Below are 229,668 nucleotides of genomic sequence, written 5' to 3' on the forward strand. Positions count from 1 at the left end.
CGTTGGCGATGGTCGCCGTGCTGCCGGCGGCGTAGGTGGTTTCACCAATGCTGAAATTCACCACGCTGACCGGGCCGTCGACGCTGCTCGTGCCAGTGAGGACGCTGCCGGTCACGGCGGTGTCTTCAGCGGTAGTCACGGTTTCGCTGAGGTCGGTGAAGCTGTCGTCGACCGGGGTGACGTTGATGGTCAGGGTCGAGGTGACGTTGCTGCCCGAGCCGTCGGTGACGGTGTAGCTCACGGTTGGCACTGTGCCGTTGTAGTTGGCGGCCGGGGTGAAGGTGTAAGCACCGTTCGCCGCGATCACCAGGGTGCCGACGTTGGCGATGGTTGCCGTGCTGCCGGCGGTGAAAGTGCCAGCAACACCGTCGATGGTGAAATTAACCACGCTGACTGGACCATCGACGCTGCTCGTGCCGGTGAGGACGCTGCCGGTGAGGGCCGCATCTTCTAGGGTCGAGACCGTTTCGTTGGCGTCGGTAAAGTTGTCGTCGACCGGCGTGACGCTGATGGTCAGGGTCGAGGTGACGTTGCTGCCGGAGCCGTCGGTGACGGTGTAGCTCACGGTTGGCACCGTGCCGTTGTAATTTTCGGCCGGCGTGAAGGTGTAGACGCCGTTGGCGCCGATCACCAGGCTACCGACGTTGGCGATGGTTGCCGTGCTGCCGGCGGTGAAAGTGCCAGCAACACCGTCGATGGTGAAATTAACCACGCTGACTGGACCATCGACGCTGCTCGTACCAGTGAGGACGCTGCCGGTGAGGGCCGCATCTTCTAGGGTCGAGACCGTTTCGTTGGCGTCGGTAAAGTTGTCGTCGACCGGGGTGACGCTGATGGTCAGGGTCGAGGTGACATTGCTGCCCGAGCCGTCGGTGACGGTGTAGCTCACCGTCGGCACGTTGCCGTTGTAATTTTCGGCCGGCGTGAAGGTATAAGCGCCGTTGGCGCCGATCACCAAGGTGCCGACGTTGGCGATGGTTGCGGTGCTGCCAGCGGCGTAGGTGGTTTCACCGATGGTGAAATTCACCACGCTGACCGGACCGTCAACGCTCGAGGTGCCGGTCAACACACTGCCGGTGACGGCGGTGTCTTCGGCGGTAGTCACGCTTTCGCTGAGGTCGCTGAAGCTGTCGTCGACCGGGGTGACGTTGATGGTCAGGGTCGAGGTGACATTGCTGCCGGAACCGTCGGTGACGGTGTAGCTCACCGTCGGCACGCTGCCGTTGTAATTTTCGGCAGGCGTGAAGGTGTAAGTCCCGTTCGCCGCGATCACCAGGCTGCCGACGTTGGCGATGGTCGCCGTGCTGCCGGCGGCGTAGGTGGTTTCACCGATGGTGAAGTTCACCACGCTGACCGGGCCGTCGACGCTGCTCGTGCCGGTGAGGACGCTGCCGGTCACGGCGGTGTCTTCAGCGGTACTCACGGTTTCGCTGAGGTCGGTGAAGTTGTCGTCGACCGGGGTGACGCTGATGGTCAGGGTCGAGGTGACGTTGCTGCCCGAGCCGTCGGTGACGGTGTAGCTCACCGTCGGCACGCTGCCGTTGTAGTTGGCGTCCGGCGTGAAGGTGTAGGCGCCGTTGGCGCCGATCACCAGGGTGCCGACGTTAGCGATGGTCGCCGTGCTGCCGGCGGCGTAGGTGGTTTCACCGATGGTGAAATTCACCACGCTGACCGGACCATCGACGCTGCTCGTGCCGGTGAGGACGCTGCCGGTGACGGCGGTGTCTTCGGCGGTGGTCACGCTTTCGCTGAGGTCGGTGAAGCTGTCATCGACCGGGGTGACGCTGATGGTCAGGGTCGAGGTGACGTTGCTGCCGGAGCCGTCGGTGACGGTGTAGCTCACGGTTGGCACCGTGCCGTTGTAGTTGGCGGCCGGGGTGAAGGTGTAAGTCCCGTTGGCGCCGATCGCCAGGGTACCGACGTTAGCGATGGTCGCGGTTTGGCCGGCGGTGAACGTGCCAGCAACACCGTCGATGGTGAAATTCACCACGCTGACCGGGCCGTCGACGCTCGAGGTACCGGTCAACACGCTGCCGGTGACGGCGGTGTCTTCGGCGGTGGTCACGCTTTCGCTGAGGTCGGTAAAGTTGTCGTCGACCGGCGTGACGCTGATGGTCAGGGTCGAGGTGACATTGCTGCCCGAGCCGTCGGTGACGGTGTAGCTCACCGTCGGCACGTTGCCGTTGTAATTTTCGGCCGGCGTAAAGGTGTAAGTCCCGTTCGCCGCGATCACCAGGCTGCCGACGTTGGCGATGGTCGCCGTGCTGCCGGCGGCGTAGGTGGTTTCACCGATGGTGAAGTTCACCACGCTGACCGGACCGTCGACGCTCGAGGTGCCACTGAGGACGCTGCCGGTGAGGGCGGTGTCTTCTGCGGTGCTCACGCTTTCGCTGAGGTCGGTGAAGCTGTCGTCGACCGGGGTGACGCTGATGGTCAGGGTCGAGGTGACGTTGCTGCCGGAACCGTCGGTGACGGTGTAGCTCACCGTTGGCACGCTGCCGTTGTAGTTGGCGGCCGGGGTAAAGGTGTAAGCCCCGTTGGCGCCGATGACCAGGCTGCCGACGTTGGCGATGGTCGCCGTGCTGCCAGCGGCGTAGGTGGTTTCACCAATGGTGAAATTCACCACGCTGACCGGCCCGTCAACGCTCGAGGTACCGGTCAACACACTGCCGGTGACGGCGGTGTCTTCGTTGGTGCTCACGCTTTCGCTGAGGTCGGTGAAACTGTCATCGACCGGGGTGACGTTGATGGTCAGGGTCGAGGTGACGTTGCTGCCGGAACCGTCGGTGACGGTGTAGCTCACGGTTGGCACCGTGCCGTTGTAATTTTCGGCCGGGGTGAAGGTGTAAGTCCCGTTGGCACCGATCACCAGGCTGCCGACGTTGGCGATGGTCGCCGTGCTGCCAGCGGCGTAGGTGGTTTCACCAATGGTGAAATTCACCACGCTGACCGGGCCGTCAACGCTCGAGGTGCCGGTGAGGACGCTGCCGGTGACGGCGGTGTCTTCGTTGGTGGTCACGCTTTCGCTGAGGTCGGTGAAGCTGTCGTCGACCGGGGTGACGTTGATGGTCAGGGTCGAGGTGACGTTGCTGCCGGAGCCGTCGGTGACGGTGTAGCTCACGGTCGGCACGCTGCCGTTGTAGTTAGCGGCCGGGGTGAAGGTATAGGTGCCGTTCACCGCGATCACCAGGCTGCCGACGTTGGCGATGGTCGCCGTGCTGCCAGCGGCGTAGGTGGTTTCACCAATGGTGAAATTCACCACGCTGACCGGGCCGTCAACGCTCGAAGTGCCACTGAGGACGCTGCCAGTGACGGCGGTGTCTTCGGCGGTGCTCACGCTTTCGCTGAGGTCGCTGAAGCTGTCGTCGACCGGGGTGACGCTGATATTCAGGGTCGAGGTGGAACCGTCGGTCACGGTGTAGCTGACCGTCGGCACCGTGCCGTTGTAATTCTCGGCCGGGGTAAAGGTGTAAGCCCCGTTCGCCCCGATCGCCAGGGTACCGACGTTGGCGATGGTCGCCGTCTGGCCGGCGGTGAAAGTGCCATTGACGCCGTCAATGGTGAAAGTAACCACGCTCAGAACGTTGTCGATGTCGCTGTCGTTGCTCAGCACGTTGCCGATCACTGCGGTGTCTTCAGCAGTGACTTGGGTGTCGGCAGTCAAAACGCTCGGGTCATCGACCGCCGTCACGGTGAGACCCAGTGTGCTGCTGGAGCCGGTGTTGGTGGTGTACGTAACTTGCGGTACAGCACCGTTGTAGTTGGCGTCCGGAGTAAAGGTGTAGTCGCCATTGGCACCGATGGTCAACGTACCGACACCGACGATGGTCGCTGTCTGGCCTGCGGTGAAACTGCCGGTCACGCCAGCGATGGTGAAGCCGGTGACGCTGAGCGGCGTCTCGGCATCGCTATCGTTGGTCAGTACATTACCCGTTGCGACGCTGTCTTCGGCCAGAGTGCCAGTATCAGCGGTCATTACGCTCGAGGCGTTGACGGACGTGATGGTTGTGGTGGTCTGGTTGCCGGTATCGAGCGTAGTGGGGGTAGCAGTGAAATCAGGACCATTGGTTGCGAAGCCGATGGTCGGATCGACGCGGGCAGCGGTGGCGTCGAGCATCACGGAGCTGTGACCACCACCGGCGGCACCGCCAGAACTTGCGACAGCCGGGCCGGCAGCGGTGGCTTCAAGGTCTTTTGTCGGGTCGGCACCGGCAGCAATGGCCTGTTGCAGCTCTTCTACCGAAGGCGCGGCTTGCGCGGTGGCGGCTGCCAGATCAGTGCTGGAGTCTGGAGCGTCGGCGCTCCACTGAGTGTCACGGCCCAGATCGAGGGTGCGGCCATCGGCCAGCTCCAGGGATACGGCACCGGAAAGGCCGGTGTCGATCTGGTCACCGGCGAACAACTTGTCGCCTTCAACGAGAACTCGGCGGATGCCCTCTGGGGACACCACGAAAACTTGACCGACAATGCTTTTGACGATGGCAACAACACTGCTCATTGAAGACTCTCCGGGGTGTCCGTTCAGTTGACTTCCATGGACCTGATGGCGTCTGTCGGCGCCGACCAGTCTGGACGTACATTGCAAAATAGATGCACAAATTTGACGCATGAATTCGTCAATTTATTGGCTATATTTTTTCGCTATTAACTTTATGCCAAACTATTGACCTTCTTGGAGCCATCCTAAACAATCGTCCCAATAATGTCACATTGATATTTAAGCTGTGACTCGTCCTCGGTATGTGATCCAGTTCCACTTTTTGAACTTTCCGACATACGGTCATTCCGCTTGCCATCTTCCGACGCAGCGCGTTCTTTTGCTGTGATTCAAGACAAGAAGTCCTGGGAAATTCCTACAATGCGTTCGCCTTTGTTCATGGCTGTACCTTTCGCCCTCGCCGCGTCTTTCGTCCAGGCACAGTCCTTGCCAAACGCCATGCAACAAGCGCTGGATGTCCATCCGGAGGTCCAGGCAGGCGTCAACAGTCGATTGGCTGCGGATTATCAGTTGAAGGCTGCGAAAGGTGGATACCTGCCACGGGTCGACCTGCTGGGCGGTTATGGTCGTGAGGGCACCGACAGCGTGACCACACGAACGGACGGCAGCAACAATCACTGGGAAACCCTGAATCGCAGTGAGTCAAGTTTACGTCTGACCCAAATGGTTTTTGACGGTTTTGCGACGTCCAGCGAAGTAGGGCGTCAACAAGCCACTGTCAACTCCCGCGCCTACTCGCTGCTGAGTACTTCCGAGCGTACTGGGCTGACCGTGGCCCAGGTCTATCTCGACGTGCTGACCCGCCGCGAATTCGTACGTCTGGCCGAGGACAACCTCAAGAGCCACCAGCGCATTTACGACCAGATCCAACTGCGCACCCAGCGTGGCGTCGGCAGTGGCGCCGACCTTGATCAGGCGGAGGCGCGGATGGCCCAGGCGCGAAACAACCTGATCACCGAGCAGACCAACCTGGCTGACGCCGAAACCAACTACCTCTCCGCTGTTGGCCAGATGCCCGATCAACTGGAACGCCCGGCGAGTTTCCTGGCATTGATGCCGGCCAACCTGAATGAAGCCCGTGCGCAGATGCTGGAAAACAGCCCGATCCTGCGCTCGGCCGAATCCGATATCGCCGCTGCCGAGAAGCAATACGACACGGCCAAGTCGACGTTCTACCCGCGCTTCGATGCTGAGTTGGGTCGCACCGCGGACAACGACATTGATGGTCAGAACGGCCACAACAATGAATGGCAAGCCATGCTGCGCATGCGCTTCAATCTGTATGCCGGCGGCAGCAACAAGGCCGATCTGGAATCCAAGTCCTACCTGTCGAACCAGGCGCTGGATATCCGTAACAACGCCCTGCGCCAATTGAATGAAGAGCTGGGCCTGGCCTGGAACGCCCTGAACAACGCCAACGCGCAAGTGCCGATCGCCCAGCAATACGTCGACCACAGCACCGCCGTGCGTACCGCTTACCAGCGTCAGTTCAGCCTTGGCGAGCGCACCCTGCTGGATTTGCTAGACAGCGAGAACGAGCTGTTCACCTCTTCGCGCCGTCTGGTGGAGATCAAGAACATTCAGTTATTTACTCAATACCGAATCAAGGCGACCATGGGCGAGTTGCTCAAGAGCCAGGGAGTGGTCGCACCATTGGCATCCGTTGTGCAGAACGACGTGAAGCCCAAGGTCCAATTGCCCGGTATGAATTGAGCAGGACCTTCATTGTTCAATTGTTAGCCAAGAGTGCCGAGCGTGGAATCAGAAGTCAGTCGGGTTCAACTCATTCATGATCCGCGCGCGTTGCATGACGATCCGCTACTGGATGGTCTGCTCGCTCTTTGCATGCTGCACCAGAAGCCTGCCAGCGCGGCAATGCTCACCACCGGCCTGCCGCTGCCCGAGCAACGCTTGAGTGTCGACTTGCTGCCTCGCGCGGCAGCTCGCGCGGGGCTGCAAGGTCGGGTGCTGCAACGCAAGCTGGAAGATATTCCGGCGATTGCCATGCCGGCATTGCTGCTGCTCAAGGACGGTCGCAGTGCCGTCCTGCTCGGTTGGCAAGGCGAAGATCAGGTGCGGGTGCTGCTCAGCGAAAGCGATGGCGGTGAATCTCTGGTCAGCCGCGAGTTGCTGGCCGACGACTACACCGGCAAAGTCTTTTTCGCCCAGCCGCAGCACAAGTTCGACGTCAATCACGGCACGCTGATTCCGCGTGCGCGCTCGTGGTTCCGCGACACCCTCAAGCGTTCGCGCTGGTTGTACGCCGACGCCATCGCCGCCAGTTTTCTGATCAACATCATTGCCATGGCCGCGCCGTTGTTCGTGATGAACGTCTACGACCGTGTCGTGCCGAACCAGGCCGAAGCGACGCTCTGGGTGCTGGCATTCGGCATCTCGGGCGCCTACCTGTTCGACCTGATCCTGAAAAGCCTGCGCAGCCTGTGCCTGGATCTGGCCGGCAAGAAAACCGACCTGATTATCTCGGCCACGCTGTTCGAGCGCATCGTCGGCATGGCCATGAAATACCGGCCGGCGCGGGTCGGCAGCTTTGCCCAGAACATCCATGAGTTCCAGAGCCTGCGGGACTTCCTCGCCTCGCTGACACTGACCAGCCTGATTGACCTGCCGTTCACGATTCTGATCTTTATCGTCATCGCGATCCTTGGCGGGCATCTTGTGTGGATACCGGTGCTGGCGTTCCCGATCGCCCTGGCCATCGGCTATGCCTTGCAGAAACCCCTGGTGGCGACCATGGAACGGACCATGGCGCTGGGGGCCGAGCGTCAGTCGAGCCTGATCGAGACCCTGGCCGGCCTGGATGCGGTGAAGGTCAACAACGCCGAAAGCGAACGCCAGTATCAGTGGGAGCAGACCATCGGCACCCTCAGTCGCCTTGAGTTGCGGGTGAAAATGCTCTCCGGCCTGGCGATGAATATCACCTTGCTGATCCAGCAACTGGCCGGCGTGATCATGATCGTCTTCGGCGTGTACCAGATCATCGACGGTCACCTGAGCATGGGCGGCCTGATTGCCTGCTACATGCTCAGTGGTCGTGCGCTCAGCCCGCTGGCGTCGCTGTCCGGGCTGCTGACTCGTTATCAGCAGGCGCGGGTGACCATGACCTCGGTCGACCAGATGATGGAGCTGCCCCAGGAGCGCAATTTCGAAGAGCGTCCGCTCAGCCGCAAGGTGCTGCAGGGCGGCATTGAGTGCCGCCAGCTCAACTTCACCTACCCGCAACAGCAGAACCTGGCGCTGAAGAACATCAATCTGTCGATCAGTCCCGGCGAGAAGGTCGGCATCATTGGTCGAAGCGGTTCGGGCAAGAGCTCGCTGGCGAAGTTGCTGGTGGGGCTGTATCAGCCGGATGACGGCGCGTTATTGGTCGATGGTGTGGATATCCGCCAGATCGACGTCAGCGAGCTGCGCTACAACATCGGCTACGTGCCCCAGGACATTCAGTTGCTCGCCGGCACCTTGCGCGACAACCTGGTTTCCGGCGCGCGGTATGTCGAGGACGAACTGGTGCTGCAAGCCGCAGAACTGGCTGGCGTCCACGAGTATGCGCGCCTGCATCCGCAGGGTTATGAGCTGCAAGTCGGCGAGCGCGGGCAGAACCTCTCCGGCGGTCAACGGCAAAACGTCGCCCTGGCCCGTGCATTGCTGCTCAATCCGCCGATCCTGCTGCTCGACGAGCCGACCAGCGCCATGGACAACACCGGTGAAGAGCGCCTCAAGCAGCGCCTGGCAGCGGTGATCGAAAACAAGACCATGGTGCTGGTAACGCACCGGGCATCGCTGTTGTCGCTGGTGGATCGCCTGATCGTGGTCGACCGCGGGCAGATACTCGCCGACGGCCCGAAAGCCGCAGTGATGGAAGCGTTGAAGAAGGGGCAGATCAGTGTTGCTTAAGTCGGTTAAGGGTTCGATCCTTCGCTACTTCAAAGGCTCTGCTTCACTTCAGGGGCAGCCGCTGCCGGAGGTCAACAAGGCGCTGATCGAGGATGCGCCCCGCGTGGTGCGGCTGACGATCTGGGCGATCATCGCGTTCTTTGTGTTCCTGATGCTCTGGGCCAACTTCGCGGTGATCGACGAGGTGACCAAGGGCGACGGCAAGGCGATTCCATCGTCGAAGATCCAGAAGATCCAGAACCTTGAAGGCGGTATCGTTGCCGAGCTGTTCGTCAAGGAAGGTCAGATTGTCGAAGCCGGCGCACCGCTGATTCGCCTGGACGACACGCGATTTGCTTCGAACGTCGGTGAAACCGAGGCCGATCGGTTGTCGATGCTGCTGCGGGTCGAGCGCCTGAGCGCCGAGGTCGAAGAGCGTCCGCTGAACTTCCCCGAGGATGTGCTCAAGGCCGTGCCGGGTCAGGCAAAGAGTGAAGAGTCGCTCTATATCAGTCGTCGCCAACAGTTGCACGATGAGATTGGTGGCTTGCAGGAGCAGCTGATCCAGCGCCAGCAAGAGCTGCGCGAATTCACCTCCAAACAGGCGCAGTATCGCCAGCAATTGGGCTTCCAGCGTCAGGAAATCAGCATGTCCGAGCCGTTGGTGGCCCAAGGCGCGGTATCACCGGTGGAAGTCCTGCGCCTCAGGCGTGCCGAAGCGGAGACCCGTGGTCAGCTCGACGCCACCACGCTGGCAATTCCACGAGCCGAATCGGCAATCAAGGAAGTGCAGCGCAAGGTCGATGAAACCCGTGGCAAGTTCCGTAGCGAAGCCCTGACCCAACTCAATGAAGCACGCACCGACCTGAACAAGGCCCAGGCCACCGGCAAGGCCCTGGAAGACCGGGTCAGCCGGACGCTGGTCACTTCGCCAGTGCGGGGCATCGTCAACAAGTTGCTGGTCAATACCATCGGCGGGGTTATCCAGCCGGGCAGCGACCTGGTGGAAATCGTACCGCTGGACGACACCTTGCTGGTCGAGGCGAAGATCCGCCCGCAGGACATCGCGTTCCTGCACCCGGGGCAGGAAGCGACGGTGAAATTTACCGCCTATGACTACACCATCTACGGCGGGATGAAGGCCAAACTGGAGCAGATCGGTGCCGATACCATCACCGATGAAGACAAGAAGACCACCTACTACCTCATCAAGCTGCGCACCGACCGCAGCCACCTGGGCACCGATGAAAAGCCGTTGCTGATCATTCCGGGGATGGTGGCTTCCGTGGACATCATCACTGGCAAGAAGACCGTGCTGAGCTACCTGCTCAAGCCGATCATCCGTGCGCGGGCCGAGGCGCTGCACGAGCGGTAATCCACCTTCGGGGCCACTGGCCCCATCGCGAGCAAGCTCGCTCCCACAATGGATCTGTATTGAAACGCAATTTTGTGTTTCCACTGACCCCTGTGGGAGCGAGCTTGCTCGCGATAGCGTCCGCCAAAACACCAAAATCCTGTCAGAAAGTGACAAATAACGTCACACCACGATTCCTCCATTCCCTTCGCAATCGCCATATCGTTATTCGTTAACGGTATTTAAATTTCAATTCTTATATCTATAAAGTGAATCTCCTGCGTACCTGTCGACCAATCGGCGCGCCGCACGACACGAACCAACACGGGACCTCCGTGAGTTTCTGATCGACGCGCGCGCCTTTGAGCGTGCCGTGCGTGGGAGTGATTTATGTCTGCAGCTTCAGCTTCGCCAAGCATCGCGCCACAATTCTTTGAAGTCCGCCCGTTCAGCGGAGCGGTGGGCGTCGAGATCATCGGTCTCGACCTGTCCCGCCCGATCAATGATCAGGACTTCGCCCGTATTCACCGCGCGCACCTGGATCATCACGTGGTGGTGTTCCGCGACCAGCGCATAACCCCTGAGCAACAGATCGATTTCAGCCGTCGTTTTGGCGTGTTGCAGATCCATGTGCTCAAGCAGTTCCTGCTGGCAGGGCATCCGGAAATCCTGATCGTCTCCAACATCGTCGAAAACGGCCAGAACATCGGCCTGGGTGACGCCGGCAAGTTCTGGCATTCCGATCTCTCCTACAAAGAACTGCCGAGCCTGGGCTCGATGCTGCATGCCCAGGAGCTGCCGTCAGAAGGCGGTGACACATTGTTCGCCGACATGCACAAAGCCTGGGACAACCTGCCGCTTGCATTGCGCAACGCCGTTGAAGGGCGCTCGGCAGCGCACTCCTACACCGCGCGTTACAGCGAGACCAAATTCGAAGGCAACTGGCGCCCGACCCTGACCCCGGAGCAACTCGCCCAGGTCGCCGAAGTCGTCCACCCGGTCGTGCGTACCCACCCGGAAAACGGTCGCAAGGCGTTGTTCGTCAGCGAGGGGTTCACCACCCGCATCGTTGGCCTGCCGGAAGACGAGAGCCAGCAACTGCTGACCGAGCTCTACGCCCACAGCGCGCTGCCGCAAAACATCTACCGCCATCAATGGCAGCCCCATGACCTGGTGTTCTGGGACAACCGTTCGCTGATCCACCTCGCCGCCGGATGCCCCAGCCATCTGCGCCGCAAGCTGTATCGCACCACCATCCAGGGCGACGCGCCTTTCTGATTTGTCGGAGATCTGACCATGTCCAAACGTCTTCCATTCGCACCGCTGGCCGCAGCCATCGGTCTGGGTTTCAGCCTGATTGCCGGCAGCCTGGTGGCGCCAAACGTGGCCCACGCCGAAGGTGAAATCCGCATTGCCGAACAGTTCGGCATTGTTTACTTGCTGCTGAACGTGGTGCGCGATCAGAACCTGATCGAGAAGTACGGCAAGCAGGAAGGCATCGACATCAAGGTCGACTGGACCCAGCTCTCCGGCGGTGCAGCGGTCAACGACGCGTTGCTGTCGGGCTCAATCGACATTGCCGGCGCTGGTGTCGGCCCGCTGCTGACCATCTGGGATCGCACCCACGGCAAGCAGAACGTCAAGGCCGTGGCTTCCCTGGGCAACTTCCCGTACTACCTGGTGAGCAATAATCCCAAGGTCAAAACCATTGCCGACTTCACCGAGAAAGACCGAATCGCAGTGCCGGCGGTGGGCGTGTCGGTGCAGTCGCGCTTCCTGCAATACGCGGCGGCCAAACAGTGGGGTGACAAAGAGTTCAATCGCCTCGACAAGTACACCATCGCGGTTCCGCATCCCGATGCGACAGCGGCGCTGGTGGCTGGCGGCACCGAGCTGAGCGGGCACTTCTCCAACCCGCCGTTCCAGGATCAGGAACTGGCCAATCCCAACGTGCACGTGGTGCTGAACACTTATGACCTGCTCGGGCCGAACTCGCCGACGGTGCTGTTCGCTACCGAGAAATTCCGCAATGAAAACCCGAAAACCTACAAAGCGTTTATTGACGCTTTGACCGAAGCGGCGCAATTCGCGCAGAACGACAAGGGCGCGGCAGCCGACACTTACATCCGCGTCACCAAGGCCAAGATCGACCGCGCCGCGTTGCTGAAAATTATCGACAACCCGCAGTTCGAGTTCAGCGTCACGCCGAAAAATACCTACCCGTTGGCCGAGTTCCTGTACCGCGTTGGCGCGATCAAAAACAAACCGGATTCGTGGAAGGATTACTTCTTCCAGGACACCAAACCACTGCAAGGGAGCTGACCGAAATGAACGCTCCTTTGCAAGGCCACACGGTCAGCAAACCGATCGCGGCAGCCCAGGCGCTGCTGTCGGTCGATAACGTCAGCCTCGAATACCGCACACCGCAGCGCGTGGTGCGGGCGACCCATCAAGTCAGTTTCGAGATCGATCCGGCGGACCGCTTTGTCCTGCTCGGCCCGTCCGGATGCGGCAAGTCGACGTTGCTCAAGGCCGCCGCCGGCTTCATCCAGCCAGTGGAAGGCGAGATCCGTCTGCAAGGCCAGCGCGTCGATGCGCCGGGGCCTGACCGGATCGTGGTGTTCCAGGAGTTCGATCAACTGCCGCCGTGGAAAACCGTCAAACAGAACGTGATGTTTCCGCTTCTGGCTTCGAAAACCCTCAAGCTCAGGGAGGCCGAAGAGCGAGCGCTGCACTATCTGGAAAAAGTCGGCCTGGCGGCGTTTGCCGATGCCTATCCGCACACCTTGTCCGGTGGCATGAAGGCTCGGGTCGCCATCGCCCGGGCGCTGGCGATGCAGCCGAAAATCCTGTTGATGGACGAACCCTTTGCCGCGCTCGATGCCCTGACCCGACGCAAGATGCAGGAAGAATTGCTGCTGCTCTGGGAGGAGGTGCGTTTCACGCTGCTGTTCGTCACGCACTCTATCGAAGAGGCGCTGGTGGTGGGCAATCGAATTCTGTTGCTGTCACCCCATCCGGGACGGGTGAGGGCGGAAGTCCACAGCCACCAATACGATTTGCACAGCCTCGGCGGTGTGGCGTTTCAGGAGTCGGCGCGACGTATTCATCGGCTGTTGTTCGACGAAGGTGATGCGGCGAACGCTGAGCATGAGCTGGATTTCGCCGACATCCGCATCGCTTATTGAGCCAGTTGAAAGGAGGGCCCGATGAGCCATTTATCATCCCCGCGTGAAGAGTTCGAAACGGTTTTGCAGCCACTGACCAGCGTGCCGCTGGAACGGGAGTTACCCCTCGGCCAGCGTCTATGGCAGCAAGGTTGGCTGCGCAAAAGCCTGATCCTGATTTTGCTCGCGGTGCTTTGGGAAGCTGTTGCCAGGTATCAAAACAACGACCTGCTGCTGCCGAGTTTTGTGCAAACCGCTCAAGCGCTTTACGACGGCCTGCTCAGCGGCGAGTTGCTGGGCAAGGTGTGGATTTCTTTGGTGGTGTTGCTCAAGGGCTACCTGATCGGCATCGTCCTGGCGTTTGCCCTGACCACGCTGGCGGTGTCGACGCAATTCGGTCGTGATCTGCTCAGTACCCTGACCTCGATGTTCAATCCCTTGCCGGCCATCGCCCTGCTGCCGTTGGCGCTGCTCTGGTTTGGATTAGGCCAGAACAGCCTGATTTTCGTGCTGGTGCATTCGGTGCTCTGGGCGCTGGCGCTGAACACCTACGCTGGCTTCCTCGGCGTCTCGGAAACCCTGCGCATGGCCGGGCGCAACTACGGCCTCAAGGGCATGCGCTTCGTGCTGTTCATCCTGATTCCGGCGGCACTGCCGTCAATCCTCGCCGGGCTGAAAATCGGCTGGGCGTTTGCCTGGCGTACGCTGATTGCCGCCGAGTTGGTGTTTGGCGCAACCAGCGGCAAGGGTGGGTTGGGGTGGTACATCTTTCAGAATCGCAATGAGCTGTACACGGACAAGGTGTTTGCCGGGTTGGCGGTGGTGATCCTGATTGGGTTGCTGGTGGAGAATCTGGTGTTTGATTCGTTGGAGCGGGTGACGGTCAGGCGGTGGGGGATGGTGCGGTAGGGGGACGAACTTCCCTACGTTGAAGCAATTTGACGACGATAAACGTAGCTCATCAACTGTTCCTTACTTCTTGCGCAGGCCTCATAACATCTTCGTAACTGGGCGGTGCTGGTGATAATTGAGCCTGGTAAATGGGGAGCGATGCTTCTATTTTCACGATGTGTGGGGCCGGTGGTTTCGAGTTGGAATTCGACTGGGTTGGGTCTGGTGGTTTCGAGTTGAATCTCGACTGGGTACCCGACGACACTGTTTTAGTGTGATCTTTCACCACCATAGGAATGGAACGCTTTGTACCTGAGGAAGCAGTTCCGATTGAAGCGTAATCGGGAACGTTGTTAGTTCCCCATGTTGCTGTTCCGTGAAACTCACCTCCTGAATTTTTACCTACCCTTCCGACCCTGGGTATCGGTTGTAAAACCGGGGCGCCGGCCGTCACGAGATCTGCCAGTTCACCTGTGTTCTCTGGTCTCAATCCCCCTAATTTTTGTACAACTTGCGCCTGCTTTATGGAAAGTCCTCGCGAACCGGTGACGTTAGGACCGCCAAAAAGGAAATCAAAGACCCTCCCTGCAACTTTAGAAAAAGAGTTATGCCCCGTCGGATCCACCCGATTCACCGGATCCCCCACGCAATACATATACGCATTCAACCCGCCCCCACGAAATGGACTCCAACTGTCCGGACTGTGAAAACGCATCAATCGTGGGTTGTAGGCGCGGTAGCCATTGCCCAGCAAGTACCAGCCAATGTTGGCTTCACGCAGTTGGCCATTGAACCCTAGTCGTGTCTCGATTTTCTGCTGCGCGGACTGCTCACCGTAAGCTGAGTAGGCGATGGTCTGGGACTGGCCATCGACGATTTCGCCAATGATGGATTGGCTGCGGTCGGTTGCCAGCAGTACTAAGCGTGGCCGGCTGCGGTTGTCTTGATCAGCAGGTTGGCTCATGCCGGGATCTTCGCGGAAACGGGGCAGGCTTTGAGTTTTACTCGCTTGAGCCGGGTTTGCGAACTATCAGAACTGATAGTGGTGTGAGTTATTTCTATGGGTTAGCGCGAATGGATGTGGTGACGGTTCCACCGCTTTCGCGAGCAGGCTCGCGAAGAGGTCGGTGCTGCCAACACATGATTCGGCAGTTTGTTTGCTAGCATTGCGTCTGAATCAGTCCAGATCAAACACGAGTGCTCACGATGCAGCTCCCAGACATGAACCTGTTGGTCGCCCTCGACGCCCTGCTCGACGAGGGCAGTGTGGTGGGCGCGGCGCGGCGGATGAACCTCAGCCCGGCGGCCATGAGCCGGACGTTGACGCGCATTCGCGAGGCCATTGGCGATCCGATCCTGGTGCGTGCCGGCCGTGGCCTGGTACCGACCCCCAAGGCACTGGAGTTACGCGAACAGGTTCGCAGCGTGGTGGAACAGGCCGGTTTGCTGTTTCGTTCGGCCGATGCGGTGGAACTGAGTTCGCTACGGCGGCGGTTCAGTATTCGGGCCAACGACTTTTTTGTCGGCGTCTACGGCGGCAAGCTGTTCGACACCCTTGACCGGCAGGCACCGCACTGTGAGTTGCGTTTCGTCCCGGAAGGCGATGGCGATGATGAGGCGTTGCGCGAAGGGCGGATCGATCTGAGCGTCAGCAACACCCGGCCGTTGACCCCGGAAGTGAAGATTCAGAACCTGTTTTCCACCCACTTCGTTGGTCTGGTGCGCGAGGATCATCCGCTGTTGGACGGTGAGATCACCGCGGAGCGTTACGCGGGGTTCTCGCATATCAGCATGTCCCGGCGCGGCATTGCCCGGGGGCCGATTGATACCGCGCTCAACGCCTTGGGGCTGGAGCGGCGGGTGGCGGTGATCGCGCCGAGCTTTCATGCGGCGATGTTTGCCTTGCCCGATTCCGACCTGATTCTGCCGGTGCCCAAGGAAGCCTTGCTGAGTGTGCGGCGGCTCGGACTGAAGCTGCGCTCCTTCGACTTGCCGATCCCGTTGCCGACCCTGATGCTGACCCAGTCCTGGCATCCGCGTTTCGACAAGGATCCGGCCCACCGTTGGCTGCGGGAAACGCTCAAGGCGTGTTGCGATGAGACGTGGCTGGCTGCGCAGCCGGACTGAGGTCGAGCGCAATTTCCCCCTGTGGGAGCGGGCTTGCTCGCGAATGCGATTTGTCATTCAACATTGATACCGACTGACCCAACGCCTTCGCGAGTAAGCCCGCTCCCACAAGGGCTTTGCATTGTTGCGTCTAGCGCACTTATAACCTGCCAATAAGTTGATTTTCGTCAAGCATCACGCTTCCTAGAATGCTTCGGTCTTTCCACGCCGGAGCTTGCAGTACATGACTTCCCTTACGGTCACGGCACCTGTTGCTGCGGCCAGCACGGCAGCCGCTCCACCCGTCTTCGGCCCGCGGATCATCATCGGCCTCGTTGGCGTATTGCTGGCAGTGCTGGTGTCGGGCCTGAACGAGATGGTGACCAAAGTCGCCCTGGCCGACATCCGTGGTGCGTTGGCCATCGGCTACGACGAGGGCACCTGGCTGGTCGCCTGTTACACCGCGACTTCGGTGGCGGCCATGGCTTTTGCGCCATGGTGTGCGGTGACGTTCTCGTTGCGGCGTTTCACCCTGTGCGCCATCAGCCTGTTCACCCTATTGGGTGCGCTGTGCCCCATCGCCCCGAATTACGAAAGCCTGTTGTTGCTACGCACCTTGCAAGGCCTGGCGGGCGGTGCATTGCCACCCATGCTGATGACCGTGGCCCTGCGCTTTCTGCCGGCCAATGTGAAGTTGTATGGCCTGGCCGGTTATGCCCTGACGGCGACGTTCGGCCCGGGTCTGGGCACGCCGCTGGCGGGGTTGTGGACCGAGTATGTCGGCTGGCAATGGACCTTCTGGCAAATCATCGCGCCTTGCCTGATTGCCATGGCCGCAGTGGCGTATGGCTTACCCCAGGACCCCCTGCGCCTGGAGCGCTTCAAGTCCTTCAACTGGCGTGGTGTGCTGCTGGGCTTTCCCGCCATCTGCATGCTGGTGATCGGCATCCTGCAGGGCAATCGCCTGGACTGGTTCGAGTCGAACCTGATCTGCGGATTGCTCGGCGGCGGGCTGTTGTTGCTGGTGCTGTTTTTGACCGGCGAGTGGTCGCAACCGATTCCGTTTTTCAAGATGCAGATGCTCGGCATCCGTAACCTGTCTTTCGCCCTGCTGACCCTGGCGGGCGTGCTGGTGGTGTTGCAGGCGGTGATCATTATTCCGTCCAGCTACCTGGCGCAGGTCCAGGGTTATCGCCCGGTGCAGACCGCGCCGATCATGCTGCTGGCGGCGCTGCCGCAATTGATTGCGCTGCCGTTGGTGGCGGCGCTGTGCAACTTTCGCTGGGTCGATTGCCGCTGGGTGTTGGGCATTGGCCTGGGCATGCTGACGCTGTCGTGCGTCGGCGGCTCGCAATTGACGTCCGCGTGGATTCGTGACGATTTCTATGTGCTGCAATGGCTGCAGATTTTCGGTCAGCCCATGGCGGTGTTGCCGTTGCTGATGCTGTCCACCGGCAGCATCAACCCGATGGAAGGGCCGTTCGCATCGGCCTGGTTCAACACCGTCAAAGGCCTGTCGGCGGTCATCGCCACCGGGGTGATCGAGGCGTTGACCACGGCACGCCTGCATTTCCACTCGACCATGCTGGTCGACCGTCTCGGCAACTCACCGCTGGCGGAGCGCGACAGCGCAAGTCTCGCTCATCGTCTGCATGAACAAGCGGTGGTGCTCACTTCCTCCGACCTTTACCTGTGCATGGCCGGTATCGCCGTGACCTTGATCCTGCTGATTTTCTGGCTGCCGACGCGGATTTATCCACCGCGCGCACCGACCTGATTGCTCCACTGAAACAGAAGGTTTTTATGAACACTCAAGCAAAGCAGAAAGTCGCGGTTGCCATTACCGCCGCATTGGCCGTCAGTGTGCTGCTGTACCTGGCGATGCCCGGCCTGTTCGGCAAGCGTACCCAACAGAACACCAACGATGCGTATGTCTCGGCGGATTTCACCCTGGTAGTGCCGCGAGTCGCCGGGTTTATCAAGCAAGTGCTGGTTGAGGACAACCAGCAGGTCAAGGCCGGGCAGTTGCTGGCACTGATCGATGACCGGGATCTACGCGCCGCCGCCGATGCCGCCGATGCCGAAACGCTGGTGGCCAGGGCGCAACTGCAAAACGCCCGGGCGACCCTCGAGCGCCAGGTGTCGGTGATTGCCCAGGCGCAATCCTCGGTGGTTTCGGCCAAGGCGGAAATGGCGTTTGCCGAGCATGAATTGAACCGCTACAAGCACCTCGCCGGGGTGGGTGCCGGCACGGTGCAGAATGCGCAACAGGCGCAAACGCGCATCGATCAGGCCTCCGCGCGACTGGCTAATGCCACGGCGGTACTGGCGGCGGAGCGCAAGCAAGTGGAGATACTTACGGCCCAGCGCGACGCAGCCGAAGGTGGCCTGAAACGGGCGCAAGCGAAGCTGGAAATGGCCAGCTACGAGTTGTCCTATACAAGGATCGTCGCGCCGCAGGACGGCATGGTCGGCGAGCGCGCGGTGCGGGTCGGCGCCTACGTCACACCGGGCAGTAAAATCCTCGCAGTGGTGCCGTTGGCACAGGCTTATGTGATGGCCAATTTCCAGGAAACCCAACTGACGGATGTGCAGCCTGGGCAGGCTGTGCAAGTGCGCGTCGACAGCCTGGGCGGTGCGGCACTGAACGGTCGTGTCGAAAGCATTGCACCGGCCACCGGGGTGACATTCGCCGCGGTCAAACCGGACAACGCCACCGGCAACTTCACCAAGGTGGTACAGCGGATACCGGTGAAAATCGTGCTGGAGCCGGGACAGTCGCTGGCCGAGCGCTTGCGGGTGGGGATGTCGGTGGAGGCGAGCATCGATACCGGCACTGGTGTCTCGCGTGAGGTGACTCAGCGATGAAAACCTGTGTTGACGGTGCGGACGCCATCGCGAGCAAGCTCGCTCCCACAAGGTTTATGCGCGATGTACAAGATTTTCGCATCACAGAAAGTCCATTGTGGGAGCGGGCTTGCTCGCGAAGGGGCCAACTGTCGCAACTTACCTTGAGTGCCTTGCTCGCTATGAGCCTCAGCGCCTGCACCGTCGGCCCGGACTTTCACAAACCTCAGCCCACACAAATCACCGAGTGGTCGAAACCATCAAAGGCAGCCACCAGCCAAGTACTCGCCGAAACGATGAAGGAGCGCTGGTGGGAGGTGTTCAACGACCCGAAACTCTCGGCCCTCACGCAACGCGCCCTGACCGACAACCTCGACCTGAAGCTGGCCGGCAGCCGTTTGCAGCAAAGCCGTGCCGTTCGCCAGGTGATCACCGCCAACCGCTATCCGAATACCGCCGCCACGGGAAGTTACACCCGAAAACGTAATAGTGGTGAAGGCCTGAGCGACCCGTCAGGGCACAACGGCCAGTCCGCATTCAACCTGTGGGATGCCGGCTTTTCCGCGTCCTGGGAGCTGGACCTCTGGGGCCGCGTGCGGCGGGAAACCGAAGCGGCCGACGCCAACCTGGAAGTCGCCGAGAACGACCGACGCGGTGTGCTGCTCTCAGTGCTGGCCGAAACCGCCCAGGACTACATTCAGCTGCGCGGTGTACAGAACACCCGGCTCGTCACCGAACAGAACCTCAACGTTGCCCGCCATAGCCTGAAGCTCTCGCAATTGCGCCTGGCCGACGGTGTCGCGACGGATCTGGATGTCGCCGAAGCCGCCGCGCAGGTGGCGGCCATCGAATCACGCTTGCCCGCACTGGAGCAGCGCCAGTGGCAACTGATCAACGCCTTGAGTCTGTTGATGGGCGAACCGCCCCAGGCATTGGCGGCGGAGTTATCCACAGACGCACCGGTGCCACAAACGCCGCGCCAGGTCGCCATTGGCTTGCCCTCGCAACTGGCTGAACGCAGGCCGGACATTCGCCAGGCCGAAGCACGGCTGCATGCCGCCACGGCCAGCATTGGCGTGGCCAAGGGCGATTTCTATCCGCGGATTACCCTGTCGGGCAATGTCGGTTCGCAAGCCATGCAGTTGAGTGATTTTGGTTCGTGGGGCTCGCGAGCGTTCGGCATCGGCCCGCAATTCAGCCTGCCGCTGTTCGACGGCGGGCGCTTGCGCGGCGTGCTGAATTTGCGCGAAGCCCAGCAACAGGAAGCGGCCATCGCCTACCAGCAAACCGTGCTGCGCGCTTGGCATGAAATCGATGACCAGTTGACCGCCTACAACGCCAGCCAGTTGCGCCGCGACAGCCTCGCCGAAGCGGTGCGGCAGAACCAGATCGCCTTGCAAACAGCGCAACAGCAATATGTCGAAGGGGTGGTGGACTTCGTCAATGTGCTCACCGTGCAAGGTGCACTACTGGCGACCCAGGAGCAATGGGTCGAGAGTTCGACCGGCGTGTCGCTGGCGATGGTCGGGTTGTACAAGGCCCTCGGCGGCGGATGGGAGTCGGTGTATCCGTTGGCGGCGCAGACTGAGTAAGCGTCTGAGTTCAAGGTTTCGACGACAAGTCCGCCATGCCCTTGAGCAACTCGATCGGCAGTGGAAAGACGATGGTCGAGCTCTTGTCTCCGGCAATCGAACTCAGGGTCTGCATGTAACGCAGCTGCATGGCCCCCGGTTGGCGGCCCAGCATTTCGGCGGCTTGCATGAGTTTTTCCGAGGCCTGCAATTCGCCTTCGGCGTGGATCACCTTGGCTCGCCGTTCCCGTTCGGCTTCGGCCTGCTTGGCGATGGCGCGGATCATCGATTCGTTGAGGTCCACGTGCTTGATCTCGACGTTGGCGACCTTGATGCCCCAGGCGTCGGTCTGGGCGTCGAGCACTTGCTGGATGTCCAGGTTCAAGCGTTCGCGTTCGGCCAGCAGTTCGTCCAGTTCGTGTTTACCCAGCACCGCCCGCAGCGTGGTTTGCGCCAATTGGCTGGTGGCCATCAGAAAGTCTTCGACCTGGATGATCGCCTTTTGCGGATCGAGCACGCGGAAATACAGCACTGCGTTGACCTTGACCGACACGTTGTCGCGGGTAATCACGTCTTGCGGCGGCACGTCCAGCACCACGGTGCGCAAATCGACCCTTACCATTTGCTGAACCACCGGAATCAGCAGGATCAGGCCAGGGCCCTTGACCTGCCAGAAGCGCCCGAGCTGGAACACCACGCCGCGCTCGTATTCGCGCAGGATGCGGAACGTCGCCCCTGCCAGTGCGATGATCAACAATAGCAGCGCGACAAGACCCAATTGCAAACCCATGACTATTCTCCGCCCGGCGCCGCGTCAGCCGCGGCCACTTGCAGCAGCAAACCCTTGCGCCCCACCACCCGCACCCGCTGCCCGGGTTGCAGCGGCGTCGCGCTAAGCACTTGCCATCGTTCTCCCTGCAGATGAATCCAGCCGCCATAGGCGTTACCGGTCTGCAATGACGTCACCGCCGTCACGCTGCCGAGCAGCCCGGCATCACCGCTGACGATTTCGCGCGGTCGTGTCTTCATGGCGTGAATCACCAGGTAGATCAGCAACAGCGCGCTGACCAGGCCCAGGCCGATCATCAACGGCACGGGCACTTCGGTATTGGACAGGATCACCGCGCCGATCACGAACATCACGATGCCACCCAGGCCGATCACGCCGTAATTGGGCAGGGCGGCCTCGGCGATCAGGAACGCTAGGCCGAAGGTGATCAGCCAGATCCCGATGGGGTTGGGCACCAGCAACACAACTGTGTCGGTGGCGCAGGCCGATCCGCTCAACGCCAAGAGCAACGCAACTGCACAGCACCGCATGTTCACTTGACCCTCCGGGAGAGTCGTGGAGTGGCTCTGAATACAGTTTAGTTGAGCCTCGGCCGGTATGAATTTTGCTCAATTACCGTCGGCAGCCGATGAGCGGATTTCCCACCGGAACGCGCTGACGGGCCTAGACTTTTACTACGCAAGCCAAGCTTTAATCATCGTCCGCAAGCGATCATGGCGGACACCGAGGTGCATCATGCGTATGGCAAGAACCGTGCAGCGAAGCCTGGAAAAGGCTCAATGCGAATACGACATCGTCAGCCACCCACACTCGGCCAGCAGCCTTGAAACGGCGCGGGTCGCAGGTATTCCTGCCGAACGGGTGGCCAAATCGGTGATCCTCGACGATCACCATGGGCATTACCTGATGGCCGTGCTGCCCGCCAGCCGTCACCTTGACCTGAGCAAAGTCCGCAGCAGCGGTGAGTGGCAGGTTTCCCGCGAAAGCAACCTCGCGCACCTGTTCGATGATTGCGAGCGCGGTGCAGTACCGGCGCTGGGTGAGTCCTATGGGTTGGAGGTGGTCATCGATCCGCTGCTGACCCGGCAAAAAGACATCTATCTGGAGGCTGGAAACCACGTCAACCTGGTGCGCATGGACATGCCCGAGTTTCTGAAAATGGTGCCGCATGCCGAGGTGCGGGAATTGAGTCATTGAGTTTTGTTTCGTCAATGCTGACGTCATCACGGGCAAGCCCGCTCCTACAGATTTATCGCATTTCCTGTGGGAGCGAGCTTGCTCGCGATGACCGCGCAGCGGTCCTTGAATTGGTCCCCAGGAGTTCGACATGGAAAGCCCGACCCACAACCTTCCTTCGCTGTTCAAGCAACTCGGCCTGCCGGACGACGCCGAAAGCATCGATAAATTCATCGCCACCCATTCACCGCTCAAACCGGAGCTGCACCTTGCGGATGCGTTTTTCTGGAGCCCGAGCCAGGCGGAACTTCTGCGGGAGGAGATTCTCGATGACGCGGATTGGGCCGAGGTGGTGGATCAACTGGATGTGATGTTGAGGAAGGGGCGCGGGGTGTGAATCGTCATCGTCCGGGCGGCCACTGCCGGGATGTATGGACCAGGGCGAGTATCCAGATGGCGTCCAGTCCCTGCTCATAAACAATGCGGTAACTCTGATGTGGCGTCAGCTCGCGAGTGCCTGAAATGATCCCGGCAGGGCCGATTTCCGGGTATTTGGCAAGCCGGGATAGCGCATTGCTGAACCGGTTGTCCATGTCGATGGCTGCTTTTGGGTTAACGGCATGCAGGTAATCCCAAATGTCTGCACGGTCCTGTGCTGCTTCTTTCGTCCATATTATTTTCATTCCTGTAGCTCGGCCCGCCTGCGCCTGGCAGCGAACTCTGCCTCAATTTCATCATTTGTCAGCCCGTCGCCGGCGCGCATCGAAGCGCGTGCGGTGTCGACCTTACGCTGCAGGAATGCTTCGTACTCGCGAGCCTCCCGTTGGGTTTGAACAAACTGACGCATCATTTCCCGGACGATTTGCGAGGCGGGGCGATGAGCGGCTTCTGCCTCTGCCATGAACTGCTCGCGCAGTTCAGACTCAAGTTTCATTGTAAAAACGGCTTGTTTCGACATGGCTGCCTTCTCGGTTGTCGTGCTGACAAAGTATATACATCTTAAGTACGGTGGCTTGTTCACCCCATATGGCTTCGCGACGGATGGAAGCCAATATGTTTCAAAACTTGACGAAAAATCCCTTCCAATGCGATATTGATAGTTAGCAAACTAACAGTGTGTGTTTTCCCTCGTGCCGAATAACCTCGACATCCTCCAGATGAACATCAGCAGTGCCATGGTGGTGGCCGCCAGGCACTGGCGCAAAATCTGCCAGACCACGTTGGCCAACTATGGAATCTCCGAAGCCTGCGCCGTTCCGTTGTTGATGATCGGGCGGCTGGGCGAGGGTGTGCGTCAGGTAACGGTGGCCCAGGCGGCAGGGATGGAGAGCCCGTCGCTGGTGCGCTTGCTCGATCAGTTGTGCCATGGCGGCTACGTCTGCCGCACCGAAGATGCACAGGACCGCCGCGCCAAATGCCTGAGCCTGACCGAAACCGGTCGGGAGCTGGTGCAGGCGGTCGAAGTGGAACTGGTGCGCTTGCGCCACGAAGTCCTTGAAGGCATTGACCAGAGTGATCTGGAAGCTACGCTGCGGGTACTGAGAGCATTTGAAGCGGCCACGCCGCCATCGGTGGCCAACTCTTGAGCGGATTTTTCTCTGGCATGCCCCCGGCGCGGGACTGGTTCTACGGAGTCCGCACCTTCGCCGCATCGATGATCGCGCTGTACATCGCCCTGCTCATGCAAATGCCGCGTCCGTATTGGGCGATGGCTACGGTGTACATCGTTTCCAGTCCGTTTCTCGGTCCTACCAGTTCCAAGGCGCTGTACCGGGCGGTCGGCACCTTTATCGGCGCAGCTGCGGCGGTTTTGTTCGTGCCGATGTTCGTGCAGAGCCCCTACGTGCTGGTGGTGGTGATTGCGCTGTGGACCGGGACGCTGCTGTTTCTGTCCCTGCATTTGCGCACGGCCAACAACTACGCCTTGATGCTCGCCGGTTACACCTTGCCGCTGATCGCCCTGCCGGTGGTGAACAACCCGCTGGGGGTGTGGGACGTGGCCGAAGCGCGGACCGAAGAAATCTTTCTGGGCATCGCCGTGGCGGCAGTGGTCGGTGCCATGTTCTGGCCCCGGCGCCTGGCGCCGGTGTTCAATGATTCGGTGAGCAAATGGTTTACCGATGCATCGACCTACAGCCTGCGCTTCCTCAGCCGCAACGTGCAGCCTGAAGAGGTCAGCGCGTTGCGGGCATCGATGGTTGCTACCTTCAACTCCCTGGAGTTGATGATCGGCCAGTTGCCCCACGAAGGCTCGCGTCCGCAGACGGTGCGCAACACCAAGGAATTGCGCGGACGGATGATTCACCTGCTGCCAGTGATCGATGCCCTCGACGATGCGCTTTACGCCCTGGAACGGCGCACCCCCGAGCTTGTGGACAAGTTCGCGCCATTGCTGACGGCCACCACCGAATGGCTCGAGCACAAGGATGCCGACCTCGACCGCTGGCAGGCACTGAAGGATAAACTCGAGGCCCTGCAACCGGCTCCCGAAGCGCTGGATGACCGCAAGCAACTGCTGTTCTCCAATGCCATTTACCGTCTCGGCGAGTGGATCGATTTGTGGCAGGACTGCCGCAGCCTGCAGTACGCCATCCAGTGCGAAAGCCAGGACAACTGGCGCGCGGTGTATCGGCATTGGCGACTGGGGCGGCTGTCCCCGTTTCTGGATCGCGGCCTGATGTTTTATTCCGCTGCCTCCACCGTCACCGCGATAATCGTCGCTTCGGTGCTGTGGATTCTGCTCGGCTGGACCGATGGCGGCAGCGCAGTGATCTTGGCGGCGGTGGCGTGTAGTTTCTTTGCCTCGATGGACGACCCCGCGCCGCAGATTTACCGGTTCTTTTTCTGGACGGCGATGTCGGTGGTGTTCGCCAGCCTTTATCTGTTTCTGGTGCTGCCCAACCTGCATGACTTTCCGATGCTGGTACTGGCGTTTGCCGTGCCGTTCATTTGTGTCGGCACCCTGACGGTCAAGCCGCAGTTTTACCTGGGCATGCTGCTGACCCTGGTCAACACCTCGTCCTTCATCAGCATTCAGGGCGCTTACGACGCGGACTTCCTCAGTTTCGCCAACTCCAACCTGGCCGGCCCCATGGGGTTGCTGTTCGCGTTCATCTGGACCCTGATCGCCCGGCCGTTCGGTGCCGAACTGGCAGCCAAGCGCCTGACGCGTTTCAGCTGGCGTGACATTGTCGGCCTTGCCGAGCCGGCCACGTTGTCTGAGCATCGGCTTCTGGGCATACGGATGCTCGATCGGCTGATGCAGCACCTGCCGCGCCTGGCCATGACCGGCCAGGACTCCGGCGTGGCGCTGCGGGAAGTGCGGGTGGCGCTGAATCTGTTGGACCTGCTCGCTTATACGCCGCGGGTCCTTGGTGTGCCGCAGGTGCTGCTGCGCCAGGTGGTGGGCGAGGTTGGCGAGTACTTCAAGGCCTGTCTCAAGGCCGGTGAGCGGTTGCAGGCACCGAGCCCGTTGCTGATGACCCTCGACCGCACGCGTCGCGCCCTCAGCGGTGCCGGCGATGATGAAACCCGTCGGCATCTGCTGCACGCCCTGAGCGGCTTGCGCCTGGCACTGTTGCCCGGCGTCGAATTCGTCGGTTCCGCCGAGCCCGAAGAACCGCTTCCCCATGGCATTGATGGAGCGCCCTTATGATCGGTGACCTGGATCTGAGCGGGGTATTCCTGCCCACGCTGCTGGTGCTGATGGGCATTACGTATGTGTTGTACCTGTTGGTGCACGGGGTGCTGACGCGCCTGCACTTTTACCGTCTGGTCTGGCACCGGGCATTGTTCAACGTGGCCCTCTACGCCTTGCTGCTTGGCGCCGTGGACTCACTCAGTCGATACCTGATGACATGAAAAAACCGTTTCTAACCCTGGGTCGCGTGGTGTTGACCCTGCTGATCGTGAGCTTCGCCGTGGTCGTGGTCTGGCGCATGGTGATGTATTACATGTTCGCGCCCTGGACCCGCGATGGGCACATCCGCGCCGACATCGTGCAAATCGCGCCGGATGTCTCCGGGCTGATCCAGCAAGTGGAGGTGCGCGACAACCAGTTGGTCAAGCGCGGCCAGGTGCTGTTCAGCATTGATCCGGACCGCTTCAAGCTGGCCCTGCGCCAGGCGAAAGCGGCCGTCGCCGACCGCGAGGAAACCCTGGCCCAGGCCCAGCGCGAGGCCAAGCGGAACAAGGGTCTTGGCAACCTGGTGCCGGGTGAGCAACTGGAAGAAAGCCAGTCGAAAGTGGCTCGCGCCCAAGTGGCCTTGATGGAAGCCCAGGTGGCGGTGGACAGCGCGCAGCTCAACCTCGACCGCTCGGTGATCCGCAGCCCGGTGGACGGCTACGTCAACGACCGTGCGCCACGGGCCCAGGAGTTCGTCAGCGCCGGGCGTCCGGTGTTGTCGGTGGTCGACAGCAATTCGTTCCACATCGACGGCTATTTCGAAGAAACCAAACTGAACGGCATCCATATCGGCCAGAGCGTCGACATCCGGGTGATCGGCGACAATGCACGCCTGCGCGGGCATGTGGAGAGCATCGTCGCCGGTATCGAAGACCGCGACCGCACCAGCGGCAATAACCTGCTGCCCAACGTCAACCCGGCCTTCAGCTGGGTGCGGCTGGCCCAGCGAATTCCGGTGCGGATCGCCTTCGATGACGTGCCGGATGATTTCCGTATGATCGCCGGGCGCACCGCCACGGTATCGATCATCGACGATCAGCAACGGGAGCCAGCGCAATGAGCAAGGCCTCGGGTTTGGCGGTCGCCGGATTGGGTTTGCTGCTGTCGGCGTGTCAGATGGTCGGGCCGGATTATCATCTGCCCGAAGAGGCGGCTGTCCATCGTCCAGACTTCCAGGGCGATCTGGCGGTCGACGGCAAAACGGTGGTTTCCGCACCGGTGCCGGCCGATTGGTGGCGCCTGTACAAGGACCCGCGGCTCGACCAGTTGGTGCAGCAGGCCATGGCCTCCAACACCGATTTGCGTGTGGCGGCGGCTAGCCTGTCGCGGTCTCGTGCGCAGGTCGATGAGGCAGAAGCGGCGGGCGGCTGGAGCGGCGGCGTGCAGATGGGCGCCCAGCGCTTGCAGGAGTCTGGCCAGGCATTCCTGCTGCCGGAAAAAGTGCCGGTGGCCAACATCGGCGATATCGGCATCAGCGCGTCGTACCAGTTCGACCTGTTCGGCACTTTGCAACGCGGTATCGAAGCGGCCAAGGCCAATGCCGATGCGACACAGGCAGCTGCCGATACTGCACGCATCACCGTGGTGGCCGACGTGGTTCGCGCCTACACCCAGGTGTGTGCAGCCAATGAAGAGCGGGAAATCGCCCAGCACTCCCTCGACCTGCAAGCCCAGAGCACCACGCTGATCCAGCGCCTGCGCGATGCCGGGCGTGGCGACGAAACCCAGGTCACCCGCTCGCAGACCCAATTCAAATCCCTGCGCGCCGACATGCCGCGCTATGAAGCGTCGCGCCAGGCCGGGCTGTACCGCTTGTCGATGTTGCTGGCCAAGCCGGTGGACCAACTGCCGGCCGGCACCGCCACCTGCGACGAGCTGCCAAAAATCGCGCAACTGGTACCCGTGGGCGATGGCGCCGCGTTGCTCAAGCGTCGTCCCGATGTACGGCAGGCCGAGCGGCGACTGGCGGCCGCGACGGCCGGTATCGGCGTTGCCACGGGCGAGCTGTACCCGAACATCAGCATCGGCGCGACCATCGGTACCGTCGGTATCCTGGACGATCTCGGCGACCCGTCTACCAATCGCTGGGGCTTCGGTCCGTCGCTGACCTGGAACGTGCCGACCAACGGCGCCCGGGCGCGCATCCGCGAAGCCGAAGCGGTGACCCAGGCGACCCTGGCGCATTTCGACGGGGTGGTACTCAATGCCATTCGCGAGACCCAGACCGGTCTTGCCCAGTACACGGCATTGCTGCAACGCCGCGATGCACTGGCCGATGCCGAGCAATCGGCAAAACTGGCGGCCGACCAGACCCACCGCTTCTTCCAGGCCGGCCGCGCCTCGTTCCTGGCCGACCTGCAAGCCACCCGCACCTACATCGACGTCACGGCGCAGCTGGCGGCCGCTAACACCCAGGTTGCCGCCAGCCAGATCGATTTGTTCCTCGCCTTGGGCGGCGGTTGGGAAAGCGGACGAACGCAAGCGTCGAACTCCGGCAAACCCTGAGGCCGTTGCTATGCTTTGAAGTGTTGGAGGGGCGCCCGGTGCAAAAGCGCCCTTTCTTCGCACAAGGCTCGCGCAGGTCAGGGGGAAACCAATAATGAAAAACCCTTATGCTCTCGGCTTCTGGTGCGCCATCGTGGCGTTGGTGCTGCTGTCGGCCACCTATTTCTACGGCATCATGCTGGCCCACCAGATCGACAAGGCTATGGCGTTCCTCGACAGTGCCGCCGCGCTGATTGCCGTGATGTCCATTGCGGTGGTGGCCTGGGCCTCGGTCCAGAATCAACGCATCAAGAAAAGACAACTCGAACAGGGCAAGACCCTGGTACTGATCTGGGACACCAAGGTGGCGTTGCGTCGTGTCGAAACGGTGTTCGACCGCTATTTCTGGGGCAGTTACTGGCAACCGGGGCGCACCTTTCAGGAAGTCATGGGCGAATTGACCGGCACGCCGCTGGAAAAAAGCCTCGAGAGCCTGAAAAAACAGTGCCTGGCGCTGGACCGGCAGGTGGCTGACGACGGTCGGCACTGGCTCAGCAATGCCCGCGAACTGGCCGATGTCGCCACGGCCATGGCCCGCGAACGCTATCAACTGGACGTCTGCGACCCGCGCGCGGAAGTGACGGGCGGGGCGGTGATCAACCGTGACTTCGAAGTGCTGGTGTACACCTGGACTGCGCGGCTCAAAAGCTTTGATCATCAGCTGGATGAGATTGAAGTCCAGTATTCCTGAGATATCGATATTGGCTGTACCTACGCCTTCGCGAGCAAGCCCGCTCCCACATTGGAATGCATTCTCATGTGGGAGCGGGCTTGCTCGCGAAGGCGATTGCATAGGCACAAATAATCCCCAACCCTGTCAACAACCCCAAGACACTCTTTCACCTTTAATCATTGGGCCGTACGTCGCCCCTGATGCTAATCTCCATTCCACTTTCAGCACTGTCGAGCCACAACCCGTCATGGGTTCAGGGAAGACGACCTCACTTTCAACAACGGACACTGAACGGGTCATACATGAATAAATCAGCAGGCGTGCTACTGGGAATTGTTGTCGCCATCGGTGCCATCAGCGCAGGCGGGGCCTGGTTCACCAGCACCAGGATCGAAGGTGTGCTGAACACCTCGATAGCCGATGCCAACAAGGAACTGCAGGCGGCGATGGTTGGTTCCAACGGCACGGCGTCGCTGGAGCTGGTGTCGCTGGAGCGTCATGTGTTCAGCAGCACCGCGCACTATCGCCTCAAGGGCGAAGGCGAAATGTTCGGCGAAGCGCCGGTTGAGTTGCTGTTTGTCGATCACATCGAACACGGCCCGTTGCCGTTCTCGCGCCTGATGTCGCTCAAGTGGCTGCCGGTCCTGGCGACCAGTCACTACGAGCTGGAAAAGACTCCGTTCACCGAGAAGTGGTTTGCCGCCGCCAAGGACAAGTCCCCGCTGACCGGCGTGGTCAATATCGGCTATGACAACGCTACCAATGGCACCTTCGAGTTGCAGCCGCTGGAAATGGCACTGGATGACAAGTCGAGCATGAAGTTCTCCGGCTTGAAAATGGACGTCGACGCCAGCGCCAAGGCGCAGAAGGTCAAGGCCAACGGCTACATGGACAGCCTGAAGGTGACCACCGTGTCCGAAGACCAGACGCCGGTGCAGGTTGAATTCAATGGCCTGACCCTGGCCAGCAACCTGACAAAAAGTACCTACGGTTTCTACACCGGCGAAAACGTCGTTGAACTGGCCAGCGGCAAATCGACTTTTGGCGTCAAGCAGTCGGTGCTGGACTTCAAGAAATTCGAGATGAAAAACCTGACTGAAGAAAAGGGCAGCAACGCCTCAGGGCGTGCCGATTACAAGGTTGGCGAAGTGTCCCTGAACGGCAAGACCATTGGTTCCGGTTCGCTGGCCATGAGCCTGAAGAACCTCGACATTCCGGCGACCCTGTCGTTGATGCAGATTTACCAGAGCAAACTGCAGCCGTATGAAAGGGCGGTGGCCGAAGCAACGGCGGCCGGTCTGCCGGCACCGGAGCTGAAACTGACCGAAGCCGAAGAGGCGCTGCTCAAGTCCAGCCTGGAAAAACTGCTGGCGGCCGGACCACAAGTGGCCCTGGAAAACCTGTCGTTCAACACCGCCAATGGTGAGAGCCGCGCCAACATGGTGCTCGACCTGACCAAGCCACAAGCTATCGACCTGCCGACCGATCAGTTGGTCAGACAGCTGATCGCGCTGCTGGACTTCAAGCTGCAAGTGTCCAAACCCATGCTGATCGATGTGCTCACCGTGCAATCGCAAATCGACGGTCAGACCGACGCCAAGCTGATTGCCGATCAGGCCACCGCCACCGCGGACATGTTCAGCAGCATGGCGGTCGGCAGCCAACTGGCAAAACTGGACGGCAATAACATCGTCACTAACCTGCGTTACGCCAACAATCAGGTGGACTTCAACGGCCAGAAAATGACCGTCGAAGAGTTTGCCGGTTTTGTGATGAGCAAGTTTGCGGATGCTGGCGCCACCGAATAACGGCGGCCGTTTACCCCGCAACGCCCGGCCTCTGCATCGCGCAGGCGCCGGGCGTTTTGCTGTCTGGCAACTCTAGGGAACGTCACGGATCAGGCGCCATGCCTCTTCCCATGGCAGTGGTTGTTTCATCCGCTCGGCGAGCATCGCCATTGCCCGGTCCATCTCGCAGGCTACCGCCGCCGACACCACGCCGTTTTTTCCGAACAGGCCTATGAACGGCGGGTTGTAAGGGTCGCCCTTGAACTCGACTTCGTCCCAGGCCTCGGAGTGGCCGAGGTAGTCATAGGTTTTACCGAAATGCCAGGTCCAGAAAAACGGCACGTCGAGGTAATGCTCGTCACCGCCCAGCATATTGGCCGCGGCGATCCGCGCCTGTTGTTGGGCCAGTCGCCAGTGTTCGATGCGCAGGTATTGGTTGTTCAGCGGGAACGTTGCGATATCGCCAGCCGCCCAGAGACCGTCGGCCACGCGCATTGCGCCATCGACATGCAGCGAGTGATCCTGCTCCTTCGGTAACCCGGTAAAGGCCGCCGTGGCTGGCGTCACGCCGATGCCGACCAGCACCAGATCGGCCGCCAGGCGTTGGTCGTTGTCCAGGCGCACGGCTTCGACCTTGTCCGTCCCTTCGATCTGTACCGCATTGCCCTGGGTATGAAACACGACGCCATGGGCTTCATGTCGTGCGCGAATGGCCTTGCCGACCGTGTCGCCGAACTGTTTGGCAAGCGGCACCTCGTGGCGGGCCAATACGGTCACGTGCAGGCCAAGCTGGCGCAGGGACGAGGCGGATTCCATGGCAATAAAGCTGTCGCCGATGATCACCACCCGCTGGCCGGCGCTGGCGCTGTCCAGAATCTGCTGCGCATGGGCTTTGGAGCGCAGGACGAACACTTGCGGCAGGTCGGCGCCGGGCAGCGTCAGCGGGTTGGGCACGCCGCCGGTGGCCAGCAGCGCGGCGTCGTATGTCAGTGATTGGCCGTCAGTCAGCCGCAGCGTCCGGTTTTGCGCGTCCAGGCTTGCCACTTCGCCTCGCAGGCGCTCGATCCGCTGCTCGCGGTAAAAATCCTCATCGCGTAGCGGCGGGACTTCGTGCAGCGGTATCTCCCCGGCGATCACGTATTTGCTTAGCGCCGTGCGGTCGTATCCGGCATCGGCTTCGCGGTCGATCAACAGTAACCGGCCGCCGAAACCTTTCTCGCGCAAACATGCCGCCGCCGCCGTGCCTGCCGCGCCAGCCCCGACAATGATGAAGGTTCGTGGATCGTCGGCCGGTGGCGCGTGGGCGTCCGGCATCGGCTGGTCGCCGACCCAGATGTCGCCGTCACGGACTTCAAGGGGATAGCGCTTGAGGCTGTCCAGGGCTGGGGGTTCGCACAGCCCGCCATCCTCGACCCGAAACTGCGCCTTGTGCCATGGACACGTCAGGCGCCCGTGGCATATCGCGCCGTCCGCCAGCGGGGCTCCGGCATGCGGGCATTCGGCCTGATAAGCGCGCAGTTGTTCGCCGGCCCGCAACAGCAGAATCTTGCTGTCCTGGACCTGCACTTCCAGACCCCGGTCTTCGGGTACATTGGCGACACGCGCAACGCGATGCAGAGTCATGATTGCTCTCCAGGCAGACGTTTCACTTATGAGTCTGGTACTTATCGCGAGGTTCAGCCAATTGCCCCTGCCACGGCGTGAACGGTCCGGCTATAGTTTGCACGCCGACGACGGCCCAACACGTACAAGGTGCTCCGGTATGCCCCGATTGACCTCAATGAAACCTTGGCTTGCGGCCTTGGCAGTCGCCCTTTGCGTGCAGTTCCCGGCGCAGGCCCAGGAACGTTTCACCCTGAACATTCCTGGAGTCTCCGATGACCGCCTGTTCACGTCGGCCGCCGCCAGCGACTCCGCGGGCTGTGGCGGGCATAACATTTCCCCGGCATTGAACTGGAACGCCGGCCCGGCAGCCACCCAAAGCTACGCCATCGTCATGCACGACCCTGACGGCCAGCAGGGCCAGGGCATCGATCAGTGGGTGCATTACGGCATCAAGGCCGGCACCCACCAGATCCCGGCCGGCGCCGGGAGCAAACCCGGCCTCGAGGGCGTCGCCGGTACCAACAGCAAGGCAACCACCGGCTATGTCGGCCCTTGCCCGCCCGTTGGCGACAGCGCGCACCACTACATCATCCAGATCTACGCCCTGGACCTGCCCCCGGACGCCTTGCCCGCCGGCCTGACCCGTGCGCAGCTGCTGGAAAAAATCAAAGGCCACGTCCTGAAAAACAGTAGCGTGGTGCGGCGCTATCACCGCTAAAGGCTGATCGCCCCAGCGGATTTGCAGAAAACTGAAGTGCGCGGCATTCCGGGGATTTGGCATCCACCCCCGAAAGCGCGCACTATCAGGCTATAGCCGATGCGTTGGAGGATGCCGTGGCAAAAAAGATCGACCGCATCGCCCAAATGCTCAACTGCCCGCAAAAGGGTGAAGAACTGCGGCGAGCGATTACCGAGAGTCGCAAGGATTTTCTGCTGAATCAGCCGGAAAAGGATGTTGTTGAAGACGACGACCTTGAAGAGGAGTTTTTCGAGGACGACGAGGACGATGATGAGTACGACGAATTCGACTGGACTACAGAATGAAAAAAACCGCTTCGGCGGTTTTTTTGTGGGCCAGGACAGCACCGGTCGGAGACTCGTTGACCCCCATGCTGAAAATGGCACACTATCAGGTACTTTTTTACGTACCTTTGGAGCCGCCATGGAGCAGCTACTTGCAAGTCGTTCGGTCAGCATCACCGAGCTCAAGCGCAGCCCGAGTACTGTAATCGAGCAAGCCGGTTCCGAGCCTGTTGCCGTGCTCAACCACAACCGTCCAGCCGCCTATCTTTTACCGCACGCGGCCTATCAACAGCTGCTGGATCGGCTGCACGCTGCCGAACTTCGTGAAGCCATTGTGGCGAGCCGCAACGATCCGCGTCCGGCCGTCGCTGCCGATACAATGTTTGCCGAGCTTGATGCGCTGATTGATGAGGTAGAAGCAGAGCAACACCGTCCATGAGGCAAGTGCTTTTCTCTGCATTGGCACGGGACGATCTGCTGCAAGTCGCTCGTTTTATCGCCCTGGACAATCCTGAACGGGCCCGGACGTTTGTGGGCGAGCTACGCATGCAGTGCGCGCGATTAATCGAACAACCGAATCTGGGTGTTTCAAGAGACGATTGCGCCAAGGGATTGCGAATGCTTCCCCATGGCCGATATCTGATCTTCTACTGTTTGGCGGACGACGAGATCAAGGTCGAACGCGTGCTGCATAGCGCGAGAGACATTGGCCGGCTGTTTGAAAAAAACAGCATTGATCATTAGGCGCGAAGCTTGCAATCACCCACAAAAAAGCCCCAGACCCATAAGGCCCGAGGCTTTCTTGTAACAGCGGTATGGTGCACCAGGCGGGATTCGAACCCACGACCCCTGCCTTCGGAGGGCAGTACTCTATCCAGCTGAGCTACTGGTGCAGCGGGCGCCATGATACTCATATGCGTTGAAGGCGTCCATGCTGCTGAATCGCCTGTGTTTTTTGAAGCTGTAACGCGCGGTTGCTACGTTGATCAGAAAAAATGGGCAAAAGCGTCGTTTTCGTTCTTTTTTTCGAACAGGCTATTGTCCTTTACCCCCTTTGATCCTAGGATTCGTTTGAGATTTCAAACGCTCTTGTCTGGGTGCTGAACCGCACGAGTTCAATCAGTGCGCTATTTATGTGCTTCAGCCCGGTGAATGATTTCCCTGACGGCAGCCTATCGAGGCGCCTTTCTACAATCATAATTTGCTCCGCATTCTTTGCGGTGCTGTTAAGGAAAGCCGACATGCAGCTTAAAGACACCCAGTTGTTCCGCCAGCAAGCCTTCATCGATGGCGCGTGGGTCGATGCGGACAATGGTCAGACGATCAAGGTCAACAACCCGGCAACGGGCGAAATTCTGGGCACCGTGCCGAAAATGGGCGCTGCCGAAACCCGCCGTGCGATCGAAGCTGCTGACAAAGCGCTGCCGGCCTGGCGTGCACTGACCGCCAAAGAACGTGCGACCAAGCTGCGTCGCTGGTACGAGCTGATCATCGAGAACCAGGAAGACCTGGCGCGCCTGATGACCCTGGAACAAGGCAAGCCATTGGCCGAAGCCAAGGGCGAAATCGTTTACGCCGCTTCCTTTATCGAGTGGTTCGCCGAAGAAGCCAAGCGCATCTACGGTGACGTGATTCCGGGCCACCAGCCAGACAAGCGCCTGATCGTGATCAAGCAGCCAATCGGCGTGACCGCTGCGATCACCCCGTGGAACTTCCCGGCCGCGATGATCACCCGTAAAGCCGGTCCAGCCCTGGCCGCCGGTTGCACCATGGTGCTCAAACCTGCTTCGCAAACTCCGTTCTCTGCATTCGCCCTGGCCGAACTGGCCCAGCGTGCCGGAATCCCGGCTGGCGTGTTCAGCGTTGTTTCCGGCAGCGCCGGCGACATCGGCAGCGAGCTGACCAGCAACCCGATCGTGCGCAAGCTGTCCTTCACCGGTTCGACCGAAATCGGTCGTCAACTGATGTCGGAATGCGCCAAGGACATCAAGAAAGTGTCCCTGGAGCTGGGTGGCAACGCGCCGTTCATCGTGTTCGACGACGCGGACCTGGATAAGGCCGTCGAAGGCGCGATCATTTCCAAGTATCGCAACAACGGTCAGACCTGCGTCTGCGCCAACCGCCTGTACATTCAGGATTCGGTCTACGACGCGTTCGCCGAGAAGCTGAAAGTGGCTGTTGCCAAGCTCAAGATCGGCAACGGTCTGGAAGACGGCACTACCACTGGCCCGCTGATCGACGAAAAAGCCGTGGCCAAGGTGCAAGAGCACATCGCTGACGCCGTTTCCAAAGGCGCCACCGTGCTGTCCGGCGGCAAGTCGATGGAAGGCAACTTCTTCGAGCCGACCATCCTGACCAACGTGCCGAATAACGCTGCCGTGGCCAAGGAAGAAACCTTCGGTCCATTGGCTCCGCTGTTCCGCTTCAAAGACGAAGCCGACGTGATTGCGATGTCCAACGACACCGAGTTCGGTCTGGCCTCGTACTTCTATGCTCGTGATCTGGGCCGTGTGTTCCGTGTGGCTGAAGCCTTGGAATACGGCATGGTCGGCGTCAACACCGGGTTGATCTCCAACGAAGTCGCGCCGTTCGGCGGCATCAAGGCCTCGGGCCTGGGCCGTGAAGGCTCCAAGTACGGCATCGAAGATTACCTGGAAATCAAATACCTCTGCCTGGGCATCTAACCCCGGAAGAGCATTGCTTCAAGCGCAAAGGGCACGAGAGCGCTGTCCCTTTGCGCCGCTTCAAACCGGAATTTTCTCGGTGGCCGGGAACGCAGTGGCAGTCGATCATCGCATGCTGCCGCCGTTGCTCCCCGTCGCTTTATCCTTGAACCACGCCGCCCGATGAGCGGTGAATGAGGAATGTATGAGCAAGACTAACGCTTCTTTGATGGCCCGCCGTACCGCTGCTGTTCCACGTGGTGTTGGCCAGATTCACCCGATCTTCGCCGATTCCGCGAAGAACGCGACCGTAACCGACGTTGAAGGTCGTGAATTCATCGACTTCGCCGGCGGTATCGCCGTACTGAACACCGGCCACGTGCACCCGAAAGTCATCGCCGCCGTGACCGAGCAGTTGAACAAGCTGACCCACACCTGCTTCCAGGTACTGGCCTACGAGCCGTACGTGGAAGTGTGCGAAAAAATCAACGCCAAGGTCCCAGGTGATTTCGACAAGAAAACCCTGCTGGTGACCACCGGCTCCGAAGCCGTGGAAAACTCCATCAAGATCGCCCGTGCCGCCACTGGCCGTGCCGGCGTGATCGCCTTCACCGGCGCCTACCACGGTCGCACCATGATGACCCTGGGCCTGACCGGTAAAGTCGTGCCTTACTCGGCCGGCATGGGCCTGATGCCAGGCGGCATCTTCCGCGCGCTGTACCCGAACGAACTGCACGGCGTGAGCATCGACGATTCGATCGCTTCCATCGAACGCATCTTCAAGAACGACGCCGAGCCGAAAGACATCGCTGCGATCATCATCGAGCCGGTTCAGGGCGAAGGTGGTTTCTACGTCGCGCCGAAAGAATTCATGAAGCGTCTGCGTGCCCTGTGCGACCAGCACGGCATCCTGCTGATCGCTGACGAAGTACAGACTGGCGCTGGCCGTACCGGCACATTCTTCGCGATGGAACAGATGGGCGTTGCTGCCGACCTGACCACCTTCGCCAAATCCATCGCTGGCGGCTTCCCGCTGGCCGGTGTGTGCGGCAAGGCCGAATACATGGACGCCATTGCTCCAGGCGGCCTGGGCGGCACCTACGCCGGTAGCCCGATCGCTTGCGCCGCGGCCCTGGCCGTGATGGAAGTGTTCGAAGAAGAACACCTGCTGGATCGTTGCAAGGCTGTTGGCGAGCGTCTGGTAACCGGCCTGAAGGCCATCCAGGCCAAGTACCCGGTGATCGGTGAAGTCCGTGCCCTGGGCGCGATGATCGCGGTCGAGCTGTTCGAAAACGGCGACAGCCACAAGCCGAACGCTGCAGCCGTGGCGTCCGTTGTGGCCAAGGCTCGCGACAAGGGTCTGATCCTGCTGTCCTGCGGCACCTACGGTAACGTTCTGCGCGTCCTGGTACCGCTGACCTCGCCGGACGAGCAACTGGACAAAGGTCTGGCGATCATCGAAGAGTGCTTCTCCGAACTCTGATCCCCTGTGTGACCTGATCCACAAAAAACCCGCTTCGGCGGGTTTTTTCATGCCCCTTGAAACACATCCCGCCCATTAGCGCTGTATCGGATGGCCAGCATTGGCTAAGGTTTGCGCATTGCCAGGGAGAGCTGTATGACAACCGTCATTTTACCCGCCGTTCCAAGAGTCCTGATCGCCGAGGCCGACCCCTGGTCCCGGGATTTGCTTAAGGAAGTGTTGTTGAACGTACGCTGCGATGCGCGGCTGGATTTGTGCGCCGATGGTCAGCAAGCGCTGGAGCTATTGGCTGCCAACCCCTATGACCTGGTGATCGCCGACTGGGAGTTGCCCGGCGTCGATGGCCTGAATGTCCTGCGCAGCATCCGCCAGCGCAAACGCAATCCGCCCATGCCGTTCATTCTGATGAGCAGTCGCAACGACAGTGCCAGCGTGCGCGAGGCCTTGCCGCTGGCGCCGGCCGCGTACCTGACCAAACCCCTGAATATGGAAAGCCTGACCCATCGGTTGCAGGGGCTGCTGCTGAACGCTGGCGAAGAAGTCTCGTGCGAAGTGCCGTCGCTGGCACCGGGCATGACGTTGTCGGTGTTTCTGGAGCGTCGACGGGAATTGGCTGACGGTGCGCCGCTGATGACCGACGTGCAAGTGGCGGTCAAACGCAGCCTCAATCCCAATGGCCTCGATTTGACGGTGCTGGAAGACGAAATCCGCACCGATCCGCAGGTTACCGCTGTGCTGATCGCCGCTGCCAACAGCGCGGCCCAGCACCACGGCACCGCTGTGCAAACCCTGTCCCAGGCGCTGCATCGCCTGGGCACCGGGCAGAGCATGAACCTGATTCTCGGGTTGGCGCTCAAGCGCAGTGCCCGGCTCAGCGATCCGCAATTGGCCGACTATGCCGAGCGTTACTGGGATCTGTCCCTGCACACCGCCGAATACGCGAGAACCCTGGCGCGCTTGCTCGATCTGGATCAGGAGCGCTGCTATTGCGCCGGCATGTTGCATCGTCTCGGCGATCTGGCGTTGCTGCGGTGTTTGCAGGAATGGAAACAGGCCGGTGGCGAACTGGACGAGCAGGAGGAAGTGGGCGAAGCGCTGGTTGAATTTGGCGCGGCCTATGGCTCGGCCCTGCGCACGCGCTGGCGTCTGCCACTGGAGTTGCGCGAACTGATTGCGGCGGCCTATCAGCTCGGTGGCGGGGTTTACTCGCGCGAAGCACTGGTGATGAACATGGCGGCGCAGATGGCGCGCTTGACCGAGCATGAGGGCATCGAGGCGCTGGCGAAGAGCCGGACGGCGAGGTTGCTCAAGATCGGCCTGCCGGAGTTGATGCGTTTGCGCAAAAAGTAAGCACACCACCAACCCCTGTGGGAGCGAGCTTTTGTGGCGAGGGGGCTTGCCCCCGTTGGGCTGCGAAGCAGTCCTGCATTTGGTGTTCCAGCATTGTCAGGACAACCGCATTCGCTGGTTTACGGCTGCTGCGCAACCGAACGGGGGCAAGCCCCCTCGCCACAGGTATCCGGTGGTGCCAACGAAATCTCAGCCCGTCACAATCCGGTTCTTTCCCTCGCGCTTGGCCTGGTACATCGCGGCATCTGCCCGGGAAAACAGGTTTTCCACGTTTTCGTCCGCGGCGGTCAGGCTGGTCAGGCCCTGGCTGACGGTGATGCCGAACATCTGGCCCTCATGGTTGAAACTCAATTGCTGAATCTGCCGTTGCAGGCGTTCAGCCACTTGCAGGGCCATTTGCGGTGTACAGCCGGGAAACACCGCTGCAAACTCCTCACCGCCAATACGCCCGAACAGGTCGCCACGACGCAACGCTGCGCGGCCGCTTTCGGCAATGCGCTGCAACACGTTGTCGCCTTCCTGGTGACCGTAGGTGTCGTTGATCGTCTTGAAGTTATCAATGTCCAGCATCAGAAACGACAGCGGCTCGCCCTGTTGCCGGGTGTGTGCGAACGCGCGGTGGGCGCATTCGAAGAAATGACGGCGGTTGCTGCTCTGGGTCAGCGCATCGATGGTAGCCAGGCGATGCAGCTCGGTTTCCATCTGCTTCTTGTCGGTGATGTCTTCGGCGATGCCGACGATGATCACCGGTTGCCCCGGCTCGGGCTGGCGGTTGATGTAGCATTTGTCGCTTAGCCAGCGCACCTGGCCCTCGGCGGCGATGACTCGATACTCGCGGTCTTCGACGGCGCCTTTGTCCAGTACTTCGGCAAGGCTGCGTTCGGCATAGTCCAGGTCGTCAGGGTGAATGCTGTCGCACCATTGATTGCAGTCGGCCAGCAGTAGATCGGCCGAACGGCCAAAGATCCGTTCATAGGCGGGGCTGACGTAAAGCACCTTGCGGGTTTCCCAATCGAATGCCCACAGCACTGCATTGACGCTCATCAGCAAGGTGCTGAACAACTGTTCGCGTTCGCTCAGGCGTGCGACTTCGCGTTGGGCGTGCATCAGCGCTATCAGGGGCTGCGCGGCCTCGGGCCAATGGGACGGAGATGAGTCTTGCAGGTTTTTTGGGGCCATCGACACAAATCTCAAAGGGCATGCCGCGCGTTCGATAGCGGCCAACACCAAGCCTGCCGGGAATGGCGAAGTGTCTTTGAGATAGGGCTTTTTAGATGAAGTTCCCGCCTTGTGTGGCGAGGGAGCCTGCTCCCGCCGGGCGGTAGGGGAGACGGATTTTTGCAGTCACAAATCAATGTGGGAGCGGGCTTGCTCGCGAAGGCGGTGGGCCAGTCAATGAAGATGTCGACTGACTCACCGCCTTCGCGAGCAAGCCCGCTCCCACAGGTTTTTTCAGACGGCGGCAGGGCGCAGGGAGTAGGTCTTCAACTGATCGGCGAAGTCGCGCAGGGATTGAATCCCGCTGGCTTCGGCTTCGTGTACCCAGTCCTTGATGGCCGCCAGCATGTCGTGGCCATTTGAGCTGGTCTTGACCCAGATCTGCTGCAGAGCCAGGCGTTTCTCGTAAATTATCTTCAGTGCCTGGCTGTGCTCGAGCATGTTCTGGATGCGTACATGGTGTTTGTCATCCAGCAGACTGGTCTCCCGCGAAAGCAGGCGTTTGGCCCGGTGGAACTGGTGACGTACCGAGTGATCGACCTTTTCCAGCTCTTGCTTGACCAGCGGGCCGATCACCAATTTGCGGTACTGGGCCATGATCTGGAAGCGGTTGTTGAGGATCGCCATGGCGGTGTCCATGTCCAGGTTGCCCTTGCCTTCGACGCGGTGGGCAATCGGCGCAACCCGTTGAACCTTGGCCAGGCGCAGGAAGCTGAAGACTTGAATCCACGCCCAGCCCAGGTCGAATTCCCACTTCTTCACCGACAGTTTTGCCGAGTTAGGGTAGGTGTGATGGTTGTTATGCAGCTCTTCGCCGCCAATCAGGATGCCCCAAGGCACCAGATTGGTCGCCGCATCGCGGCATTCGAAGTTGCGGTAGCCGATGGCATGGCCCAGGCCATTGACTACGCCGGCGGCCCACACCGGGATCCACATCATCTGGATGGCCCAGATGGTGATGCCGATGGTGCCGAACAGCAGCAGGTCGATAACGCCCATGATCGCGATGCCCAGCAGCGGGAAGCGGCTGTAGAGGTTGCGCTCGATCCAGTCTTCGGGGCAGTTCTTGCCGTAGATGCGCAGCGTCTCGGGGTTTTCCGCTTCGGCGCGGTACAGCTCGGCGCCTTTGCGCAGCACTGTGGACAAACCCTTGATGACCGGGCTGTGCGGGTCATCGACGGTTTCGCATTTGGCGTGATGCTTGCGGTGGATGGCGGTCCACTCGCGGGTGTTCTGCGCCGTGGTCAGCCACAGCCAGAAACGGAAGAAATGCTTCAGGCCGGCATTCAGCTCCAGGGAGCGATGGGCCGAGTAACGATGCAGATAGACCGTGACGGCGATGATCGTGACGTGGGTCATCAGCAGGGTGACTGCTACCAGCGACCAGGGCGACAAGCCAAGAAAACCTTCGTACCACATAGGCTGTAGGGCCCTCGATAAAGAAAAAACAGCCGTTGCATTATCACTAAGCCCACACAGAAAACCAGTCACCCTTTCAGATAAGAGTGGCTGGATGTGTCTTTAAACTATAATTCCAACCTTTTTGTAGGGACATGGATCGCCGGATGTCTGCCACCTATCGCGATGCCTTGTGTGCAGCGCTGCTCTATCTGCTGCTTTCTGTGGCTTGGCTGCAGATCAGTGGCTATTTATTAAACAGTTTCTTCGATAGCTCTGCCGAGCGATTGCGATGGCAACTGATCAACGGTTATGTCTGGGTGCTGTTCAGTGCCGGGATGATCTTCATTGCTCGGGCGCGGCTGCTGCGGTGTCTGGGTATCGGCGCCAAACTGCGTGAGCGCGATGCCGACCGCATGCGCTTGCGCCAGGCGGCAGCCGTGTTCGACTGCACCCGCGAAGGCGTGCTGGTCACCAATCGGGAAGGTCTGATCGTCCATGTGAACCGGGCATTCATGGAAATCACCGGTTACGGGTGTGAGGACGTGCTGGGGCAGCGGCCCAACCTGTTCAAGTCCGGGCGACACTCTCCTGAGTTCTATCAGGTGATGTTTGCCACGCTCGCCAGTGTCGGGGAGTGGAGTGGAGAAATCTGGAACCGGCGCAAAAGCGGCGAGATTTACCCGCAATGGCAAACGATCCGCCTGATCCACGACGACTACGGCCAGCCGAGCCAATATGTGGCGGTGTTTTCCGACATCAGCGCAATCAAGAATTCAGAACACGAACTGATGCACCTGGCGCACCACGATCCGCTGACCGATCTGCCGAACCGCCTGCTGTTCATCGATCGCGCCGAACAGGCCCTGGCCTCGGCACAGGTCCATAAGCGTGGCTGCGCGCTGCTGATGGTCGATCTCGATCACTTCAAGATGATCAACGACAGCCTCGGGCATACCATTGGCGACCAGTTGCTCAAGGCTGTGGCCGAGCGCCTGGGGGCCATGTTCGGTCCGGGCGTCACCCTGGCGCGGTTGGGCGGGGATGAGTTCGCCATACTTGCCGAAAGCTGTCCGCAACTGATTCAGGCCGCTGCGTTGGCCCAGCGGATCATCGATGGTCTTAAAGACCCGTTCCTTATTGATGGGCACCTGCTGTCCATAAACACCAGCATCGGCATCAGCCTGTTCCCCAGCGATGCGCTGAGCGTCGAGCAACTGCTGCGCAATGGCGACTCTGCACTGTTCAAGGCCAAGAGCGCGGGGCGCAATGATTATGCCCTGTACACCGAAGAGCTGACGGCCCACGCCCAGCAACGGCTCGAGATCGCCTTCGAATTGCGCCGCGCCCTGGACCGACAAGAGCTGCGGGTCTATTACCAGCCGGTTCACGACCTCAAGAGCCGTCGCCTGATCGGCGTCGAGGCGCTGGTGCGTTGGCAGCACTCGCAGCGGGGCCTGGTGTCGCCGGCGGAATTCATTCCGGTCGCCGAACGAACCGGTCTGATTGCAGAAATCGACACCTGGGTCATGGCGCAGGCGTGTCGGCAGATGTGCCAGTGGCAGCAGGACGGGGTGGTGCTGTCGTTCGTCGCGGTCAACGTTTCTTCGCGTCTGTTCGCCCGTCGTGAGCTGTATCAGCAGGTGGCGCAGGTCCTGCGCGAAACCGGGCTGGAGCCGGCGTTTCTCGAGCTGGAAGTCACTGAAAGCGCGGTGATGGAAGACCCGGAAGTCGCGCTGGAGCAGATGCATCGCCTGCGCGAGCTGGGTGTGCGCCTGGCCATCGACGACTTCGGCACGGGTTACTCATCGCTGCTGCGGCTCAAGCGTCTGCCGGTGCAGAAGTTGAAAATCGACCAGGGCTTCGTCGCCGGGTTGCCGTGGGATGAGGATGATGCGGCGATCTCGCGGGTGATCATTGCGCTGGCCCAGAGCATGGGCATGCAGGTCCATGCCGAGGGGATCGAGCAGGCTGAGCAGGCGGAATTTCTGCTCGAGCACGATTGCGATCTGGGTCAGGGCTACTGGTTCGGGCGGCCGGTACCGGCGGAGCAGCTTGACTGGATGCATGAGCCGGTGATCGTGTAGGAGCAAAACCTGTGGGAGCGAGCTTGCTCGCGATAGCGGAATATCAGTCGACATTTCTGGTGGCTGACACTCCCTCATCGCGAGCAAGCTCGCTCCCACAGGTTTTTTTGGTGTGCCTGAAAGAGGGTGATTCACCTCAAGCTCTTGTCTCCACAGTTAATCTCTTCTGGTTATATAAACATTCTTAAATAGTCTTTTTAAGAATATCTACACCTCTCTAGTATTGCTCTCAAGCCGCAAGCAGTGCCGACACTGCGAGGCAACCTCTCAGTTGAAGGAGCAGCAATATGAGCGCATCCCTGCGTAGCGTCGACGGTCAAGACGAAGCCACCATCCTGCGTGAAATCCAGAGTGCCCTGCGCGATCTGCGCTTTGGCGCCGTGGAAATCACTGTGCACAACGCCCAGGTGGTGCAGATCGAACGCAAAGAAAAATTCCGTTTGCAGCAGCCGGGCAACAAGTCGGGCTGAGGCGAATCAGGCAACGCGATATCCCATAAGAAAAAGCCAACAAACCAAGAATTCCAGGAGCTTTCACCATGTCGTCGATTCGTCATTTCGCTTTGGCCGCCCTGGCCAGCGCCCTTTTTGCCGGTTCCGCCGTTGCCAAGGACTATGAGCTGCTCAACGTGTCATACGACCCGACCCGCGAGCTGTATCAGGACTACAACGCCGAATTCATCAAGTTCTGGCAAAAGGACCACGCCGGTGACTCCGTGAAAATCCAGCAATCCCACGGCGGTTCGGGCAAGCAGGGTCGGGCGGTGATCGATGGCCTGCGTGCCGACGTCGTGACCCTGGCCCTGGCCGGCGATATCGACGAAATCGCCAAGCTTGGCAAGTCCCTGCCGGCGGACTGGCAAAAACGCCTGCCGGACGCCAGCACGCCTTACACCTCGACCATCGTGTTCCTGGTGCGCAAGGGCAACCCTAAAGGCATCAAGGACTGGGGCGACCTGGTCAAGAATGATGTCTCGGTGATCACACCGAATCCGAAGACCTCCGGCGGTGCGCGCTGGAACTTCCTCGCGGCCTGGGCCTATGGCCTGAAAGCCAATGGCGGCGACGAAGCCAAGGCCAAGGAATACGTGCAAACCCTGTTCAAGCACGTGCCAGTGCTGGATACCGGCGCCCGCGGCTCGACCATTACCTTCGTCAACAACGGTCAGGGCGACGTATTGCTGGCCTGGGAAAACGAAGCCTTCCTGGCCCTGAAAGAAGAGGGTGGTGCCGACAAGTTCGACATCGTCGTGCCTTCGCTGTCGATCCTCGCTGAGCCGCCGGTGGCGGTAGTCGACAAAAATGCCGAGAAAAAGGGCAACGGGCAGATCGCCGAAGCCTACCTCAAGTACCTGTACAGCCCGGCCGGCCAGGAAATCGCGGCGAAGAACTTCTATCGTCCACGTGACAAGGACGTGGCCGCCAAATACGCCCAGCAGTTCCCGAAACTGGAGCTGGTGAGCATCGACAAGGATTTCGGCGGCTGGAAAGTCGCACAGCCGAAATTCTTCAATGATGGGGGCGTGTTCGACCAGATCTACCAGGCGCAGTAATCTGACTCAAGCCACGCAACGAGCCTGATGCCTGGGCTCGTAACTGTGGGAGCGGGCTTGCTCGCGAAGGCGGTGTGTCAGGCGACGTAAATGTTGACTGATATGGCCTCTTCGCGAGCAAGCCCGCTCCCACATTGATGCGTTTAGCGGATCGCTTTTTAACCAAGGACTTTTATGTCGCGTCGTATCTCCCCCGTCATACCCGGCTTCGGGCTGACGCTGGGCTACACCTTGGTGTACCTCAGCCTGATTGTGCTCATACCACTGGCGGCAATGTTCGTGCATGCCGCTCAACTCACCTGGGATCAGTTCTGGGCAATCATCTCGGCGCCACGGGTGCTGGCCGCGTTGAAGCTCAGCTTCGGCACCGCCCTGTGTGCCGCGATCATCAACGGCATCATCGGCACGCTGCTGGCCTGGGTATTAGTGCGCTATACCTTCCCAGGGCGAAAAGTGATCGATGCAATGATCGACTTGCCGTTCGCATTGCCCACGGCGGTGGCCGGTATTGCGCTGACGGCGTTGTACACCCCTACCGGTCTGGTCGGTCAGTTTGCGGCGGATCTGGGTTTCAAGATCGCCTACACCCCTCTGGGCATCACCCTTGCCCTCACTTTTGTGACACTTCCATTCGTAGTACGTACCGTACAGCCAGTATTGGCGGATATTCCTCGTGAAGTCGAGGAAGCGGCGGCGTGCCTGGGTGCAAAACCCTTGCAGGTTTTCCGCCATATCCTGCTGCCGGCACTGCTTCCGGCATGGCTTACCGGTTTCGCTTTGGCCTTTGCCCGCGGGGTCGGCGAGTACGGTTCGGTGATTTTCATCGCGGGCAACATGCCGATGAAAACCGAGATTCTGCCGCTGCTGATCATGGTCAAGCTCGACCAATACGATTACACCGGTGCTACCTCCATTGGTGTACTGATGCTGGTGGTTTCCTTCGTCCTGTTGCTGCTGATCAACTTGTTGCAGCGGCGCATCGAAACCCCATAAGGAGGCGCACCCATGTCCCAATCGTCTATTGCTGCCGCTTCCTCGAACGCTGCCCGCCGTGGCAGTGCGACCTCGCGGCGAATCCTGATCGGCCTTGGCTGGCTGATTTTTGCGCTGTTCCTGTTGCTGCCGCTGTTCATCGTGGTGTCCCAAGGCCTGAAGCTCGGCCTCGGTGCGTTCTTCACCGCGATCTTTGAGCCGGACGCGCTGTCGGCCCTGAAACTCACGGTCATCGCCGTGTTGATTTCGGTGCCGCTGAACCTGGTGTTTGGTGTCAGTGCCGCGTGGTGCGTGAGCAAGTACTCGTTCCGTGGCAAGAGCATGCTGGTGACACTGATCGACCTGCCGTTCTCGGTGTCGCCGGTGATCGCTGGTCTGGTCTATGTGCTGATGTTCGGCGCCCAAGGCCTGTTCGGTCCATGGTTGCAGGACCACGACATCCAGATCGTCTTCGCCCTGCCGGGCATCGTGCTGGCGACGATCTTCGTCACCGTGCCGTTCGTGGCCCGTGAACTGATCCCGCTGATGCAGGAGCAAGGTACCCAGGAAGAGGAGGCCGCGCGCCTGCTCGGGGCCAACGGCTGGCAGATGTTCTGGCACGTCACCGTGCCCAACATCAAATGGGGCCTGATCTACGGCGTGGTGTTGTGTACCGCGCGGGCCATGGGGGAGTTCGGTGCGGTGTCGGTGGTTTCCGGGCACATTCGCGGGGTGACCAACACCCTGCCGTTGCACGTTGAGATCCTCTACAACGAATACAACCACGTGGCCGCGTTCGCCGTGGCGAGCCTGTTGCTGATCCTGGCGCTCTTCATCCTGCTGCTCAAGCAGTGGAGCGAAAACCGTATTAACCGCCTGCGCGCCAGCGCCGCGGAGGAATAATTCATGTCGATCGAAGTGCGTAATGTCAGCAAGAACTTCCACGCGTTCAAGGCGCTGGACAACATCAGCCTGGATATCCAGAGCGGCGAGCTCGTCGCGTTGCTCGGTCCGTCGGGCTGCGGCAAGACCACGCTGCTGCGGATCATCGCCGGCCTGGAAACTCCGGACCAGGGCAACATCGTGTTCCACGGTGAAGACGTTTCCGGGCATGACGTGCGTGATCGCAACGTCGGTTTCGTGTTCCAGCACTACGCCTTGTTCCGCCACATGACGGTGTTCGACAACGTCGCGTTCGGCCTGCGCATGAAGCCGAAGAACCAGCGCCCGAGCGAAAGCCAGATCGCAACCAAAGTCCACGAACTGCTGAACATGGTGCAACTGGACTGGCTGTCGGATCGCTATCCGGAACAACTCTCCGGCGGACAGCGTCAGCGCATTGCCCTGGCCCGAGCGCTGGCGGTGGAGCCAAAAGTGCTGCTGCTCGACGAACCTTTCGGCGCCCTCGACGCCAAGGTCCGTAAAGAGCTGCGTCGCTGGTTGGCGCGCCTGCACGAAGACATCAACCTGACCTCGGTGTTCGTCACCCACGACCAGGAAGAAGCGATGGAAGTCGCCGACCGTATCGTGGTGATGAACAAGGGTGTGATCGAGCAGATCGGCTCACCGGGCGACGTCTACGAAAACCCGGCCAGCGATTTCGTCTATCACTTCCTCGGTGATTCGAACCGTCTGCACCTGGGCGAAGACAGGCACGTGCTGTTCCGCCCGCACGAGGTGTCGCTGTCACGCCATGAACTGGAAGACCACCACGCGGCGGAAGTGCGGGACATTCGTCCGCTGGGCGCGACAACGCGGGTGACGCTTAAGGTTGAAGGGCAGAGCGATCTGATCGAGGCCGAAGTGGTCAAGGATCACGACAGTCTGGTTGGTTTGGCAAAAGGCGAGACGCTGTTCTTCAAGCCGAAGGTCTGGCAGAAGGTCGCCAACATCTAAAGCAAAAGCTTCGCGAGCAAGCCCGCTCCCACAGGGGGTCTATGTGCACCATAGATCCTCTGTGGGAGCGGGCTTGCTCGCGATTACGATCTAGACAGCAGCACGCTTCGGATTGACCCGCACACCTCCCGCCCGCGCCTCGATCTGCTCTTTCAGGTCATGCCGCATCCCCAGCATGAACGCCAGTTCGGCCACCACAAACAACGGCCCGACAATCAACCCCGTCACATCATCGACGAACGCCGGTTTGCGCCCTTCGTAGTGATGGCCGACAAACTGAATCGCCCAACCGATCACGAACATCGCTACGCCGCTGCCCAGCCAGACCAGCGTGCTTTGCTGCGCCAGCGCATGACCGGCCCACACGGACAGCCCGAGCAACACGGTCATCAACACGCCCAGGCGCAACTCCAGGCGCAGGTAAAACCACGCCGATGCCAGCGAGACGAGTACCGCCGGTGACATCCACACGCCGCCCAGCGACCACTCCGGCCGGGACAGCAACACCGCGACGGCCACCACGATCAGCGGAATGCCGATAAAGTGCGAGGCGATGTTGCGCGGGTCACGGTGGTAGGCAGCGTATTGACTGAGGTGGTCGACGAGGCTTTTCATTGTTGTTCTCCTGTAGGGTGATTGATCATGCCCCGGGGCCATTTCCCGCTCTGTCAGCCAGGCGACAATCTCTAGGAGTTTTCATGGATATGCAGGTCTGGCGTCCACGCCTGATGAGCGGTCAGTGGTTCAGCCATTTGCCTGTTTCCCTACAGGATAGCCTGCTGTCGGCGGCCAAGCTGCGGCGCCTATCGCCGGGGCAGCGGCTGTTCAAGCGTGGCGATCCACCCTGTGGCCTGTACGCGGTGCTTGAAGGCGCGGTGCGCGTCGGTGCCGTCAGCGAGCAAGGCAAGGAAGCGTTGCTGAGCCTGGTGGAGCCGCCGCACTGGTTCGGCGAAATCTGCCTGTTCGATGGCCAGCCACGCACTCACGATGCCTACGGCATGGGCCAGTGCACGCTGCTGCACATTCCCCAGAACACCTTGCTGGCGCTGCTCGATGAGCATCCGCAGCACTGGCGGCAACTGGCATTGCTGATGAGCCAGAAATTGCGCATGACCTTCATCAACCTCGAACAACTGAGCCTGTTGCCGGCCCCGGCACGGCTGGCGCACCGCTTGTTGATGATCGCCGAAGGCTATGGCGAGACCGCCCCACCGCGCCGCGTCCTGCAACTGCCCCAGGAGCAGCTTGCCGCAATGCTGTCGCTGTCGCGCCAGACCACCAACCAGATTCTCAAGGAACTGCAGGGGCAGGGGATCATCGGGCTGAGTTACGGCGAAATTGAAATCCTCGATGCCGAGCGATTGCGGGCACTGGCCACAATCTGACGGTGAACACCGAACCATTGTGGGAGCGGGCTTGCTCGCGAAAGCGGTGTGTCAGTCGATATTGATATGGCTGAACTGACGCCTTCGCGAGCAAGCCCGCTCCCACAGTGGATTTGTGTGAATCCAAAGTTTGTGGTCGCCGAAAAAACCTGTGGGAGCGGCGGTGCGGCAATCCGACTTGCTCGCGAAGAGGCCGGATAAGACAACCCACCTTCAGAATCAATCACCGCAACCCATCCCGAAACTGCCCCGGTGTCATCCCGGTCCAGCGCTTGAACGCGCGGCTGAAGCTGCTGGTGTCGGCAAATCCGAGCAGATAACTGATTTCGCTCAGCGACACTTGCGGGTCACGCAGGTGCAGCAGCGCGAGGTTTTCGCGGCTTTCGTTGAGCAACGTGTCGAACCGGCAGCCTTCATCGGCCAGGTGCCGTTGCAGGCTGCGCAGGCTCAGGTGCAGGGCCTTGGCGATGTGTTCGGCGCTGGGTTCGCCTTCGGGCAGTTGTTCTTCAATGGCATCGCGAACCTTGCGCTCCCAGGTCAGCGGCTTGAGTTGTGCCAGGGTGCGTTTGAGCACGGTTTCGTTGTGTTCGGCCAGTTCCGGGTTGGCGTCATCCAGGTGGCTGTCGAAGTCGACGAGGGCGAACTCCAACCGGTCTTCGTCGGCGCCGAAGTTCATGGGCGAGCGGAAGACTTTATGCCATTGGTGCGCGTCCGCCGGCTCCGGGCGACGCAGGTAGGTCGCCAGTGGCGCGTAGTCGCGACCCAGGCGATTGCGGCAGGTGCGCACGTAAATCGCCATGAACGCATCGATGGCTTCGAAGGCCGGGGCGGGGTTACCGGCCGGGATTTTCAGGCTGAAACGGTAGCGATCCTCGACACGGGTCAGTTCCAATTCCAGGGCGTCACTGACCACCTGGTGATAACGCACGATGCGCTCGAACACTTCCCGCAGGCTGCCGCTGGCTACCAGCGCATAACCCAGCGCATGGAAGGTGGTCGGGCTGACGAAACGCGAAACCCGCAAACCGATCGCCGGGTCACCGCTGGCCTGCACCGCCAGATTCCACAGGTGCGTGGTGCCCGACAGCGGATAGCGCGCGTTCGGGTCGTCCATCAGTTGCGGGTCGAGCCCCGCTTGCTGGCACAAGGCGGTGCTGTCGATGCCCAGGGCATCGAGTTGCTTGCGCAGGGCGCGGGTCCAGCTGGCGAGGGAGGTCGGTTCAGTCATGCTGATTGGCGCTTCCGGTCAACAGGTTGGCGTTCTCGGCTACCGCGTTGCGAGGGTTCGCAAGGCAGGATGCAACCATCAATAACCAGAGGATGGAAGCATGGACGGTACTTCTGCAAGCCCCCAACGACTGAATGCAGCCCAACGATCGGCCCATATCCGCGAAGTGGTGCTGGCCAGAGGCGTCGAGCTGCGCGAGCAATACCCGATTCTCAAGCATCAGGACGCCCTCGGCGCAGGCATTCTGGCCTTCGCCCTGGCTGGTATGGTCGGTTCGGCGGCACTCTATATGACCGGGCACATGGCGTGGTGGGCGTGCCTGCTGCTCAACGCGTTTTTTGCCTCGTTGACCCATGAGCTGGAGCACGACCTGATCCATAGCATGTACTTCCGCAAGCAGAAGGTGCCGCACAACCTGATGATGGGGCTGGTGTGGCTGGCGCGGCCGAGCACTATCAATCCGTGGATTCGCCGCCATCTGCACCTCAATCACCACAAGGTGTCGGGCTCTGAAACCGATATGGAAGAACGCGCCATTACCAACGGCGAGCCTTGGGGTATCGCGCGATTCTTGATGATTGGCGACAACATGATGTCGTCGTTCATCCGCATGCTGCGGGCCAAGACCTGGGCGCAAAAGATCAGCATCGTCCAGCGCACCCTGAAGGTCTACGCACCGCTGGCGCTGATGCATTGGGGCGCGTGGTACGTGTTTCTCGGTTTCCACGCAGCGAACGGCGTTGCACATCTGATGGGCGCACCGATCGAGTGGTCGGCGACCACGTTGTCGGTGATGCAGGTGATCGACATCGCGGCGGTCGTGATCATCGGCCCGAACGTGTTGCGCACGTTCTGCCTGCACTTCATCAGCTCGAACATGCACTACTACGGTGACGTGGAGCCGGGCAACGTGATGCAGCAGACGCAAGTGCTGAACGCGTGGTGGCTGTGGCCGTTGCAGGCGTTCTGCTTCAACTTCGGCAGCAGCCACGGGATTCATCATTTTGTGGTGAAGGAACCGTTCTACATCCGGCAGCTCACCGTGCCGGTGGGACACAAGGTGATGCGCGAGATGGGCGTGCGGTTCAATGATTTCGGTACGTTTGCACGGGCCAACCGGTTTGAGCGCAAGGACGAATTGGTCGGGGAAAAGGTGCGTACTGCTCAGGCTTGATGGTTGTCTGCAAGGGCCTCTTCGCGAGCAAGCCCGCTCCCACATTTGATCTTCAGAGAACACATTATTTGTGAACAACCGAGATCCTCTGTGGGAGCGGGCTTGCTCGCGAATGCGGTGCATCAGGCAATATCAATCCGGCTGAAACGGCGACTCACTCAAGATCACCCCTGTCTCATCCACATACCGCTGCCAATGTTCGATCAAGGCACTGAGCTTCTGCGGTTGGCTCGACGCCAGGTCATGAATCTCCCCCGGATCATTGCCCAGGTCATACAGCTGCCAGGTCGCCGGCCCCACCGGTCCCGGGATGTAAACCGCCTTCCATTGCCCTTGCCGAATCGCCCGACGTCCGAACAATTCCCAACCGGTGACGGTGTGCTCGTCATGCACTTGCGCCGTCTCGCCAGACAAGAACCCAAGCCACGACTTGCCTCGAACTTCCGCCACGGGTTTGCCGTGCCACTGCTTGCCTGGATGACGCACGCCGGCCAGATCAAGAATGGTCGGCGTGATGTCCATTACCGTGCCAAACCCATGGCTGATCTGGCCCTTGAGCGGCAATTGCGGGTAGTGCACCAGCGCCGGAACACGGATCCCGCCTTCGGTCGTGAAGGCTTTGAACAGCCGCGACGGCGCGGTCGCCACTTGTGCCCAGTTCGGCCCGTACCAGACGTAGGAGTTGGCGCGACCGATGTTGTCCAGGCTGTTGTCATAATGCTGGTTGAGATAGGTCAGCAACTGCGGGCCGAATTTCGGAAAGGCCTCCAGCAACGCCCCTTCGGCACCGTTATCGGACATGAACAGGATGAAGGTGTTGTCCAGTTGCCCTTGCTGGCGCAAGTAATCGACAACCCGCCCGATGTTCCAGTCCATGCGCTCGACCATCGCCGCATAAACCTCCATGGCCCGCGCGGAGATCTGCCGTTGCTCGTCGCTCAGGGCATCCCACTGTGCAGTCAACTGGATCAAAGGATGCGGCTCGACATCGGCCTCGATCAGCCCCAGCTTTTTGAGTTTTTCCAGACGCTCTAGTCGCAATACTTCAGGGCCGGCGTCATAGCGCCCGCGGTATTTTTCCACCACCTCGGCCGGCGCCTGCAGCGGCCAGTGGGGCGCGGAAAACGGCAGGTAGGCGAAGAAAGGCCGGGTCTGGTCGCGCTCCTTGAGGTAATGCAGCAGCTTGTCGCCAAAGGCATCGGAGGAATAAAAATCCTTCGGCAGTTCATCGATGAATTGGTCGTCTTCGATGTACAGCGCCGGGGTGGATTTCAGCAGCCGTGGCGTCGTTTCATCGTAGGTCGGCTCGAAGCCGTAATGGTTGGCCGCGCCGGGCAACAGCGAAAACGAACGCTCGAAACCCCGGGCGTGCGGCGCCAGCTCTGCGGTCAGGCCCAGGTGCCATTTGCCGCTCATCAAGGTCTGGTAACCGGCCTCGCGCAGCAGCTCGGGCAGGGCGACCACGCGGTCGTTCAGGTGTCCTTCGTAACCCGGTTTGCCGATCAGGTCCGGGGTCAGTGCTTCGGCCATGGTGCCGATGCCGGCGATGTGGTGGTCGGTACCGGTGAGCAGCATCGAGCGGGTCGGCGAGCAGGTCGGCGCGGTGTGAAAATCGGTCAGGCGCAGGCCATTGCTGGCCAGTGCATCGAGATTCGGCGTGTTGATTTCGCCACCGAAGGCGCCGATGTCGGAAAAGCCCAGGTCATCGGCCAGGATCACTAGAAAGTTGGGACGTTGCGGCATCAAGAATTTCCTTTTTCAGTAGGCAATGAAGGACAACGGCAGATCGCGGACCTGCACCGGCACGGGGGACTGGTAGTGATCGTCGCTGGTGAGTTCGTGAAGCAGTTCCTCGCGTAACTGGTGGAAGTCGAAACTGCTGCGCTGGCGCGGATGGGGCAGGGCAATGTCGACCACTTGTTTGATCCGCCCCGGACGCGGCTCCATCACCACGACACGGTCGGCGAGGAAGATCGCTTCCTCGACATCGTGGGTGACCAGCACGGTGGTGATTTTTGCCCGGGCGCGGATCGCCAACAGTTCGTCCTGCATCTGCTGGCGGGTCAGTGCATCGAGGGCGCCGAAGGGTTCGTCCAGCAGCAGAATCCGTGGGCTGGCCACCAGTCCGCGAGCAATGGCCACGCGCTGGGCCATGCCGCCGGAGAGCTGGTGCGGATAGGCGCGGGCGAAGTCGCCCAGGCCCACCAGTTCGATGAAATCGTGGATGCGCTTGTGCTTTTGCGCAGCGCTCAATGGCTCGTTGACCAGGCCCAGGCCGATGTTGTCGGCCACGCTCAGCCACGGGAACAAGCGGTGTTCCTGAAAGACGATGCCGCGCTCGCCGCCGATGCCGGTGACGGCTTTTCCGTCCACGCTGATTTGCCCGCGAAACTGCGTATCGAGGCCCACCAGCAGCCGCAGCAAAGTGGATTTGCCGCAACCGCTGGAGCCGACAATGGCGACGAACTCGCCCTCGGCGATGTCCAGGTTGAATTCGCGAATGGCCTCAAGTGTGAAGCCGTCGACGTCGAAGGTTTTGCCCACGTGATTGAAGCTGACAATCGGTGCGTTCATGCGTGTCTCCAGCGAGTGGCGCGGATTTCCAGGCGTTGGCCAATGAGGTTGAGCAGGGCGCCGGTCAGGCCCACCAGCAGCATGCCGGCCATGATCAGATCCATGCGCAGCAGTTGCTGGGCGCCGATCATCTGGCTGCCGATGCCGCCGTTGGACGGCATGAAGTATTCAGCGCCAATGGTGCCGAGCCAGGCGTAGATAAGGCTCAGCCGAAGCCCTGCAAAAATCCCTGGCGCCGCGCCCGGTAGTACCAGTCGAACCAGGCGCTGACGCAGACTCAGGCGCAACACCTGCGCTGCCTCGTTCAGTTGCGGCGAGAGGTGGGCGACGCTGCGTTGGGTGGCGATAAACAACGGGAAAAAGGCGGCGAGGGCAACGAACACCCACTTGGCCAATTCCCCCAGGCCGAACCACGCGGTGAGCAGTGGCACCCAGGCGAATATGGCGATCTGACGGATGGCGGCGAGGGTTGGGCCGAGCACGCGTTCACTGGTGCGCGACAATCCCAGCAGCAACCCCAAGGCAAACCCGAGCCCGCCGCCGAGCAGCAACCCGCCAAGGGTTCGGCCCAGGCTCAGGGCCATGCCACCAAGCAATGTGCCGTCGAGCAAACCATCCCGAGTGGTCTGCAGGACGGCCAGCGGGCTGACCAGAATGTTCGCGTCAATCCATTGCTGATCCGAGGTCAGTTGCCACAACGCCAGAAGCGCCAGTGGCAGCAGCCACGGTTGCAATCGCTGCCAACCTTGATAACGCGGCCCGCGACGGATTTCGGCCGTGGCCGGGTGCGGCCAGTGCACCAGTTTCCTGTCCAGCAAACCGATGCCGCGATCCATCGCCACACCGATCAAGCCGATCACCACAATGCACACGAACACGATGTCGAGCATGAACAGCTGCCGGGCCCAGACCATCAGGTAGCCGATGCCTTCACTGGAAGCGAGCAGTTCAACAGCGAGCAGTGAAGTCCAGCCGGCGGCCAGTGCGAGGCGCACACCGGCCATGAATGCCGGCAGTGCGGCAGGCAGCACCAGGCGTCGGATCAACAGGTGCCTGGGCAGGCGCAACACGGCGGCGGCTTCGCGCAGTCTTGGTTGTGCATCGCGCACACCGACCAGTGTATGCAGGGTCACCGGCACCACGATGGCCTTGATCAACACCACCAGTTTCAGCACTTCGCCAATGCCGAAAAACACCATGAACAATGGAATCCAGGCCAGGGTCGGAACTTGCGCCAACCCGGCAAAGGTTGGAAATACCAGGCGCTCCAGTCGACGACTGAAGCCCAGTGCGGCACCCAAAACCGCACCTGCGCTGATCCCGGCCAGCAGCCCCCAGAACAAGCGTTGCAGGCTGATCCACAAATGGTTCCACAACTCGCCTTGGGACAATTCCAGTGCGCTGCTCCAGACCAGGGTCGGCGCCGGCAGGATCTGCTCGCTCATCCAGTGATTGCGGCTGGCGAGCCACCAGAGGCTGAACAGGAGAGTCGGCAACAACCATGGCAACAGCCGATGGTTCAGGCTCGGCCAGCGCTGCTTGCTTTCAAGCGACGGCGCGGGCAATGGCAAGCTGAGCAGAGAAACACGGGCCATGGATGACCTCCGTTGTCGAGTTGCAATACAGGCCTGCTTTTTTGTGGGAGCGGGCTTGCTCGCGAAAGCGGCGTATCAGGCAGCCATGAAGTGACTGACACTCCCTTTTCGCGAGCAAGCCCGCTCCCACAGGGTCCAAGGCGTATGCAAAATTGATCTATAAAAATTAAAATCAATGCTATTGAGAGATAAGCGAAACCATTTAAGGCCTCCATAAGCCACTGCATCCAATGCATTCGAAGAATATTTTTGATGCTGCCAAGGCATACGCCACGGAGAGGTCCGCAGGCGTTGATATAGATCAAAATAGTCTAAAAATGTGAATTTATAGTATTTAAGTGTTGGTTCTACTTGGGCCTACTTTCGGCTCCTCAACGCCCGTTGCCTCAAGGAGCCGCACCCATGAACCTTCCCTTCAAACGTGTCATCAGTCTGTTCGCCGCACCGGCCCTGGCGGGCCTGCTGGCTTTCACGGCCAACGCTGGTGAACTCAAGGAAATCCGCATCGCCGTGCCGGACCTGAGTGCCGGTACCCAGCACAGTGGTGGCGGGGTCGTGGATGTGCTGCGTGATCAACAGATCTTCGAAAAGGCTTTCGCCGATCAAGGCATCAAGATTCAGTGGAGTTTCTTCAAGGGCGCAGGCCCGGTGATCAACGAGGCGTTCGCCAACGGTCAAGTGGACCTGGCCTACCTCGGCGATCTGGCGGCCATCATCGGCAAGTCCAATGGTCTGGATACGCGACTGCTCAGCGCCTCGGCGCGCGGGGTGAAGCATTACCTCGGCGTGGTGCCGGGTTCAGGGATCAAGACCCTGCAGGACCTCAAGGGCAAACGCATGGCCATCTTCCGTGGCACCGCCAGCCAGCTGTCCTTCGATGCGGCGCTGGCTAGCCAGGGGTTGAGCGAGAAGGATGTGAAAGTCATCAACCTCGACTTCAACGCGGCGGTCGCGGCGCTGGCGGCGAAGCAGATCGATGCCTCGTGGGGCGGTTCCGGGCTGACGGCGTTGCAAGCCAAGGGGCTGGCCGAGTTACCGCTAAACACCAAGGATCTGGGCGGTGCGGGCAGCGTGCAGGCGGTGCTGATAGGGACTGGAAAGTTTGTCGATGCGCATCCGGAGGCGGTGGCGAAACTGCTCAAGGCCCAACAGCAGGCCGTGGAGTGGCTGACCCAGGACAGCAACAAGGACGCCTACATTCAGTTGGTGTCGGGGCTGGCGAGTTATCCGGCGGTGATCCTCACACAGGACCTGAAGGATCAGAAACTGAGCGAGGTGTTCCCCTCGACGCTTGACCCGGTGTTCCTCGGCAAATTGCAGGATGCCGTGGACCTGGCTTCGCAGCAGAAGCTGATTCGCAAGTCGTTCAAGGTCAGTGATTGGGTGGTGCCGGAGTTGGCTGCTGCGAAGCTCTGAATTTTTGTCGTCAATGCGGACGCTTTCGCGAGCAAGCCCGCTCCCACATTGGACTTGCGTCGTACACAAATCCAATGTGGGAGCGGGCTTGCTCGCGAAGGGGCCCTAAACAGCAACGCTGATCTGCTGCCTGTCCACCGCCACCAACGTCTCGATCATCGCCCGCGCCGCCGGTGACAACCGGAACCCCGTGCGGCTGACAATCCCGCACCGCGCATTCATGCTCTCAATGTTCTGCGGCAGGTTGCGCCAGTGCAGCAGCGCCAGCGACCCCTGGGCAACGTCCTCGATAAACGCCTCCTGCGTTCCCACGCCGATGGCATTGGATTGCAGCACCACTTTCACCAGCGCCGGAAAATGTTCGGTCTCGATGGTCGGTGAAAAATCCACCCGGCCACTGAGGTTCGCCAGCAGTTTGCGAATGCCCGGCGGGATCTTCGTAGTCGCCAGCGGGTAATCGAACATGTCGTTGGTCGACAGGCTCTCCTTGGCCAGCAGCGGATGCCCTGGCCGGCAGAAAAACACGCCGCGCTTGGGCGTCAGAGCCTGGGTCTGGAAGTTCGGATCGGACTCGAAATGGCGGATGTCGGCGATGAAGAATTCGATCTCTTCACGGCTCAGGGCGCGGCTGAGTTTCTCCCAGTTATCCACCTCGAAACAGGTGCGCACTTTCGGGTGCGCGTTGATGAACTGAGCCACCGCATCCGGTACCAGTTTCACCGCCGGTGCCGGGCCGCAACCGAAGCGCAGTTCACCGGCATCGAGCTTGGTCATCTGCGTCACTTCGCAGCTGAGCAGCGCAGCACCCTGCACCAGGCTGCGGGCATGTTGCAGCACCACCAGGCCTTCAGGGGTGGGGCGCAAATCCTTGTTGCCACGGTCCACCAGGACGCAGCCGAACTCGTGTTCGAGCCCCTGAATGCTACGGCTGAAGGCCGGCTGGGTAATGCCCATGGCCTCGGCCGCGCGCACGAAACTGCGGTGTTCGTCGAGGGCGATGAAGTAACGCAACTGGCGAAGATCCATATGCTTTTCCGGCATCCTAAAAATAGCTCGAAGGCATTTGCGACGAGGGTTGACTGAGGTTTTAAATGCAACCTCTTATTCCGTCAACGAAGCATGCAGATATCTAATAGATCTAAATAGAATATAGATAGAGCAGTGTTTCGCGGCCGGTTCAACCGTAAGCAGTCTGATGAGGGTCTACCCATGAGCAATGCCGCTTTCGCAGTACAACCCGCTGTTCACGCGCTTGAAATCCATCCGGTGGCCGGTCGCATCGGTGCCGAAATCCGTGGCGTACAGCTTTCGGGCGAGCTGGATGCCGCCACTGTTGAAGCCATTCAACAGGCACTGCTGCAATACAAAGTGATCTTCTTCCGCGACCAGACCCAGCTCGACGACCAACGCCAGGAGGCGTTCGCTCACCTGCTCGGCGAACCGGTGGCGCACCCGACTGTGCCGGTGCGCGAAGGTACGCGTTTTCTGCTGGAGCTGGACGGTGCCGAGGGCCAGCGTGCGAGCTCCTGGCACACCGACGTGACCTTCGTCGAAGCCTACCCAAAAGCCTCGATCCTGCGCTCGGTGGTGGCCCCGGCTTTCGGCGGCGACACCCTGTGGGCCAACACCGCCACTGCCTATGACGGGTTGTCGGTGGAGCTGCGTGAGCTGGCCGACAAGCTGGTCGCCGTGCACAGCAACGAATATGACTACGCCGGCACCAGGCCTGACGTCTCGGCCGAGAAGCTGGAGCGCTATCGCAAGATCTTCACCTCGACCGTGTACGAGACTGAGCACCCGGTGGTCCGCGTGCACCCGGTCAGCGGTGAGAAGAGCCTGTTGCTGGGGCATTTCGTCAAACGCATCAAGGGTTATTCCCAGGCCGATTCGGCGCACCTGTTCGGTCTGTTGCAGAGCCATGTGATCCGCCAGGAAAACATCGTGCGCTGGCGCTGGAAGGCCGGTGATGTGGCGATCTGGGACAACCGCTCCACCCAGCATTACGCGGTGGATGACTACGGGACCCAGGATCGCATCGTGCGCCGGGTGACGCTCAAGGGGGAAGTGCCGGTGGGGGTGAACGGGCAGGTCAGCCAGACGGTGAAAGGGCCGGATATCGACGGCGTCTGAACTGACGCTATCGCGAGCAAGCTCGCTACCACAGGGGATCTTCGCAGTTCACAGGATCAGTGTGGGAGCGAGCTTGCTCGCGATGGCGGCCTGGCAAGCAACACAGCATTTACTTTGATCGGGAACCCCGCCTTATGAGTCCGTTGCACCTCGCTTCAACCTCTTCACCCCAACGGCTCAAACGCCTGCCACTGGCCTTGTTGCTGGCAGGCAGCGCCAGTTGGACCCAAGGCTATGCAGCCGACAGCGCCACCCCGGAATCCATTCCGGTCAAGGCCGCCACGGCCGACAGCGCGCAATTGGAAACCGTGACGGTCACCACTCGCCGCCGCGAAGAAAGTTCTCAGGATGTGCCGACGCCGATGAGCGTGGTCAGTGGCCAGACCCTGGAAACCCAGCGGGTCTATCGCATCCAGGATCTGCAGCAACTGGTGCCGAGCGTCAACGTCGCCTACATGCATGCGCGCCAGTCCAGCGTGTCGATCCGTGGCCTGGGCAACAACCCGGCCAGCGATGGCCTGGAAGGCAGTGTCGGCCTGTACATCGACAACGTTTACCTCGGCCGCCCCGGCATGGCTGTATTCGACCTGATGGACATCGAGCAACTCGAAGTGCTGCGTGGTCCGCAAGGCACCTTGTTCGGCAAGAACACCACCGCCGGCGTGATCAACATCAGCACCCGCGCGCCGACCTTTACCCCTGAACGCAGCATCGAATCTTCGGTGGGCGAGGATGGCTACTTCCAGACCAAGGGCACGATTTCCGGCCCGCTGAACGACGAGCTGGCGGGACGTTTTTCCGCGTATCGCACCCGCAGCGACGGTGACATCAAGAATGAATTCGACGGCCACGATTTGAACGGTGGCTCCCGCGAAGGCTTCCGTGGGCAGTTGCTGTTCAAGCCTAACGAGTCGTTCAACTTGCGCTGGATCGGCGACTACAACGAGGAAGATTCCAGCGCCGGCACCCGTGTGTTGTACAACACCGGCCCAACCATCAATGGCACCAACCTGTATCAGACCCGGGCCAACGCGGCGGGCGCGACACTGGTCGACGGCACGCACCGCAAGGTCAACCTGAACAACGAACAGCACGTCACCGTGCATCAGGGTGGTACTTCGGTCGAGGCCAACTGGACGCTGCCAAGCGACTTCACCCTGACCTCTATCAGCTCCTATCGCTGGTGGAATTTCACCCCGCGCAACGATGATGGTCTGAACGTATCCGCCTTCCACAACGCTGGCGTTTCGGTGGAGGATAAGCAGTACTCTCAGGAGTTTCGCCTGGCGTCGCCTACCGGTGGACTCTTCGATTACGTGCTCGGCGCCTACTACTTCGGTTCCGACCTGGACAACAAATCCTTCACCTTCTACGGACCGCAAGCGGACATCTGGAGCGGTACACCTAACGGTGCGCTGAACAACATCGACAGCGTCGGCAACGGTCATATCGAAACCAACAGCTTTGCGCTGTTCGCCCAAGGCACCTGGCACTTGACCGAACGCCTGGATTTCACCGCCGGGCTACGTGGCACCTATGAAGAGAAAAACGCCAATGTCACGCGCGAGGCACCGGTCGGTGGCGTTACGGTAACCGGTGCGGCCGCCGCAGCACGGCGCGGTCGTGCCGGCGCTTTCGATTCCGGCGATCTGAATCAGTACAGCTCCAGCCCCTCGGGTCTATTGAACCTCAGCTACCGCATCACCGACGACCTGCTCACATACGCCACCTTGTCCCATGGCGAAAAGTCCGGCGGGGTCAATCTGGCGGTAGGCACGGCAGCGGTTGCCGGCGCCGACTCGCTGCTGATCGGCACCGAGCGCGCCAATAACGCCGAGCTCGGTTTCAAGAGCACCCTGTGGGACCGTCGCCTGCAACTCAATGCCAACCTGTTCTGGACCCAGGTCAACGGCTATCAGACCAACGCCTACGACGCCATCAATCGCGTGCAATACCTGACGAACGCCGGCTCCGTGCGCTCCCGTGGCGTGGAGTTCGAAAGCACCCTGATCCCGCTGCGTGGCCTGACGCTGAACATCAACGGCTCGTACAACGACGTCAGCTACCTCTCCTACAAGGACGCGCCGTGCCCGCCGGAAGTCAGCCTGGCGCCGGGCGCTCCAGCGTCCTGCGACCTCAGCGGCCATCAAGTGGTCGGTGCTTCGAAATGGATCGGCAACGCCAATGGCGAATACAAATGGAACCTGAGCAACGGCTTCGAAGAGTACGTCACCGCCAGCTATGCGTTCCGCTCCAAAGCGGTGGGCACGGTGGAAGATTCCGACTTCGGGCAGATTCCGAGTTATGCGGTGGTCAACCTGTCCACCGGCCTTCGCGGCGACTTCAACCAGGGGCAGTGGGACGTTTCGCTGTGGCTGAAAAACGCCTTCGACAAAACCTACTACACGACGCTGTGGACGGCCGCCAATGGCGGTTATGAAGGCCTGCTCGGCACACCGCGGACGCTGGGCGTGACCGGTCGATACGACTTCTGACGGAGAAAAACCATGCCTTGGATGAATACTTTCAATGCGGGCAAGGCATCGGTTTTTTTCCACTACGCCGGAGCCCTTGAACGGCGGGCTCTGGCGGTGGGTTGATGGTTTTATATATTCGCTAAAGATCTAAACATAAATTTAAACATTACTTTCAGAACTAAGCGTTCAAGCCAATGATTGCTCTACCAGGACGTCGTCGGGGGATGTTCAGCACGACGTTCCGGTAATCCGCAAAGAGACCGCAGGGAGTTAAACAATGGGCAATGTCCAGACCGCCGCCGGTGCACATGAAGTGCTGTGGCGCCAGGCACCCGGTGGTGAGCTGGTCGACCTCGGCCGACCGCACCGGGTGCCCTTGGGTCAGTTGCGTTTGCAGCGCGCGCCAAAAGGCGTCCTTCGCCGACGGGAAACGATCGTGCTGGGCTTGCTGGCGTTGCTGGTGCATGGCGCGGTGATCTATTGGGTCAATCAGCAACCGACCACCGTGCTGCCCATCGTGCCACCGCAGATTCCGCCGATGACCATCGAGTTCTCGCGTCCGGCGCCACCGGTGGTCGAGCCGCCGCCACCGCAACCTGTTCAGCCAGTGGTTGAGCCGCCTGCGCCCGTGGAAGAGGAACTGGCTGTGAAGCCGCCGCCACCGAAGCCGGTTCCCAAGCCCAAACCGGTTGCCAAGCCGATACCGAAACCGGCGCCCAAGGCCGTTGAGCAACCACCCGCGCCGCCGAAACCGGCAGCGCCCGTAGCGGCTCCTGCGCCACCTGCTCCCCCGGCCCCAGCTCCCGTGACACCTGCTTCAGCGAACGCGGGCTACTTGAAAAACCCGGCACCGGAATACCCCTCGCTGGCCCAGCGTCGTGGCTGGGAAGGCACGGTGTTGTTGCGCGTGCATGTGCTGGCCAGCGGCAAGCCCGGCGAGGTCCAGATCCAGAAAAGCAGCGGCCGCGAGGCGTTGGACGAAGCAGCGCTGAACGCGGTGAAGCGCTGGAGTTTCGTGCCGGCCAAGCAGGGTGATGTCGCCCAGGACGGTTGGGTCAGCGTGCCCATCGATTTCAAGATTCATTAAACCGAAACCAAATTCGCGCGAAACGTTTACACGAGGAATACATCATGACGTTACTGGCATCTCCACTTGAATCCATCGAAAGCGCGGTGATCTGGCTGCTGGTGGTTTTTTCCGTCGCGACCTGGGGTCTGGCATTGCTCAAGGGCGTGCAGTTCGGTCGCCTCAAGGCACAGGATCGAAAGTTTCATCAACAGTTCTGGGCCGCTTCGAGTCTCGACTCGGCGGCCGAACTGAGCGAAACCAGGCCCGGAGCGGCAGCCCGGGTTGCACAGGCCGGTTATGCGGCCATCCAGGTGGGCGAGGCGCCGCAGGCGGCGGACTTGAGCCAGGCGATCAATCATCAGGATCGTCTGGAGCGTGCCTTGCGACAGCAGATCGTGCGCGAGCGCCGGTCGCTGGAAACCGGGTTGGCGGTACTCGCGAGCATTGGCAGCACCTCGCCGTTCATTGGTTTGTTCGGCACGGTGTGGGGAATCATGGAAGCGTTGAAAGGCATCAGCGCGGCGGGCTCGGCAAGCCTTGAAACGGTCGCCGGGCCGATTGGCGCGGCACTGGTCGCCACCGGCGTAGGGATCGCCGTCGCGGTGCCGGCGGTGCTGGTTTACAACTATTTTTTGCGTCGTTTAAAACTGACGGCGGCGGACCTGGATGACTTCGCCCACGACTTCTACAGCCTGGCGCAGAAGAGTTCGTTCCGTGTGCTGATCCACCCGACGGCGCACAAAGTGGCGGCCCAGGGCAGCGTGCAGAAAGTGAAGGAGGCGTCCTGATATGGCCTTCTCCACGCAAGACACCGATGAGGTGCTCAGTGAGATCAACGTTACGCCGCTGGTGGATGTGATGCTGGTGTTGCTGGTGGTGTTCATCGTCACCGCACCGCTGCTGACCAACGCGATTCCGATCAACCTGCCCAAGACCGAAGCGGTGGCGCCGGTGGAGCAGAAAGACCCGTTGGTGGTGAGCATCGACGGTGCCGGCAAACTGTTTATCAACAAGGACGAGATACAGCCGGACTTGCTGGAGTTCAACCTCAAGTCGGCGAAGGCCAAGGACCCCGAGGTGCGCGTGCAGTTGCAGGCGGACGATGGGGTGAATTACGGCGAAGTGGCACGGGCCATGGCGTCGATTGAACGGGCAGGGATTAGCAGGCTGTCGGTGATTACTGCGCGTTAACGGATTTTCGTTTTCCGGGGCCGTCTCCTTGGCAGGGTGCGGCCCTTTTTTTATGCCTCGATTTCAGTAACACCACAAACCCCCTGTGGGAGCGGGCTTGCTCGCGAATGCAGAGTGTCAGGCGACAAGGATGTTGGATCTGATGGCCCCTTCGCGAGCAAGCCCGCTCCCACATTAGATTGAATTGTATATTCGATACTGGTCTTAACAAATAGCTTCTTATTCCTTAACGAATATAAATCCTCTCCCTATACTCGACCGGGAACAGACACGCAGGAGAGCTCCCCCATGCGCAACGAATCAATTCGCTACCTGATTGTGCCGGGCTGGCAAGGATCGCCAGAAGATCATTGGCAAAGCCACTGGCAGAACAGCCTGCCGAATAGCGCACGGGTGGAACAGGCTGACTGGTTGACGCCGCGCCGTGAAGACTGGGTCGCGGCGCTGGCCGAGGCGATTGCCGCCGACAGCACGCCGGTGATTCTCATTGCCCACAGCCTGGGTTGCATCACCGTCGCCCATTGGGCCGCGAGTGCCCCCGTGCAGTTTTTGCGTCAAGTGCGCGGCGCCTTGCTCGTCGCACCGGCAGATGTCGAACGCCCGGCTTGCGCGCCGGCGTTGCGCAATTTCGCACCGATACCGACGGATCTGCTGCCGTTCCCCAGCCAGGTTGTCAGCTCCGACAACGACAGCGCCGTCAGTGCACCGCGGGCCCTGGAGCTGGCGCGTAACTGGGGCGCCGAGGCGGGGATTCTGGCGGGGGCAGGGCACATCAACGTGAAGTCCGGTCACCAGCGTTGGGAGCAAGGTTTTGCCTACCTCTATCGACTGCAAAACCGCATGGAACACCACGCCCTGCGCCGCGCTTGAACACTTTCTTTATTTAACGCCCCCGTCTCCCGGCGGTTTTGGGCGGGAGTCTGCCATGAGCTTTGAAACCTTCGGCCAGCCGCTGCTGACCTTTCCCGATGCGGAAAAAAGTCCCCTGAGCATCCGCGCCAAGGCGCTGGTGTTTGTCGATCCGCGTTCACGACAATTACGTGAAGACCTTGAGCAACTGGCCACGCGTTCAGTGTCAGTGCTTATCCGTGGCGAAACCGGCACCGGCAAGGAGTTGCTGGCCCGCCATATCCACCGTGCCAGTGATCGCGGCGGGTTGTTCGTGTCGGTCAACTGCGGCGCCATCAGCCCGACCTACGCCGACGCCGAATTGTTCGGCTATGCGGCGGGCAGCTACAGCGGCTCGGCGAGCAGCCGCGCCGGGTGGTTCGGTTCGGCCAATGGCGGCACGCTGTATCTGGACGAAATCGGCGACCTGCCGTTGCCGATCCAGATCAAATTGCTCGCTGCCCTGGAGAACCACGAAGTCACCCGCGTCGGAGCCCATCAGCCGAGCCCGGTGGATGTGCGTCTGGTGGCGGCCACCAGCATCGATCTGGCCCAGGCGGTTGCCGCCGGAAAATTCCATGAACGCCTTTATCACTACCTCAGCGAAGGCCAACTCGAGCTGCCGGCACTACGCGAGCGGGTGGGGGATATCCTCTCGCTGGCGGAGTACTTCCTCGGCATCTACAGCCAACGCCTGGAGCTGCCGGTGCCGCTGATCAGCGAGGCCGCGCAACGCGTGCTGGAACGCCACAGATGGCCGGGCAATACCCGGGAACTGGAAAACGTCATCCACTTTGCGCTGTTGGTGAGTACCGGCGACGAGATCTTGCCGGAGCATTTGAATTTGCCTGATGAAGGTCTGGGACAGATCGAAAAGCAGCTCAAGCAGATTCTTGGCAACGGTACCGACGCCGAAAAAGACGCCTTGAAACAAATACTTAAAGGCACCGGCCTCCTGTAGGAGCGAGCCTGCTCGCGATGGTCTTCAACGATGACGCGGGTTTTCTGAATGCCCGCGTTGTCCTGGCGACCATCGCGAGCAAGCTCGCTCCTACAGCTGTATGAACAAAATGGAATATGAAGCTGAATAAACGTTATTGTTCGGGAATAAAAAATCCCGGTATTGTCCGCTTCACGCCAGCGATAGCACTTCACTGGCACTCTCATGTTCAAGCCGTCGCCACAAGCGACTGTGATTCTCGATAAGGACACTGCATGAAAAAGGTTCTGTTGTTCACCGCACTGGCGGCTGCCCTGACCGCGGGCCTGGCCCAGGCTGGCGAGAAACTGGTGGTTGCCGCGACCCCGGTTCCACACGCCGAGATTCTCGAGCTGATCAAGCCAACCCTCGCCAAAGAAGGCGTGGACCTGGAAATCAAAGTCTTCACCGACTATGTTCAGCCGAACGTGCAGGTCGATCAGAAGCGTCTGGACGCCAACTACTTCCAGACCCTGCCGTACCTGAAGAGCTTCAACGAAGGCAAAGGCACTCACCTGGAAACCGTGATCGGTGTTCACGTTGAACCCTTCGGCGGCTACTCGAAAAAAGTCAAAACCCTGGCTGAACTGAAAGACGGCGCGACCATCGCCATCCCGAACGAAGGCAGCAACAGCGGCCGTGCCCTGATCCTGCTGCAGAAGGCTGGCCTGATCGAGTTGAAAGACCCGAAAAACGCCCTGGCCACGCCGAAAGACATCGCCAAGAACCCGCACAACTTCAAGTTCAAGGAGCTCGAGTCCGCGATGTTGCCGCGCGTGCTGGATCAGATCGACCTGGACATGATCAATACCAACTACGCGCTGGAAGCGGGTCTGAACCCGGCTAAAGACGCCCTGGTGATCGAAGGTGCCGATTCGCCTTATGTGAACTTCCTGGTGGCCCGTCCGGACAACAAGGACAGCGTTGCCATCCAGAAACTGGCCAAGGCCCTGACCAGCCCGGAAGTGAAAGCCTTCATCGAGAAGAAGTACAGCGGCGCGGTACTGCCTGCGTTCTGATTCGCGAAGCAAACCCCTTCAAGGTTTCAAACGCCGACGGCTGATTTAGCGTCGGCGTTTTTTTATGGGTGCTCGATTTAACTGTGGCGAGGGAGCTCTTGTGGCGAGGGGGGCTTGTCGGGGCGCCGCATCGCCCCGTTCGAATGCGCAGCATTCGCCCAGGGGAGCGCGGGAGATCTGTTTGGGGCCGCTTCGCAGCCCAACGGGGGCAAGCCCCCTCGCCACAGGGAGCCGGTTGACTCTGGATTGCTCAGGCCGGCCCGGCCTTCAAGGCCCTGCGCAACGCCATCAAGAGTTTCAGAATGTCCTGCGGATCCAGCCGTTGCGGCGGTTGTACGTCTGCCATGTTCTCGTCCTTGTGAGATTTTGGCCGGGATTCTGGCCAAAAGTGGTTTGTCCCTGGAGCGGTGTTTCGAAAAAAAGATCCTTCCTACGGCGCAATGGAAAGTAGCTGTTCTCTCTTGTCTGGGCAAATTCGGGCGACGGCTTTCTCCCGGCACTAACAGTTCTGCTAGGTGTCGGCGCATTCAAGCGGGTGCAAACTGCTTCCTTCGCCGGGAGTTGAACCTCATGAGCCCAATGACTCGCCCCCTCAATCGCTACCGCTATGATGCTCTGGATCGGCTGGTCGAACTGGAGCCGCTGGAGCTGGAAAAATTGACCCGGTTCTACCGCGGCGAACATCTGGTGACGCAACTGAAAGGACAGGATGCGTACAGCGTGCTTCAACACGACAGGCAACGGCTGGCAGTGCAATCGTTGGACGGTGGCGAGCGCAACAGCCTGTTACTGGTCACTGATCAGCAACGCTCGGTATTGCAGATGACCGGCCCCGACGGAGATGTGCGTCAGGTCTACGCGCCCTACGGTCATCGGCGGGTCGAGAGTGGTCCCGGTGGTTTGCTCGGATTCACCGGCGAAGTGGTCGATCCGGCCACCGGCCATTATCTGCTGGGTAACGGGCATCGGGCGTTCAACCCGGTGCTGATGCGCTTCAACAGACCGGACAGCTTGAGCCCGTTTGGGCGGGGCGGACTGAATGCGTATGCGTATTGCCTGGGGGACCCGGTGAATTTCAGTGACCCGACGGGGCAGTTTGCCAGGTTGATCACGAGCCTGTTCAGCGTGGCCAATGCTCGAATTACCATGTCGCCCGCTATTCCCTTCAAGTTGGCCAAGGATGCTTTGCAATGGGGTGCAGCAGGTCGGTTAGCCTACAAATACACCCTCGGTGCAGCAGGCTCGACTGTGGCGGGAATGGCGACGATGGCTTCAGCGCTGACGGGTGTTGCCAGTGCTGTTGCGGGTATTACCGGGGACTCTGAGGCAGCTAAAACTCTCGGGTTTATTGCATTAGGATTAGCGGGACTTACGTTGGTATCGAGAGCGACTGTTTACTGGGCTGCGCGTGATCCCAAGACTGTCCCTGCCTTGAAGCGTTTTGTGGAGAACAAGGGGCGAGTCGTTACAACGGGTGAGGCACCGCCTGACCGGTTCCTGCCATCGGCACCACCTGAGTCGCCTTCCTTTTTTGCCCCGGGTTCGCCCTCGGCCCCGCCACTATCACCAGGCGCATTCAGATCAGGCCCCCTGAAGCTGGCTGGCAAGCGATCCTATGATGAAATGCTTGAAGTAGGAACTAACTGGCCAATCCTGGTGGCCAGGCGTCAGTGGTCGCCGCTCAAACCGAACAAAAGAATTCGAAGGACCTGAGTGGTCCACCTCTAGATCTCAATCCGGCCAATACCACGCCGGCTCATCCAGCATCCGCTGCCCGACAATCCCGGTCTGTCCGAGATTCTTCTCCAGCACGATGCAATTGCACTCCGGGTCCTCCTGCAACGCCGAAATCAAACGTCGGGCGTGGGACACCACCCATACCTGGCACTGCTCGGACGCGCGGATGATCAAGCGCGCCAGCGCCGGCAGCAGATCCGGGTGCAGGCTGGTTTCCGGTTCGTTCAGCACCATCAGCGTCGGCGGGCGTGGCGTCAGCAGCGCTGCGACCAGCAGCAGGTAACGCAACGTTCCGTCCGACAACTCGGCGGCCGACAGCGGCCGCAACAAACCTTCCTGAAAGAACTCGATGGCGAAGCGCCCACCCGGCAGAGGTTCGATGTTCAGTCGTGCGCCGGGGAAGGCGTCGCTGATCGCCGCCCGCAAGGCCTCGGGGTCGCCAATTTCGATGATCGTCTGCAAGGCCGCCGCCAGATCGCGTCCGTCGTGGTGCAGCACCGGCGTGCGGGTGCCCAGTTGCGGTTGCCGCGCCGGGGCGTCGGCATCGCTGCGAAAGTGATCGTAGAAGCGCCAGCGGCGGATGAACTCGCGCATCTCCAGCACTTCCGGCGAACTGCGCAGGCTGCCGACCTGATCGAACAGGCTGTCGAAAGTCGGCGTGTGCTGCGCCAATACATCCCACTTTCGATCGGCGCGGGCACGTATCATCGGGCCGTCACGATCGACCAGCAGACTGGCCGGGCGATAGAACGCTCCGGCCCACAGGCATTCGCGTTTGATCTGCGGGTCGAGGCTGAAGTAAGACGGTATCGGCGTGCTGCGTCCGGGAAGCATGAAATGGCCGTTGGAATCGGGCAGGCCGAGGCTGATCGAGTAGCCGAAATCCTCTCCCGCAAACCCCAGGCGCAGGCGTTTGACGCCCTGGCGCACGGTGGGCTCGATGGCGACTTCGCCAGTGCGCATGCGCCGGGAGATGGTTTCCGGGCCGGCCGGGAAGGTCGAATCCAGGCCACCTTCACGGGCCAGGGCATTGACCACCCCGCCGTGGGCGGTTTCCGCCAGCAGGCGCAGCGCGCGGTACAGGTTGGACTTGCCGCTGCCGTTGGGGCCGGTGATCAGATTCAGCCGTCCCAGCGGGATCACCAGTTTGTTGATCGAGCGGTAATTGGCCACCGCGAGGGTCTTGAGCATTTGGGTTCCTGATGGGGGATCGACCGGGGCTCATTGTCAGGCATGCACAGGCGTCTATGGCAAGTGTTTCAGGGCTGAAAGAGTGTGAGCTTTTTCTTCATAAGACGCTCGTGCAAGGTTCCAATCCTGTTCTAAGCTCTCTGTCGAGTTGTACATGGAAAAGGCCAAGGAGTTTGCATGGTGGTTCCCGGATTTAAAGTAGTCATGGCCTTAAGTGTCGTCACCCTGCTGACGGCTTGCGACGAGAAAAAACCCGTGCAGGAATACCTGCCACGGGTGTTCGTGCAAGTCGTCAAGCCGGCCGATTACGCGGTCCCGGTTACCCTCACCGGTGATATCCAGGCCCGGGTACAGACGGAGCTGTCTTTCCGCGTGGGTGGCAAGATCATCCAGCGCTCGGTCGACGTCGGTGATCGAGTGACCGCCAAGCAAGTGCTGGCCCGGCTCGACCCCAAGGATTTGCAGACCAATGTCGATTCGGCCCAGGCGCAAGTCGTCGCCGAGCAGGCGCGGGTGACGCAAAGTGCGGCGGCGTTCGTGCGTCAGCAAAAATTGCTGCCCAAGGGTTACACCAGCCAGAGCGAATACGACTCGGCCCAGGCAACCTTGCACAGCAGCCAGAGCGCCCTGAGCGCTGCCAAGGCGCAGTTGGCCAATGCCAAGGATCAGTTGAGCTATACGGCGCTGATCGCCGATGCACCGGGGATCATTACCGAGCGCCAGGCGGAAGTCGGCCAGGTGGTGCAGGCGACGATGCCGATCTTCAGCCTGGCCCGTGACGGCGACCGGGATGCGGTGTTCAACGTCTACGAATCGCTGCTGGCCGAGAAGCCGAGAGATCACACCATTGTCCTCAGCCTGGTCGATAACCCTGCGATCAAAACCACTGGCACCGTACGCGAAATCACCCCGGCGGTGTCGGCGCAATCCGGAACCGTGCAGGTCAAGGTCGGCCTCGACAAACTGCCCGACGGCATGCAGTTGGGGTCGGTGGTGAGTGCCACGGCCAGCGGATCGGGCAAGTCGGTCATCGAGTTGCCGTGGTCGGCGCTGACCAAAAACATCAGTGCCCCCGCTGTCTGGATTGTCGACGACAAGGGCAAGGCCCAATTGCATTCAGTCACGGTCGGCCGCTACCTGACCGGCAAGGTCATCATCAGCGGCGGGTTGAAGGACGGGGACAAAGTCATCATCGCCGGCGGACAACTCTTGCACCCGGACATGGAAGTCGAAATTGCCGAAAACACTTACAAGGATCTGACGTGGGGAGCCAAGCCATGAAGCCTTTATGGGCGTTGTCCATCGGGCTGGTGCTGAGCGCCTGTTCCAAAAACGAACCGCCGCCGGCGCCGGTACGGCCGGTGTTGTCGATCAAGGTCCAGACCTTGAGCGAAGAGGACCTGGGCCGCTTCGCCGGCAGCATCCAGGCGCGTTATGAAAGCAATACCGGCTTCCGCGTGGGCGGGCGAATCGCCAGCCGTAACGTCGATGTCGGCGCCGCGGTGGAGAAGGGTACGCTGCTCGCCACCCTCGACCCTTCCGACCAGCAGAACCAATTGCGTTCGGCCCAGGGTGACCTGTCGAAAATTCAGGCGCAACTGATCAATGCCAAGGCCAGTGCCCTGCGCCAGCAAGCCTTGTTTGATCGTGGGGTCGGCGCGCAAGCGCAACTCGACGAGGCCAACACGGACCTCAAAACCACCCAGGCCTCCCTCGATCAGGCCCGGGCGGCCGTCAACCAGAGCAAGGACCAACTGGGCTACACCGAGCTGCGCGCCGATCATAAAGCCGTGGTCACCCAGTGGAGCGCCGAGGCCGGGCAAGTGGTAACGGCCGGTCAGCAAGTGGTGACTCTGGCGCAACCGGACATCAAGGAAGCGGTGATCGACCTGCCCGATACCCTGGTCGATCAACTGCCCAGCGATGTGGTGTTTCTGGTCGCTGCGCAGCTGGATCCGAGCATCAACACCACCGCCATCATCCGTGAAATCGAACCTCAGGCTCAAAGCGCCACACGCACCCGTCGCGCCCGCCTGAGCCTGGCTGAAACACCAGATGGCTTTCGCCTCGGCACAGCCATCAGCGTCACCCTGAGCTCGGCGATCAAGCCGCGTATCGAGTTGCCTGTCACCGCGCTGCAGGAGGTCGATGGCAAGCCACGCATCTGGGTGATTGATGCACAGAGTAAAACCGTCTCCCCCCGTGACATCACCGTGATCAGCCGTACCGACAGCACCGTGGTGCTGGCTGGCGGCGTGAAGAACGGCGAGCGGGTGGTCAGTGCCGGTGTGAACAGCCTCAAGCCGGGGCAACCAGTGAAAATCGACGAGGACAGTCAATGAAAGGGCCTTTCAACCTCTCGGAATGGGCCCTCAAGCATCAGTCGTTCATCTGGTATCTGATGTTCGTCGCGTTGTTGATGGGTGTGTTCTCGTATTTCAACCTGGGGCGCGAAGAAGACCCTTCGTTCACCATCAAGACCATGGTGATCCAGAGCAAATGGCCGGGGGCGACCCAGGAGGAAACCCTCGAACAGATCACTGACCGGATCGAGAAGAAGCTCGAGGAGCTCGACTCCCTCGACTATGTGAAAAGCTACACGCGCCCCGGCGAATCGACGGTGTACGTGAACCTGCGCGACACCACCAGTGCCAAGGACATCCCGGAAATCTGGTACCAGGTGCGCAAGAAGATCAACGACATCAAATACCAGTTCCCGCAAGGCATACAGGGGCCGTCGTTCAACGACGAGTTCGGTGACGTCTTCGGGTCGATCTACGCCTTCACCGCCGACGGCCTGACCATGCGTCAGTTGCGCGACTACGTGGAACAGGCCCGCATGGAAATTCGCGGCGTGCCGGGGCTGGGCAAGATCGAAATGGTCGGCCAGCAGGACGAAGTGCTGTACCTGAACTTCTCCACGCGCAAACTCGCTGCGCTGGGCATCGATCAGCGTCAGGTGGTGCAGAGCCTGCAAACCCAGAACTCCGTGACCCCGGCGGGTGTCATCGAGGCCGGGCCGGAGCGGATTTCGGTGCGCACTTCGGGGCAGTTCGCTTCGGAGAAAGACCTGGCCGAGGTCAACCTCAAGCTCAATGACCGCTTCTATCGTCTGGCCGACATTGCCGAAATCAGCCGCGGCTACGTCGATCCGGCCTCGCCGGAATTCCGCTTCAACGGCAAACCGGCCATCGGCCTGGCGATTGCCATGCAGAAGGGTGGCAACGTCCAGGCGTTCGGCAAGGCTCTGCACACCCGTATCGACGAGTTGACCGCCGACCTGCCGGTCGGTGTCGGCATTGACAACGTCTCCGACCAGGCCGTGGTGGTGGAGGAGGCCGTTGGCGGCTTTACCAGCGCGTTGTTCGAGGCCGTGGTGATCGTACTGCTGGTCAGCTTCGTCAGCCTTGGCGTGCGTGCCGGGCTGGTGGTGGCGTGCTCGATCCCGTTGGTGCTGGCGATGGTGTTCGTATTCATGGAATACAGCGGCATCACCATGCAGCGGATTTCCCTCGGTGCACTGATCATCGCCCTCGGTCTGCTGGTGGACGATGCGATGATCACCGTGGAAATGATGGTTACGCGTCTGGAGTTGGGTGAGACCAAGGAGCAGGCGGCGACCTTCGCCTACACCTCCACGGCGTTCCCGATGCTCACCGGTACGCTGGTGACGGTGGCGGGCTTCGTGCCGATCGGCTTGAACGCCAGCTCGGCCGGTGAATACACCTACACCCTGTTTGCGGTGATTGCCTGCGCGATGTTGGTGTCGTGGGTGGTGGCGGTATTGTTTGCGCCGGTGATCGGCGTGCACATTCTCAGTACCAACGTGAAACCCCATGAAGGCGAACCCGGGCGTATCGGCAAGGCGTTCAACGGCGGGCTGCTGTGGTGCATGCGCAATCGCTGGTGGGCCATTGGCATCACCGTACTGTGCTTTGTACTGGCGGTGTTCAGCATGCGCTACGTGCAGAACCAGTTCTTCCCGTCTTCGGATCGGCCGGAAATCCTGGTGGACCTGAACCTGCCGCAAAACGCCTCGATCGACGAAACCCGCCGGGCCGTCGATCGCCTTGAAGCCACGCTCAAGGACGATCCGGACATCGTGCGCTGGAGCACCTACGTCGGCCAGGGTGCCATTCGTTTCTATCTGCCACTGGACCAACAACTGCAAAACCCGTTCTACGCGCAGTTGGTGATCGTCAGCAAAGGCCATACCCGTGAGGCCATGATGCAGAAGCTTCGCGAGCGCTTGCGCAACGACTTCGTTGGCATCGGCAGTTATGTCCAGGCACTGGAAATGGGCCCGCCGGTAGGGCGTCCGATCCAGTACCGGGTCAGCGGCAAGGACGTCGACCAGGTGCGCCGACATGCCATCGACCTGGCCACTGAGCTGGACAAGAACCCGCACATTGGCGAGATCATCTACGACTGGAACGAACCGGGCAAAGTGCTGCGGATCGACATCGCTCAGGACAAAGCGCGGCAGTTGGGGTTGTCTTCGGAGGATGTGGCCAACCTGATGAACGGCATCGTCAGCGGCCAGTCGGTGACCCAGGTCGATGACGACATTTACCTGATCAACGTGGTCGGTCGCGCGGTGGATTCCGAACGCGGTACGCCGGAAACCCTGCAGAACCTGCAAATCGTCACGCCGAGCGGCACGTCGATTCCGCTGCTGGCGTTCGCCACGGTGCGCTACGAACTGGAGCAGCCGCTGGTGTGGCGTCGCGATCGCCTGCCGACCATCACCATCAAGGCAGCGATACGCGACGAGATCCAGCCGACGGACCTGGTGAAAATCCTCAAGCCGTCCATCGACGATTTCGCTGCCAAATTGCCGGCGGGCTACAAGGTCGCCACCGGTGGTACGGTGGAGGAAAGCGGTAAGGCCCAGGGACCGATTGCCAAGGTTGTGCCGCTGATGCTGTTCTTGATGGCGACCTTCCTGATGATCCAGCTGCACAGCGTGCAGAAGCTGTTCCTGGTGGCCAGCGTTGCGCCGCTGGGGCTGATCGGCGTGGTGATCGCGCTGGTGCCTACCGGTACGCCGATGGGCTTCGTGGCGATCCTCGGGATCCTGGCGCTGATCGGTATCATCATTCGCAACTCGGTGATCCTGGTGACCCAGATCGAGGAATACGAGCTGAAGGGCTATGCACCGTGGGATGCAGTCGTGCAGGCCACCGAACATCGGCGCCGGCCGATCCTGCTGACCGCGGCGGCGGCGAGCATGGGGATGATCCCGATTGCCCGGGAAGTGTTCTGGGGGCCGATGGCCTACGCGATGATCGGCGGGATCGTTATCGCCACCTTGCTGACGCTGCTGTTTTTGCCGGCGCTGTATGTGGCCTGGTACAAGATTCGCGAGCCGAAGAAAGAGGTGCAGTAAAGGCGAGCGCTTCGCGCTCTATTCGCGAGCAAGCCCGCTCCCACATTTGGAATGCATTCCCCTGTGGGAGCGGGCTTGCCCGCGAAGACGTCAGCACAACCACCGCAAATCTGCGGGCTTTACACCTTGCGCCAGACACTCGCCAACCAAGGCTGCTGCTCCCGCGGTAGCCCTGTCGGCCGGTAGTAATGCTCCAGCTCCACAAACCCCGCCTCGATCAACAAATGCTGCCAGGCCGCCAGGTCGTGATACGACCCATAACGCGGCCCGTTCCAGCCTTCCTGATTGTCCCCACGAGGATTGGAACTGAACAACACGCCACCCGGTTTCAACGCTCCCCACAACTGCTTCAACACCCGTGGCAACTCCTGACGCGGAACATGAAACAGCACCGCGTTGGCAAAGATCCCGTCGAAGCGTTCGGCCGGCAGATCGAGCTTCAGGAAATCCTGCTGCCAGACCTCGCAACCACTGTCCTCACGGGCCATCTGCGCGAGTTTTTCCGAACCGTCGAGGCCGACAGCCCTGTGGCCCATGCGGGTGAAGGTTTGCAAATCCCGACCCGGCCCGCAGCCGAAATCGAGAATGTCGAAAGGCGCATCGCCCTGAATGTGCCGCAGCAGGGCATCGATGTTCTGGCTGACGTCGTGATCGCGGGTGCCTTCACGGAAGTCTTCGGCCACTGCGTTGTAATGGCCCAGGGTGGTGGCGGTGATCTGTTCGAGGTCGTCGGGCGTCTGTTTCATTGTCGGGCTGCGCGGGCAATAGAGATTTGGCCAATATACGCCATCAGGTTGGGGGCTGCTTCGCAGCCATTCGCGAGCAAGCCCGCTCCCACATTTAACCGAGTCGAACAAATGGTTTGTGTTCGCCAGAGATCAGATGTGGGAGCGGGCTTGCTCGCGAAAGCTGCATCACTGATAACGGATGACTAGAGCCTGACTCAACTTTTTTTCATCCCCAGACATTCAATGGAGTGATCCACCATCGCCTTGGCAATCTCCAGCAAATGCCAGATCGAGTACACCATCGCACGGTCGGCGCCCTTGAGTTGATCGCCACACTGATACGCCGTGACCGAAGCACAGCGCAGCAGATCGGCCACATACAACTGGGTGTCTTCAAAACTCACGTCTTTGCTGACGTTGTAGAAGCGCATTTCATCGGGCGGTGCGGGTTGCTTGCCGGTGAGGTAGAAATCGATGGCCCGATAAAGCACGGAGCGATCTCTGAGCGGGTCTTCGGTGATGGTTTCGTTGTCGGGATTTTCGGGAGGCGGATCGGGTACGGATTTTTCCATGAGTGTTGCTCCTATTGCTGCATGGGAGCCATCACTTATCGCCTACTAAACGATTGGGTGGCGGCTGTACGCAGGTTAGTAGGCCGGTCAATAGGAAAACCGGTGCACCCGAAGGTGCCCCACGCACAGCCACCATATTCTGCATGCGGCAAAATTTGCCGGACATGAGCATGGAATCGCTATGCGCCTATTGTTCCGGGCTACTAAACCCGATCACTGATGAGCAGTGACGGACCGAGACTAGCCACCGGTTTTGGCAGGCGCAAGCGAGCGAAATGATCTAGGAAATGTCCTGCAAAGGAAAGGGAACGGACCTTCGGAAACGCTGATTTCTTTGTACGAAATATCGCCAGGATCGCCACTCGTGTAGGAGCGAGCTTGCTCGCGAAAAACCTGAGGGCGCCACGGGGAATCTGGCTTCCCGCGTTATCGTTGACCTCCATCGCGAGCAGGCTCGCTCCTACAGAGCTACCGCTTGTTGAGGCCCCGCGCCAACCGATCCCCACCGAGCTGAATCACCGCCACCAACGCCACCAGCAACACAATCACCGTCAACATGATCTGGCTATCAAACCGCTGATACCCATACCGATAGGCAATGTCCCCCAGTCCACCGGCGCCAATCGCCCCGGCCATGGCCGAGGAGTTGATCATCGTCACCAGGGTGATGGTGAACCCTCCAACAATCCCCGGCAGCGCTTCCGGCAACAACACATGCCAGACGATGTGCCAGCGCCGGCAGCCCATGGCTTGCGCCGCTTCGACCAAGCCGTGGTCGACCTCGCGCAAGCTGACTTCGGCAATGCGCGCAAAGAAAGGCGTAGCGGCGATGGTCAGCGGCACCACGGCGGCCCACACGCCGTAAGTGGTGCCGACGATGAGCCGGGTGAACGGAATCAAAGCGACCATCAGGATCAGGAAAGGCACCGAGCGGAACAAGTTCACGAATGCGCCCAAAGCGCGGTTCAGCGCTGGCGCTTCGTAGATGCCGCCCTTGGAACTGGTGACCAGGATCACTGCCAGCGGAATGCCCGCCAACAGCGCGATCAACGACGACACGCCGACCATCAGGAAGGTGTCGATAAAGCCCTGCAGCAAGCGATCAAACCACATAACCCAGTACCTCCACCTGTTGCGCCCAATGAGAGGCGCGCTGACACAACTCCTCGGCATCGAGGGACGAGCCGGTCACCGCCAGCAGCAGTTGCCCAAGCGCATGGCCCTGAATCCGTTCCACGCCGCCTTGCAACAAGCGCACGCGGCCTCCGAGGGCGCTGAACAGTGCCGCCAGATCCGGTTCGTCGCGTTGGCTGCCGGTGAACTGCAAGCGCAGGACCACAGCGGCGTCGCAGGCATTCGATTGCGCCAACAGACGGCTTTGCAGTTCTTGCGGCAAAGCGTGTTGCAACGGCGCCAGCAATGTCTTGCTGACCTCATGCTGTGGATTGCCGAACACTTCCCAGACCGGGCCTTGCTCGACGATTCTCCCGTGCTCCAGCACCACCACCCGGTCACAGATTTCACGGATCACCGCCATCTCGTGGGTGATCAGCACAATGGTCAGGCCCAGGCGTTGATTGATCTCGCGCAGCAGGCCGAGAATCGACTGCGTAGTCTCCGGGTCCAGTGCCGAGGTGGCTTCGTCACACAGCAGGATTTGCGGGTCATGCACCAGCGCCCGGGCAATGCCCACGCGCTGTTTCTGCCCGCCGGACAACTGCGCCGGGTAAGCCTTGTGTTTGGCCTGCAAACCCACCAGTTCCAGCAGTTCACGGACTTTGCGCTCGCGTTGTTCCTTGGGCACGCCAGCGACTTTCAACGGCAGTTCGACGTTCTGCCAAACGGTCTTGGCCGACATCAGGTTGAAGTGCTGGAAGATCATGCCGATGCGCCGCCGCAGCGCCACCAGTCGGTCTTCGTCGAACTCGCCGATGTCCACTTGATCGATCAGCACCCGACCGCTGCTTGGCTGTTCCAGGCGATTGATGGTGCGGATCAGCGACGACTTGCCGGCGCCGCTGCGGCCGATGATGCCGAACACTTCGCCGCGCTGGATCGCCAGGTCGATGCCGTGCAACGCGGCCACCGGTCCTTGCTGGCCGTTGTAGGTTTTACCCAGGCCGATGAAGCGTACGTGGGCATGGTTGAGTTCGGGATGCAGCTCAGTGCGCTCTGCGCTTTGCGGCTCTGGAATCTCCAGTCGCCGTTGGATGGCGGCGGTCATGCTCAGCTTTCCCAGCCGGCTTGATAGAGCTTGCCGTGGGCTTTATCCAGTGCGGCGCGCACAGCCGGTGAGTGCTGGTAGATGTCGACGAACTTGATCAGGCGCGGGTCGGTTTTGCTCTTGGGCTGGATCACGAACTGAATCACGTACTCCTTGTGATCGAGGCCGTCGAACAGCAGCGCGGAGCCCGCGTCGAAGGTTTTCGACAAGCGAATGTAGGCCGGGTAGCCCTGCACCAGATCGGCATCGTCATAGGCACGTACCAGTTGCACGGCTTCGACCTGGAGGATCTTGATGTGCTTCGGGTTGGCGATGATGTCTTCTTCGGTGGCCTTGTAGCCGACGCCGGGCTTGAGGGTGATCAGACCGGCCTTGGCCAGCAGCTGCAAGCCACGACCGCTGTTGATCGGATCGTTGGCGATGGCCACGCTGGCGCCTTGGGGCAGTTCGTCGAAGCTTTTGTATTTCTTCGAGTAGAGGCCGACGTTGTTGATGATCCCCGGCGCGAACGGCACCAGATCGAAACCTGATGCTGCCTTGGCGTTTTCCAGGAACGGGATGTGCTGGAAGTAGTTCACGTCGATGTCGCCGGCGGCGAGGCTGACGTTCGGCGCGATCCAGTCGGTGAACTCCACCAGTTCGACCTTCAGGCCTTGTTTGCCGGCTTCTTCGACCGCTGCTTCCAGGGGGATGGCGAAGGCGGCGGTGGTGCCGATTTTCAGCGGGGCGTCGGCGGCGAAGGTCACCGAGCTGAACAGGCCGAGGGCCAGGGCCAGTGCTTTGACTGGGTGGGAGAGGTAGTTCTTTTTCATGATGAGTTATCCAGTCAGTGCATTAAATTTGTGGTGTCTGTTCGGGCCTCTTCGCGAGCAAGCCCGCTCCCACAGGGGAATGCATTCCAAATGTGGGAGCGGGCTTGCTCGCGAAGCTTTTAGCGGCGGTAAGCCGAACCGGTATGTTGCTCAGGCAAAAACGCCTCCCGCTGAAACAGCTTTTCGCGCAAGGTCCCGTCGTCGTACGCGGTCTTGTAAGAGCCCCGCCGTTGCAACTCGGGGATCACCAGTTCGATGAAGTCCTCATAGCTTTCCGGCGTGACGATGCGGGTCAGGTTGAAGCCATCCAGCCCGGTTTCGGCGATCCACGATTCCAGTTCATCCGCCACTTGCTGCGGTGAACCGACCACGGTGATGTAGCGACCGCCCAGGGCGTGTTGTTCGAGTAATTTGCGTCGGGTCCAGTCGTTGTTTTGCAGGTGTTTGGTGGCGGACTGGATGGCGTTGCTCTTCACGTACTGGATCGGCTCGTCGATTTCGTACTGAGAAAAATCGATCCCGGTGGACGCCGAGAAGTGCGCCACGCCGGCCTCGGCACTGGCGTAGCTCAGGTACTCGGCGTGCTTGGCCCAGGCCAGCTCCTCGGTGGCGCCAACGATCACGTTCAGGCCCATGAACACCTTGATGTCCTCGGGATTGCGCCCGGCTTCGACGGCGCTGGCGCGCACCTTGTCCACCTGCGCCTTGGTCGATGCCTTGGTCTGGCCACTGATGAACACGCACTCGGCATGTCGCCCGGCGAACAGCAAACCGCGATCCGAGCTGCCGGCCTGGAACAGCACCGGCGTGCGCTGGGGTGAGGGTTCACACAGGTGATAACCCTCGACCTGATAGAACTCGCCCTTGTGCTCGACCTTGTGCACTTTGTCCGGCTGCGCGTAGATCCGTTGCCGTGGATCGTTGAGCACCGCGCCGTTTTCCCAACTGCCTTCCAGGAGTTTGTAAAGCACCTCCAGGTACTCATCGGCCTGGTCATAGCGGCGGTCATGCTCGACCTGTTCGCTCAGACCCATGGCCTTGGCGGCGCTGTCGAGATAGCCGGTGACGATGTTCCAGCCGACCCGCCCACGGCTCAGGTGATCCAGGGTCGACAGGCGGCGGGCGAACAGATACGGCGCTTCGTAGGTGAGGTTGGCGGTCAGGCCGAAACCGAGGTTTTTCGTCACCGCCGCCATGGCCGAGACCAGCAGCAGCGGGTCGTTGACCGGCAACTGGATCGACTCTTTCAACGGCACGTCCACCGAGCTCTGGTAGACGTCGTAGACCCCGACGATGTCGGCGATGAACAGGCCGTCGAACAGCCCGCGCTCCAGCAGCTGCGCCAGTTCGGTCCAGTACTCGAGGGTGTTGTAGAGGGTTGATGTGTCGCGCGGGTGCGTCCACAAGCCGTGATTGATGTGCCCGATGCAGTTCATGTTGAACGCGTTGAGCAAGATCTTCTTTTTCGCGGCGGTCATCAAATGGTCCCCCGCAGTGGCGGGTTTTCATCGTTGAGGTAGTAATTGCCGACAGCGTGGTACTTCCAGCGCACCGGGTCGTGCAGGGTATGCACCCGGGCGTTGCGCCAGTGGCGATCCAAGCTGTGCTCAATCAGGGTCGCCTGGCTGCCGGCCAGTTCGAACAGTGTGCTGCCGGCGGCCAGGGAGATTTCGGTGCTGAGGGCGCGTGCTTCGGCGACGGCAATCGAGGCGGCCGCGACGGTCTCGGCATTCGTGTCGGCCTGGGCCTTGTCGAGGAGTTCACCGGCACGTTCCAGCAGCGCCTCGGCGGCGTGCAGGCGAATGCTCAGGTGGCCGAAGCTCTTGAGGGTCAGCGGATCGTCCGTGGCGTTTTCGTGGGTGGCGTCGATCCAGGGCCGGGTTTTCGTGCGCACGAAATGCAGCGCATCTTCATACGCGGCGCGGGCGATGCCGGTGTCGATGGCGGCATGGAGAATCTGCGCCAGCGGGCCGACCGGAGTCGGGCGCTCGAAAGCGCTTTGAAAGGGGATCACATCTTCGGCTGCGACGTAGACATCTTCGAACACCACCGAACCGCTGCCGGTGGTGCGCTGGCCGAAGCCGCTCCAGTCGTCGATCACGCTCAGGCCCTTGCTGTTGCGCGGGACGAACGCCAGTTGCTGCACGCCGTTTTCATCCACCACCGAGGTGGGAATGCGCTGGGCGTAGATCGCGCCCGTGGCGTAGAACTTGCGACCGTTGATGCGATAGCCGCTACCGTCGCGAGTCAGGCTGGTGACGCGATCGTGTGCGGTTTTGGTGCCGAGTTCGGCCAACGCATTGCCGAAGCGTTGCCCGGCCAAAACCTCGGCGTACAGGCGTTGCTTCTGCTCGTGGCTGCCGTTCACCCGCAGTACTTCGAGGGCATAGAAATGGTTCTGCGGGATCTGCCCCAGAGAGCCGTCGGCCCGGGCGATCAAGGCGATGACCTTGGCCAGGGTGACGTTGGAAACACCGGCGCCGCCATACTCTTTTGGCACGCTGATGCCCCACAGGCCCGATCGGGAAAACACTTCCAGTTCCGGGTGTGGCAAGCGGCGTAAACGGTCGCGTGTGGCGCTGTCGCGTTTGAAGTCTTCGGCAAGGTCGCTGGCGACGATCAGCGCTTGTTCATCGCTGGCGATGACCGCGACGTGGTGAGAACTTGTCATGTGTTTCTCCAGATGTCTGGTCGTCAGATCCAGGAATGGCGATTAGGCAGCGTGCCGTTGAGGCGATAGGCGCCGACCGCGTGATACTTCCAGCGCACCGGGTCGTGCAGGGTGTGCACCCGGGCGTTGCGCCAGTGGCGGTCGAGGTTGAATTCGGCGAGGGTCGCGCGGCTGCCGGCCAGTTCGAGCAGCTTTTCGCTGGCCAGCAACGAAATCTCGGTGGTCAGCACTTTGGCTTCGGCCACGGCAATCGAGGCGCGGGCGGCGGACTCGGCGGTGAGTGGTGCGGCGCTGACGTCATCGAGCACTTGCCCGGCCTTGCGCAGCAGTGCTTCGGCGGCGTGCAGTTCGATTTTCAACCTGCCGATATCGGCGATCACGTACAGGTCATCACTGGCCCGCTCGACCTTGGCGTCGATCCATGGCCGGGCGCGGGTTTTCACGAAGTCGATGGCGTCGTCGATGGCGCCTCGGGCGATGCCGGCGTCGATGGCCGCTTGAATCAGCTGCGAGACGGCACCCTGGATGTTCGGCGTGTCGTTGATCCGCCAGTTATCCACCACCAGTTCGGGATCGGCCTGCACGTTGTTGAGCAAAATCGTGCCGCTGGCGGTGGTGCGCTGACCAAAACCGGACCAGTCATCGACAATGCGCAATCCCGGTGTGCCACGACGGATGAACGCCAGCACCTGCTTGCCATCGTCGTTCAACGCTTTGACCGCAACCCAATGAGCGAACAGTGCGCCGGTGGAATAGAACTTCTGGCCATTGACGACGCCGTCAGCGGTGATGCGCGCCTTCAGTTCCAGGGTGTTTTTGGTGCCGCGTTCCGGCCCGGCATTGCCGATGCGCCAGCCTTCCAGGACGCTTTTGAACAGTTGTTGTTTCTGCGCTTCGGTGGCGCTGCCGAGCACCAGGTTAAGAATGCCGAACTGGTTTTGCGGGATCTGCCCAAGCGCCGGGTCGGCGGCGGAAATGATCGCGAAGACCTCGGCCAGGGTGACGAACGAAACCTGCGGGCCACCGTACTCGCGGGGGATGGAAATGCTGCCCAGGCCGCTGCGGGTGAACTGCTCGATTTCCGACCATGGGAGCTTGCGCTGCTGGTCTCGTTTGGCTGCTTGCAGGCGGGCGACTTGCGCCAGTTCGTGGGCCGCCTTGATGGCTTGAGCGTCGTTGCGCAAGATTTGTGCGGGCAACAATAACGGGGCGATGTCCAGGTCACTCTGGACGATTGCATCTGTCAGACTGGACATCAGTGCCGCTCCTTGGCTGCACGCAATGCCCTGGCGATCTGCACTGGGGTGATTGTGTTCCGGACCATACCTACCTCACATCTTATGGAAGCGCCGCTTGTGGCAGCGCATGAAAACAAGGATGTCCGGTGGTCCGGTGTATATACCCTAAACGTGTATAAATATTTTATGAACTAACTTTTAGGAATATAGATAGAAGGGTGTTCTCGAGGGAGAGCGCAATCCCTGTGGCGAGGGGGCTTGTCGGATCGCCGCACCGTCCCGTTCGACTGCGCAGCAGTCGCAAAACCTTTCTCCACGATTTATTTGAATGGACTCAATTGCAGGGTTTTGGGGGCGCTTCGCACCCCAACGGGGGCAAGCCCCCTCGCCACAGAAGCGGTGTTCATTGCCTGCGGGGTTCGGCGGCCTTGAGCACTTTTTTCGGGGGGACTTTCAGATAAGGATTGGCGCAACCGATTTTCAGCGTACGGGCTGGCGCCCAGCGGGAGTTGTTTCCCACCCGGTCGAGAATGCAGTACGTCACTTCCAGCCGCAGGTCTTCACCGGCTTCGAGGATGATGGCCGGCGGTATCCAGACCTGAATCGGCTGACCCACATCGACGGCCTTGAGCCGTGGCAGATCCATGCGCACATCGCCCCAGCGCAGGGTGATTTCGTCGTCGACGGCCATGTTCAGATACGGCTCGATGGTCAAGGGAACACCGCGCTTGACCTGGCTCGGATTGACCCCCTGACGGCGAATCGCCTCGGGAATGCTCACCGGTGCCAGGCACTGGTTTTCATCGCCGCACAGTGCGGAGGGTTGGCCACCTGGGCAGTCGAGTTTGGTCTGCACGTTTCGGCTGGCCGAAATCACCGGGTCTCGACCCACCTGCATGACCCGGTAGTGAATGCGCGAGGTCCCGTTGGCGACAAAACTTTCAGGCACCCGCAGCTGCACCGGTTGGCCGACATCGCTGGCCGTCAGCACGCGGGAGGCCACGTAGCAGCTGTCCCAGAACAGTTCGATCAGGTCGCCTTCGTCCATGGCGGGGTAGGGCGCCACATCGATCAGCAGGTGCGCCGCGCAAGTGACGTTGATGCCGGTCTTGTTGGATTGCGCCAGGGTCGGGGCCACAAGCCCGGATTTGTTCGAGGTGCTTTTCATGAAGTCTCCTTGAAGTCTTGCAGCGAAGTCCGTTTCTGGGAATTCAAAAACTAAATATCGAACAGCAAAACCATTCATTACTTTTAATTGAAATAATGAGTTTTGGCGTGAAGAGTGATGTTGGTCGGAGACTAGATAAGAGTCAGGGGGAGCAAGTGTCAATGAGATTTATTAGTTGTGGGTGATGCGTGATGTTATTCAGAAAGTTCCTACGGCGCAAAGTAAGTAAACCATGCCGCTGCGTCGAATTTGTCCGCTGAAAGTGGCTGAAGCCGGGCGGATCGGCTGGCGTTGTTGGCCAGGTGCTGCGAAAGGAACATGGTGGAGGTAGGGGGGGAATTGTTGCGATGCATATATATGTACCGCGCGCGCGTACAAAATATGTATATAGAATAGATGGATTTAGTTTGGTATTGATGAGGTGTTTTTTTTCGGGGGTGTCACTTCCGTCCATGGAAGATGACCATTGTTGAGCAGGGTTGTTAGTTGTGGGCGTTATTCAGAAACTTGCTGAGAAACTGTTTTGTCCGCTCCTCTTTCGGGTTGGCAAACAATGCCTTCGCTTCGCCTTGCTCGACGATCACACCCTTGTCGAAAAACACCACCCGGTTGGCCACGTCCCGGGCAAAGCCCATTTCGTGGGTAACGATCACCATGGTGCGCTTCTCTTCGGCCAGGCCGCGGATGGTCGCCAATACCTCGCCCACCAGCTCCGGGTCGAGGGCCGATGTCGGCTCATCGAACAGGATCACTTCGGGCTCCATCGCCAGCGCCCTGGCAATCGCCACGCGCTGTTGCTGGCCACCGGAGAGGCGACGCGGGTAAGCGTCCTCCTTGCCCGCCAGGCCGACCTTGGCCAAGAGCTTCTTACCCAGGGCAACGGCGTCGGCATGTGGGGTCTTCTTGACCACGATCGGGCCTTCGATGACGTTTTCCAGGGCGGTGCGATGGGGGAACAGGTTGAAGTTCTGGAACACGAAACCTACGTGCTGGCGCAAACGCCGCACCAGGCTCTGCTGTTGGTTCAGGGGACGGCTGGTATCGACCTCGATATCGCCGACCTTGATCCGGCCGCTGGTGGGTTCTTCCAGAAAATTCAGGCAGCGCAGGAAGGTGGTCTTGCCCGAACCGCTAGGGCCGATGATCGCGACCACCTCGCCTTCCTTGACCTCAAGATCGATGCCGTTGAGCACGACTTGACCCTTGAACTGCTTTGTCAGTTTTTCCACGACAATCATCGGGTCAGGACTCCTGGTCGTGCCGATTGACCCGCGCTTCCAACTGGTTCTGCAGGTGCGACAGCACCGTGGCCAGGACCCAGTAGATCAGTGCGGCGGCAAGATACATGGTGAAGATTTCGAAGGTGCGGGCGGTGATCAGCTGCGCCTGACGGAACAGTTCCGGCACCTGGATGGTAGCGGCCAGCGCGGTGTCTTTTACCAGCGAAATGAAGCTGTTGCCCAGCGGCGGCAATGCGGTGCGCATCGCCTGCGGCAGGATGGCCCGGCGCAGGGTCTGCGCGCGGGTCATGCCGATACTGGCAGCCGCTTCCCACTGGCCGCGCTCGATGGAGCTGATCGCGGCACGCAGGATTTCACAGGCGTAGGCGGCCATGTTCAGCGAGAAGCCGATCAGGGCCGCTGGCAGCGGATCCAGTTCCAGACCCAATTGCGGCAAGCCGTAATAGATCACGAACAGTTGCACCAGCAACGGCGTGCCGCGAAAGAACGACACGTAGATGCGGGCGATCCAGCTCACCAGTTTGAAGCGCGACAGGCGCATCAGCGCCAGACCGAACCCCATCACCAGGCCGAAAAACATCCCGCCCAGGCTGAGGATGACCGTGTAATACGCGCCCTTGAGCAGAAAGGGCGCGGAGTCCAGTGCGAGTTGAAAAGCTTCTTCCATTATTGAGTGACGTCAGCGCTGAAGTATTTTTCCGAAAGCTTTTTCAGCGTACCGTCGGCGCGCAGCTTGTCGATGGCTTTGTTCACAGCTGCCAGCAGCTCAGGCTCGCCTTTGCGCAGGGCAATACCGGCTTCCTGACGGGAGAACGCATCACCGGCGGCGGTGGTGTCCTTGGCTTTCTTGGCGTATTCGAGCGCGGCCAGGCGGTCGATCAGAATGGCGTCGATGCGGCCGACACGCAGGTCCTGGAACTTGGTTGGATCATCTTCGTAGGTGCGGACGTCAGCCTTGGGCACATTTTCTTTCACCCACTGCTCGTAGTTGGTGCCCAGGCCTACGCCGACTTTCTTGCCAGACAGGTCAGCGGCGGACTTGATGTTCAACTCGGCGGCCTTCTTCGTCAGCACCAGCGCCTGAATACCGGAAACGGTGTACGGCTCGGAGAAGTCATACTTCTTCTTGCGCTCTTCGGAGATGGTCACCTGGTTGATCACTGCGTCCAGGCGCTTGGATTCCAGGGCCGCGAGGATGCCGTCCCATTTGGTCGGTTGCAGCTTGACCTTCACGCCCAGCTCTTTGGCCAGGGCTTCGGAGAACTCGACTTCGAAGCCGGCCAGTTTGCCGTCGGCGTCGACGAAACTGAACGGTGGGTAGGTGCCTTCCAGGCCGACGTTGATCACGCCTTTGTCCTTGATTTGTTGCAGTTGCTCACCGGCAACCGCCTGGCCAATCAGGCCGGCGCTCAGTGCCAGGCCCAGCGAACCCACCAGCAGATTGCGACGTAGTGCGGAAAAATTCATGACAAGCCCCTGTGTTTTCTTATGGAAGACGCTTTTGTGAAAATTTGGCGAAATCGGGAATTAAGCGACAGCGCTATCCTGCCTTAAAGCAGCGTATGCGTCTCTCGAGAAATTCGCCTGTAGCATGACTATATGATGGCGTTTTTAGATTGGAAAATAATAATTAATCTTCTGGTTATTCCACTTTGGAATAGCTTGCGTTTTTACTGTAGGAGCGTGCTTGCACGCGATGGACGTCAACGATAACGCTGGCAACCTGACACCCCGCGGTGCCCTGTCGTCCATCGCGAGCAAGCTCGCTCCTACAGAAAATCCTTGTAGGCAAACAGCGCCGGTGCCCCGCCGGTGTGCAGGAAGATAATCGGCCCCTCGTTGAAACGCTGACGGCCGATACCGTCCAGCAAGCCCGCCATGGCCTTGCCAGTGTAGACCGGGTCCAGCAGCAAGCCTTCCTGGCTCGCCAGCAGTTTCACCGCCGCCAGTGTGCCGGCATTCGGCTCGCCATAACGCGGGGCGAAATACTCATCCCACAGCTCGACCTTGAAAGCCTCCGGCAGGCTGACGCCCAGCAACTCGGCGGTGCGTTCGGCCAGGCCTTGAACCTTTGGTCGCTGATCTTCATCGCTGCGCGAAACCGTCACGCCAATCACTGGCAGATCCGGCAGCGCTTCACTCAAGGCCAGTGCCAGGCCGCTGTGGGTACCGGCGCTGCCCGAGGCCAGGACCACAGCGGCGAACTTCAGGCCGGTGTCCTTGATCTGCTCGGCCAGTTCCAGCCCGGCGCGTACGTAACCCAGGGCGCCCAAGGCATTGGAACCACCGATCGGCACCAGGTACGGCTTCTTGCCGTTGCTGCACAGTCGGTTGGCCAGGGCTTGCAGTTGCTCGTCGGCGTTATCGAGGTTTTCCACCAATTCGACCTTGGCATCGAACAGGTCGAGCAGCAGGCGGTTGCCGTTGCCGGTGTAATTGCTGTCGTCAGTGCCGAGAGGATTTTCCAGAAGGGCTACGCAGCCCAGACCCAACTTTGCGGCAATGGCGGCTGTCTGGCGCACGTGGTTCGATTGCAGCGCCCCCGCCGTGATCAAGGTGTCGGCACCCTGGGCCAAGGCATCGGCGGCCAGGTATTCGAGTTTGCGCAGCTTGTTGCCGCCCATCGCCAGCGGCGTCAGGTCATCGCGCTTGACGTACAGGTCGCGGCCCAGCCAGGTCGACAGGCGTTCGAGTTTTTCCAGGGCGGTGGGCTGACCGAGCAGGTCGAGGCGGTTAAAGCGGGCGAGCTGTTGTTTGATCATGAGTCCGTACTGGCGGTTGAAGATCTCAGGACTATAGGCACGCCCAAAAGCCGGGGCAACCGTCAATCGCTTATAGCCAATCGAACTGAGCACAGCACTATTGGTTCTTAATTTGCCTCGCGACCCTTGCCGTAAAGTAATCGCCGTCAGTGCGGCCAGACAGTCCGGCCGCCCGTGAGGAGTTTTTACCGTGAGTGAGCGTTCCAGCCATTGGCAATTGCAGACCATCGTCAGCCAGCTGCGCACGGCACGTGAACAGTGGCGTGCACAAAACGGCCGGGCCAGCGGCGAGCAGGGCGGTCGCGAATTGCCGTCCCGCGCAGCCATGGCGGAGATTCTCGAAGCACTGTGCGGTGCGTTGTTCCCGATGCGCCTGGGGCCGGTTGACCTGCGCGAAGAGAGCGAAGATTTCTACGTCGGCCACACCCTCGATGTGGCGCTGAATGCGCTGTTGGCCCAAGCGCGGCTCGAATTGCGCTACGCCGCTCGCCACAGTGCCCAGGCCGAGACTGAAGTCGAAGCCAAAACCATCCAGATCATTCAGGACTTCGCCCTCGCGTTGCCAGGGTTGCGCAGCCTGTTGGACACTGACGTGTTGGCTGCCTATCACGGTGACCCGGCGGCGCGCAGTGTCGATGAAGTGCTGTTGTGCTACCCGGGGATTCTGGCGGTGATTCACCATCGTCTGGCCCACCATTTGTATCGCGCCGGGTTGCCGCTGCTGGCGCGGATCAGCGCGGAAATCGCTCACTCGGCCACCGGCATCGACATTCACCCTGGAGCGCAGATCGGCCGCAGTTTCTTCATCGACCACGGGACGGGTGTGGTGATTGGCGAAACCGCGATCATCGGCGAGCGCGTGCGGATCTATCAGGCGGTGACTTTGGGCGCCAAGCGCTTCCCGGCGGACGAAGACGGTCAGTTGCAGAAAGGCCAGCCACGACACCCGATAGTCGAGGATGACGTGGTGATTTATGCCGGGGCGACGATTCTCGGGCGGATCACCATCGGTCAGGGCTCGACCATCGGCGGCAATGTCTGGCTGACCCGCAGCGTGCCGGCGGGCAGCAACCTGACCCAGGCGAATCTGCAGCATGATGATGGGGCGCAGAAGTAGGCCTCTAAATCTCCACTGATTTTTCTGGCCTCATCGCGAGCAGGCTCGCTCCCACAGGGGAACGCGGTCAACTGTGGGAGCGAGCTTGCTCGCGATTGGATTTCAAGCCGAATCGAGCCAGTGGCCCTGATCTGATCCTGCGCCGAACCCTCCCTTGAGCTAGCGTAATACCAGTACCGCCGAGCCCTGCGATTAGTCCTTAGCCCCCTATCCATGTTTAACTTGAACGTTCATTCAAGTTAAACCGGCGGTTCGCTGCCCGCTCACAACAGGAGGCTTGCCTTTGCTGAGTCCGATTTCTACAGCCACGTTTTACCCCTTCGAGGTGCACCGAACATGAGTGCATCGTCCATCCCTCCAAGCGGCCTGATCCGCATGAATCCGCCGGTGTTCTGGTTCTCGGCAAGCTTCATTCTGTTGTTTGGTGTCGTTGTCATCGCCATGCCCGAGCAGGCCGGTGCCTGGTTGCTGGCGGCGCAAAACTGGGCGGCCAATACGGTCGGCTGGTATTACCTGCTGGCGATGACCCTGTATCTGGTCTTCGTGGTGGTCACCGCCTTGTCCGGCTACGGCAAGATCAAGCTCGGTGCCGACCACGACGAACCCGAATTCAGTTATTTGTCCTGGGCCGGCATGCTGTTCGCCGCCGGGATCAGCATCACCCTGTTTTTCTTCTGTGTGTCCGAGCCGCTGACCCACATGCTGCAACCGCCCCAGGGCGAGGCCGGTACGGCAGATGCTGCGCGCCAGGCGATGCAGATTCTGTTTCTGCACTGGGGCCTGCATGGCTGGGGCGTGTTCGCCTTTGTCGGCATGGCGCTGGCCTACTTTGCCTACCGGCATAACCTGCCACTGGCCCTGCGCTCGGCGCTGTATCCGCTGATCGGCAAGCGCATCAATGGCCCCATCGGCTACGCGGTGGATGGTTTCGGCATCATCGCCACGGTGTTCGGCCTCGGTGCCGATATGGGCTTCGGTGTGTTGCACCTCAACTCGGGCCTGGACTACCTGTTCGGCATCGCCCATACCCAATGGGTTCAGGTCGGCCTGATCACCTTGATGATGGGCGCTGCGATCATCGTTGCCGTATCCGGCGTCGACAAGGGTGTGCGAGTCATGTCCGACATCAACATGCTGCTGGCCTGTGCGCTGCTGCTGTTCGTGCTGTTCGCCGGCCCCACGCAGCACCTGCTCAACACCCTGATCCAGAACCTTGGCGATTACCTCGGCGCCTTGCCGATGAAGAGTTTCGACCTCTACGCCTACGACAAACCCAGCGACTGGCTGGGCGGCTGGACAGTGTTCTACTGGGCCTGGTGGATAGCATGGTCACCGTTCGTGGGTCTGTTCATTGCTCGGATTTCCCGTGGTCGCACCATCCGCGAGTTCGTCTTCGGCGTGCTGTTGATTCCGCTCGGCTTCACCCTGGCGTGGATGTCGATCTTCGGCAACAGCGCCATCGATCAAGTGCTCAACCACGGCATGAGCGCTCTCGGCATGTCGGCCATCGACAATCCGTCGATGACGCTCTACCTGTTGCTGGAAACCTACCCGTGGAGCAAAACCGTCATTGCGGTCACGGTGTTCATCAGCTTCGTGTTCTTCGTCACCTCCGCCGACTCCGGCACCGTGGTGCTGTCGACGCTGTCCGCCAAGGGCGGCAATCCTGATGAAGACGGGCCGAAATGGCTGCGGGTTTTCTGGGGCGCGATGACCGCATTGGTGACCAGCGCGCTGCTGTTTTCCGGCAGTATCGATGCGTTGAAGTCGGCGGTGGTCCTGACCTCGTTGCCGTTCTCGCTGATCTTGCTGTTGATGATGTGGGGGCTGCACAAGGCGTTTTATCTGGAATCGCAGAAGCAGATTGCGCAGATGCATTCCTTGGCACCGGTGTCCGGTTCACGGCGGGGCGGTTGGCGCCAGCGCCTGAGTCAGGCGGTGCATTTCCCGTCGCGGGATGAGGTCTACCGTTTCCTCGATACGACGGTGCGTCCGGCGATTGAAGAAGTGTCTGCCGTGTTCACCGAAAAGGGTTTGCACGTAGCGACACACCCGGACCCGGCCAATGACAGCGTCAGCCTGGAAATCGGCCATGGCGACCAGCATCCGTTCGTTTATCAGGTGCAGATGCGCGGCTATTTCACGCCATCGTTTGCCCGTGGCGGGATGGGTTCCAAGCAACTCAACAATCGTCGTTACTACCGGGCCGAAGTGCATTTGAGCGAGGGCAGTCAGGATTACGATCTGGTGGGCTACTCCAAGGAACAGATCATCAACGACATCCTCGACCAGTACGAACGGCACATGCAGTTCCTGCATCTGGTGCGTTGATCAAGGCTTTCACGTTTCGGTGGTCAACACCATGAACAACACCAGCGCCGCCACCGGGACACCGAACACGGCGCTACCGACCACCAGTTCGCTGCTCAATGGCTGGCCGGCATGCACTATGCCGACTGCGCCATTGATTAGCGTCAGCGCCAGCCACAGCAGGATAAAACTGTAGGCCAGGGTCTGGCGGGTGAAGCCGACTTTCTCGCCGATGTAGAGCATCAGCGCCAGGAGAATCAGGCCGAAGGTGATGATGATGGTGGTGTGCATGGTGGGTTCTGCCTGCCGGATATGTATTGACGGGGCGACCGCCTTCGCGAGCAAGCCCGCTCCCACATTGATCCTGATTGCTCACAAAATTTGTGTTCAAAGGAGATCTCTTGTGGGAGCGGGCTTGCTCGCGAAGGGGTCACCTCGGTATTGGTTTGAGCATAGTTAAACCAACCCACCATTCACCCGCAGAATCTGCCCGTTGACCCACGCCGAATCCGGCCCGACCAAAAGCGACACCACACGGGCAATATCTTCTGGCTGACCCAAACGCTCCAGCGGCGCCATTTTGGCGAAGGTCTGGATCTGTTCTTCGCTCTTGCCATGCAGGAACAAGTCGGTGGCCACGGGCCCGGGAGCCACCGCGTTGACGGTGATGTTGCGCCCGCGCATTTCCTTGGCGAATACCTGGGTCAGGGATTCCACTGCCGCTTTGCTGGCGATGTACACCGCGTAGCCCGGCAGGTTCATGCCGACGGTGCTGCTGGAGAAGTTGATGATCCGGCCACCGCTGTTCAGGCGGGTTGCCGCTTCACGCAGGGTATTGAAGGTACCGCGAGCGTGGATGTTGAAGTTCTGCTCGAACAGTTCGTCGCTGTGTTGCGCCAGCGGCAGCACTTTGAGGATGCCGGCGTTGTTCACCAACACATCGACCTTGCCGAACTGGGTTTCAACCTCGTCGAACATCCGGCGTACGTCGTCGGCGTTGGCTACATCGGCCTTGATCGCCAGGGCCTGGTAACCGGCCTGACGCAGCTCCACCACCCGTTTCGAGGCTTCGGTGGCGCTGCTGGCGTAGTTGATGGCAACGGCGAAACCTTCGCTGGCCAGTTGTTTGGCGATGACCGCGCCAATGCCGCGGGAGGCGCCGGTCACGATGGCAACTTTCGGAGTCTGATGAGCCATGTTGGTGTTCCTGTTGATGGGGTGTGAAGCCAATTTCACATGTTTACTCAGGGCGATAAATGCACGAGAGTTGCCTTGACTGTTCAATGATCGCCAACAATCGAGTGCCTGGAGTGAGCTGTGGACCAAGTCAAAGCGATGAAGGTTTTTGTGCGGATCTACGAGCGCAGCAGCTTCACGCAGGCTGCCGATGACCTGAACCTGCCACGCGCGACGCTGACCCACACCTTGAATCAGTTCGAGGCCTGGCTGGGGACGCGTTTGTTGGAGCGCAGCACGCGTAAAGTGCGTCCGACGCTGGATGGCGAGGCGTACTACCTGCGTTGCGTGCAACTGCTGGCAGAGCTGGAAGAAGCGGAATTGGCGTTTCGCGGTGTGGCACCGAAGGGCGGTTGCGGGTGGACTTGCACGGGACATTGGCCAAGCACTTCGTGATCCCGGCTTTGCCACAATTCATGGCGCGTTATCCCGACATCGAGCTGTCCATCAGCGAGGCTGACCGCTTTGTCGACCTGATCGCCGAAGGCGTCGACTGCGTGCTGCGCGCCGGCACTTTGAGCGACTCCGCACTGATCGGAAAACGTGTCGCCAACCTGCGTCAAATCACCTGCGCCAGTCCCGCCTATCTGCGCAAGTACGGCGAACCGAAAAGCCTTGCCGACCTGAGCCTGCACCGTGCGGTGAACTACGTTTCGCGCACGACGGCCAAGTTGTTCCCGTTTGAATTCATGGTGGACGGTGAACTCAAGGAAGTGGCCATCGACGGTGTGGTCTCGGTGTTCGGCGCGGAAATCTACGCCGCCTCGGCGATTGCCGGACTGGGCCTGATCCAGTGCCCGCACTATCGAATGCAAACGCAGATTTCCCAAGGCCTGGTGCAGGAAGTCCTCGTCGACACACCACCGCCATCGATGCCGGTATCGGTGTTGTACCCGCACAACCGACACATGTCGCCCAGGGTTCGGGTGTTTGTGGACTGGTTGGGGGAGGTGTTTGCGGGGGCCACGTGAAGATGAAACAAATGAAACGTTTCAGCCATTAGTCGAATCCGGGGTTTGTCCGGGCGTATGCTGGGCGACTGGCAAAGCAGTCGATACCAGATTCAAGACAGACAAGAGAGGATTCGATGACTTACACCGCTGCCGAAAACCGCTACGACTCCATCCCTTACCGCCGCGTGGGCCGCAGCGGCCTGGTGCTGCCGGCGCTGTCGTTGGGCCTGTGGCACAACTTCGGCGACAGCACGCCGATCGATACCCAGCGCGCGTTGTTGCGCACGGCATTCGATCTGGGCATCAACCATTTCGACCTGGCCAACAACTACGGCCCGCCGTATGGCAGCGCCGAGATCAACTTCGGCCGTTTACTGCGCGAAGACTTCAAGCAGTACCGCGACGAGCTGATCATTTCCAGCAAGGCCGGTTGGGACATGTGGCCCGGCCCTTACGGTCAGGGCGGCGGTTCGCGCAAGTACGTGCTGGCCAGCCTCGACCAGAGCCTGCAACGCCTGGGCGTGGACTACGTCGACATCTTTTATTCCCACCGCTTCGATCCGGACACCCCGCTGGACGAAACCGCCAGCGCACTGGCCACTGCGGTGCAGCAGGGCAAGGCGCTATACATCGGCATTTCGTCCTATTCCGGGGTGAAAACCCGCGAAATGGCGGCGTTGCTCAAAGAGTGGAAAGTGCCGCTGCTGATTCACCAACCAGCCTACAACCTGCTCAATCGCTGGGTGGAAAAAGACTTGCTGGATACCACCGACGAACTCGGCACTGGCGTGATTGCCTTCACGCCGCTGGCGCAGGGATTGCTGACCGACAAATACCTCAACGGCGTGCCGACGGATGCACGGGTCAATCGTCCGGGGGGTGGTTCGTTGCAGGCGTCGCACTTGTCCGAGGCCAACATCGCCCAGGTGCGGGCACTCAACGAAATCGCCCAGCGTCGTGGCCAGAGCCTGGCGCAACTGGCGCTGGCCTGGACCCTGCGCGATCCTCGGGTCACTTCGGCCTTGATTGGCGCAAGCCGGCCGGAGCAGATCATCGAGAACGTCGGGGCGTTGAAGAACCTGAGCTTTAGTGCAGAGGAACTGGCGGAGATTGACCGGTTTGCCCAGGAGGGCGGGATCAATCTTTGGGAGAAGCCTTCTATTGCTGAATAAGTTTCAGGCGGCGGCCTTCAGATTGCTTTCGCGAGCAAGCCCGCTCCCACAGGGAAACGCATTCCAAATGTGGGAGCGGGCTTGCTCGCGAAGAGGCCAGAGCCAACAATGAAGAACCTGGGGTTCAGCGAAAAAACGGCACATCCCCCAACACCGTCGCCCGCTGCATCACCCGCCGCGCCGGCCGGTAGTCATCCACCGCGTAATGCTGGGTCACGCGGTTATCCCAGAATGCGATGTCGTCTTTCTGCCAGCGCCAGCGAATGGTGAATTCCGGCCGCGTTGAATGGGCGAACAGGAACTTCAGAATCGCCTCACTCTCGGTTTCCGACAGCTCGTTGATCTTCGAAGTGAAACCTTCGTTGACGAACAGCGAGCGGCGCCCGCTTACCGGGTGCGTGCGGATCACCGGGTGCGACAGCGGCGGATTCTTGCGCCGTGCTTCTTCCCACTGGGCCAGCGCCTCGGGCGTGTTGCCATAGCGCTCCAGCGGAAATGAACGAGTGAAGTCATGGGTGGCGGTCAGACCTTCGAGCAAGGTTTTCAGCGGCGTCGACAGGGCTTCATAGGCGGCAATCCCGCTGGCCCATAACGTGTCGCCACCAAACTCCGGCAGCAGCTTGGCACTGAGCACCGCACCCATGGCCGGGGTCGGCAGGAAGGTGATGTCGGTGTGCCAGATCGCGTTGTCGCGCACGTCGGTGACGGCGGTGTCGAGGATCAGCACTTCCGGTTGTTCCGGCACATTGGGGTAGATTGGGTGAATGTGCAGGTCGCCGAAATTCGCGGCGAATCGCGCCTGTTGCTGTGGCGTGATCGGTTGGTCACGGAAGAACAGCACCTGATGCTTGAGCAGGGCCTGTTCGATGGCATCGCGCTGCTCCAGGTTCAGCGGCTGGCTGATGTCGATGCCGCTGATTTGCGCACCGAGGGCGGAGCTTAGGGGGACGATGGTCAGGTGGCTCATGGTGGTTCTCTTAAATCCGGGGGGCCGTGCTTTTTGTGGGAGCGGGCTTGCTCGCGAAGAGGGCGTGTCATTCAACATTTATGTCACGTGATACACCGCTTTCGCGAGCAAGCCCGCTCCCACAGGTTTATTCAGTAATCAGTGGGCCTGACCATGCCACGGCACCAGTTTGCGTTGCAGGGCACGCAGGCCAAGCTCCATTGCGAAGGCGATCAGTGCGATCACCAGAATCCCCAGTACCACCACATCGGTGACCAAAAACTGTGCGGCCGATTGCACCATGAAGCCCAGTCCGCTGGTGGCGGCGATCAATTCGGCGGCGACCAGCGTCGACCAGCCTACGCCGAGACCGATACGCACACCGGTCAGGATATCCGGCAAGGCACTCGGCAAAATGACGTGGCGAATCAATTGCACGCGCGTTGCACCCAGCGACTGCGCGGCACGCAGTTTGGCCGGGTCGACCGTACGCACACCGGTGGCGGTGGCAATGGCAATCGGGGCGAAGATTGCCAGGTAGATCAGCAGCACTTTCGACAATTCACCGATACCGCACCAGATCACGATCAGTGGCAGGTAGGCCAGTGGTGGAATCGGCCGGTAGAACTCGATCAGCGGGTCGAGCACACCGCGGGCGATACGGTTGGCGCCGATGGCGATTCCCACCGGCACGGCGGTGAGAATCGCAAACCCGAGGCCCAGTCCGATGCGGCTCAGACTCGCGCCCAGGTGCTGCCACAGGGTTGAATCCATATAACCCGAGGTCGCCAGTAGCCAGCCTTTTTGCAGCACGGCGGAAGGTGGTGGCAGGAACAGCGGCTCGATCAAGCCGGTCGCCGTCACGGCCCACCAAATGGCAACGAGAACGACCAGCGTCAGCACACTGATCCAGCGAGTGCTCAAACGGCGACTTGCCGGAATTACGGCTGAGCCTGGCGTTATCGCCGCGACGGGAATTTCGTAACTGCTCATGCGCGCTCCTGCCGCTGGGCGGCGCTGCGTTGGGAGAACACTTTGGCGAGTACGTGTTCGCGGGTTTCGATAAAACGCGGGTCGGACTTGATCGAGCGGGCCGACTCACCGGCGGCATAACGCTGACCGAAATCGAGGCTCAGGCGTTCGACGATTTGCCCCGGGTTGGGCGCCAACAGAATCAGGTCGGTGGCGAGGAACACGGCTTCTTCGATGTCGTGGGTGATCAGGAACACCGGCTTGGCGGTGCGTTGCCAGACCTGCAGCAACAGCTCCTGCATCTGCTCGCGGGTAAAGGCGTCGAGAGCGCCGAAAGGTTCGTCCATCAGCAACACGCGCGGGTCGGCGGCGAGGGCGCGAGCCAGACCGACACGCTGCTTCTGGCCGCCCGAAAGCTGCCAGATGCGGCGCTGTTCAAAACCGGACAGATCGACCAGGGCGAGCATTTCCCTGGCGCGAGCTTCGCGTTTTTCCCGGGCGATACCGGCCAGCTCCAGGCCGAACCCGACGTTGGCCAGCACGTCTTGCCATGGCAGCAGCGCGTCGTCCTGAAACACCACGCCGCGCTCGGCACTCGGGCCTTTGACGGGCACGCCGTCGAGGGTGATGCGCCCGGCGCTGGGTTCGACGAAACCGGCAATCAGGTTCAACAGCGAAGTCTTGCCACTGCCGGACGGGCCGAGGGCGACCAGCAATTGCCGGGGCCCCAGGCTCAGAGAGATATCCGCCAACACCGGTTCCGGGTTGCCGGGGTACTGTGCGCTGATGCGCTCCAGCTGTAGCAAGGCCATCGCGTTGACTCCCGATCAGTTGGTGATGAACTTGGCGCTGACGTACGGCGCGTAGTCCGGCAGCACGGCCTCGACCTTGCCTTGTTCCTTGAGGAACGCCGCGGTGTCGGTGATGGCTTTGGTGGTCGGTGCGCCGAGGGTGAGCACCTGGTCAGCCGCCAGCGGGTAGACGTTGCCTTGCAGCAGCAATGGAATGTCACTGGCCTTGGCACCAGACAGTTTTACCAGCTTGTCGACGTTGCCCTGATTGGCGAGCCAGGTGTGCGGGTCTTTGCGGTAATCGGCGTAGGCGTCCAGAGTCACTTTGGCGAACGCGGTGACGATCTCCGGGTGCTTCTCGGCGAAATCCTTGCGCACGATCCAGGCATCGAAAGTCGGTGCGCCGAACTTGGCCAGCTCGCCGGAGGTGATCAGCACTTTGCCGTTTTCCTTGGCGACACCGAGGGCCGGATCCCAAACGTACGTGGCGTCGATGTCACCGCGTTTCCAGGCGGCAATGATCGCGGGTGGTGCGAGGTTGAGAATGGTGACTTTCGACGGGTCGATGTTCCAGTGCTTCAGCGCGGCGAGCAGGCTGTAGTGGCCGGTGGATACAAACGGCACGGCGATTTTCTTGCCGATCAGGTCTTGCGGGGTCTTGATCCCGGAACCGTCGCGGGCGACCAAGGCTTCGGCGGCGCCGATCTGGGTGGCGATGAGGAAGGTTTGCACCGGGACTTTGCGGGTGATGGCCGCGGTCAGAGGGCTGGAACCGAGGTAGCCGATCTGCACGTCACCAGAGGCGATGGCGGCGATGATATCGGCACCGTTGTCGAATTTTCGCCAGCTGATATCGGCCTTGGTGGCCTTTTCGTAGGCGCCGTCAGCCTGGGCGACTTTCGCCGGGTCAACGGTGGTCTGATAGGCGACGGTGAAGTCGGCCGCCTGGGCAAAAAAACTCGCGGTAGCCAAGGACGCGGCCGCCAGCAAGCGTAGAGGGAAAGTCAGTTTCATCAGAAAGCTCCTTGTCAGGCGACCGAGTGTCGGCGTGAGAAAGAGACTAAATGATCTAAGAATTCGAAAATAAATAACTTTTTCGAATTAGCTTATGAGAGGACAACTTGAGGAGCGACCGCTACGCGGTCATCGCGAGCAAGCTCGCTCCCACAGTGGATCTTCGGTGTGAGCACAATCGTGCAAACACCATTGAACCTTGTGGGAGCGAGCTTGCTCCGGGCGGCGCTCCGACGATAAGGTCCGCAGGACCTTCAGTTACTGATCGCCAGAATGCTCGCTTGGTACGCTCCGACAAACACATCGAAATCACCGACTTCGTTCTGCTCCAGCTCAGCCTGCTGAGCCAGCGAAGAACGCGCCCGCTCTTCAAACTTCGCCTGTTCCTCAGCCGGCAACGGCTCGCTGCGGAAGAACTCGGCATGGGCCTGGCTCTGGCGCAGGGAGAACTGGGCAAAGCTTTCCTTGTGTTCGGCCATCGCCGCCAATACCTGGGCCGACGGTGTCAGGGACGGGTCCTGGACCTTGGCCATCTGGGCGTCCAGCGACTTGCTGTGGGCATCGCCGCCATGGCTCTGGTCGAGCATCGCCGCCAGAGGGGCGATTTTTTCCAGCAGCTCGCCGGCCCATTCCTTCAGGTCGACCGGCTGGCCATCCCGTTGCAGTTGCAGGCCCGGACGACGACCTTCCTTGACCACGCTGAGGAAGTTCGAAGTCGCGTTGCCACAACTGGTGCTGGTGAGCAGCGGGCTGTCATTGAGCGCGCAGTACAGCAGGAACGCATCGAGGAAGCGTGACTCGGTAAGGTCGATGCCCATCGGCAGGAACGGGTTGATGTCCAGGCAGCGTACTTCGACGTACTGGATGCCACGGGCCATCAGTGCCTGGATAGGGCGCTCGCCGGTGTAGGTCACGCGTTTGGGGCGGATGTTGGAGTAGTACTCGTTTTCGATCTGCAGGATGTTGGTGTTGAGCTGCACCCACTCGCCATCCTGGTGGGTGCCGACTTCGACGTATGGCGCATACGGCGTGGCCACCGCTTTGCGCAGGCTGTCGGTGTAGCTGTTCAGATCGTTGTAGCACGGCGTCAGGCCGGCCTGGGCGTTGCTCTGGTAACCCAGGTCGCTCATGCGCAGGCTGGTGGCGTACGGCAGGTACAAGGTCTGCGGGTCCAGTTGTTCCAACTGGTGCGAACGACCGCGCAAGAAGCCGGCGTCCAGTGCCGGCGAGGCGCCGAACAGGTACATCAGCAGCCAGCTGTAGCGGCGGAAGTTACGGATCAGCGCGATATAGGACGCCGACTGGAAGTCGCGGTCGGTGCCGACAAAGCCTTCGGCCTGCTTGAGCAAAGGCCAGAGTTTTTCCGGCAGGGAAAAGTTGTAGTGGATGCCGGCAATGCATTGCATGGTCTTGCCGTAACGCAGGGCCAGACCCTTGCGGTAGACGTACTTGAGCTGCCCGATATTGGACGTGCCGTAATAGGCGATCGGGATATCTTCCTCGGCCGGCAACGGGCAGGGCATCGATGGGCTCCACAGATACTCGTTGCCAAGCTTGCTGTAGGCAAAGCGGTGAATGCTGTCCAGGCTCGCCAGCGTATCGGCAGGATCGGGCAGGGCCGGGGTGATGAACTCCAGCAGCGACTCGGAATAGTCGGTGGTGATCTGTTCATTGGTCAGCGCGGAACCCAATTCTTCCGGGTGCGGCGTTTGCGCCAGGCGACCTTCATCGGTCACGCGCAGGCATTCACGTTCGATGCCGTGAAGGCACTGTTCGAGCAGAGAGTGGTTAGCGCGCTCGCCGAGCAGGGCCAGGCGGCGGTTGAGAAGTTCGCTCAAGTTGGATTCCTTCACGCGTCAGTCGCCCCAATATGGGGGTGGGCAAGACGGTCTACAAGGGTGAAGTTAAAACTGGCGTTTTCGCCTGGTTTTGGATCTCGCCGCAATCGATGTGGGAGTGGACCTGTGGCGAGGGGGCTTGCCCCCGTTGGGCTGCGAAGCAGCCCCAAAACCTCTGATGTTCCAAGATATTGTGAGTGCTACGCACTCAAACGGGGGCAAGCCCCCTCGCCACAAGCCCGCTCCCACAGGAAATTCCGACACTGTGGTCACAGCGCCGAAATTAACTCAATTTGATGACGACTAGCTACAGGACAGCGAACGTGCCTTGTGCTTTTGCGACCAGTTTGTCGCCCTGCGTCACATCAGCCTCGACCACCAACGTGCGGCGGCCTGGATGAATCACCCGTGCCGTGCACATCACCTCGCCGTCAGAGACGGCGCGAATGTAGTTGATCTTGCACTCGATGGTCGCGCTCTGCTGGTCAAAGCCGTGGGTGCTGGAACAGGCCAGCCCCATGGCAATGTCCACCAGGCTGAACAAGGCCCCGCCGTGCAGCTTGCCGCCGCGATTGCGCAGCTCCGGTTCCAGCGCCAGGGCGACTTGCGCCACCCCGGTTTCCAGGCTGTGCAAGCGGCAGCCCAGTAGCTTGAAAAACGCGCTTTCGGTCAGCCCGGCGGGAATGTCCATCAACGTTTCTTCAGCTGCTTGGCATTGGCGAACAGCGAAGCCATGGCGTTGTTGCTCGGGGTCGCTGCCGTGGTTTCCTTGCGCGGTGCGGTGTTCTGGGATTGGCGTGGCGCCGAACCCGGACGTGCGCCGCGGGCACCGTCGATTTTCTCGCCCGGGGTATCGCTCATGCGCATCGACAGGCCCACGCGTTTGCGCGGGATGTCGACTTCCATGACCTTCACTTTCACCACGTCACCGGCCTTCACCGCTTCTCGTGGATCCTTGATGAACTTCTCCGAAAGCGCGGAGATGTGCACCAAACCGTCCTGATGCACACCGATATCGACGAAAGCACCGAAGTTGGTCACGTTGGTCACCACGCCTTCGAGGATCATGCCCAGTTGCAGGTCCTTGAGGTCTTCGACGCCTTCCTGGAACTCGGCGGTCTTGAACTCTGGACGCGGGTCGCGACCGGGCTTTTCCAGCTCTTGCAGAATGTCGGTGACTGTCGGCAAACCGAAGGTTTCATCGGTGTACTTCTTCGGATCGAGACGCTTGAGGAACGCGGCATCGCCAATCAGCGAGCGAATGTCACGGTCGGTTTCGGCGGCGATGCGCTGAACCAGCGGATAGGCTTCCGGGTGAACCGCCGACGAGTCCAACGGGTTTTCGCCGTTCATGACGCGCAGGAATCCGGCGGCCTGTTCGAAGGTTTTTTCACCCAGGCGCGCGACTTTCTTCAAGGCTGCGCGAGTCTTGAATGCGCCGTGCTCATCGCGGTGGCTGACGATGTTCTGCGCCAGGGTCGCGTTGAGGCCGGAGATCCGCGCCAGCAGTGCCACGGAAGCCGTGTTCACGTCGACGCCGACGGCGTTCACGCAGTCCTCGACCACCGCATCCAGGCCACGGGCCAGTTTCAGCTGCGACACGTCGTGCTGGTACTGGCCGACACCGATGGATTTCGGATCGATCTTCACCAGCTCGGCCAACGGGTCTTGCAGGCGACGGGCAATCGACACGGCGCCACGGATCGACACGTCCAGGTCCGGGAATTCCTTGGAAGCCAGTTCCGACGCCGAGTAAACCGATGCGCCGGCCTCGGAAACCATGACCTTGGTCATTTTCATGGCCGGGTATTTTTTGATCAGTTCAGCGGCCAGCTTGTCGGTTTCGCGACTGGCGGTACCGTTGCCGATGGCGATCAGGTCCACCGAGTGCTTGGCGCACAGGGCGGCGAGCACGGCGAGGGTCTGGTCCCACTTGTTGTGCGGCACGTGCGGGTAAACCGTGGCGTGATCCAGCAGCTTGCCGGTGGAGTCGACCACGGCCACCTTGCAACCGGTGCGCAGGCCCGGGTCGAGGCCCAGGGTGGCGCGCGGGCCGGCCGGGGCCGACAGCAGCAGGTCGTGCAGGTTGTGGGCGAAGACGTTGATCGCTTCGGTTTCCGCGCCATCGCGCAGCTCACCCAGCAGATCGGTCTCCAGGTGGGTGTAGAGCTTGACCTTCCAGGTCCAGCGCACCACTTCACCCAGCCATTTGTCGGCGGCGCGGTTCTGGTTCTGGATGCCGAATTGCTGGCCGATCATGCCTTCGCACGGGTGCATGGTGCCCGGCAGTTCGTCGCCGACTTTCAGCGCGGAGCTGAGGATGCCTTCGTTACGGCCACGGAAAATCGCCAGCGCGCGGTGCGACGGCATGCTTTTGAGCGGTTCGTCGTGTTCGAAGTAATCGCGGAACTTGGCGCCTTCCTCTTCCTTACCGGCAATCACGCGGGCACTGAGGGTAGCTTCCTGCTTGAGGTAGCTGCGCAGCTTGTCCAGCAGGCCGGCGTCTTCGGCGAAGCGTTCCATCAGGATGTACTTGGCGCCTTCGAGGGCAGCCTTCACATCGGCCACGCCTTTTTCCGCGTCGATGAAGCGTGCGGCTTCGGTTTCCGGGCTCAGGGACGGGTCGTTGAACAGGCCGTCGGCCAGCTCGCCCAGGCCTGCTTCCAGGGCGATCTGGCCCTTGGTGCGGCGCTTCTGCTTGTACGGCAGGTACAAGTCTTCGAGACGGGTCTTGGTGTCGGCGAGCTTGATGTCGCGTTCAAGTTGCGGGGTCAGCTTGCCCTGCTCCTGGATGCTGGCGAGGATGCTGATACGCCGTTCGTCGAGTTCTCGCAGGTAGCGCAGGCGCTCTTCCAGATGACGCAATTGCGTATCGTCGAGGCTGCCGGTCACTTCTTTCCGGTAACGGGCGATGAAGGGAACGGTAGAGCCTTCATCGAGTAGCGCGACGGCCGCTTCGACCTGTTGTGGGCGTACACCGAGTTCCTCGGCGATGCGGCTGTTGATGCTGTCCATAAAACCACCTGACAAATTGTGAAAGCAGGCTCGCAGGCGCAGAGATAGGGCCTGGGCGAGTCTGGTTGAGCGGCCTGGCCTGCGCCGCTACCTGGATCAAAAGGTATCCCGTTGACCCGTGAAATCGAACAATTACTGCCGGCGCCATGAAAAAAATGGTGTCCGTCTGTAGTACCTGTCTGATGTTGCCTGACACAAAAGGCCGCGCATTATAACCAGCGTTCCGGCATTCGGGGACATCGCGGGTTGCAGGTGAAATGGCCGGTTTTCTGGCACTAAAGGAAAAATCTGCTAACAATGCACACGGTGCGTATAACGGCAGCTACGCCATAATGCGCGCCGAGATCAAAGGAGCATCCAATGAGCAGCACTGCACAAACTGCTGAAGGCGAAAAAATTCTTATTGTTGACGACGATCCTGGGCTCAGCAGCCTGCTGGAGCGTTTTTTCGTCAGCAAGGGCTACCGCGCCCGCGCCGTACCGAACACTGAGCAAATGGATCGCCTGCTGGCCCGCGAAGTGTTCAACCTGGTCGTACTCGACCTGATGCTGCCCGGTGAAGACGGCTTGACCGCCTGCCGCCGTCTGCGCGGCGCGAACAACCAGATTCCGATCATCATGCTGACCGCCAAGGGCGACGAGCTGAGCCGCATCAAGGGCCTGGAGCTGGGTGCCGACGATTACCTGGCCAAGCCGTTCAACCCCGATGAGCTGATGGCTCGCGTCAAAGCGGTCCTGCGTCGCCAGTCGGCTCCAGTGCCGGGCGCACCAGGCAGCGAAGACGAAAGCGTGACCTTCGGTGACTATGAATTGTCCCTGGCTACCCGCGAGCTCAAGCGCGGCGAAGAAGTGCACATGCTCACCACCGGTGAGTTCGCTGTACTCAAGGCCCTGGTGATGAACGCGCGTCAACCGCTGACCCGCGACAAATTGATGAACCTGGCCCGTGGCCGCGAGTGGGATGCCCTGGAGCGTTCCATCGATGTGCAGATTTCCCGTCTGCGCCGGATGATCGAGCCCGATCCGTCCAAACCGCGTTACATCCAGACTGTCTGGGGCGTGGGTTACGTGTTTGTACCGGATGGTACCGCCACCAAGTGATTGGCGATTTGTAGGAGCGGGTCACGCGGACATCGGATCAATCGATCCTGTCCGCAGACTCGCGATCCGCAATATGCGAGCATCGCTCGCTCCTGCAAGTGTTTAACGGTTATCCATGAAAACCCCCGTTTGGTTTCCCCAGAGCTTCTTCTCCCGCACCCTTTGGCTGGTGCTCATCGTCGTACTCTTCTCCAAGGCGCTGACCCTGGTTTATCTGCTGATGAACGAAGACGTGCTGGTGGACCGCCAGTACAGCCACGGTGTCGCCCTGACGCTGCGCGCCTATTGGGCTGCCGATGAAGAAAACCGCGGCAAGATCGCCGAGGCCGCGACCTTGATCCGGGTGGTGGGTGCCGGCGTGCCGGAAGGCGAACAGCACTGGCCTTACAGCGAGATCTACCAGCGGCAGATGCAGGCGGAGCTGGGTGCCGACACTGAGGTCCGGCTGCGCATGCATTCGCCACCGGCGCTGTGGGTCCGGGCGCCAAGCCTGGGTGATGGCTGGCTGAAAGTACCGCTTTATCCCCATCCGTTGCGCGGCCAGAAAATCTGGAACGTGCTGGGCTGGTTCCTCGCTATTGGCCTGCTGTCCACCGCTTCGGCCTGGATCTTCGTCAGCCAGCTCAATCAACCTTTGAAGCGTCTGGTGTATGCCGCGCGGCAACTTGGCCAGGGCCGCAGTGTGCGCTTGCCAATCAGCGATACGCCGAGCGAGATGACCGAGGTGTACCGCGCCTTCAACCAGATGGCTGAAGACGTCGAACAGGCCGGTCGCGAGCGTGAACTGATGCTGGCCGGGGTTTCCCATGATTTGCGCACGCCGTTGACGCGATTGCGTCTGTCCCTGGAGCTGATGGGCGATCACACGGACCTGACCGACGACATGGTGCGTGACATCGAAGACATGGATGCGATTCTCGATCAGTTCCTGGCGTTCATTCGTGACGGGCGCGACGAGTCGGTGGAAGAGGTCGACCTGAGCGACCTGGTCCGTGAAGTTGCCGCACCGTATAACCAGACCGAAGAAAAAGTGCGGCTCCGGCTGGAGCCTATCCAGCCGTTTCCGCTGCGTCGGGTATCGATGAAGCGACTGCTGAACAACCTGATCGGCAACGCGCTGCATCATGCCGGCAGCGGTGTGGAGGTGGCGGCGTATGTGTCCGGGGACACCAGCGCACCGTATGTAGTGCTGAGTGTCATGGACCGTGGTGCCGGAATCGATCCTTCGGAGCTGGAGGCGATTTTCAATCCGTTCACCCGCGGTGACCGTGCCCGGGGTGGCAAGGGCACCGGGTTGGGATTGGCGATCGTGAAGCGGATTGCTTCGATGCATGGCGGCAACGTTGAGCTGCGTAACCGCTCGGGCGGTGGGCTGGAAGCTCGGGTGCGGTTGCCGTTGGGGTTGCTGCTGCCGCGGGATGCCGTTTAAGGCCTGATTTTTTCAGTGGGGCTGACGGCCCCTTCGCGGGCAAGCCCGCTCCCACAGTGATTTTGGCTAAAACCCTGTGGGAGCGAGCTTGCTCGCGATGGCGGCATCCCTGCCGCCACAAGGCTTGAGGTTTAACCCTTCCCTTTGGTCCGAGTCATATTCGGCCCGCCATTCTTCTCCAGATGCTCAATGATGATCCCCGCCACATTCTTCCCGGTGGTGGTCTCAATTCCCTCCAGACCCGGCGACGAGTTAACTTCCATCACCAACGGCCCGTGATTGGAGCGCAGGATGTCGACACCTGCCACCGCCAGCCCCATGACCTTCGCCGCACGTAACGCCGTCATGCGCTCTTCCGGGGTGATCTTGATCAGGCTCGCGCTGCCGCCGCGATGCAGGTTGGAGCGAAATTCGCCGGGTTTGGCCTGGCGCTTCATCGCTGCAATCACCTTGTCGCCGACGACGAAGCAGCGAATGTCCGCACCACCGGCTTCCTTGATGTACTCCTGAACCATGATGTTCTGCTTGAGGCCCATGAACGCCTCGATCACCGATTCCGCGGCCGTGGCGGTTTCGCACAGCACCACGCCGATGCCCTGGGTGCCTTCCAGCACCTTGATCACCAACGGCGCACCGTTGACCATTTCGATCAGGTCGGGAATGTCATCGGGGGAGTGGGCAAACCCGGTCACCGGCAAGCCGATCCCGCGACGGGACAACAATTGCAGTGAACGCAGCTTGTCCCGCGAACGGGCAATGGCCACCGATTCGTTGAGCGGAAATACCCCCATCATTTCGAACTGGCGCAGCACTGCGCAGCCATAAAAGGTCACGGATGCACCGATCCGTGGAATCACCGCATCGAAACCCTCCAGCGGTTTGCCGCGGTAGTGGATCTGTGGCTTGTGGCTGGCGATGTTCATGTAGGCGCGCAAAGTGTCGACCACCACCATTTCATGGCCACGCTCGGTACCGGCTTCGACCAGACGACGGGTGGAATACAGACGCGGATTCCGCGACAGCACAGCGATCTTCATGCAACACCTGTGGAGGAGGTAGATACCGGGAACACCGGCTTGTCTTGTACGTACTTGATGCCCGGATTGACCACCAACTGGCCGTGAATCAGGGCTTTGGAGCCGAGCAGCAGGCGATAACGCATGGACTTGCGGCAGGCGAGCGTGAACTCGACCCGCCAGACCCGATCACCAAGGGCCAGGGTAGTGCTGATCACGTATCGCACCTGCGCGTGACCGTTTGAGCTTTTAATGGTTTTCATCGTCACCAGCGGTGCTTCGCAGCGTCGGTGGCGCAGTTGTACGACGGAACCCAGGTGGGCGGTAAAACGCACCCACTGCTCACCATCGCGCTCGAACAGCTCGATTTCGGTGGCGTGGAGGCTTGAGGTGCTGGCACCGGTGTCGATTTTTGCCCGAAGGCCGGCGACTCCCAAATCCGGGAGCGCCACCCACTCGCGCAGACCGACAACGGTCAAATGGTCAAATGTCTTCAATAGTGCTCAACCGGTAGAAACCGCTCGGGCCGCACGCGGCCGGATTCGCGGTATTCACGCAGAATAATGATTAAAAGGCGACAGATATCTACGGCCCGGATTTCCAGCCTCGCAAGGAGGTTATGGAATGTCAGCATTGTAATCCGAGACGGTGAAATTCTTGGTACGTCAGAAACGGTAGTACAGTTCACCAATATTTCAGAATGAGGAAATTCCATGGCACAAAAAAACGAAGAGGACGACAAAGTCCGCCTCGATAAATGGTTGTGGGCTGCACGATTCTACAAAACCCGCGCCCTGGCCAAAGCGGCGATTGAAAGCGGCAAGGTGCATTGCCGGGGCGAGCGCTGCAAGCCGGGTAAAGAGCCACGAATCGGCGATGAGTTCGTGATTCGCACCGGTTTCGAGGAGCGCACGGTGGTAGTCCTGGCACTGTCGATCGTTCGTCGCGGCGCACCGGAGGCGCAAACCTTGTATGCCGAAACCCTGGCCAGCATCGCCAAGCGCGAAGAGGCCGCAGCGCAAAGAAAGGCCGGAGCCCTGGGCGTGAGCACCGACGGTAAGCCAAGCAAGAAACAGCGGCGGGATTTGTTCAAGTTTCGTGGCAGCAGTAACGACGACTAATACAGATATTGCTCGGGCGAGTGCCGCGCACTCGCCAGGTTTCACCGCGCCTTCAGGCTCAGACTTGCAATTGACCCGGTGCGCATCCATATCTGTGCCTGGCCAGCAGTGCATCGCATGGACGATATCGCCGCTCGTCGAAAATCACACACAGTCTCTGATCTGTAGGCCATAACCACATTGCCAGCAGTGCAGAGCGGGAAACGACCCGGAACCCATCAGCGCTTGTTCCACCTGCTTGGATCAGGCCCGGATTGTTCATAAAATGCCTTTCATGGCTGAACATTGCGCACCCGAGTGGTCGCGCAAGGTAAATTTCTTGTTTCCTGTAACCATTTTCACTACTTCAGATACCCAGACCTATGACCGATCACGCGGATAACGACTTCACACAACGCTTCATCTTCGATGACAGCGACACCCGTGGCGAGCTGGTTTCGTTGGAGCTCAGCTACGCCGAAGTCCTGGCCAAACACGCCTACCCGCAGCCGGTCGCGCAACTGCTCGGCGAGCTGATGGCGGCCGCATCGTTGCTGGTCGGCACGATGAAGTTCGATGGCTTGCTGATTCTGCAAGCCCGCTCCGAAGGCCCGATCCCGCTGCTGATGATCGAGTGCTCCAGCGAGCGCGACATCCGTGGCCTGGCCCGTTACGACGCGGATCGCATCGCTCCCGATGCCACCCTGGCCGACCTGATGCCTGAAGGCGTCCTGGCATTGACCATCGACCCGAAACAGGGCCAGCGATACCAGGGCATCGTCGACCTCGACGGCGCCACCCTGTCCGAATGCTTCACCAACTATTTCGTCATGTCCCAGCAAGTCGGCACGCGTTTCTGGCTGTACGCCGATGGTCGTCGTGCCCGTGGTCTGTTGCTGCAACAACTGCCGGCCGATCGTTTGAAAGACGAAGACGAACGCGCCGCCAGCTGGCAGCACATCACCACTCTGGGCGGTACGCTGACCGCCGATGAGCTGTTGAGCCTGGACAACGAAACCGTGCTGCATCGCCTGTACCACGACGAGCAGGTGCGTCTGTTCGATGTGCAGAAGCTGCGCTTCCGTTGCAGTTGCTCGCGCGAACGTTCGGCCAATGCGCTGGTCAGTCTGGGTATGGAAGACGCGCAGCAATTGGTGGACGAACACGGTGGCAACATCGAAATCGATTGCCAGTTCTGCAACCAGCGCTACCTGTTTGACGCGGCCGATGTCACTCAATTGTTCGCCGGGGCGGGTATCGAGATGCCGTCAGATACCCGTCACTAAAACGGTTCAGCGCAGGTAAATTCACTGCCTTGCGCCGGATTAACGCCGTTACGACAGGAGGGGCCTACTCTTTTTGGGCTTTTCTGGCATAATCCGGCCCACTTTTTTCGCGGTAGTAGTGCACGACTTTCTACTACAAAAACGTTTGGAGCACTCGGCCACTGGCCGACGGGGAACCTCATGACGCAAGCCAACAATGCCGTGTACACCGATCTGAGTGTTGATGATCTGGTTAAAGAAGCCCTCAATCGCGGTGAAGGCGAGCTTGCCGATACCGGCGCGCTGGTTGTTCGTACCGGTCACCGTACCGGCCGTTCGCCAGTCGACCGTTTCATCGTTGAAGAGCCAAGCACCCAGGCTGCCATCGCCTGGGGCCCGATCAACCGCAAGTTCCCGGCCGACAAGTTCGACGCCCTGTGGGCTCGCGTTGAGGCATTCAACAACGCGCAAGAGCATTTCGTTTCCCACGTGCATGTAGGTGCGGCTTCCGAGCACTACCTGGCCGTGAAGATGACCACCCAGACTGCCTGGCAGAACCTGTTCGGCCGTTGCCTGTTCATCAACCCGGCTCAGTACAACCCGGCGGGTCGTGACGAGTGGCAGGTCCTCAACGTTGCCAACTTCGAGTGCGTGCCAGAGCGTGACGGCACCAACTCCGACGGCTGCGTGATCATCAACTTCGCACAGAAGAAAGTGCTGATCGCCGGCATGCGTTACGCCGGTGAAATGAAGAAAGCCATGTTCTCGGTGCAGAACTTCCTGCTGCCGGCTGCCGACGTACTGCCAATGCACTGCGCCGCCAACATCGGCGAAGAAGGCGACGTGACCCTGTTCTTCGGTCTGTCCGGCACTGGTAAAACCACCCTGTCGGCCGACGAAAGCCGTTACCTGATCGGTGACGACGAGCACGGCTGGGGCGAAGGCGTTGTGTTCAACATCGAAGGCGGTTGCTATGCCAAGTGCATCGACCTGTCCGAGAAGAACGAGCCGGTTATCTGGAAAGCCATCAAGCACGGCGCGGTACTGGAAAACGTCGTTATCGACGACGCCAAGCACGCCGACTACGCCGATGTCAGCCTGACCCAGAACAGCCGTGCCGCCTACCCGCTGGAGCACGTTGCCAAGCGCTCCGAGAAGAACCTCGGTGGCGAGCCGAACGCTGTGATCTTCCTGACCTGCGACCTGACCGGCGTACTGCCGCCAGTGTCGATCCTCAACGAAGAACAAGCGGCTTACCACTTCCTGTCCGGTTACACCGCCCTGGTCGGTTCGACCGAAATGGGTTCGGGCAGCGGCATCAAGTCGACCTTCTCCACCTGCTTCGGCGCGCCGTTCTTCCCGCGTCCAGCCGGCGAATACGCTGAGCTGCTGATCAAGCGCATCCGCGGCTTCGGCTCCAAGGTCTACCTGGTCAACACCGGCTGGACCGGCGGTGGCTACGGCGTCGGCAAACGCTTCAACATCCCGACCACTCGTGCCGTGATCGCAGCGATCCAGAGCGGCGCGCTGATCGGTACCGAGACCGAGCACCTGGACACCATCAACCTCGACGTGCCAGTGGCCGTACCGGGCGTTGAGACTGGCCTGCTGAACCCACGCAACACCTGGGCCGACGTAGCCGCCTACGACGAAGCCGCCAAAGCACTGGCCGGCCTGTTCATCGAGAACTTCAAGAAGTTCGAAGTGAGCGACGCGATCAAGGCTGCTGGTCCAAAGCTCTAAGCGTTGGATTGAGCTAACGAAAAAGCCGCCCCTCGGGGCGGCTTTTTTGTGCGCAAAATTCAGTTTTTCGCGGGCAAGTCAGAATGCGTCGGGCCGTTACAGGCCTTCGAGCTCATCCGTGTCCCAGCGTTGGGCCTTGATGGCCCGGTAGAGCATGCCGATGGTCAATGGCACCTTCTCGCCGCGACCCTTGGCTTTTCGCTTGAGATTCACGTCAAAGCCGTCGGGCTGGAAATAGCGATAACTGTCGAAATCCACGAAGTCGATGACGAAGTAGTCTTCCAGAGTTTCGATCAAATGCCGGGCGTCTGCACCGTTGCAGCCCAGGTCGAAATTGATCGAGGTGCCGAGGCTGATGGTTTTGCGTTCGGGGAAGCCAAGCTCCTCATGCAGCAGTTGCATGAGTTGCTGCATCAAGTGGTCGTCGGGGAGGTTGGAGGCGAGGTTCATTGGGGGAGATCCGTTTGGTCCTTAACGGATCTTATTGGTCGTCGGACTTGAGAGGAAGGGCCGGCTGAGTTGATTGCTCTCGGCTCAGCATTTTCAGTTTGCAAGGAGGACCGACGTTCACCCCGTAGGATCTCGTTCATTTGTTGCACGCTTTCCATTAGCTCATCAAAAAAACTGCTCATGGTTTCCTTCTGTATCCGATGAGGGCATTGAGTGGTTTGTTTCCAACGGAGCAAATCTTGTTTCTTGATCGCTCCTGCGCAGTGCGTGGGAGCGATCTCCATTAAAGATCAGACCGGAGCTTTCCAGTTGAGCATGCGTTGTTGGGCGACTTTGAGCAGGTCGCAGCCGTCCTGGGTCAGCAGGTAGAGCGCGTGGGTGATGTGCGGGATGTCTTTGAGGTCGCCGTGTTTGAAGCATTGGCAGTGCAGGGTTTGCAGCAATTCGCTGGAGGCCCGGATGCGCTGGAGGGCGGCTTCGAGGATGTCTTGAGGGTTGGCCTCTGTGTCGATGATCAGGGGCCGGGTGTCGGTGAGGTTGGATTGGAGTGGACGGTAGCGTTCGTTGGTGAACGGGTTCCATTTGTTCATTTTATGTATTCTCAAATGTTTTAGATGAAACCACCGCCATCGTGACCAAGCGATGGGAGGCGGACTGTGTTCGGGTTGGTCAACCGGGAGAACACACAAAACCGGCACGCTCGAAGGCGTCCCAAACACAGCCACCATAAAACGTGCAGACACTTGAGTGCCGGCAGCATACAACGGACGCGTTTATGTGTTCCATCGGGTGACCAAGCCCGAGTCGCTGATTTGGCAGCGACACTCCGGACTATAGGAGTGGGTCACTGTTCATCGATAGCCGACAAGTTGTCTTGTTTTGTAGGACCTTGCCGAAGCTTTCATAGGTCGTTGCTGACGGAGTTATCCACAGCGAGATTTCCAGAATGTGCTTGTCCTCAGAAGGACCGCGTTATCGTTCATCACGAGCAAGCTCGCTCCCACAGGAGATTGTGGTGGGGCTTCAGTCGGTGAGTTTCGGCAGGCGCTGCCGGGCGATGTCGAGCAGGTCGTTGCCGTCCTGGGTCAGCAGGTACAGGGCGCCGACGATCTTGGGGATGTCGCTCGCTTCGGCCTGTTTGAAACACGTGCAATAAAGGGTTTCGAGCAGGTCGCTGGCGGCGCGTATGCGTTGTCGGGCGGCGTCGAGGATCTCGTAGGGGTCGGCCTCGGTATCGATGACCAGCACTGGGGTTTCGCTGTAGCGGCTCTTGAGCGGGTGATAGCGGGCTGTCGGCGTGTCGGCTTTCTTCATCGAGTGGGTCCTGTGCGAAATCGGCAAGTGTTCCCGGCAGGCCGAGACACTGTTTTCAGCCGCGCCGGAAACTATAGGAGGACCTGGCGTTGCAGGACAAGATGGCTGAAATGGACAGGCGTTGTAGGGTATTTATCGTGTTCCGAGGAAAAGGCTTACACATTTTCGGAGGTTTGTGCGCCGTAGCCGCTGCCGGTAAAAATGCCTACGGGGTTATTGGTCGCTGTTTAGCAAGTATCGGCAGAGAGGGCTTTGGAAGCTGTCGGGTATTTCGAGTTTTGCGGTGGGTGTGCTGGCCTCTTCGCGAGCCTGCTCGCGAAAGCGATCTCAAGCCCTTCCAGCCATCCGCTGTATCATCCGGTATCGTTTTTGCCCCCGACCTTTTCTCGACTCGCTGCGATCGCCGGCCAGGCTTTTGACTCCGCAGCAGTCAACGGAGTGACAGCTTATGCACAACACCCTGGAACAGGTTTTCGGTTATCCACAATTTCGACCCGGTCAGGAGGCGGCCGTCAGTGCCGTGCTGGCCGGGCGCTCGGCGGCAGCGATTTTCCCCACCGGTTCCGGTAAATCCCTTTGCTACCAATTACCGGCGTTGTTGCTGCCGCACCTGACGCTGGTGGTCTCACCCTTGCTGGCGTTGATGCAGGATCAACTGGCGTTCCTGCAACGCCACGGCATCTCGGCGGGCAGTATCGATTCGGCCCAGAGCCGCGATGACGCCAGCGACGTCATGGCCCGGGCAAAATCCGGCGAACTGAAGATTTTGATGATCTCCGTGGAGCGCCTGAAGAACGAGCGCTTCCGACATTTTTTACAGCAAGTACCGATCTCGCTACTGGTGGTGGACGAGGCGCACTGCATTTCCGAATGGGGGCATAACTTTCGCCCGGACTACCTCAAGCTTCCCGACTATCAACGCCAGTTCAACATCCCGCAGGTGTTGCTGTTGACCGCAACGGCGACGCCCAAGGTCATCGCCGACATGCAGGCGAAATTCGCCATCGCCGCCGACGATGTGGTGACCACCGGTTTCTATCGCCCGAACCTCAATTTGCTGGTGGAGCCGGTTCGCGGAGCGGACAAGCGCCGACGCCTGGTCGAATGGATGAGCCAGCGTCCGGACCAGCCGAGCATCGTCTATGTCACTTTGCAGAAAACAGCCGAGCACATCGCCGAACACCTGAACCGCAACGGCATTCAGGCCGAGGCTTATCACGCCGGGTTGCCCCATGAGCAACGGGAAGCGATCCAGCGTCGCTTCATGGGCGGGCAGTCCAATTGCATCGTCGCCACCATCGCTTTCGGCATGGGCATCGACAAAAGTGACATCCGCAACGTGGTGCATTTCGACCTGCCCAAATCCATCGAAAACTACAGCCAGGAAATCGGCCGCGCCGGGCGTGACGGGCAGCCGTCGGACTGCCTGGTATTGGCCAACCGCGACAGCCTCAACGTGCTGGAGAATTTCGTCTACGGCGACACACCCGAACTGGATGGCATCCGTTGCGTGCTTGAAGAGATGCATGCCGCTGCAACCGAAGGGCAGTGGGAGTTTCTGCTGGGGCCGTTGGCAGACCAGAGCAATATTCGCCAGTTGCCGCTCAAGACCTTGCTGGTGCAACTCGAATTGCGCGGGTTGATCGCCCCGCGCTACGCGTACTACGCCGAGTACCGTTTCAAGTATGTGCAGGAGCCCGAGGTGCTATTGGCGCGTTTCGAAGGCGAGCGCAGGGATTTTGTCGCTGCGATCATCCAGACCTCCAGCCGCGCCCGGACCTGGGCCACGGTGAATTTCGAGGCGCTGTACGAGCAGCATCAGGCCGAGCGCAGTCGGGTAGTCAAGGCGCTGGATTACTTCCAGGAAAAAGGCTGGGTGGAGCTCGAAAGCAAGCAGATGACCGAGGTCTACAGCGTGCTGCAAAGCGGGTTCGACAACGTCGCGTTGAGCGAGGAACTGCACGGCTATTTCACTCGGCATGAGCGCACCGAGATCGCGCGGATTCACGCGATGCTGGATCTGTTCGCCACCGACCGTTGCCTGGGTTATCGCCTGGCCGAGTATTTCGGCGACCACAATGCCCCGCAGCAATGTGGACATTGTTCGGTGTGTCATGGGCAAGTGGCGCGGCTACCGGCACCACCGGAGTTGCCGGCGCTTGTGGATAAGAATTTCGAGGCGCTGTGTGGCGGTTTTATCCACAGGCACGAGCAGCACACGGGCAACGTGCCCTCGGCTGAACGCGTAACACGGTTTCTGTGCGGGATCAGCGTGCCGTTGTTCACCAAGCTCAAGGCGCGGTCGATTCCCGGGTTTGCGGCGCTGGAAGATTATCCGTATGCCGGGGTGCGGGAGTGGGCCGAGCGGCATCTACTCGGTTGAAACACGGTCAGTGTGGGAGCGGGCTTGCTCGCGAAAGCGGTGGGTCAGTCACCATCACTGCCAACAGATGGATCGCCTTCGCGAGCAAGCCCGCTCCCACAGGGATTTGCGGTGTACTCAAAGGGCTACATCCATCCGCTGAATGTTGCTCATCACAGGAATAAATTTCAAAAAAAGCCGGTGGCTGACTATGGTGGTGGCTGTCTTCGGATCGCCAACAAGAGAACAAAACATGAGCCAGACACCGTCGAATATTCAGCGCGCCGCCGTCATCGGCGCGGGCACCATGGGCCGTGGCATTGTCATGTGCCTGGCCAACGCCGGAGTGGCCGTGCAGTGGGTCGACAACAATCCGCAAATGCTGGAGCAAGCGCTGGCCACCGTGGCGGACACCTATGCCCACAACGTGCGTCAGGGCCGCATTGATCAGGGCGAAGCCGATGCCCGTGTCGCGCGCGTTACGGCGGCGGATGGTTATGTGGCCATCCGCGATGTCGACCTGGTCATCGAAGCGGTGTACGAAAACCTTGAGCTCAAGCAGAAAATTTTCCGCGAGCTCGATGGCCTGCTCAAACCTGAGGCGATTCTGGCCAGCAATACTTCGGCACTGGACATCGATGCCATCGCCGCGGTCACACGTCGGCCGCAGCAAGTGCTGGGCCTGCACTTCTTCAGCCCGGCGCATATCATGAAACTGCTGGAAATCGTCCGTGGCGCGCAGACTGCACCGGCGGTGCTCGACGCGGCACTGGCGCTCGGCCAACGCATGGGCAAGGTCAGTGTGGTGTCGGGCAATTGCGATGGTTTCATCGGCAACCGCATGCTCAATACCTATGTGCTCGAAGCGCGAAAAATGCTGCTCGAAGGCGCTTATCCCTACCAGGTGGACGCAGCGCTGCAAGCCTTCGGTTTTGCCATGGGGCCGTTCCGCATGTTCGACGTGGTGGGCGTCGACCTGCAATGGCGCTCGCGCCAGTTATCCGGGATTGGGCAGGATGCTCCGGAGGTCCAGGTGGATAACCGTTTGTGTGAGCAGGGACGTTTCGGCCAGAAGAGTGGCAACGGCTTTTACCACTATGAACCGGGCAGTCGTCAGGCCGAACACGATCCGCAGGTCGACGCACTGGTGCTTCAAGTCAGTGAGGAGCTGGGGTTCCAGCGCCGCGAGATCGGCCCGGAGGAGATTCTCGAGCGCTGCTTGCTGGCACTGGTCAACGAAGGCGCGAAGATCCTTCAGGAAGGCATCGCCGGGTCGGCTCACGATATCGATCTGGTCTACCTCAACGGATACGGTTTCCCGGCGGACAAGGGCGGGCCGATGGCCTGGGCGGATCAGCAAGGGTTGGCGGACATTCACCGGCGCTTGATCGACCTTGAGACGCGTCAGGGTGATCACTGGAATCCGGCGCGGGTGATTGGGGAGCTGGCGGCGGCTGGCAAGGGCTTCGCTGACAAGTGATTGATGCGGCGCCTGCAAGGGCGCCTTCACGAGCAAGCCCGCTCCCACATTGGATATCGGTCGTACGCAAAATCTGTGTTCACCGAAGATCAAATGTGGGAGCGGGCTTGCTCGCGAAGAACGATAACGCGGTTTTCGCCTTAGACTGGCGAACCCACTCCAGGAATCAACGCTGATGCCCCAACGCACCGACTACCCCCACTTCCAGCCCATCACCACCCGCTGGCACGACAACGATGCTTACGGTCACGTCAACAACGTCACCTACTACAGCTTCTTCGATACGGCGGTGAACACTTACCTGATCGAAGTCGGCGGCCTGGATATCCATGACGGTGAGGTGGTGGGGTTCGTGGTGAGCTCCTCCTGTGATTACTTTGCTTCCATTGCTTTCCCGGACCGCATCGAGATCGGTCTGCGGGTGGGCAAGTTGGGCAACAGCTCGGTGCAATACGAACTGGCCGTGTTCAAGCAAGGGGAAGACGAGGCCTGCGCGGCGGGGCGCTTCGTGCATGTGTTTGTCGATCGTGCGTCGAATCAACCTGTGGCGATTCCTGCAGGGTTGCGCGGGGCGCTGGAGCGTCTGGTGGTTCAGTAAGGCAAAAAAAATCGCAGCCCTTGGGCTGCGATTTTTGTTGTACTTACCAGCGAGGCGCTCGAGGCCTTAGTCGCGGTAGTACTTGTGGTGCTTCTTGCGATGGCCATAGGCATGACCACGGCCCGGATGGCCGTCACGGTAGTAACGACGATCACCATGGCCGCGATACGAACGACGATCGTCGTCGTCATCATGATCGTACTCTTTGCCCATGTAGTTACCCAGCGCGCCACCGGCACCGCCGCCTGCTGCGGCGCCGATCAGGCTACCGGTGGTGCCGCCCATGCTGCGGCCGACCACGTTACCGCCTGCTGCGCCCAACGCACCGCCAAGGGCGGCTTCGCCACGGCTGTGTTTGTTTGCGCCGACGGCGCTACCACCCGCGCCACCCAGGGCCGCGCCGATGGTGGAACCTGTGCTGCCGCCTAACGACTGACCGACGACCGAGCCTAGAACCCCGCCCAATGCGCCGCCTACACCGGCTTCGGTGGTGCCGCCAGCAGATGCGATACCGCTGACCAGGCCAAGGGACAACAAGAGAATCGAGGAGAACTTCATGGAGGAACCTCAAGGGGATGACGGCGCGATCCTGAGGCTCTGGAATGGGCGTGACAATCGAAATCCGACGAATAACACGACTTGTATACAATATTGCAAGTTACTGTTTTTTGGACGGAACTTAACGTTTTTTTGCCGGTCTTTTACTACTTCGCAAAGGCCGTTTTCATCAGAGAACGGCCTTTTTTGTGGGCGAAAGGAAAGTACTGAATCTGGAATGTTTGTTGTTTCATCTACCGTATTCGCGAGCAAGCCCGCTCCCACATGGGAACGCATTCCAATGTGGGAGCGGGCTTGCTCGCGAAGAGGCCAGATCAAACGACGTGTTACGCCGACCTGGCCATGATCAACCCGGTCTCACTCGCCGCTTCCAACCGGATCGCCACGAATTTCGACGTCGGCGTATGGCTGTCATCGCCGGTGCTTTCCAGCGGCACCAACGGGTTCACTTCCGGATAGTAGGCCGCCGCTTGCCCGGCCGGGATATCAAACGCCAGCAGCGTGAAACCTTTTACCCGACGTTCAACGCCATCGTCCCAGAGCGAAACGATGTCCGCCTTTTGCCCTGGCTTGAAGCCCAGGCGAATGAGGTCGGCTTCGTTGACGAACAACACATCCCGCTGACCCTTCACACCGCGATAACGGTCGTTGAGGCCATAGATAGTGGTGTTGTACTGATCGTGGGAACGCATCGATTGCATGATCAGGTCCGGCAGTACGCCGGTGGCGCGGGTGCGTTCGTGCACCAGGTCTTTGGGCAGCGCGTTCGAGCGGAAATTGGCCCGGCCCGAAGCGGTGTTCCACTTGCGTGCGCCGGCACTGTTGCCCAGGTAGAAGCCGCCAGGGTTCTTGATCTTCTCGTTGAAGTCCTTGAAGTCGGGAATGGTCTCGGCGATCAGGTCGCGGATGCGGCTGTAGTCGGCCACCAGCCAGTTCCAGTCCACCGGGTGGCTGCCCAGGGTTGCGGCGGCGATGCCGGCCAGGATCGCCGGTTCCGAGCGCATCTGGTTCGACAGCGCCTGCAGCTGGCCATTGGAGGCGTGGACCATGCTGAACGAGTCTTCGACGGTTATCGCTTGCGGGCCTTGGGTCTGGATATCGATGTCGGTGCGGCCCAGACACGGCAGGATCAGCGCGTCCTTGCCGTGGGTCAAATGGCTGCGGTTGAGCTTGGTGCTGATCTGTACGGTCAGGTCGCAGTTTTGCAGGGCCTGGAACGTGCGCGGGCTGTCCGGCGTGGCCTGGGCGAAGTTGCCGCCCAGGCCGATGAAGACTTTAGCCCGGCCTTCAGCCATCGCATGAATCGCTTCGACCACGTTGTGGCCGTTGCCGCGTGGCACCTTGAACTGGAAGCGACGCTCCAGGGCATCGAGGAGCGCGACAGGAGGGCGTTCGTTGATGCCCATGGTCCGGTCACCCTGCACGTTGCTGTGGCCACGGACCGGGCACAGGCCTGCACCCGGCCGGCCGATATTGCCGCGCAGCAGCATCAGGTTGGCGATTTCCTGGATGGTCGCCACCGAATGACGATGCTGGGTGATGCCCATGGCCCAGCACATGATGATGTTCTTGCCCTTGACGTACATGCGCGCCGCTTGCTCGATTTCTACCAGGCTCAGGCCGGACTGCTCGACGATCTGCTCCCACGGGGTTTCGTCGATGACGGCCAGGTAATCCAGCACGTTGGCGCTGTGCTCATTGAGGAAGTCGTGGTCGAACACCGCCGGGTCGCCGGCTTTCTGCGCGTCGCGCTCCCACAGCAGGAGGAATTTCGCCATGCCGCGCATGATCGCCATGTCGCCGCCCAGGGCCGGGCGGAAGAACGCGGTGTTGGTCGGCTCGGAGCCGTTTATCAGCATTTCGATCGGGTGCTGTGGATGCTGGAAGCGCTCCAGGCCCCGCTCCTTGAGCGGGTTGATGCACACCACTTGAGCGCCGCGCTTCACCGCTTCGCGCAGTGGTTCGAGCATCCGTGGGTGGTTGGTGCCGGGGTTCTGACCCCAGACGAAAATTGCATCGGCGTGTTCGAAGTCGTCGAAGGTCACGGTGCCTTTGCCGACCCCGACGCTTTGCGACAACGCGACACCGCTGGCCTCGTGGCACATGTTCGAGCAGTCGGGGAAGTTGTTGGTGCCGTAGGCGCGCACGAACAGCTGATAGAGGTACGCCGCTTCGTTACTCGCCCGGCCCGAGGTGTAGAACTCGGCCTGATCGGGGCTCGACAGGCCGTTCAGATGCCTGGCGATCAGGGCGAATGCGTCGTCCCAACTGATCGGCTTGTAGCGATCAGTCTCGGCGTCGTAGCTCATCGGCTCGGTCAGGCGGCCCTGGTATTCGAGCCAATAGTCACTTTGTTCCAGCAGAGAAGTGACGCTGTGTTTGGCGAAGAATTTGGCATCGACACGGCGTTTGGTCGCCTCCCAGTTCACCGCCTTGGCGCCGTTCTCGCAGAACATCACCATGCCCTTTTCCGGAGAATCGCCCCAGGCGCAACCCGGGCAGTCGAAGCCACCGTTCTGGTTGGTCTTGAGCATGATGCGCAGGTTCTTCAGCGCGTTGTCACTGGTCAACCAGGCCTGGGCCACGCTGATCAGTGCCCCCCAGCCACCGGCCGGGCCTTTGTAGGGCTTGAAGCGAGGGACGGGTTTCTGGTCGGCTTGACGGTGTTGACTCACGCTTGATTCTCCAACGTTGGGCTGTAGACCCGCGGCGCATTCTTCTGTGGCAGATGGATGAGATTGAGGTTGTGGCGACGGGCCCATTGCACGGCAAGGCCTGTGGGCGACGACAGGCTGACCAGGGTCTGGATGCCGGCACGCAATACTTTCTGGATCAATTCGAGGCTGCAGCGGCTGGTGACAATCGCCAGCCCGCCAGCGGTGGGGATTTTCTGGCGGATCAATCCGCCGATCAGTTTGTCGAGGGCGTTGTGCCGGCCGATGTCTTCGCGGCCCAGCAACAACTCACCCTTGTCGTTCATGAACACTGCCGCATGCACCGCGCCGCAATGCTGGCCCAAGGGCTGGAAGGCGCCGATGCGCTCGCGCAGGCCATCAAGCCATTCGATCGGCGGCAACGGGGCACCAGGCAATACCTGAAGGTCCGGCAACGCCTGCTCGACCGCTTCCACGCCGCACAACCCGCAACCGCTGGTGCCTGCCAGTTGTCGGCGCTGCTGCTTGAGGTTCCAGAACGCGCGGTTGGCGATGGTCACTTGCGCGTATTGCGCCGACCCCGAGCCGCTGAGTTGCAGGTCGTAGATGTCCGTGGCGTCCTGGATGATGCCGCTGCCCAGGCTGAAGCCGACGATGAAATCTTCCAGGTCCGTGGGCGTGACCAGCATGACCGCCTGGCTGATGCCGTTGAAGGCAATCGCCAGCGCGACTTCTTCGGCCAGCGCGGTGCTGGCCGATTCGGAGTATTCGAGATTGCTATAGCTGTACGTCTGGCTTGCGGCGGGCGCGGGCGTTTCGAGGGCAGGCGCCGCGCATGCAGGGCGCTTGGTGTTCATGGCATCACCGACGGTTTGATCAGCTTTAAGACTAGGCGCGGCAACTTGTCGCGTCTAATCGCTAATACTGATCTGCCGATAGATGCCGTCGATCAACCGCCAATCAGCGATTGCTGATAGAGGGCAAAACAGGCTTCTGCCAGCGCCGAGCGCGGTGCGCTGCGACGCATGATCAACCCCAGGCGACCAAGGGTCTGGGCGTTCTCGATCGGCTGCAGGCGCAAATGCTCGGTCAGGCCTTCGAGGCCGCCGTCCAATGGCATCACGGCGCAACACAAGCCGCCGTGCACGGCTTGTAACAGTTGGTGCACGGCATCGGTCTGCAACAACGGCTGCGGGGTCAAGCCACGGCTGTGGAAGTTATGGTCGATGGACTGGCGAAAGTGCATGCCACTGGTGAGCATGCCCAGCGGCAGTTCGATCAACGATTCCCAACTCAATGGCGTTTCGCCAAAGGTGAAGAAGCGTTGATCGTAGAGCAGACCCATGCGGGTTTCGCTGAAGGCCAGGGAGTCGAAGTGTTCGGCATCCAGGCGTTCCAGGTATGACACGCCGAGATCCAGGCGATTGTTCGCCAGTTGCTCGAGGATCTGTTCGGAACTCAGGGCCGAGAGTTCGAAGCGCAGGTTCGGGTGTTCGGCGTGCAAGCGTTGCATCAGTGGCAGCGGATCGAAGCTCGACAACGGCACTACGCCCAGGCGCAAGGTGCCGACCAGATTGCCGCGACAGGCGGCCGCCTCGGCGTACAAGCCGTCATAGGCCGCCAGTACGGTGCGCGCCCAGGCCAGCACCCGTTCGCCCGGTGCGGTGAAGCCTTCGAAGCGCTGGCCGCGATTGACCAGTGGCAGGTCGAGTTCTTCTTCGAGGCTGCGCAGGCGCATGGACAGGGTCGGCTGGGTGATGTGGCAGCGTGCGGCGGCCTGGCCGAAATGGCGGGTTTCGTCGAGCGCGATGAGGAATTTCAGCTGCTTGATGTCCATCTGCGCTCCAGGGGTTGGGAAGGTGCGGATTCTATCGCAAGCGGGGTCATTGGTCGGGTTGGATTCGTAGGTGACGACCGTGGTCTAGGCTCTGATGTCTGGAACCCGAAACCCAAGGAGAGTGCACCATGAGTCTTTTGAGCTTTGTGAAGGAAGCAGGCGAAAAATTGCTGGATTTGCTGACGCCAGGTAACGCCAACGCCAGTGAGCAGTTGAAGGAGCACATCAGCAAGGTCGGCCTGGGCAACCCGAATGTGCAGGCGACGGTCGATGGCGACAAGGTCACGGTGACCGGTGAAGTGGCGAGTCAGGAAGAGAAGGAAAAGATCCTGCTGGCGGTGGGCAACATCGCCGGGGTGGGCAGCGTGGATGATCAGATCACCGTGACCGGACCGGTGGTGAAGGCGGCCGTGTTTGTCACCGTGGTGAAGGGCGACACCCTCAGCGCGATTTCCAAGCGCGTGTACGGCGACGCCAACAAGTACAACAAGATTTTCGAAGCCAACAAACCGATGCTGACGCACCCGGACAAGATCTATCCGGGGCAGTCATTGCGGATTCCTGAGTAAGTCGTCAAACCGCGTGATGGCCATCGCGGGCAAGCCACGCTCCCACAGGATCTGAGTCGATCACGAAGGTTGCGAACGACGCAGATCCTGTGGGAGCGAGCTTGCTCGCGATAGCAGGCAACTCGGTCTAGAGCCCTGCAATCAAATCCCGATAATCCCCAACCGCCGCGAACTCCGCCGTATCCTTCGGTCCCTTGCGGCTATCCGGCTCTCGCACTGCCAGCAAATGCGCCACGCCAAAGTCCCGTGCACTGCGCAGGATCGGCAAGGTGTCGTCAATGAACAGGCTGCGCGCCGGATCGAAATCGATATCGGCTTGCAGCGCATCCCAGAACTGCGGATTTTCCTTGGGAAAGCCGTAGTCATGGGAGCTGATCAAACGCTCGAAGTAGGGCGCCAGTTCGATTTTTTCCAGCTTCAATGACAGCGCATCCCGATGGGCATTGGTGATCAGCACCACGCGCTTGCCGGCCCGTTTGATCGCCGACAGAAAGGTGTCGGCATCCGGGCGCAGGGCTATCAGATGCGCGGTTTCCAGTTTCAGGTCGCGCACCGACAGTTTCAGTTCGGCGCTCCAGAAGTCCAGGCAGTACCACTGCAACTGGCCGGCATTGCGCTCGAACAACGGCTGCAATTCCATCTCGGCCATGGCCCGGCTGACTCCGTGCAGTTCGGCGTAACGCTGGGGCAGGTGCTCCATCCAGAAGTGGTTGTCGAAATGCAGGTCCAGCAGCGTGCCGTCCATGTCCAGCAGTACGGTATCAATGTCGGACCAGGGTAATGAAGGCATGGCAACGTCTCGGGCAGTAGAAAGATTTCTGGCGTAAACAATCGGGAAAGCCGCGTTATAGTAGCGCGTTCACGCCAAGGAGCTTTGCATGCGCCAGAAACCCACCATACTCGCCCGCGAAATTGTCGCCACCAGTCGATTGTTCTGCGTGGAAGAGCTGAAGCTGCGCTTTTCCAATGGCGTGGAGCGCACGTATGAACGCCTGGTCGGCAAGGGTGCCGGGTACGGCGCGGTGATGATCGTGGCGATGCTCGATGCCGAGCATGCGGTGCTGGTCGAGGAGTATTGCGGCGGCACGGATGAATATGAAATGTCATTGCCCAAGGGTTTGATCGAGCCGGGCGAAGACGTGCTGGCGGCGGCCGAGCGCGAGCTCAAGGAAGAGGCAGGTTTTGGCGCGCGGCAACTGGAGCACCTGACCGAGTTGTCGCTGTCCCCCGGCTACATGAGCCAGAAGATTCAAGTAGTGCTGGCTACCGACCTCTACGAAGAGCATCTGGAAGGCGACGAGCCAGAGCCGATGCGGGTGGACAGGGTCAATCTGCGTGAGCTCTCGGCGCTGGCGCAAAACCCGCAATTTACCGAAGGCCGCGCCTTGGCGGCGCTGTACCTGGCCCGAGACCTGTTGACTCAGCGCGGAGCGTTCCAGCCATGAATTTCCCGCATCCGTTGATGGCGCCGGTCATTGAGCTGGCCTTGCAGGCCGGTGAGGCGATCCTGCCGTTCTGGCGCACAGGCACGGCCGTCACGGCGAAGGCTGATGACTCGCCGGTGACCGCTGCCGACCTGGCTGCGCACCACTTGATTCTGGCCGGGTTGACGGCGCTTGATCCGAGCATCCCGGTGCTTTCCGAGGAAGACGCCAACATTCCCCAAGACGTGCGGGCCGGATGGCAGCGCTGGTGGCTGGTCGATCCGCTGGATGGCACCAAGGAGTTCATCAGCGGCAGCGAAGAGTTCACCGTCAACATCGCCTTGATCGAAAACGGTCGGGTGGTGTTCGGTGTGGTGTCGATGCCGACCAACGGGCGTTTTTACGTCGGTGGTGCGGGACTCGGCGCCTGGCGTGGCGATAAAGGTGGCACGCCCGTGGCGATCAAGGTGCGTGATGCGCTAGCGCCCGGCGAGTCGTTCACCGTGGTGGCCAGCCGTCGTCATTCGAGCCCGGAGCAGGAGCGTTTGCTGGCCGGACTGAGCGCCAGCCTTGGCGAGCTGCAACTGACCAATATCGGCAGCTCGTTGAAGTTTTGCCTGCTGGCCGAAGGGGCGGCGGATTGTTATCCGCGCCTGGCACCGACTTCCCAGTGGGACACGGCGGCGGCGCAAGGTGTGTTGGAAGGTGCGGGCGGTGAGGTGCTGGAGTTGAGTGGTGAGCCATTCAGCTATCCGGCGCGGGAGTCTTTGCTGAATAACTTTTTCGTGGCGCTTCCAGCAGGTGCGTCATGGCGAGAAAAGTTACTGGCGTTGAGTTTAATCTGAAACGTTGATTGCAGGCTGAGACTTGGTTCGACAGCTGTGCTTTTATACACTGTCATGTTTGACAGGTTTCAATTGGCTGATCGGGTGCTAACATTCAGCTTGTAACTTTGGATATTCGGCGCAAGGGTGAAAAGCGGCTCGCTGTTTAAATGGCCGCTCGAGTGTTGTCGCGCAGAATTTATTTCTAGAGTGCTTTTAATCGATCAGCCAGCCAGAGTGATTACTACATGAATATAAAGCATGTGATGTTGTTTTTTGGTCTTTCATTTTTCACAGGGATGGCTTTGGCCGGTACTGTGACCATCAAGTCCCCTCCCCCAGGATTAACGTTAAAAACTACTAGCGGGGTAATAAAGTATGGCGATCCGGATATGGTATTAACTTCAGCCCAAGAGGTTATTAATATCAATATTTCGCCAGAAGCCGAAAACAAAATAATTGGTATGGAAACGATTTCTCATTGGCCAAAACCAGTCGGGGCGCTAAGTAATCAAAATACTTGCAGGATCAATAAGGAATTTATTGGTTTTAGCGTAACGATTGACCTTGTCGGGTACAAAACGGTGACTTGCAACCCTGGTGAGAATAAGCAGAACCATCAACCTGCTTCCGAAGGCATTGCAGACGTGGTTGTTACATACAACAAGCTTCCGGCAACAAACTGATCTAATCGCATAACTTTATAATATACGTCTGCACGCGGTCCGAGTCCTCGGTGGATCGTATAAAACTGCGCTATGCATTACCCTCTGTCATCCTGCATCAGCGGTGCAATACATACTGCCCGACAAACCTCACCGCATCCTCATCACGGCCTTCGTTGACGACCCGTGTATGCAGCGTCAACCGAGCTCGGCTGTATCGCTGGAAGGTGGTCAGGAATTTCTTCCAGATCACCGGGTCCGGCGCCTGGCAAATGGCGTTGGCATCCCCCGTCACCGGCAGCGGATAGCTGATCTGCCCTTCCTGAATCACGATGTGCCCGTCGGTAATGCCTTCTTCTTTAAGGCGCAAATGCAGCCAGCCCCAACCGGCCAGGACCGCGCCGCAATACAGGCTGCCGCCGAACATGGTGCTCTTGTGGTTGACGTTGGCTTCCAGCGGCAAGTGCAGGCGCAGTTGCTGGTCATGCCAGTCGAGCACCTTGAGGCCCATGTCCCGGGTGAGGGGAATGTCGTGATGGAGGACTGATTCCAGTTGTCGACTGTCGCGGCTCATTCAGGGGCCTCTCGCTTGAAGTGGATGATTGGACGGTAGCTCAGTCGAGATCGTCAGGGTGGGCCGAGGCGCCACTGTCGGCGAAACTCAGACCGTGCTTGCGCAGTTTGTCGTGCAGGGTCTTGCGCGGAATGCCGAGGGCTTCGGCGACGCTGCGCACGGAGCTGTGCGAACGTGCCAGTTCGGCGGCGATGAGTGTTTTTTCGAAGTTCTCCACTTGCTCGCTCAAACCGCCGTTGACGACTTCGACCCTGTTGCCAGCGCTGCCTTCCGGCGCGCTGTTGTCGAGGGCCAGTTCCAGCCCGAGGGCAAAACGTTCGGCCGCATTTTGCAGCTCGCGCACGTTGCCGGGCCAGGTGTGGCGCAGCAGCAAGGCACGTTGCCCCGGTTGCAGTTCATGGGGCGGCAAGCCGTGGCGGGCACTGGCTTCATCGGCAAAATACTGGAACAGCATCAGCGCATCTTCGCCCCGTTCGCGCAGCGGTGGAATCCGCAGCGGCGCAACGTTCAGGCGGTAATACAGGTCGGCACGGAAACGCCCTTGATCCGCTGCCTGGCGCAGGTCTTCCTTGGTGGCGGCGATGATGCGGATGTCCAGCGGGATCAGTTGATTGCCGCCCAGGCGTTCGACCACCCGCTCTTGCAGCAAGCGCAGCAATTTGACCTGCACATCCAGGCTCATGCTTTCGATTTCATCGAGGAACAGCGTGCCGCCATTGGCGAATTCGAACTTGCCGATGCGGCGTTTCTGCGCGCCGGTGAAGGCGCCGGGCTCGTGGCCGAACAACTCGCTTTCGACCACTGATTCGGCCAGTGCACCGGCGTTGATCGCCACGAACGGACCGTTGCGACGGCTGGATAAATCGTGCAGCGCCCGGGCCACGACTTCTTTGCCTGCGCCGGTTTCGCCGAGGATCAGCACATCGGCCTTGGTCGCGGCCAGGGCGCCGATCTGCTCGCGCAGTCGCAACATTGAAGGTGAGTGGCCAACCAGCCGTGTGCTCAGCTCGTTGCGGTCGCTCAAGGCCAGCCGCAGGCTGCGGTTGTCCAGCACCAGCCGGCGCAGGGCCAATGCGCGGCGCACGCTATCGAGCAGGGCGTCGCTGGCGAAAGGTTTCTCCAGAAAGTCATAGGCCCCGGCGCGCATGGCCTGCACCGCCAGTGGCACGTCGCCGTGGCCGGTGATCAACAGCACCGGTAGCTCAGGGTCCTGGGCGTGCAGTTCGGTCAACAGCTCAAGACCGTCCATGCCGGGCATGCGAATGTCACTGACCACCACCCCTGGCCAATCACGTTCAAGTTGCGCGGCCAGGCCCTTGGCTTCGGCCAGCGGCAGGATTTTCAGGCCGGCCAGATCCAGCGTCTGGCTCAAGGCCTGGCGCAAATGAGGGTCGTCGTCGATCAACACGACCTGAATGCGGTTGTCGATGGTCATGCACTTCGGTCCTCGGACGGTTGCAGGCTCACGCCCGGTGCGCCTGCGCGCAGCTTCAGGGTAATCAGGGCGCCGCCTTCCTTGTGGTTGGCGAACGACAGTTCACCGCCGAAGGCGCGCATCAGGGTTTCGCAAATCGCCAGCCCCAAACCGAGGCCCTGGGTGCGGGTCTTGGTGGTGTAGAACGGCTCGCTGGCGCGCCCGAGGGCTTCCATGCAAAAGCCGGGGCCGTTGTCGCGAATGTACAGGTTGACGCCATCGGCCGTGGATTGGGCACTGAGCCAGAGTTTACGTGGCGGGCCTTTTTCCGTCAGGGCATCCAGGGCGTTGGCCAGCAGATTGCCGAGTACCTGGCGCAGGCGGGTTTCCCCGGCTTCGACCCACAAGGTGGCGGCGGGCAAGTCGCGGATCAGCTCGACTTCCATGCTGCGTCGACGCTTGGCCAGCAAGGCCAGGGCATCGTCCAGCGCCGGTTGCAGGGCGACGCTTTCCGGGGCATGCCGGTCGCGCCGGGCAAAGGCGCGCAGGTGGGCGATGATCGAGGCCATGCGACCGGTCAATTCGCTGATCAGCTTGAGGTTGCCACGGGCATCGTCGGTGCGTTGGTGATCGAGCAATACTTCGGCGTTTTCCGCGTAGCTGCGAATCGCTGCCAGCGGCTGATTGAGTTCGTGGCTGATGCTCGCCGACATGGTGCCCAGTGCCGACAATTTGCCGGCCTGCACCAGATCATCCTGGGCGCGTACCAGCTCCTGCTGGGCCTGTTCGCGTTCCAGCACTTCCTGTTTCAGGCGCCGGTTCAGGCCTTCGAGATCGCTGGTGCGCTCGGCAACCCGGCCTTCCAGTTCGCGGCGGGCCTTGGCTTCGAAAGCAATGCGCTCGAGGTAATGGCGGCGGCGCTGCATCATCAGGCCAAGCAGCAGCATCAACACCAGCAGCGCTGCGCCACCGATGGCCACCACCGTACGTACCGGGCGGTCGATCAAGGTGCGCGGGGCGAGGATGCTGACGTCCCAGCCGGTTTCGGCGATCTGCCGGGTCTGGGTCAGCCAGGCGTCCGGGTTGAGCTTCAGCGGTTTTGGATCGCGGGTTGGATAGGGCTGGATCGCAGTGATGGCCTTGCTTTCGCCCTCGCTCAACGGGCGGGTCGAGCGGAATCGCCACTCCGGTCGCGAGGTGAGAATGACGACGCCGTTGTGGTCGGTCAGCAGCAATTGTTCCGGGGTTTTGCCCCACAGGCTTTCGGTGTGGTCGAGGTCGACCTTGACCACCAGCACACCAACGATTTTTTCACCGTCGCGCACGCCAGCGGCGAAGAAGTAACCGCGCTTGGCCGAGGTCGTGCCCAGGCCGAAAAAGCGCCCGAGCCGCCCGGCCATGGCTTCGCTGAAATACGGCCGGAAGGAAAAATTGCGCCCGACGAAACTGTCGTGTTTGTCCCAGTTGGAGGCGGCCAGGGTCTTGCCGGTGGTGTCCATCAGGTACATGACTTCGGCACCGGTCTGGGCGGCGATGTTTTTCAGCAGGCGGTTGGCGTTGCCTTGGGTGACGCCATCGTCCGGTGCGCCGATCACGGCGCGCAGGGCCGGCAGGTCGCCGAGGATCTGCGGCAACACTTCATAGCGATGCAGGGTACCCAGCAGGTTGGCGACGTAGAGGTCGAGGGTCTGACGATTCTGACTGGCCAGCTCGCTGCGGTAGTAACGCTCGGCGAGATGTTCCAGCGGCCACAACAACGGCGCCAGGCACAGTGCCAGCAGGGCCAGGCTGCGCCAACGGGGTCTGGGAGGGAGAGTCGGTTTCATGAGCAGCATGCGCCTGTGGGTACAGGCGCATTATGCCTAGGCTTGCGGGCGCAGTCTGCGCACTGTAGGGCAGGTGCGTTTTTGCGCTGAATCTTGCGCCGGGTTTTCAGGCGAAGACTTCGGCATCCTTGAGGAATGCAGCGGCCTGGTCCTTTGCCGACAGCTGCGGCGTGCCTTCCAGTTGCCAATCGATAGCCAGGTCCGGGTCGTCCCAGCGAATGCTGCGCTCGGCGGACGGGGTGTAGTAATCGGTGGTTTTGTAGAGGAACTCGGCGAAATCGCTCAGCACCACGAAACCGTGGGCAAAGCCTTCCGGTATCCAGATCTGGCGATGGTTGTCGGCGGACAGGACCACCGCCACCGATTTGCCGAAATGTGGCGAACTGCGGCGGATGTCCACGGCAACGTCGAGCACTTCACCGGCTGTGACACGAACCAGTTTGCCTTGTGTGTTCCTCAGTTGGTAATGCAAACCACGCAACACGCCTTTTTGCGAGCGGGAATGGTTGTCCTGAACAAACTGAGGATTCAGGCCGGTAGCTTCTTCGAAAGCCTTGGCGTTGAAGCTCTCATAGAAGAAACCACGTTCGTCGCCAAAGACCTTGGGTTCAAGGATCAGAACACCGGGCAGGTCGGTGGTCACTACATTCATGGTGGCTCTCCAGCAGTGTGCGTTGAATGGCCGCCATTCTTGCGCAAAGCGCCGACCGGGGCGAGTACTCAAGTTAAAATCTACCGGCCTGTTCCAGCCCCGGCAAATGACCATTGCCGGTTCCGGGGGGGTTGCGTATCGCCCGAACCAGTGGCGATATAGGCGCCTAATAAAATTTCAGGGGTTGTTGTATGCCGCTCGCCACGTTGATTCATCGCGCCAGTTTGCCCAGCCCGCAGGTGTCTGCGGAGCAAGCGCTAGGGCTGCTGGAAGAACATTACGGGTTCAGCGGCAGGTTGCAGGCCCTTGGCAGCCAGCAAGACCTGAACTACCGCGTCGACAGCGAGCGGGGACGTTTCGTCCTGAAAATCTGCCGTGGCGACTACTCGGTACTGGAGCTTCAGGCGCAACACGCCGGGCTCAAGCATCTGGGCGAGCACCCCGATGTAAATGTGCCGCGTGTTATCGCGGCGAAAAACGGTGCAGACCTGCTGTCGCTGGACGTGGGTGGCCAGGCGGTGCACGTTCGCTTGCTCGACTACATCGAAGGCCAGCCACTGACGAGCCTGGGCCATTTCAACCCGACGGTGGTGTCAGGCTTCGGCCGCCTGTGCGGTGAAATGGACCTGGCCCTGGCGGATTTCGACCATCCGGGGCTGGTGCGAACCCTGCAATGGGACGCCCGCCATGCCCACGCCCTGATCGCGCATTTGCTGCCAGTGATCAAGGATGAAGCCCAGCGCAAACTGATCGTCGAAGCGTCCGGGCAAGCCGAGCGGCATTTGCAGCCACTGCAGGACAAACTGCCGGTGCAGGCCATTCACATGGACATTACCGACGACAACGTGGTGTGGCAGCGCGATGCGCAGCGCCATTGGCAACTGCAAGGCGTGATCGATTTCGGCGACCTGGTGCGCACTTGGCGCATTACCGATCTGTCGGTGACCTGTGCCGCGCTGCTGCATCATGGCGAGGGCGATCCGTTCTGCATTTTGCCGGCAATCCAGGCGTATCACGCGGTCAACCCGTTGCAACACGAAGAGCTGCTGGCGTTGTGGCCGCTGATCATCGCCCGCGCGGCGGTGTTGGTGCTCAGCGGCGAACAACAGGTCAGCATCGATCCGGGCAATGTCTACAGCCGCGACAACCTGGTCCACGAATGGGAGATCTTCCGTGTGGCCACGTCGGTGCCGTTGGCGCTGATGGAAGCAGCGATCCTCACCGCCGTCGGCCAGAACCTGCCCACCATCGGCAGCGAAGGCTTCGCGCCGCTGTTACCGAGCCTGGTGGGACGTGAGTTCGCCTTGATCGACCTCGGTGTGCTCAGCCCGCATTTCGAGGCCGGTAACTGGGAGCAGGAGGGTGTCGATCAGCGTCTGCTGGATGAAGCGGCCGCGGCACATGGCCTGGCGGCCAGTCGTTACGGGCAATACCGCCTGTCCCACACCCGTCCGGACAGCGCCGCTGAACCGGACACCTGCCCGCTGCACGTCGAGTTGCGAGTGCCTCAGGGCACGGCGGTCGAAGCGCCGTTTGCCGGGGTTGTGCACCAGCCATCGGCGGGCGTGCTGCAACTGGATGGCCCGCAACTGAGTGTGCGGCTTTGGGGTGTCACGCCGTCGCTGCACAGCGGCGCGGCCCTGGTCAAAGGCCAGGTGCTGGGTTCTGTCAGCGGGCCATTGATCGTGCAGTTGTGCCGTGGCGCGTCGATCGATGCGCCGTTGTTCTGCACGCCATCGCGCGCCGCCGCCTGGCAGGCGTTGTGCCCGTCACCTGCGGCGCTGCTGGGGCTGGCCTGTGATGCCGAAGCCGAGCTCGACGGAGTGACCTTGCTGGCCCGGCGCGATGCCAGCTTCGCCCGCACACAAAAACACTATTACGTTGATCCACCGCGCATCGAACGCGGCTGGCGCAACCATTTGATCGACATGCAGGGTCGCTCCTACCTCGACATGCTCAACAACGTAGCGGTATTGGGCCACGGCCATCCACGCATGGCGGCAGTCGCCAGCCGCCAGTGGTCGTTGCTCAACACCAACTCGCGCTTCAACTACGCAGCCGTGGCCGAGTTCTCCGAACGTTTGCTGAAGCTGTCCCCTGACGGCATGGACCGCGTGTTCCTGGTCAACAGCGGCAGCGAGGCCAACGACCTGGCGATTCGCCTGGCGTGGGCCTACAGCGGCGGTCGCGACATGCTCAGTGTGCTGGAGGCCTATCACGGCTGGACGGTGGGCGCGGATTCGGTGTCGACCTCGATCGCTGACAACCCCAAGGCCTTGAGCAGCCGCCCGGACTGGGTGCACCCGGTGACCGCGCCAAACACCTATCGCGGTGAGTTCCGTGGCCCAGACAGTGCGCCGGATTATGTACGCAGCGTCGAACACAACCTGGCGAAAATCGCCGAGCAGAAACGCCAACTGGCCGGTTTCATCTGCGAACCGGTGTACGGCAATGCCGGCGGTATCTCGCTGCCACCAGGTTATTTGAAACAAGTCTATGCCATGGTCCGGGCCAGGGGCGGTGTGTGCATCGCCGATGAAGTGCAGGTCGGCTACGGGCGCATGGGCGATTTCTTCTGGGGCTTCGAAGAGCAGGGCGTCGTGCCGGACATCATCACCATGGCCAAGGGCATGGGCAACGGCCAGCCACTGGGCGCGGTCATCACCCGCCGGGAAATCGCCGAGGCGCTGGAGGCCGAGGGTTATTTCTTCTCTTCCGCCGGCGGCAGCCCGGTCAGTTGCCAGGTCGGCATGGCCGTGCTGGATGTGATGCAAGAGGAAAAACTCTGGGAGAACGCCCAGGTCGTTGGCGGACACTTCAAGGAGCGACTCGAAGCGTTGATCGATATTCATCCGTTAGTGGGCGCGGTGCACGGTTCCGGTTTCTACCTGGGCGTCGAGTTGATCCGCAACCGTGAAACCCTGGAGCCGGCCACCGAAGAAACCACCGCACTGTGCGATCGCTTGCGTGAGCTGGGGATCTTCATGCAACCGACCGGCGATTACCTGAACATCCTCAAGATCAAGCCGCCGATGGTCACTTCGCGCCAGAGTGTGGATTTCTTCGTGGACATGCTGTCGAAGGTGCTCGCAGAAGGGCTGTAAACACATCCCCCCCTGTAAATGCGGGCCAATGTGGGAGCGGGCTTGCTCGCGAAAGCGGTGTGTCATGCAGTATTGAACTCGACTGATACACCGTCTTCGCGAGCAAGCCCGCTCCCACATGGGGTGTGGTGTTAATTCGATTGATATCGGCTTTTAATCGATTGTTTTTGTAACGGTGGATGTAAGGTGCTTTAAAAGCCGATATTTATCGGATATAAAGTCGCCACAGCCCACGGCGTTTACACATACGCTTCCATTTCTGTCAGGTATCAATGTCACTCCGGAGTCCTGAGCCATGACCACGTTGAACAGCACCCCTCGCGCCGACGGCTTCTATATGCCAGCCGAATGGGCACCGCAAACCCAGACCTGGATGATCTGGCCCGAGCGCCCGGACAACTGGCGCCTGGGTGGCAAACCGGCACAAGCCGCTCACGTGGCAGTGGCCAAGGCCATCGCCCGTTTCGAACCGGTGACCGTGGCGGTTTCCGCCGGCCAGTACGAAAACGCCCGTGCCCGTCTGGACGTACCGAATATTCGTGTGGTGGAAATGTCCAGCGACGACGCCTGGGTTCGCGACTCCGGTCCTACCTTCGTCATCAACAACAGTGGCGAAGTCCGTGGCGTGAACTGGGACTTCAATGCCTGGGGCGGTTTTGACGGCGGCCTGTATTCGCCGTGGAACCGTGACTCGCAGGTTGGTGGCAAGATCCTCGAGATCGAGCGCAGCCCCCGCTATCGCACCGAAGGCTTCGTGCTGGAAGGCGGTTCGATTCACGTCGACGGCGAAGGCACCCTGATCACCACCGAAGAATGCCTGCTCAACCGCAATCGCAACCCGCACATGAATCGAGCGGAAATCGAAGCGGTCCTGAGTGCAAACCTGGCTGTGGATAAGATCATCTGGCTGCCGGATGGCTTGTTCAACGACGAAACCGATGGCCATGTGGATAACTTCTGCTGCTACGTGCGCCCGGGTGAAGTGCTGCTGGCCTGGACCGATGATCCGCAGGACCCGAACTACCCGCGCTGTCAGGCGGCGATGAAAGAGCTGCAAAGCAGCACCGATGCCAAGGGGCGCCCGTTCACGGTGCACAAGATGCCGATCCCGGGTCCGCTGTTTGCGACCGAGGAAGAGTGTGCCGGTGTCGATCCGGTTGATGGTACGCAGGAACGTAATCCTATTGTTCGTCTGGCCGGTTCCTACGTGAACTTCCTGATCGTCAACGGCGGCATCATCGCGCCGAGCTTTGACGACCCGCAGGATGGTCCGGCAAAGGAAATCTTGCAGAACCTGTTCCCACAGCATGAAGTGGTAATGGTGCCTGGTCGCGAACTGTTACTGGGGGGCGGCAATATTCACTGTCTTACCCAGCAACAACCCGCGCCACACAAGGAGTGAGTGAGGTCGTAACAGCTTGAGTTGATTACGAAATCCCTCAGGCTGTCGATCAGCCTTGCGCATTGCACGGAGCCCGCGGCCCTACAGGCCTGCGGGCTTTTTTGTATCTGCCAGGCCACACTTCAGAAACCTTGGCACAGCTCTTGTATCTCCGCTGTTGTAACTCGGGGGAGGGAGGACTTCCATGTTCTGTCATAAACCTTGGATAAGTTAGCCGCTCACAAACCGGGAGAGAGCGCTGAAATGAACGCCGAAGTGAACGTAGTGAGCGACAAGGCGTTGCATCCCCTGGCCGTAAATAGCGAATCGCTCCAGATCCTGGCGCACTGGTTCAAGTCCAATGGAATGCGTCAGATCAGCGATACTGATCCGCGCCGGACAATGATCGAGCGTTACCCTGCTGGTTTATTCAGCGAAGCGGAACTGGATGCGTTGTGGGATGTGATGGAAGGATAAGAAGAACAACAACGGATTGAACAAAAAAAGCGCTGCCGGGATGGCAGCGTTTTTTTTTGCGCGCAGATTTATGCAATCACCGCGATCCCCTGTGGGAGCGAGCTTGCTCGCGATGGCGCCCGACCAGTCAGCATTTATATTGACTGACCCACCGCTATCGCGAGCAAGCTCGCTCCCACAAGGGAATGGTGTGAACCAGTGTTATTGGTTCACACCGGGATAAATGCTGTTTAGAAACTGTAGGTCCCCGTCACCACCAGACTACGCGGTGTCCCCGGCTGGATCTGGAATGCACTGGTTGCCGATTCGTAATACGTTTTGTCGCTGATATTGTTCAGCGCCGCGCGCAAATCCCAATCCTTCTGGCGGAAGCCTGCCAAGGCGTCCCAGCGACCATAACCCGGCAACACGGTGGTGTTGAGGTTATCGGCATAGCGGTCGCCAACCAGAGTCAAGCCGGTTTCGGCGTACCAGCCCATTTCCGGTTTCCAGGTCAGGAACAGGCTGCCGTTGTGCTTGGCCACGTTGTTGATGCGCTTGCCTTCCAGGCCGTTGTTGTCCTTTTCGATGGTTGCGTCCTGCAGACCCACGCCTCCGCGCATGTACCAGTTGCCGGTAATCCTGCCAGCGGCGGTCAGCTCGATCCCGCGAGAGCGTTGCAGCCCTGAAAGCAGGGTAATGGTCGGGTTGTTCGGGTCGCTGGTGCGACGGTTGTAGAGCTCCAGCTCATAGATGGCCAGCGTGGTGCTCAGGCGATCGTCGAGCCAGTCGCTCTTCACCCCGATTTCCTTCTGCCTGGTCCGCTCCGGGCTCAGGTCATTGCTGTTACCTGCCGCGCCCGGGGTGATGCCGATCAAGCCACCGCCGACCGGCGAGAACGTCTTGCTCCAGGAGGCGTAGAAGGAGTGATTTTGCAGCGGCGTCCAGACCACGCCAACGCGAGGGCTGGTGCTATGACTGTCACTGTCTTCGGAAATGTTGCGCACCTTGTTGGTCGATTCGATATCGAACGTGTCGTAACGCAGGCCGGCGAGCAATTGCCATTGATCGTTCAGGCGCAATTGATCCTGCACATACACCGCACGGCTCTCGACCTCGGTGTGGGTGTTGCTCGACACCACCATGCGCCCGGTATGACGCAAATTGCGGTCCGGGTTGTTCAGGTCCAGCGCCGGCACCGGTGAACTGCCCGGTCCGGAAGTGGCGGCGGTGTACAGCAGTGGGTCGCGGCGCTGGCTGCCGATTTCGATGCCAGTGAGCAAGCGGTGCTCCAGGCCGAAGGTATCGAAACCACCTTCCAGCTCGACGTTGTTGTAGACATTGCGGGTGTTCAGGTCCTGCTGCCAGTGCTGGCGCGTAACCTTGTTGGTGGCCGGGACATAGCCGGTCAAGTAAGTATTGTCGAAATCGCTGTCGAGCTTGAAAACACCCAGTGTCTGGCGCAGTTGCCAGTTGTCGCTCAGTTCATACGTGAGTTTCGAGCGCAGGGACTGCGCCTTGTCGTCGATGAAATCGTTTTCGCTGCCGTAGGCTGTATCGCGCCCCACGTCTGCCGGGCGACCGTTTACGCCGGGAATGCCACGATCCGGCGTGCGGTTGTAGCGGCTGTATTCGTACTGCACCAACCAGTTCAGGTCGGGTGTCAGCTGCCAGCTCATCGAGGGCGCGAACAACTGGCGATTGCCACTCACGCCATCACGGAAGCTGTTCTCGTCCATGTTGCCCATGTTCAGGCGCAGGCTGATGTTCTCGGAAGGGTCGGCGCTGAGGTCGGCATACAGGCTGCGCAAATCCTCGCTGCCGCCCTGGGCTTCAATGGTCGAGCGGCGACCGAACTCGGGCAGCTTGCTCACCCGGTTGACGATGCCGCCCTGGCTGCCACGGCCATACAGCACAGCGGCGGGGCCTTTCAAAACGTCGATGCGTTCGATGTTGTGCAGGTCGCGAACGTACTGGCTGTCGTCGCGGATGCCATCGAGATAGAAGTCGTTGCTGGCGTCGAAACCGCGGATGCGCAGGCTGTCGAAACGAGTATCGGCGCCGCTGCTGACGTTGGGGATACCGCTGAGCGCCGTGCCCAGATCGTTGGTGCCGTAATCCATGACGTTCGAGGTTTTGATCGAGTCGATGGCTTGTGGCACGTAGCGCACCGGTGTCGCGGTCCGGGTTGCTGTACTGGTTTGGGTTACGCGCGGGTCGTCGGCTTCAGCTTCGGCGCTGATCGATGTGGCAGGCAAGGTAGTCGGTGCAGCGTAGGAAAAACCGGCAGACAACAAGGCAGAAAGCCCAAGGCTGTAGGGCGCAAGGCGAAAAGGGGCAGGCATTGAAAAGCGCATCCGTAGAATTTTCAGGTTGAAGCGTGCAAGGGGCGCGAATAGTAATGCTTGTCATTTGCTGCTGTTAGATGTAATTGAGAATCTATATCATTTGATTGTTTCGAGTTGTGTCTGAGTTGATACAGAGGACTTGCGCAACCATTCGACCGATTCAAGCAACAGACTGAAAGCCAATCCGGCGTTTTTCCGGAGCCGCTGGAGCACTAACCTGCCGACATCGAATTTTCCTGAATTTCTGTCGGAGCCTTCCCATGATCCTGCATTACATCTACGACCCATTGTGCGGCTGGTGCTACGGCGCCAAACCGCTGGTGCAGGCCGCCCAGGCTGTGCTGCCCGTGATTGCCCACGGCGGCGGCATGATGACGGGTGCCAATCGGCAAAAGGTATCGCCACAACTGCGCAGTTACGTCATGCCCCATGATCGGCGCATTGCCGAATACAGCGGACAGCCGTTCGGTGAGGCCTATTTCGAAGGTTTGCTGCGTGATCACACCGCCGTGTTCGACTCGGCGCCACCCATCGCTGCGGTGCTGGCTGCCGAGCAAATGGGAGGTCGCGGGCTGGAGTTGTTGGGACGTTTGCAAAGTGCTCACTACGTGGAGGGGCGCCGCATCGCCGACGAATCGGTACTGTTTGAACTGGCCCACGGCATGGGGCTGGACCGTCAAACCTTCGAAAGAGCCTTCAGGGCGGCCGACACCGAAGGCCATATCAGGAACAGCCGGGCGCTTTTGGCCAAGGTCGGCGGGCAGGGCTTTCCGACCCTGGCGCTTGAGCACAATGAACAATTCACCCTGATCGATATCGGGCCGTGGCTGGGCAAACCCCAGGCATTTGCGCAGTGGCTGAGTCAGTCGCTGCCCGATCAGGGATCATCCATTTCCGTAGCAGCCTGCGGCCTCGATGGCTGCAGCAATTGAACATTCCTGCTGCGTAAAGCAATTTCTTAGACGGTTTTCGCCTATTTTTAGAAGATTCATGAAATTGACACATCGTTAAGGGCGCAGCTACGATCCAGCCCAACGCCTGTGGCCAACCGCCACGATCAAAAATTATAAAAAGGCCCGCCGCGAGAAATCGTGGGCGGGCCTTTTTGTTTTCGTCATGAAAAAAGAGCGCGATAGCGCCGTTTCGGCCGTTCGGCACAGCGCGTATCAACCGGAAATAAGGAAAAGAACAAAATGTTGAACAAGCGAATCAGCCTGATCGCTCTGGGGATGTTGAGTGCGACACAGGCCATGGCGAACGACCAGGCCGAATCCAAGGGTTTTGTTGAAGACAGTAGCCTCAAAGTGCTGCTGCGCAATGCTTACATCAATCGTGACTACAAAGACGGCAACCCGGATAAATCCGAGTGGGGCCAGGCGGCCATCGGCACGTTCTCGTCCGGCTTCACCCAAGGCACCGTGGGCGTGGGTGTGGACGCTTTCGGGTTATACGCTCTGAACCTGGAGCGCAACGAAGACCGTAGCGGCGCGCAAGGCATCGATTTCTTCAAAAAGGGCGACAGCGGCCAGCCGGCTGACGATCTGTCCAAGGGCGGCGCGGCGATCAAATTCCGCCTGTCCAGCACCACAATGACCTACGGCGACCAGATGCCGGCCCTGCCGGTACTGAACTACGACAATTCGCGCCTGCTGCCGGAAAGCTACACCGGCACCCTGATCACCTCCAAGGAGATCAAAGGGCTGCAACTGGACGCCGGCCGCTTCACCGCCGAATCGCGCAAAAGCGCCGAAGGCCGTGACAGCGGTGGCTTGAAGTCGATCAACGTCTTGGGCGGTAGCTACCAGTTCACCGAGCAATTCAAGGCCGCGCTCTACGCTTCCGACGTCGAAGACGTGCTGAAGAAACAATACGTGAACGCCAACTACGTGTTCCCGATCGACAAGGATCAGTCCCTGACCCTGGACTTCAACGGCTACCGCACCAAGCTGGAAGATTCCTACGTCCGCGAAAACGGTATCACTGGAGACGACAACAAGATCTGGAGCCTGGCGGCCACCTTCATCACCGGCCCGCACTCGTTCACCCTCGCACACCAGCGCAGCACCGACGACAGCAACCTGGGCTACGCCTACGGCGGTTACCAGAAAGATCAAGGCCGCATCGGCGACGGTGGCAACACCATCTACCTGGCGAACTCCTACTGGTCCGACTTCAACGCCGAAGACGAACGCAGCTGGCAAATGGGCTACGGCCTGGACTTCAGCACCTTCGGTGTACCGGGCCTGAGCTACAACGTGGCCTATGTGCGCGGTGACAACATCACCACCTCCACCAGCGAAGGCGGCACCGAGCGCGAGATCTTCAACCAGATCAAATACGTCGTCCAAAGTGGCCCGGCCAAAGACCTCAGCGTGAAACTGCGCAGCTCGGTCCTGCGCGTGTCGCAGAAGTCGAGCGAGTACAACGTCAGCGGCAACGAAGTGCGTGTGTTTGTGGATTTCCCGATCAACGTCTTTTGATGATGGGTTGTGGTCTCGAGGTCTGATGCAAGGCTGAGAAAAAAGAAGAAGCCCCGACTGGTTCGGGGCTTTTTGTGACTAATTGGAATTTTCCAAACGGCTCTTTCAATGGCAATGGCGATGCCCTTCAAGATTGTCGGAAGTCTCTGAGGGAAAAAGAGGATCCACCTGATTTCTCGTGACGATTCAACAGGCTGAAATAGCAGTTGTTACCGTGAGAGATCACCGAATGAAAGCTCCAGGGGTAAAGGAAGCTCCTGATCAGGAAAGCTGGAAGGATCTAGGTTTGCCGGATCTGCGAGACATATCAATACTCTTGGAAACCAAGGTGGTTCGAGAGCTACCAGGGGCCGTTGATGTCTGCTCCGCTCTAAGGCAGGTAGCGCTAGGTTTTGGATTGCATGAAGGGACTGACACGGTGCTGATCGAAACGCCATATTTACCCGTGACGGTTCGGCGTGAGCATCTACGTCACATAGTGGAAAAACGCCCTAACGCCCGAGAGCGTTTCACTGAATTTGCTGTAGATACGCTGAAGAATCCATTAGAAATCTGGCGGGTTTCCTACAGCGATGACTCCTATCGTCTCGCCTTCATTGGCGCATACCACACAAAGTACCAAATGTTGGTAGTAATCCATGTTGACCGTGGGTATGTACTTTGGAACTTCATGAACTGTGACAAAAAGGCGCTGAACAAGCACCGACACGGCGGGTTGGTTTATCAACGTTACCTATTATCCAAACAAAAAAAGCAGCCTGAGTAGGCTGCTTTTTTTGAGAAGCTTGCTTGATATTGTGCTCCCTCAAGCAAGGGAGAAGAGGTCTCACCCGAGCGCTGATTTTCAGGTCATCAACGGGGTTCCTAACGCCGACTATTGCCACCTGAAGGCAGTCGGTTTCGCGCTCTTGGGCAAATTCTCTGTCACAGATGATGTTTGTGTCAACCCGAGCGGTAGCCTTGTGGTGGTGTTGGTCAGATCGGCGAAGTCGCGCACATCGACATCTGACTTTTTTACGATGGGGACCATTACAAAATGGAGAAATTGATCGAAACAACAAGGGGTAATGATTCCTCGGCGGAAATGCGGATAGCTGGTGTGCGCAGTGAAACGGGCTTGCGCAATGCTTGATGCTCAAACCATTCGCAGGAATATCGACTCGGTTGACGAGGTGATCGAGGTTGCTGTGGGAGGTAACAGAAGGGGATATCGAACAAATCAGTTTCAGAAGGACTTGCTGGAGTTTGTTCGCGATATGAATGAGAGCCGCATCAGCTCTATCGCGCGGGGTAAGCCTTAACAAATGCATTCGCGATTCATCGCGAACGTGTCGTCCGCAGCGACATGTCCCGAAGACGTGTCGCAAAAAGTGGAAAATTGCGACACGTAAGTAATTGGATGACAGAAAAAACGGTATAGAGTCCTACTGTACTCATTACACCGCGTAACGAATGAAGTTCCCGCTCCCACCTTTATCCCTTCCAGCAAACTCCATAAATTGAGCTCCAACGCCTCTCCCATCATCCCGACGGGAAGGTCACTGGAGTTTCCCTCATGCCTTTCGTAACCGTACGCATCACCCGAGATGGCGTTACCACTGAGCAGAAAGCTCAGGTGATTGCCGAGATCACTGAAACACTGGAGCGCGTCCTCAACAAACGCCCTGACCTGACCCACATCGTGATCGAAGAAGTCGACACCGATAACTGGGGTTACGCCGGCATCACCACCACCCAGTACCGCAAGCAACTGGCTGAGGCGGAAGGGCAGTCATGACGTCCTCCGTCACCATCGATTTCATCTCCGATGTGGTGTGCCCCTGGTGCGCGCTGGGGGCGACGGCGCTGGAGCAGGCGATTGAGAACGTGGCCGGGGAAGTCTCGGTTGCGCTGACCTACAAGCCGTTCGAGTTGAACCCGGACATGCCGGCCGAAGGTGAGCAAGCGGTCGAGCACCTGATGCGCAAGTACGGGAGAACAGCCGACGAAGTCGCTGCCGGCAAGGCCATGCAGATCGCTCGCGGCGAGGCCATCGGCTTCAAGTTCGATCTGGAGAAGCGCACGCATTTCTACAGCACCTTCGATGCGCACCGTTTGTTGCTGTGGGCGTTGCAGGAAGGGCGACAAGTCGAGTTGAAGAAGGTGCTGCTACGGGCCTACTTCAGCGAAGGCCAGAACCCGAGCGATCACTCGACGCTGGTGCGTCTGGCGACTGAAGCGGGGCTGGATGCGACAGGGGCGAGAGAGGTGCTGGCGTCCGACGCATTCGCCAGCGAAGTGCGTGAGCTTGAAATGTATTACCGCCAGCACGGCATCAACTCGGTTCCGGCCATGGTGCTGAACGGTCGCCACCTGGTGTCCGGTTCGCAATCGGTCGAGTACTACGAACAGATGTTGAGACAAATGGCGAACGCCTGATTACAGATTTTCTACCCCACTTTTAATTGTCAGAGGTCTTCATCATGAGCATTTCGAAAAAAGTCATCGTTATCACCGGCGCGTCCCAAGGTCTCGGCGACGGTATGGTCAAAGCCTTTCGTGAACTCGGTTACCGGATCGTCGCCACTTCGCGCTCGATCAAGCCGTCCACCGATCCGGACATTCTCACCGTGGCCGGTGACATCGGCGAGCCGGAAACCGCCCAGCGCGTCATCCGTGAAGCGATTTCCCGTTTCGGTCGCATCGATACCCTGGTCAACAATGCCGGGATCTTCATCGCCAAGCCGTTCACCGCGTACACCGCAGAAGACTACGCCAATGTGTTGTCGGTGAACGTCAATGGCTTCTTCTACATCACCCAACTCGCCATCGCCGAGATGGAAAAGCAAGGCAGCGGCCACGTCGTCAACATCACCACCAGCCTGGTGGACCACGCCATCGACGGCGTGCCATCGGTGTTGGCTTCACTGACCAAGGGCGGCCTCAACGCGGCAACCAAATCCCTGGCCATCGAATACGCCAAGCGCGGGATCCGGGTGAACGCAGTCAGCCCGGGCATCATCAAGACCCCGATGCACGGCGAAGAAACCCATGCCGCACTGGGCAATCTGCACCCGGTCGGGCACATGGGCGAGATCGATGATATTGCGCAAGCAGTCGTGTATCTGGACGGCGCCAAGTTCGTCACTGGCGAAATCCTGCATGTGGACGGTGGTCAGAGCGCGGGACACTGAAAGCGTTTTTTCAAACCCCTGAAACAACAAAGCCCTCGTATTGCTACGAGGGTTTTGTTTGGAATAACCCATTTTTTTGGTAAGGATGGTCGAATTGAGAGCTCTCGGTTCCATAACCGTGAGTGGTGGGTGCAGCAGTTTCGGATGAAGGTCAGGGTGTGGAGCCAGGAAGCCAATACTTCGAAGGGCAGATTGAATCTGCTAGCGATCGCTTTTTTGTCGACGCTTTTGCCTATGCGGCCTTTTCATTCGTACGCCACACTCAATGAAGTAGCAAGGCAGCTAAATAGCCGCCCTCGAAAAACACTAAACTACGAAACACCCGCTGAACGATTTAGCCAATCTGTTGCGTCGACCAGTTGAATCCACAGCCAGAAGCGGCCAACCGCATCTGCTTTACCATGCCGTCGACCAGATTATTTTTCCTGTCCGAACCAGACTGTTGCGGCCAAATCCATCCGCACTGTATCTGCTCCTGCCTATTTACTACTGGTTAGCATTACTCCTCACTCACGGACTTATGCTCTATGCCGGATACCACTAACCTTTACCTGTTCATTGTTGCCGCCTTGCTGTTGTTGATCGTTCCTGGCCCTAACATGGCTATCGTCAGCAGCCATGCGGTTGCTCATGGATGGCGTGCCGGCCTCGCTGCAGCACTGGGAATAACCCTGGCCGATGTGCTGATGACCGTCATGGTTAGCGCAGGCCTCGGTGTGTTGGTGATGAGTTGGGCGCCGGCGTTTGACTTGCTGCGCTGGGCCGGGGCTTGTTATCTGATGTTGCTGGCGTGGCAGGCATTGAAGACTTCTACTTCGGATATTGAATCTCAAGCCACACAGGCCTCGCTGAAGAAGATCTTTGTCCGAGCCACGCTCAACAGTTTGTTAAACCCCAAGGCGCTGTTGTTCTTCATGGTATTCCTACCGCAGTTCGTCACCGTAGGCACCAGTAGTGTCACCTCGCAATTAATGTTCTTGGGTTTGTTGCTTGCGCTGATCGCATTGATCTTCCATTCCCTGCTCGGATTTTGCGCCGGACAGCTGCATGTGCGCTTTCGCGAAGGCATGATATCTAAACGCCTTGGTGCCTATAGCTTCGCTGCGGTGATGACAGCTCTGGCGGCACGGTTGCTTCTACTTGATCGACCATTTTAAAGGAGCGAGACATATCGGCTCGGCACAATTTTTCCTTGCTGATACGCGCTATCGAACACCGTGACCGAAACGATATGTCTGCTTATGGGACTTACTTCAGGTTGCCGCTTAGAAACTGCTTCAGGCGCTCGCTTTTGGGGTTGCCTAATACGTCCTCGGGCGCACCCTGTTCTTCGACCCGTCCCTGGTGCAGGAACAGCACCTGGTTCGACACTTTGCGCGCAAAGCTCATTTCGTGGGTCACCATGATCATGGTGCGGCCTTCTTCGGCCAGGCCCTGGATCACCTTGAGCACTTCGCCCACCAGTTCCGGGTCCAGGGCCGAAGTCGGCTCGTCGAACAGCATGATCTCCGGTTCCATGCTCAGGGCACGGGCAATGGCGACCCGTTGCTGCTGACCGCCCGAGAGAAACGCCGGGTATTGATCGGCAACCCGTGCCGGTAAACCGACCTTGTCCAGGTAGCGCCGGGCGCGATCCTCCGCGTCCTTCTTGCTGACGCCCAGCACTCGGCGCGGGGCCATGGTGATGTTGTCGAGCACGGTCATGTGGCTCCACAGGTTGAAGTGCTGGAACACCATCGCCAGGCGAGTGCGGATGCGTTGCAGTTCATTGGCGTCGGCCACGCGCATGCCGTGGTGGTCATGGACCATTTTAATCGGCTGGTTGTCCAGGCTCATGGCGCCGTCGTTGGGCGTTTCCAGGAAGTTGATGCAACGCAGAAAGGTGCTCTTGCCCGAACCACTGGCGCCAATCAGGCTGATCACATCGCCGGTCCTGGCGTTTAGTGAAACGCCCTTGAGGACTTCATGGTTGCCGTAACTTTTGTGCAGGTTTTCAACGGTCAGTTTGTACATGAACAAGCATCCTGAATTAGTGAGCCGGGCCGAGGAAGGACAACCAACGGCGTTCAGCCAGGCGGAACAGGCCGACCAGGGAGAAAGTGACTGCCAGGTAGATCAACGCGGCGATGCCGAACGACTGGAAGGTCAGGAAGGTCGCCGAGTTGGCGTCCCGCGCGACTTTCAGAATGTCCGGGATGGTCGCGGTGAAGGCCACGGTGGTCGAGTGCAGCATCAGAATCACTTCGTTGCTGTAATAAGGCAGCGAGCGACGCAGGGCGGACGGCATGATCACGTAGGTGTACAGCTTCCAGCCGGTCAGGCCGTAGGCCTTGGCTGCTTCGACTTCACCATGGGCCATGCTGCGAATCGCCCCGGCGAAGATCTCCGTGGTGTAGGCGCAGGTGTTCAGGGCGAACGCCAGGATGGTGCAGTTCATCGCATCGCGAAAGAACGCATCCAGCACTGGCTGAGCTCGTACCGCGGCCAGGCTGTATATCCCCGTGTAGCAAATCAGCAACTGGATATACAGCGGTGTGCCACGGAACAGGTAGGTGTAGAACTGCACCGGCCAGCGCACCCAGACATTGGTCGAGACCCGGGCTATAGACAGCGGGATCGACATCACGAAGCCGAAGAAGATCGAGGCACTGAGCAGCCAGAGGGTCATGGCCAGCCCGGTGATGTGAGTGCCGTCCTGGAACAGGAACGGTTTCCAGTATTCCTGCAGTAGCTCGATCATCGCACGGCCTCCCGGGTGCCTGCGGCGTAGAAGATTTCCATCCGGCGCAAGACGTAGTTCGAAACGGTGGTGATCACCAAATAGATCAAGGCGGCCAGTATCAGGAAGAAGAACAGCTGATAGGAGCTCTTGCCAGCGTCCTGGGCCACCTTGACCAGATCGGCCAGGCCAATGATCGACACCAGCGCGGTGGCCTTGAGGATCACCATCCAGTTATTACCGATGCCCGGCAGGGCAAAACGCATCATTTGCGGGAACACCACCAGGCGAAAGCGCTGGGCGCGGGTCAGGCCGTAGGCGGTAGCCGCTTCCATCTGCCCTCGGGGTACGGCAAGGATGGCGCCACGGAAGGTTTCGGTGAAATACGCCCCGTAGATGAAGCCCAGGGTAATGACCCCGGCGCTAAAGGGGTTGATTTCGATATAGTCCCAGCCCAGTGCTTCGGTCAGGCTGGTCAGCCAGGTTTGCAGGCTGTAGAAGATCAACAGCATCAGCACCAGGTCCGGCACCCCGCGGATCAGTGTGGTGTAGGCCTGCGCAGGGACGCGCAGCAGTGCCGATTTCGAAAGCTTGGCGCTGGCGCCGATCAGGCCCAGGCCAACGCTCACCAGCAAGCACAGAAAGGATAATTTGACAGTCATCCAGGAACCTTGCAGCAACAGCGGGCCAAAGCCCTTGAGGCTGAAGCCTGACAGCCCCAGGATCATCAACAGGTTTTCGAACATTGGGCAGCCCTACGTCAATCCAGAAAGCGCCCATCCGGAAATGGGCGCAGGGTCATTATTGGCCGCTGTAGAGATTCAGATCGCCAAAGTGCTTCTGCTGGACGGCCGCATAGGTGCCATTGTCGTGCAGTGCCTTGATGCCTTTGTTCAGCAAGGCCTGGAGCTCGGCGTTGCCTTTGGTGAGGCCCACGGCGGTTTTGGCTGGCAGCAGGGGGCTTTCGACCGGTTCGCTGATTTGGAAGTCGGCGCCTGGTGGCGACTTCAGGAAGCCCAGTTCGGCTTGCAGCATGTCCTGGATCGAGGCATCGAGGCGGCCGGAGATCAGGTCGGCGTACACCTGGTCCTGGTTGGCGTAGGCCTGCGTCTCTACCCCAGCCTTGTCCAGCACGGCCTTGGCGTAGGCTTCCTGGATGGTGCCTTGCTCGTAGCCGACTTTCTTGCCCTTGAGGGAAGCCGGATCGGTGCCGACGGCCGCGCCTTTCTTGAATACCAGCGCGGTCGGGCCAGAGAACAGCTCGCTCGAGAAATCGATGACTTTCTCACGTGCCGGCGTGACGGTCATGGAAGAGATCACACCATCGAACTTGTTGGCCTTGAGGCCGGGAATCATGCCGTCGAAGTCGCTTTCAACCCACTTGCACTTGACCTTCAGCTCAGCGCAGATCGCGTTGCCCAGGTCGATATCGAAGCCCACCAGGCTGCCATCGGCGGCCTTGGATTCGAACGGCGCATAAGAGGGGTCAACGCCGAAGCGCAACTCCTTGTACTCCTTGGCCAGCGCGGAACCGGCAGCTACACACAAAGCCAACGCAGAAAGGGTCAGAAATTTTCTTTTCATTGTTTTTATTCCTAAGGACCAACATGAGCGCTTGTGACACATGAGTACTGTTATGGAACTCGTATGACACTATGGAAGAAGTAACACTCGACAGGTCGCGCTCCTGGTGAACAAGAAGGCAGAGCCCGCAGGGGAAAGTAGTCTAGAAGCAAGCGAGTGCGACGATAAGACGAAAAGTGCGTTGATTTAACGAATTAATGGTCATTATGACGAGCAATACTGACTATGTGATGATTTGGCATGCTGCCGCTGACCGAAAACTGCCCCAGGTGTTCAACTGTTCCCGTTCAACTTTTGAGCAGGGGCACACAGGGTGATTAGCATGAGGTAGCTTCCATTTTCGCGGACGCGAAAATCGCATCCTGGTACTGCCCAAGCCCTGACACTACGGAGCGACGTGCGGCTGATAACTCCGTCGACTCGCCCACCCATTTGCATTCCACCTGACCAGTTGGATGTGTCAGGTGCTTGAGGAGATGCGATGCAGGTACGGCTGGAAAATGATCCAACGATGATGAGGCGTCGCCGACAGACCGTTGAACATCCTTTTGGAACGCTCAAATACTGGATGGGAAGTACCCACTTCCTGACCAAAACCCTACCAAGGGTAAGTACTGAGATGAGCCTTCATGTACTCGCCTACAACCTCAAACGAATGATGAGCATCTTCGGCATCTCAGGACTGCTTGAAGCGATCAGGGCGTGAATCCAGCCGCTTGATCGTCCGTGATTGGTTGTTTGGGCTGCTGACGCGGCCAAAACAGCAACTACGAACGCCTATGTAGCTGACTAGGGTAATTCGCGCTTCCGTCTGCCAGTTTCGCAGGCAACGTCCGTAGCCCACAGTTTTCGATGTACTCAGTGCGTTTTCACACAGCCTGGGCCGGTTGCTGCCAATCGCGGTGGACTGCAATTTCCCATAGCGCCTCAATAAAGAGCTGCGCTGTGCAACTCCCCAATATTTTTGAGGCGGCTCAAGAACTTAGGAAGTGGCGGGCACGAAACGGGGAACGAACGGGGAAAATTGAAGGAGTCTGGAGCCAGAAACGAAAAAGGCCCACCGTAAGGTGAGCCTAAGTCGTTATTCTATATGGTGCCGGCACCAGACGAACGGTAGCTTGCTGCGAGGCCAGGTTTTCTGCGGATCTGGAATTCGCTGGAAAATTCGGCGTACCCCAACTAGTAACTATAAATAAATCAGCTAGTTATGGCGTTCGGTGGAATCGAACTCGGGATTTTTTAGAGGTCAGCACGTTGTCAGTCTGCAAGTAATTCAGAGCCACATACGGAATGGTAAGCCTCCTGAACTCGAACGTTGTCGATTATCCCCTCCGTAGAGAATAGGCAGGAATCCGCCAAAAACTGCCGTGGTGACAGACAGCAGACGGCCAATTGCTGCCTGTCAACAACGATCCCTGTGACGAACCACCTTACAGGTTCAGGAATGGGCGTTGCGTCATCAGGGCGGTTAGTACCGATAAGTGGCCTGAACCGAAACCCCATTCGCACTGTTGTCGTAGTTGGCACTGTATTCCGGTTGAAGACCTGAGTTGTTCGATTGCTTTACCGAGACTTTGGAATCCCAGAGATAACCGTAAGCAAAGTCGATCGTCAGATCGGGATTCGGCGAATAAGCACCGCCCAAGGTCACGGCTTGGCGATTCCCGACCGGAACGCGCACGCTGCGATCGGCGTTCCTGATGGGCGACGGGTCATAGGCGTAGCCTGCGCGCAGTAGCCATTGCTGGTTCAATTGATAAGAGGCACCCAGAGCACCAGACCAGGTGTCACGCCAGTTCATTTCTTCGGTCACACTTCCCAGGCCAGCTGCCTGGCCCAGGGGGGAAAGACCGCTGTTGAGGGCCTCAACCTTCTGGATCCGACTCCAGCGTTTCCAGGTAGCTCCCAGGTAACCCGTCCAGCGACTGTTGAAATGATGGGTGATGGACGTATCCACGGATTCGGGCATCGTGAGATCTATCTTGTTGTCATACTTTCCATCCAGCGAAATAAAGCTCGGGGAGCCGGAAACCTCAGTATGCCCTTCAAGTTCATAGTCCACCTTCGAGTGATAGTTGATCCCCCAGCTGGTGGCCTCGGTAAAGTCAATCAAGATGCCGACGTTGTAGCCAAGTGCGGTGTCATCGCCTTTGATGGTGACCAGCGTGTCTTCGCCGTTGTTCAGGGCGCCGGTGGCCAGGTAGTTCTGAAGCTTTGCATTGAAGCGGTTTATGGTCGGTCCGCCACCAATGGACACGTAATCATTGATCCGCCAGGCAATGGTGGGCTGCAGGGTGATCTCCTTGGTCGTGCTATAGGAACCATGGTAACGGCCTTGAAAACTGCTCTCGTAATCATTGATCAGACCACTCGGAGCATACAGGCCCAGACCCATCGAAAAACGATCGTCAAGCGGCGTCGACATGTAGGCAAAGGGCACAACCCCCAAAGGGACCGAGTCCCCTTTGTTCGTTCCCGGGGCACTGCTCTGCGCGTCACTGATGTCATCGCTCACCGAGACGACCGCGGCTCCGCCGGAAATCTCGGTACGTTTCAATTTGGTCAAACCTGCAGGATTTCCAAAGATAGTGCTGGCGTCCAGCGCAGAAGACGATCTCCCCGCATAAGCAGTACCCGCACTGCTTGCACTTTGTTCATTTAAGGCAATGCCATTGGCTAGGACGCTTGTGGAAGCGCTGAGTATTGCCACGACACCTGCGAATTTAGTCCAGGCAGACACTTCTCCCACGACTGAGAGATACATGATTGCACGGTTGCTCAGTTTCATTTCCCACCTCGTATTGTTTTTATTGATTGGTGCGCAGGCAAAGCTTCACCTTCCGGTGCACTTGGCAGTGCCGGTTGGCGTTCATCGATGTTGTGAAAAGGTCCCTGTAGAAGGCACCTTGTAGCCCGATTCGCCGGCGTGCTCTGCTGCAGATGCTGCCTTGCGAGGTAATGACAAATAGCGCGGTGAGCGCGCGGAGCTACGCCGGCAACTAGCTCCGATCACGGGCGATCAGAACGCGCCTGAAGTTCCGTTATGCGCCAAAGCCGTGAGAAATCCCTCTAGCCACTCATGGCGCTGCCGGTAGGCTTCATCCGTGACATGGCCATAAGGGCAGTCGAAGAGTGTTCGGCCGGAAAGTCCCGACTCGAATCCGACATCAAAAGGCTTTTTCTCTGCCTTAGTGCTGAGCTCCTCAAGTTCATGAAGGGTGATGATCATGATCATTCCTCGTGTAGCCCAGAAGGGCGTAATTGGTCGGGCAGAAGATAAGAAGGGGCTTGAATCCGCTCCAAGGTTTCTATTACCGATCGGCAACACTTTACTTATTGCAGGCAAGGGCGCCTCACCGGAGAACTGTTCGTTGATCCAGTTCTCCTACTACTATTATTGCCAGAGTTAGATTGTTCGGTGGCTAGAAGCTATATATGATGACCCCTTCTCCGTAACGGATACCAAGTTGATGGAGACTAGAAGGTATTTAACTAATAGCCCGACAGATTCTTAATAATGGCTCTGCGCGTGCGCTGTGGCAGAAATTTAGTCACGGCACGCATCAGTCGAGGACGCCAGGTATCAACTTCCCAATGAACGCCCCTTCGGTTCTGCACGGCTTTCCATACTGTTGCAGTAACATCGCTGGCTTTTAGATGAATACCTACCGAGTCGACGATATTTCCATGTGCCGCATCCATCATTGGCGTAGCCACAAAATTTGGCATCACGTCACATACATAAATCCCGTATCGATCCCACTCGATGTTTAAGGCCTCAGTAAATCCTTTTACCCAAAACTTGCTGGCTGAATATGATGCCTCGCTTGGTACGCCATATTCAGAACTGAGGGAACACATGTTAATCATCGCCGGCTCCGCGCTTTCCTTAAGGTACGGGAGCGCATGGAAGGCACCAATCTGTATCCCCTTAGCATTGACATCGGTGACCGAGAGGTGTTTCTCAAGAGTCACTTTCTCAAAATCATCGATGAAGGCTATGCCTGCGTTGTTGAACAGCACATCAATGGCACCGCCGCTCTCGGACGCAAACTCACTTAACACGGCGGCAAACTCATCAGATTGAGTAACATCTAGACGACGATAGAAATGACTTCCACCAAGTTTCTTTTTCAGCATGACAAGGTCTGTCTCACTGATGTCTGTCGCTGCGACTCGGTATCCCTGCTTAGCAAAAAACAAGGCCGTTTCGGCACCAATTCCTTTGCCCGCGCCTGTGATGAATATAGTAGGTTTATTGTTCATCTTAATGTCCATGTGTAAGCCGCTTAAGCGGAGCAAACTTGCTGACTGCCCTCTGAGCTTGGCACTGAGAGTAATAAATCAGTTTATCTGCACAGGGCAGTTATTTTTCCATCTTGCGAATCAGCGCATGAATTCTTTTATCACGGTCCAAAGTCAAATCCGTGAGCAGATTAAAGATCCCTCGAAGAATAGAAATGGGGATCCACCGGCGCGGACAGTTAATTCGGGCAGAACGAGTCTGAACCCCCTTGACGACTGCCTCCGCGATTCTCGCTGGCTGAATAGGCGCTCTCAACACACTTGGGTACGCCAGCTTCACAAGCTCAGTGGCTTCTGCATTCCCCCCAAAAGCGCTCTTGGCGATCGCTGTCGATACCCAACCTGGGTAAAGAACACCTGCAGTAGCACCTGTCCCTGCAAGTTCAGCCCGAAGAGAGCGGCCGAACATCTCTACACCAGCTTTGGACATGGCGTAGGGCGCATTCACCACCCCATTGACGAACGCATATACGGATGACGTGACTAGGACATGACCATTGCGGGCGCAAATCTGGGGCAGACACGCACGCACCGTCCGCCAAACACCCAATAGGTCGACCTCAACGACTCGTTCGAATGTCGCCTCGTCCATATTTCTGATGGTCGTGGGCGGATCACAGGCGATACCCGCATTAGCGAACACGACGTCGATTCCACCAAAGGTCTCTACAGCCCTCGCAACCGCTCGATCCAAATCTTCGCGGGAGGTGACGCTCGCGAATATCGCTAGAGTTCGTGGGCCAAGCTCCGTTGCAAGCTCTTGGATAGCGTTTTCTGTTACGTCCAGCAGTACAACCTTCGCGCCGACGGCATGCATTGCTCGAGCGGTTGCGGCACCAATGCCTCCGCCCGCGCCAGTAATTAATACGACCTTATCCTGCAAATGAAACATGTTCATATCTCGATATTGTTATTGTTGGGCAGACAGCGATGGCGCTAAGTCATGCAGCGTGGAAGCGTGCGGCTCCGCGTGAGACGCGACGCTTTAGAAAGGAAATTTGCTTCTGGATGACATGCTCGAAGGCCTCCCCGACATAGATGTCGAAATGTCCTTCCTTGCACATATGAATTTCAGCGTCAGGAGCCCTTTTGGCATGGCGCAATGTGGGGCCTGTAGGTGCGACGCTATCTGTTTCGCAGATGCAAAATAAAATTGGGCAAAGAAGCTTCGGGGTCTTTTTCCCCGGCCTATAGAGCCCGATAGCCAGCGCAAATCGAGCCGCTACGTAATTCTTGAAAGGGTATTTAGCGGGTACCAATCCAAGATACCCAGACTCCGCATCCGGTGCGGTCATAAGCGCCGCAGACCACTTTGGCCCAGCTAATTTGGCGGTTACAGGCCCGGCACCAATTAGAGAGCAAGCCACGTCGGCGACACCCCATGCGGTCAATTTGAGCGAAGTGAACAGGTCGACCTTTAGTAATGACGCCAACCCATCAGTAAAAGGGCACTGGGCCATCACAGCTGCGATCTTTGCATCAGCCGCTGCGGTGTAGATCACGTGCCCGCCGCTAAACGAAGTGCCCCATAGGACTACCTTTGCGGCATCCAAATCGTCATGGGTTCGAGCATAGGCAACGGCTGATCGCCAATCCTCCTGCTGACGCTTGATGTCCAGCAGTTGCCTAGGTTCGCCTTGGCTTGCACCAAAGTTGCGGTAGTCGAACACCAGGCATGCGTATCCGGCCTCACAGAAGCGCTCGGCAAACGCTTCTAGGCGCATTTCTCGTACGCCACCCAGGCCGTGAGCCATCACGATGACGGGATGTGGCTTAGGTTGTTCTGGCAGGTACAGCCAAGCGGCGCACCTTGCGTCGCCGGATGGAAAAGAGACATCGAGACGTTGGAACATGGCGGGTACCTTTGTTATTTTTTTGATGCTATTCCACTTTTGGATGAACATACAACAACCAATCGTCGTGTATACTCGCGCCATGACAAATTCCACGCCCTCTACTCCCGCTCCCACTCGCACCCAGCGCAAGGCTGAAGCCACGCGGCTAGCGATAATCCAGAATGCCGAAGCCTTGCTTTTGGAGGGCGGAGCGGCCGCTTTTACTCTCGAGGCCGTAGCTGAACGGGCAGATATTGCGGTGCAGACCATCTACAACAGGATTGGCGGGCGATCAGCTTTGCTTATGGCTGTTGCTGAACGGGCCTTTGAGGAAAACAAGGTTTACATGGACGCAGCTTATGCGGCTGCCGGGACGCCCATGGAGCGACTTTGGATCGTTGCACAGGGTTATTTTCGCTTCGCTTGTGAGCGGCCAAATGAGTTCCGCCTGCTCGCAGATCCCCCCAATGAGCCTGAAGCGGTCGCGCGAATGAGCGATTTGATAAGGCACCAGAACAGCAAGATGGAAGCAGCCTTACGCGATGGCATAGCTGACGGCACCATTGACCCCACGATAGACCCATGCCTGGCTGCCACCTCGTTATGGGCAGCTGCAAATGGCATCCTGAGCTTGTCTTGGCGGGCGGATGCAACTCCTATAAGTCAAAACGGAATGGAGCAGTTGTGGGCGCAATGGGTGAGTATTGTCGTCAAGGGCATCTCCATACGCCGTACATGATTCTTTGCAGTCCGTCATGAAAGAAGTGACTACCCCCGCTCCGGTAGACATCCCCGGCCATGCTGGATCGCCTCTGCTTTTGTAGTCACTCGATGACCGCTTTTGGCCGATTCTGTTGAAAAGTCGGTTCGCCCAAACAGTCTGGTCATTCACTGGTTAAATCGCCTTTTTTGCACGCTGCTACGTAAAGTCTGCGTCCGGAAGCCTCTGCCGAAAGCAAAGATTTAAATCTCGGACGCATACTTTTCTGCTGCGCAAACCATGGCCGACTTTTTCAACAGAATCGACCGGAAGCAGTCGTTCCTGGACGTCCGCTTCTGGCCCAGGCTGTGTAAATAAGCAGGCACCGTTTTAAAGTCTGCGTCGCTACGTAAAATCTGGCAGTCCTTGGTTAATCAGCAGACCTGAAATTTGCGTAGGAACGCGATTTCCGTTCTGGTTCTGAACCTCAATCCTGCGCTAAAACGTTTTTACACAGCCTCGGCCGTCTTCTGACATTCGTTTAGCGGTTGAACTGAAAGGGTTTTCCTAAGCGATGAGTGAGTAATTGCATGGTCAGCAAATAGTAATACCGCGTCGATTCAGCGTGCTGGTTTAGGTGGTGATTCAAAAACCACGCCAGGTGTTTTCTTTGCCAAGTCCATGGATTGTCGCGTTGCCAGCGCTCAGCGATTGCTGTTTGGATAGCCTTCGCCTGACGTAGGTGGCGTTGGCGGGTGGTATGCGACCCGGTCAGGACGCCTGACAGGAACAGCTCCATATCGAATGGCTTGCTCATGCTCGACCACCAATGTAAGCCGACACCACGTCGATACGGCCATGCCCCAGCTCATAGCTGATTTGTACTCGGGCATCCTGATCTAGGCGTCGGTCGAGTTGATAGCAATGGCCTCCGTTGATGGGGGCGGGATGGCGGGTGATTTGCTCATAGCGTTCGCACGCATAAGCCGCGCGCAGTTCGTGGAAGCCTTTGAAGTTGTGCGTATGGAGGATATCTCGGGCGGGGCGGACGATCCCCTGCAAGAAATCGAGGTAGCTTTCGTTCGGTGCCAGCAGGTTGCGGCCACCATCGGGCGAAACCTGTTCGGCAAACCTCAGAGCTTCTCGAATATGGTCATCTACCGTAATCCAGCGAGGTGCTGACGCACCGGATCGGCCGCCTTTGGTGCCGTCCTGGATGTTGATCTTGTCGTAGTGTTCGGCTTCACGCTTGAGTCGCGGTAGGTCGGCCAGAATCGCTTCGCGCAGACGCATGCCAGTGGCTCGCGTTAACTTAGCGATGGCCGCGGTGCGCGGCTGCTGATGTTTGCAAAGTACCTCTACGATCCGCTTCACGTGTTCGCGGTCTTGGCCTTGTGGCACCGAGCAACGAACGCTGGTGCGCCGCATTCCCAGCGCCTTGCTCGGACTCGGCACTTTCACATACTGATCACCGCGAAGCGCGGCCATGGTCCGGTTGACGCTGGACAACCGGTTTAGCGCGGTGGCGATGGCGAGCTCACCTTGGTCAACTTGCTGACGCAGATGTCCGGCGTAGTCCAGCAAGGTCTGCCAATTAATTTGCCGCGCATCGTTAAACCCCGGCCCTTCCTCCGACCGACACCAGCGTACAAACGCTTGCCACCGATCACTGTGCGCCTTGACCGTGCCGTAATGCCCGCCGCCAAACAGGTCTTTCAGTGCCTGCGGTCCTGCAAAGCTCAGTTGCCGGCCATAGCCAAAATTGCGCCCATCTCGTCTAGCTACTAATCCCATGACCATATTCCTCTCGAAGCCAAACCTTCGAAACCTTCCCCACGTCATCCCGCCAAGAATGCTGAGTGTTATCAGGGATCAAGGCCCCTGCGACCTGTGAGGGTTGTCCACTAACGCGGGACTGGCGGCTCTTTACGACCGGGAGCTTAGGCATCTCATAATCTGGCCTCCTGAGCACTTCCGCAGAAGTGGGCGGGTGGAGGCTGCACTGGCTGACGAGACCAGCGCCGCGAGATCCTGAGTCGGGTGAAGGCAGTGAGGCGACGACCGGGGCATACCTGACTGTCAGTCAGGTGCAGTCCATTCCGTGGGCTGCGGCACCATCATCGGCATCGCTGTTGCTGGTAACTTCGGTGTTTGTCACGCCGATTGTCACGAGGGGGAATGCCGCAAAGCCTTGTACGAGTTGGGCTGCAGCAGTGGTAGTAGCGCCCGTCTCTTTCCGGAAGAAAGAGACGGGCGCAGGTTGGCGCAATGAAATGGCCAAGCGGATAGGTTGCTGCAGGGCAGCGAAGTAAAGGGGCATCTGGCGCACGAGGGCCATGAGTAGAAGTGGCATCCATCACATGGGTAGTGACCGTGCGTGCTGCCGGACGCTAAACGCACTTGGGGAGAACCACCACGGTGTGGCGTAGCCTTAAAGGTCCTGGCTACCTGGGTCGCTGTCAACGACAGCGCTTTGCCAGATCTTTTCTACGCCTGTGGATAATTCGGGTCAAGGCTCGAATTTCCGGGAGTTCTGCGGCTGTGGATGAAATTATCCACCAGTGGAAATCAGTGGTTTTCCACAGACAGTTTGCGTGGGCTTTAGATTTTTTAAATGAGGTCCATCCAAGCAGGGCGGCTTTGCAGCCCCGCTTGGATGGACCCGCGTGGAAGGGCGGACTGCGGTGATCTCTTTGGCTTACCCACGTTTGGATGCGCCACGGCTATTTTGTAGGGCTGTAATGTTGTCGCCGACCGGGTGAGCGAATTCGTGGGGCGTCACATGCCCATGGCGGTTGGCGTCGATGTAGTTGCTCCACCACGCCATGATCAGCCGACGCTGTTCGAGGAATTCGGCCTTGTGGATATAAGCGGCGCGCACGCGGTTGCGTTCCTTGTGACTCATTTGCCGTTCGATGGCTGCGTCGGTCCATAACCCGGACTCCAGCAGGGCGCTACAGGCCATGGTCCTGAAGCCGTGGCCGCACACGTCCTTGCTGGTGTCATAGCCGACGTTGCGGAGCATGGTGTTCACCGTGTTCTCGGACATGGGCTTCCAGTACTTGTGGTCTCCCGGTAGCACTAACTCTGAAAAACGACTGAGGCTGCGCAGGCGCTCCAGTATTTCGATGACCTGCGGCGAGAGCGGAACCATTTGAATGTCGCCGTTCATTTTGGTCCCGCGTGTGGAGTTGCGTACCCCTTCAATCGGTGCGCGGGTATCGGGGATTTCCCACATGGCGCGTTGGAAGTCGAACTCACTCCATCGCGCGAAGCGCAGTTCGCTGGAGCGGACAAATACATGCAGCGTCAACAGGACGGCGAGGCGCGTCAGCTCGCGGCCGTTGTAGTTGTCGATACGGTGTAGAAGCTCGGGTAGACGGTTGAGGGAGAGGGCCGGGCGATGGATTGTGCGCGGCGCGTGAATCGAGCCTGCCAGATCCAGTGCAGGATTCATGGTGATCTGCCGAGCCCTTTTGGCCCCGCGCATGATGGTGGATAAGTAGTTCTGTACCCTTAACGCCACATCCATGGTGCCGCGTTCCTTGATGCGCTGGGTGATCTCTAGCAGGTCGTGGGTATCGAGTTCGGCGATGGGGCGTTGGCCGATCAGCGGGAAGACGTGGGTGCGCAGTCGGCTCATTACGGTTTTTGCGTGGCCTTCGGTCCAGCGACGGGACATGTCGGCGTGCCACTCCAGAGCAACGGTTTCGAAAAGCAGTGCCGCCCGCTGGGCTACGATCTTGGCCTTCTTCTTTTCTTCCATTGGGTCGAGGTTGTCGAGCAACAACGCCTTGGCTTCATCGCGCTTACGTCGTGCGACGGAAAGGGTAACGATGGGGTAATTGCCGATGATGAGCGTACCTTCCTTGCCACTGGGCTTGGTGTATTTCAAGCGCCAGGTCTTCACGCCATTGGGTTTGACGAAAAGGTACATGCCGCCGCCGTCGAACAGTTTGTAGGCGTGTTCGCGGGTTTTGGCCGTGCGGCATTGCAGGTCGCTGAGGGGGATCGCTAGACGTGGCATAGGGGTACGCGCTCCTGACCGGGAAATCGCAGTACCCCTAACATACCCTCGGGGAAGGGGGATTTTGTTGGATCCCGACGGAGGGTCCTGGAACGAAAAAACCCGCCAAAGGGCGGGTTTTCGGGGCTTCCAGAGTATTCGGTGGAATGCAATGGAGCCTAATGTGGTGCCGGCACCAGGAATCGAACCCGGGACCTACTGATTACAAGTCAGTTGCTCTACCATCTGAGCTATACCGGCGTGTCAGGGCGACGATTATAGCGATTGGTTGGCTTCTGTAAACCCCTGAATTTTGACTATTTTTGCGCGGGCTTCAGGTCAGGCTCGCAGCAGGGTTTTCTTGAGTTTCTGGATGGCTTGCCAGGTTCGACTGTTTTGCATCGCGCGCAGCTGTGCTTCGGCCTGCTCGGCGCGTTGCAGGGCGGCGGCGAGCTGGTGTTCGGCGTCGCTGACGGGGTGGCTGAACTTGTGGCCTTTGCAGAACTGGAACTCGTCCAGGTTGCACGGCGGGATGTCGAAGGCGGGTTTGAGGTTCAGGTGTTCTTCGGCGAGGTAGTAGGTGTTGATGCCGTCGAACAGGATGGAGTGGTAGCCGGCGTCGGTGACGAGGGTTTCCCAGGCCTGGTCGCGGGCCCAGGGGGTTTCGATAAGGATCACCCATGGCCGCCATTGGCTGAAGTCCATGCCGCGCAGGACGGTTTCTTCGTGGCCTTCGACATCGATTTTCAGGAAGTGAATGGCGCGGCCCTGGGCGTGTTCTTCGCAGATGGAGGCCAGGGTGCGGGACTTGATCGTTTGGTTGCGCACGTCCATGCCGGCGTCTCGGTGCAGTTTGGCCATGGCCGGGTCCAGGGTCGAGAGGCCGGTGCCGGCGATGCCGTAGAAGGTCAGTTCGTCAGCACTTTCCCCGGCAGCGCACTGCAGGTTGATGTCTTTGGGACGTTGCTGGCTCAGGGCTTCGAAATAGTTGGGCATCGGTTCGACGTTGATGCCGGTCCAGCCGTTGTCGTAGAACGCCTTGGTGACGGAGTCATGGGTGGGATCGTTTGCCCCGACGTCGATGTAGAAGCCGTTCTCGACGGTTTTGAGGGCGCGCCACAGGCGTATGTCTTCGAAATTCTGTGCGTAGGAAATGAACGTCACTGGCGCATCCTGTCGGAGGAATGTTCTTGTTCGTGGCCGCGCTGCCGGCGCCCTTGCGTGTGTGTATATCAAGAGTAATGAAAGGGTGCAATTTCCCCTGTCTGCGATCCGGGATTAGGCATTTATGTCGTTTTGATTAAATGCTTATGCACAATGCCATTGGCAGCGCACTGGGTTTAGGCCGAATTTGTGGATCCGTTCTCGTTTGTTCGCAAATACCTGTTTTTTCGATTTTTTATGCGGGTGTATAAAAAATGAACAGTGTGGATTTAGCCCTGAAACAGGCGTGGATATTGGATCCACGATTATTTCATCAACAGAGTTATCCACAGGTCGGATGTATTTAAGCGCGTTCGGCCAGGAGCAGGAAATTACGCGGCGTGAGCGGGGGTTCGCAGAAGGTGCCGACGCGGACGCTGTAGCCCTGCTCGGTGAGGAAAAGTGCCCGGTCAAGGACCAGCCAAAGCTCCAGTGGGCGTCGGAAAAGTCCGCGTAGTAGTTCAAGGTTGCGCACTTCGGCCAGTCGCTGCCAACCAGAGGCTTCGAGGGCTGACCAATCTTGCGGGCCGATTGTGGATAACTCTTTGAGAGTGGCCAGATGATGACAGTAATCGGCGAAGGGTTTGTCCAGCCAGGCGCTGGGCAGGGAGGGGGTTGGCAGGTACTCGTCCATTCCGCGCAGTTGCCGTTGCAGCAAGTCGAAGCCCAGGCGCCGGGCCATGGAGGTGTCGCGTTGACGTCGCACGCGGGCACCGGCGGTAACGGTTTCGCTCATGGGCAACGCGAGGTCGTCGAGGGAAAGCTGTAAGCCGGAGCCTTGGGCGGTCGAGGAAATCGGCGAGTATTGGGCAAGACTGATCCGGTTGTAGCAACACGGCGCGATGGCGAGCTGTTTGCAGCCTGTGACGCTGGCGAGTTGAATCAGCCGCACATGTAAATCACCGCAGGCGTGAAGCGCGACGGGCGTGTGATACGCACCCAGTAAACAAGCTGCGTCTGCCGCGAGCACATCCTGTTCGATATGCAGCGCATGCAGGTGATGGCGCTGGCTGAGTGCCTGGCCGCTGGTTACCAGTGCCGGATCGTATTCCAGGCACGTCAGTTGTTGCCCCGGTTGCAGTAGGCGGCGGCCCAGATGTCCCTTACCCGAACACCAGTCCATCCAATGCTGCGGTGCTTCGGAAAACTGCAATCGGCTGGCGAAGGCTTCGATCTGTTGCCATTTGCGCCCCGGTACATCGACGTTCAACCGATGGCCCGCCGCTTTGAGTGTGCGAGCCGGCAACTCATCCACGGCACTCAAGCCAGCGGACATTGTTGCCAGGGAAGCAAAGGGCTCCGGTGCATTCAGAAGGGCAGGTTGGTTGTGAGCGTTTTCCGCGTCTTCCAGCGACCGCTTGCGTAGCCATGCGGCCAGCTCCGGGTAGGACGCTTCCCAGGGAAGATGCCGATGAGTGAACGGTCGGGGTTTCCACAGTGCCTGATGCTCTGTCAGAAAAGCATCCAGCGCGGTGAAGCGGGCGAGCAGGGCCTCGCCCGTCAACACGCCGGTATCAACGCCCTTGGCAGGCATCGACGCGCAACCAGCGCTCCAGCAGCTTGAAGCCACGCACCAGCACGTAAGCCATTACCAGATAGAACATGCCCGCGGCGAAGAAGATCTCCACCGGGAGGTAAGTCCGGGCAATGATGGTGCGGGCCATGCCGGTCAATTCCAGCAGGGTCACGGTGCTGGCCAGGGCGCTGGCCTTGAGCATCAGGATCACCTCGTTGCTGTAGGCCGGCAGGCCGATGCGCGCGGCGCGCGGCAGGATGATGTAGAACAGCGCTTTGGGTCTGGACATGCCCAGCGCCCGTGCCGCCTCGATCTCGCCCGGTGGAATCGCCTGGATGGCGCCCCGCAGGATTTCCGCAATGTAGGCCGCGGTGTGCAGGGTCATGGTCGCCGTGGCGCACCAGAACGGATCGCGCAGGTACGGCCACATCGAACTGTTACGGATCGCGTCGAACTGCGCCAGGCCGTAGTAGACCAGGAACAGTTGAACCAGCAACGGCGTGCCACGGAAAAAGAAGATGTAGCCGTAGGGAAATGCCCGCACCCACCACAGGCGCGACGAGCGGGCGATACCCAGTGGAATGGCCAGCAGCAAACCGGCGATCACGGCGATGGCCACCAGTTCCAGGGTCAGGGTTGCGCCCTGAGCCAGTTTCGGCAGCCACTTGATGATGACTTCCCAGTTCATTGGGTGCTCCTCGCGAAGCCGCGAGCGGCACGTTTTTCCAGGAAGTGCATGCCGGTCATCGCCAGCACCGTCAGGCTCAGGTACATGAACGCGGCCACCATATAGAAGGTGAACGGTTGCTTGGAGACGGTCACGCCGATTTGCGCATGACGCATGATTTCTTCCAGGCCGATCACCGACACCAGCGCGGTGTCCTTCATCAGGATCATGAACAGGTTGCCCAGGCCGGGCAGGGCAATGCGCCACATCTGCGGCATGATCAGCTTGGTGAAGATGCGCCATTTCGACAGGCCCAGGGCCACGCCGGCTTCACGATGGCCTTTGGGGATGGCGAGGATCGCACCGCGAAACACTTCCGTGGCGTAGGCGCCGAAGCACAGGCCCAGCGCGATCACACCGGCGGCGAAGGCGTTGAGTTCAAGGTCGGGGTTGCCGAAGAACTCGCCCAGGGCACGCATCAGGTTGACCGTGCCGAAGTAGATCAACAGCACCCAGAGCAATTCCGGGATACCGCGAACCAGGGTCGAATAAGTGCCGCCAAGCCATTGCAGCGGCTTGTACGGGGAAGTCTTGGCCAAGGCGCCGAGCAGACCGAGTACCAGCCCCAGGCACAGGGCCGAGAGTGCCAGTTTCACAGTCATCAGCGCGCCAGCGGCGAGCGCCGGGCCGAATCCGTAGAGGTCGATAATCATGGATTTCTTTTCAAATCGCGGCAGGCAAGGCCGAGAACCGGCGCCATCAGGCGCCGGTCAGGCAGGTCAGTATCAATAGATGCTGAACGGGAAGTACTTGTCGTTGATCTTCTTGTAGGTGCCGTCAGCGACGATTTCTTTCAGCGCGGTGTTCAGCTTCTCGCGGATCGGGTCCTTCTTGCGCACGGCAATACCGATCTTGTCGCTCTCTTCCACTGGGTCACCCTTGAACTCGTAGCTACGGCCAGCGTCGCTTTTCAGCCATTCGTAATTGACGTACTTGTCGGCCAGGATGCCGTCCAGGCGGCCGGAAGTCAGGTCGAGGTAGGCGTTTTCCTGGGTGTCGTAGAGCTTGATGGTGATGTCGTCACCATAGTTGTCTTCCAGGAAGGTGCCGGCCAGGGTAGCGCGCTGGGCGCCGATGATCTTGCCTTTGAGCGCGGCCTTGTCGGTTTTGAAGTCGATGTCTTTCTTGGCGATGAACTGCAGCTTGTTGGAGTAGTACGGGTCGGTGAAGTCCACCGCTTGCTTGCGCTCGTCGGTGATCGACATCGAGGAGATCAGGAAGTCGAACTTCTTGGCGTTCAGGGCCGGGATGATGCCGTCCCAGTCGGAGGTCACGACGGTGCACTCGACTTTCATCTTGGCGCACAGGGCGTCGCCGATCTCTTTGTCGAAGCCGACGACATTGCCACTGGCATCTTTATTGTTGAACGGCGGGTAAGCCGCTTCGATGCCCATCTTCAGGGTTTCGGCCATGGCACCGGCGCTGAACGCCAGGGTGACGGCGGCAGCCAGGAAGACCTTTTTGTAGTTTTGCATGTGGGTAGCTCCGTTAGCGGTTGCTGGACATGAATTGTTTGCAGCGCGCCGAAAGCGGGTTTTCGAACACCTGCTGTGGCGATCCTTGCTCTTCTACCAGGCCCTGGTGGAGGAACACCACTTCACTGGAGACCTGACGGGCGAAGCCCATTTCGTGGGTCACGAGCAGCATGGTGCGGCCTTCTTCGGCCAGCGCGCGGATGACATTAAGTACTTCCTGGACCATTTCCGGGTCAAGCGCCGAGGTGGGCTCGTCGAACAGGATGACCTTGGGCTGCATGGCCAGGGTGCGGGCGATGGCCGCGCGTTGTTGCTGGCCGCCGGACAACTGCGCCGGGTAGGCATGGCGCTTGTCGGCGATGCCGACCTTGGCCAGCAGGGCTTCGGCCACTTCGATGGCTTCGGCCTTGCTCTGACCGAGCACGCGGCGCGGGGCTTCGATGATGTTGTCGAGCACACTCATGTGCGGCCACAGATTAAAGTTTTGAAACACAAAACCGATTTCGCTGCGCAGGCGATTGATCTGCTTGCCGTCGGCGGCCACCAGTTCACCGTTCTTCGCGGCCTTGAGCTTGAGTTCTTCGCCGGCGACCAGAATCTGGCCCTGGTGCGGGTTCTCCAGCAGGTTGATGCACCGCAGGAACGTGGACTTGCCGGAGCCGGAGGAACCCAGGATCGAGATCACATCGCCGTCGCGGGCGGTCAGCGAGATGCCTTTGAGCACCTCCAGCGAACCGTAGCGTTTGTGCAAGTTGCGGATTTCAAGCGCGGGCGTGGCCTCAGCCATGTGCGTTCCTCATATATGTTGCGCTCCTGCTGTTGGCGGCCTTCCTGGCGAGGCGGCCAACCTAGCATAGCGTTTCAATGGCAGCCAACAGCGCTAGGGACGGTAAACGGCTGGTGCGTGGCAGGTTGTCGCATCAGCGCAGCAGACTGTCGCCCCATCAACAACCGAACAGCCGTTTGAACCTTGCCTGTCGATAAAAAGCGCGGTGGCTGCCGCAAAAAAAGGCGCGATGTTGCCAGCTTTGACAGGGTGTTGGAAGCGCTATCCGGCCAAATGCACCGCTTGTGCACTTTTAATGTGCGCGGAGCCCTTTTCAGGTGTGTTTCCGGTGCGCTGATGTATCCGCAAAAGTGGGTCGCAGGGTAACGCTTTGGCAAAGTGCCATTAAATTCAAAGGGTTGCGATGACCGTCCGGTCGAGGCGAGATCGCCGGGCTAGAGGGTTTTGAAATATTTTGGCGCAATTATTGCGTGCAGAATCCAGAACGCCCTGTTGGCTTCTTTTTACGAGAAGGTCCGCCGAACGGGATGCACGCATTCGCTTCTCCTTACAAAGGTAGTTTTAATGAGCAGTACCCAAAGCTCTAATGGCCTCGAACAGGGGCTCAAACCGCGCCACGTGACCATGCTGTCGATTGCCGGGGTTATCGGCGCCGGCTTGTTCGTTGGCTCGGGTCACGCCATCGCCGCTGCAGGTCCGGCTGTTCTGTTGGCTTACGCCGCCGCCGGCATGTTGGTGGTGCTGGTGATGCGCATGCTCGGCGAAATGGCCGTTGCCTCGCCGGACACCGGTTCGTTTTCGACTTACGCCGACCGCGCGATCGGTCACTGGGCCGGCTTCACCATCGGCTGGTTGTACTGGTGGTTCTGGGTTCTGGTGATCCCGTTGGAAGCCAACGCTGCCGCGACCATCTTGCATGCCTGGTTCCCTGGCGTGGACATCTGGGCCTTCGCCCTGGTCATCACGATGCTGTTGACCGTGACCAACCTGTTCAGCGTGAAGAACTACGGTGAATTCGAGTTCTGGTTTGCCCTGATCAAAGTGTTGGCCATCATCGGTTTCATTGTTCTGGGCCTCATGGCGATCTTCGGCTTCCTGCCGGGCAGCCAGGTCAGCGGCGTTTCCCATCTGTTCGACACCCAAGGCTTCCTGCCAAACGGCATGGGCGCGGTGTTGGGTGCCATCCTGACCACCATGTTCTCCTTCATGGGCACCGAGATCGTGACCATCGCGGCCGCGGAATCGAAGAACCCTGGCAAGCAAATCTCCAAGGCCACCAACTCGGTTATCTGGCGGATCGGCTTGTTCTACCTCGTGTCGATCTTCATCGTCGTGGCTCTGGTGCCTTGGAACGACCCGGTACTGGCAAGCCTGGGCTCCTACCAGACTGTACTTGAGCGCATGGGCATCCCTAACGCCAAGATGATCGTCGACATCGTGGTGTTGGTCGCTGTGACCAGCTGCCTGAACTCGGCGCTCTACACCTCGTCGCGGATGTTGTTCTCCCTGGGCAAGCGCGGCGATGCGCCGGCCATGTCCACCCGCACCAACAAAAGTGGCACGCCATACTGGGCGGTGATGCTGTCCACTGGCGCAGCGTTCCTGGCAACATTCGCCAACTACGTGGCTCCGGCTGCGGTGTTCGAATTCCTGCTGGCCAGCTCCGGCGCCATCGCATTGCTGGTGTACCTGGTGATTGCGATTTCGCAACTGCGCATGCGCAAGCAGCGTATAGCGCGCGGGGAGAAAATTGCCTTCAGCATGTGGCTGTTCCCGGGCCTGACCTACGCGGTGATCGTCTTCATCGTCGCGGCCCTGACCATCATGCTGTTCCAGGAAGCCCATCGCGTGGAAATTCTCGCGACCGGCTTGCTCAGTGCTCTGGTGGTAGCGGCCGGCTTGCTGGTGGCTCGCCGTCGCAAACTGGAAAAGCGTGGCGCGGTAGTGCTGAACTGATCCATACCGCGTAACGCAAAACGGCCGCTGTCAGTGATGACAAGCGGCCGTTTTTGTTTGAGTCGTAACCCTTACTCGGCTTTTTCTTCCGGCGCTTCCAGCGACTCGCGGTAGACATCCAGTGCGTCACCGAAGTCAGCAATGAACTGCGGTTCGCTCAGCCACGCCTGGGCGGTCTCGCGGTCCATGCCGTCGGCCCACATGCGGTAGTCGATCAGCATGTCGGCGGCCAGGTGGGTGGCGGCCATGCCTTCGTCGTCGGCGTTTTCCATGTCCAGCAGTTCTGGATGGTCGATGATGATAAAGGCCAGGTTCGTCAGCAGCACCGAGAGCATTTCGCTGCGGCTGACGGCTTCCGCGTCACGCATTTTGCTGAACATCGCCAGGGTGTATTCCGGGATCGGCTCGGCGAGGTGGCCAAGATCATCGTCCAGCGCGGCGGGTTTTCGGCCGTGGATATTGATCTGCTTGGCTTTGGCTTTTGCGCGCTTGGCGCGTTTCTGTTGCTTGTTCAGGGAGGCCATGGGAACTCAGTTCGGTTTCTGTTGGGTTTGCGCGGCAATGGCGTCGGACGCCGCCACGTAGTCGGCCTGAAAGGCCGGTGATTCGATCCACGCCAGGGCGCCGGCTTCGTCGGTTTCGGTTGACCATTGGCGATATTCGATCAGCGCGGCAAGGATGAAGTCCATCGCGCCTTCCTCGCCTTCCTGCTCGTACACCAGTTCCAGCAACGGGTCTTCGAGGAAGGCCGTGCACAGGGCTTGCTGGCTGATCTTTTCGGCGTCGATCATTTTCTTGAACAGTTCGGTCAGGTCCACCGATTCGAAGTCGATGCGATCGTCGTTCGGGTCCAGTTCCACCGGTGCGGCAGCTCGCTGGGTGCGGTTTTGCTTGGCCTTGGCCTTGGCGCGGGAGGCGCGTTTTTGCTGCTTGTTGGCGGAGGCCATGGGCGTCGTTCCGTAATTCGTTGAAAGGGGCGGGTGGCTCAGCTGCGTGGCACCGTTCGCCCGGGTGTGCCGGGGACCAGTTCGCCGTTTTGCAACCAGGCCAATGCAATGGGCCATAGTGTGGCTTGGTATGCGCTGCGAAAAAAGGCGAAATGTCCGACTTCTTCTTCGCCGATGTCTTCAGGACGGATACGCAGGTGAGAGTTTGTGCTGCCGGTGAAGTAGCCGAGCAGGCGTTCGATGGCCGGGACCGTGCCGTAGGGATCGTCGCTGATGCTGATGGCCAGGGTTTGCGCGGTGACGCCGGCAAAGGGCAGCTGCCCGGCGGTTTTGCTGATTGTGCGGCCGCTGGAGCGTTTCTCGTAGCGGGCAGTGGAGAGGCTCCAGTCACGGACCACGCCGGCGGGTGTGTCTTCCAGCCAGCCAAGGCGCTTGCCCGGAAAGTAGCCGCACAGCATCGTCACCAGTGGCATCACCACATGCCACTTGCCGAACATTCGCCAGCGCTGAGCGGGCGCATAGTCGCGCCAGTAGGCGAATTGCGCACCGACCGTCACCAGGCGCCGTATCAGGTGCCCGGACGCCCCCAGGCCCGCTGCACAGCCGCCAAAGCTGTGGCCGACCACATCGATAGGCTGTTGTGGGAACTCACGCTGTGCGCGCTTGAGCATCGCCTCGAAATCCAGCGCTCCCCAATCGGTCCACGAGGCTTGAAGACCCTTGAGCGATGCCGGCCGCGACTCGCCGATGCCGCGGTAGTCATAGGTGATGACATCGAAGCCGTGGACGAACAGGTAGTCGGCGAAGCGCGAGTAGTGGCGACAACGGACCGAGGTGGCGGCATTGATGATCACGACCGGGCGAGCGGTGTCCCGAGAAGGGTGTCGCCAGGTGAAGCCGCCGAGGATGAAACCATCCGAGGCGGTTTCCTTGAACGGTTTGCCGGGCGTGGTATCCGGCAGCGGCAACTCGTTGCGACTGGGGGCCAGCGGAGGCGTGTCCTGCAAATTCATCGGTGTCAGACCTTTGCGGGTAGCTGCCAACGATAGTCTTGATGCCGTTGATGAACAATCCATTCGCCTCAACGCATTTACTGATTGAGCAATCGTTCTTCAAGTGCCACCCGTTCCCGATCCAGCTCATTACGGAGTTCCTCCTCACTCGGTAGGACAAGCTTGTACTTGCTGGCGAACAGTTGCTCGTTTCCTTCGAGCACTGAATACCGCACCACGGATTCATCCTTTTGCGCACAGAGAATGATGCCGACCGTGGGGCCGTCTTCCACGCCGCGTTTCAGGTCGTCGTACATGCGTACGTACATGTCCATCTGCCCCACATCCTGATGGGTCAGTTCACCGCGCTTGATATCGAAGATGACGAAGCACTTGAGCAAGTAGTTGTAGAACACCAGATCGATGTAGAAGTCTTTGCTGTCGGTACTGATGCGTTGCTGGCGGGCAATGAATGCGAAGCCCTTTCCCAGCTCCAGCAAGAAGCCCTGCAATTGTTCGATAAGCGCTTGTTCGATCTCGCTTTCCTGAAGCTTGCCGGCATTGGGTAAACCAAGAAACTCCAGTACTACCGGATCACGGACGAAATCCCGAGGGCTGGCCTTCATGTTTTGAATGTGGGTGGCGGCCTCCTGCTTGACGCTGCCGCGATCGCGGCTCGCCAGCAGGCGTTCGTAGTACAGCGTATTGATCTGGCGTTCCAGGGCGCGGCTTGACCAGTTTTGGGTGGCTGATTCGTTCATGTACCAGAGACGAGCGCTGTCGTTGTCGACCCGAAGCAGGTGGCGGTAGTGGGTCCAGCTCAATTCGTGACGCAGTGCGTCACGAATTGGAAAGGCTTGATAGAACAGACGCATGTACCGAAGGTTGGAAGCGTCAAATCCCTTTCCGAACTCCGCAGTTAGTGCTTTGGCCACCGTCGACGGTAACTCTTTGCCATACCTGACCCGTCGCGCGCCGTTCTGTTCGAACTCAACGATATGCCGACCAGTTTGCCAACAGGTTTGCACTTGCACGGTGTCGGCTGCCCGAAGCACTTTCTGACGTGCCTGATGGATCAATTTGCCAAGGTTGCCAAGCAGTGATGCCAGATGTGGGTCGTGAGTGTCGTTGGGGGTGGGGGCCGTCATGAGGTCTTCCGCAGCAGGTTGAACAGCGAAAGAGAATGACAAGAGAGCCCCTTCGAAGATGCCGGGGGTTGCCGAGAAACAGGCAGGAAATACCGGGTTGTCCGGCAGGACAGGTCTGATGGTGGGCGAGGGCTGAGGAACAAATGGCGTAGTACGTTTCGTACTCAGGCCAAATCAATCTAAACGCCTCCCTCCGGCTGGAAATCCAAAGAGTGTAACGATTGGGTTCCGCAGAACCCGGGAGTCGCCATCATGAAATACCTCCATACACTCCTGTTGCCCCTCACCGCTGTAGGCGTGCTGTTGTTTCCAGCGATGACACCTGCCGCCAGCCTTGAGCCCATCGACGGCCAGGGGGTGCAGGTGCAAAGCCAGGAACAAAACGGCATCACCTACCTGTCCGGCGGTATCGGCGAGGATGAGTCCAAGGCCATCCAGCAGACCACTGGCTACAACCTGCACATGACGTTCTCTGTCGGGACGGGAAATGAATACACTTCTGATGTGAATGTAGTTATTCAGAAAGCCCCGGGGCAGACCGTACTGACGCTCAATGACGCCGGTCCGCTGGTTTACGTGAAACTGCCTGCCGGCAAATATACGGTCATTGCGACGCGTAACGGCGAAACACGGCAGGACGTTGCCGATGTTGGCAATGGTGCAGCCCGTAACCTGGTTTTCCACTGGAATGATGCGAGTTAACGAGAGGCTCTGAACCCTGAGTCCTGCGACTCAGGGTTTTTCGTGATTAACACCCGCGTACGCCTGGATGAGTGCAACGCGTAAAGGGTTGGTTTCTACGCTCAGCAGCTTGATGGCCAAAGCGCAGCAGACCACGATCAACATGGGTTTGATCAACCGTGGTCCGACCCGGACAGCGGCCCGTGCACCCAATTGAGCGCCGATGAAGGCCGCCAAAGCCATGGCTATGGCTATCGGCCAGATAATCACACCTTTAGTGATAAAGACCGATAGGGAACCGAGATTGCATGAGGCGTTGGCAAGTTTGGTAAAGCTCATGGCCCGCATCATGCCCAAGCCGCAGAGCAGTACAAATCCGACAATAAAGAAAGAGCCCACACCGGGGCCGAATATACCGTCGTAAAAACCCAGGATCGGCGCAACGCTAAACGAAAAAAACAGAACACCAATTCTCTTGCGTCGATCTTCATTGGCCAGCTTTGGAGAGAGCGCAAAATAGATGGCTACCAGAATCAGCATGATAGGCACGCAAACTTCCAGATAGCGCTTATCAATAGTGCTGACCAACAAGGCACCACTGGCGCCGCCAACAAATCCGCAGATAACCAGGAAACGGCCTTCGCGCCACTCGATCATTCCTTTGCGAGCAAAGGTTACCGTTGCCGAAACTGTTGCTGAAGCGGCCTGGAACTTGTTTGTGGCAATTGCACTGATCGGATCTACACCTGCCAGGAACAATGCAGGCAAGGTGATCAAACCGCCACCACCGGCAATCGCATCAAAAAAACCGGCGAAAAAAGCGACGAGCGCCAACATGCCAATTACATCCCAAGACATTGCATTCTCTCTTTATGGTTATTGGCCAGTAATCACATGACTGGTCGTTCAACAGCTGGTGATAAAAGAATCAGCCCTGCAGCACTAGCGGGTCGTCGGAAACAACGATGGGGCAAGAAAATTTTGAAAGTCCGAAAATACGAACCAAGACCCGTCTGTTGTCTTTGATGACATCGCGACAGTGCAGAGCCCGGATGTTATTGATGACCATGGCCGATTCCTGGTTCAGCGTGTACTCGACCGGAGTTGCTTCACCCACACCCTGGCAAAGGGCAGTGTAAGCCGCTTTCACAAAGGTCGAGGCGTTGTCATTGACCGAAAAACGATACGTGTTAAAGCGGGCTGCGAACCCTGCCTTGTCGTCGAACTCCAGAATCGAAACGTTGCGGCCATCTTCCCCTTTGCCACTGACAAAGGAGTCACTACGAGTGAACTGGAAGTTACCTGTGGTCAGTGCGAGGCAGTTGGTGACGCCAATTTTTTCGAGTATGGGAGGTAGTGGAATGACTCGCGTAGGCTCCAGGCTTGGGTTCCACAAGGCGGAAAGTATGAGCGACGATGGAGAGGGCGAGTGCCCGTCTTTCGCGTTCACGGCGCACCAGTAGGGCGCCTCTGTATGCGGGCCAAGCGCGAGGCCGGAATGGGAACTCAGTTCCTTGATGTCCGGCTCGGCAGGGATTCTGGTCAGTCCGCCGCCCTTGAAGTTGGCCACCAGTCGAACCAGTTTTCCTTCATTGTCCATGTCGTAGGCAAAGGCACTGTTACCCACCAGTTTCAACAAGATCTGATTACGGGCGGCCAGGCAAAGGACGTCGTATCGGTTTTCCAGGGATGTCTGGTCTGGTAGTGCATCTGGAGGGGTGGCGTCTGAGATTTTTTGCAGCCCTTCAAAGATCAACGCGCAAACAAGGCCTTCGGAATAGGCATCCAGCAGTTCGCATTGGTCTTTCGAAAACAGGAACGTTAATTCGGTGGCTGCCAGAGAGGCTTTGGACCTGGCTCCTGGTGCTTGAGGCCCGCCGATGGCGGTCAGCTCTTTGGCCAACTTGTGCAGCAATGCTGACTGGTGGATATCAAAGCTGAAAGTCCTGATTTCTTGTTCAGTAAAAAACTCAGCAGTTTCGACGTCTGGTTGAATCACCTCAGTCATTGTCTATATCCCTGTTGTGTATCTGCTCCCGGTTATGCGGCAGCTCCTCCCCCGATTCTGCTCAATTTCATTTTCAGCGTATGTCATCCATTTCCGTTAGAGCATACGGAGTGTTCCGACAGACCCGAGAGACTGCCAGGAAGGACCGATAACCAATGTCTGAAGCTTTCGGGACTTAGCCCCGGCAACCATTACGGGTACTGGCTGGCGTGGTGACAGGAGGTGGGAATTGTTGTTTCGAGGGTGACGGGATCGGTGCTTCATCAAATCCAAGGCATAAAAAAACCCTGAATCTTGCGATTCAGGGTTTTCGGTATTTGGTGCCCAGAGACGGAATCGAACCGCCGACACGGGGATTTTCAATCCCCTGCTCTACCGACTGAGCTATCTGGGCAACGGGGCGCATTAAACGGGTTTTTCAGGGGGTCGTCAAGCAAGTTTTCATAAAAATTTTAATTATTACCGTCGCTTACGTTCCGACCCCCGATAAATCGGGGTTATTCCGACGGCGGCACGTAGCCTTCGGCCTTGGCGTAATCCTCGCCGGAGAAGTACTTGTCCATCTCGCCCTGAAGATATTTGCGATCTTCGGCGTTCATCATGTTCAGGCGTTTTTCGTTGATCAGCAGGGTCTGGTGCTTCTGCCAGTCGGCCCAGGCCTTTTGCGAGACGTGGTCAAAAATGTCCTGGCCTTTGGCGCCCGGGAAGGGAGCGCGCTCCAGGCCTGGCAATTCTTCTTTGTACTTGCGGCACATGATGGTGCGGGTCATGACGACTCTCCTGCGTTCAATACGGCGGCCGCGCGTTCGAGCAAGGTTTTGACCGGGGCGGCAAGGCCCAGGCGCGGCGGGGTGGCGAGGTTATACCAGAGCCAGTCAGCCTCGGCCACGTGATGGCCGCTCTCCTGGACCTGAACCAGCCAGGGTTCGATGGATAACTGAAAATGGCTGAAGGTGTGCACCAGGCTTGGCAATGCCTGTTGTGTGCCCAGTTCCAGCGAGTGCTGCGATGCCAGGTGCGGCAGGTCATCGAGGTCGTCGAGTTCCGGCAGGCTCCACAAACCGCCCCACAGGCCCGTGGACGGGCGACGGTAAAGCAGGATCGCGCCTTCGGCGTTGGCGAGCATCGGCATCAGCGTGCGCTTCTGCGGGATGGCTTTGCGCGGCTTGGGGATCGGGTAGCGGGTTTCCAGGCCGAGCATGTGCGCCTCGCAGCCCTTTTCCAGCGGGCACAGCAGGCAACTCGGTTTGCTGCGGGTGCAGAGCGTCGCCCCCAGGTCCATCATCGCTTGGGTGTAGGCGTTGACGCGGGTCTGCGGCGTAAAGCGCTCAGCGTTGGCCCAGAGCTGTTTGGCGACCTTTGGCTCGCCGGGGTAGCCCTCTTGCGCGGTAAAGCGCGCCAGCACCCGTTTGACGTTGCCGTCGAGGATCGGCGCGCGCAGGCCCATGCTGATGCTGGCAATGGCGCCGGCGGTGGACAGGCCGATCCCCGGCAGATCAGTGAGTTTTTCCACGTCCCGGGGAAATTCGCCGCCGTACTGCTCGACGACGATCTTCGCGGTCTTCTGCAAATTGCGCGCGCGGGTGTAGTAACCAAGGCCCGTCCATAGGTGCAGCACTTCGTCTTCCGGCGCGGACGCCAGCGCCTGGACCGTCGGTAACGAGGCCATGAAACGGTCGAAGTAATTCAGCACGGTGCTGACCTGGGTCTGCTGCAACATGATTTCCGAGACCCACACCCGATACGGGTTGATGTCCTGCTGCCAGGGCAAATCGTGACGGCCGTGGCGGTCGAACCAGTCCAGCACCGCCGTTGAAAACTGCTCGGCTCTCATCGCTTGAACATTTCCTTGAGCGCGTCTTTCAGTTTCGGGTCGACTTTGTCGCCCCATTTCTCCTCGATTTTTTCGCTGATCCTGTCGCCAGCCTGTTTGACCGCGACCTGGCCCATGCGGTCGTTATCCAAACGGCAAGCCTTGGCGCCCAGCTCCAGCGGGCCGCGGCAACGCAGCGGCCACTCGATGCCGACAAACTTGTCGCCCACCTGGCAAGCAGGGTCCGGCATGGCGCTGGTATCGCCTTCGACGATGATGCCGACGCGGTAGTCCATGCCCAACACTCGCAGATCGATGTCACCGTCTCCGTTGACGGTCATGCCCGGGATGCGCACTTTCAGGTCCGGGTTGCTGGCCACGCCGTTACGCAAGGTCAGGTTGCCCTTGAGCTCCTGGAACGGTGTGTCCTTGCCCCGGGGCTCGCCGCTGAGGGTTTTGCGGTTGAGCGTGGCGATGCCTTTGCACAGCTGTTGCTCAAGGTTGGCGTTGAGCAGCACGCCATTGTTGATGATGAAACTGGCATTGCCGTTGAGGGTATCGATCAACGCTTTCTGGCTGTTGCCGCTGCCGGTCAGGCTGCTGTTGAGCGTGACCAGGCCTTTGACGGGCGGGTTCTTGCCCTGGCTTTCGAGGATTTTTTCCGCCGGTACCCGGCTGATCTTCGTCTGCAGGTTCAGCGCCGGCACTGGCTGGCGCACATCGAGCGTGCCGGTGGTTTCGAAGTTGCCCTCGTACAGATCGCCGCGCAGGTTGGCCAGTGTCAGCAGGCCACCCTGGCCGGTGGCCTTGAGCGCAGCGTTATGAATCGGCAATTTTTGCAGGGTCAACTGGCCGAAGGTCAGGTCGGCGTCCACATCGAGCTTGCTCAAGCGTTCCACGGGCAACAGGCGGTCGCTGCTCCAGGCGTCCTTGGTCGGCGCGGGTGGCAACGGAGTGCTGCCGGCGCCGGCCATTGCATCGGCTTCGGTGCTGGCGACTTCGGCCTGGCGCACTTGTGTCGCGCTATTGGCCTCGGCGGATTTCGGCGGCAGGTAGCGGTCGACGTTGAAGGTGTCGGCCTTGAGTGCTGCGCGCAGCGATTGCTTGGCGAAGTCTTCGACGGCAATGCGGCCGCTGAAGGTGCTGTCGTCGACTTTCAGGTTGATATTGTCGAGCGCCAGGCTGGTGGGTGTTGCAGCCAGACGGCTGACCAGTTCGACCTTGCTCAGGCTGCCTTCGGCCATGGCCGGGAGTTTCTGGCCGATGCTATCGACGAATTTCGCCAGGTCGAACTGGGCGATCGAGATGCCGCCACTGACTTGTGGGGTCTTGTCGAGGTCGTTGACCTTCAGTTCACCCAGTGCCCGCAGCTGGTTGGCGGAGATCTTGATGCCGGTCCACTCGGCGACATTGGCGGCCTTGTCCAGCACCAACTGGCCCTGGGCGGAGAACGTCATGGTCTTGCCTTGCAGCGGGTCGCCGGTCACTTCACCGGACAATTTCATGTCTTCGAGCTGATAGCGCTGCAGAGCGCGTGCGATACGCACCTCACCATTGAGCTCGGTGCGCACTCGCAATGCCGGCTGGTTGGCTGACAGGAAAGCCGTGAGCTTGAGCGGAATGTTGACGGAGTCGTGAACCGCACCGGTGCTCAACTGAATACTTTCGGCGCTGAAGCTCTTGCCGGTTCGTTCGTCGGTGTACTCGACCCGTGCGTTGTTCACGGTCAGGCTGTCGATGTCCAGGCGGATCGGCTGAGGCGGTTTTTCCGCCGCGACGCTGGCTTCGGGCGCCGGTTCGCCAGCGGCTGGCGGGGTGCTGGTCGCGCCGGTGTTGGCCGATACCGGCAGCTTGCCGACGTCTTCCCAATTGCCGTGGCCGTCCTTGTCACGGTTCAGGCGCAGGTTCAGGCCCTCGACACGTACGTCGCTCATCTGCACTTCACGGCGCAGCAGCGGCAGTACGCGTACCGACAGGCCTAGCATCTGCAAGTCGGCAAACGGTTCGGTCGGTTTGACCATGGTCGCGACACTGGCGTCGTGCAGTTCCAGGCCCAGCCACGGGAACAGGCTCCAGCCGATATCGCCATTGAGCGTCAGCTCGATGTGGGCCTTGTCGCGGGCAATCTGGCGGATCTCGTCTTTGTAGTCGTTGGGATCGAAGAGGTGGGTCAGGGCAAAGCCCAGCGCCACAATGATCAGCAACAGCCCGAGAAGTACCAGACCCAGGATTTTGCCGAACGCTTTCATGGGCGAGTCCTTGTAATTAGTCGAATTCAAAATTTAGCCGAGGAGTATAGCGCCCCCGAACAGACGACCGGTCAGTGATCACGCTGGCAGCACATCCAGTGGCAGTTTCAGCTTGGCGGCCAGCGCCTGAGCCTCCAGATGCCCGGCAGGCGCCAGCAGGCGCAGGGGCATGCCCGATTGCGCGGCCATTTTCTGGGCTTCGGCAACCAGTCGCTCGGCAACACCACGGCGACGGGTAATTTTTCGAACACATATTTGGGACAAGTGCCAGGCGTCTTGGTGCCTTTGCAACCGGGCCGCGCCCAGCAGGCGATCGTTGAAGCGTCCGGCGATCAGTGTGCCGTCGCGCAAACAGTCTTCGATCAACTGAGCGGCCCCGGAAAAAGGGGCGAACAGCCAGTCCGGGGCGTCGCAGTAGATCTTCTGCAGATCCTGCCGATCCTGGGCAGTGGCTTGGTTCAGCGGCTCGACAATGATCGGCATGGTGATTCCTGTGAGGTCATGAAGCGATAGAGATCAGATGACGTACAAAAGGTGATGTCAGCTTGGTTTTTCTGTCACTTGCAAATGGTAACCTTTGCCCGTTCGTCCGTCCTTCTGCGACCTGTTGTCGCACAACAAGGTGCTCTACAAAAAAAACGGTCATGCCTGCGTGCATAAAGGCCGGGAGTGAACTGTGGCTGGCGAACCATACAAATAATTGGGGGATACACAATGACCACGAGCATCACGGCGGACGGCTTCAGCGCCGACCAGCCTGCGTTCCTTTCCAAGGAGCGGATCATCGCCAAGTCCGGTTTCAACCGTTGGCTGGTGCCACCGGCCGCGCTGGCCATCCACTTGTGCATCGGTATGGCCTACGGTTTTTCGGTGTTCTGGTTGCCGCTGTCCAAGGCGCTGGGCATCTCCGCTCCAGTGGCCTGCGCACCGGACATGAGTTTTATCGCACAAGTCTTTTCGTCCCAGTGTGACTGGCCGATCTCGATGCTCGGCTGGATCTACACCCTGTTCTTCATCTTCCTGGGTTGCTCGGCTGCCATCTGGGGTGGCTGGCTGGAGCATGCCGGACCGCGCAAGGCCGGTGTCGTATCGGCACTGTGCTGGTGTGGCGGCCTGCTGATTTCGGCGCTGGGGGTGTATACCCACCAGATCTGGCTGATGTGGATCGGCTCCGGGGTCATTGGCGGTATCGGCCTGGGCCTGGGCTACATTTCGCCGGTGTCGACCCTGATCAAATGGTTCCCGGACAAGCGCGGAATGGCGACCGGCATGGCGATCATGGGCTTCGGCGGTGGCGCAATGGTCGGCGCCCCGCTGGCGGCGGCACTGATGGGGCATTTCGCCTCGCCAACCAGCGTCGGCGTCTGGCAGAGCTTCCTGGTGATGGCTGCCATCTACTTCGTGTTCATGATCGGTGGCGCACTGTCCTACCGCGTTCCGCCAACCGGCTGGAAGCCAGAAGGCTGGACGGCCCCGGCGAAAAAAGCCTCGAACGCGATGATCACTCATCGTCATGTTCACGTGAATGTGGCCTGGAAGACGCCGCAGTTCCGTCTGGTGTGGCTGGTGCTGTGCCTGAACGTATCGGCTGGTATCGGCATCCTCGGCATGGCGTCGCCGCTGTTGCAGGAAGTGTTCGCTGGCAAGTTGCTGGGCAATGACCTGGCGTTCGGCCAACTCGACGCTTCGCAACTGGCTTCGATCGCCGCCATCGCTGCCGGCTTCACCGGTTTGCTCAGCCTGTTCAACATCGGCGGGCGCTTCTTCTGGGCTTCGTTCTCGGATTACCTGGGCCGCAAAAACACTTACTTCGTGTTCTTCGCCCTGGGCTTTGCCCTGTACGGACTGATTCCGAACCTGGGTCACCTGGGCAGCATCGCGCTGTTCGTGGCGGCGTTCTGCATCATCCTGTCGATGTATGGCGGTGGCTTCGCGACTGTTCCGGCGTATCTGGCGGACCTGTTCGGTACGCAAATGGTCGGTGCGATTCACGGTCGTCTGCTGACGGCGTGGGCTGCTGCCGGTGTGCTCGGTCCGGTGCTGGTGAATTATCTGCGTGAATATCAACTGAGCATCGGCGTCGAGCGTGCGGCGGCTTACGACATCACCCTGTACATCCTCGCCGGCCTGCTGGTGCTGGGTTTCCTGTGCAACCTGCTGGTGCGTCCGGTGGCGGACAAGTACTTCATGACGGATGCTGAGCTGGCAGCCGAACAGGCGCTGGGTCATGACAAAGGCGCCGACAGCAGCACCGTGCTGGAGTGGAAAGCCGCGCCGGGCACCAAACCGCTGGCGATTGCGGCATGGCTGGTGGTGGGCATTCCGCTGGCGTGGGGTGTCTGGGTGACCTTGCAGAAGACGGCGGTGCTGTTTCACTAAGTAAAACGCATCACCCTGTGGGAGCGGGCTTGCTCGCGAAGGCGCAGTGCCAGTCGACTTAAAGTTGCCTGAAACACCGCCTTCGCGAGCAAGCCCGCTCCCACATTTTGTTTTGTGGTGTGCCAAATGGCTTGTATGGACATGTCTATCGCCGGCACCCCTGAATTCACTCCGTCAGGGATATCACCTCTCGTGTTTCTGTTTCGGCCCCGCACGCCTATAATGGCTGCCTTTTTCGCCCAATGATTTTGCGGAGCTGGTGATGGCCGAACGTAAGGCGTCTGTCGAGCGCGACACTCTGGAAACCCAGATCAAAGCCTCGATCAACCTCGATGGCACCGGAAAGGCCCGATTCGATATCGGTGTTCCTTTTCTTGAGCACATGCTGGACCAGATCGCCCGTCACGGGCTGATCGACCTGGATATTGTCAGCAAGGGCGACCTGCATATCGATGACCACCACACGGTGGAAGACGTCGGTATCACCCTCGGCCAGGCGTTTGCCAAAGCCATCGGCGACAAAAAAGGCATCCGTCGCTACGGCCACGCCTACGTGCCGCTCGATGAAGCGCTGTCGCGGGTTGTGATCGACTTCTCCGGCCGTCCAGGCCTGCAGATGCATGTTCCGTACACCCGCGCCACCGTCGGCGGCTTCGACGTTGACCTGTTCCAGGAATTCTTCCAGGGCTTCGTCAACCATGCATTGGTCAGCCTGCACATCGACAACCTGCGTGGCACCAACACCCACCACCAGATCGAAACCGTGTTCAAGGCTTTCGGCCGCGCTCTGCGCATGGCCGTCGAGCTCGATGACCGCATGGCCGGGCAAATGCCATCGACCAAGGGCGTCCTGTAATGCAGACAGTCGCGGTTATCGATTACGGCATGGGCAACCTGCACTCGGTGGCCAAGGCCCTCGAGCACGTCGGTGCCGGCAAGGTGCTGATCACCAGTGATGCCAATGTGATTCGCGAAGCCGACCGGGTGGTTTTCCCCGGCGTTGGCGCGATTCGCGATTGCATGGCGGAGATCCTTCGCCTCGGCTTCGATTCGCTGGTGCGTGAAGTCAGCCAGGACCGGCCGTTCCTTGGCATCTGCGTGGGCATGCAAGCCTTGCTCGACACCAGCGAAGAGAACGACGGTGTCGACTGCATCGGCCTGTTCCCGGGCGCGGTGAAGTTCTTCGGCAAAGACCTGCATGAAGACGGCGAACACCTGAAAGTCCCGCACATGGGCTGGAACGAAGTGAAGCAGAAGGTCAGTCACCCGCTGTGGCACGACATTCCGGACCTGGCGCGGTTCTACTTCGTGCACAGCTACTACATCGCTGCCGCCAACGCGCGGCAGGTGGTGGGTGGCGGTCACTACGGTGTCGATTTCGCCGCGGCGCTGGCCGAAGGCTCGCGTTTCGCCGTGCAGTTCCACCCGGAGAAAAGCCATACCCATGGCCTGCAGTTGCTGCAGAACTTCGCTGCGTGGGACGGTCGCTGGTAAATGGCCGTCAAGAAGAAGCCGCCGATTCTGACCCTCACTCCCGAACAGGAGAGCGAGGCCAATCGCAAGATCAAGCGTTTCATGGAAGACCGCTTTGAGCTCGACCTCGGTTCGTTCGAGGCGGCGGAGATTCTTGAGCTGTTTACCCGTGAAATTGCTCCGCACTATTACAACAGGGCGATTTTCGATGTGCAGGCGCACCTCAAAGAGAGGTTCGAAAGCATCGAAAGCGACCTGTGGGCGCTCGAGAAAAACTGATTTCCGAGCCAAGCTGAACATTCGAATTTGAAGGTTTGCCAGATGCTGATTATTCCCGCTATCGATCTTAAAGACGGTGCCTGTGTTCGTCTGCGCCAGGGCCGCATGGAAGATTCCACAGTGTTCTCCGATGACCCGGTGAGCATGGCAGCCAAGTGGGTGGAGGGCGGTTGCCGTCGTCTGCATCTGGTCGACCTGAACGGCGCCTTCGAAGGCCAGCCGGTCAACGGCGAAGTGGTCACCGCCATCGCCAAGCGTTATCCGAACCTGCCGATCCAGATCGGCGGCGGTATCCGCTCCCTGGAAACCATCGAACACTACGTGAAAGCGGGCGTTAGCTACGTGATCATTGGCACCAAGGCCGTGAAAGATCCGGCCTTTGTTGCAGAAGCCTGCCGCGCGTTCCCGGGCAAAATCATCGTGGGTCTGGATGCCAAAGACGGTTTTGTCGCCACTGACGGCTGGGCTGAAATCAGCACCATCCAGGTGATCGACCTGGCCAAGCAGTTTGAAGCCGACGGCGTGTCTTCGATCGTTTATACCGACATCGCCAAAGACGGCATGATGCAGGGCTGCAACGTACCGTTCACCGCGGCACTGGCTGCTGCAACAAAGATCCCGGTGATCGCTTCCGGCGGCATCCACAACCTGGGTGACATCAAGACCCTGCTCGACGCCAAGGCGCCAGGCATCATCGGTGCGATCACAGGCCGCGCGATCTACGAAGGCACCCTCGATGTCGCTGAAGCGCAAGCTTTCTGCGATTCATACAAAGGCTGAGGACTGATCATGGCGCTGGCCAAACGCATCATCCCTTGCCTGGACGTGGACAACGGCCGGGTGGTCAAGGGTGTGAAATTCGAAAACATCCGCGACGCCGGTGACCCGGTGGAAATTGCTCGTCGCTACGACGAGCAGGGCGCCGACGAGATTACCTTTCTCGACATCACCGCCAGCGTCGATGGCCGCGACACCACGCTGCACACCGTCGAGCGCATGGCCAGCCAGGTGTTCATCCCGCTGACCGTGGGCGGCGGCGTGCGCACCGTGCAGGATATCCGCAACCTGCTCAATGCCGGCGCGGACAAGGTCTCGATAAACACCGCCGCAGTGTTCAACCCGGAATTTGTCGGCGAAGCCGCGCAGCATTTCGGTTCGCAATGCATCGTGGTGGCTATCGACGCGAAGAAGGTTTCCGGACCGGGCGAAACCCCGCGCTGGGAAATCTTCACCCATGGCGGTCGCAAACCAACCGGTCTCGACGCCGTTGAGTGGGCGAAGAAAATGGAAGGCCTGGGCGCCGGCGAAATCCTGCTGACCAGCATGGACCAGGACGGCATGAAAAACGGCTTTGACCTGGGCGTCACCCGCGCCATCAGTGATGCACTGGGCATTCCGGTGATCGCCTCCGGCGGTGTCGGTAACCTGCAACACCTGGCCGACGGCATTATCGAAGGCCACGCCAGCGCGGTTCTGGCGGCGAGTATTTTCCACTTCGGCGAATACACCGTGCAGGAAGCCAAGGCCTATATGGCCCATCGCGGAATCGTGATGCGTTAAACAAACCGGTACAGGCCAGTGGACACCATGGCGTACCCAAGGCACTCTTGGGTACGCCATGGATTTCGGTAGCCAGACATGCTTAAACGCTTTCTTATCGTCCTTGCCAGCGCTTCTCTGTTGTTGATCAACGGAGCAAACGCTAAAGACAGCCCCGATACCGACCTGGTGTTGCTGACGGAAAATTTCCCGCCGTACAACATGGCGAAGAACGGCAAGAACTTCGCTCAGGACGAGAACATCGATGGCATCGCCACCGATATCGTCCGCGAGATATTCAAGCGCGCCGACATCACCTACAGCCTGACGTTACGTTTCCCTTGGGAGCGAATCTACAAACTCACCCTGGAAAAACCCGGTTACGGCGTATTCGTCATGGCGCGCCTGCCCGATCGCGAAAAACTCTTCAAATGGGTCGGCCCGATTGGCCCGGACGACTGGATCATGCTGGCCAAGGCTGACAGCAAGATCACCCTCGAAACCTTGAATGACGCGCGCAAATACAAGATCGGCGCCTACAAGGGCGACGCCATTGCCGAGACGCTGGCCAAGCAGGGACTCAATCCGATTGTTGTACTGCGCGACCAGGACAACGCGAAAAAACTGGTCAACGGGCAGATCGACCTGTGGGCCACTGGTGACCCCGCCGGGCGCTATCTGGCGCGCCAGGAAGGGGTTAACGGGTTGAAAACCGTATTGCGTTTCAACAGTGCCGAACTGTACCTGGCACTGAACAAGGACGTGCCGGACGAAACGGTTGCCAAGCTCCAGGCGGCGCTGGATCAGATGCGCAAGGAAGGTCGGGTGGACGAGATAATGGCGCAGTATCTCTAGCGATCCTGCACATACCAATGTGGGAGCGGGCTTGCTCGCGAAAGCGGTGTACCAGGGAGCAATGATGTTGACTGACACGACGCCTTCGCGAGCAAGCCCGCTCCCACATTTTTGTTCTGCGGTGCGCAGACTCAGCGATATATCCCATCCTTGCCATGCGCCGCCGTCGCCCGGTTTCCGCGCACACTGATCATCTGCCGGATATCAATCCACTCGATCCCCTGAGCCTTGAGCTTGGGCAGTTCGCGTTCCAGTACCGCCAGCGTCTGTGGATACGGATGCCCGATCATCACCGCCGAACCCTGCTTGTGCGCGAGGCTGATCGCGGTCTGCAACTGGGTCAAAATCGCTGCTTCAGTACGCTCATCGTCGAGAAATACATCCCGTGAAACGCTCGCCAAACCGATCTTCTGCGCTTGGGCAGCGGCTACGGTCTGGGCGCTGGTGCGGCTGTCGACGAAGAACTTGTGCCGTCGCTGCAAGGCCGCCATCAGCCAGGCCATGGCCGTTGGTTGTGCGGTCATGCGGCTACCCATGTGGTTGTTGATGCCGCTGGTGTACGGGACCATTTTGAACGCGGCGTTCAGGCGTTTTTCCAGCTCATCGACGGGCAGTTCGGGATGCCAGGCGAACGGTCCGGTGGCCGGATCCATGGGCATGTGCAGAATGACGATCTTGCCGGCGCGATGGGCTTCGCGGGCGAATTCGGTGGCGTGGGGTGTATCGGGCATGATCGCCGCAGTCACCGGGCCGGGCAGGGCCAGCACGCGGCGATCCCGGGGCAGGTTCTGCCCCAGGTCATCGATGATCAGGCTCAGGTAGGCTTTGTGGGACGTCGATCCGGCGGGTTCTGCATGAGCAAGACCCGCCAGACAACACAACAGTCCGATCAGCAACCGCAGAAACATCTCAACGGCCGGACGTGATGCTCAGCCCTTTGAGCAGGCTCAGGGCCTGGGCCAGTTGGTAATCATCGTCCTGCGGCATCGGCTTGGCTTTGCCGCTGGAACCGGTCGGTTTGTCGACACCGCCGTTGCCATTGCCCAAGTGACCCTGCAAGTCCGCTTCCTTGAAGTAATCACTGTCCTGCTCGCTGGTGATCTTGGCCTTGCGCACTTCGATGTCCGGGACGATGCCCTGGGCCTGGATGGAGCGGCCGTTCGGCGTGTAATACAACGCTGTGGTGATCTTCAATGCGCGTTCATTGTTCAGCGGCAGCACGGTTTGCACCGAGCCCTTGCCGAAACTGGTGGTGCCCATCAGCACGGCGCGTTTCTGGTCCTGCAGGGCGCCGGCGACAATTTCCGAAGCCGAGGCGCTGCCGCCGTTGATCAACACGACCATTGGCACGGCTTCGCTTTCGTCCTTGCCGGTGGCAGAGAAACGCAGCTCGGAGTTGGCGATACGCCCCTTGGTGTAAACGATCAGGCCCTTGGTGATGAAGTGGTCGACCACCTCCACCGCCGCCTGCAACACCCCGCCCGGGTTGTTGCGCAGGTCGAGAATGATGCCCTTGAGCTTCTTGCCGTTATCTTTGCGCAGCTTGGCCAGGGCCTTGGAAACCTCTTCACCGGTCTTGACCTGGAACTGGGTGATGCGGATGTAGCCGTAGCCCGATTCCAGCAACTGGCTCTTCACGCTCTTGACCTGGATGACGGCGCGGGTCAGGGTCACGTCGAACGGCGTGCCGCCATCGCGCACCAGAGTCAGGGTGATTTTCTGGCCGATCTTGCCGCGCATCTTGTCCACGGCTTCGGTCATGCTCTGGCCGCGAGTCGGCTGGCCGTCGATCTTGACGATGAAGTCGCCGGCCTGAATGCCGGCCTTGGAGGCCGGGGTGTCGTCAATCGGTGACACCACCTTGATGAAGCCGTCTTCGGCGCCGACTTCAATGCCCAGGCCGCCGAATTCACCGCTGGTGCTTTCCTGCAGCTCGGCGAAATCTTCAGGGCCCAGGTAGGCGGAATGCGGATCGAGGTTGCTGAGCATGCCCTTGATGGCGTTTTCCAGCAGGGTCTTGTCGTCCACCGGTTCGACATAAGCGGCCTTGATCCGGTCCATCACCTCGGCAAAGGTGCGCAACTCATCCAGCGGCAGCGGCGCCTTGGTGGTCGCGGCAGTGCCCGCAGGCGCAACCACCGGCGCTGGTTGAGCGGCAAACGCCAGAGGCGCGCCGATCACCAGGGCGATCGTCAGGGCCAGCGAGGTAAGGCGGGACAAATGCAGCATGTCGAACGAACTCCTAATGTAGGTGACTCTACGCCTATCCTTGCGCGTGGCACCATTGCGCAGGGTCACTCGGGTGACCCTGCTGACGAATTGCGAAATACAGCGCTGGTGTGTCCTGCCCGCCACTGCTACCGACAGTGGAAATAGGCTCACCGGCTTTTACAACGTCACCGGCAGACTTGAGCAGCGTCTGGTTGTGACCGTACAGACTCAAATAACCATTGCCGTGGTCGAGGATCACCAGCAGCCCGGCGCCGCGCAACCAGTCGGCGAACACCACGCGACCACCGTGTACGGCACGCACCGCACTGCCGGCAGACGCGCCGATCATCACGCCATCCCACTTGGTCCGGGCATCGTCGCCTCGGCTTTCACCGTAGCGCGCCAGCAGTCGACCATCGACAGGCCAGGGAAGTTTGCCGCGGGTTGACGCAAACGGACCGCCAAAGGTTTCGCCGGAACTGGAAACCAGTGCGCCAGGTGTCGATCTGACCGGTTTGCGTGGGGCATCGTCGCTGGCATCTGCCTGCGCCTGGGCCTCACGTAAACGCTTTTTTTCGGCTTCCTGCTGGGCAATCAGCGCTTTTTGTCGCGCTTCTTCTGCCTCACGGGCCTGGCGTGCCAGAGTTTCTTCAATGGTTTTAAGGACTTTAGACAGGTCTGCCTGATCCTGCTCGCGCGCCGCCAGTTTCTGATCCCGGGCCTTTACGTCGTCATTGAGCTTGGCCAGGACTTGCTGGCGCTCCTTGCGGACTTTCTCGAGCTCATCACGCTGGGTGTCGAGGCTGCTTTGCTGCACCAGCAGTTGCGCCTGCTGCATGGCGATGTCTTTCTCGACATTGGACAGTTGGCGCAGGGTTTCGTTGAAATTCTTCAACTGCTCCAGGCGAGCCTGGCTCAGGTAGTCGTAATAGGTGAGGGTACGGGCAAATCTTTCAGGATTCTGCTGGTTGAGCAGCAGCTTGAGGTATTCCTGACGACCGTTCTGGTAGGCCGCCCGGGCCTGAATGGCGATCAGTCGTTGCTGTTCAATGCGCGCGCTCTGGAGTTTTTTTTTCTCTGCATCGAGTCGCTGCAGCTCGGCTTCGCTTTTCTTCAGCTCTTTTTGCAGGGCTTCGACCTGCTTCTCGAGCTTGCCCATTTCGGTTTCGGTGCCCTTGAGCTCTTTCTGCACACCGGACTTTTCTTCCTGCAGCTTGCCCAGCAGCTTCTTCAGCTCGGCAATGTCCTGACGCGTGGCGTCCAACTGTTGTTGGGTATCTGCGCGCTCATCAGCAAAGGCCGGTTGGAGCAGGCATGTCAGAGCTAGGGCTATCAGGACGCGAAGCATAGGGGCGGGCGGCACCAGGGAAAGGGACGGCCTAGTATGCCCGCCATGGGCGGCAAAAAAAATGCCCAATTGGGACTGTGTGATAACTGGCCCGGAAAACACCGCAAAACCAATGTGGGAGCGGGCTTGCTCGCGAAAGCGGTGTGTCAGGCGACGTTGATGTCGACTGAAACACCGCTTTCGCGAGCAAGCCCGCTCCCACAGGGTATTGAGGTGCTTGATAGGGCGGGTTACACCAGAATCGAAGTCCCGGTCATTTCCTTGGGCTGCTCAAGGCCCAGCAACTTCAGCATGGTCGGCGCCACGTCCGCCAGCACGCCGCCTTCGCGCACCTTCAGGTCGCGCTTGCCGACATAGATGAACGGTACCGGCTCGGTGGTGTGCGCAGTGTGCGCCTGGCCAGTGGTTTCATCGGACATTTGCTCGACGTTACCGTGGTCAGCCGTGATCAAGGCTTCGCCGCCGACTTTTTCCAGGGCATCGACGATGCGACCCACGCACCGGTCCAGGCATTCAACGGCCTTGACCGCCGCTTCGAACACGCCGCTGTGGCCAACCATGTCGCCGTTGGCGTAGTTGACCACGATCACGTCGTAACGCTGGTTTTCGATGGCGTCGACGATGCGGTCGGTGACTTCCGGTGCGCTCATTTCCGGCTGCAAGTCATAGGTGGCGACTTTCGGCGACGGAATCAGGATGCGTTCTTCGCCCGGGAACGGTTCTTCGCGGCCGCCGGAGAAGAAGAAGGTCACGTGGGCATATTTTTCGGTTTCGGCGATGCGCAGCTGGGTCTTGCCGTTTTTCGCCAGGTAATCGCCCAGTACGTTTTCCAGGCTGCCGGCCGCGAAAGCCGACGGCGCAGGAATGCTGGCGGCGTATTGGGTCAGCATGACGAAACCGGCCAGTTTCGGCTGGCGGGTGCGCTCGAACTCACTGAAGTTGTCTTCGACGAACACGCGGGTCAGCTCGCGGGCACGGTCGGCGCGGAAGTTCATGAACACCACGGCATCGCCGTCTTCGACTTTTACCGGCTCACCGATGGAGGTGGCCTTGACGAATTCGTCGCTCTCGCCACGCTCGTATGCCGCCTGCAGGCCTTCCTGGGCGGTGGCGGCGTTGAATTCGCCCTGGCCATCGACAATCAGGTTGTAGGCCTGGGACACTCGGTCCCAACGGTTGTCGCGGTCCATGGCGTAGTAGCGGCCGATGATGCTGGCGATCCGGCCTTTGCCCAGGGCCTGGAAGGTAGCGTCGAGCAGTTCGATCGACGACTGCGCGCTTTTCGGCGGAGTATCGCGGCCGTCGAGGAAAGCGTGCAGGTAGATGTTTTGAGCACCGCGCTTGAAGGCCAGTTCGGCCATGGCAACCAGGTGATCCTGGTGGCTGTGTACGCCGCCATCGGACAGCAGGCCCATGAAGTGCACGGCTTTTCCGGCGGCGACCGCTTTGTCCACGGCAGCGCAGATGGTCGGATTCTCGAAGAACTCGCCGTCGCGGATCGATTTGGTGACGCGAGTGAAGTCCTGATACACCACGCGGCCGGCGCCCAGGTTCATGTGGCCGACTTCGGAGTTGCCCATCTGGCCGTCCGGCAGGCCGACGTCCATGCCGCTGCCCGAGATCAGGCCGTTCGGCACGGTGGCCCACAGGCGGTCCAGTACGGGCTTCTTCGCGGCGAAGATAGCGTTGGATTCAGGGCTGTCACTGTGACCGAAGCCGTCGAGAATCATCAGGACCAAAGGTTTAGGCGTGGTAGTCATGGAATCCACTCGTGGCTGAGGTAAAAGGGGTAATGGAAAAAGGGAGTCGCAGTTTAAAGCGAAGTTCCGGCCGCGTCACCGCCGGACGGGGTTTGGCCCACCATAGTGGCTGTGTATACTGGCCGACATTTTAACGCCCTGGAACCTCCTTCGATGGTTGCTAACCTGATTCAATTCGCCACTAACCACTACATTCTCGTCGGTATCTTCGTCGTACTGCTGGCGTTGCTGATTGCCTATCAAATGCAGGGCGGCGGCCGTAGCCTGAGCACCGGCGAACTGACCGGGCTGGTCAACAAGGACGCAGGCGTAGTGATCGACATTCGTCCAACCAAGGATTTCGCCGCCGGTCACATTGTCGGCGCGCTGAACATCCCTCAGGACAAACTGACCGCTCGTGTAGGTGAGCTGGAAAAGCACAAGGCCAAGACCATCATCCTGGTCGATGCCATGGGCCAGACCGCCGGCACCCACGCCCGCGAATTGATGAAATCCGGCTTTACCGCCGCCAAGCTGTCCGGCGGTATCTCCAGCTGGAAAGCCGACAATCTGCCGTTGGTGAAGTGATATGAGTAGCGTCGTCGTCTATTCCAGCGATTACTGCCCTTACTGCTCGCGAGCCAAGTACCTGCTCGAGAACAAAGGTGTGGCCTTCGAAGAGATCAAGGTCGATGGCAAGCCGCAGGTTCGCGCTGCGATGGCCCAGAAGGCCGGGCGTACGTCCGTGCCGCAAATCTGGATCGGCAGCACCCATGTGGGCGGTTGTGATGATCTGTTCGCCCTGGACCGCGCCGGCAAGCTCGACGCGCTGCTCAAGGCCTGACGGCAATACCCCAAACAAGCAAACCTAAAAGAACCCTGGATCAAGAAGGATCTGCGATGACTGACCAACAGAACACTGCTGCGAACGAAGAAGAAACTGCACCGCAATTCTCCTTGCAGCGCATTTATGTGCGTGACCTGTCCTTCGAAGCTCCGAAAAGCCCGGCGATCTTCCGCCAGCAGTGGGAGCCGAGCGTCGGTCTGGATCTGAACACCCGTCAGAAGACGCTGGAAGCCGACTTCCACGAAGTCGTGCTGACCCTGTCGGTTACCGTGAAAAACGGTGACGAAGTGGCGTTCATCGCTGAAGTGCAACAGGCTGGGATCTTCCTGATCAAGAACCTGGATGACGCTTCGATGAGCCACACCCTGGGTGCGTTCTGCCCGAACATCCTGTTCCCGTACGCTCGCGAAACCCTGGATAGCCTGGTGACCCGCGGTTCGTTCCCGGCACTGATGCTGGCTCCGGTGAACTTCGATGCGCTGTATGCGCAAGAGCTGCAACGCATGCAGGCTGCTGGCGAGACTCCGACCGTTCAGTAAGCCTTTCTGAGCGTCGAAGCAAGTCCAATGTGGGAGCGGGCTTGCTCGCGAAAGCGGTTTTTCAGTCAACATTCATGTTGAAGCTGATGACCCCTTCGCGAGCAAGCCCGCTCCCACATTTGCTATGCGGTGTTATTTGAAGTCGTTCTGACGCCAGGCTTCGTAAACGGCCACCGCCACGGTATTGGATAGATTCAGGCTGCGGCAGCCCTCGCGCATCGGCAGGCGCAGGCGTTGCTCGCCGGGCAGGGCATCCAGCACTTCGGCGGGCAAGCCACGGCTTTCCGGGCCGAACAGGAATGCGTCGCCCGGGGCGAAGCTGGCATCGTGGAACGGCCGCGAACCCTTGGTGGTGAAGGCGAACAGTCGTGGATGGCCGAGGCTCTCCAGGCAGCTGGCAAGGTCCGCGTGGCGTTGCAGGGTGGCATACTCGTGGTAATCGAGGCCGGCCCGGCGCAGGCGCTTGTCGTCCATCTCGAAGCCCAGCGGTTCGATCAAATGCAGGTGGCAGCCACTGTTGGCGCACAGCCTGATAACGTTGCCGGTATTCGGCGGAATTTCTGGTTGGAAAAGGATGACGTGAAACATGCACGGCTCCGAAGGCAAAGATGACGCGCATTCTACGCCGCCAGAAGGCGTGCGTTCGAAACTATTCCTGCGGGTAATGGGCTCGCTGGCGATTGTCGGGGTGATGGTCGGGATGATGATCGGTCGCCTGACCACGCCAGACCCCAGTCAGTTGCAGCAGGTGGAAGTGACGAACGACGGGCTGGTGGTGTGGTTCAACAATGAACCCAAGACCCACGGCGAAATTGTAGACGGCAGTGTCGCGCTGCTGTTTGGCGCCGAGGGCCAGGCGCAGAAAGGTCAGCTCAAGCTCGGCGGCAAGGACGTGAACTGGCGGGTACGTTTGAGCGATGGGGGGTTGTTGCTGACACTGGTAGCGGCCCGGCCCCTGCGGGGCGAATGGACCGGTAGCGAGGTTGATGACCGCTGGCGACTGGAGATCCATCTCCGGGAGCAATAAAAGAGGGAATCCCCGGCCTGCCTGTACCAAGGTTCCCGAAACGGGAGGCTCGTCGCGAGTGCGGTGTGAGCCTGGTGTAAAGAAGGAACCCCTGACCTGCCTGTATCAAGGGCCCCAAAACGGCTGGGCTCGTCGCGGGTGCGGTGTGAGCCCGATGTAAAGAGGGGAATCCCCGGCCTGCCTGTACCAAGGTCCCCGAAACCGGGTAGGTGAACTGATTCACTTGAAAGGGTTGTTGCAGGGGGCGTGCCAGGTTTTAACAACTTGGAACAAAAAATCGCTTTGAAGCGTTGAAGGCCCCGAGATCCGGGGCTTTTGTGTTTTTGGGTGGCGGGTAGTATCGGGTTTTATGGCGAGGTTTCAGGACAGTGGTTGTGCGCGATTGCGGTTCACGGTGCATTCAGTCGGTGCATTGATGGCTCTAAAAGCATCGCGAGCAAGCTCGCTCCCACAGGGTTCGATGGTGTCTGCACGATCGTGAAAACACCGAAAATCCACTGTGGGAGCGGGCTTGCTCGCGAAAGCGGTGTATCAGTCAAAATTGAAGTCGACTGACACATCGCATTCGCGAGCAAGCCCGCTCCCACAGGATCGTGTGCTCAGTGATTACTTAGCCCTCATCCCCCTCATCTTCATCCCCGCCATCAACCTTCATCCCCAATTCCTTGATCTTGCGAGTCAGGGTGTTGCGTCCCCAACCCAGCAAGACGGCGGCATCGCGGCGGCGACCGGCGGTGTGCTTGAGGGCGGTCTCGATCATGATCCGCTCGAAGGCCGGTACGGCGCTGTCGAGCAGGCTTGACTGACCACGGGCCAGCGCCTGGTCGGCCCACTGGCGCAGGGCCTGCTCCCAGTTGGTCACGGGTGCCGAGTCCTGAGGCAGGCTCAGCAGCTCCGGCGGCAGGTCGCCGATGTGCACTTCGCGACCCGAAGCCATCACCGTGATCCAGCGGCAGGTGTTCTCCAGCTGACGCACGTTGCCGGGCCACGGCAAGTTCTTCAGGTATTCCTCGGTTTCGCTTTTCAGCAGCTTCGGCTCGACTGCCAGTTCCTGGGCAGCGCGGCCGAGGAAGTGCTTGGCCAGGGTCGGGATATCTTCGCGGCGATCCGACAGGCGCGGGATATGGATGCGGATCACGTTGAGGCGATGGAACAAGTCCTCACGGAATTTCCCGGCATGCACCAGGGTTTCCAGATTCTGGTGAGTCGCGGCGATGATGCGCACATCGACCTTCACCGGCACGTGACCGCCGACGCGGTAGAACTCGCCGTCGGCCAGTACCCGTAGCAAGCGGGTCTGGGTGTCAGCGGGCATGTCACCGATTTCGTCGAGGAACAGCGTACCGCCGTCGGCTTGCTCGAAACGCCCGCGACGCAGGTTGGCCGCGCCCGTGAACGCGCCTTTCTCGTGGCCGAACAGTTCGGATTCCATCAGGTCTTTGGGGATCGCCGCCATGTTCAGCGCAATGAACGGCGAAGCGGCGCGCGGGCTGTGGCGATGCAGCGCGTGGGCCACCAGTTCTTTACCGGTACCCGATTCACCATTGATCAGCACGGTGATGTTGGAGTGGCTCAAGCGTCCGATGGCGCGAAACACTTCCTGCATCGCCGGCGCTTCGCCGATGATTTCCGGGGTGCGGGTCAGGGTCGGGGCAACTTCCAGGCCTTGTTGTTCCTGAGCGTGCTGGTTGGCGCGCTTGACCAGGGAAACCGCCTCGTCGACATCGAACGGCTTGGGCAGGTACTCGAAGGCGCCGCCCTGATAGGACGCGACAGCGCTGTCCAGATCGGAGTGCGCGGTCATGATGATCACTGGCAGCCGTGGGTGCTGTTCGCGAATCCGCGCCAGAAGCTCCAGACCGCTGGCGCCGGGCATGCGGATGTCGGAAATGATCACGTCCGGCTGCTGGCGCGCCAGACGGCTCATCACGCCATCGGCGCTGTCGAAGCTTTGCGTGGTCATGCCTTCCTGTTGCAAGGCTTTTTCCAGGACCCAACGGATAGAACGGTCGTCATCGACGATCCACACGGTTTCACTACGGCTCATGTCGATGTGGCTCCTTGTTCCAGTGGCAGAAAGATCGAGAAGGTGGTGTGGCCGGGGTGGCTGTCACACTCGATCAGGCCCTGGTGCTGGCTGATGATGTTCTGGGTAATGGCCAGGCCCAGCCCGGTACCGTCCGGACGACCGCTGACCATGGGGAAGAAAATGGTTTCCTGAAGTTCTGCCGGGATGCCCGGACCGTTGTCTATGATTTCGATCTTGGTCACCAGGCGATGGCGCACGTGGCCGATGGTGAACTGGCGCATGGCGCGGGTGCGCAAGCTGATGCGACCCAGGCGCAGTTCGTTCTGGCTGCTGATGGCCTGCATCGCATTGCGCACGATGTTCAGCACGGCCTGAATCATTTGTTCGCGATCGATCAGGACGTCGGGGATGCTTGGATCGTAGTCGCGCACCAAGGTGATGCAGCCCTGGCTTTCAGCCTCCACCAGATGGCAGACACGCTCAAGCACTTCATGGACATTGCACATGGCCAGCGACGGCAGTTTGTTGGAGCCGAGCATGCGATCCACCAGATTACGCAGGCGGTCGGCTTCTTCGATGATGACGTTGGTGTAGTCGCGCAGGCTCTCTTCCGGCAGTTCCCGGGCCAGCAATTGTGCCGCGCCGCGAATCCCGCCCAAGGGGTTCTTGATTTCATGGGCAAGGCCGCGCACCAGCATCTTGCTGGTTTCCTGTTTCGACAGCTGTGCTTCTTCCTTGGTGATCCGCAGCAGGCGGTCACGGGGGTGGACTTCGAGCAGCAGCATCGTGTCGCCGTTGCTCAGAATCGGTGTTACCGCGTAGTCGACGGTCAGGGTCTGGCCGGTGAGGGCGGTGAGCATGGCTTCGCGCTTGGTGAACGGGTGCGCCTGTTCGACGGCCTGGCGCAACGAGTTCAGCGCTTCGGTCGATTCGGTAAACAACTCACTGATGAACTGCCCATGGCTGCGCTGACCGCTGATGGCCAGCAGCATCTCCGCCGCCGGGTTCATGTACTCGAGGCGCAGTTCGGCGTCGAGCAGGATGGTGGCAGTGGTGAGGTTGTCGAGTAGCAAACGGTGGAGTGCGTCGCTAATGGTCATCGGGACCTCTTTTAGGGCAGAGCGTGCGTAAAAAAATGCAGATACGGGCAAAATGCAAAAACCAAACCAAGGCTCCGAAAAGAAGCGTTCAGCGCCTGAAACAGGCGTTTGACGCTCGTTTACGTGGCGTTCTGCCAGCTATTGCGGGTACTTTCGAACCAAAATGGGTTGGAGCGTGAGTACGGCGCAAACAATTGCACCAATATAGTGCGTAAGCCTGGACGAGGTTAAAAAAGTCTCAAGAAAGGATTTTTTTCTTCGCCTGGTCTGTCGCTGAGCGGGCATTCCGGCCGCTGGCCGTAGTCTTCGAGAGTGCAGGGTTTGATCCTGCGCTTCTGGGCGAGAGACGTGCGCTGCATGTGGAAAGGTTGGTTGGCGGTGCGTTCGACGATGCGCCCCTGTTCGTCGAGGATTTCCACGGACAGGGTATGGCTGCCGCGATCGATGTTGCTCAGCGGGAACACCGGGCTCAGGCCGGGTTCGGCGGTGGGCTGGCCGTCGAGCAGCAACCGGTAGTGGTGACCGGGTTGCAGGGCCGGTTCGTTGGTGGCGCTGACAATGACTTCGCCAGTGTTGCTGCGGATGGTTGCGTCGGGTTCCGGGATCAGGATACGCAGCACCTCATAGTGGAACAGCGCCTGTACTTCAGGACTGCTCTCGGCGATCAACGGTGCTGTGCTGGTGGGGTTGGCCGCTATTCGATTGCTCCTTGTCAGCGGTACACGCCGGGCGTCGCCGGGTTTGGGCTGGTCGGTGAAAACCCGGTTGCCCTGAGCATCGACATACATGAAGACCTCTGCCGAGGCGGGCTGGGCGAACAGGCAGGCGATCAGTAGCCAGGCCTTCAAGGTTTGTGCACCCGCTGTACGGTGAATGTCACCGCAGGGCTCTGCTGCACAACGTTTTCGCCATCGATCACTTGCACGGCGAGGCGGTGTTCGCCGCGATCGATGTTCACCAGTTGCAGGGTCGGCACGTTGCCTGGCTGGCCGTAGGGCTGGCTGTCCAGCAGCAGGCGCAACAGGTGGGGGCCTTGCAGGCGGGGCTTGATCAGTACTGTTACGGTGAACGTGCCGTTGTTGGCGCGCAGGGCTTCGGTGCTGGGCAGGCCTGTCAGCTCCAGCACTTCATAGGTTTTGTGAGGCTGTTCATTGTGAGCGGCTTCAGCAGCAGGCGCGGCTTCGCCGGAAGGCTGGCGTTCGACGCTGTTGAGGGGCGGCAAGTCGACCGGTTGGGCGCTGATGCCATCAGGCGGTTGATTGCTGTACGCGGTGGCGCCGTTGGCGTCCGTGTACTTGTAGATCTGCGCCGTGGCGGGCAGAACAACCAGCAGCAGGATGAAGAGAAAACCACGACCCATGGAATCGACCGGAAACGAAAGCGTTGGGTTGCAGCATAGGCCAGGCTGGGTGGTTATCCCAAGCTACGACACATTCGGGCATGGTTTGCGAAGGAAGTCCGGCAACCCAGATCCCCTGTGGGAGCGGGCTTGCTCGCGAAGGCGCCAGTACATTCAAGATCTATGTGTCAGACAGATTGCTTTCGCGAGCAAGCCCGCTCCCACAGGGTACTTTGTCGGCCATTGAATCGCAGGCAATAAAAAAGGCCTCCCGAAGGAGGCCTCTTTTTGTCACGCCGCGTGCCGCGACGCTACCGGATCAGCAGCTGTAGTACAGCTCGTATTCCAGTGGGTGTACGAAGGTACGTACCTTGATTTCTTCTTCGCTTTTCAGGGCGATGTAAGCGTCGATGAAGTCGTCGCTGAAAACGCCGCCTTTGGTCAGGAACGCACGACCTTTGTCCAGCTCTTCCAGGGCTTCTTTCAGGCTGCCGCAAACTTGTGGGATCTCTTTGGCCTCTTCAGGCGGCAGGTCGTACAGGTTTTTGTCAGCGGCGTCGCCAGGGTGGATCTTGTTCTGGATGCCGTCCAGGCCAGCCATCAACAGTGCGGCGAAGCACAGGTACGGGTTGGCAGCCGGATCCGGGAAGCGTGCTTCGATACGACGGGCTTTCGGGCTCGACACGTAAGGAATACGGATCGAAGCGGAACGGTTGCGAGCCGAGTAGGCCAGCATCACTGGAGCTTCGAAGCCTGGAACCAGACGCTTGTAGGAGTTGGTCGCCGGGTTGGTGAAGCCGTTCAGGGCCTTACCGTGCTTGATGATGCCGCCGATGAAGTACAGGGCGGTGTCGGACAGGCCGGCATAGCCTTCGCCAGCGAAGGTGTTCTTGCCATCTTTCCAGATGGACATGTGTACGTGCATACCCGAGCCGTTGTCGCCGTACAGAGGCTTAGGCATGAAGGTCGCGGTGCGGCCGTAGGCATCGGCAACGTTGTGCACGACGTACTTCAGGGTTTGGGTTTCGTCGGCTTTCTTCACCAGGGTGTTGAACTTGACGCCGATTTCGTTCTGGCCGGCAGTCGCCACTTCGTGGTGGTGAACTTCGACGGTCAGGCCCATTTCTTCCAGTGCGTTGCACATGGAGGTACGGATTTCGTGGTCGTGGTCGAACGGCGGAACCGGGAAGTAGCCGCCTTTGACGCCTGGACGGTGGCCTTTGTTGCCGCCTTCGATGTCCTGGTCGGACATCCACGAACCTTGTTCGGAGTAGATCTTGAACATGGAGCCGGAAATGTCGGACTTGAACTTCACCTGGTCAAAGATGAAGAACTCTGGCTCCGGACCTGCGTATACGGTGTCACCGATAGCGGTGGCTTTCAGGTGCTCTTCGGCGCGCTTGGCGATCGCACGTGGGTCGCGGTCGTAGCCTTGCATGCTCGAAGGCTCGATGATGTCGCAGACCAGGATCAGGGTCGGCTCTTCGGTGAACGGATCCAGAACAGCGGTGGAGTCGTCCGGCATCAGGATCATGTCGGAGGCTTCGATGCCTTTCCAGCCGGCGATGGAGGAGCCGTCGAACATTTTGCCGACTTCGAAGAAGTCGTCATCCAGCGCATCGCGAGCCGGCATGGTCACGTGGTGCTGAGTGCCTTTGGTGTCCGTGAAGCGCAGATCAATCCACTTGACGTCATGATCTTTGATGAGTTGAACCGACTTCGACATAGTGTCCTCCGGGTGTATTAGGGCTGGTAGTGGATGCCCTTAAATGTTTGTGATGCCGGCGCGAATACTCTGCCAAGGCAACCTGCCTCACAAGGGAGCAAATTGCATGCCAGTGCCCCAGCATGGATTTTTTGCCCCAAAATCACGCTTGAGAGGGCGTTTTGCCCTTTAAAGCAGAAAAGCTCGCCCTGTTATGTGGCGTCATATCCAATAAATGACCTGTTTTGGTGCGCGCGAAACCTTCTGCACATTAACTGGTTAAACCTTGAGCAATTTCCGCTATAATCCGCGCCCCCCTTTTTCGGCAGGCCATGCGCGCGCTGTTTCCATGAAATTAATCGTAAAAGTCTTCCCCGAGATCACCATCAAGAGTCGACCTGTCCGGACGAAATTTATCCGCCAGTTGGCCAAAAACATCCGCGCCGTGCTCCGTGATCTGGACCCGGTCGTGGTGGTGAACGGCGTGTGGGACAATCTCGAGCTGGAAACCCGTGTTACCGACCCGAAAGCCTTGAAAGAGATGGGTGAGCGCCTGACCTGCATGCCGGGCATCGCGCACTTTCTGCAGATCGACGAGTACCCGCTGGGCGACTTCGACGACATCACCGAAAAGTGCAGGCAGCACTACGGCGATGCGCTGGCCGGGAAAATTTTCTCGGTGCGCTGCAAGCGTGCGGGCAAGCACACGTTCAGCTCGATGGACGTCGAAAAATACGTCGGCAGCAAGCTGCGTCGCGAGTGCGGCGCCGCCGGGATCGACCTGAAAGCGCCGGAAATCGAAGTCCGGATCGAAGTTCGCGACCAACGGTTGTTCGTGATCCACAGCCAGCACAACGGCATCGGCGGATATCCGCTGGGCGCGCTGGAGCAGACCCTGGTGCTGATGTCCGGTGGCTTCGACTCTACCGTAGCGGCCTACCAGATCATGCGCCGCGGCCTGATGGCGCATTTTTGCTTCTTCAATCTGGGCGGACGTGCCCACGAACTGGGCGTCATGGAAGTCGCGCATTTCATCTGGAAGAAGTACGGCAGCTCCCAGCGCGTGCTATTTGTCAGTGTGCCGTTCGAAGAAGTGCTGGGCGAAATTCTCGGCAAAGTCGATAACAGTCATATGGGCGTAGTATTGAAGCGTATGATGTTGCGCGCTTCCTCCCAAATTGCCGATCGACTGCACATCGACGCACTGGTCACCGGTGAGGCGATCTCCCAGGTGTCGAGCCAGACGCTGCCGAACCTGTCAGTGATCGACTGCGTGACCGAAAAGCTGGTACTGCGCCCGCTGATCGCCAGTCACAAGCAGGACATTATCGACACAGCAATCGAAATCGGCACCGCCGATTTCGCCCGGCACATGCCGGAATACTGCGGTGTCATCTCGGTCAATCCGAAGACCGCGGCCAAGCGCTATCGCGTCGAGCATGAAGAGAAAGAATTCGATATGGCGGTACTCGAGCGTGCGCTCGAAAACGCCAAGCTGGTGCCGATCGATCGCGTGATCGATGAACTGGGCCAGGACTTGCAGATTGAAGAAGTCAGCGAAGCGCTGGCCGGTCAGATCGTCATCGACATCCGTCACCCGGATGCCGCTGAAGACGACCCGCTGGACCTCGCTGGCATCGAGGTACAAACGATGCCGTTTTATGCAGTGAACGCTCGTTTCAAGGAACTGGACCCTACTCGCCAGTACCTGCTGTATTGCGACAAAGGCGTGATGAGTCGCCTGCATGCCCACCATTTGCTCAGTGAGGGGCATGCCAATGTGCGCGTTTATCGACCGAGCTAAGTGCCCGGGGCTGTTTGCCTGTGGCCTGCGTCACCGGCCCCCCGATGCCACCGTCAAGCTGTAACGGCTTTCACGGACGCTACTGTTAATCGCTGCCAAGACTTGTCAGCACACCGAATCCTCTGATCGAGATACACAAGTGATCGAAAATCTACGCAACATCGCCATCATTGCCCACGTTGACCATGGTAAGACCACCCTGGTAGACAAACTCCTGCGTCAATCCGGCACCCTGGAGCGCAACGAGCTCAACGACGAGCGCGTGATGGACTCCAACGACCAGGAGAAAGAGCGCGGTATTACCATTCTGGCGAAAAACACCGCCATCAACTGGAACGGCTACCACATCAACATCGTGGACACCCCGGGCCACGCCGACTTCGGCGGCGAAGTTGAACGCGTAATGTCGATGGTCGACTCCGTTCTGCTGCTGGTTGACGCTCAAGACGGCCCTATGCCGCAAACCCGTTTCGTGACCAAGAAGGCTTTCGAAGCCGGCCTGCGTCCGATCGTGTGCATCAACAAGGTTGACCGTCCAGGCGCGCGTCCGGACTGGGTTCTGGACCAGATCTTCGACCTGTTCGACAACCTGGGTGCCACCGAAGAACAGCTGGACTTCAAAGTCGTCTACGCCTCGGCCCTGAACGGTATTGCCGGTCTGGACCACACCGAAATGGCTGAAGACATGACCCCGCTGTACCAGTCGATCGTCGACAACGTACCGGCGCCGGCTGTTGACCGTGAAGGTCCGTTCCAGATGCAGATCTCCGCACTGGACTACAACAGCTTCCTGGGTGTTATCGGTGTTGGCCGTATCGCTCGTGGTCGCGTCAAGCCGAACACCCCGGTTGTGGCTATCGGTGCCGACGGCAAGAAGCGTAACGGTCGTATCCTGAAGCTGATGGGTCACCACGGTCTGCACCGCATCGACGTTGAAGAAGCTGCAGCAGGCGATATCGTGTGCATCAGCGGTATGGACTCGCTGTTCATCTCCGACACCCTGTGCCACCCGGACACGGTCGAAGCGATGAAGCCGCTGACCGTCGACGAGCCAACCGTTTCCATGACCTTCCAGGTAAACGACTCGCCATTCTGCGGTAAAGAAGGCAAGTTCGTGACTTCCCGTAACATCAAGGAACGTCTGGACAAAGAGCTGCTGTACAACGTTGCACTGCGCGTTGAAGAAGGCGACTCGGCTGACAAGTTCAAGGTTTCCGGCCGTGGCGAACTGCACCTCTCGGTACTGATCGAAACCATGCGTCGCGAAGGCTTCGAAATGGCTGTAGGCCGTCCGGAAGTGATCATCCGTCTGGTTGACGGCGTGAAGCACGAACCGTTCGAAAACGTCACCATCGACCTGCCGGAAGAATCCCAGGGCAAGGTGATGGAAGAGATGGGCCTGCGTAAAGGCGACCTGACCAACATGGTGCCGGATGGCAAGGGCCGTGTACGTCTGGAATACAACATCCCTGCTCGCGGTCTGATCGGTTTCCGTAACCAGTTCCTGACCCTGACCAACGGTGCTGGCATCCTGACCTCGATCTTCGACCGTTACGACGTGATGAAGTCCGGCGACATGTCCGGCCGTCAGAACGGCGTTCTGGTTTCGGTTGAAACCGGCAAGGCACTGACCTACTCCCTGGAAACCCTGCAGGCGCGTGGCAAGCTGTTCGTAGAACACGGTCAGGAAATCTACAACGGTCAGATCGTTGGTCTGAACAGCCGTGACAACGACCTGGGCGTTAACCCTACCAAGGGCAAGAAGCTCGACAACATGCGTGCTTCGGGTAAAGACGAAACCATCGCTCTGGTTCCACCTGTTCGCTTCACCCTGGAACAGGCTCTGGAATTCATCCAGGACGACGAGCTGTGTGAAGTAACTCCTAAGTCCATCCGTCTTCGCAAGAAGATCCTGGACGAAAGCGAGCGTACCCGCGCTGCCAAGAAAGCCAAGGCATAAGATTTAGCCCTGGCTGAACGAAAACGCCCCCGGTCGAGAGACCGGGGGCGTTTTTGTTTGTCTGGGGTTTATGCGGTGTTTGTGCTGGCCTCTTCGCGGGCAAGCCCGCTCCCACATTGGATCTTCAGTGAACACTTGATTTGTGTACATCAGAGATCCCCTGTGGGAGCGGGCTTGCTCGCGAAGGCGGCGGATCAACCGCCGCAGAAATCAGGAAATATCAGAACCGCTCAATCGACCGAGAATTCTGCACACGCTCCACTTCCTTGGGCTTGTACGCGCAATACCCCGGCCGCGGGCCGATTTTCGGGTGATTGCGGCAAGTATCCGGGCGCTTATCATAAATAGTGCACAGACGGCTCTTACGATCCAGGTACAGGCAATCGTTGTTGCTCATGCGCTGGAGGGTAAAGATTCCTGACTTCTGATTGAAGCGTTCGACCAAACCTTCCTTTTGCAGGCGCTTGGCGATGTTCTTCGGCGGATCACCCAGCTCGAACTCATCGACCACGCCGATGCGGATCAGATCCTTGATCTTGACCTCGACGGGCAGGGTGCAGCAGCTGGACATGCACGAGCCGCACATCGGGGCAGAGTACTTGGCCCAGGTATCGAGGCGGTCGATCTCTGCGGCAGCGATCAGGTTCGGCTTCATCATCGTTTGTTACCAGCGTGTGCATCAGGGCGCGCGATCATACCGGGACTGGTGGATTTTTGAACAACCTTTCGCCAGATTTTTTCACGGCCGGCCAATAAACCGCTAATCCGGCACGGCCCCTGCATTGAATCAGGTACACGACAATGTATTGCCGACCCGATTCGCCCTTACAGGAAAAACTGCCGAACCAGAGCCTCTACCGCCTGTCAGACCGTCTAGGCTCAGACAACTCCAAGCTCGCTCGAGGTCCTATCGATGACTCAAGAACCACTTGTTCGCGAAGCAGAGGTGGCCGCATTCCGCGACGCCGTCTTGACCAAACTCACTTATGCAGTGGGTAAAGACCCGGATCACGCCTTCGACCACGACTGGTTCGAAGCCATTGCCCTGGCCGCGCGGGATCACATGGTCGAGCACTGGATGGACCACACGCGGCAGATCTACCGCAAAGGTCAGAAGCGCGTCTATTACCTCTCCCTGGAATTTCTCATCGGTCGGCTGTTGTTCGACAGCCTGAGCAATCTCGGCCTGCTCGACGTGGCCCGCGAAGCCCTGACCGAACTCGGCGTCGACCTTGAGCGCATCCGCACGCTGGAGCCCGATGCGGCCCTGGGCAACGGCGGCCTCGGGCGTCTGGCGGCGTGTTTCCTGGAAAGCATGTCGACCCTCGGCATCGCCGGTCATGGCTACGGCATCCGCTATGAGCACGGGTTGTTCCGCCAGGCGATTGTCGATGGCTGGCAGCAGGAGCAGACCGAACACTGGCTGGATTTCGGCAACCCGTGGGAGTTCGAGCGGCCGGAAGTGGCTTACACCATCGGTTTCGGCGGCAGTGTCGAGACCCTGACCGACGACACCGGCAAATCCCGACAAGTCTGGTCCCCGGCGGAAACCGTGCGAGCGATTGCCTACGACACGCCGGTGGTCGGCTGGCGCGGGGCGAGCGTCAACACGCTGCGCCTGTGGCGTGCCCGGGCCATGGAAGATCTGCACCTGGAGCGTTTCAACGCCGGTGACCACCTGGGCGCCGTGGCCGAAGTGGCCAGGGCCGAAAGCATCTCCCGGGTGCTGTACCCGGCGGACAGCACCGAGGCCGGCCAGGAGTTGCGCCTGCGCCAGGAGTACTTCTTCGTCGCCGCCTCGTTGCAGGATCTGCTGCGCCGCCATCGCAACATGCACACCTCGGTGCTGACCCTGGGCGATCACGCCTCTATCCAGCTCAACGACACTCACCCCTCGATTGCCGTGGCTGAACTGATGCGGCAACTGGTCGACGTTTATGACGTGGCGTGGGACGCCGCGTGGCAGGTCACCGTCGATACGCTGTCCTACACCAACCACACATTGCTGCCCGAAGCGCTGGAAACCTGGCCGGTCGGCTTGATGGAACGCATGTTGCCGCGGCACATGCAGATCATTTACCTGATCAACGCCCACCACATCGACTCCCTGCGGGCCAAAGGCATTCACGACTTCGACGTACTGCGCGCGGTGTCGCTGATCGAGGAAGACAACGGTCGCCGGGTGCGCATGGGCAACCTGGCGTTTCTCGGGTCCCACAGCATCAACGGTGTGTCCGGGCTACATACGCAGCTGATGCGTCAAACGGTGTTCTCCGAACTGCACAAGCTCTACCCGGAGCGGATCAACAACAAAACCAACGGCATCACCTTCCGCCGCTGGTTGTATCAGGCCAACCCCGAGCTGACCTCGATGCTGGTCGATGCCCTTGGCCCCGAGGTGCTGGACAACCCGGAAGAGCGTTTGCTCGCCCTTGAACCGTTCGCCGAGAAAAGTGCATTCCGCAAGGCGTTTGCCGAGCAACGCCTGCACAGCAAGAAAGCCCTGGCGTACCTGATTCATGAGCGACTGGGCGTGGCGGTCAACCCGGCGGCGATGTTCGACGTGCAGGTCAAGCGAATCCACGAGTACAAACGCCAGTTGCTCAACCTGATGCACACCGTGGCGTTGTACCAGGCGATTCGCGCGGAGCCTGAAATCGACTGGGTGCCACGGGTGAAAATCTTCGCCGGCAAGGCGGCCGCGAGTTATCACCAGGCCAAGCTGATCATCAAGCTGACCAACGACATCGCCCGGGTGGTGAACAACGACCCGACCGTGCGCGGCTTGCTCAAAGTGGTGTTCCTGCCCAACTACAACGTCAGCCTGGCGGAGAGCATCATTCCGGCGGCGGATTTGTCCGAGCAGATCTCCACCGCCGGGTTCGAAGCGTCAGGCACCAGCAACATGAAATTCGGCCTGAACGGCGCGCTGACTATCGGCACCCTGGATGGGGCCAACGTGGAAATGAGCGAGCGCATCGGCACCGAGCACATGTTTATCTTTGGTCTCAGCGCGCAGCAGGTGGAGGCGCGCAAACAGAATCATGAGTTCAGCGCGGTGCCGGATATCGCCGCGTCCCATCGTCTGAACGATGTGCTGCAAGCGATTCGTGGTGGGGTGTTCTCGCCGGACGATCCGTCCCGTTACACCGGATTGATCGATTCGCTGGTGGACTACGATCGCTTCCTGGTCTGCGCCGACTTCGATTCCTACTGGCACGCCCAGATGCGCGTCGAAGCCCATTGGCACGATTCGAAGGAGTGGTGGCGCTCGGCGGTGTTGAACACGGCGCGGATGGGCTGGTTCTCGTCGGACCGGACCATTCGCGAGTACGCCACGGAAATCTGGAAGGCACTGGAGTAGTTTTCAGCCAGAACTGCGAGCAAGGCCCGGTTGTTGACGGGCTGGGTCGATATACTAGGCGCTGGATTACCGGGCGGCAGGGTTGATCAGATTCTGAACACACCACAATCCCTTGTGGGAGCGAGCTTGCTCGCGATAGCGCACTGACATTCAACATTAATGCTGAATGTTATGGCCTCATCGCGAGCAAGCTCGCTCCTACACTGGGTTGTGGTGTTTTCGCACTAGACTGATCAGACACTGTACCGCTTGGACTTGCCTCATGATGGGGCCGCTTAGGGATATCGACCATGCAATGGATGTTCATGCTGATAGGGCTGGTGCTCGGCTGGATACTCGACGAGTCATTCAGCGATGCGCTGCTGGGCGCGTTATTCGGATTGGGTATCGGCCAGGCCCTTCGCATGGCTCGCATGGACTCGCAGGCAGTCGAGCAGCAGCGTTTGCTGGAACAGGCGCAGGTAGCGCTGCAGGCGGTCGAGCAACGGCTGGCGCTGCTCGAAGCATCGGGCGTCAAGGCGCCGGAAACCCGCGAGCCACTTGTCTCACCTGAAACCATCCTCGATGAAGCGCCTGCCGCAGCCCCGGAGTTGGTCTGGGAGCTGCCGCCCGAACTCGAGCCGATCGCCGCAGCGGCCACCGAAACCAACCGTTCGCAGCCCGCCGATGCCTGGAAGCCCGAGCCGATCGCTCACCAGGCACAACCACCTGTCCCTCCGCGTGGCCCGAACCTTATCGATCGCGCCATCAGCCGTGCCCGAGCCTGGTTGTTCGGTGGCAATACCGTGTTGCGGGTCGGCGTGGTGCTGTTGTTCCTCGGCCTGGCCTTTTTGCTGCGCTATGCCACCGAAGGCGTGGTGGTGCCGGTTGAGTTGCGGTACGCAGGCGTTGCGGCGGCAGCCTTGGGGTTGCTCGGGCTAGGCTGGTGGTTACGGGCGCGCAACAGCAGTTATGCGTTGATCCTGCAAGGGGCCGGGATCGCCGTGTTGTACCTGACGGTGTTTGCCGCGATGCGCCTGCATCCGCTGCTCGATCCCACGGCGGGGTTTGGCCTGCTGGTGGCGGTGACAGTCTGTTCGGCGATTCTCGCCATTACCCAGGACTCCCTGGGGTTGGCCGCCGCGGCCGCACTGGGCGGATTCGCCGCGCCGCTGCTGGCCTCCACCGGCGCCGGCAGCCACGTCGCGCTGTTCAGCTATTTTGCCCTGCTCAACGCCGGCATCTTCGCCATCGCCTGGTTCAAGGCCTGGCGGCTGTTGAATGTCATCGGGTTCAGCGGCACCTTCGGCATCGGTTTCGCCTGGGGCCTGCGTTCCTACTCGCCGGAGCAGTTGTGGAGCACCGAGCCGTTTCTGATTTTGTTTTTCCTGATGTACCTGGCCATTGGTCTGCTGTTCGCCCGGCGCAGGCTGCTGGAAATGAGCGATGCACCGGCAGAGAGCAGTCGCGAATCGCTGCTGCAATGGTCGGCGCGCAAGGGCGACTACGTCGACGGCACGCTGCTGTTCGGTCCGCCGCTGGTGGGTTTCGGCTTGCAGTTCGCCCTGGTGCAGCATCTGGAGTTCGCTGCGGCGTTCAGTGCCTTGGCGCTGGGCATGATTTACATGGGACTTGCCCGTTGGCTGATGGCCGGGCGCACGCTGTTGCTGGGGGAAACCTGCCTGGCCTTGGGCGTGATCTTCACCAGCCTGGCGATTCCGCTGGGGCTCGATGCACGCTGGACGACCGCGGCGTGGGCGGTGGAGGGCGCGGGGATCTTCTGGCTCGGCCTTCGCCAGCAAAGGCCCCTGGCCCGGGCGTTTGCCTTGCTCCTGCAACTGGGCTCGGCGCTGGTGTTTCTCAGCGAGCTGCACAACAGCGAGAGCAGCCTGCTCGGTGGTGTACCGCTAGGCGCGCTGTTACTGGGCATTGCGTTGTTGTTCAGCTTCTACCAGTTGCGTAAAGCCTTGCCGGAGCAGATCAGGCCTTGGGAGCTAAAAGGCCTGCCAGTCCTGGCGTGCCTCGGGCTGGCGTTTCTCTATTTGCTGGCGCCGTTGTTTTTCTTCAGCCACGGCACGGTGATCGGTTGGGCCTTGGCCGGGGCGTTGACGTTGTTGGTTGGCTTGCGCCTGCCATCGCGCACATTCGTGTTCACCGCGCTCGCTGTGCAACTGTTGGGTGGTGCACTGTTCCTGGCGACGGGGCCGCTGTTCAGTGAAGGGCTGAGTCCCCTGGCTCATGCCGGATTCTGGGCGCCGCTGGTGTTGGGGCTGGCAGCGATGGTCGGGGCCTGGCGTCTGCAGATAGGTCCTTCGCCCGAAGCATTCGAAGGGCTGAGCCTGTTGCGATTGTCCCAGGCGTTGCTGGTGTGGGGCGCGGGCTGGTGGGCGTTGGCCTGGGTCATCGAAGTGCTGCATTTTGCGTCGCTGCCGATGCAGGCGACTTTGTTGTTGAGCGTCGCAGCTGTGAGTGTTGCGCTGTGGGCGGTGTTGGCGCTGCGCCTGAAATGGCCATCACTGGGGGTGCTCGGTACGGTGTTGATTCCCGCGGCGGCGCTGGTGCTGCTGGCGACCTGGCACTCGCGTTACCACCCGGCGGCCGACGTCGGCTGGCTGGCGTGGGCCGCCGTGTTCGTGGTGCATTTCATGTCCCTGCGACGCCTGGCGCCCATGCTGCCAGCACGCGTGACGAGTGTCGCCCATGTGCTCGGCTGTTGGCTGTTGATGGGGGTGCTGGCGCTGGAGCTGCGTTATGGCTTGCTGGTGTTGTCCGAGCAATACAACGCTTGGCGCTGGTTGGGTTGGGCGATTCTGCCAAGTCTGTATCTGGTTCTGATGGCGGCGCCTCGCGCGTGGCCGTGGCCGGTGGCGGCGTACTCGAGGGAATACCGTGTATACGCCGCCGCGCCGCTGGCGTTGCTGATGCTCGGCTGGTTCTGGCTGGCGAATGTCGCCAGTGACGGCAACGCCGAGCCACTGCCCTACGTGCCATTGATCAACCCGCTGGAGCTGGGCCTGTTGTTCGCGCTGTTCGGCATCTATGTCTGGTCCCGCAGCGCCATGACACAACTGTCGCTGCACAAGGATTACGCCGCCATCGCCACGCAAGGGGTCGCAGGTGCCTCGCTGTTCGTGTTCTTTACGGCATTGGTAATGCGTACGGCGCACCATTGGAGCGGGGTGCCGTTCGAGCTGGACCTGTTGTTGGCGTCGATGCGGGTGCAAGCCGGGTTGTCCATCGTCTGGACCTTGATGGCCCTGAGCCTGATGATCGGTGGCCATTTGCGTCGCCACCGCGAAGTCTGGTTGATCGGCGCCGCCTTGATAGGTGTGGTCGTGGCTAAGCTGTTCTTTGTCGAATTGAGTAATCGCGGCGGGCTGGCGCGGATCGTGTCGTTTATCGGTGTCGGCGTGTTGCTGCTGGTGGTGGGCTATTTCGCCCCGCTGCCGCCCAAGCGTGCCGAAGCTGTGCCGGATGTCGAGAAACCGGTCCCGGAATCCGAAGGAGTGTCGTCTTGAGTCAGAAGCTGAACCTGGGTTGGTTGGGCGCTGTTGCCATGGGCGTAGTGTTGTCGGCGGTTGCCCAGGAAAAACCGGCGGACTTCACCACCCAAGTGCCTTTGTCGGTGACGGGCGAAGGGCCCTGGTATCGCCTTGAGCTGCCCCTGAACGTACAACTGAATGCACGGCAGGCCGACCTGAGCGATGTGCGTGTGTTCAATGCGGCGGGCGAAGTTCAGGCGTATGCCCTGGCCCGGGAAACGGCGCGGAGCAATGAAGCGCGCACCTTGACCGAGGTGAAATGGTTTCCGTTGTACAACTCGGTGGACGCCACTGAAACCGCGCCGAGCGTGCGGGTGCAATCGAGCACCAACGGCACATTGGTCGAGGTGCAGCCCTCCAGTCAGCTGGAGGCGGGTGAGGAAGAGCTGCGCGGCTGGTTGCTCGACGCTTCGGCTATCAAGGCGCCGTTGCAGCAGTTGGTTCTGGACTGGAGCAGCGAGCGCGACGGCTTCCAGCGTTTCACCATCGAAGCTAGCGACGATTTGCAGCATTGGCAGTCCTGGGGCGAAGGGCAGGTGGCGCGCCTGACTTTTTCCGACGAGCGGGTCGAACAGCATGAAGTCAACCTTCCGGGCCAGTCGGCACGCTACCTGCGATTACTGTGGATCACGCCGCATTCGGCACCGACACTGACTTCGGCGCAACTACAGAGCGCCAGTACCCGCAGCCTGCCGCTGCCGTTGGTCTGGTCCCAAGGGTTGACCGGCAGCAGTGTGAAGGCGGGTGAATACACCTGGCAGTTGCCGATGGGGCTGAATGTCGAGCGGGTGCAGGTCGAGTTGAGCCAGCCCAACAGTCTGGCGCCAGTGCGCCTGGCCGGCCGTCGCGACAGCAGTCTGCCATGGCAGTCGTTGGGCAGCGGTTTGCTCTATCGCCTGGCCCAGAACGGTCAGGATGTGGTGCAAAACGAATTGCAGTTGTCCGGGCAAATCGTCCAGCAATTGAAGCTGACCGTGGACGAACGCGGTGGCGGCCTGGGTGATCGGGCGCCGACGCTGAAGTATGCCGTGCGTGCCACACAACTGGTGTTCCTGGCGCGCGGGCCTGGGCCTTACACGCTGGTCGTGGGGAATTCGACGGCGAAGGCGGCGAACTTGCCGCTGTCGACGCTGATTCCGGATTACAGCCCGGCGAAGCTCGCGACCTTGGGCAGGGCCATTGTGGATGTCGGGGCGGTGGTTTCGAATGCATCGACAGAGAAAACGCTGGCGACGACGGACATCTCCTGGAAGAAGTTCGGCTTGTGGGCGGTGTTGTTGCTCAGTGTCCTGTTCCTGGCGGCGATGGCGTTCAGCTTGCTGCGCAAGCCCTCTGTCAAATCCTGAAGAAGGCTGGCGCTTCGCGCCATTCGCGAGCAAGCCCGCTCCCACACTGGATCTGCTTTGTGGCACAAATGGTGTGTGCACAGCTGGTCCAATGTGGGAGCGGGCTTGCTCGCGAATACGGACTACCGATCACCAAAGATATCGAAATCTGCTATCCATTGGAGCTCCACGCGCGGCCCATTTCCTACTACGCTCATCCCCGCACATGAACTCTCTTTGGCCGATCACGTCTGATAGGAGGAAATGCGCCCCGACTCGCGTTAAACTGCGCGGGTTTTTAGCCCCCCCATTCCACCGGAGCCTTCCATGTCCCGCGTTACCTTGAGTCGCTATTTGATTGAGCAGACCCGCAGCAACAACACTCCTGCCGATCTGCGCTTCCTGATCGAAGTGGTGGCGCGTGCCTGCAAGGAGATCAACCACGCCGTGTCCAAAGGCGCCCTGGGTGGCGTTCTGGGCAGCATGGGCACTGAAAACGTCCAGGGCGAAGTGCAGAAAAAGCTCGACGTGATCTCCAACGAGATCCTGCTCGAAGCCAACGAATGGGGCGGTCACCTGGCCGGCATGGCGTCCGAAGAAATGGACAATGCCTACCAGATCCCGGGCAAATACCCGAAAGGCGCGTACCTGCTGGTATTCGACCCGCTGGACGGTTCGTCGAACATCGACATCAACGCCCCGGTCGGCACCATTTTCTCGGTACTGCGTTGCCCGAACGAATACCTGAGCCAGAACGAGCCCTTGAATGAGAAGGCTTTCCTGCAGCCAGGCACCCAGCAAGTGGCCGCCGGTTACGCGATCTACGGCCCGCAGACCATGCTGATCCTGACCCTGGGCGACGGCGTGAAAGGTTTCACCCTGGACCGTGAGATGGGCAGTTTCGTACTGACCCACGAAAACATCACCATTCCTGAAACCACCCAGGAATTCGCCATCAACGCTTCCAACCAGCGTCACTGGGAAGCACCGGTACAGCGCTACGTCAGCGAATTGCTGGCCGGCGATGAAGGCCCGCTGAAAAAGAACTACAACATGCGCTGGGTTGCCGCGATGGTGGCTGACGTGCACCGCATCCTGACCCGTGGCGGTCTGTTCATGTACCCACGCGACAGCCGCGAGCCGTCGAAGCCGGGCAAACTGCGCCTGATGTACGAAGCCAACCCGATGTCGTTCCTGGTGGAACAGGCAGGCGGCGCGTCCACCGACGGCCACCAGCGCATCCTCGACATCCAGCCGGAAGGCCTGCACCAGCGTGTTGCGGTGTTCCTCGGTTCGAAAGAAGAAGTTGCCCGCGTCACGGCTTACCATAAGGAATAAACCATGACCGCGCCCTGGCAGCCGTTGCTTGATTGGTGGTTCGGAAGTTTCGGGTCAGCGAAGGAAGTGGCGGCGCAGAAGGGCAAGTTGTGGTTTGGCAAGCGCGACAGCCAGGACCTCGAAGCGCGTGAGCGTTTCGGGGGCCAGGCCGAGCAGGCACTGGCCGGCGGATTGACCGAGTGGATGCAATGTCCAGAAGGTTGGCTGGCCCTGGTGCTGTTGCTCGATCAAATCCCGCGAATGATCTTTCGCGATACTCCCAAAGCATTCTCCGGCGATTCCCGCGCACAGAAATTGGTAGCCCAAGGTATTGCGGCGGATTTCGATCGCCAGTTGCAGCCGATTCAGCGGGTGTTCATCTATCTGGTGTTCGAGCACAGCGAAAACCTCGCGGTGCAAAACGAAGGTGTCTCGCGCTATATCGAACTGGTGGCGCAGCAGCCTGAAGGTGACCGAACGCTGTTTGCCGATTACCTGGATTACGCCGAGCGGCATCAGAGGGTAATTGCGCAGTTTGGGCGGTTTCCCCATCGCAATGCGGTGTTGGGGCGGGAGTCTACGGCTGAGGAGTTGGCGTTTCTGTCGAAGCCTGGATCAAGCTTCTAGCTCTTCTTTGCGGCTGATTCCGTCTTCGCGAGCAAGCCCGCTCCCACAAGGGATTCGTGAACGACACAGATCCACTGTGGGAGCGGGCTTGCTCGCGAAGAGGCCCGCTACATCACCTCAAATCCTGAAGCTACCAACCAACTGCTTCAACCGCGCCGCCTGCTGCTCTAGATCGGCACACGCACGCAAGGTCGACTGCAGGTTCTCCACACCTTCCTGATTCAGCGTGTTGATTTCGGTGATGTCGACGTTGATCGACTCCACCACGGCGGTCTGTTCCTCGGTCGCGGTGGCCACCGATTGGTTCATGCCATCGATCTCCCCGATGCGTTGGGTCACGCTGCCCAGACGTTCACCCGCCTGGTTGGCGATGCCGACGCTGCTTTCGCTCTGGCGCTGGCTGTCGGTCATGATGCCCACCGCTGCCCGGGCACCGACTTGCAGCTCTTCGATCATCGTCTGCACTTGCTGCGCCGAGTCCTGGGTGCGGTGAGCGAGGTTGCGCACCTCATCGGCCACCACGGCAAAACCACGGCCGGCCTCGCCAGCACGGGCCGCTTCGATGGCGGCGTTGAGTGCCAGCAAGTTGGTCTGCTGGGAGATGCTGGTGATCACTTCCAGGATCTGCCCGATGTTGACCGTGTTGCTGTTGAGGGTCTCGATGTTGCCGCACGAGTCGCTGATCTTGGCCGACAGTTGCTGCATCGCTGCGATGGTCTTATCTACCACCTGTTGGCCGTCTTCGGCCAGGCTGCGGGCATCGCTGGAATGTTGCGAGGCGAGGGCGGCGTTCTGGGCGATTTCCTGGGCGGCGGCACCGAGCTGGTTGATCGCCGCGGCCACGCTGCTGGTGCGCGAGGCTTGCTGGTCGGAGTTGAACATCGACGAGTTCGAGGCGGCGACTACCCGCAGCGCCACTTCGTTGACTTGGCCGGTGGCCGAGGATACTTCGATGATCGAGGTATGGATGCGTTCGACGAAACGGTTGAACGACAGCCCCAGCGCGCCGAATTCGTCGTGGCCGTGAATGGTCAGGCGTTTGGTCAAGTCACCTTCGCCTTCGGCGATGTCATGCATAGCGCGACCCATGGTCAGCAGCGGTTGCATCAACAGGCTGATCAGCATGCCCAGCAGGGCGATGATGATCACCACCGCAATGACCATGGCGATGATCGCCGAGGTGCGGAATTCGCTGAGCATCGAGAACGCGGTTTCCTGGTCGAGTACCAGCGCTACGTACCAGTCCGCCGATGGCACGCCGTTGACGTGGGTGAATGAGATGAACTGGCGCTTGCCGTCGATCTCGACTTCCTTCATGCCCGGGCTGACTTTCGGCGCGCCGTTGGGGTAGGCCTCGGTCAGGTTCTTGAGTACCAGCTTGCTGTCCGGGTGAATCAGGATCTTGCCGTCGGCACCGACGATGAACGCATGGCCGTGACCGCCGAAGTTCAGCGAGTTGATGATCGCGCTGACGCTGGACAGGTCGATGTCGGCGCCGGCGACACCGATCATCTGGCCCAGGTGCTGCACCGGGGTGGCGACTGTGATCACCAGCTTGCCAGAGGAGGCGGCGATGTAGGGTTCGGTGACGATGGTCTGTTGCGCACTATTGGCCGCCTTGTACCAGCCACGGGCGCGCGGATCGTAGTCCGCCGCGCGGTTGCCCGCCGGGACCGAGAACATCACGCCGTCGGCGCCACCGAAGTAACTCAGCTGGAAGTTGCCGGTGTAGGCGGGCAGGTCGATGATTCGTTTCAGGCCAGCGGGAGCATTGCCGTCGGCGTTGATCTGTTGGGCCATCGACTGCAGCAATTGCATGCGGCTTTCCAGCCAGGTCTGGATGTTGCTGGTGGTCAGGCTGCCGAGCTCCTGCATCGAGGCTTCGGTACTGTTGCGCAAGGTTTCGCGTTGGCGATAGTCGTTGAACAGGATGAAACAAGCGAATGCGACGGCCACCACGAGGGCGGCAGCCAGCAAAATCTTGTGGCTGAACTTCATGTTTCTGGTCATGGATGAGCTACCGCAGAGGGGCTGTTCTACAAAATGAGGGAGCAAATGCCACTGACGTGGCTTTGCGTTGCATTTATGTCGACTGAACGGCGCCAAAGATTAGGCGAATTCTCTGAAAAACGACGAAATGCCCGATAAACAGGCAAAGTGGCTGATTTTCGGCAAAAGGCAGACGAGTGGCCCGATAAATAGCCTGTCGGGCAGGGAACCTGACAGGGGTTTTCTCTTCTAAGCTTCAGCTTGGCAGCCATGCCAATCCCCTACGCCCCCGGAGTTTCACCATGTCGTTGCGTTCCATCGCCCTGCTTTCATTCTGCGTATTGCTCGCTGCCTGCAGCAAGGTCAATCAGGAAAACTACTCGAAGCTCTCCGCCGGCATGGCCAAGGCCGATGTGGAGACCCTGTTGGGCAAACCCGCCGATTGTTCAGGCGCGCTCGGCATGTCCAGCTGCACCTGGGGCGACAAGAACAGCTTTATCAGCGTGCAGTTCGCCGGTGACAAAGTGCTGATGTTTTCCGGCCAAGGCCTGAAGTAAACCGGGGCGATCGCCCACGGGAGAAAAATAATGAAGCGGTTATTGATCATCCTTTTTGCCGGCCTGGTGTTGGCCGGCTGTGCCACGTCTGGCCAGGACCCATTGGCCCCCAAGACGGTCAATAGCGTCAACCTCAAGCGCTACCAGGGCACCTGGTACGAGCTGGCTCGTATGCCGATGTACTTCCAGCGCGACTGCGCGCAGTCCGAAGCCCATTACACGCTCAAGCCCGACGGCAACCTCGCAGTGCTGAACCGCTGCCTGACGGCACAGTGGCAATGGGAAGAGGTCAAGGGCACGGCTTATCCACAGGTACCCGGCAAGAGCGACAAGCTGTGGGTCGAGTTCGATACCTGGTTTTCCAGGCTGATCCCGGGTTCGGCGAAGGGCGAATACTGGGTGCTGTACGTCAGCGATGACTACAAGACCGCCATCGTCGGTGACCCGAGCCGCAAGTATCTGTGGCTGTTGTCGCGCACGCCGACCGTGAACGGTGTGGTGCGTGAGGAGTTGCTGAGCAAGGCACGTCAGCAGGGGTACGACACCACGCGGCTGATCTGGCGGGCCTCGGAAAAGCAGATGGCCGAGACCTCGAACTAACTGTCGGCACATATCCAAATGTGGGAGCGGGCTTGCTCGCGAAGAGGGTGTCATATTCAACAGAGATGTTGATTGACAGTCCGCCTTCGCGAGCAAGCCCGCTCCCACATTTTTGTTTTGTGTCAGCCCAGGAGTTCGCGCAGTACCTGGGTGAAGGCGCGACTGCTTTCTTCCTCGTCGGCATGCTGCCCGTCACGCACTACCCACTGGCCATTGACCAACACATCCCGCACCTGGCGATCGCCGCCGGCAAACAACCAGCGGTTGAGAATTCCGTCGCCGCTGGCCGTTGCCAGATACGGGTCGTTGCCATCGAGCACTAGCCAGTCGGCGCGCTTACCGACTTCCAGAGCGCCAATCGGCTGCCCCAGCGCCTGGGCACCACCATCCAGCGCGGCATCAAACAGCGTGCGGCCGACCATTGGCTGATCCGCGCCGTACAAACGATTACGCCGCTGATCACGCAGACGCTGGCCGTATTCCAGCCAGCGCAATTCTTCCACCACGCTCAATGACACGTGACTGTCGGAACCGATGCCCATGCGGCCGCCCTGGGCGAGGAAATCCACCGCCGGGAAAATCCCGTCGCCAAGGTTGGCTTCGGTGGTCAGGCACAGGCCGGCGATGGCGCGACTCCTGGCCATCGACGTGACTTCTTCCGGGTTGGCGTGGGTCGCGTGGACCAGGCACCAGCGCTGGTCGACTTCGACGTTTTCGTACAGCCATTGCAGCGGACGACGACCGCTCCAGGTCAGGCAGTCGTCGACTTCTTTCTGCTGCTCGGCAATGTGGATGTGCACCGGGCATTGTTTGTCGCTGGCGGCCAGCACTTCGCTGATCTGTTGCGGCGTGACCGCGCGCAGCGAGTGAAAACACAGGCCCAGGGCCTGCGCCGGCTGCTGCGCCAGGAGCGGTTGCAGGCGCGATTGCAGCTTGAGGTAATTTTCGGTGCTGTTGATGAAGCGACGCTGACCTTCGTTCGGAGTCTGGCCGCCGAAACCGGAGTGGCTGTAGAGCACCGGCAGCAGGGTCAAACCGATACCCGCGGAACCTGCGGCCTGGCTGATACGCAGGGCCAGTTCGGCCGGGTCCGCGTAAGGCTGGCCACTGATGTCATGGTGTACGTAATGAAATTCCGCCACCGATGTGTAACCGGCCTTGAGCATTTCGATGTACAGCTGACGGGCGATGACGCCGAGTTGTTCCGGGCTGATTTTTCCGACGAGGCGATACATCAGGTCGCGCCAGGTCCAGAAACTGTCGTTCGGATTTCCCGCCACTTCCGCCAGCCCGGCCATGGCCCGCTGGAAGGCGTGGGAGTGCAGGTTCGGCATGCCAGGCAGCAGCGGACCGCTCAACCGCTCGGCGCCATCTGCATGGGAATCGGCCTGGATATGGGTCAAAACGCCGTCGGCGCTGACCTCAAGACGTACATTGTTGGCCCATCCACTAGGCAGCAGCGCGCGTTCGGCAAAGAAGGCGGACATGGTTCAGCACCCCATCGTGTGTTATTTGTATATACATATACAGACGTTTGCCTGCCCGGTAAACTCCGGCAAGCTAGCAATCTCTTTTCAACGAACAAGGATTAACCGTGCCGACTCCGCCTCCAGTCTCTCCGTTGGCCGCGAACATGGGCGACAGTCCGGCGCCCTTGTACGCCCGCGTCAAACAAATGATCACCCAGCAAATCGACAGTGGAAACTGGCCGCCGCACTACCGCGTTCCGTCGGAAAGCGAGCTGGTCAGCCAGCTTGGCTTCAGTCGCATGACCATCAACCGCGCCCTGCGCGAGATGACCGCCGATGGCCTGCTGGTGCGCATGCAAGGCGTCGGCACGTTCGTCGCCGAGCCGAAAAGCCAGTCTGCACTGTTCGAGGTGCACAACATCGCCGACGAAATCGCCTCTCGCGGTCATCGCCACACCTGCAAGGTCATCACCCTTGAAGAAGAGGCCGCCGGCTCCGAGCGCGCCCTGGCCCTGGACATGCGCGAAGGGCAGAAGGTGTTCCACTCGCTGATCGTGCATTTCGAAAACGATATTCCGGTGCAAATCGAAGACCGTTTCGTCAATGCGCTGGTGGCGCCGGACTACCTCAAGCAGGATTTCACCCTGCAAACGCCCTACGCCTACCTGAACCAGGTCGCGCCGCTGACCGAAGGCGAGCACGTGGTCGAGGCGATCCTGGCCGAGTCGTCCGAATGCAAATTGCTGCAGATTGAAAAAGGCGAGCCGTGCCTGCTGATCCGTCGCCGCACCTGGTCCGGCCGTCAGCCGGTGACCGCCGCTCGCTTGATCCACCCCGGTTCCCGTCATCGTCTGGAAGGTCGGTTCCATAAATGAATGAGCTGAAAGTTTTACGCGCCAAGGATTACCCGCGCATGCCGTGGAAGAACGGCGGCGGCAGTACCGAAGAAATCACCCGCGATGCCGGCACCGGCCTGGACGGGTTTGGGTGGCGCCTGTCGATTGCCGACATCGGTGAATCGGGCGGGTTTTCCACCTTCGCCGGTTACGAGCGAGTGATCACTGTTTTGCAGGGTGACGGCATGAGCCTGACGGTGGATGGCCAGGATACTCGGCCACTGTTGCCGCTGGACCCGTTTGCCTTCAGCGGTGAAAGCAAGGTTTCCTGCACATTGCTCGGCGGTGCGATTCGCGATTTCAACCTCATTTACGCACCGCAGCGTTACGCCGCGCGGTTGCAGTGGTTGTCGGGCGAGCAGCGGTTTTTCAGTGAGGCGGGGACTGTGCTGGTCTTCAGCATCAGCGATGCGCTTGAAGTAAAGGTCGGTACCAGCGCTTCGCAACTGGGTCGCCACGATTGCCTGCAACTGGTCGGTAACACCGGATTGCTGGAAGTCTCCAGCAATGGCGCTTGCTGCGTGATCGAACTCATCGCACGCTGATACACCATCCCTGTAGGAGCGAGCTCGCTCGCGAATAACCCGAATTCGCCGCTGGGCATCTGGTTCTACGCGTTATCCTTCACGACCATCGCGAGCAAGCTCGGCTCCTACAGGGGGCCATGTTTGCCCGCGATGTTGTGCTACCCCTCAGACCGTTTCCGTCCGCGCACCAACTTGTTACCGAACGCCCCAGTGTGGCGCAAGACCACGCTCAAGTAACAACCCGCCTATCCTCCAAAAAATCCTCTCGAAAAATTTCATCTACGCCAAAACCCTTGTTCCAAGGGCTCTCCAGCTGTTTCCGAATTTTTCTTGAATGCTCATCCAGCAAGTTGGCCGCTTGATTGCATATGCTTGTATGTACAAGTAAAGACGTATGTGTATGAGTCACGAAGACTCAACCATCGTCCACTGATTCGCCGGTGTGCACTGATGCCCATTGGCTTGCTCGCCCACTGCCTGGGTTGGTTTGGATTGATTGCTGAGGAGTTCTTTTCGTGACCGAGAATAAACGTACCAAGTTTCGCGACGTCGAAATCCGTGCCGCACGCGGTAACAAGCTGACCGCCAAGAGCTGGCTGACTGAAGCGCCGCTGCGCATGCTGATGAACAACCTCGACCCGGAAGTCGCCGAGAACCCTAAAGAACTGGTGGTTTACGGTGGTATCGGTCGCGCTGCACGTAACTGGGAATGCTACGACAAGATCGTCGAAAGCCTGACCAACTTGAACGACGACGAGACCCTGCTGGTGCAATCCGGCAAGCCGGTCGGCGTGTTCAAGACCCACAGCAACGCCCCGCGCGTACTGATCGCCAACTCCAACCTGGTTCCTCACTGGGCGAGCTGGGAACACTTCAACGAACTGGACGCCAAAGGCCTGGCCATGTACGGCCAGATGACCGCCGGCAGCTGGATCTACATCGGCAGCCAGGGCATCGTCCAGGGCACCTACGAAACTTTCGTCGAAGCCGGTCGCCAACACTACAACGATGACCTCAAAGGTCGTTGGGTCCTGACCGCAGGTCTGGGCGGCATGGGTGGCGCCCAGCCTCTGGCTGCAACCCTGGCCGGCGCTTGCTCGCTGAACATCGAATGCCAGCAAGTCAGCATCGATTTCCGCCTGAAAAGCCGCTACGTCGACGAGCAAGCCAAAGACCTCGACGACGCACTGGCCCGCATCGCCAAATACACCAAAGAAGGCAAGGCGATTTCCATCGCTCTGCTGGGCAACGCCGCTGAAATCCTGCCTGAACTGGTCAAGCGCGGTGTGCGTCCGGACATGGTCACCGACCAGACCAGCGCCCACGACCCGCTCAATGGCTACCTGCCAGCCGGCTGGACCTGGGACGAATACCGCGCTCGCGCCAAGACCGAACCTGCCGCCGTGATCAAAGCCGCCAAGCAATCGATGGCCGTGCACGTTAAAGCGATGCTCGACTTCCAGAAGCAAGGCATCCCGACCTTCGACTACGGCAACAACATCCGTCAGATGGCGCAAGAAGAAGGCGTGGAAAACGCATTCGACTTCCCGGGCTTCGTACCGGCCTACATCCGTCCGCTGTTCTGCCGTGGTATCGGCCCGTTCCGTTGGGCGGCACTGTCGGGCAACGCTGAAGACATCTACAAGACCGACGCCAAGGTCAAGGAACTGATCCCGGACGACGCCCACCTGCACAACTGGCTGGACATGGCCCGCGAGCGCATCAGCTTCCAGGGTCTGCCGGCACGTATCTGCTGGGTTGGCCTGGGCCTGCGTGCCAAGCTGGGTCTGGCGTTCAACGAAATGGTGCGCAGCGGCGAGTTGTCCGCACCAATCGTGATCGGTCGCGACCACCTGGACTCCGGTTCGGTATCGAGCCCGAACCGTGAAACCGAATCGATGCAGGACGGTTCCGACGCCGTGTCCGACTGGCCACTGCTCAACGCTCTGCTCAACACCGCGAGCGGCGCGACCTGGGTGTCCCTGCACCACGGCGGCGGCGTCGGTATGGGCTTCTCCCAGCACTCGGGCATGGTGATTGTCTGCGACGGTACCGATGAAGCAGCCGAGCGTATTGCTCGCGTTCTGCACAACGACCCGGCCACCGGTGTCATGCGTCACGCCGATGCCGGTTACCAGATCGCCATCGACTGCGCCAAGGAACAAGGGCTGAACCTGCCGATGATTACCGGCAAGTAACGCTGTACGGCTTTATGTGGGAGCGAGCTTGCTCGCGATGAGGCCGGCACATTCAACACTTGTGCTGGCTGACAGATTGCTATCGCGAGCAAGCTCGCTCCCACAGAAAAGCAGATCACAACGACGCTCAGTGAACTATTAGAACAATCCACAGAGGTTGAACCATGGCTGTTAACAGCGAACGTGCAGGCAACAAACCGTTGATCGAGAAGCGTTCGATCGACTACATCCCGGAAGCGGAAAGACACGGTCGTCTGTTTAGCCAGTTCACCCTGTGGATGGGTGCCAACCTGCAAATCACCGCGATTGTCACCGGCGCATTGGCCGTGGTCCTTGGCGGTGATGTGTTCTGGTCGTTGATCGGTCTGTTGATCGGTCAATTACTGGGTGGTGGCGTGATGGCGCTGCATGCGGCGCAAGGCCCCAAGCTTGGCCTGCCGCAGATGATTTCCAGCCGGGTACAGTTCGGCGTGTACGGCGCGGCCATCCCGATCGTGCTGGTCTGCTTGATGTACCTGGGCTTCACCGCAACGGGAACCGTGTTATCCGGCCAGGCGCTGGGCCAGTTGTTTGGCGTCAGCGACAGCGTCGGTATCCTCATTTTTGCCAGTGTCATCGTGCTGGTCACGGTGCTCGGTTATCGGGTGATCCATTGGATCGGCCGTGTTGCCAGCGTCATCGGTGTGATTGCCTTCGTTTATCTGTTCTGGCGCCTGATGAGCCAGACCGACGTCGGCGCTCTCCTGCAAATCCGTCACTTCAGCTGGAGCAGCTTCCTGCTGGCGGTGTCGCTCGCGGCGTCCTGGCAGATCGCGTTCGGCCCTTACGTGGCTGACTACTCACGCTACCTGCCGAGCAATATTTCCTCGGTGAAGACCTTTTTCGCCGCAGGTGCGGGTTCGGTCATTGGCGCACAGGTGGCGATGGTCCTCGGCGTGTTCGCTGCCGCTTCGGCCAACGGGCAATTCGCCGGTCACGAAGTGGCCTACATCGTTGGTCTGGGCGGTACCGGTGCCACTGCTGCGCTGCTGTACTTCAGCATCGCGTTCGGCAAGGTCACCATCTCCACGCTGAACTCCTACGGTAGCTTCATGTGCATTGCGACCATCATCAGCGGTTTCCGTGGCGACCTGAAGGTGACGCACTTGCAGCGTCTGGTCTTCGTGCTGGTCATCGTCGGTGCTGCGACCCTGATGGCGTTGCTCGGTCAGCACTCGTTCCTCGGCGCGTTCAAGTCTTTCATCCTGTTCTTGCTAGCGTTCTTTACCCCCTGGAGCGCGATCAATCTGGTGGACTACTACTGCATCACTCGCGAGCGCTATGACGTACCGGCTCTGGCCGATCCGAATGGTCGCTACGGTCGTTGGAACCTCCTCGGTATCAGCGTCTATGTGTTCGGTGTGCTGGTGCAGCTGCCGTTCATCTCCACTAAGTTCTATACCGGTCCGCTGGTGGCGGCCCTGGGTGATGTGGATATTTCCTGGGTCATCGGCCTGGTGCTTCCCGCCGCCCTGTATTACCTGTGTGCAAAAAAATGGCACGGCACAGTGCCTGATCGTTTGATCCTGCCGGTCGAGCAGGGCGCGATCACCGAACAAAAGCTGAATGTCGGTCGCGCTGCGGCGCAGGCCTGATTGGACGTGGACAGGGCTGGATGCCTCTTGACTGCCGTAAGCCAATTCATGATTAGGAGCGTCATAACAATGAAATCGAACAAGACCCTGCTGACCGCATTGCTTTCCATGGGCCTGCTGGCCAGCGCTGGCGCCACTCAGGCGGCGGGTTGGTGCGAGTCGGGCAAACCGGTGAAGTTCGCCGGTTTGAACTGGGAAAGCGCCATGCTGCTGACCGACGTGATGCAAGTCGTGCTGGAGAAAGGCTACGACTGCAAGACCGACAGCCTGCCGGGCAACTCCATCACCATGGAAAACGCCCTGAGCAGCAACGACATTCAAGTGTTTGCCGAAGAGTGGGTCGGCCGCAGCGAAGTCTGGAACAAGGCCGAGAAGGCCGGCAAAGTCGTCGGTGTCGGCGCCCCGGTTGTTGGCGCAATCGAAGGCTGGTACGTGCCGCGCTACGTGATCGAAGGCGACGCCAAGCGTAAGCTGGAAGCCAAGGCTCCGGACCTGAAAAACATTGCTGACCTGGGCAAATACTCGGCGGTGTTCAAGGACGCCGAAGAGCCTTCCAAGGGCCGTTTCTACAACTGCCCGGCCGGCTGGACCTGTGAGCTGGACAACAGCGAAATGCTGAAAAGCTACGGCCTGGAAAGCACCTACACCAACTTCCGCCCAGGTACCGGCCCGGCGCTGGATGCCGCTGTGCTGTCGAGCTACAAGCGTGGCGAGCCGATCCTGTTCTACTACTGGTCGCCAACGCCTTTGATGGGCCAGATCGACGCGGTGAAACTCGAAGAGAAACCAGGCGTGAACAAGACAGTGACCATCAAGGTCGGCTTGTCCAAGACGTTCCACGACGAAGCGCCTGAACTGGTGGCCGTGCTGGAAAAGGTCAACGTGCCAATCGACCTGCTGAACCAGAACCTTGGGCGCATGACCAAAGAGCGGATCGAATCACCAAAACTGGCCAAGATCTTCCTGAAGGAACATCCTGAAGTCTGGCACGCATGGGTGAGCGAAGACGCAGCCAAGAAAATCGACGCGGCCTTGTAGGTTGGGCTTCTCCGGCTGTCGGCAACGGCAGTCGGACGCTTGATCGCAACCCCTTGATTGAGAGTCTCTTATGTTTCCCGAAAGCTTTACCTTTTCCATCGCCGACTGGGTCAACGGTTGGGTCGATTCGCTGGTTACCAACTACGGCGACGTTTTCCGCAGCATCTCCGACACCTTGCTGTGGGCCATCGTCAATCTTGAAGGCCTGCTGCGTGCTGCACCCTGGTGGCTGATGCTGGCGATCGTGGCCGGTGTGGCCTGGCACGCGACCCGCAAGGTTGTGACCACCGCCGTCATCGTTGGTTTGCTGTTCCTGGTGGGCGCGGTCGGCCTCTGGGACAAGCTGATGCAGACCCTGGCGCTGATGATGGTGGCCACGGTCATTTCGGTGCTGATCGGCATCCCGTTGGGCATCCTCTCGGCGCGCAGCAATCGACTGCGTTCGGTGCTGATGCCGTTGCTGGACATCATGCAGACCATGCCGAGCTTCGTGTACCTGATCCCGGTTCTGATGCTGTTCGGCCTGGGCAAGGTCCCGGCGATTTTCGCCACGGTGATCTACGCCGCACCACCACTGATCCGTCTGACCGATCTGGGCATTCGCCAAGTCGACGGCGAAGTGATGGAAGCGATCAACGCCTTCGGTGCCAACCGCTGGCAGCAACTGTTCGGCGTGCAACTGCCACTGGCCCTGCCGAGCATCATGGCCGGGATCAACCAGACCACCATGATGGCCCTGTCGATGGTGGTGATCGCCTCGATGATCGGTGCCCGTGGCCTGGGTGAAGACGTGCTGGTGGGGATTCAGACCCTCAACGTCGGGCGTGGCCTTGAAGCCGGTCTGGCGATCGTGATTCTGGCTGTGGTGATCGACCGCATTACACAGGCGTATGGTCGCGCACGGCATGAGGTGAGCAAATGAACAACGCAACCGTGAGCAAGATCGAAGTCAAGAACGTCTTCAAGATTTTCGGCAACCGTTCCAAGGATGCGCTGGCCATGATCGGCCAGGGCAAGACCAAGGACCAGGTTCTGGCCGAAACCGGCTGCGTGGTCGGCGTGAACGACCTGTCGCTGAGCATCGGCAGCGGCGAGATCTTCGTGATCATGGGCCTGTCGGGCTCAGGCAAGTCGACCCTGGTGCGCCACTTCAACCGCCTGATCGACCCGACCAGCGGCGCGATCCTGGTGGACGGCGTGGACATCCTGCAATACGACATGGAAGCCCTGCGCGAATTTCGTCGGCGCAAGATCAGCATGGTGTTCCAGAGCTTTGGCCTGTTGCCGCACAAGAGCGTGCTGGACAACGTCGCCTACGGCTTGAAAATCCGTGGCGAAAGCAAAGCCATGTGCGCTGAGCGTGCGCTGCACTGGATCAACACCGTGGGCCTCAAGGGCTACGAAAACAAATACCCGCACCAGCTATCCGGCGGCATGCGTCAGCGTGTGGGCCTGGCCCGCGCCCTGGCGGCGGACACTGACATCATCCTGATGGACGAAGCGTTCAGCGCCCTCGACCCGCTGATCCGCGCGGAGATGCAGGACCAGTTGCTGGAACTGCAAAAGACCCTGCACAAGACCATCGTCTTCATCACCCACGACCTCGACGAGGCCGTGCGCATCGGCAACCGCATCGCGATTCTCAAGGACGGCCGCCTGATCCAGGTCGGCACGCCAAGGGAGATCCTGCATTCGCCGGCGGATGAGTATGTCGACCGCTTTGTGCAGCGTCGGGCGGCGGTGGTTTAACGAGATTTGCAGTGAATTGGCGGGCCTCTTCGCGAGCAAGCCCGCTCCCACAGTTGATCGCGTTCCAATGTGGGAGCGGGCTTGCTCGCGAAGGCGGCGGTAGAGCTGCATCAACATTCAGGTTGTACGCACGAGGTTAATGATGTCCCAGGCTGAAAAAATCGTTATCACCGAGTCGCAGGTCAGTTGGCAGGATGTGGTCGCCGTTGCTCGTCATGGCGCACAGCTTGAACTGTCGGCACCGATCTGGGCGCGCATCGAAAACGCACAGGCCATCGTCCAGCGCATCGTCACCAGCGGCGAACGTGCCTACGGCATCAACACCGGCCTGGGCGCGCTGTGCAACGTTTCGCTGCAGGACGAACAACTCAGCCAGTTGTCGCGCAACACCTTGCTCAGCCACGCTTGCGGCGTGGGTGCACCGCTGACCGACGAGCAGACCCGCTCGATCATGTGCGCGGCCATCGTCAACTACAGCCACGGCAAATCCGGCCTGCACCGTCAGGTCGTCGAAGCGCTGCTGGCGCTGCTCAACCGGGGCATCACCCCGCAGGTGCCGTCCCAGGGGTCCGTGGGTTACCTGACTCACATGGCGCACATCGGCATCGCGCTGCTGGGCGTGGGCAATGTCAGCTATCGCGGGCAGATCGTTTCCGCGCAGCAAGCGCTGGCCGAAGAAGGTCTGCAACCGGTCAAGCTCGGTGCCAAGGACGGTTTGTGCCTGGTCAACGGTACGCCGTGCATGAGCGGCCTGAGCTGCCTGGCGATTGCCGATGCCACGCGCCTGCTGGAATGGGCCGACGTAATCGGCGCCATGAGCTTCGAAGCCCAGCGCGGGCAGATCGATGCGTTCGACGCGGAGATCATCGCGCTCAAGCCGCACCCGGGCATGCAACAGGTCGGGATCAACCTTCGGGCCTTGCTCGACGGCAGCGAAGTGATCGCCCAGAGCAAAGGCATTCGCACCCAGGATGCCCTGAGCATTCGCTCGATCCCGCAGGTGCACGGTGCTGCGCGCGATCAACTGGTGCACGCGATCAAACAGATCGAAACCGAGCTCAACGGCGCCACCGACAACCCGCTGGTGCTGGGTACCGCGGACAATTACCGGGTGGTGTCCCAGGCCAACCCTCATGGCCAGTCCGTGGCAATGGCGGCGGACCTGCTGGCGATCGCCATGGCGGAAATCGGCTCCATCGCCGAGCGTCGTCTGGACCGTTTGATCAACCCGCACGTCAGCGGCCTGCCGGCTTTCCTGGTGGCCAACCCGGGTGTGAACTCCGGGATGATGATCGTGCAATACGTGGCCGCTTCGCTGTGCGCGGAGAACCGTCAATTGGCGCAACCGGCAGTCCTCGACAATTACGTCACTTCCGGACTTCAGGAAGATCACCTGAGCCTGGGCACCAACGCTGCGCTGAAGCTGCATCGCGCCTTGGAAAACTGCACGCAGATCCTCGCCATCGAGTATTTGCTGGCGGCCCAGGCGTTTGAATTCTTGAAGGAACAACGCTTTGGTGCGGGCACCGATACCGCTTGGCGTCTGCTGCGTGAGCGAGTGCCTGCCTACGACCAGGACCGCTGGCTGGCACCAGACATTGCCGCCGCTGCCGCGGTATTGAAAGACCCGATTTTGCTGCACAACGCTTTTCCAGACCTGAACTGATTTCAACAACACCAGCGTGCCAAGGCGCGGCTCCCTAAAAGGTAGACGCGACGGACAACGGACATCTCCGGAGCGTCTGGTGAGTTAATAACAACTCTCAAAAGGAGCAAAAAAATGACTGCGCTAAACCTGATTCCCGGCCAACTGACCCTCGCCCAACTGCGTGACGTCTATCAGCAGCCGGTGAAACTGACCCTCGACAACAGCGCCTCGGCCCAGATCGAAGCCAGCGTTGCCTGCGTGGAACAGATCCTCGCCGAGAACCGCACCGCCTACGGAATCAACACCGGTTTCGGTCTGCTGGCCTCGACCCGCATTGCCAGCGAAGACCTGGAAAACCTGCAGCGCTCGCTGGTGCTGTCCCACGCCGCCGGTGTCGGCCAGCCGATCAGCGATGAGCTGGTGCGTCTGATCATGGTGCTCAAGGTCAACAGCCTGAGCCGTGGTTTCTCTGGCATCCGCCGTGTGGTGATCGACGCGCTGATCGCCCTGATCAATGCCGAGGTTTACCCGCACATTCCATTGAAAGGCTCGGTCGGTGCTTCCGGTGACCTGGCGCCTCTGGCCCATATGTCGCTGGTGCTGCTGGGTGAAGGCAAGGCTCGCTACAAGGGCGAGTGGATGGAAGCCACTGAAGCGCTGAAAGTTGCTGGTCTGACCCCGCTGACTCTGGCTGCGAAAGAAGGTCTGGCGCTGCTCAACGGCACTCAGGTGTCCACCGCATTTGCCCTGCGTGGCCTGTTCGAAGGTGAAGACCTGTTTGCTGGTGCCCTGGCACTGGGCGGCCTGACCGTTGAAGCGGTCCTGGGCTCGCGTTCGCCGTTCGACGCCCGTATCCATGCTGCCCGTGGCCAGAAAGGCCAGATCGACGCCGCCGCCGCTTATCGCGACCTGCTGGGCGAGCGCAGCGAAGTTTCCGACTCCCATGAAAACTGCGAGAAGGTACAAGACCCGTACTCCCTGCGTTGCCAGCCACAAGTCATGGGTGCCTGCCTGACCCAGTTCCGTCAAGCGGCCGAAGTACTGGCGATCGAATCCAACGCCGTTTCCGACAACCCGTTGGTTTTCGCCGCTGAAGGTGACGTGATCTCCGGTGGCAACTTCCACGCCGAGCCGGTGGCCATGGCCGCTGACAACATGGCATTGGCCATCGCTGAAATCGGTTCCCTGAGCGAGCGCCGTATCTCGCTGATGATGGACAAGCACATGTCGCAACTGCCGCCGTTCCTGGTGGCCAACGGCGGTGTGAACTCCGGCTTCATGATCGCCCAGGTGACTGCAGCGGCATTGGCCAGCGAGAACAAGGCGTTGTCCCATCCGCATTCGGTGGACAGCCTGCCGACTTCTGCCAACCAGGAAGACCACGTATCGATGGCTCCGGCGGCTGGCAAGCGCCTGTGGGAAATGGCCGAGAACACCCGTGGGATTCTCGCGGTGGAATGGCTGGCGGCAGCCCAGGGCCTGGACCTGCGCAATGGTCTGAAGACTTCGCCAAAACTGGAAAAAGCCCGTGCCATTCTGCGTAACGAAGTGCCGTTCTATGAGAAGGACCGCTTCTTTGCACCGGATATCAACGCTGCGAGCGAGTTGCTGGCTTCCCGTTGCCTGAACGAGCTGGTTTCGGCGAAGTTGCTGCCTAGCCTGTAATTGCCCCTTCGCGAGCAAGCCCGCTCCCACATGGATTGCGTTGAACCTGTAGGAGCTGGCTTGCCAGCGATTCGATTTTGCGTCGGATAACAATAATTAGGGACGAGAAATGCAACAGCCAGAAAAAGGTTTGAAACGCGGGCTCTCTGCCCGACATATTCGCTTCATGGCGCTGGGGTCGGCAATCGGCACCGGGCTGTTTTATGGATCTGCCTCGGCCATTCAAATGGCCGGTCCTGCGGTACTGCTCGCTTACCTGATCGGTGGCGCGGCGGTGTTCATGGTCATGCGCGCCCTCGGTGAGATGGCGGTGCACAACCCGGTGGCCGGCTCTTTCGGCCAGTACGCCAGCACCTACCTGGGGCCGATGGCGGGCTTCATCCTCGGTTGGACCTACGCATTCGAAATGGTCATCGTCGGCATGGCCGATGTCACTGCATTCGGTATCTACATGGGCTTCTGGTTTCCGGAGGTTTCCCGCTGGATCTGGGTGCTGGGTGTCGTTTCCATCGTTGGCGGCCTGAACCTGTGCAACGTCAAAGTCTTCGGTGAAATGGAGTTCTGGTTGTCGCTGCTCAAGGTCGCCGCCATCGTCGCGATGATCCTGGGTGGTTTCGGCATCATGTGGTTCGGCATCAGCTCGGCCCCCGGCCAAGCGACCGACATCAGCAACCTCTGGAGCCACGGCGGCTTCATGCCCAATGGCATGGGCGGTCTGATCGCTTCGTTCGCGGTGGTGATGTTTGCGTTTGGCGGTATTGAGATCATCGGCGTAACGGCAGGTGAAGCCAAAGACCCGCAGCACGTGCTGCCCCGGGCGATCAATGCTGTACCGTTGCGGATCCTGCTGTTCTATGTGCTGACGATGCTGGTGCTGATGTCGATCTTTCCATGGCAGCAGATCGGCAGCCAGGGCAGCCCGTTCGTGCAGATTTTCGACAAGCTGGGGATCAGCTCGGCGGCCACCATCCTCAACATCGTGGTGATCACGGCGGCGATTTCGGCGATCAACAGTGACATCTTCGGCGCTGGCCGCATGATGTTCGGTCTGGCCCAGCAAGGGCATGCACCCAAAGGCTTCGCGCGCCTGTCGCGCAATGGCGTGCCATGGATGACGGTCGTGGTGATGAGTGCCGCGTTGTTGCTGGGCGTGCTGCTGAACTACCTGATCCCGGAAAACGTGTTCCTGCTGATCGCTTCCGTCGCGACCTTTGCCACCGTGTGGGTCTGGCTGATGATTCTGGTGACCCAAGTGGCCATGCGCCGGTCCATGAGCGCCGAGCAGGTTGCACAACTGAAGTTTCCGGTACCGCTCTGGCCTTATGCACCGGCGGCGGCGATTGCCTTCATGCTGTTCATTTTCGGCGTGCTGGGCTATTTCCCGGACACCCAGGCAGCGCTGATCGTCGGCGTGGTCTGGATCGTGTTGCTGGTGCTGGCTTACCTGACGTGGGTGAAACCGGCGGCGGGCCAGGCAGCCCTGGTGACGCAGGATCCTACTTTTTCTCATCGATAACCTAATGGAGGCCAAGGATGAAAACTCTCTGGCAACACTGTCACGTCGCAACCATGGCACAAGGCGTCTACTCGATCATCGAGGATGCGGCCATCGTGACGTCAGGAGCGCACATTGAGTGGATCGGCCCGCGCGGTGAGTTGCCGGCGGGCGAGTACCCGGCCGTCAATGATTTGAACGGGGCTTGGGTCACGCCGGGCCTGATCGACTGCCACACTCACACGGTGTTCGGCGGTAACCGCAGCGGTGAATTCGAACAGCGCCTGCAAGGCGTCAGCTACGCGGAAATCGCCGCCAGTGGCGGCGGTATCGCCAGCACCGTACGCGCCACCCGCGCAGCCAGCGAAGATGAACTGTTCGCCAGTGCCGCCAAGCGCCTGAAAAGCCTGATGCGTGATGGCGTTACCAGCATCGAAATCAAGTCCGGCTACGGCCTGGACCTGGCCAGCGAGCGCAAGATGCTGCGTGTGGCCCGTCGCCTCGGCGCCGAACTGCCGGTCAGCGTGCGCAGCACCTGCCTGGCGGCTCACGCCTTGCCGCCGGAGTACAAGGATCGCGCTGACGACTATATCGATCACATCTGCGCCGACATGCTCCCGGCCCTGGCTGCCGAAGGGCTGGTCGACGCCGTGGATGCGTTTTGCGAGTACCTGGCGTTCTCCCCGGCGCAGGTCGAGCGGGTGTTCATTACCGCCCAGGCACTGGGCCTGCCAGTGAAGCTGCACGCCGAGCAGTTGTCGTCGCTGCATGGCTCGAGCCTGGCGGCGCGCTATCACGCGTTGTCCGCCGATCACCTGGAGTTCATGACCGAGGACGACGCCATCGCCATGGCCAAGTCCGGTACGGTCGCGGTGCTGTTGCCCGGCGCCTTTTACTTCCTGCGTGAAACCCAATTGCCGCCGATGGAAGCCCTGCGCAAGCACGGCGTGAAAATCGCCATCGCCAGCGACCTCAACCC

Annotated in this window: 202 protein-coding genes, 3 tRNA genes and 3 pseudogenes (1 of these 208 only partly in view); 109 read left to right on the plus strand and 99 right to left on the minus strand. The window is 59.9% G+C overall.

The genetic code is table 11. The features are described 5' to 3' along the window. Positions 1–4,498 (minus strand): beta strand repeat-containing protein (locus tag KGB20_RS26875; RefSeq protein WP_223533220.1); only part of this gene is annotated, 4,498 nt, incomplete at its 3' end. 360 nt (positions 4,499–4,858) lie between these two features. Here KGB20_RS26875 and KGB20_RS26880 point away from each other — a divergent pair. The 7 genes from KGB20_RS26880 (at position 4,859) to KGB20_RS26910 (ending at position 13,819) form a co-directional block, all read left to right on the plus strand. Next, positions 4,859–6,211 carry a TolC family outer membrane protein gene (locus tag KGB20_RS26880; protein ID WP_150812097.1) on the plus strand — a complete coding sequence of 451 codons (1,353 nt, stop codon included), beginning with the start codon at positions 4,859–4,861 and terminating at the stop codon, positions 6,209–6,211. A gap of 42 nt (positions 6,212–6,253) precedes the next feature. Continuing rightward, complete coding sequence (locus KGB20_RS26885) at positions 6,254–8,410, plus strand: type I secretion system permease/ATPase (RefSeq protein WP_154947722.1); 2,157 nt, start codon at positions 6,254–6,256, stop codon at positions 8,408–8,410. After that, positions 8,400–9,764, plus strand: coding sequence for an HlyD family type I secretion periplasmic adaptor subunit (locus KGB20_RS26890; protein WP_223533222.1), 1,365 nt, complete (start codon positions 8,400–8,402; stop codon positions 9,762–9,764). The genes KGB20_RS26885 and KGB20_RS26890 overlap by 11 nt, the downstream gene beginning before the upstream one ends. Before the next feature lie 369 nt (positions 9,765–10,133). After that, positions 10,134–11,021, plus strand: coding sequence for a TauD/TfdA dioxygenase family protein (locus tag KGB20_RS26895; RefSeq protein ID WP_154910778.1), 888 nt, complete (start codon positions 10,134–10,136; stop codon positions 11,019–11,021). Between the two features lie 18 nt (positions 11,022–11,039). Continuing rightward, positions 11,040–12,065, plus strand: coding sequence for an ABC transporter substrate-binding protein (locus KGB20_RS26900; RefSeq protein WP_154910777.1), 1,026 nt, complete (start codon positions 11,040–11,042; stop codon positions 12,063–12,065). Positions 12,066–12,070: 5 nt separating this feature from the next. Then, the gene (locus tag KGB20_RS26905; RefSeq protein WP_154910776.1) at positions 12,071–12,931 is read left to right on the plus strand and encodes an ABC transporter ATP-binding protein; all 861 of its coding nucleotides are present in this window, start codon (positions 12,071–12,073) and stop codon (positions 12,929–12,931) included. 21 nt (positions 12,932–12,952) lie between these two features. Continuing rightward, on the plus strand, positions 12,953–13,819 hold the full coding sequence (locus tag KGB20_RS26910) for an ABC transporter permease (RefSeq protein ID WP_154910775.1): 867 nt from the start codon (positions 12,953–12,955) through the stop codon (positions 13,817–13,819). A gap of 52 nt (positions 13,820–13,871) precedes the next feature. Here KGB20_RS26910 and KGB20_RS26915 read toward each other — a convergent pair whose 3' ends face one another. Continuing rightward, positions 13,872–14,765, minus strand: coding sequence for an RHS repeat-associated core domain-containing protein (locus tag KGB20_RS26915; RefSeq protein WP_154910774.1), 894 nt, complete (start codon positions 14,763–14,765; stop codon positions 13,872–13,874). 242 nt (positions 14,766–15,007) lie between these two features. Between KGB20_RS26915 and KGB20_RS26920 the strand changes: the two genes are divergently transcribed. From KGB20_RS26920 to KGB20_RS26935, 4 genes are all read left to right on the plus strand, one after another. Continuing rightward, entirely contained in the window at positions 15,008–15,928 is a 921-nt protein-coding gene (locus KGB20_RS26920) for a LysR family transcriptional regulator (RefSeq protein ID WP_150812089.1), read from the plus strand. A gap of 223 nt (positions 15,929–16,151) precedes the next feature. After that, positions 16,152–17,684, plus strand: coding sequence for an MFS transporter (locus tag KGB20_RS26925; protein ID WP_154861303.1), 1,533 nt, complete (start codon positions 16,152–16,154; stop codon positions 17,682–17,684). Positions 17,685–17,710: 26 nt separating this feature from the next. Continuing rightward, positions 17,711–18,775 (plus strand): HlyD family secretion protein, encoded by a 1,065-nt coding sequence (locus tag KGB20_RS26930; RefSeq protein WP_154910773.1) that lies wholly within the window; start codon positions 17,711–17,713, stop codon positions 18,773–18,775. Beyond that, on the plus strand, positions 18,772–20,346 hold the full coding sequence (locus KGB20_RS26935) for an efflux transporter outer membrane subunit (RefSeq protein ID WP_154910772.1): 1,575 nt from the start codon (positions 18,772–18,774) through the stop codon (positions 20,344–20,346). Before KGB20_RS26930 ends, KGB20_RS26935 begins: the two co-directional genes overlap by 4 nt. Positions 20,347–20,356: 10 nt before the next feature. Here KGB20_RS26935 and KGB20_RS26940 read toward each other — a convergent pair whose 3' ends face one another. After that, positions 20,357–21,115 (minus strand): slipin family protein, encoded by a 759-nt coding sequence (locus KGB20_RS26940; RefSeq protein WP_057399130.1) that lies wholly within the window; start codon positions 21,113–21,115, stop codon positions 20,357–20,359. A gap of 2 nt (positions 21,116–21,117) precedes the next feature. Next, on the minus strand, positions 21,118–21,651 hold the full coding sequence (locus KGB20_RS26945; protein ID WP_154910771.1) for an NfeD family protein: 534 nt from the start codon (positions 21,649–21,651) through the stop codon (positions 21,118–21,120). Between the two features lie 199 nt (positions 21,652–21,850). Between KGB20_RS26945 and KGB20_RS26950 the strand changes: the two genes are divergently transcribed. Further along, positions 21,851–22,312, plus strand: a complete 462-nt coding sequence (locus tag KGB20_RS26950; protein ID WP_007975646.1) for an aminoacyl-tRNA deacylase — start codon at positions 21,851–21,853, stop codon at positions 22,310–22,312. Positions 22,313–22,442: 130 nt separating this feature from the next. Further along, positions 22,443–22,688 (plus strand): DUF2789 domain-containing protein, encoded by a 246-nt coding sequence (locus tag KGB20_RS26955; RefSeq protein WP_015092958.1) that lies wholly within the window; start codon positions 22,443–22,445, stop codon positions 22,686–22,688. A gap of 4 nt (positions 22,689–22,692) precedes the next feature. On the opposite strand, the gene KGB20_RS26960 is transcribed toward KGB20_RS26955, so the two are convergent. Together KGB20_RS26960 and KGB20_RS26965 are read right to left on the minus strand one after the other, a co-directional pair. Further along, positions 22,693–22,974: a type II toxin-antitoxin system RelE/ParE family toxin gene (locus KGB20_RS26960; RefSeq protein WP_102672451.1), complete on the minus strand. Its 282-nt coding sequence runs from the start codon at positions 22,972–22,974 to the stop codon at positions 22,693–22,695. Next, positions 22,971–23,249 carry an antitoxin of toxin-antitoxin stability system gene (locus KGB20_RS26965; RefSeq protein ID WP_150812085.1) on the minus strand — a complete coding sequence of 93 codons (279 nt, stop codon included), beginning with the start codon at positions 23,247–23,249 and terminating at the stop codon, positions 22,971–22,973. Before KGB20_RS26965 ends, KGB20_RS26960 begins: the two co-directional genes overlap by 4 nt. Before the next feature lie 199 nt (positions 23,250–23,448). Between KGB20_RS26965 and KGB20_RS26970 the strand changes: the two genes are divergently transcribed. The 7 genes from KGB20_RS26970 (at position 23,449) to KGB20_RS27000 (ending at position 31,001) form a co-directional block, all read left to right on the plus strand. After that, on the plus strand, positions 23,449–23,877 hold the full coding sequence (locus KGB20_RS26970) for a MarR family winged helix-turn-helix transcriptional regulator (protein ID WP_046040691.1): 429 nt from the start codon (positions 23,449–23,451) through the stop codon (positions 23,875–23,877). Continuing rightward, positions 23,874–25,946 carry an FUSC family protein gene (locus KGB20_RS26975; RefSeq protein ID WP_154910770.1) on the plus strand — a complete coding sequence of 691 codons (2,073 nt, stop codon included), beginning with the start codon at positions 23,874–23,876 and terminating at the stop codon, positions 25,944–25,946. Before KGB20_RS26970 ends, KGB20_RS26975 begins: the two co-directional genes overlap by 4 nt. Further along, positions 25,943–26,152 (plus strand): DUF1656 domain-containing protein, encoded by a 210-nt coding sequence (locus tag KGB20_RS26980; protein WP_007987399.1) that lies wholly within the window; start codon positions 25,943–25,945, stop codon positions 26,150–26,152. The genes KGB20_RS26975 and KGB20_RS26980 overlap by 4 nt, the downstream gene beginning before the upstream one ends. Next, positions 26,149–27,036 (plus strand): HlyD family secretion protein, encoded by an 888-nt coding sequence (locus KGB20_RS26985; RefSeq protein WP_154910769.1) that lies wholly within the window; start codon positions 26,149–26,151, stop codon positions 27,034–27,036. The genes KGB20_RS26980 and KGB20_RS26985 overlap by 4 nt, the downstream gene beginning before the upstream one ends. Then, a complete protein-coding gene (locus KGB20_RS26990; protein ID WP_150812082.1) occupies positions 27,033–28,481 on the plus strand; it encodes an efflux transporter outer membrane subunit in 1,449 nt (482 codons plus the stop codon). The genes KGB20_RS26985 and KGB20_RS26990 overlap by 4 nt, the downstream gene beginning before the upstream one ends. A 94-nt stretch (positions 28,482–28,575) precedes the next feature. Then, positions 28,576–29,211: a hypothetical protein gene (locus KGB20_RS26995; RefSeq protein WP_057712526.1), complete on the plus strand. Its 636-nt coding sequence runs from the start codon at positions 28,576–28,578 to the stop codon at positions 29,209–29,211. A gap of 284 nt (positions 29,212–29,495) precedes the next feature. Then, positions 29,496–31,001, plus strand: a complete 1,506-nt coding sequence (locus KGB20_RS27000) for a YdgA family protein (RefSeq protein ID WP_090452416.1) — start codon at positions 29,496–29,498, stop codon at positions 30,999–31,001. Between the two features lie 72 nt (positions 31,002–31,073). On the opposite strand, the gene KGB20_RS27005 is transcribed toward KGB20_RS27000, so the two are convergent. Beyond that, entirely contained in the window at positions 31,074–32,603 is a 1,530-nt protein-coding gene (locus KGB20_RS27005) for an FAD-dependent oxidoreductase (RefSeq protein WP_154910768.1), read from the minus strand. A 139-nt stretch (positions 32,604–32,742) separates the two neighbouring features. On the opposite strand from KGB20_RS27005, the gene KGB20_RS27010 reads away from it, so the two are divergent. The 4 genes from KGB20_RS27010 to KGB20_RS27025 are packed head-to-tail and all read left to right on the plus strand — an operon-like array spanning position 32,743 to position 34,352. Continuing rightward, the gene (locus KGB20_RS27010) at positions 32,743–33,303 is read left to right on the plus strand and encodes a YbhB/YbcL family Raf kinase inhibitor-like protein (protein WP_154910767.1); all 561 of its coding nucleotides are present in this window, start codon (positions 32,743–32,745) and stop codon (positions 33,301–33,303) included. A 56-nt stretch (positions 33,304–33,359) separates the two neighbouring features. Next, a complete protein-coding gene (locus KGB20_RS27015) occupies positions 33,360–33,629 on the plus strand; it encodes a hypothetical protein (RefSeq protein ID WP_223473745.1) in 270 nt (89 codons plus the stop codon). After that, entirely contained in the window at positions 33,595–34,047 is a 453-nt protein-coding gene (locus tag KGB20_RS27020; protein WP_223473746.1) for a type II toxin-antitoxin system Phd/YefM family antitoxin, read from the plus strand. The genes KGB20_RS27015 and KGB20_RS27020 overlap by 35 nt, the downstream gene beginning before the upstream one ends. Next, positions 34,044–34,352, plus strand: a complete 309-nt coding sequence (locus KGB20_RS27025; RefSeq protein WP_154910765.1) for a type II toxin-antitoxin system RelE/ParE family toxin — start codon at positions 34,044–34,046, stop codon at positions 34,350–34,352. Before KGB20_RS27020 ends, KGB20_RS27025 begins: the two co-directional genes overlap by 4 nt. A gap of 72 nt (positions 34,353–34,424) precedes the next feature. Here KGB20_RS27025 and KGB20_RS27030 read toward each other — a convergent pair. Further along, a tRNA-Arg gene (locus KGB20_RS27030) sits at positions 34,425–34,501 on the minus strand. Between the two features lie 348 nt (positions 34,502–34,849). On the opposite strand from KGB20_RS27030, the gene gabD reads away from it, so the two are divergent. The 3 genes from gabD (at position 34,850) to KGB20_RS27045 (ending at position 39,104) form a co-directional block, all read left to right on the plus strand. After that, on the plus strand, positions 34,850–36,292 hold the full coding sequence (gabD, locus tag KGB20_RS27035) for an NADP-dependent succinate-semialdehyde dehydrogenase (protein ID WP_154861288.1): 1,443 nt from the start codon (positions 34,850–34,852) through the stop codon (positions 36,290–36,292). Positions 36,293–36,476: 184 nt separating this feature from the next. Further along, a complete protein-coding gene (gene gabT / locus KGB20_RS27040; RefSeq protein ID WP_007994487.1) occupies positions 36,477–37,754 on the plus strand; it encodes a 4-aminobutyrate--2-oxoglutarate transaminase in 1,278 nt (425 codons plus the stop codon). A gap of 135 nt (positions 37,755–37,889) precedes the next feature. Next, a complete protein-coding gene (locus tag KGB20_RS27045; RefSeq protein ID WP_154910764.1) occupies positions 37,890–39,104 on the plus strand; it encodes a response regulator in 1,215 nt (404 codons plus the stop codon). Between the two features lie 189 nt (positions 39,105–39,293). Here the strand turns inward: KGB20_RS27045 and KGB20_RS27050 are convergent, their stop codons facing one another. Together KGB20_RS27050 and desA are read right to left on the minus strand one after the other, a co-directional pair. Continuing rightward, positions 39,294–40,283 carry a GGDEF domain-containing protein gene (locus tag KGB20_RS27050; protein WP_154910763.1) on the minus strand — a complete coding sequence of 330 codons (990 nt, stop codon included), beginning with the start codon at positions 40,281–40,283 and terminating at the stop codon, positions 39,294–39,296. A 273-nt stretch (positions 40,284–40,556) separates the two neighbouring features. Next, positions 40,557–41,741, minus strand: a complete 1,185-nt coding sequence (gene desA / locus KGB20_RS27055; protein WP_154946659.1) for a delta-9 fatty acid desaturase DesA — start codon at positions 41,739–41,741, stop codon at positions 40,557–40,559. Between the two features lie 146 nt (positions 41,742–41,887). Here desA and dibA point away from each other — a divergent pair, with 146 nt between their 5' ends. From dibA to KGB20_RS27085, 6 genes are all read left to right on the plus strand, one after another. After that, complete coding sequence (gene dibA, locus KGB20_RS27060; RefSeq protein ID WP_154910761.1) at positions 41,888–43,807, plus strand: phosphodiesterase DibA; 1,920 nt, start codon at positions 41,888–41,890, stop codon at positions 43,805–43,807. Positions 43,808–44,094: 287 nt separating this feature from the next. Further along, the gene (gene oscA, locus KGB20_RS27065; RefSeq protein ID WP_056726967.1) at positions 44,095–44,277 is read left to right on the plus strand and encodes a sulfur starvation response protein OscA; all 183 of its coding nucleotides are present in this window, start codon (positions 44,095–44,097) and stop codon (positions 44,275–44,277) included. Positions 44,278–44,345: 68 nt separating this feature from the next. Then, positions 44,346–45,359, plus strand: coding sequence for a sulfate ABC transporter substrate-binding protein (locus tag KGB20_RS27070; RefSeq protein ID WP_154861283.1), 1,014 nt, complete (start codon positions 44,346–44,348; stop codon positions 45,357–45,359). Positions 45,360–45,533: 174 nt separating this feature from the next. Continuing rightward, positions 45,534–46,352, plus strand: coding sequence for a sulfate ABC transporter permease subunit CysT (gene cysT, locus KGB20_RS27075; RefSeq protein ID WP_007972956.1), 819 nt, complete (start codon positions 45,534–45,536; stop codon positions 46,350–46,352). Positions 46,353–46,364: 12 nt separating this feature from the next. Then, positions 46,365–47,234, plus strand: coding sequence for a sulfate ABC transporter permease subunit CysW (cysW, locus tag KGB20_RS27080; RefSeq protein WP_007972954.1), 870 nt, complete (start codon positions 46,365–46,367; stop codon positions 47,232–47,234). 3 nt (positions 47,235–47,237) lie between these two features. Further along, the gene (locus tag KGB20_RS27085; RefSeq protein ID WP_154910760.1) at positions 47,238–48,227 is read left to right on the plus strand and encodes a sulfate/molybdate ABC transporter ATP-binding protein; all 990 of its coding nucleotides are present in this window, start codon (positions 47,238–47,240) and stop codon (positions 48,225–48,227) included. 90 nt (positions 48,228–48,317) lie between these two features. On the opposite strand, the gene KGB20_RS27090 is transcribed toward KGB20_RS27085, so the two are convergent. Beyond that, entirely contained in the window at positions 48,318–48,842 is a 525-nt protein-coding gene (locus KGB20_RS27090; RefSeq protein ID WP_154910759.1) for a DUF962 domain-containing protein, read from the minus strand. Positions 48,843–48,925: 83 nt separating this feature from the next. Here KGB20_RS27090 and KGB20_RS27095 point away from each other — a divergent pair, with 83 nt between their 5' ends. Next, complete coding sequence (locus KGB20_RS27095) at positions 48,926–49,612, plus strand: Crp/Fnr family transcriptional regulator (protein ID WP_154910758.1); 687 nt, start codon at positions 48,926–48,928, stop codon at positions 49,610–49,612. Between the two features lie 223 nt (positions 49,613–49,835). On the opposite strand, the gene KGB20_RS27100 is transcribed toward KGB20_RS27095, so the two are convergent. Beyond that, entirely contained in the window at positions 49,836–50,840 is a 1,005-nt protein-coding gene (locus KGB20_RS27100) for an AraC family transcriptional regulator (RefSeq protein WP_154910756.1), read from the minus strand. Positions 50,841–50,940: 100 nt separating this feature from the next. Between KGB20_RS27100 and KGB20_RS27105 the strand changes: the two genes are divergently transcribed. Then, complete coding sequence (locus KGB20_RS27105; protein WP_154910755.1) at positions 50,941–52,014, plus strand: fatty acid desaturase; 1,074 nt, start codon at positions 50,941–50,943, stop codon at positions 52,012–52,014. 132 nt (positions 52,015–52,146) lie between these two features. Here the strand turns inward: KGB20_RS27105 and KGB20_RS27110 are convergent, their stop codons facing one another. Genes KGB20_RS27110 through KGB20_RS27120 form a run of 3 tightly spaced genes read right to left on the minus strand, consistent with a single transcriptional unit; the run spans position 52,147 to position 56,183 of the window. Further along, on the minus strand, positions 52,147–53,757 hold the full coding sequence (locus KGB20_RS27110) for an arylsulfatase (protein WP_154910754.1): 1,611 nt from the start codon (positions 53,755–53,757) through the stop codon (positions 52,147–52,149). 15 nt (positions 53,758–53,772) lie between these two features. Then, positions 53,773–54,588, minus strand: a complete 816-nt coding sequence (locus tag KGB20_RS27115) for an ABC transporter ATP-binding protein (protein WP_154910753.1) — start codon at positions 54,586–54,588, stop codon at positions 53,773–53,775. Next, on the minus strand, positions 54,585–56,183 hold the full coding sequence (locus KGB20_RS27120) for an ABC transporter permease (RefSeq protein WP_154910752.1): 1,599 nt from the start codon (positions 56,181–56,183) through the stop codon (positions 54,585–54,587). The genes KGB20_RS27115 and KGB20_RS27120 overlap by 4 nt, the downstream gene beginning before the upstream one ends. Positions 56,184–56,585: 402 nt before the next feature. On the opposite strand from KGB20_RS27120, the gene KGB20_RS27125 reads away from it, so the two are divergent. After that, positions 56,586–57,599 carry an ABC transporter substrate-binding protein gene (locus tag KGB20_RS27125; protein WP_223533223.1) on the plus strand — a complete coding sequence of 338 codons (1,014 nt, stop codon included), beginning with the start codon at positions 56,586–56,588 and terminating at the stop codon, positions 57,597–57,599. 105 nt (positions 57,600–57,704) lie between these two features. Here the strand turns inward: KGB20_RS27125 and KGB20_RS27130 are convergent, their stop codons facing one another. Beyond that, positions 57,705–58,625: a LysR family transcriptional regulator gene (locus KGB20_RS27130; RefSeq protein WP_154910751.1), complete on the minus strand. Its 921-nt coding sequence runs from the start codon at positions 58,623–58,625 to the stop codon at positions 57,705–57,707. Between the two features lie 183 nt (positions 58,626–58,808). On the opposite strand from KGB20_RS27130, the gene KGB20_RS27135 reads away from it, so the two are divergent. The 9 genes from KGB20_RS27135 (at position 58,809) to KGB20_RS27175 (ending at position 69,065) form a co-directional block, all read left to right on the plus strand. Continuing rightward, entirely contained in the window at positions 58,809–59,729 is a 921-nt protein-coding gene (locus KGB20_RS27135; protein ID WP_090452452.1) for a TauD/TfdA dioxygenase family protein, read from the plus strand. Positions 59,730–59,863: 134 nt separating this feature from the next. Then, positions 59,864–62,224 carry a TonB-dependent receptor gene (locus tag KGB20_RS27140; protein ID WP_154910750.1) on the plus strand — a complete coding sequence of 787 codons (2,361 nt, stop codon included), beginning with the start codon at positions 59,864–59,866 and terminating at the stop codon, positions 62,222–62,224. A gap of 259 nt (positions 62,225–62,483) precedes the next feature. Continuing rightward, entirely contained in the window at positions 62,484–63,293 is an 810-nt protein-coding gene (locus KGB20_RS27145) for an energy transducer TonB (protein ID WP_154910749.1), read from the plus strand. A 44-nt stretch (positions 63,294–63,337) separates the two neighbouring features. After that, the gene (locus KGB20_RS27150) at positions 63,338–64,063 is read left to right on the plus strand and encodes a MotA/TolQ/ExbB proton channel family protein (protein WP_057712499.1); all 726 of its coding nucleotides are present in this window, start codon (positions 63,338–63,340) and stop codon (positions 64,061–64,063) included. 1 nt (position 64,064) lies between these two features. Then, the gene (locus KGB20_RS27155) at positions 64,065–64,466 is read left to right on the plus strand and encodes an ExbD/TolR family protein (RefSeq protein ID WP_223533225.1); all 402 of its coding nucleotides are present in this window, start codon (positions 64,065–64,067) and stop codon (positions 64,464–64,466) included. Positions 64,467–64,754: 288 nt separating this feature from the next. Continuing rightward, positions 64,755–65,336, plus strand: a complete 582-nt coding sequence (locus KGB20_RS27160) for an alpha/beta hydrolase (protein ID WP_008045411.1) — start codon at positions 64,755–64,757, stop codon at positions 65,334–65,336. 55 nt (positions 65,337–65,391) lie between these two features. Beyond that, positions 65,392–66,315 (plus strand): sigma 54-interacting transcriptional regulator, encoded by a 924-nt coding sequence (locus tag KGB20_RS27165; protein WP_154910748.1) that lies wholly within the window; start codon positions 65,392–65,394, stop codon positions 66,313–66,315. A gap of 254 nt (positions 66,316–66,569) precedes the next feature. After that, on the plus strand, positions 66,570–67,352 hold the full coding sequence (locus KGB20_RS27170; RefSeq protein WP_223533227.1) for a MetQ/NlpA family ABC transporter substrate-binding protein: 783 nt from the start codon (positions 66,570–66,572) through the stop codon (positions 67,350–67,352). Between the two features lie 570 nt (positions 67,353–67,922). Then, a complete protein-coding gene (locus KGB20_RS27175; RefSeq protein WP_154910747.1) occupies positions 67,923–69,065 on the plus strand; it encodes an RHS repeat-associated core domain-containing protein in 1,143 nt (380 codons plus the stop codon). An 18-nt stretch (positions 69,066–69,083) separates the two neighbouring features. Here the strand turns inward: KGB20_RS27175 and KGB20_RS27180 are convergent, their stop codons facing one another. Beyond that, entirely contained in the window at positions 69,084–70,280 is a 1,197-nt protein-coding gene (locus KGB20_RS27180; RefSeq protein ID WP_154910746.1) for an AAA family ATPase, read from the minus strand. A 177-nt stretch (positions 70,281–70,457) separates the two neighbouring features. Here KGB20_RS27180 and KGB20_RS27185 point away from each other — a divergent pair, with 177 nt between their 5' ends. The 3 genes from KGB20_RS27185 to KGB20_RS27195 are packed head-to-tail and all read left to right on the plus strand — an operon-like array spanning position 70,458 to position 75,669. Continuing rightward, complete coding sequence (locus KGB20_RS27185) at positions 70,458–71,561, plus strand: efflux RND transporter periplasmic adaptor subunit (RefSeq protein ID WP_057712492.1); 1,104 nt, start codon at positions 70,458–70,460, stop codon at positions 71,559–71,561. After that, positions 71,558–72,622 carry an efflux RND transporter periplasmic adaptor subunit gene (locus KGB20_RS27190; RefSeq protein WP_154910745.1) on the plus strand — a complete coding sequence of 355 codons (1,065 nt, stop codon included), beginning with the start codon at positions 71,558–71,560 and terminating at the stop codon, positions 72,620–72,622. Before KGB20_RS27185 ends, KGB20_RS27190 begins: the two co-directional genes overlap by 4 nt. Continuing rightward, positions 72,619–75,669, plus strand: a complete 3,051-nt coding sequence (locus KGB20_RS27195; RefSeq protein ID WP_154910744.1) for an efflux RND transporter permease subunit — start codon at positions 72,619–72,621, stop codon at positions 75,667–75,669. Before KGB20_RS27190 ends, KGB20_RS27195 begins: the two co-directional genes overlap by 4 nt. 119 nt (positions 75,670–75,788) lie before the next feature. Here KGB20_RS27195 and KGB20_RS27200 read toward each other — a convergent pair whose 3' ends face one another. The 13 genes from KGB20_RS27200 to KGB20_RS27260 all read right to left on the minus strand — a co-directional run bounded on the left by KGB20_RS27200 (position 75,789) and on the right by KGB20_RS27260 (position 89,085). Continuing rightward, positions 75,789–76,415, minus strand: a complete 627-nt coding sequence (locus KGB20_RS27200; RefSeq protein WP_150812055.1) for a class I SAM-dependent methyltransferase — start codon at positions 76,413–76,415, stop codon at positions 75,789–75,791. Positions 76,416–76,612: 197 nt separating this feature from the next. Then, positions 76,613–76,969, minus strand: coding sequence for a DUF6124 family protein (locus KGB20_RS27205; RefSeq protein WP_154910743.1), 357 nt, complete (start codon positions 76,967–76,969; stop codon positions 76,613–76,615). 468 nt (positions 76,970–77,437) lie between these two features. Continuing rightward, positions 77,438–78,082: a methionine ABC transporter permease gene (locus KGB20_RS27210; protein WP_057712488.1), complete on the minus strand. Its 645-nt coding sequence runs from the start codon at positions 78,080–78,082 to the stop codon at positions 77,438–77,440. Further along, positions 78,072–79,193: a methionine ABC transporter ATP-binding protein gene (locus KGB20_RS27215; RefSeq protein WP_154910741.1), complete on the minus strand. Its 1,122-nt coding sequence runs from the start codon at positions 79,191–79,193 to the stop codon at positions 78,072–78,074. Before KGB20_RS27215 ends, KGB20_RS27210 begins: the two co-directional genes overlap by 11 nt. Before the next feature lie 2 nt (positions 79,194–79,195). Continuing rightward, the gene (locus KGB20_RS27220; protein WP_057712486.1) at positions 79,196–80,005 is read right to left on the minus strand and encodes a MetQ/NlpA family ABC transporter substrate-binding protein; all 810 of its coding nucleotides are present in this window, start codon (positions 80,003–80,005) and stop codon (positions 79,196–79,198) included. Positions 80,006–80,124: 119 nt separating this feature from the next. After that, positions 80,125–81,483, minus strand: a complete 1,359-nt coding sequence (locus tag KGB20_RS27225) for an LLM class flavin-dependent oxidoreductase (RefSeq protein WP_154910740.1) — start codon at positions 81,481–81,483, stop codon at positions 80,125–80,127. Further along, positions 81,483–82,676, minus strand: coding sequence for an SfnB family sulfur acquisition oxidoreductase (locus KGB20_RS27230; RefSeq protein ID WP_154910739.1), 1,194 nt, complete (start codon positions 82,674–82,676; stop codon positions 81,483–81,485). Before KGB20_RS27230 ends, KGB20_RS27225 begins: the two co-directional genes overlap by 1 nt. A gap of 23 nt (positions 82,677–82,699) precedes the next feature. Further along, positions 82,700–83,932 (minus strand): SfnB family sulfur acquisition oxidoreductase, encoded by a 1,233-nt coding sequence (locus KGB20_RS27235; RefSeq protein WP_154910738.1) that lies wholly within the window; start codon positions 83,930–83,932, stop codon positions 82,700–82,702. Positions 83,933–84,317: 385 nt separating this feature from the next. Next, positions 84,318–85,082, minus strand: a complete 765-nt coding sequence (locus tag KGB20_RS27240) for a hypothetical protein (protein WP_223533229.1) — start codon at positions 85,080–85,082, stop codon at positions 84,318–84,320. Between the two features lie 482 nt (positions 85,083–85,564). Further along, positions 85,565–86,320: an L-cystine ABC transporter ATP-binding protein TcyN gene (gene tcyN, locus KGB20_RS27245; protein ID WP_108216113.1), complete on the minus strand. Its 756-nt coding sequence runs from the start codon at positions 86,318–86,320 to the stop codon at positions 85,565–85,567. Positions 86,321–86,324: 4 nt separating this feature from the next. Beyond that, positions 86,325–86,990, minus strand: a complete 666-nt coding sequence (gene tcyL / locus KGB20_RS27250; protein WP_007983131.1) for a cystine ABC transporter permease — start codon at positions 86,988–86,990, stop codon at positions 86,325–86,327. Then, positions 86,990–87,790: a cystine ABC transporter substrate-binding protein gene (tcyJ, locus tag KGB20_RS27255; protein ID WP_090452489.1), complete on the minus strand. Its 801-nt coding sequence runs from the start codon at positions 87,788–87,790 to the stop codon at positions 86,990–86,992. The genes tcyL and tcyJ overlap by 1 nt, the downstream gene beginning before the upstream one ends. Before the next feature lie 302 nt (positions 87,791–88,092). Further along, positions 88,093–89,085 carry a D-cysteine desulfhydrase gene (locus KGB20_RS27260; protein ID WP_057712479.1) on the minus strand — a complete coding sequence of 331 codons (993 nt, stop codon included), beginning with the start codon at positions 89,083–89,085 and terminating at the stop codon, positions 88,093–88,095. Positions 89,086–89,275: 190 nt separating this feature from the next. On the opposite strand from KGB20_RS27260, the gene epsC reads away from it, so the two are divergent. Both epsC and betT read left to right on the plus strand, forming a co-directional pair. Next, on the plus strand, positions 89,276–90,202 hold the full coding sequence (epsC, locus tag KGB20_RS27265) for a serine O-acetyltransferase EpsC (protein WP_090452493.1): 927 nt from the start codon (positions 89,276–89,278) through the stop codon (positions 90,200–90,202). 375 nt (positions 90,203–90,577) lie between these two features. Continuing rightward, positions 90,578–92,533 carry a choline transporter BetT gene (betT, locus tag KGB20_RS27270; RefSeq protein ID WP_191626061.1) on the plus strand — a complete coding sequence of 652 codons (1,956 nt, stop codon included), beginning with the start codon at positions 90,578–90,580 and terminating at the stop codon, positions 92,531–92,533. A gap of 9 nt (positions 92,534–92,542) precedes the next feature. Here betT and KGB20_RS27275 read toward each other — a convergent pair whose 3' ends face one another. Next, the gene (locus tag KGB20_RS27275) at positions 92,543–92,803 is read right to left on the minus strand and encodes a hypothetical protein (protein WP_102670676.1); all 261 of its coding nucleotides are present in this window, start codon (positions 92,801–92,803) and stop codon (positions 92,543–92,545) included. A gap of 165 nt (positions 92,804–92,968) precedes the next feature. After that, positions 92,969–93,709 (minus strand): SDR family oxidoreductase, encoded by a 741-nt coding sequence (locus KGB20_RS27280; RefSeq protein WP_150812046.1) that lies wholly within the window; start codon positions 93,707–93,709, stop codon positions 92,969–92,971. A 120-nt stretch (positions 93,710–93,829) separates the two neighbouring features. Between KGB20_RS27280 and KGB20_RS27285 the strand changes: the two are divergent. Together KGB20_RS27285 and mgrA are read left to right on the plus strand one after the other, a co-directional pair. After that, positions 93,830–94,719: pseudogene (locus tag KGB20_RS27285) on the plus strand (LysR family transcriptional regulator). Positions 94,720–94,835: 116 nt separating this feature from the next. Continuing rightward, positions 94,836–95,873, plus strand: a complete 1,038-nt coding sequence (gene mgrA / locus KGB20_RS27290; RefSeq protein ID WP_150812044.1) for an L-glyceraldehyde 3-phosphate reductase — start codon at positions 94,836–94,838, stop codon at positions 95,871–95,873. 124 nt (positions 95,874–95,997) lie between these two features. Here mgrA and tauD read toward each other — a convergent pair whose 3' ends face one another. The 7 genes from tauD to KGB20_RS27325 form a co-directional block, all read right to left on the minus strand. Then, complete coding sequence (gene tauD / locus KGB20_RS27295) at positions 95,998–96,840, minus strand: taurine dioxygenase (RefSeq protein ID WP_154910736.1); 843 nt, start codon at positions 96,838–96,840, stop codon at positions 95,998–96,000. A gap of 138 nt (positions 96,841–96,978) precedes the next feature. Further along, positions 96,979–97,812 (minus strand): taurine ABC transporter permease TauC, encoded by an 834-nt coding sequence (gene tauC / locus KGB20_RS27300; RefSeq protein ID WP_154910735.1) that lies wholly within the window; start codon positions 97,810–97,812, stop codon positions 96,979–96,981. After that, positions 97,809–98,603 (minus strand): taurine ABC transporter ATP-binding subunit, encoded by a 795-nt coding sequence (gene tauB / locus KGB20_RS27305; protein ID WP_154861255.1) that lies wholly within the window; start codon positions 98,601–98,603, stop codon positions 97,809–97,811. The genes tauC and tauB overlap by 4 nt, the downstream gene beginning before the upstream one ends. 15 nt (positions 98,604–98,618) lie before the next feature. After that, a complete protein-coding gene (gene tauA / locus KGB20_RS27310; RefSeq protein WP_154910734.1) occupies positions 98,619–99,596 on the minus strand; it encodes a taurine ABC transporter substrate-binding protein in 978 nt (325 codons plus the stop codon). A gap of 254 nt (positions 99,597–99,850) precedes the next feature. Beyond that, on the minus strand, positions 99,851–101,434 hold the full coding sequence (gshA, locus tag KGB20_RS27315) for a glutamate--cysteine ligase (RefSeq protein ID WP_154910733.1): 1,584 nt from the start codon (positions 101,432–101,434) through the stop codon (positions 99,851–99,853). 307 nt (positions 101,435–101,741) lie between these two features. Further along, on the minus strand, positions 101,742–102,125 hold the full coding sequence (locus KGB20_RS27320; protein ID WP_150812039.1) for a PaaI family thioesterase: 384 nt from the start codon (positions 102,123–102,125) through the stop codon (positions 101,742–101,744). After that, the gene (locus tag KGB20_RS27325; protein WP_154861251.1) at positions 102,125–104,449 is read right to left on the minus strand and encodes a Tex family protein; all 2,325 of its coding nucleotides are present in this window, start codon (positions 104,447–104,449) and stop codon (positions 102,125–102,127) included. The genes KGB20_RS27320 and KGB20_RS27325 overlap by 1 nt, the downstream gene beginning before the upstream one ends. 360 nt (positions 104,450–104,809) lie before the next feature. Between KGB20_RS27325 and ompR the strand changes: the two genes are divergently transcribed. Then, positions 104,810–105,550, plus strand: coding sequence for a two-component system response regulator OmpR (gene ompR, locus KGB20_RS27330; RefSeq protein ID WP_007983158.1), 741 nt, complete (start codon positions 104,810–104,812; stop codon positions 105,548–105,550). A gap of 115 nt (positions 105,551–105,665) precedes the next feature. Next, positions 105,666–106,979, plus strand: a complete 1,314-nt coding sequence (locus KGB20_RS27335; protein ID WP_090452519.1) for an ATP-binding protein — start codon at positions 105,666–105,668, stop codon at positions 106,977–106,979. A gap of 131 nt (positions 106,980–107,110) precedes the next feature. Here KGB20_RS27335 and rimK read toward each other — a convergent pair whose 3' ends face one another. Both rimK and KGB20_RS27345 read right to left on the minus strand, forming a co-directional pair. Next, entirely contained in the window at positions 107,111–108,016 is a 906-nt protein-coding gene (gene rimK / locus KGB20_RS27340) for a 30S ribosomal protein S6--L-glutamate ligase (RefSeq protein ID WP_007972871.1), read from the minus strand. After that, the gene (locus tag KGB20_RS27345) at positions 108,013–108,474 is read right to left on the minus strand and encodes an ATP-dependent zinc protease (RefSeq protein WP_174245532.1); all 462 of its coding nucleotides are present in this window, start codon (positions 108,472–108,474) and stop codon (positions 108,013–108,015) included. Before KGB20_RS27345 ends, rimK begins: the two co-directional genes overlap by 4 nt. Before the next feature lie 234 nt (positions 108,475–108,708). Here KGB20_RS27345 and KGB20_RS27350 point away from each other — a divergent pair, with 234 nt between their 5' ends. The 3 genes from KGB20_RS27350 to KGB20_RS27360 all read left to right on the plus strand — a co-directional run bounded on the left by KGB20_RS27350 (position 108,709) and on the right by KGB20_RS27360 (position 112,103). Then, positions 108,709–109,116 carry an RNA-binding S4 domain-containing protein gene (locus KGB20_RS27350; protein WP_090452521.1) on the plus strand — a complete coding sequence of 136 codons (408 nt, stop codon included), beginning with the start codon at positions 108,709–108,711 and terminating at the stop codon, positions 109,114–109,116. Between the two features lie 362 nt (positions 109,117–109,478). Then, the gene (gene hslO / locus KGB20_RS27355) at positions 109,479–110,381 is read left to right on the plus strand and encodes an Hsp33 family molecular chaperone HslO (RefSeq protein ID WP_154910732.1); all 903 of its coding nucleotides are present in this window, start codon (positions 109,479–109,481) and stop codon (positions 110,379–110,381) included. A 180-nt stretch (positions 110,382–110,561) separates the two neighbouring features. Beyond that, entirely contained in the window at positions 110,562–112,103 is a 1,542-nt protein-coding gene (locus tag KGB20_RS27360; protein WP_057712463.1) for a phosphoenolpyruvate carboxykinase, read from the plus strand. A 96-nt stretch (positions 112,104–112,199) separates the two neighbouring features. Here KGB20_RS27360 and KGB20_RS27365 read toward each other — a convergent pair whose 3' ends face one another. From KGB20_RS27365 to KGB20_RS27375, 3 genes are all read right to left on the minus strand, one after another. Then, positions 112,200–112,553: a DUF1493 family protein gene (locus tag KGB20_RS27365; RefSeq protein WP_154861249.1), complete on the minus strand. Its 354-nt coding sequence runs from the start codon at positions 112,551–112,553 to the stop codon at positions 112,200–112,202. 290 nt (positions 112,554–112,843) lie between these two features. Beyond that, positions 112,844–113,143, minus strand: a complete 300-nt coding sequence (locus KGB20_RS27370) for a hypothetical protein (RefSeq protein WP_154910731.1) — start codon at positions 113,141–113,143, stop codon at positions 112,844–112,846. Positions 113,144–113,576: 433 nt separating this feature from the next. Then, complete coding sequence (locus KGB20_RS27375) at positions 113,577–113,867, minus strand: hypothetical protein (RefSeq protein WP_150812035.1); 291 nt, start codon at positions 113,865–113,867, stop codon at positions 113,577–113,579. A gap of 448 nt (positions 113,868–114,315) precedes the next feature. On the opposite strand from KGB20_RS27375, the gene KGB20_RS27380 reads away from it, so the two are divergent. The 3 genes from KGB20_RS27380 (at position 114,316) to KGB20_RS27390 (ending at position 118,307) form a co-directional block, all read left to right on the plus strand. Next, positions 114,316–116,250 (plus strand): ATP-dependent DNA helicase RecQ, encoded by a 1,935-nt coding sequence (locus KGB20_RS27380; RefSeq protein ID WP_154910730.1) that lies wholly within the window; start codon positions 114,316–114,318, stop codon positions 116,248–116,250. A gap of 232 nt (positions 116,251–116,482) precedes the next feature. Continuing rightward, positions 116,483–117,709 carry a 3-hydroxyacyl-CoA dehydrogenase gene (locus KGB20_RS27385; protein WP_154946657.1) on the plus strand — a complete coding sequence of 409 codons (1,227 nt, stop codon included), beginning with the start codon at positions 116,483–116,485 and terminating at the stop codon, positions 117,707–117,709. 175 nt (positions 117,710–117,884) lie between these two features. Further along, a complete protein-coding gene (locus tag KGB20_RS27390) occupies positions 117,885–118,307 on the plus strand; it encodes an acyl-CoA thioesterase (RefSeq protein WP_007972849.1) in 423 nt (140 codons plus the stop codon). Between the two features lie 66 nt (positions 118,308–118,373). On the opposite strand, the gene KGB20_RS27395 is transcribed toward KGB20_RS27390, so the two are convergent. The 4 genes from KGB20_RS27395 to KGB20_RS27410 form a co-directional block, all read right to left on the minus strand. Next, complete coding sequence (locus tag KGB20_RS27395; RefSeq protein ID WP_057712453.1) at positions 118,374–118,865, minus strand: glycine zipper domain-containing protein; 492 nt, start codon at positions 118,863–118,865, stop codon at positions 118,374–118,376. Positions 118,866–119,191: 326 nt separating this feature from the next. Beyond that, positions 119,192–121,540, minus strand: coding sequence for an FdhF/YdeP family oxidoreductase (locus KGB20_RS27400; protein ID WP_154910728.1), 2,349 nt, complete (start codon positions 121,538–121,540; stop codon positions 119,192–119,194). Then, the gene (gene fdhD / locus KGB20_RS27405; protein ID WP_057712451.1) at positions 121,537–122,376 is read right to left on the minus strand and encodes a formate dehydrogenase accessory sulfurtransferase FdhD; all 840 of its coding nucleotides are present in this window, start codon (positions 122,374–122,376) and stop codon (positions 121,537–121,539) included. The genes KGB20_RS27400 and fdhD overlap by 4 nt, the downstream gene beginning before the upstream one ends. A 92-nt stretch (positions 122,377–122,468) precedes the next feature. Continuing rightward, entirely contained in the window at positions 122,469–123,356 is an 888-nt protein-coding gene (locus KGB20_RS27410; RefSeq protein WP_150812030.1) for a LysR family transcriptional regulator, read from the minus strand. A gap of 128 nt (positions 123,357–123,484) precedes the next feature. Here KGB20_RS27410 and lysM point away from each other — a divergent pair, with 128 nt between their 5' ends. Then, complete coding sequence (gene lysM / locus KGB20_RS27415) at positions 123,485–123,925, plus strand: peptidoglycan-binding protein LysM (protein ID WP_150812029.1); 441 nt, start codon at positions 123,485–123,487, stop codon at positions 123,923–123,925. A gap of 127 nt (positions 123,926–124,052) precedes the next feature. Here the strand turns inward: lysM and yrfG are convergent, their stop codons facing one another. Continuing rightward, entirely contained in the window at positions 124,053–124,715 is a 663-nt protein-coding gene (gene yrfG / locus KGB20_RS27420) for a GMP/IMP nucleotidase (RefSeq protein WP_057712448.1), read from the minus strand. 88 nt (positions 124,716–124,803) lie between these two features. On the opposite strand from yrfG, the gene nudE reads away from it, so the two are divergent. From nudE to KGB20_RS27435, 3 genes are all read left to right on the plus strand, one after another. Then, on the plus strand, positions 124,804–125,370 hold the full coding sequence (gene nudE / locus KGB20_RS27425; RefSeq protein WP_150812028.1) for an ADP compounds hydrolase NudE: 567 nt from the start codon (positions 124,804–124,806) through the stop codon (positions 125,368–125,370). Then, entirely contained in the window at positions 125,367–126,194 is an 828-nt protein-coding gene (gene cysQ, locus KGB20_RS27430) for a 3'(2'),5'-bisphosphate nucleotidase CysQ (protein ID WP_154861242.1), read from the plus strand. Before nudE ends, cysQ begins: the two co-directional genes overlap by 4 nt. Before the next feature lie 227 nt (positions 126,195–126,421). Beyond that, on the plus strand, positions 126,422–126,859 hold the full coding sequence (locus KGB20_RS27435; protein ID WP_154861241.1) for a hypothetical protein: 438 nt from the start codon (positions 126,422–126,424) through the stop codon (positions 126,857–126,859). Positions 126,860–126,956: 97 nt separating this feature from the next. Here KGB20_RS27435 and KGB20_RS27440 read toward each other — a convergent pair whose 3' ends face one another. The 4 genes from KGB20_RS27440 to rfbC all read right to left on the minus strand — a co-directional run bounded on the left by KGB20_RS27440 (position 126,957) and on the right by rfbC (position 131,304). After that, positions 126,957–127,412, minus strand: a complete 456-nt coding sequence (locus KGB20_RS27440; RefSeq protein WP_008003181.1) for a YiiD C-terminal domain-containing protein — start codon at positions 127,410–127,412, stop codon at positions 126,957–126,959. 40 nt (positions 127,413–127,452) lie between these two features. Then, a complete protein-coding gene (locus KGB20_RS27445; protein ID WP_150812026.1) occupies positions 127,453–128,847 on the minus strand; it encodes a sigma-54-dependent transcriptional regulator in 1,395 nt (464 codons plus the stop codon). After that, positions 128,844–130,652, minus strand: a complete 1,809-nt coding sequence (locus KGB20_RS27450; protein ID WP_150812025.1) for an ATP-binding protein — start codon at positions 130,650–130,652, stop codon at positions 128,844–128,846. Before KGB20_RS27450 ends, KGB20_RS27445 begins: the two co-directional genes overlap by 4 nt. A 106-nt stretch (positions 130,653–130,758) precedes the next feature. Then, positions 130,759–131,304, minus strand: coding sequence for a dTDP-4-dehydrorhamnose 3,5-epimerase (gene rfbC / locus KGB20_RS27455; RefSeq protein WP_154910727.1), 546 nt, complete (start codon positions 131,302–131,304; stop codon positions 130,759–130,761). 191 nt (positions 131,305–131,495) lie between these two features. Between rfbC and KGB20_RS27460 the strand changes: the two genes are divergently transcribed. The 3 genes from KGB20_RS27460 to KGB20_RS27470 all read left to right on the plus strand — a co-directional run bounded on the left by KGB20_RS27460 (position 131,496) and on the right by KGB20_RS27470 (position 136,266). Beyond that, positions 131,496–134,408 carry an aminotransferase gene (locus tag KGB20_RS27460; RefSeq protein WP_154910726.1) on the plus strand — a complete coding sequence of 971 codons (2,913 nt, stop codon included), beginning with the start codon at positions 131,496–131,498 and terminating at the stop codon, positions 134,406–134,408. Between the two features lie 295 nt (positions 134,409–134,703). After that, a complete protein-coding gene (gene aguA / locus KGB20_RS27465) occupies positions 134,704–135,810 on the plus strand; it encodes an agmatine deiminase (protein ID WP_154910725.1) in 1,107 nt (368 codons plus the stop codon). 243 nt (positions 135,811–136,053) lie between these two features. Beyond that, positions 136,054–136,266: a hypothetical protein gene (locus KGB20_RS27470; protein ID WP_057712441.1), complete on the plus strand. Its 213-nt coding sequence runs from the start codon at positions 136,054–136,056 to the stop codon at positions 136,264–136,266. Between the two features lie 230 nt (positions 136,267–136,496). On the opposite strand, the gene KGB20_RS27475 is transcribed toward KGB20_RS27470, so the two are convergent. Continuing rightward, positions 136,497–138,590, minus strand: coding sequence for a TonB-dependent receptor (locus KGB20_RS27475; protein ID WP_154910724.1), 2,094 nt, complete (start codon positions 138,588–138,590; stop codon positions 136,497–136,499). Between the two features lie 263 nt (positions 138,591–138,853). Here KGB20_RS27475 and KGB20_RS27480 point away from each other — a divergent pair, with 263 nt between their 5' ends. From KGB20_RS27480 to KGB20_RS27505, 6 genes are all read left to right on the plus strand, one after another. Beyond that, entirely contained in the window at positions 138,854–139,525 is a 672-nt protein-coding gene (locus KGB20_RS27480; RefSeq protein WP_154910723.1) for a DsbA family protein, read from the plus strand. 261 nt (positions 139,526–139,786) lie between these two features. Then, positions 139,787–141,073, plus strand: a complete 1,287-nt coding sequence (locus KGB20_RS27485) for an OprD family porin (RefSeq protein ID WP_154910722.1) — start codon at positions 139,787–139,789, stop codon at positions 141,071–141,073. 178 nt (positions 141,074–141,251) lie between these two features. Continuing rightward, positions 141,252–141,839 carry a PBECR2 nuclease fold domain-containing protein gene (locus tag KGB20_RS27490; protein WP_223473864.1) on the plus strand — a complete coding sequence of 196 codons (588 nt, stop codon included), beginning with the start codon at positions 141,252–141,254 and terminating at the stop codon, positions 141,837–141,839. A gap of 789 nt (positions 141,840–142,628) precedes the next feature. Next, a complete protein-coding gene (locus KGB20_RS27495; RefSeq protein ID WP_008046542.1) occupies positions 142,629–142,850 on the plus strand; it encodes a tautomerase family protein in 222 nt (73 codons plus the stop codon). Beyond that, positions 142,847–143,491 carry a DsbA family oxidoreductase gene (locus KGB20_RS27500; RefSeq protein WP_154910721.1) on the plus strand — a complete coding sequence of 215 codons (645 nt, stop codon included), beginning with the start codon at positions 142,847–142,849 and terminating at the stop codon, positions 143,489–143,491. Before KGB20_RS27495 ends, KGB20_RS27500 begins: the two co-directional genes overlap by 4 nt. 44 nt (positions 143,492–143,535) lie before the next feature. Next, complete coding sequence (locus KGB20_RS27505) at positions 143,536–144,246, plus strand: SDR family NAD(P)-dependent oxidoreductase (protein WP_057712436.1); 711 nt, start codon at positions 143,536–143,538, stop codon at positions 144,244–144,246. Here the strand turns inward: KGB20_RS27505 and KGB20_RS27510 are convergent. Further along, on the minus strand, positions 144,228–144,482 hold the full coding sequence (locus tag KGB20_RS27510; protein WP_411740520.1) for an Abi family protein: 255 nt from the start codon (positions 144,480–144,482) through the stop codon (positions 144,228–144,230). The two genes, KGB20_RS27505 and KGB20_RS27510, sit on opposite strands and share 19 nt — an antisense overlap. Before the next feature lie 291 nt (positions 144,483–144,773). Here KGB20_RS27510 and KGB20_RS27515 point away from each other — a divergent pair, with 291 nt between their 5' ends. After that, entirely contained in the window at positions 144,774–145,403 is a 630-nt protein-coding gene (locus KGB20_RS27515) for a LysE family translocator (RefSeq protein ID WP_154910719.1), read from the plus strand. A 91-nt stretch (positions 145,404–145,494) separates the two neighbouring features. Here the strand turns inward: KGB20_RS27515 and KGB20_RS27520 are convergent, their stop codons facing one another. Genes KGB20_RS27520 through KGB20_RS27535 form a run of 4 tightly spaced genes read right to left on the minus strand, consistent with a single transcriptional unit; the run spans position 145,495 to position 148,549 of the window. Continuing rightward, positions 145,495–146,259: an ABC transporter ATP-binding protein gene (locus KGB20_RS27520; protein WP_102671510.1), complete on the minus strand. Its 765-nt coding sequence runs from the start codon at positions 146,257–146,259 to the stop codon at positions 145,495–145,497. A 16-nt stretch (positions 146,260–146,275) separates the two neighbouring features. Then, complete coding sequence (locus tag KGB20_RS27525; RefSeq protein ID WP_057712433.1) at positions 146,276–146,986, minus strand: ABC transporter permease; 711 nt, start codon at positions 146,984–146,986, stop codon at positions 146,276–146,278. Then, the gene (locus KGB20_RS27530) at positions 146,983–147,711 is read right to left on the minus strand and encodes an ABC transporter permease (protein ID WP_057712432.1); all 729 of its coding nucleotides are present in this window, start codon (positions 147,709–147,711) and stop codon (positions 146,983–146,985) included. The genes KGB20_RS27525 and KGB20_RS27530 overlap by 4 nt, the downstream gene beginning before the upstream one ends. 55 nt (positions 147,712–147,766) lie before the next feature. Next, the gene (locus KGB20_RS27535) at positions 147,767–148,549 is read right to left on the minus strand and encodes a transporter substrate-binding domain-containing protein (protein ID WP_154861232.1); all 783 of its coding nucleotides are present in this window, start codon (positions 148,547–148,549) and stop codon (positions 147,767–147,769) included. A gap of 475 nt (positions 148,550–149,024) precedes the next feature. Here KGB20_RS27535 and KGB20_RS27540 point away from each other — a divergent pair. Beyond that, positions 149,025–149,255 (plus strand): annotated as a pseudogene (locus tag KGB20_RS27540) (transposase); the annotation flags it as partial. A gap of 762 nt (positions 149,256–150,017) precedes the next feature. On the opposite strand, the gene KGB20_RS27545 reads toward KGB20_RS27540, so the two are convergent. The 5 genes from KGB20_RS27545 to KGB20_RS27565 form a co-directional block, all read right to left on the minus strand. After that, positions 150,018–151,337: an outer membrane protein transport protein gene (locus tag KGB20_RS27545; RefSeq protein WP_108216159.1), complete on the minus strand. Its 1,320-nt coding sequence runs from the start codon at positions 151,335–151,337 to the stop codon at positions 150,018–150,020. Between the two features lie 231 nt (positions 151,338–151,568). Then, a complete protein-coding gene (locus tag KGB20_RS27550) occupies positions 151,569–151,778 on the minus strand; it encodes a hypothetical protein (RefSeq protein ID WP_158273936.1) in 210 nt (69 codons plus the stop codon). A gap of 263 nt (positions 151,779–152,041) precedes the next feature. Next, positions 152,042–152,815, minus strand: a complete 774-nt coding sequence (locus KGB20_RS27555) for an SDR family oxidoreductase (protein ID WP_108216483.1) — start codon at positions 152,813–152,815, stop codon at positions 152,042–152,044. 100 nt (positions 152,816–152,915) lie between these two features. Then, on the minus strand, positions 152,916–153,752 hold the full coding sequence (locus KGB20_RS27560) for a short-chain dehydrogenase/reductase (RefSeq protein ID WP_230138893.1): 837 nt from the start codon (positions 153,750–153,752) through the stop codon (positions 152,916–152,918). 43 nt (positions 153,753–153,795) lie between these two features. After that, positions 153,796–154,707 carry an alpha/beta hydrolase gene (locus tag KGB20_RS27565; protein ID WP_108216161.1) on the minus strand — a complete coding sequence of 304 codons (912 nt, stop codon included), beginning with the start codon at positions 154,705–154,707 and terminating at the stop codon, positions 153,796–153,798. On the opposite strand from KGB20_RS27565, the gene KGB20_RS27570 reads away from it, so the two are divergent. Then, on the plus strand, positions 154,706–155,428 hold the full coding sequence (locus KGB20_RS27570; protein WP_108216162.1) for a TetR/AcrR family transcriptional regulator: 723 nt from the start codon (positions 154,706–154,708) through the stop codon (positions 155,426–155,428). The two genes, KGB20_RS27565 and KGB20_RS27570, sit on opposite strands and share 2 nt — an antisense overlap. Positions 155,429–155,930: 502 nt before the next feature. Here the strand turns inward: KGB20_RS27570 and KGB20_RS27575 are convergent. The 10 genes from KGB20_RS27575 to KGB20_RS27620 all read right to left on the minus strand — a co-directional run bounded on the left by KGB20_RS27575 (position 155,931) and on the right by KGB20_RS27620 (position 165,103). Further along, positions 155,931–156,206 (minus strand): hypothetical protein, encoded by a 276-nt coding sequence (locus KGB20_RS27575; RefSeq protein ID WP_108216163.1) that lies wholly within the window; start codon positions 156,204–156,206, stop codon positions 155,931–155,933. Further along, positions 156,203–157,183: an integrase domain-containing protein gene (locus tag KGB20_RS27580; protein WP_108216164.1), complete on the minus strand. Its 981-nt coding sequence runs from the start codon at positions 157,181–157,183 to the stop codon at positions 156,203–156,205. The genes KGB20_RS27575 and KGB20_RS27580 overlap by 4 nt, the downstream gene beginning before the upstream one ends. 904 nt (positions 157,184–158,087) lie before the next feature. Continuing rightward, positions 158,088–159,416: a tyrosine-type recombinase/integrase gene (locus KGB20_RS27585; protein WP_108216166.1), complete on the minus strand. Its 1,329-nt coding sequence runs from the start codon at positions 159,414–159,416 to the stop codon at positions 158,088–158,090. 164 nt (positions 159,417–159,580) lie between these two features. Further along, a tRNA-Thr gene (locus KGB20_RS27590) sits at positions 159,581–159,656 on the minus strand. Between the two features lie 78 nt (positions 159,657–159,734). Continuing rightward, positions 159,735–160,559, minus strand: coding sequence for an FkbM family methyltransferase (locus KGB20_RS27595; RefSeq protein ID WP_150812013.1), 825 nt, complete (start codon positions 160,557–160,559; stop codon positions 159,735–159,737). Positions 160,560–160,902: 343 nt separating this feature from the next. Beyond that, on the minus strand, positions 160,903–162,132 hold the full coding sequence (locus tag KGB20_RS27600) for a methyltransferase (RefSeq protein ID WP_154910710.1): 1,230 nt from the start codon (positions 162,130–162,132) through the stop codon (positions 160,903–160,905). Next, entirely contained in the window at positions 162,113–162,802 is a 690-nt protein-coding gene (locus KGB20_RS27605; protein ID WP_008046525.1) for an ABC transporter permease, read from the minus strand. Before KGB20_RS27605 ends, KGB20_RS27600 begins: the two co-directional genes overlap by 20 nt. Beyond that, positions 162,799–163,494 (minus strand): ABC transporter permease, encoded by a 696-nt coding sequence (locus KGB20_RS27610; protein WP_057712425.1) that lies wholly within the window; start codon positions 163,492–163,494, stop codon positions 162,799–162,801. The genes KGB20_RS27605 and KGB20_RS27610 overlap by 4 nt, the downstream gene beginning before the upstream one ends. Before the next feature lie 72 nt (positions 163,495–163,566). After that, positions 163,567–164,316, minus strand: coding sequence for an ABC transporter substrate-binding protein (locus KGB20_RS27615; RefSeq protein ID WP_015093061.1), 750 nt, complete (start codon positions 164,314–164,316; stop codon positions 163,567–163,569). Positions 164,317–164,329: 13 nt separating this feature from the next. After that, positions 164,330–165,103: an ABC transporter ATP-binding protein gene (locus KGB20_RS27620; RefSeq protein ID WP_007972784.1), complete on the minus strand. Its 774-nt coding sequence runs from the start codon at positions 165,101–165,103 to the stop codon at positions 164,330–164,332. Between the two features lie 564 nt (positions 165,104–165,667). Between KGB20_RS27620 and gabP the strand changes: the two genes are divergently transcribed. Further along, positions 165,668–167,059, plus strand: coding sequence for a GABA permease (gene gabP / locus KGB20_RS27625; protein ID WP_057712424.1), 1,392 nt, complete (start codon positions 165,668–165,670; stop codon positions 167,057–167,059). A 71-nt stretch (positions 167,060–167,130) separates the two neighbouring features. On the opposite strand, the gene KGB20_RS27630 is transcribed toward gabP, so the two are convergent. The 4 genes from KGB20_RS27630 to KGB20_RS27645 form a co-directional block, all read right to left on the minus strand. Further along, on the minus strand, positions 167,131–167,583 hold the full coding sequence (locus KGB20_RS27630; RefSeq protein ID WP_057712423.1) for a hypothetical protein: 453 nt from the start codon (positions 167,581–167,583) through the stop codon (positions 167,131–167,133). A 6-nt stretch (positions 167,584–167,589) separates the two neighbouring features. Then, a complete protein-coding gene (locus KGB20_RS27635; RefSeq protein WP_090452584.1) occupies positions 167,590–168,006 on the minus strand; it encodes a hypothetical protein in 417 nt (138 codons plus the stop codon). 38 nt (positions 168,007–168,044) lie between these two features. Then, entirely contained in the window at positions 168,045–169,019 is a 975-nt protein-coding gene (locus KGB20_RS27640; RefSeq protein ID WP_154910709.1) for an alpha/beta fold hydrolase, read from the minus strand. Positions 169,020–169,096: 77 nt separating this feature from the next. Continuing rightward, positions 169,097–170,146, minus strand: coding sequence for a YhcG family protein (locus KGB20_RS27645; RefSeq protein WP_154910708.1), 1,050 nt, complete (start codon positions 170,144–170,146; stop codon positions 169,097–169,099). 252 nt (positions 170,147–170,398) lie between these two features. Here KGB20_RS27645 and KGB20_RS27650 point away from each other — a divergent pair, with 252 nt between their 5' ends. Beyond that, a complete protein-coding gene (locus KGB20_RS27650) occupies positions 170,399–170,848 on the plus strand; it encodes a carboxypeptidase regulatory-like domain-containing protein (protein WP_154861224.1) in 450 nt (149 codons plus the stop codon). A gap of 30 nt (positions 170,849–170,878) precedes the next feature. Here KGB20_RS27650 and KGB20_RS27655 read toward each other — a convergent pair whose 3' ends face one another. The 7 genes from KGB20_RS27655 to KGB20_RS27685 all read right to left on the minus strand — a co-directional run bounded on the left by KGB20_RS27655 (position 170,879) and on the right by KGB20_RS27685 (position 177,380). Further along, positions 170,879–171,685, minus strand: a complete 807-nt coding sequence (locus KGB20_RS27655; RefSeq protein ID WP_102670733.1) for a TSUP family transporter — start codon at positions 171,683–171,685, stop codon at positions 170,879–170,881. A gap of 70 nt (positions 171,686–171,755) precedes the next feature. Next, a complete protein-coding gene (locus KGB20_RS27660) occupies positions 171,756–172,835 on the minus strand; it encodes a hypothetical protein (RefSeq protein WP_150812007.1) in 1,080 nt (359 codons plus the stop codon). 318 nt (positions 172,836–173,153) lie between these two features. Continuing rightward, a tRNA-Phe gene (locus KGB20_RS27665) sits at positions 173,154–173,229 on the minus strand. A gap of 103 nt (positions 173,230–173,332) precedes the next feature. Then, positions 173,333–173,605: an oxidative damage protection protein gene (locus tag KGB20_RS27670; RefSeq protein ID WP_007989188.1), complete on the minus strand. Its 273-nt coding sequence runs from the start codon at positions 173,603–173,605 to the stop codon at positions 173,333–173,335. After that, complete coding sequence (mutY, locus tag KGB20_RS27675; protein ID WP_150812006.1) at positions 173,602–174,669, minus strand: A/G-specific adenine glycosylase; 1,068 nt, start codon at positions 174,667–174,669, stop codon at positions 173,602–173,604. The genes KGB20_RS27670 and mutY overlap by 4 nt, the downstream gene beginning before the upstream one ends. Beyond that, entirely contained in the window at positions 174,666–176,897 is a 2,232-nt protein-coding gene (locus KGB20_RS27680; RefSeq protein WP_154861221.1) for an AsmA family protein, read from the minus strand. Before KGB20_RS27680 ends, mutY begins: the two co-directional genes overlap by 4 nt. 78 nt (positions 176,898–176,975) lie before the next feature. Continuing rightward, on the minus strand, positions 176,976–177,380 hold the full coding sequence (locus KGB20_RS27685; RefSeq protein ID WP_057712414.1) for an acetyl-CoA sensor PanZ family protein: 405 nt from the start codon (positions 177,378–177,380) through the stop codon (positions 176,976–176,978). A 231-nt stretch (positions 177,381–177,611) separates the two neighbouring features. Between KGB20_RS27685 and KGB20_RS27690 the strand changes: the two genes are divergently transcribed. The 7 genes from KGB20_RS27690 (at position 177,612) to KGB20_RS27720 (ending at position 183,422) form a co-directional block, all read left to right on the plus strand. Further along, positions 177,612–179,276, plus strand: coding sequence for an OFA family MFS transporter (locus KGB20_RS27690; protein ID WP_154910707.1), 1,665 nt, complete (start codon positions 177,612–177,614; stop codon positions 179,274–179,276). A 262-nt stretch (positions 179,277–179,538) separates the two neighbouring features. Next, positions 179,539–180,132 (plus strand): imidazoleglycerol-phosphate dehydratase HisB, encoded by a 594-nt coding sequence (gene hisB, locus KGB20_RS27695; protein WP_003218037.1) that lies wholly within the window; start codon positions 179,539–179,541, stop codon positions 180,130–180,132. Next, positions 180,132–180,770: an imidazole glycerol phosphate synthase subunit HisH gene (gene hisH / locus KGB20_RS27700; protein WP_154910706.1), complete on the plus strand. Its 639-nt coding sequence runs from the start codon at positions 180,132–180,134 to the stop codon at positions 180,768–180,770. Before hisB ends, hisH begins: the two co-directional genes overlap by 1 nt. Continuing rightward, entirely contained in the window at positions 180,771–181,028 is a 258-nt protein-coding gene (locus KGB20_RS27705) for a DUF2164 domain-containing protein (RefSeq protein WP_007989200.1), read from the plus strand. Between the two features lie 42 nt (positions 181,029–181,070). Beyond that, a complete protein-coding gene (gene hisA / locus KGB20_RS27710; protein ID WP_027617356.1) occupies positions 181,071–181,808 on the plus strand; it encodes a 1-(5-phosphoribosyl)-5-[(5-phosphoribosylamino)methylideneamino]imidazole-4-carboxamide isomerase in 738 nt (245 codons plus the stop codon). Between the two features lie 9 nt (positions 181,809–181,817). Beyond that, positions 181,818–182,588, plus strand: coding sequence for an imidazole glycerol phosphate synthase subunit HisF (gene hisF / locus KGB20_RS27715; protein WP_007972752.1), 771 nt, complete (start codon positions 181,818–181,820; stop codon positions 182,586–182,588). A gap of 78 nt (positions 182,589–182,666) precedes the next feature. After that, complete coding sequence (locus KGB20_RS27720) at positions 182,667–183,422, plus strand: substrate-binding periplasmic protein (RefSeq protein WP_150812002.1); 756 nt, start codon at positions 182,667–182,669, stop codon at positions 183,420–183,422. A gap of 131 nt (positions 183,423–183,553) precedes the next feature. Here KGB20_RS27720 and KGB20_RS27725 read toward each other — a convergent pair whose 3' ends face one another. From KGB20_RS27725 to gpmI, 4 genes are all read right to left on the minus strand, one after another. Further along, complete coding sequence (locus KGB20_RS27725) at positions 183,554–184,330, minus strand: divergent polysaccharide deacetylase family protein (RefSeq protein ID WP_154861218.1); 777 nt, start codon at positions 184,328–184,330, stop codon at positions 183,554–183,556. A 1-nt stretch (position 184,331) separates the two neighbouring features. Next, positions 184,332–185,651, minus strand: a complete 1,320-nt coding sequence (locus KGB20_RS27730) for a S41 family peptidase (RefSeq protein WP_057712409.1) — start codon at positions 185,649–185,651, stop codon at positions 184,332–184,334. Positions 185,652–185,685: 34 nt separating this feature from the next. Beyond that, positions 185,686–186,981 carry a murein hydrolase activator EnvC family protein gene (locus KGB20_RS27735; RefSeq protein ID WP_057712408.1) on the minus strand — a complete coding sequence of 432 codons (1,296 nt, stop codon included), beginning with the start codon at positions 186,979–186,981 and terminating at the stop codon, positions 185,686–185,688. A gap of 230 nt (positions 186,982–187,211) precedes the next feature. After that, positions 187,212–188,741 carry a 2,3-bisphosphoglycerate-independent phosphoglycerate mutase gene (gene gpmI / locus KGB20_RS27740; RefSeq protein ID WP_154861216.1) on the minus strand — a complete coding sequence of 510 codons (1,530 nt, stop codon included), beginning with the start codon at positions 188,739–188,741 and terminating at the stop codon, positions 187,212–187,214. Between the two features lie 153 nt (positions 188,742–188,894). On the opposite strand from gpmI, the gene KGB20_RS27745 reads away from it, so the two are divergent. The 3 genes from KGB20_RS27745 to secB are packed head-to-tail and all read left to right on the plus strand — an operon-like array spanning position 188,895 to position 190,106. Further along, positions 188,895–189,308 carry a rhodanese-like domain-containing protein gene (locus KGB20_RS27745; RefSeq protein ID WP_008047735.1) on the plus strand — a complete coding sequence of 138 codons (414 nt, stop codon included), beginning with the start codon at positions 188,895–188,897 and terminating at the stop codon, positions 189,306–189,308. Between the two features lies 1 nt (position 189,309). After that, positions 189,310–189,564, plus strand: a complete 255-nt coding sequence (gene grxC / locus KGB20_RS27750) for a glutaredoxin 3 (RefSeq protein ID WP_154910705.1) — start codon at positions 189,310–189,312, stop codon at positions 189,562–189,564. A 56-nt stretch (positions 189,565–189,620) separates the two neighbouring features. Further along, complete coding sequence (gene secB, locus KGB20_RS27755; RefSeq protein WP_008047739.1) at positions 189,621–190,106, plus strand: protein-export chaperone SecB; 486 nt, start codon at positions 189,621–189,623, stop codon at positions 190,104–190,106. A gap of 132 nt (positions 190,107–190,238) precedes the next feature. Here the strand turns inward: secB and trmL are convergent, their stop codons facing one another. Next, positions 190,239–190,694, minus strand: coding sequence for a tRNA (uridine(34)/cytosine(34)/5-carboxymethylaminomethyluridine(34)-2'-O)-methyltransferase TrmL (gene trmL / locus KGB20_RS27760; RefSeq protein ID WP_090452600.1), 456 nt, complete (start codon positions 190,692–190,694; stop codon positions 190,239–190,241). Between trmL and KGB20_RS27765 the strand changes: the two genes are divergently transcribed. Continuing rightward, complete coding sequence (locus tag KGB20_RS27765; protein WP_150812000.1) at positions 190,693–191,133, plus strand: hypothetical protein; 441 nt, start codon at positions 190,693–190,695, stop codon at positions 191,131–191,133. The two genes, trmL and KGB20_RS27765, sit on opposite strands and share 2 nt — an antisense overlap. A gap of 610 nt (positions 191,134–191,743) precedes the next feature. Here KGB20_RS27765 and ntrC read toward each other — a convergent pair. The 5 genes from ntrC to glnA all read right to left on the minus strand — a co-directional run bounded on the left by ntrC (position 191,744) and on the right by glnA (position 197,327). Next, the gene (ntrC, locus tag KGB20_RS27770; protein WP_150811998.1) at positions 191,744–193,180 is read right to left on the minus strand and encodes a nitrogen regulation protein NR(I); all 1,437 of its coding nucleotides are present in this window, start codon (positions 193,178–193,180) and stop codon (positions 191,744–191,746) included. Then, positions 193,177–194,262, minus strand: coding sequence for a nitrogen regulation protein NR(II) (glnL, locus tag KGB20_RS27775; RefSeq protein ID WP_057712404.1), 1,086 nt, complete (start codon positions 194,260–194,262; stop codon positions 193,177–193,179). The genes ntrC and glnL overlap by 4 nt, the downstream gene beginning before the upstream one ends. Positions 194,263–194,489: 227 nt before the next feature. Further along, positions 194,490–195,110, minus strand: a complete 621-nt coding sequence (locus KGB20_RS27780; RefSeq protein ID WP_154910704.1) for a DUF4124 domain-containing protein — start codon at positions 195,108–195,110, stop codon at positions 194,490–194,492. Beyond that, on the minus strand, positions 195,107–195,622 hold the full coding sequence (locus KGB20_RS27785) for a DUF4124 domain-containing protein (protein ID WP_154910703.1): 516 nt from the start codon (positions 195,620–195,622) through the stop codon (positions 195,107–195,109). Before KGB20_RS27785 ends, KGB20_RS27780 begins: the two co-directional genes overlap by 4 nt. A 298-nt stretch (positions 195,623–195,920) precedes the next feature. Beyond that, positions 195,921–197,327: a type I glutamate--ammonia ligase gene (glnA, locus tag KGB20_RS27790; protein WP_008002929.1), complete on the minus strand. Its 1,407-nt coding sequence runs from the start codon at positions 197,325–197,327 to the stop codon at positions 195,921–195,923. A 328-nt stretch (positions 197,328–197,655) separates the two neighbouring features. On the opposite strand from glnA, the gene thiI reads away from it, so the two are divergent. Further along, on the plus strand, positions 197,656–199,110 hold the full coding sequence (thiI, locus tag KGB20_RS27795; protein ID WP_090452611.1) for a tRNA uracil 4-sulfurtransferase ThiI: 1,455 nt from the start codon (positions 197,656–197,658) through the stop codon (positions 199,108–199,110). Positions 199,111–199,249: 139 nt separating this feature from the next. Next, entirely contained in the window at positions 199,250–201,070 is a 1,821-nt protein-coding gene (gene typA, locus KGB20_RS27800; protein WP_057712399.1) for a translational GTPase TypA, read from the plus strand. Positions 201,071–201,290: 220 nt separating this feature from the next. On the opposite strand, the gene KGB20_RS27805 is transcribed toward typA, so the two are convergent. Next, a complete protein-coding gene (locus KGB20_RS27805) occupies positions 201,291–201,728 on the minus strand; it encodes a YkgJ family cysteine cluster protein (RefSeq protein ID WP_150811994.1) in 438 nt (145 codons plus the stop codon). 255 nt (positions 201,729–201,983) lie between these two features. Here KGB20_RS27805 and KGB20_RS27810 point away from each other — a divergent pair, with 255 nt between their 5' ends. The 5 genes from KGB20_RS27810 to KGB20_RS27830 all read left to right on the plus strand — a co-directional run bounded on the left by KGB20_RS27810 (position 201,984) and on the right by KGB20_RS27830 (position 211,224). Then, the gene (locus KGB20_RS27810; protein WP_154910701.1) at positions 201,984–204,434 is read left to right on the plus strand and encodes a glycogen/starch/alpha-glucan phosphorylase; all 2,451 of its coding nucleotides are present in this window, start codon (positions 201,984–201,986) and stop codon (positions 204,432–204,434) included. Between the two features lie 290 nt (positions 204,435–204,724). Further along, the gene (locus KGB20_RS27815) at positions 204,725–207,931 is read left to right on the plus strand and encodes a DUF2339 domain-containing protein (protein ID WP_154910700.1); all 3,207 of its coding nucleotides are present in this window, start codon (positions 204,725–204,727) and stop codon (positions 207,929–207,931) included. Continuing rightward, the gene (locus KGB20_RS27820; protein ID WP_154861210.1) at positions 207,928–209,301 is read left to right on the plus strand and encodes a DUF3999 domain-containing protein; all 1,374 of its coding nucleotides are present in this window, start codon (positions 207,928–207,930) and stop codon (positions 209,299–209,301) included. Before KGB20_RS27815 ends, KGB20_RS27820 begins: the two co-directional genes overlap by 4 nt. Before the next feature lie 306 nt (positions 209,302–209,607). Next, complete coding sequence (locus KGB20_RS27825; RefSeq protein WP_150811990.1) at positions 209,608–210,618, plus strand: class 1 fructose-bisphosphatase; 1,011 nt, start codon at positions 209,608–209,610, stop codon at positions 210,616–210,618. 3 nt (positions 210,619–210,621) lie between these two features. Further along, positions 210,622–211,224 (plus strand): DUF924 family protein, encoded by a 603-nt coding sequence (locus tag KGB20_RS27830; RefSeq protein WP_154861209.1) that lies wholly within the window; start codon positions 210,622–210,624, stop codon positions 211,222–211,224. Between the two features lie 117 nt (positions 211,225–211,341). Here KGB20_RS27830 and KGB20_RS29405 read toward each other — a convergent pair whose 3' ends face one another. Next, positions 211,342–212,106, minus strand: a complete 765-nt coding sequence (locus KGB20_RS29405; RefSeq protein WP_371318464.1) for a methyl-accepting chemotaxis protein — start codon at positions 212,104–212,106, stop codon at positions 211,342–211,344. 93 nt (positions 212,107–212,199) lie between these two features. After that, positions 212,200–213,234 (minus strand): annotated as a pseudogene (locus KGB20_RS29410) (cache domain-containing protein); the annotation flags it as partial. A 281-nt stretch (positions 213,235–213,515) separates the two neighbouring features. Here KGB20_RS29410 and KGB20_RS27840 point away from each other — a divergent pair. Both KGB20_RS27840 and KGB20_RS27845 read left to right on the plus strand, forming a co-directional pair. Beyond that, a complete protein-coding gene (locus tag KGB20_RS27840) occupies positions 213,516–213,770 on the plus strand; it encodes a hypothetical protein (RefSeq protein ID WP_007975531.1) in 255 nt (84 codons plus the stop codon). A gap of 30 nt (positions 213,771–213,800) precedes the next feature. After that, positions 213,801–214,370, plus strand: coding sequence for a lipocalin family protein (locus KGB20_RS27845; RefSeq protein ID WP_057712393.1), 570 nt, complete (start codon positions 213,801–213,803; stop codon positions 214,368–214,370). Between the two features lie 122 nt (positions 214,371–214,492). Here KGB20_RS27845 and KGB20_RS27850 read toward each other — a convergent pair whose 3' ends face one another. Continuing rightward, positions 214,493–215,857, minus strand: a complete 1,365-nt coding sequence (locus tag KGB20_RS27850) for a formimidoylglutamate deiminase (RefSeq protein ID WP_154861207.1) — start codon at positions 215,855–215,857, stop codon at positions 214,493–214,495. Positions 215,858–216,003: 146 nt separating this feature from the next. On the opposite strand from KGB20_RS27850, the gene hutC reads away from it, so the two are divergent. From hutC to hutI, 11 genes are all read left to right on the plus strand, one after another. After that, positions 216,004–216,714, plus strand: coding sequence for a histidine utilization repressor (gene hutC / locus KGB20_RS27855; protein WP_173677901.1), 711 nt, complete (start codon positions 216,004–216,006; stop codon positions 216,712–216,714). Then, positions 216,711–217,280: a HutD family protein gene (locus KGB20_RS27860; protein WP_150811987.1), complete on the plus strand. Its 570-nt coding sequence runs from the start codon at positions 216,711–216,713 to the stop codon at positions 217,278–217,280. The genes hutC and KGB20_RS27860 overlap by 4 nt, the downstream gene beginning before the upstream one ends. 497 nt (positions 217,281–217,777) lie before the next feature. Further along, entirely contained in the window at positions 217,778–219,460 is a 1,683-nt protein-coding gene (gene hutU, locus KGB20_RS27865; RefSeq protein ID WP_102672710.1) for a urocanate hydratase, read from the plus strand. Between the two features lie 164 nt (positions 219,461–219,624). Further along, positions 219,625–221,094, plus strand: coding sequence for a purine-cytosine permease family protein (locus KGB20_RS27870; RefSeq protein ID WP_057712389.1), 1,470 nt, complete (start codon positions 219,625–219,627; stop codon positions 221,092–221,094). A 69-nt stretch (positions 221,095–221,163) separates the two neighbouring features. Continuing rightward, positions 221,164–222,132, plus strand: coding sequence for an ABC transporter substrate-binding protein (locus KGB20_RS27875; RefSeq protein WP_057712388.1), 969 nt, complete (start codon positions 221,164–221,166; stop codon positions 222,130–222,132). A gap of 70 nt (positions 222,133–222,202) precedes the next feature. After that, positions 222,203–223,054, plus strand: coding sequence for an ABC transporter permease (locus tag KGB20_RS27880; RefSeq protein WP_008058061.1), 852 nt, complete (start codon positions 222,203–222,205; stop codon positions 223,052–223,054). Further along, positions 223,051–223,881: a glycine betaine/L-proline ABC transporter ATP-binding protein gene (locus KGB20_RS27885; RefSeq protein WP_052961897.1), complete on the plus strand. Its 831-nt coding sequence runs from the start codon at positions 223,051–223,053 to the stop codon at positions 223,879–223,881. The genes KGB20_RS27880 and KGB20_RS27885 overlap by 4 nt, the downstream gene beginning before the upstream one ends. A gap of 142 nt (positions 223,882–224,023) precedes the next feature. Beyond that, the gene (gene hutH, locus KGB20_RS27890; protein ID WP_150811985.1) at positions 224,024–225,547 is read left to right on the plus strand and encodes a histidine ammonia-lyase; all 1,524 of its coding nucleotides are present in this window, start codon (positions 224,024–224,026) and stop codon (positions 225,545–225,547) included. 114 nt (positions 225,548–225,661) lie between these two features. Further along, positions 225,662–227,194 carry a histidine ammonia-lyase gene (hutH, locus tag KGB20_RS27895; protein ID WP_090452629.1) on the plus strand — a complete coding sequence of 511 codons (1,533 nt, stop codon included), beginning with the start codon at positions 225,662–225,664 and terminating at the stop codon, positions 227,192–227,194. 109 nt (positions 227,195–227,303) lie between these two features. Continuing rightward, entirely contained in the window at positions 227,304–228,710 is a 1,407-nt protein-coding gene (locus KGB20_RS27900; RefSeq protein WP_102672199.1) for an amino acid permease, read from the plus strand. 17 nt (positions 228,711–228,727) lie between these two features. Continuing rightward, on the plus strand, positions 228,728–229,668 hold the 5' portion of the coding sequence (gene hutI, locus KGB20_RS27905) for an imidazolonepropionase (RefSeq protein ID WP_154861204.1). Its footprint extends 265 nt past the window's final position; only the first 941 of its 1,206 coding nucleotides appear in the window; its start codon is at positions 228,728–228,730; the stop codon falls past the right edge of the window.

It is taken from the genome of Pseudomonas sp. BF-R-30 (genome assembly GCF_019956175.1).
Classification (GTDB): Bacteria; Pseudomonadota; Gammaproteobacteria; order Pseudomonadales; family Pseudomonadaceae; genus Aquipseudomonas; species Aquipseudomonas jessenii.

Bases quoted from the DNA above. Each gene is read 5' to 3' on its own strand.
- KGB20_RS26880 (WP_150812097.1), top strand. From the start codon at position 4,859: ATGCGTTCGCCTTTGTTCATGGCTGTACCTTTCGCCCTCGCCGCGTCT.
- KGB20_RS26895 (WP_154910778.1), top strand. From the start codon at position 10,134: ATGTCTGCAGCTTCAGCTTCGCCAAGCATCGCGCCACAATTCTTTGAA.
- KGB20_RS26900 (WP_154910777.1), top strand. From the start codon at position 11,040: ATGTCCAAACGTCTTCCATTCGCACCGCTGGCCGCAGCCATCGGTCTG.
- KGB20_RS26905 (WP_154910776.1), top strand. From the start codon at position 12,071: ATGAACGCTCCTTTGCAAGGCCACACGGTCAGCAAACCGATCGCGGCA.
- KGB20_RS26910 (WP_154910775.1), top strand. From the start codon at position 12,953: ATGAGCCATTTATCATCCCCGCGTGAAGAGTTCGAAACGGTTTTGCAG.
- KGB20_RS26915 (WP_154910774.1), bottom strand. From the start codon at position 14,765: ATGAGCCAACCTGCTGATCAAGACAACCGCAGCCGGCCACGCTTAGTA.
- KGB20_RS26920 (WP_150812089.1), top strand. From the start codon at position 15,008: ATGCAGCTCCCAGACATGAACCTGTTGGTCGCCCTCGACGCCCTGCTC.
- KGB20_RS26925 (WP_154861303.1), top strand. From the start codon at position 16,152: ATGACTTCCCTTACGGTCACGGCACCTGTTGCTGCGGCCAGCACGGCA.
- KGB20_RS26930 (WP_154910773.1), top strand. From the start codon at position 17,711: ATGAACACTCAAGCAAAGCAGAAAGTCGCGGTTGCCATTACCGCCGCA.
- KGB20_RS26935 (WP_154910772.1), top strand. From the start codon at position 18,772: ATGAAAACCTGTGTTGACGGTGCGGACGCCATCGCGAGCAAGCTCGCT.
- KGB20_RS26940 (WP_057399130.1), bottom strand. From the start codon at position 21,115: ATGGGTTTGCAATTGGGTCTTGTCGCGCTGCTATTGTTGATCATCGCA.
- KGB20_RS26950 (WP_007975646.1), top strand. From the start codon at position 21,851: ATGCGTATGGCAAGAACCGTGCAGCGAAGCCTGGAAAAGGCTCAATGC.
- KGB20_RS26955 (WP_015092958.1), top strand. From the start codon at position 22,443: ATGGAAAGCCCGACCCACAACCTTCCTTCGCTGTTCAAGCAACTCGGC.
- KGB20_RS26960 (WP_102672451.1), bottom strand. From the start codon at position 22,974: ATGAAAATAATATGGACGAAAGAAGCAGCACAGGACCGTGCAGACATT.
- KGB20_RS26965 (WP_150812085.1), bottom strand. From the start codon at position 23,249: ATGTCGAAACAAGCCGTTTTTACAATGAAACTTGAGTCTGAACTGCGC.
- KGB20_RS26970 (WP_046040691.1), top strand. From the start codon at position 23,449: ATGAACATCAGCAGTGCCATGGTGGTGGCCGCCAGGCACTGGCGCAAA.
- KGB20_RS26980 (WP_007987399.1), top strand. From the start codon at position 25,943: ATGATCGGTGACCTGGATCTGAGCGGGGTATTCCTGCCCACGCTGCTG.
- KGB20_RS26985 (WP_154910769.1), top strand. From the start codon at position 26,149: ATGAAAAAACCGTTTCTAACCCTGGGTCGCGTGGTGTTGACCCTGCTG.
- KGB20_RS26990 (WP_150812082.1), top strand. From the start codon at position 27,033: ATGAGCAAGGCCTCGGGTTTGGCGGTCGCCGGATTGGGTTTGCTGCTG.
- KGB20_RS26995 (WP_057712526.1), top strand. From the start codon at position 28,576: ATGAAAAACCCTTATGCTCTCGGCTTCTGGTGCGCCATCGTGGCGTTG.
- KGB20_RS27000 (WP_090452416.1), top strand. From the start codon at position 29,496: ATGAATAAATCAGCAGGCGTGCTACTGGGAATTGTTGTCGCCATCGGT.
- KGB20_RS27005 (WP_154910768.1), bottom strand. From the start codon at position 32,603: ATGACTCTGCATCGCGTTGCGCGTGTCGCCAATGTACCCGAAGACCGG.
- KGB20_RS27010 (WP_154910767.1), top strand. From the start codon at position 32,743: ATGCCCCGATTGACCTCAATGAAACCTTGGCTTGCGGCCTTGGCAGTC.
- KGB20_RS27020 (WP_223473746.1), top strand. From the start codon at position 33,595: ATGAGTACGACGAATTCGACTGGACTACAGAATGAAAAAAACCGCTTC.
- KGB20_RS27025 (WP_154910765.1), top strand. From the start codon at position 34,044: ATGAGGCAAGTGCTTTTCTCTGCATTGGCACGGGACGATCTGCTGCAA.
- gabD (WP_154861288.1), top strand. From the start codon at position 34,850: ATGCAGCTTAAAGACACCCAGTTGTTCCGCCAGCAAGCCTTCATCGAT.
- gabT (WP_007994487.1), top strand. From the start codon at position 36,477: ATGAGCAAGACTAACGCTTCTTTGATGGCCCGCCGTACCGCTGCTGTT.
- KGB20_RS27045 (WP_154910764.1), top strand. From the start codon at position 37,890: ATGACAACCGTCATTTTACCCGCCGTTCCAAGAGTCCTGATCGCCGAG.
- KGB20_RS27050 (WP_154910763.1), bottom strand. From the start codon at position 40,283: ATGGCCCCAAAAAACCTGCAAGACTCATCTCCGTCCCATTGGCCCGAG.
- desA (WP_154946659.1), bottom strand. From the start codon at position 41,741: ATGTGGTACGAAGGTTTTCTTGGCTTGTCGCCCTGGTCGCTGGTAGCA.
- dibA (WP_154910761.1), top strand. From the start codon at position 41,888: ATGTCTGCCACCTATCGCGATGCCTTGTGTGCAGCGCTGCTCTATCTG.
- oscA (WP_056726967.1), top strand. From the start codon at position 44,095: ATGAGCGCATCCCTGCGTAGCGTCGACGGTCAAGACGAAGCCACCATC.
- KGB20_RS27070 (WP_154861283.1), top strand. From the start codon at position 44,346: ATGTCGTCGATTCGTCATTTCGCTTTGGCCGCCCTGGCCAGCGCCCTT.
- cysT (WP_007972956.1), top strand. From the start codon at position 45,534: ATGTCGCGTCGTATCTCCCCCGTCATACCCGGCTTCGGGCTGACGCTG.
- cysW (WP_007972954.1), top strand. From the start codon at position 46,365: ATGTCCCAATCGTCTATTGCTGCCGCTTCCTCGAACGCTGCCCGCCGT.
- KGB20_RS27085 (WP_154910760.1), top strand. From the start codon at position 47,238: ATGTCGATCGAAGTGCGTAATGTCAGCAAGAACTTCCACGCGTTCAAG.
- KGB20_RS27090 (WP_154910759.1), bottom strand. From the start codon at position 48,842: ATGAAAAGCCTCGTCGACCACCTCAGTCAATACGCTGCCTACCACCGT.
- KGB20_RS27095 (WP_154910758.1), top strand. From the start codon at position 48,926: ATGGATATGCAGGTCTGGCGTCCACGCCTGATGAGCGGTCAGTGGTTC.
- KGB20_RS27100 (WP_154910756.1), bottom strand. From the start codon at position 50,840: ATGACTGAACCGACCTCCCTCGCCAGCTGGACCCGCGCCCTGCGCAAG.
- KGB20_RS27105 (WP_154910755.1), top strand. From the start codon at position 50,941: ATGGACGGTACTTCTGCAAGCCCCCAACGACTGAATGCAGCCCAACGA.
- KGB20_RS27110 (WP_154910754.1), bottom strand. From the start codon at position 53,757: ATGCCGCAACGTCCCAACTTTCTAGTGATCCTGGCCGATGACCTGGGC.
- KGB20_RS27115 (WP_154910753.1), bottom strand. From the start codon at position 54,588: ATGAACGCACCGATTGTCAGCTTCAATCACGTGGGCAAAACCTTCGAC.
- KGB20_RS27120 (WP_154910752.1), bottom strand. From the start codon at position 56,183: ATGGCCCGTGTTTCTCTGCTCAGCTTGCCATTGCCCGCGCCGTCGCTT.
- KGB20_RS27125 (WP_223533223.1), top strand. From the start codon at position 56,586: ATGAACCTTCCCTTCAAACGTGTCATCAGTCTGTTCGCCGCACCGGCC.
- KGB20_RS27130 (WP_154910751.1), bottom strand. From the start codon at position 58,625: ATGGATCTTCGCCAGTTGCGTTACTTCATCGCCCTCGACGAACACCGC.
- KGB20_RS27135 (WP_090452452.1), top strand. From the start codon at position 58,809: ATGAGCAATGCCGCTTTCGCAGTACAACCCGCTGTTCACGCGCTTGAA.
- KGB20_RS27140 (WP_154910750.1), top strand. From the start codon at position 59,864: ATGAGTCCGTTGCACCTCGCTTCAACCTCTTCACCCCAACGGCTCAAA.
- KGB20_RS27145 (WP_154910749.1), top strand. From the start codon at position 62,484: ATGGGCAATGTCCAGACCGCCGCCGGTGCACATGAAGTGCTGTGGCGC.
- KGB20_RS27150 (WP_057712499.1), top strand. From the start codon at position 63,338: ATGACGTTACTGGCATCTCCACTTGAATCCATCGAAAGCGCGGTGATC.
- KGB20_RS27155 (WP_223533225.1), top strand. From the start codon at position 64,065: ATGGCCTTCTCCACGCAAGACACCGATGAGGTGCTCAGTGAGATCAAC.
- KGB20_RS27160 (WP_008045411.1), top strand. From the start codon at position 64,755: ATGCGCAACGAATCAATTCGCTACCTGATTGTGCCGGGCTGGCAAGGA.
- KGB20_RS27165 (WP_154910748.1), top strand. From the start codon at position 65,392: ATGAGCTTTGAAACCTTCGGCCAGCCGCTGCTGACCTTTCCCGATGCG.
- KGB20_RS27170 (WP_223533227.1), top strand. From the start codon at position 66,570: ATGAAAAAGGTTCTGTTGTTCACCGCACTGGCGGCTGCCCTGACCGCG.
- KGB20_RS27175 (WP_154910747.1), top strand. From the start codon at position 67,923: ATGAGCCCAATGACTCGCCCCCTCAATCGCTACCGCTATGATGCTCTG.
- KGB20_RS27180 (WP_154910746.1), bottom strand. From the start codon at position 70,280: ATGCTCAAGACCCTCGCGGTGGCCAATTACCGCTCGATCAACAAACTG.
- KGB20_RS27185 (WP_057712492.1), top strand. From the start codon at position 70,458: ATGGTGGTTCCCGGATTTAAAGTAGTCATGGCCTTAAGTGTCGTCACC.
- KGB20_RS27190 (WP_154910745.1), top strand. From the start codon at position 71,558: ATGAAGCCTTTATGGGCGTTGTCCATCGGGCTGGTGCTGAGCGCCTGT.
- KGB20_RS27195 (WP_154910744.1), top strand. From the start codon at position 72,619: ATGAAAGGGCCTTTCAACCTCTCGGAATGGGCCCTCAAGCATCAGTCG.
- KGB20_RS27200 (WP_150812055.1), bottom strand. From the start codon at position 76,415: ATGAAACAGACGCCCGACGACCTCGAACAGATCACCGCCACCACCCTG.
- KGB20_RS27205 (WP_154910743.1), bottom strand. From the start codon at position 76,969: ATGGAAAAATCCGTACCCGATCCGCCTCCCGAAAATCCCGACAACGAA.
- KGB20_RS27210 (WP_057712488.1), bottom strand. From the start codon at position 78,082: ATGTGGTTTGATCGCTTGCTGCAGGGCTTTATCGACACCTTCCTGATG.
- KGB20_RS27215 (WP_154910741.1), bottom strand. From the start codon at position 79,193: ATGACCGCCGCCATCCAACGGCGACTGGAGATTCCAGAGCCGCAAAGC.
- KGB20_RS27220 (WP_057712486.1), bottom strand. From the start codon at position 80,005: ATGAAAAAGAACTACCTCTCCCACCCAGTCAAAGCACTGGCCCTGGCC.
- KGB20_RS27225 (WP_154910740.1), bottom strand. From the start codon at position 81,483: ATGACCGCCGCGAAAAAGAAGATCTTGCTCAACGCGTTCAACATGAAC.
- KGB20_RS27230 (WP_154910739.1), bottom strand. From the start codon at position 82,676: ATGACAAGTTCTCACCACGTCGCGGTCATCGCCAGCGATGAACAAGCG.
- KGB20_RS27235 (WP_154910738.1), bottom strand. From the start codon at position 83,932: ATGTCCAGTCTGACAGATGCAATCGTCCAGAGTGACCTGGACATCGCC.
- KGB20_RS27240 (WP_223533229.1), bottom strand. From the start codon at position 85,082: ATGAAAAGCACCTCGAACAAATCCGGGCTTGTGGCCCCGACCCTGGCG.
- tcyN (WP_108216113.1), bottom strand. From the start codon at position 86,320: ATGATTGTCGTGGAAAAACTGACAAAGCAGTTCAAGGGTCAAGTCGTG.
- tcyL (WP_007983131.1), bottom strand. From the start codon at position 86,990: ATGGAAGAAGCTTTTCAACTCGCACTGGACTCCGCGCCCTTTCTGCTC.
- tcyJ (WP_090452489.1), bottom strand. From the start codon at position 87,790: ATGAATTTTTCCGCACTACGTCGCAATCTGCTGGTGGGTTCGCTGGGC.
- KGB20_RS27260 (WP_057712479.1), bottom strand. From the start codon at position 89,085: ATGATCAAACAACAGCTCGCCCGCTTTAACCGCCTCGACCTGCTCGGT.
- betT (WP_191626061.1), top strand. From the start codon at position 90,578: ATGAATCCGCCGGTGTTCTGGTTCTCGGCAAGCTTCATTCTGTTGTTT.
- KGB20_RS27275 (WP_102670676.1), bottom strand. From the start codon at position 92,803: ATGCACACCACCATCATCATCACCTTCGGCCTGATTCTCCTGGCGCTG.
- KGB20_RS27280 (WP_150812046.1), bottom strand. From the start codon at position 93,709: ATGGCTCATCAGACTCCGAAAGTTGCCATCGTGACCGGCGCCTCCCGC.
- mgrA (WP_150812044.1), top strand. From the start codon at position 94,836: ATGACTTACACCGCTGCCGAAAACCGCTACGACTCCATCCCTTACCGC.
- tauD (WP_154910736.1), bottom strand. From the start codon at position 96,840: ATGAGCCACCTGACCATCGTCCCCCTAAGCTCCGCCCTCGGTGCGCAA.
- tauC (WP_154910735.1), bottom strand. From the start codon at position 97,812: ATGAGCAGTTACGAAATTCCCGTCGCGGCGATAACGCCAGGCTCAGCC.
- tauB (WP_154861255.1), bottom strand. From the start codon at position 98,603: ATGGCCTTGCTACAGCTGGAGCGCATCAGCGCACAGTACCCCGGCAAC.
- tauA (WP_154910734.1), bottom strand. From the start codon at position 99,596: ATGAAACTGACTTTCCCTCTACGCTTGCTGGCGGCCGCGTCCTTGGCT.
- KGB20_RS27320 (WP_150812039.1), bottom strand. From the start codon at position 102,125: ATGGACATTCCCGCCGGGCTGACCGAAAGCGCGTTTTTCAAGCTACTG.
- KGB20_RS27325 (WP_154861251.1), bottom strand. From the start codon at position 104,449: ATGGACAGCATCAACAGCCGCATCGCCGAGGAACTCGGTGTACGCCCA.
- ompR (WP_007983158.1), top strand. From the start codon at position 104,810: ATGAGCAGCACTGCACAAACTGCTGAAGGCGAAAAAATTCTTATTGTT.
- KGB20_RS27335 (WP_090452519.1), top strand. From the start codon at position 105,666: ATGAAAACCCCCGTTTGGTTTCCCCAGAGCTTCTTCTCCCGCACCCTT.
- rimK (WP_007972871.1), bottom strand. From the start codon at position 108,016: ATGAAGATCGCTGTGCTGTCGCGGAATCCGCGTCTGTATTCCACCCGT.
- KGB20_RS27350 (WP_090452521.1), top strand. From the start codon at position 108,709: ATGGCACAAAAAAACGAAGAGGACGACAAAGTCCGCCTCGATAAATGG.
- hslO (WP_154910732.1), top strand. From the start codon at position 109,479: ATGACCGATCACGCGGATAACGACTTCACACAACGCTTCATCTTCGAT.
- KGB20_RS27360 (WP_057712463.1), top strand. From the start codon at position 110,562: ATGACGCAAGCCAACAATGCCGTGTACACCGATCTGAGTGTTGATGAT.
- KGB20_RS27365 (WP_154861249.1), bottom strand. From the start codon at position 112,553: ATGAACCTCGCCTCCAACCTCCCCGACGACCACTTGATGCAGCAACTC.
- KGB20_RS27370 (WP_154910731.1), bottom strand. From the start codon at position 113,143: ATGAACAAATGGAACCCGTTCACCAACGAACGCTACCGTCCACTCCAA.
- KGB20_RS27375 (WP_150812035.1), bottom strand. From the start codon at position 113,867: ATGAAGAAAGCCGACACGCCGACAGCCCGCTATCACCCGCTCAAGAGC.
- KGB20_RS27380 (WP_154910730.1), top strand. From the start codon at position 114,316: ATGCACAACACCCTGGAACAGGTTTTCGGTTATCCACAATTTCGACCC.
- KGB20_RS27385 (WP_154946657.1), top strand. From the start codon at position 116,483: ATGAGCCAGACACCGTCGAATATTCAGCGCGCCGCCGTCATCGGCGCG.
- KGB20_RS27390 (WP_007972849.1), top strand. From the start codon at position 117,885: ATGCCCCAACGCACCGACTACCCCCACTTCCAGCCCATCACCACCCGC.
- KGB20_RS27395 (WP_057712453.1), bottom strand. From the start codon at position 118,865: ATGAAGTTCTCCTCGATTCTCTTGTTGTCCCTTGGCCTGGTCAGCGGT.
- fdhD (WP_057712451.1), bottom strand. From the start codon at position 122,376: ATGAACACCAAGCGCCCTGCATGCGCGGCGCCTGCCCTCGAAACGCCC.
- KGB20_RS27410 (WP_150812030.1), bottom strand. From the start codon at position 123,356: ATGGACATCAAGCAGCTGAAATTCCTCATCGCGCTCGACGAAACCCGC.
- lysM (WP_150812029.1), top strand. From the start codon at position 123,485: ATGAGTCTTTTGAGCTTTGTGAAGGAAGCAGGCGAAAAATTGCTGGAT.
- yrfG (WP_057712448.1), bottom strand. From the start codon at position 124,715: ATGCCTTCATTACCCTGGTCCGACATTGATACCGTACTGCTGGACATG.
- nudE (WP_150812028.1), top strand. From the start codon at position 124,804: ATGCGCCAGAAACCCACCATACTCGCCCGCGAAATTGTCGCCACCAGT.
- cysQ (WP_154861242.1), top strand. From the start codon at position 125,367: ATGAATTTCCCGCATCCGTTGATGGCGCCGGTCATTGAGCTGGCCTTG.
- KGB20_RS27435 (WP_154861241.1), top strand. From the start codon at position 126,422: ATGAATATAAAGCATGTGATGTTGTTTTTTGGTCTTTCATTTTTCACA.
- KGB20_RS27440 (WP_008003181.1), bottom strand. From the start codon at position 127,412: ATGAGCCGCGACAGTCGACAACTGGAATCAGTCCTCCATCACGACATT.
- KGB20_RS27445 (WP_150812026.1), bottom strand. From the start codon at position 128,847: ATGACCATCGACAACCGCATTCAGGTCGTGTTGATCGACGACGACCCT.
- KGB20_RS27450 (WP_150812025.1), bottom strand. From the start codon at position 130,652: ATGAAACCGACTCTCCCTCCCAGACCCCGTTGGCGCAGCCTGGCCCTG.
- rfbC (WP_154910727.1), bottom strand. From the start codon at position 131,304: ATGAATGTAGTGACCACCGACCTGCCCGGTGTTCTGATCCTTGAACCC.
- KGB20_RS27460 (WP_154910726.1), top strand. From the start codon at position 131,496: ATGCCGCTCGCCACGTTGATTCATCGCGCCAGTTTGCCCAGCCCGCAG.
- aguA (WP_154910725.1), top strand. From the start codon at position 134,704: ATGACCACGTTGAACAGCACCCCTCGCGCCGACGGCTTCTATATGCCA.
- KGB20_RS27470 (WP_057712441.1), top strand. From the start codon at position 136,054: ATGAACGCCGAAGTGAACGTAGTGAGCGACAAGGCGTTGCATCCCCTG.
- KGB20_RS27475 (WP_154910724.1), bottom strand. From the start codon at position 138,590: ATGCCTGCCCCTTTTCGCCTTGCGCCCTACAGCCTTGGGCTTTCTGCC.
- KGB20_RS27480 (WP_154910723.1), top strand. From the start codon at position 138,854: ATGATCCTGCATTACATCTACGACCCATTGTGCGGCTGGTGCTACGGC.
- KGB20_RS27485 (WP_154910722.1), top strand. From the start codon at position 139,787: ATGTTGAACAAGCGAATCAGCCTGATCGCTCTGGGGATGTTGAGTGCG.
- KGB20_RS27495 (WP_008046542.1), top strand. From the start codon at position 142,629: ATGCCTTTCGTAACCGTACGCATCACCCGAGATGGCGTTACCACTGAG.
- KGB20_RS27500 (WP_154910721.1), top strand. From the start codon at position 142,847: ATGACGTCCTCCGTCACCATCGATTTCATCTCCGATGTGGTGTGCCCC.
- KGB20_RS27505 (WP_057712436.1), top strand. From the start codon at position 143,536: ATGAGCATTTCGAAAAAAGTCATCGTTATCACCGGCGCGTCCCAAGGT.
- KGB20_RS27515 (WP_154910719.1), top strand. From the start codon at position 144,774: ATGCCGGATACCACTAACCTTTACCTGTTCATTGTTGCCGCCTTGCTG.
- KGB20_RS27520 (WP_102671510.1), bottom strand. From the start codon at position 146,259: ATGTACAAACTGACCGTTGAAAACCTGCACAAAAGTTACGGCAACCAT.
- KGB20_RS27525 (WP_057712433.1), bottom strand. From the start codon at position 146,986: ATGATCGAGCTACTGCAGGAATACTGGAAACCGTTCCTGTTCCAGGAC.
- KGB20_RS27530 (WP_057712432.1), bottom strand. From the start codon at position 147,711: ATGTTCGAAAACCTGTTGATGATCCTGGGGCTGTCAGGCTTCAGCCTC.
- KGB20_RS27535 (WP_154861232.1), bottom strand. From the start codon at position 148,549: ATGAAAAGAAAATTTCTGACCCTTTCTGCGTTGGCTTTGTGTGTAGCT.
- KGB20_RS27545 (WP_108216159.1), bottom strand. From the start codon at position 151,337: ATGAAACTGAGCAACCGTGCAATCATGTATCTCTCAGTCGTGGGAGAA.
- KGB20_RS27550 (WP_158273936.1), bottom strand. From the start codon at position 151,778: ATGATCATCACCCTTCATGAACTTGAGGAGCTCAGCACTAAGGCAGAG.
- KGB20_RS27555 (WP_108216483.1), bottom strand. From the start codon at position 152,815: ATGAACAATAAACCTACTATATTCATCACAGGCGCGGGCAAAGGAATT.
- KGB20_RS27560 (WP_230138893.1), bottom strand. From the start codon at position 153,752: ATGAACATGTTTCATTTGCAGGATAAGGTCGTATTAATTACTGGCGCG.
- KGB20_RS27570 (WP_108216162.1), top strand. From the start codon at position 154,706: ATGGCGGGTACCTTTGTTATTTTTTTGATGCTATTCCACTTTTGGATG.
- KGB20_RS27565 (WP_108216161.1), bottom strand. From the start codon at position 154,707: ATGTTCCAACGTCTCGATGTCTCTTTTCCATCCGGCGACGCAAGGTGC.
- KGB20_RS27575 (WP_108216163.1), bottom strand. From the start codon at position 156,206: ATGAGCAAGCCATTCGATATGGAGCTGTTCCTGTCAGGCGTCCTGACC.
- KGB20_RS27580 (WP_108216164.1), bottom strand. From the start codon at position 157,183: ATGGGATTAGTAGCTAGACGAGATGGGCGCAATTTTGGCTATGGCCGG.
- KGB20_RS27585 (WP_108216166.1), bottom strand. From the start codon at position 159,416: ATGCCACGTCTAGCGATCCCCCTCAGCGACCTGCAATGCCGCACGGCC.
- KGB20_RS27600 (WP_154910710.1), bottom strand. From the start codon at position 162,132: ATGCCTGCCAAGGGCGTTGATACCGGCGTGTTGACGGGCGAGGCCCTG.
- KGB20_RS27605 (WP_008046525.1), bottom strand. From the start codon at position 162,802: ATGAACTGGGAAGTCATCATCAAGTGGCTGCCGAAACTGGCTCAGGGC.
- KGB20_RS27610 (WP_057712425.1), bottom strand. From the start codon at position 163,494: ATGATTATCGACCTCTACGGATTCGGCCCGGCGCTCGCCGCTGGCGCG.
- KGB20_RS27615 (WP_015093061.1), bottom strand. From the start codon at position 164,316: ATGCAAAACTACAAAAAGGTCTTCCTGGCTGCCGCCGTCACCCTGGCG.
- KGB20_RS27620 (WP_007972784.1), bottom strand. From the start codon at position 165,103: ATGGCTGAGGCCACGCCCGCGCTTGAAATCCGCAACTTGCACAAACGC.
- gabP (WP_057712424.1), top strand. From the start codon at position 165,668: ATGAGCAGTACCCAAAGCTCTAATGGCCTCGAACAGGGGCTCAAACCG.
- KGB20_RS27630 (WP_057712423.1), bottom strand. From the start codon at position 167,583: ATGGCCTCCCTGAACAAGCAACAGAAACGCGCCAAGCGCGCAAAAGCC.
- KGB20_RS27635 (WP_090452584.1), bottom strand. From the start codon at position 168,006: ATGGCCTCCGCCAACAAGCAGCAAAAACGCGCCTCCCGCGCCAAGGCC.
- KGB20_RS27640 (WP_154910709.1), bottom strand. From the start codon at position 169,019: ATGAATTTGCAGGACACGCCTCCGCTGGCCCCCAGTCGCAACGAGTTG.
- KGB20_RS27645 (WP_154910708.1), bottom strand. From the start codon at position 170,146: ATGACGGCCCCCACCCCCAACGACACTCACGACCCACATCTGGCATCA.
- KGB20_RS27650 (WP_154861224.1), top strand. From the start codon at position 170,399: ATGAAATACCTCCATACACTCCTGTTGCCCCTCACCGCTGTAGGCGTG.
- KGB20_RS27655 (WP_102670733.1), bottom strand. From the start codon at position 171,685: ATGTCTTGGGATGTAATTGGCATGTTGGCGCTCGTCGCTTTTTTCGCC.
- KGB20_RS27660 (WP_150812007.1), bottom strand. From the start codon at position 172,835: ATGACTGAGGTGATTCAACCAGACGTCGAAACTGCTGAGTTTTTTACT.
- KGB20_RS27670 (WP_007989188.1), bottom strand. From the start codon at position 173,605: ATGACCCGCACCATCATGTGCCGCAAGTACAAAGAAGAATTGCCAGGC.
- mutY (WP_150812006.1), bottom strand. From the start codon at position 174,669: ATGAGAGCCGAGCAGTTTTCAACGGCGGTGCTGGACTGGTTCGACCGC.
- KGB20_RS27680 (WP_154861221.1), bottom strand. From the start codon at position 176,897: ATGAAAGCGTTCGGCAAAATCCTGGGTCTGGTACTTCTCGGGCTGTTG.
- KGB20_RS27685 (WP_057712414.1), bottom strand. From the start codon at position 177,380: ATGCCGATCATTGTCGAGCCGCTGAACCAAGCCACTGCCCAGGATCGG.
- KGB20_RS27690 (WP_154910707.1), top strand. From the start codon at position 177,612: ATGACCACGAGCATCACGGCGGACGGCTTCAGCGCCGACCAGCCTGCG.
- hisB (WP_003218037.1), top strand. From the start codon at position 179,539: ATGGCCGAACGTAAGGCGTCTGTCGAGCGCGACACTCTGGAAACCCAG.
- hisH (WP_154910706.1), top strand. From the start codon at position 180,132: ATGCAGACAGTCGCGGTTATCGATTACGGCATGGGCAACCTGCACTCG.
- KGB20_RS27705 (WP_007989200.1), top strand. From the start codon at position 180,771: ATGGCCGTCAAGAAGAAGCCGCCGATTCTGACCCTCACTCCCGAACAG.
- hisA (WP_027617356.1), top strand. From the start codon at position 181,071: ATGCTGATTATTCCCGCTATCGATCTTAAAGACGGTGCCTGTGTTCGT.
- hisF (WP_007972752.1), top strand. From the start codon at position 181,818: ATGGCGCTGGCCAAACGCATCATCCCTTGCCTGGACGTGGACAACGGC.
- KGB20_RS27720 (WP_150812002.1), top strand. From the start codon at position 182,667: ATGCTTAAACGCTTTCTTATCGTCCTTGCCAGCGCTTCTCTGTTGTTG.
- KGB20_RS27725 (WP_154861218.1), bottom strand. From the start codon at position 184,330: ATGTTTCTGCGGTTGCTGATCGGACTGTTGTGTTGTCTGGCGGGTCTT.
- KGB20_RS27730 (WP_057712409.1), bottom strand. From the start codon at position 185,651: ATGCTGCATTTGTCCCGCCTTACCTCGCTGGCCCTGACGATCGCCCTG.
- KGB20_RS27735 (WP_057712408.1), bottom strand. From the start codon at position 186,981: ATGCTTCGCGTCCTGATAGCCCTAGCTCTGACATGCCTGCTCCAACCG.
- gpmI (WP_154861216.1), bottom strand. From the start codon at position 188,741: ATGACTACCACGCCTAAACCTTTGGTCCTGATGATTCTCGACGGCTTC.
- KGB20_RS27745 (WP_008047735.1), top strand. From the start codon at position 188,895: ATGGTTGCTAACCTGATTCAATTCGCCACTAACCACTACATTCTCGTC.
- grxC (WP_154910705.1), top strand. From the start codon at position 189,310: ATGAGTAGCGTCGTCGTCTATTCCAGCGATTACTGCCCTTACTGCTCG.
- secB (WP_008047739.1), top strand. From the start codon at position 189,621: ATGACTGACCAACAGAACACTGCTGCGAACGAAGAAGAAACTGCACCG.
- KGB20_RS27765 (WP_150812000.1), top strand. From the start codon at position 190,693: ATGCACGGCTCCGAAGGCAAAGATGACGCGCATTCTACGCCGCCAGAA.
- trmL (WP_090452600.1), bottom strand. From the start codon at position 190,694: ATGTTTCACGTCATCCTTTTCCAACCAGAAATTCCGCCGAATACCGGC.
- ntrC (WP_150811998.1), bottom strand. From the start codon at position 193,180: ATGAGCCGTAGTGAAACCGTGTGGATCGTCGATGACGACCGTTCTATC.
- glnL (WP_057712404.1), bottom strand. From the start codon at position 194,262: ATGACCATTAGCGACGCACTCCACCGTTTGCTACTCGACAACCTCACC.
- KGB20_RS27785 (WP_154910703.1), bottom strand. From the start codon at position 195,622: ATGGGTCGTGGTTTTCTCTTCATCCTGCTGCTGGTTGTTCTGCCCGCC.
- glnA (WP_008002929.1), bottom strand. From the start codon at position 197,327: ATGTCGAAGTCGGTTCAACTCATCAAAGATCATGACGTCAAGTGGATT.
- thiI (WP_090452611.1), top strand. From the start codon at position 197,656: ATGAAATTAATCGTAAAAGTCTTCCCCGAGATCACCATCAAGAGTCGA.
- KGB20_RS27805 (WP_150811994.1), bottom strand. From the start codon at position 201,728: ATGATGAAGCCGAACCTGATCGCTGCCGCAGAGATCGACCGCCTCGAT.
- KGB20_RS27810 (WP_154910701.1), top strand. From the start codon at position 201,984: ATGACTCAAGAACCACTTGTTCGCGAAGCAGAGGTGGCCGCATTCCGC.
- KGB20_RS27815 (WP_154910700.1), top strand. From the start codon at position 204,725: ATGCAATGGATGTTCATGCTGATAGGGCTGGTGCTCGGCTGGATACTC.
- KGB20_RS27825 (WP_150811990.1), top strand. From the start codon at position 209,608: ATGTCCCGCGTTACCTTGAGTCGCTATTTGATTGAGCAGACCCGCAGC.
- KGB20_RS27830 (WP_154861209.1), top strand. From the start codon at position 210,622: ATGACCGCGCCCTGGCAGCCGTTGCTTGATTGGTGGTTCGGAAGTTTC.
- KGB20_RS29405 (WP_371318464.1), bottom strand. From the start codon at position 212,106: ATGTTCAACTCCGACCAGCAAGCCTCGCGCACCAGCAGCGTGGCCGCG.
- KGB20_RS27840 (WP_007975531.1), top strand. From the start codon at position 213,516: ATGTCGTTGCGTTCCATCGCCCTGCTTTCATTCTGCGTATTGCTCGCT.
- KGB20_RS27845 (WP_057712393.1), top strand. From the start codon at position 213,801: ATGAAGCGGTTATTGATCATCCTTTTTGCCGGCCTGGTGTTGGCCGGC.
- KGB20_RS27850 (WP_154861207.1), bottom strand. From the start codon at position 215,857: ATGTCCGCCTTCTTTGCCGAACGCGCGCTGCTGCCTAGTGGATGGGCC.
- hutC (WP_173677901.1), top strand. From the start codon at position 216,004: ATGGGCGACAGTCCGGCGCCCTTGTACGCCCGCGTCAAACAAATGATC.
- KGB20_RS27860 (WP_150811987.1), top strand. From the start codon at position 216,711: ATGAATGAGCTGAAAGTTTTACGCGCCAAGGATTACCCGCGCATGCCG.
- KGB20_RS27870 (WP_057712389.1), top strand. From the start codon at position 219,625: ATGGCTGTTAACAGCGAACGTGCAGGCAACAAACCGTTGATCGAGAAG.
- KGB20_RS27875 (WP_057712388.1), top strand. From the start codon at position 221,164: ATGAAATCGAACAAGACCCTGCTGACCGCATTGCTTTCCATGGGCCTG.
- KGB20_RS27880 (WP_008058061.1), top strand. From the start codon at position 222,203: ATGTTTCCCGAAAGCTTTACCTTTTCCATCGCCGACTGGGTCAACGGT.
- KGB20_RS27885 (WP_052961897.1), top strand. From the start codon at position 223,051: ATGAACAACGCAACCGTGAGCAAGATCGAAGTCAAGAACGTCTTCAAG.
- hutH (WP_150811985.1), top strand. From the start codon at position 224,024: ATGTCCCAGGCTGAAAAAATCGTTATCACCGAGTCGCAGGTCAGTTGG.
- hutH (WP_090452629.1), top strand. From the start codon at position 225,662: ATGACTGCGCTAAACCTGATTCCCGGCCAACTGACCCTCGCCCAACTG.
- KGB20_RS27900 (WP_102672199.1), top strand. From the start codon at position 227,304: ATGCAACAGCCAGAAAAAGGTTTGAAACGCGGGCTCTCTGCCCGACAT.